The organism is Shewanella intestini (assembly GCF_018221465.1).
Taxonomy (GTDB): domain Bacteria; phylum Pseudomonadota; class Gammaproteobacteria; order Enterobacterales; family Shewanellaceae; genus Shewanella; species Shewanella intestini.
Map to the genome: position 1 here is coordinate 57,272 of NZ_JAAIKR010000004.1, position 210,117 is coordinate 267,388.

Annotated in this window: 193 protein-coding genes, 5 tRNA genes and 1 pseudogene; 115 read left to right on the forward strand and 84 right to left on the reverse strand. The window is 41.5% G+C overall.

What is annotated here, in order from left to right; translation table 11 throughout:
* Positions 1-75 precede the first annotated feature (75 nt).
* Entirely contained in the window at positions 76-1,377 is a 1,302-nt protein-coding gene (gene purD, locus G3R48_RS06085) for a phosphoribosylamine--glycine ligase (RefSeq protein ID WP_153661907.1), read from the reverse strand.
* 186 nt (positions 1,378-1,563) lie between these two features.
* Complete coding sequence (gene purH / locus G3R48_RS06090; protein WP_153661905.1) at positions 1,564-3,153, reverse strand: bifunctional phosphoribosylaminoimidazolecarboxamide formyltransferase/IMP cyclohydrolase; 1,590 nt, start codon at positions 3,151-3,153, stop codon at positions 1,564-1,566.
* Positions 3,154-3,457: 304 nt separating this feature from the next.
* Between purH and zntR the strand changes: the two genes are divergently transcribed.
* The 3 genes from zntR to G3R48_RS06105 all read left to right on the forward strand — a co-directional run bounded on the left by zntR (position 3,458) and on the right by G3R48_RS06105 (position 7,984).
* Complete coding sequence (zntR, locus tag G3R48_RS06095; protein ID WP_153661903.1) at positions 3,458-3,937, forward strand: Zn(2+)-responsive transcriptional regulator; 480 nt, start codon at positions 3,458-3,460, stop codon at positions 3,935-3,937.
* Positions 3,931-5,268, forward strand: coding sequence for an SO_0444 family Cu/Zn efflux transporter (locus G3R48_RS06100; protein WP_153661900.1), 1,338 nt, complete (start codon positions 3,931-3,933; stop codon positions 5,266-5,268). The genes zntR and G3R48_RS06100 overlap by 7 nt, the downstream gene beginning before the upstream one ends.
* 730 nt (positions 5,269-5,998) lie before the next feature.
* Positions 5,999-7,984: a multiheme c-type cytochrome gene (locus G3R48_RS06105; RefSeq protein ID WP_153661898.1), complete on the forward strand. Its 1,986-nt coding sequence runs from the start codon at positions 5,999-6,001 to the stop codon at positions 7,982-7,984.
* A gap of 358 nt (positions 7,985-8,342) precedes the next feature.
* Here the strand turns inward: G3R48_RS06105 and G3R48_RS06110 are convergent, their stop codons facing one another.
* Positions 8,343-9,191: a S1/P1 nuclease gene (locus G3R48_RS06110; protein ID WP_153661896.1), complete on the reverse strand. Its 849-nt coding sequence runs from the start codon at positions 9,189-9,191 to the stop codon at positions 8,343-8,345.
* Positions 9,192-9,377: 186 nt separating this feature from the next.
* On the opposite strand from G3R48_RS06110, the gene G3R48_RS06115 reads away from it, so the two are divergent.
* Positions 9,378-9,851, forward strand: coding sequence for a GNAT family N-acetyltransferase (locus G3R48_RS06115; protein ID WP_153661894.1), 474 nt, complete (start codon positions 9,378-9,380; stop codon positions 9,849-9,851).
* 243 nt (positions 9,852-10,094) lie between these two features.
* On the opposite strand, the gene G3R48_RS06120 is transcribed toward G3R48_RS06115, so the two are convergent.
* Complete coding sequence (locus G3R48_RS06120; protein ID WP_153661892.1) at positions 10,095-10,928, reverse strand: mechanosensitive ion channel family protein; 834 nt, start codon at positions 10,926-10,928, stop codon at positions 10,095-10,097.
* A gap of 394 nt (positions 10,929-11,322) precedes the next feature.
* Here G3R48_RS06120 and G3R48_RS06125 point away from each other — a divergent pair, with 394 nt between their 5' ends.
* Complete coding sequence (locus G3R48_RS06125) at positions 11,323-11,793, forward strand: hypothetical protein (protein ID WP_153661890.1); 471 nt, start codon at positions 11,323-11,325, stop codon at positions 11,791-11,793.
* A gap of 128 nt (positions 11,794-11,921) precedes the next feature.
* Here G3R48_RS06125 and G3R48_RS06130 read toward each other — a convergent pair whose 3' ends face one another.
* On the reverse strand, positions 11,922-12,143 hold the full coding sequence (locus G3R48_RS06130) for an HP1242/YdcH family protein (RefSeq protein WP_153661888.1): 222 nt from the start codon (positions 12,141-12,143) through the stop codon (positions 11,922-11,924).
* Between the two features lie 364 nt (positions 12,144-12,507).
* Here G3R48_RS06130 and udp point away from each other — a divergent pair, with 364 nt between their 5' ends.
* From udp to G3R48_RS06165, 7 genes are all read left to right on the forward strand, one after another.
* The gene (udp, locus tag G3R48_RS06135) at positions 12,508-13,266 is read left to right on the forward strand and encodes a uridine phosphorylase (RefSeq protein WP_153661886.1); all 759 of its coding nucleotides are present in this window, start codon (positions 12,508-12,510) and stop codon (positions 13,264-13,266) included.
* A gap of 293 nt (positions 13,267-13,559) precedes the next feature.
* Positions 13,560-14,027 carry an NfeD family protein gene (locus tag G3R48_RS06140; protein WP_153661884.1) on the forward strand — a complete coding sequence of 156 codons (468 nt, stop codon included), beginning with the start codon at positions 13,560-13,562 and terminating at the stop codon, positions 14,025-14,027.
* Between the two features lie 50 nt (positions 14,028-14,077).
* The gene (locus tag G3R48_RS06145; protein WP_153661882.1) at positions 14,078-15,016 is read left to right on the forward strand and encodes an SPFH domain-containing protein; all 939 of its coding nucleotides are present in this window, start codon (positions 14,078-14,080) and stop codon (positions 15,014-15,016) included.
* Positions 15,016-15,972: an SPFH domain-containing protein gene (locus G3R48_RS06150; RefSeq protein WP_153661880.1), complete on the forward strand. Its 957-nt coding sequence runs from the start codon at positions 15,016-15,018 to the stop codon at positions 15,970-15,972. Before G3R48_RS06145 ends, G3R48_RS06150 begins: the two co-directional genes overlap by 1 nt.
* A gap of 501 nt (positions 15,973-16,473) precedes the next feature.
* Positions 16,474-17,832 carry a glycosyltransferase gene (locus G3R48_RS06155; protein ID WP_153661878.1) on the forward strand — a complete coding sequence of 453 codons (1,359 nt, stop codon included), beginning with the start codon at positions 16,474-16,476 and terminating at the stop codon, positions 17,830-17,832.
* 199 nt (positions 17,833-18,031) lie between these two features.
* Complete coding sequence (locus tag G3R48_RS06160; protein ID WP_153661876.1) at positions 18,032-20,230, forward strand: LruC domain-containing protein; 2,199 nt, start codon at positions 18,032-18,034, stop codon at positions 20,228-20,230.
* 72 nt (positions 20,231-20,302) lie between these two features.
* A complete protein-coding gene (locus tag G3R48_RS06165; RefSeq protein WP_153661874.1) occupies positions 20,303-20,923 on the forward strand; it encodes a hypothetical protein in 621 nt (206 codons plus the stop codon).
* Between the two features lie 142 nt (positions 20,924-21,065).
* On the opposite strand, the gene metJ is transcribed toward G3R48_RS06165, so the two are convergent.
* Positions 21,066-21,380 (reverse strand): met regulon transcriptional regulator MetJ, encoded by a 315-nt coding sequence (gene metJ, locus G3R48_RS06170; protein WP_153661872.1) that lies wholly within the window; start codon positions 21,378-21,380, stop codon positions 21,066-21,068.
* A 205-nt stretch (positions 21,381-21,585) separates the two neighbouring features.
* On the opposite strand from metJ, the gene metB reads away from it, so the two are divergent.
* The 5 genes from metB to G3R48_RS06195 all read left to right on the forward strand — a co-directional run bounded on the left by metB (position 21,586) and on the right by G3R48_RS06195 (position 28,427).
* On the forward strand, positions 21,586-22,746 hold the full coding sequence (metB, locus tag G3R48_RS06175) for a cystathionine gamma-synthase (RefSeq protein ID WP_153661870.1): 1,161 nt from the start codon (positions 21,586-21,588) through the stop codon (positions 22,744-22,746).
* A 66-nt stretch (positions 22,747-22,812) separates the two neighbouring features.
* Positions 22,813-25,206, forward strand: coding sequence for a bifunctional aspartate kinase/homoserine dehydrogenase II (locus tag G3R48_RS06180; protein WP_153661868.1), 2,394 nt, complete (start codon positions 22,813-22,815; stop codon positions 25,204-25,206).
* 283 nt (positions 25,207-25,489) lie between these two features.
* Positions 25,490-26,383, forward strand: a complete 894-nt coding sequence (gene metF / locus G3R48_RS06185) for a methylenetetrahydrofolate reductase (protein ID WP_153661866.1) — start codon at positions 25,490-25,492, stop codon at positions 26,381-26,383.
* A gap of 160 nt (positions 26,384-26,543) precedes the next feature.
* Complete coding sequence (locus G3R48_RS06190) at positions 26,544-26,801, forward strand: cysteine-rich CWC family protein (protein WP_153661864.1); 258 nt, start codon at positions 26,544-26,546, stop codon at positions 26,799-26,801.
* A 267-nt stretch (positions 26,802-27,068) separates the two neighbouring features.
* Positions 27,069-28,427: an alanine/glycine:cation symporter family protein gene (locus tag G3R48_RS06195; RefSeq protein ID WP_153661862.1), complete on the forward strand. Its 1,359-nt coding sequence runs from the start codon at positions 27,069-27,071 to the stop codon at positions 28,425-28,427.
* A 56-nt stretch (positions 28,428-28,483) separates the two neighbouring features.
* Here G3R48_RS06195 and G3R48_RS06200 read toward each other — a convergent pair whose 3' ends face one another.
* The 5 genes from G3R48_RS06200 to G3R48_RS06220 form a co-directional block, all read right to left on the reverse strand.
* Positions 28,484-28,657: a hypothetical protein gene (locus tag G3R48_RS06200; protein WP_194823839.1), complete on the reverse strand. Its 174-nt coding sequence runs from the start codon at positions 28,655-28,657 to the stop codon at positions 28,484-28,486.
* A gap of 474 nt (positions 28,658-29,131) precedes the next feature.
* Positions 29,132-29,821, reverse strand: a complete 690-nt coding sequence (locus G3R48_RS06205) for a TorF family putative porin (protein ID WP_153661860.1) — start codon at positions 29,819-29,821, stop codon at positions 29,132-29,134.
* Positions 29,822-30,110: 289 nt separating this feature from the next.
* Positions 30,111-30,383, reverse strand: a complete 273-nt coding sequence (locus tag G3R48_RS06210; protein ID WP_153661858.1) for an HU family DNA-binding protein — start codon at positions 30,381-30,383, stop codon at positions 30,111-30,113.
* Between the two features lie 146 nt (positions 30,384-30,529).
* Entirely contained in the window at positions 30,530-31,327 is a 798-nt protein-coding gene (locus G3R48_RS06215; RefSeq protein ID WP_153661856.1) for a response regulator, read from the reverse strand.
* Between the two features lie 153 nt (positions 31,328-31,480).
* Positions 31,481-31,852, reverse strand: coding sequence for a hypothetical protein (locus G3R48_RS06220; RefSeq protein WP_153661854.1), 372 nt, complete (start codon positions 31,850-31,852; stop codon positions 31,481-31,483).
* Between the two features lie 73 nt (positions 31,853-31,925).
* Here G3R48_RS06220 and G3R48_RS06225 point away from each other — a divergent pair, with 73 nt between their 5' ends.
* Positions 31,926-32,435: a DUF4240 domain-containing protein gene (locus G3R48_RS06225; RefSeq protein ID WP_153661852.1), complete on the forward strand. Its 510-nt coding sequence runs from the start codon at positions 31,926-31,928 to the stop codon at positions 32,433-32,435.
* A 159-nt stretch (positions 32,436-32,594) separates the two neighbouring features.
* Here the strand turns inward: G3R48_RS06225 and G3R48_RS06230 are convergent, their stop codons facing one another.
* Positions 32,595-32,900 carry a hypothetical protein gene (locus G3R48_RS06230; RefSeq protein ID WP_153661850.1) on the reverse strand — a complete coding sequence of 102 codons (306 nt, stop codon included), beginning with the start codon at positions 32,898-32,900 and terminating at the stop codon, positions 32,595-32,597.
* A 453-nt stretch (positions 32,901-33,353) separates the two neighbouring features.
* Between G3R48_RS06230 and G3R48_RS06235 the strand changes: the two genes are divergently transcribed.
* Positions 33,354-33,878: a DUF3016 domain-containing protein gene (locus G3R48_RS06235; RefSeq protein ID WP_153661848.1), complete on the forward strand. Its 525-nt coding sequence runs from the start codon at positions 33,354-33,356 to the stop codon at positions 33,876-33,878.
* Positions 33,879-34,019: 141 nt separating this feature from the next.
* Here G3R48_RS06235 and G3R48_RS06240 read toward each other — a convergent pair whose 3' ends face one another.
* Entirely contained in the window at positions 34,020-34,331 is a 312-nt protein-coding gene (locus G3R48_RS06240; protein ID WP_153661846.1) for a prephenate dehydrogenase, read from the reverse strand.
* A gap of 157 nt (positions 34,332-34,488) precedes the next feature.
* Between G3R48_RS06240 and G3R48_RS06245 the strand changes: the two genes are divergently transcribed.
* Entirely contained in the window at positions 34,489-35,418 is a 930-nt protein-coding gene (locus G3R48_RS06245; RefSeq protein WP_194823838.1) for a TraB/GumN family protein, read from the forward strand.
* Positions 35,419-35,600: 182 nt separating this feature from the next.
* Here the strand turns inward: G3R48_RS06245 and G3R48_RS06250 are convergent, their stop codons facing one another.
* On the reverse strand, positions 35,601-36,365 hold the full coding sequence (locus G3R48_RS06250; RefSeq protein ID WP_153662146.1) for a methyltransferase domain-containing protein: 765 nt from the start codon (positions 36,363-36,365) through the stop codon (positions 35,601-35,603).
* 303 nt (positions 36,366-36,668) lie between these two features.
* Here G3R48_RS06250 and G3R48_RS06255 point away from each other — a divergent pair, with 303 nt between their 5' ends.
* Together G3R48_RS06255 and G3R48_RS06260 are read left to right on the forward strand one after the other, a co-directional pair.
* Positions 36,669-37,502 carry a MaoC/PaaZ C-terminal domain-containing protein gene (locus G3R48_RS06255; RefSeq protein ID WP_153662144.1) on the forward strand — a complete coding sequence of 278 codons (834 nt, stop codon included), beginning with the start codon at positions 36,669-36,671 and terminating at the stop codon, positions 37,500-37,502.
* Positions 37,503-37,724: 222 nt separating this feature from the next.
* Positions 37,725-39,104, forward strand: coding sequence for a Na+/H+ antiporter NhaC family protein (locus G3R48_RS06260; RefSeq protein ID WP_153661842.1), 1,380 nt, complete (start codon positions 37,725-37,727; stop codon positions 39,102-39,104).
* A 202-nt stretch (positions 39,105-39,306) separates the two neighbouring features.
* On the opposite strand, the gene G3R48_RS06265 is transcribed toward G3R48_RS06260, so the two are convergent.
* Positions 39,307-40,947: a mechanosensitive ion channel family protein gene (locus tag G3R48_RS06265; protein WP_153661839.1), complete on the reverse strand. Its 1,641-nt coding sequence runs from the start codon at positions 40,945-40,947 to the stop codon at positions 39,307-39,309.
* A gap of 417 nt (positions 40,948-41,364) precedes the next feature.
* Positions 41,365-41,490, reverse strand: a complete 126-nt coding sequence (locus tag G3R48_RS17330) for a hypothetical protein (protein WP_267253677.1) — start codon at positions 41,488-41,490, stop codon at positions 41,365-41,367.
* 244 nt (positions 41,491-41,734) lie between these two features.
* Here G3R48_RS17330 and G3R48_RS06270 point away from each other — a divergent pair, with 244 nt between their 5' ends.
* The 6 genes from G3R48_RS06270 (at position 41,735) to rraB (ending at position 46,353) form a co-directional block, all read left to right on the forward strand.
* Positions 41,735-42,031, forward strand: a complete 297-nt coding sequence (locus G3R48_RS06270) for an SNARE domain-containing protein (protein ID WP_153661837.1) — start codon at positions 41,735-41,737, stop codon at positions 42,029-42,031.
* Between the two features lie 76 nt (positions 42,032-42,107).
* Positions 42,108-43,337: a hypothetical protein gene (locus G3R48_RS06275; RefSeq protein WP_153661835.1), complete on the forward strand. Its 1,230-nt coding sequence runs from the start codon at positions 42,108-42,110 to the stop codon at positions 43,335-43,337.
* Positions 43,321-44,226 carry a metal ABC transporter solute-binding protein, Zn/Mn family gene (locus G3R48_RS06280; RefSeq protein WP_212593242.1) on the forward strand — a complete coding sequence of 302 codons (906 nt, stop codon included), beginning with the start codon at positions 43,321-43,323 and terminating at the stop codon, positions 44,224-44,226. Before G3R48_RS06275 ends, G3R48_RS06280 begins: the two co-directional genes overlap by 17 nt.
* A gap of 3 nt (positions 44,227-44,229) precedes the next feature.
* On the forward strand, positions 44,230-44,997 hold the full coding sequence (locus G3R48_RS06285) for a metal ABC transporter permease (protein ID WP_153661833.1): 768 nt from the start codon (positions 44,230-44,232) through the stop codon (positions 44,995-44,997).
* A 122-nt stretch (positions 44,998-45,119) separates the two neighbouring features.
* Positions 45,120-45,872 carry a 1-acylglycerol-3-phosphate O-acyltransferase gene (locus tag G3R48_RS06290; protein ID WP_212593243.1) on the forward strand — a complete coding sequence of 251 codons (753 nt, stop codon included), beginning with the start codon at positions 45,120-45,122 and terminating at the stop codon, positions 45,870-45,872.
* Between the two features lie 97 nt (positions 45,873-45,969).
* Entirely contained in the window at positions 45,970-46,353 is a 384-nt protein-coding gene (gene rraB / locus G3R48_RS06295) for a ribonuclease E inhibitor RraB (protein ID WP_153661829.1), read from the forward strand.
* Positions 46,354-46,488: 135 nt separating this feature from the next.
* On the opposite strand, the gene G3R48_RS06300 is transcribed toward rraB, so the two are convergent.
* Both G3R48_RS06300 and G3R48_RS06305 read right to left on the reverse strand, forming a co-directional pair.
* Positions 46,489-47,466: a sensor domain-containing diguanylate cyclase gene (locus tag G3R48_RS06300; RefSeq protein WP_153661827.1), complete on the reverse strand. Its 978-nt coding sequence runs from the start codon at positions 47,464-47,466 to the stop codon at positions 46,489-46,491.
* A 14-nt stretch (positions 47,467-47,480) separates the two neighbouring features.
* Complete coding sequence (locus G3R48_RS06305; protein WP_153661825.1) at positions 47,481-48,476, reverse strand: response regulator; 996 nt, start codon at positions 48,474-48,476, stop codon at positions 47,481-47,483.
* A gap of 306 nt (positions 48,477-48,782) precedes the next feature.
* Here G3R48_RS06305 and G3R48_RS06310 point away from each other — a divergent pair, with 306 nt between their 5' ends.
* Positions 48,783-49,589: a crotonase/enoyl-CoA hydratase family protein gene (locus G3R48_RS06310; protein WP_153661823.1), complete on the forward strand. Its 807-nt coding sequence runs from the start codon at positions 48,783-48,785 to the stop codon at positions 49,587-49,589.
* 96 nt (positions 49,590-49,685) lie between these two features.
* On the opposite strand, the gene G3R48_RS06315 is transcribed toward G3R48_RS06310, so the two are convergent.
* On the reverse strand, positions 49,686-50,693 hold the full coding sequence (locus tag G3R48_RS06315) for a DUF3530 family protein (protein ID WP_194823837.1): 1,008 nt from the start codon (positions 50,691-50,693) through the stop codon (positions 49,686-49,688).
* A gap of 133 nt (positions 50,694-50,826) precedes the next feature.
* Positions 50,827-53,730, reverse strand: a complete 2,904-nt coding sequence (gene rapA, locus G3R48_RS06320) for an RNA polymerase-associated protein RapA (protein ID WP_153661819.1) — start codon at positions 53,728-53,730, stop codon at positions 50,827-50,829.
* 293 nt (positions 53,731-54,023) lie between these two features.
* On the opposite strand from rapA, the pseudogene G3R48_RS06325 reads away from it, so the two are divergent.
* From G3R48_RS06325 to G3R48_RS06335, 3 genes and pseudogenes are all read left to right on the forward strand, one after another.
* Positions 54,024-54,302 (forward strand): annotated as a pseudogene (locus tag G3R48_RS06325) (PIN domain-containing protein); the annotation flags it as partial.
* 475 nt (positions 54,303-54,777) lie between these two features.
* Positions 54,778-58,482, forward strand: a complete 3,705-nt coding sequence (locus tag G3R48_RS06330; protein ID WP_212593244.1) for a response regulator — start codon at positions 54,778-54,780, stop codon at positions 58,480-58,482.
* 655 nt (positions 58,483-59,137) lie between these two features.
* Positions 59,138-61,531 carry a zinc-dependent metalloprotease gene (locus G3R48_RS06335; protein ID WP_153661815.1) on the forward strand — a complete coding sequence of 798 codons (2,394 nt, stop codon included), beginning with the start codon at positions 59,138-59,140 and terminating at the stop codon, positions 61,529-61,531.
* Positions 61,532-61,589: 58 nt separating this feature from the next.
* On the opposite strand, the gene G3R48_RS06340 is transcribed toward G3R48_RS06335, so the two are convergent.
* Complete coding sequence (locus tag G3R48_RS06340; RefSeq protein WP_212593245.1) at positions 61,590-63,392, reverse strand: protein kinase domain-containing protein; 1,803 nt, start codon at positions 63,390-63,392, stop codon at positions 61,590-61,592.
* Positions 63,393-63,574: 182 nt separating this feature from the next.
* Here G3R48_RS06340 and G3R48_RS06345 point away from each other — a divergent pair, with 182 nt between their 5' ends.
* Positions 63,575-63,916, forward strand: coding sequence for a hypothetical protein (locus tag G3R48_RS06345; RefSeq protein WP_153661813.1), 342 nt, complete (start codon positions 63,575-63,577; stop codon positions 63,914-63,916).
* Positions 63,917-64,003: 87 nt separating this feature from the next.
* The gene (locus G3R48_RS06350) at positions 64,004-64,660 is read left to right on the forward strand and encodes a thiopurine S-methyltransferase (protein ID WP_153661811.1); all 657 of its coding nucleotides are present in this window, start codon (positions 64,004-64,006) and stop codon (positions 64,658-64,660) included.
* 308 nt (positions 64,661-64,968) lie between these two features.
* On the opposite strand, the gene G3R48_RS06355 is transcribed toward G3R48_RS06350, so the two are convergent.
* Positions 64,969-66,015, reverse strand: a complete 1,047-nt coding sequence (locus G3R48_RS06355; protein WP_153661809.1) for a porin — start codon at positions 66,013-66,015, stop codon at positions 64,969-64,971.
* 686 nt (positions 66,016-66,701) lie between these two features.
* Here G3R48_RS06355 and tcdA point away from each other — a divergent pair.
* Entirely contained in the window at positions 66,702-67,514 is an 813-nt protein-coding gene (gene tcdA, locus G3R48_RS06360; protein ID WP_153661807.1) for a tRNA cyclic N6-threonylcarbamoyladenosine(37) synthase TcdA, read from the forward strand.
* 13 nt (positions 67,515-67,527) lie between these two features.
* Here the strand turns inward: tcdA and G3R48_RS06365 are convergent, their stop codons facing one another.
* The gene (locus tag G3R48_RS06365; protein WP_212593252.1) at positions 67,528-67,737 is read right to left on the reverse strand and encodes a hypothetical protein; all 210 of its coding nucleotides are present in this window, start codon (positions 67,735-67,737) and stop codon (positions 67,528-67,530) included.
* 186 nt (positions 67,738-67,923) lie between these two features.
* On the opposite strand from G3R48_RS06365, the gene G3R48_RS06370 reads away from it, so the two are divergent.
* Positions 67,924-68,535, forward strand: coding sequence for a superinfection exclusion B family protein (locus G3R48_RS06370; protein ID WP_153661803.1), 612 nt, complete (start codon positions 67,924-67,926; stop codon positions 68,533-68,535).
* A 111-nt stretch (positions 68,536-68,646) separates the two neighbouring features.
* Here G3R48_RS06370 and G3R48_RS06375 read toward each other — a convergent pair whose 3' ends face one another.
* Positions 68,647-68,778 carry a DUF3149 domain-containing protein gene (locus G3R48_RS06375; protein ID WP_153661801.1) on the reverse strand — a complete coding sequence of 44 codons (132 nt, stop codon included), beginning with the start codon at positions 68,776-68,778 and terminating at the stop codon, positions 68,647-68,649.
* A gap of 339 nt (positions 68,779-69,117) precedes the next feature.
* Here G3R48_RS06375 and G3R48_RS06380 point away from each other — a divergent pair.
* Positions 69,118-69,202: transfer RNA gene (locus tag G3R48_RS06380), tRNA-Leu, on the forward strand.
* A 491-nt stretch (positions 69,203-69,693) separates the two neighbouring features.
* Here the strand turns inward: G3R48_RS06380 and G3R48_RS06385 are convergent.
* From G3R48_RS06385 to ubiD, 3 genes are all read right to left on the reverse strand, one after another.
* Positions 69,694-70,656: an alpha/beta fold hydrolase gene (locus G3R48_RS06385; RefSeq protein WP_153661799.1), complete on the reverse strand. Its 963-nt coding sequence runs from the start codon at positions 70,654-70,656 to the stop codon at positions 69,694-69,696.
* A 475-nt stretch (positions 70,657-71,131) separates the two neighbouring features.
* A complete protein-coding gene (fre, locus tag G3R48_RS06390) occupies positions 71,132-71,830 on the reverse strand; it encodes an NAD(P)H-flavin reductase (RefSeq protein WP_153661797.1) in 699 nt (232 codons plus the stop codon).
* 91 nt (positions 71,831-71,921) lie between these two features.
* Positions 71,922-73,391 carry a 4-hydroxy-3-polyprenylbenzoate decarboxylase gene (gene ubiD, locus G3R48_RS06395; RefSeq protein WP_153661795.1) on the reverse strand — a complete coding sequence of 490 codons (1,470 nt, stop codon included), beginning with the start codon at positions 73,389-73,391 and terminating at the stop codon, positions 71,922-71,924.
* 167 nt (positions 73,392-73,558) lie between these two features.
* On the opposite strand from ubiD, the gene G3R48_RS06400 reads away from it, so the two are divergent.
* Complete coding sequence (locus tag G3R48_RS06400) at positions 73,559-74,197, forward strand: hypothetical protein (RefSeq protein ID WP_153661793.1); 639 nt, start codon at positions 73,559-73,561, stop codon at positions 74,195-74,197.
* On the opposite strand, the gene G3R48_RS06405 is transcribed toward G3R48_RS06400, so the two are convergent.
* From G3R48_RS06405 to G3R48_RS06480, 16 genes are all read right to left on the reverse strand, one after another.
* The gene (locus G3R48_RS06405; RefSeq protein ID WP_153661790.1) at positions 74,139-75,449 is read right to left on the reverse strand and encodes a diguanylate cyclase domain-containing protein; all 1,311 of its coding nucleotides are present in this window, start codon (positions 75,447-75,449) and stop codon (positions 74,139-74,141) included. The genes G3R48_RS06400 and G3R48_RS06405 overlap by 59 nt on opposite strands.
* Position 75,450: 1 nt before the next feature.
* Entirely contained in the window at positions 75,451-75,633 is a 183-nt protein-coding gene (locus tag G3R48_RS06410) for a hypothetical protein (protein WP_153661788.1), read from the reverse strand.
* Positions 75,634-76,174: 541 nt separating this feature from the next.
* Positions 76,175-76,420 carry a transposase gene (locus G3R48_RS06415; protein WP_194823836.1) on the reverse strand — a complete coding sequence of 82 codons (246 nt, stop codon included), beginning with the start codon at positions 76,418-76,420 and terminating at the stop codon, positions 76,175-76,177.
* Between the two features lie 28 nt (positions 76,421-76,448).
* Positions 76,449-76,589 carry a hypothetical protein gene (locus G3R48_RS06420; protein WP_153661784.1) on the reverse strand — a complete coding sequence of 47 codons (141 nt, stop codon included), beginning with the start codon at positions 76,587-76,589 and terminating at the stop codon, positions 76,449-76,451.
* Positions 76,590-76,829: 240 nt separating this feature from the next.
* Complete coding sequence (gene mgtE / locus G3R48_RS06425) at positions 76,830-78,191, reverse strand: magnesium transporter (RefSeq protein WP_153661782.1); 1,362 nt, start codon at positions 78,189-78,191, stop codon at positions 76,830-76,832.
* A gap of 96 nt (positions 78,192-78,287) precedes the next feature.
* Positions 78,288-78,557, reverse strand: a complete 270-nt coding sequence (locus G3R48_RS06430; RefSeq protein WP_153661780.1) for an HPr family phosphocarrier protein — start codon at positions 78,555-78,557, stop codon at positions 78,288-78,290.
* Positions 78,558-78,583: 26 nt separating this feature from the next.
* Complete coding sequence (rapZ, locus tag G3R48_RS06435; protein ID WP_153661778.1) at positions 78,584-79,453, reverse strand: RNase adapter RapZ; 870 nt, start codon at positions 79,451-79,453, stop codon at positions 78,584-78,586.
* The gene (ptsN, locus tag G3R48_RS06440; RefSeq protein WP_153661776.1) at positions 79,450-79,893 is read right to left on the reverse strand and encodes a PTS IIA-like nitrogen regulatory protein PtsN; all 444 of its coding nucleotides are present in this window, start codon (positions 79,891-79,893) and stop codon (positions 79,450-79,452) included. Before ptsN ends, rapZ begins: the two co-directional genes overlap by 4 nt.
* A 2-nt stretch (positions 79,894-79,895) precedes the next feature.
* Positions 79,896-80,183, reverse strand: a complete 288-nt coding sequence (gene hpf, locus G3R48_RS06445; protein ID WP_153661774.1) for a ribosome hibernation promoting factor — start codon at positions 80,181-80,183, stop codon at positions 79,896-79,898.
* A gap of 26 nt (positions 80,184-80,209) precedes the next feature.
* Positions 80,210-81,703, reverse strand: coding sequence for an RNA polymerase factor sigma-54 (locus G3R48_RS06450; RefSeq protein ID WP_153661772.1), 1,494 nt, complete (start codon positions 81,701-81,703; stop codon positions 80,210-80,212).
* Between the two features lie 123 nt (positions 81,704-81,826).
* Positions 81,827-82,561, reverse strand: coding sequence for an LPS export ABC transporter ATP-binding protein (gene lptB, locus G3R48_RS06455; protein ID WP_153661770.1), 735 nt, complete (start codon positions 82,559-82,561; stop codon positions 81,827-81,829).
* The gene (gene lptA / locus G3R48_RS06460; protein WP_153661768.1) at positions 82,558-83,196 is read right to left on the reverse strand and encodes a lipopolysaccharide transport periplasmic protein LptA; all 639 of its coding nucleotides are present in this window, start codon (positions 83,194-83,196) and stop codon (positions 82,558-82,560) included. Before lptA ends, lptB begins: the two co-directional genes overlap by 4 nt.
* On the reverse strand, positions 83,183-83,743 hold the full coding sequence (lptC, locus tag G3R48_RS06465; protein WP_153661766.1) for an LPS export ABC transporter periplasmic protein LptC: 561 nt from the start codon (positions 83,741-83,743) through the stop codon (positions 83,183-83,185). The genes lptA and lptC overlap by 14 nt, the downstream gene beginning before the upstream one ends.
* A complete protein-coding gene (gene kdsC / locus G3R48_RS06470; protein WP_153661764.1) occupies positions 83,740-84,288 on the reverse strand; it encodes a 3-deoxy-manno-octulosonate-8-phosphatase KdsC in 549 nt (182 codons plus the stop codon). The genes lptC and kdsC overlap by 4 nt, the downstream gene beginning before the upstream one ends.
* Positions 84,288-85,265: a KpsF/GutQ family sugar-phosphate isomerase gene (locus G3R48_RS06475; protein WP_153661762.1), complete on the reverse strand. Its 978-nt coding sequence runs from the start codon at positions 85,263-85,265 to the stop codon at positions 84,288-84,290. Before G3R48_RS06475 ends, kdsC begins: the two co-directional genes overlap by 1 nt.
* Positions 85,266-85,300: 35 nt before the next feature.
* Positions 85,301-86,263, reverse strand: a complete 963-nt coding sequence (locus tag G3R48_RS06480) for a calcium/sodium antiporter (RefSeq protein WP_153661760.1) — start codon at positions 86,261-86,263, stop codon at positions 85,301-85,303.
* Positions 86,264-86,448: 185 nt separating this feature from the next.
* Between G3R48_RS06480 and G3R48_RS06485 the strand changes: the two genes are divergently transcribed.
* From G3R48_RS06485 to murA, 7 genes are all read left to right on the forward strand, one after another.
* Complete coding sequence (locus G3R48_RS06485) at positions 86,449-87,273, forward strand: ATP-binding cassette domain-containing protein (RefSeq protein WP_153661758.1); 825 nt, start codon at positions 86,449-86,451, stop codon at positions 87,271-87,273.
* Positions 87,260-88,045 (forward strand): lipid asymmetry maintenance ABC transporter permease subunit MlaE, encoded by a 786-nt coding sequence (mlaE, locus tag G3R48_RS06490; protein WP_212593246.1) that lies wholly within the window; start codon positions 87,260-87,262, stop codon positions 88,043-88,045. The genes G3R48_RS06485 and mlaE overlap by 14 nt, the downstream gene beginning before the upstream one ends.
* A 181-nt stretch (positions 88,046-88,226) precedes the next feature.
* Complete coding sequence (gene mlaD, locus G3R48_RS06495) at positions 88,227-88,700, forward strand: outer membrane lipid asymmetry maintenance protein MlaD (RefSeq protein WP_153661756.1); 474 nt, start codon at positions 88,227-88,229, stop codon at positions 88,698-88,700.
* Between the two features lie 10 nt (positions 88,701-88,710).
* Positions 88,711-89,367 carry an MlaC/ttg2D family ABC transporter substrate-binding protein gene (locus G3R48_RS06500; protein WP_153661754.1) on the forward strand — a complete coding sequence of 219 codons (657 nt, stop codon included), beginning with the start codon at positions 88,711-88,713 and terminating at the stop codon, positions 89,365-89,367.
* Positions 89,368-89,661 carry an STAS domain-containing protein gene (locus G3R48_RS06505; RefSeq protein WP_153661752.1) on the forward strand — a complete coding sequence of 98 codons (294 nt, stop codon included), beginning with the start codon at positions 89,368-89,370 and terminating at the stop codon, positions 89,659-89,661.
* 21 nt (positions 89,662-89,682) lie between these two features.
* Positions 89,683-89,934: a BolA family protein gene (locus tag G3R48_RS06510; protein WP_153661750.1), complete on the forward strand. Its 252-nt coding sequence runs from the start codon at positions 89,683-89,685 to the stop codon at positions 89,932-89,934.
* Between the two features lie 15 nt (positions 89,935-89,949).
* The gene (gene murA / locus G3R48_RS06515; protein WP_153661748.1) at positions 89,950-91,209 is read left to right on the forward strand and encodes a UDP-N-acetylglucosamine 1-carboxyvinyltransferase; all 1,260 of its coding nucleotides are present in this window, start codon (positions 89,950-89,952) and stop codon (positions 91,207-91,209) included.
* Positions 91,210-91,298: 89 nt separating this feature from the next.
* On the opposite strand, the gene degS is transcribed toward murA, so the two are convergent.
* Positions 91,299-92,384: an outer membrane-stress sensor serine endopeptidase DegS gene (degS, locus tag G3R48_RS06520; RefSeq protein ID WP_153662136.1), complete on the reverse strand. Its 1,086-nt coding sequence runs from the start codon at positions 92,382-92,384 to the stop codon at positions 91,299-91,301.
* Positions 92,385-92,529: 145 nt separating this feature from the next.
* Positions 92,530-93,879 (reverse strand): Do family serine endopeptidase, encoded by a 1,350-nt coding sequence (locus G3R48_RS06525; RefSeq protein ID WP_153661746.1) that lies wholly within the window; start codon positions 93,877-93,879, stop codon positions 92,530-92,532.
* 260 nt (positions 93,880-94,139) lie between these two features.
* Here G3R48_RS06525 and zapE point away from each other — a divergent pair, with 260 nt between their 5' ends.
* From zapE to rlmB, 8 genes are all read left to right on the forward strand, one after another.
* The gene (gene zapE, locus G3R48_RS06530) at positions 94,140-95,252 is read left to right on the forward strand and encodes a cell division protein ZapE (RefSeq protein ID WP_153661744.1); all 1,113 of its coding nucleotides are present in this window, start codon (positions 94,140-94,142) and stop codon (positions 95,250-95,252) included.
* Positions 95,253-95,579: 327 nt separating this feature from the next.
* Positions 95,580-96,008, forward strand: coding sequence for a 50S ribosomal protein L13 (rplM, locus tag G3R48_RS06535; protein ID WP_153661742.1), 429 nt, complete (start codon positions 95,580-95,582; stop codon positions 96,006-96,008).
* A 12-nt stretch (positions 96,009-96,020) separates the two neighbouring features.
* Entirely contained in the window at positions 96,021-96,413 is a 393-nt protein-coding gene (gene rpsI / locus G3R48_RS06540) for a 30S ribosomal protein S9 (protein WP_153661738.1), read from the forward strand.
* Positions 96,414-96,502: 89 nt separating this feature from the next.
* Positions 96,503-96,691 carry a DUF2065 domain-containing protein gene (locus G3R48_RS06545; protein ID WP_153661736.1) on the forward strand — a complete coding sequence of 63 codons (189 nt, stop codon included), beginning with the start codon at positions 96,503-96,505 and terminating at the stop codon, positions 96,689-96,691.
* A 67-nt stretch (positions 96,692-96,758) separates the two neighbouring features.
* A complete protein-coding gene (locus G3R48_RS06550; RefSeq protein WP_153661734.1) occupies positions 96,759-98,054 on the forward strand; it encodes an adenylosuccinate synthase in 1,296 nt (431 codons plus the stop codon).
* Positions 98,055-98,199: 145 nt separating this feature from the next.
* Entirely contained in the window at positions 98,200-98,844 is a 645-nt protein-coding gene (locus tag G3R48_RS06555; protein ID WP_153661732.1) for a tetratricopeptide repeat protein, read from the forward strand.
* A 31-nt stretch (positions 98,845-98,875) separates the two neighbouring features.
* Entirely contained in the window at positions 98,876-101,335 is a 2,460-nt protein-coding gene (rnr, locus tag G3R48_RS06560) for a ribonuclease R (RefSeq protein ID WP_153661730.1), read from the forward strand.
* Positions 101,336-101,338: 3 nt separating this feature from the next.
* The gene (gene rlmB / locus G3R48_RS06565) at positions 101,339-102,079 is read left to right on the forward strand and encodes a 23S rRNA (guanosine(2251)-2'-O)-methyltransferase RlmB (RefSeq protein WP_153661727.1); all 741 of its coding nucleotides are present in this window, start codon (positions 101,339-101,341) and stop codon (positions 102,077-102,079) included.
* A 133-nt stretch (positions 102,080-102,212) separates the two neighbouring features.
* Here the strand turns inward: rlmB and G3R48_RS06570 are convergent, their stop codons facing one another.
* Positions 102,213-102,956, reverse strand: coding sequence for a DUF481 domain-containing protein (locus G3R48_RS06570; RefSeq protein WP_153661725.1), 744 nt, complete (start codon positions 102,954-102,956; stop codon positions 102,213-102,215).
* A 227-nt stretch (positions 102,957-103,183) separates the two neighbouring features.
* Between G3R48_RS06570 and rpsF the strand changes: the two genes are divergently transcribed.
* The 4 genes from rpsF to rplI are packed head-to-tail and all read left to right on the forward strand — an operon-like array spanning position 103,184 to position 104,608.
* Positions 103,184-103,576, forward strand: a complete 393-nt coding sequence (rpsF, locus tag G3R48_RS06575; RefSeq protein WP_153661723.1) for a 30S ribosomal protein S6 — start codon at positions 103,184-103,186, stop codon at positions 103,574-103,576.
* An 8-nt stretch (positions 103,577-103,584) separates the two neighbouring features.
* The gene (gene priB / locus G3R48_RS06580; RefSeq protein WP_212593247.1) at positions 103,585-103,887 is read left to right on the forward strand and encodes a primosomal replication protein N; all 303 of its coding nucleotides are present in this window, start codon (positions 103,585-103,587) and stop codon (positions 103,885-103,887) included.
* Between the two features lie 11 nt (positions 103,888-103,898).
* Complete coding sequence (rpsR, locus tag G3R48_RS06585) at positions 103,899-104,126, forward strand: 30S ribosomal protein S18 (protein WP_130598554.1); 228 nt, start codon at positions 103,899-103,901, stop codon at positions 104,124-104,126.
* A gap of 29 nt (positions 104,127-104,155) precedes the next feature.
* Positions 104,156-104,608, forward strand: coding sequence for a 50S ribosomal protein L9 (gene rplI, locus G3R48_RS06590; protein WP_153661721.1), 453 nt, complete (start codon positions 104,156-104,158; stop codon positions 104,606-104,608).
* 417 nt (positions 104,609-105,025) lie between these two features.
* Here rplI and G3R48_RS06595 read toward each other — a convergent pair whose 3' ends face one another.
* On the reverse strand, positions 105,026-107,224 hold the full coding sequence (locus G3R48_RS06595; protein WP_153661719.1) for a S46 family peptidase: 2,199 nt from the start codon (positions 107,222-107,224) through the stop codon (positions 105,026-105,028).
* Between the two features lie 132 nt (positions 107,225-107,356).
* On the opposite strand from G3R48_RS06595, the gene dnaB reads away from it, so the two are divergent.
* From dnaB to G3R48_RS06620, 5 genes are all read left to right on the forward strand, one after another.
* Positions 107,357-108,763 carry a replicative DNA helicase gene (dnaB, locus tag G3R48_RS06600; RefSeq protein ID WP_153661717.1) on the forward strand — a complete coding sequence of 469 codons (1,407 nt, stop codon included), beginning with the start codon at positions 107,357-107,359 and terminating at the stop codon, positions 108,761-108,763.
* Positions 108,764-108,857: 94 nt separating this feature from the next.
* Positions 108,858-109,946 carry an alanine racemase gene (alr, locus tag G3R48_RS06605; protein ID WP_153661715.1) on the forward strand — a complete coding sequence of 363 codons (1,089 nt, stop codon included), beginning with the start codon at positions 108,858-108,860 and terminating at the stop codon, positions 109,944-109,946.
* A gap of 1,121 nt (positions 109,947-111,067) precedes the next feature.
* On the forward strand, positions 111,068-113,644 hold the full coding sequence (locus G3R48_RS06610; RefSeq protein ID WP_153661713.1) for a DMSO/selenate family reductase complex A subunit: 2,577 nt from the start codon (positions 111,068-111,070) through the stop codon (positions 113,642-113,644).
* A gap of 17 nt (positions 113,645-113,661) precedes the next feature.
* On the forward strand, positions 113,662-114,339 hold the full coding sequence (locus tag G3R48_RS06615) for a DMSO/selenate family reductase complex B subunit (RefSeq protein ID WP_153661711.1): 678 nt from the start codon (positions 113,662-113,664) through the stop codon (positions 114,337-114,339).
* 244 nt (positions 114,340-114,583) lie between these two features.
* Positions 114,584-115,201, forward strand: a complete 618-nt coding sequence (locus G3R48_RS06620; protein WP_153661709.1) for a TorD/DmsD family molecular chaperone — start codon at positions 114,584-114,586, stop codon at positions 115,199-115,201.
* A 200-nt stretch (positions 115,202-115,401) separates the two neighbouring features.
* Here the strand turns inward: G3R48_RS06620 and G3R48_RS06625 are convergent, their stop codons facing one another.
* Complete coding sequence (locus G3R48_RS06625) at positions 115,402-115,857, reverse strand: hypothetical protein (protein ID WP_153661707.1); 456 nt, start codon at positions 115,855-115,857, stop codon at positions 115,402-115,404.
* A 320-nt stretch (positions 115,858-116,177) separates the two neighbouring features.
* On the opposite strand from G3R48_RS06625, the gene dusA reads away from it, so the two are divergent.
* The 3 genes from dusA to G3R48_RS06640 all read left to right on the forward strand — a co-directional run bounded on the left by dusA (position 116,178) and on the right by G3R48_RS06640 (position 118,157).
* The gene (dusA, locus tag G3R48_RS06630; protein WP_153661705.1) at positions 116,178-117,152 is read left to right on the forward strand and encodes a tRNA dihydrouridine(20/20a) synthase DusA; all 975 of its coding nucleotides are present in this window, start codon (positions 116,178-116,180) and stop codon (positions 117,150-117,152) included.
* 308 nt (positions 117,153-117,460) lie between these two features.
* The gene (locus tag G3R48_RS06635) at positions 117,461-117,769 is read left to right on the forward strand and encodes a hypothetical protein (protein WP_153661703.1); all 309 of its coding nucleotides are present in this window, start codon (positions 117,461-117,463) and stop codon (positions 117,767-117,769) included.
* Positions 117,770-117,956: 187 nt separating this feature from the next.
* Entirely contained in the window at positions 117,957-118,157 is a 201-nt protein-coding gene (locus tag G3R48_RS06640; RefSeq protein WP_153661701.1) for a PspC domain-containing protein, read from the forward strand.
* A 43-nt stretch (positions 118,158-118,200) separates the two neighbouring features.
* On the opposite strand, the gene G3R48_RS06645 is transcribed toward G3R48_RS06640, so the two are convergent.
* On the reverse strand, positions 118,201-118,938 hold the full coding sequence (locus tag G3R48_RS06645; protein WP_153661699.1) for an enoyl-CoA hydratase-related protein: 738 nt from the start codon (positions 118,936-118,938) through the stop codon (positions 118,201-118,203).
* A 35-nt stretch (positions 118,939-118,973) separates the two neighbouring features.
* On the opposite strand from G3R48_RS06645, the gene G3R48_RS06650 reads away from it, so the two are divergent.
* From G3R48_RS06650 to G3R48_RS06660, 3 genes are read left to right on the forward strand one after another with little or no spacing between them, the layout of a single operon-like run.
* Positions 118,974-119,459, forward strand: a complete 486-nt coding sequence (locus G3R48_RS06650; protein ID WP_153661697.1) for a copper chaperone PCu(A)C — start codon at positions 118,974-118,976, stop codon at positions 119,457-119,459.
* A gap of 31 nt (positions 119,460-119,490) precedes the next feature.
* Entirely contained in the window at positions 119,491-120,462 is a 972-nt protein-coding gene (locus G3R48_RS06655) for a DUF2333 family protein (RefSeq protein WP_153661695.1), read from the forward strand.
* 2 nt (positions 120,463-120,464) lie between these two features.
* Positions 120,465-121,172, forward strand: coding sequence for a TIGR04219 family outer membrane beta-barrel protein (locus G3R48_RS06660; protein WP_153661693.1), 708 nt, complete (start codon positions 120,465-120,467; stop codon positions 121,170-121,172).
* An 86-nt stretch (positions 121,173-121,258) separates the two neighbouring features.
* On the opposite strand, the gene tolC is transcribed toward G3R48_RS06660, so the two are convergent.
* Positions 121,259-122,557 (reverse strand): outer membrane channel protein TolC, encoded by a 1,299-nt coding sequence (gene tolC, locus G3R48_RS06665; RefSeq protein WP_153661692.1) that lies wholly within the window; start codon positions 122,555-122,557, stop codon positions 121,259-121,261.
* Positions 122,558-122,864: 307 nt separating this feature from the next.
* Between tolC and nudF the strand changes: the two genes are divergently transcribed.
* The 7 genes from nudF (at position 122,865) to parC (ending at position 130,915) form a co-directional block, all read left to right on the forward strand.
* A complete protein-coding gene (gene nudF, locus G3R48_RS06670; protein WP_153661690.1) occupies positions 122,865-123,479 on the forward strand; it encodes an ADP-ribose diphosphatase in 615 nt (204 codons plus the stop codon).
* Between the two features lie 69 nt (positions 123,480-123,548).
* Entirely contained in the window at positions 123,549-124,001 is a 453-nt protein-coding gene (locus tag G3R48_RS06675; RefSeq protein ID WP_153661688.1) for a DUF1249 domain-containing protein, read from the forward strand.
* Between the two features lie 30 nt (positions 124,002-124,031).
* Entirely contained in the window at positions 124,032-124,871 is an 840-nt protein-coding gene (cpdA, locus tag G3R48_RS06680; protein WP_212593248.1) for a 3',5'-cyclic-AMP phosphodiesterase, read from the forward strand.
* Between the two features lie 45 nt (positions 124,872-124,916).
* Positions 124,917-125,495, forward strand: coding sequence for a YqiA/YcfP family alpha/beta fold hydrolase (locus G3R48_RS06685; protein ID WP_153661684.1), 579 nt, complete (start codon positions 124,917-124,919; stop codon positions 125,493-125,495).
* A 42-nt stretch (positions 125,496-125,537) separates the two neighbouring features.
* The gene (gene parE / locus G3R48_RS06690) at positions 125,538-127,424 is read left to right on the forward strand and encodes a DNA topoisomerase IV subunit B (protein WP_153661682.1); all 1,887 of its coding nucleotides are present in this window, start codon (positions 125,538-125,540) and stop codon (positions 127,422-127,424) included.
* Positions 127,425-127,523: 99 nt separating this feature from the next.
* Positions 127,524-128,606, forward strand: a complete 1,083-nt coding sequence (locus G3R48_RS06695; RefSeq protein WP_153662132.1) for a PQQ-dependent sugar dehydrogenase — start codon at positions 127,524-127,526, stop codon at positions 128,604-128,606.
* Entirely contained in the window at positions 128,606-130,915 is a 2,310-nt protein-coding gene (parC, locus tag G3R48_RS06700) for a DNA topoisomerase IV subunit A (RefSeq protein WP_153661680.1), read from the forward strand. Before G3R48_RS06695 ends, parC begins: the two co-directional genes overlap by 1 nt.
* Before the next feature lie 594 nt (positions 130,916-131,509).
* Here parC and G3R48_RS06705 read toward each other — a convergent pair.
* From G3R48_RS06705 to rsgA, 7 genes are all read right to left on the reverse strand, one after another.
* Positions 131,510-131,701, reverse strand: coding sequence for a bacterioferritin-associated ferredoxin (locus G3R48_RS06705; RefSeq protein WP_153661678.1), 192 nt, complete (start codon positions 131,699-131,701; stop codon positions 131,510-131,512).
* A 185-nt stretch (positions 131,702-131,886) separates the two neighbouring features.
* Complete coding sequence (locus G3R48_RS06710) at positions 131,887-132,813, reverse strand: D-2-hydroxyacid dehydrogenase (RefSeq protein ID WP_153661676.1); 927 nt, start codon at positions 132,811-132,813, stop codon at positions 131,887-131,889.
* Positions 132,814-132,859: 46 nt separating this feature from the next.
* Positions 132,860-133,606 (reverse strand): glycerophosphodiester phosphodiesterase, encoded by a 747-nt coding sequence (locus tag G3R48_RS06715; protein WP_153661674.1) that lies wholly within the window; start codon positions 133,604-133,606, stop codon positions 132,860-132,862.
* Positions 133,607-133,619: 13 nt separating this feature from the next.
* Entirely contained in the window at positions 133,620-136,829 is a 3,210-nt protein-coding gene (locus G3R48_RS06720; RefSeq protein ID WP_153661672.1) for a mechanosensitive ion channel domain-containing protein, read from the reverse strand.
* A gap of 49 nt (positions 136,830-136,878) precedes the next feature.
* On the reverse strand, positions 136,879-137,751 hold the full coding sequence (locus G3R48_RS06725) for a DMT family transporter (protein WP_153661670.1): 873 nt from the start codon (positions 137,749-137,751) through the stop codon (positions 136,879-136,881).
* A 3-nt stretch (positions 137,752-137,754) separates the two neighbouring features.
* Positions 137,755-138,618, reverse strand: a complete 864-nt coding sequence (asd, locus tag G3R48_RS06730; RefSeq protein WP_153661668.1) for an archaetidylserine decarboxylase — start codon at positions 138,616-138,618, stop codon at positions 137,755-137,757.
* A gap of 132 nt (positions 138,619-138,750) precedes the next feature.
* The gene (gene rsgA / locus G3R48_RS06735) at positions 138,751-139,812 is read right to left on the reverse strand and encodes a small ribosomal subunit biogenesis GTPase RsgA (protein WP_212593253.1); all 1,062 of its coding nucleotides are present in this window, start codon (positions 139,810-139,812) and stop codon (positions 138,751-138,753) included.
* Between the two features lie 115 nt (positions 139,813-139,927).
* Between rsgA and orn the strand changes: the two genes are divergently transcribed.
* The 26 genes from orn (at position 139,928) to G3R48_RS06865 (ending at position 164,367) form a co-directional block, all read left to right on the forward strand.
* The gene (gene orn, locus G3R48_RS06740; RefSeq protein ID WP_153661666.1) at positions 139,928-140,473 is read left to right on the forward strand and encodes an oligoribonuclease; all 546 of its coding nucleotides are present in this window, start codon (positions 139,928-139,930) and stop codon (positions 140,471-140,473) included.
* Between the two features lie 118 nt (positions 140,474-140,591).
* A tRNA-Gly gene (locus tag G3R48_RS06745) sits at positions 140,592-140,667 on the forward strand.
* Between the two features lie 238 nt (positions 140,668-140,905).
* Positions 140,906-140,981: transfer RNA gene (locus G3R48_RS06750), tRNA-Gly, on the forward strand.
* A gap of 24 nt (positions 140,982-141,005) precedes the next feature.
* Positions 141,006-141,081: transfer RNA gene (locus tag G3R48_RS06755), tRNA-Gly, on the forward strand.
* Positions 141,082-141,105: 24 nt separating this feature from the next.
* Positions 141,106-141,181: transfer RNA gene (locus tag G3R48_RS06760), tRNA-Gly, on the forward strand.
* Between the two features lie 435 nt (positions 141,182-141,616).
* The gene (locus G3R48_RS06765) at positions 141,617-142,072 is read left to right on the forward strand and encodes a hypothetical protein (protein ID WP_153661664.1); all 456 of its coding nucleotides are present in this window, start codon (positions 141,617-141,619) and stop codon (positions 142,070-142,072) included.
* A gap of 204 nt (positions 142,073-142,276) precedes the next feature.
* On the forward strand, positions 142,277-142,735 hold the full coding sequence (gene tsaE, locus G3R48_RS06770; protein WP_153661661.1) for a tRNA (adenosine(37)-N6)-threonylcarbamoyltransferase complex ATPase subunit type 1 TsaE: 459 nt from the start codon (positions 142,277-142,279) through the stop codon (positions 142,733-142,735).
* Positions 142,736-142,740: 5 nt separating this feature from the next.
* Positions 142,741-144,066 (forward strand): N-acetylmuramoyl-L-alanine amidase, encoded by a 1,326-nt coding sequence (locus G3R48_RS06775; RefSeq protein WP_153661659.1) that lies wholly within the window; start codon positions 142,741-142,743, stop codon positions 144,064-144,066.
* 3 nt (positions 144,067-144,069) lie between these two features.
* Positions 144,070-146,091, forward strand: coding sequence for a DNA mismatch repair endonuclease MutL (gene mutL / locus G3R48_RS06780; RefSeq protein WP_153661657.1), 2,022 nt, complete (start codon positions 144,070-144,072; stop codon positions 146,089-146,091).
* The gene (gene miaA, locus G3R48_RS06785) at positions 146,087-147,001 is read left to right on the forward strand and encodes a tRNA (adenosine(37)-N6)-dimethylallyltransferase MiaA (RefSeq protein WP_380714122.1); all 915 of its coding nucleotides are present in this window, start codon (positions 146,087-146,089) and stop codon (positions 146,999-147,001) included. The genes mutL and miaA overlap by 5 nt, the downstream gene beginning before the upstream one ends.
* A gap of 78 nt (positions 147,002-147,079) precedes the next feature.
* A complete protein-coding gene (gene hfq, locus G3R48_RS06790) occupies positions 147,080-147,334 on the forward strand; it encodes an RNA chaperone Hfq (protein ID WP_153661656.1) in 255 nt (84 codons plus the stop codon).
* A gap of 20 nt (positions 147,335-147,354) precedes the next feature.
* Positions 147,355-148,662 (forward strand): ribosome rescue GTPase HflX, encoded by a 1,308-nt coding sequence (gene hflX, locus G3R48_RS06795; RefSeq protein WP_153661655.1) that lies wholly within the window; start codon positions 147,355-147,357, stop codon positions 148,660-148,662.
* Between the two features lie 31 nt (positions 148,663-148,693).
* Complete coding sequence (gene hflK / locus G3R48_RS06800; RefSeq protein WP_153661652.1) at positions 148,694-149,854, forward strand: FtsH protease activity modulator HflK; 1,161 nt, start codon at positions 148,694-148,696, stop codon at positions 149,852-149,854.
* A 2-nt stretch (positions 149,855-149,856) separates the two neighbouring features.
* Positions 149,857-150,750, forward strand: coding sequence for a protease modulator HflC (gene hflC, locus G3R48_RS06805; protein WP_153661650.1), 894 nt, complete (start codon positions 149,857-149,859; stop codon positions 150,748-150,750).
* Positions 150,751-151,162: 412 nt separating this feature from the next.
* Positions 151,163-151,753, forward strand: coding sequence for a ubiquinol-cytochrome c reductase iron-sulfur subunit (petA, locus tag G3R48_RS06810; RefSeq protein ID WP_153661649.1), 591 nt, complete (start codon positions 151,163-151,165; stop codon positions 151,751-151,753).
* The gene (locus G3R48_RS06815; protein WP_153661647.1) at positions 151,753-152,967 is read left to right on the forward strand and encodes a cytochrome b; all 1,215 of its coding nucleotides are present in this window, start codon (positions 151,753-151,755) and stop codon (positions 152,965-152,967) included. Before petA ends, G3R48_RS06815 begins: the two co-directional genes overlap by 1 nt.
* Entirely contained in the window at positions 152,967-153,665 is a 699-nt protein-coding gene (locus tag G3R48_RS06820; RefSeq protein WP_153661645.1) for a cytochrome c1, read from the forward strand. Before G3R48_RS06815 ends, G3R48_RS06820 begins: the two co-directional genes overlap by 1 nt.
* Before the next feature lie 97 nt (positions 153,666-153,762).
* On the forward strand, positions 153,763-154,392 hold the full coding sequence (gene sspA, locus G3R48_RS06825) for a stringent starvation protein SspA (protein WP_153661643.1): 630 nt from the start codon (positions 153,763-153,765) through the stop codon (positions 154,390-154,392).
* Complete coding sequence (locus G3R48_RS06830) at positions 154,392-154,874, forward strand: ClpXP protease specificity-enhancing factor (RefSeq protein ID WP_153661641.1); 483 nt, start codon at positions 154,392-154,394, stop codon at positions 154,872-154,874. The genes sspA and G3R48_RS06830 overlap by 1 nt, the downstream gene beginning before the upstream one ends.
* 73 nt (positions 154,875-154,947) lie before the next feature.
* On the forward strand, positions 154,948-155,529 hold the full coding sequence (locus G3R48_RS06835; protein ID WP_153661639.1) for an anthranilate synthase component II: 582 nt from the start codon (positions 154,948-154,950) through the stop codon (positions 155,527-155,529).
* A gap of 125 nt (positions 155,530-155,654) precedes the next feature.
* Positions 155,655-158,141: a S9 family peptidase gene (locus G3R48_RS06840; RefSeq protein WP_153661637.1), complete on the forward strand. Its 2,487-nt coding sequence runs from the start codon at positions 155,655-155,657 to the stop codon at positions 158,139-158,141.
* A 96-nt stretch (positions 158,142-158,237) separates the two neighbouring features.
* Positions 158,238-159,380 (forward strand): HDOD domain-containing protein, encoded by a 1,143-nt coding sequence (locus G3R48_RS06845; protein WP_212593250.1) that lies wholly within the window; start codon positions 158,238-158,240, stop codon positions 159,378-159,380.
* A 335-nt stretch (positions 159,381-159,715) separates the two neighbouring features.
* Positions 159,716-160,933 (forward strand): aspartate aminotransferase family protein, encoded by a 1,218-nt coding sequence (locus G3R48_RS06850; RefSeq protein ID WP_153661635.1) that lies wholly within the window; start codon positions 159,716-159,718, stop codon positions 160,931-160,933.
* Between the two features lie 86 nt (positions 160,934-161,019).
* Positions 161,020-162,039, forward strand: coding sequence for an arginine N-succinyltransferase (gene astA / locus G3R48_RS06855; RefSeq protein WP_153661633.1), 1,020 nt, complete (start codon positions 161,020-161,022; stop codon positions 162,037-162,039).
* Positions 162,040-162,049: 10 nt separating this feature from the next.
* Positions 162,050-163,510, forward strand: coding sequence for a succinylglutamate-semialdehyde dehydrogenase (gene astD / locus G3R48_RS06860; protein WP_153661631.1), 1,461 nt, complete (start codon positions 162,050-162,052; stop codon positions 163,508-163,510).
* A gap of 59 nt (positions 163,511-163,569) precedes the next feature.
* A complete protein-coding gene (locus tag G3R48_RS06865) occupies positions 163,570-164,367 on the forward strand; it encodes a DUF1338 domain-containing protein (protein WP_153661629.1) in 798 nt (265 codons plus the stop codon).
* A 278-nt stretch (positions 164,368-164,645) separates the two neighbouring features.
* Here the strand turns inward: G3R48_RS06865 and G3R48_RS06870 are convergent, their stop codons facing one another.
* The 4 genes from G3R48_RS06870 to crp all read right to left on the reverse strand — a co-directional run bounded on the left by G3R48_RS06870 (position 164,646) and on the right by crp (position 167,724).
* Complete coding sequence (locus G3R48_RS06870) at positions 164,646-165,998, reverse strand: ATP-binding protein (RefSeq protein WP_153661627.1); 1,353 nt, start codon at positions 165,996-165,998, stop codon at positions 164,646-164,648.
* Entirely contained in the window at positions 165,999-166,670 is a 672-nt protein-coding gene (locus G3R48_RS06875; protein WP_153661625.1) for a response regulator, read from the reverse strand. It lies immediately after the preceding gene.
* Positions 166,651-167,001 carry a PepSY domain-containing protein gene (locus G3R48_RS06880; protein WP_153661623.1) on the reverse strand — a complete coding sequence of 117 codons (351 nt, stop codon included), beginning with the start codon at positions 166,999-167,001 and terminating at the stop codon, positions 166,651-166,653. Before G3R48_RS06880 ends, G3R48_RS06875 begins: the two co-directional genes overlap by 20 nt.
* Positions 167,002-167,088: 87 nt before the next feature.
* Positions 167,089-167,724, reverse strand: a complete 636-nt coding sequence (crp, locus tag G3R48_RS06885; RefSeq protein ID WP_153661621.1) for a cAMP-activated global transcriptional regulator CRP — start codon at positions 167,722-167,724, stop codon at positions 167,089-167,091.
* A 299-nt stretch (positions 167,725-168,023) separates the two neighbouring features.
* On the opposite strand from crp, the gene G3R48_RS06890 reads away from it, so the two are divergent.
* Complete coding sequence (locus tag G3R48_RS06890; RefSeq protein ID WP_153661619.1) at positions 168,024-168,812, forward strand: SEL1-like repeat protein; 789 nt, start codon at positions 168,024-168,026, stop codon at positions 168,810-168,812.
* Between the two features lie 604 nt (positions 168,813-169,416).
* On the opposite strand, the gene G3R48_RS06895 is transcribed toward G3R48_RS06890, so the two are convergent.
* The 3 genes from G3R48_RS06895 to G3R48_RS06905 form a co-directional block, all read right to left on the reverse strand.
* A complete protein-coding gene (locus tag G3R48_RS06895; RefSeq protein WP_153661617.1) occupies positions 169,417-170,313 on the reverse strand; it encodes a phosphoribulokinase in 897 nt (298 codons plus the stop codon).
* 95 nt (positions 170,314-170,408) lie between these two features.
* Positions 170,409-170,651: a YheU family protein gene (locus tag G3R48_RS06900; protein ID WP_153661615.1), complete on the reverse strand. Its 243-nt coding sequence runs from the start codon at positions 170,649-170,651 to the stop codon at positions 170,409-170,411.
* Positions 170,648-171,622, reverse strand: coding sequence for a hydrolase (locus G3R48_RS06905; protein WP_153661613.1), 975 nt, complete (start codon positions 171,620-171,622; stop codon positions 170,648-170,650). Before G3R48_RS06905 ends, G3R48_RS06900 begins: the two co-directional genes overlap by 4 nt.
* A 112-nt stretch (positions 171,623-171,734) precedes the next feature.
* Here G3R48_RS06905 and G3R48_RS06910 point away from each other — a divergent pair, with 112 nt between their 5' ends.
* From G3R48_RS06910 to arsJ, 5 genes are all read left to right on the forward strand, one after another.
* Complete coding sequence (locus tag G3R48_RS06910; protein ID WP_153661611.1) at positions 171,735-172,244, forward strand: TAT leader-containing periplasmic protein; 510 nt, start codon at positions 171,735-171,737, stop codon at positions 172,242-172,244.
* 62 nt (positions 172,245-172,306) lie between these two features.
* Entirely contained in the window at positions 172,307-173,890 is a 1,584-nt protein-coding gene (locus tag G3R48_RS06915; RefSeq protein WP_153661609.1) for a GMC family oxidoreductase, read from the forward strand.
* Between the two features lie 369 nt (positions 173,891-174,259).
* On the forward strand, positions 174,260-174,607 hold the full coding sequence (locus G3R48_RS06920; protein ID WP_153661607.1) for a metalloregulator ArsR/SmtB family transcription factor: 348 nt from the start codon (positions 174,260-174,262) through the stop codon (positions 174,605-174,607).
* Positions 174,608-174,674: 67 nt separating this feature from the next.
* On the forward strand, positions 174,675-175,682 hold the full coding sequence (locus tag G3R48_RS06925) for an ArsJ-associated glyceraldehyde-3-phosphate dehydrogenase (RefSeq protein WP_153661604.1): 1,008 nt from the start codon (positions 174,675-174,677) through the stop codon (positions 175,680-175,682).
* 2 nt (positions 175,683-175,684) lie between these two features.
* On the forward strand, positions 175,685-176,905 hold the full coding sequence (arsJ, locus tag G3R48_RS06930) for an organoarsenical effux MFS transporter ArsJ (protein WP_153661603.1): 1,221 nt from the start codon (positions 175,685-175,687) through the stop codon (positions 176,903-176,905).
* A 202-nt stretch (positions 176,906-177,107) separates the two neighbouring features.
* On the opposite strand, the gene G3R48_RS06935 is transcribed toward arsJ, so the two are convergent.
* Together G3R48_RS06935 and G3R48_RS06940 are read right to left on the reverse strand one after the other, a co-directional pair.
* Positions 177,108-177,560: a TIGR02444 family protein gene (locus G3R48_RS06935; RefSeq protein WP_153661601.1), complete on the reverse strand. Its 453-nt coding sequence runs from the start codon at positions 177,558-177,560 to the stop codon at positions 177,108-177,110.
* Positions 177,561-177,868: 308 nt separating this feature from the next.
* A complete protein-coding gene (locus G3R48_RS06940) occupies positions 177,869-179,767 on the reverse strand; it encodes an ABC transporter ATP-binding protein (protein WP_153661599.1) in 1,899 nt (632 codons plus the stop codon).
* A 161-nt stretch (positions 179,768-179,928) separates the two neighbouring features.
* Here G3R48_RS06940 and G3R48_RS06945 point away from each other — a divergent pair, with 161 nt between their 5' ends.
* The gene (locus tag G3R48_RS06945) at positions 179,929-180,126 is read left to right on the forward strand and encodes a YheV family putative zinc ribbon protein (RefSeq protein WP_153661597.1); all 198 of its coding nucleotides are present in this window, start codon (positions 179,929-179,931) and stop codon (positions 180,124-180,126) included.
* A 329-nt stretch (positions 180,127-180,455) separates the two neighbouring features.
* Here the strand turns inward: G3R48_RS06945 and G3R48_RS06950 are convergent, their stop codons facing one another.
* The 10 genes from G3R48_RS06950 to sfsA form a co-directional block, all read right to left on the reverse strand.
* Complete coding sequence (locus G3R48_RS06950; RefSeq protein ID WP_153661594.1) at positions 180,456-181,550, reverse strand: threonine aldolase family protein; 1,095 nt, start codon at positions 181,548-181,550, stop codon at positions 180,456-180,458.
* A gap of 90 nt (positions 181,551-181,640) precedes the next feature.
* Complete coding sequence (locus G3R48_RS06955; protein WP_153661592.1) at positions 181,641-181,841, reverse strand: hypothetical protein; 201 nt, start codon at positions 181,839-181,841, stop codon at positions 181,641-181,643.
* 245 nt (positions 181,842-182,086) lie between these two features.
* Positions 182,087-182,611 (reverse strand): DUF4124 domain-containing protein, encoded by a 525-nt coding sequence (locus G3R48_RS06960; RefSeq protein ID WP_153661590.1) that lies wholly within the window; start codon positions 182,609-182,611, stop codon positions 182,087-182,089.
* Between the two features lie 271 nt (positions 182,612-182,882).
* Positions 182,883-183,731, reverse strand: a complete 849-nt coding sequence (gene panC, locus G3R48_RS06965) for a pantoate--beta-alanine ligase (RefSeq protein WP_153661588.1) — start codon at positions 183,729-183,731, stop codon at positions 182,883-182,885.
* Positions 183,732-183,779: 48 nt separating this feature from the next.
* Positions 183,780-184,574: a 3-methyl-2-oxobutanoate hydroxymethyltransferase gene (panB, locus tag G3R48_RS06970; protein WP_153661586.1), complete on the reverse strand. Its 795-nt coding sequence runs from the start codon at positions 184,572-184,574 to the stop codon at positions 183,780-183,782.
* Between the two features lie 77 nt (positions 184,575-184,651).
* Positions 184,652-185,134 carry a 2-amino-4-hydroxy-6-hydroxymethyldihydropteridine diphosphokinase gene (gene folK / locus G3R48_RS06975; protein WP_153661584.1) on the reverse strand — a complete coding sequence of 161 codons (483 nt, stop codon included), beginning with the start codon at positions 185,132-185,134 and terminating at the stop codon, positions 184,652-184,654.
* Positions 185,135-185,138: 4 nt separating this feature from the next.
* Positions 185,139-186,446: a polynucleotide adenylyltransferase PcnB gene (gene pcnB / locus G3R48_RS06980; protein ID WP_323741217.1), complete on the reverse strand. Its 1,308-nt coding sequence runs from the start codon at positions 186,444-186,446 to the stop codon at positions 185,139-185,141.
* Positions 186,447-186,640: 194 nt separating this feature from the next.
* Positions 186,641-187,501, reverse strand: a complete 861-nt coding sequence (gluQRS, locus tag G3R48_RS06985; protein ID WP_153661580.1) for a tRNA glutamyl-Q(34) synthetase GluQRS — start codon at positions 187,499-187,501, stop codon at positions 186,641-186,643.
* Between the two features lie 84 nt (positions 187,502-187,585).
* Positions 187,586-188,029 (reverse strand): RNA polymerase-binding protein DksA, encoded by a 444-nt coding sequence (dksA, locus tag G3R48_RS06990; RefSeq protein ID WP_153661578.1) that lies wholly within the window; start codon positions 188,027-188,029, stop codon positions 187,586-187,588.
* Between the two features lie 110 nt (positions 188,030-188,139).
* Positions 188,140-188,850 (reverse strand): DNA/RNA nuclease SfsA, encoded by a 711-nt coding sequence (gene sfsA / locus G3R48_RS06995; RefSeq protein ID WP_153661576.1) that lies wholly within the window; start codon positions 188,848-188,850, stop codon positions 188,140-188,142.
* 170 nt (positions 188,851-189,020) lie between these two features.
* Here sfsA and pepB point away from each other — a divergent pair, with 170 nt between their 5' ends.
* The 4 genes from pepB (at position 189,021) to mrcB (ending at position 198,705) form a co-directional block, all read left to right on the forward strand.
* Positions 189,021-190,298, forward strand: coding sequence for an aminopeptidase PepB (gene pepB, locus G3R48_RS07000; protein WP_153661574.1), 1,278 nt, complete (start codon positions 189,021-189,023; stop codon positions 190,296-190,298).
* 1,020 nt (positions 190,299-191,318) lie between these two features.
* Entirely contained in the window at positions 191,319-193,616 is a 2,298-nt protein-coding gene (locus G3R48_RS07005) for a sensor domain-containing protein (RefSeq protein ID WP_153661572.1), read from the forward strand.
* 194 nt (positions 193,617-193,810) lie between these two features.
* Positions 193,811-196,363 carry an ATP-dependent helicase HrpB gene (hrpB, locus tag G3R48_RS07010; RefSeq protein ID WP_212593255.1) on the forward strand — a complete coding sequence of 851 codons (2,553 nt, stop codon included), beginning with the start codon at positions 193,811-193,813 and terminating at the stop codon, positions 196,361-196,363.
* Complete coding sequence (gene mrcB / locus G3R48_RS07015; RefSeq protein WP_228497311.1) at positions 196,363-198,705, forward strand: penicillin-binding protein 1B; 2,343 nt, start codon at positions 196,363-196,365, stop codon at positions 198,703-198,705. Before hrpB ends, mrcB begins: the two co-directional genes overlap by 1 nt.
* A 260-nt stretch (positions 198,706-198,965) precedes the next feature.
* On the opposite strand, the gene G3R48_RS07020 is transcribed toward mrcB, so the two are convergent.
* The 8 genes from G3R48_RS07020 to G3R48_RS07055 form a co-directional block, all read right to left on the reverse strand.
* A complete protein-coding gene (locus G3R48_RS07020) occupies positions 198,966-199,796 on the reverse strand; it encodes an ion transporter (RefSeq protein WP_153661570.1) in 831 nt (276 codons plus the stop codon).
* A 135-nt stretch (positions 199,797-199,931) separates the two neighbouring features.
* A complete protein-coding gene (locus tag G3R48_RS07025) occupies positions 199,932-200,258 on the reverse strand; it encodes a hypothetical protein (RefSeq protein ID WP_153661568.1) in 327 nt (108 codons plus the stop codon).
* Positions 200,259-200,276: 18 nt separating this feature from the next.
* Positions 200,277-200,930 (reverse strand): hypothetical protein, encoded by a 654-nt coding sequence (locus G3R48_RS07030; RefSeq protein WP_153661566.1) that lies wholly within the window; start codon positions 200,928-200,930, stop codon positions 200,277-200,279.
* 6 nt (positions 200,931-200,936) lie between these two features.
* A complete protein-coding gene (locus G3R48_RS07035) occupies positions 200,937-201,626 on the reverse strand; it encodes a PspA/IM30 family protein (RefSeq protein ID WP_153661564.1) in 690 nt (229 codons plus the stop codon).
* Between the two features lie 10 nt (positions 201,627-201,636).
* Positions 201,637-202,050 (reverse strand): YjfI family protein, encoded by a 414-nt coding sequence (locus tag G3R48_RS07040; protein WP_153661562.1) that lies wholly within the window; start codon positions 202,048-202,050, stop codon positions 201,637-201,639.
* 77 nt (positions 202,051-202,127) lie between these two features.
* Positions 202,128-203,885, reverse strand: a complete 1,758-nt coding sequence (locus G3R48_RS07045; RefSeq protein WP_153661560.1) for a polyamine aminopropyltransferase — start codon at positions 203,883-203,885, stop codon at positions 202,128-202,130.
* 2 nt (positions 203,886-203,887) lie between these two features.
* Positions 203,888-204,787, reverse strand: a complete 900-nt coding sequence (locus G3R48_RS07050) for a DUF350 domain-containing protein (protein WP_153661558.1) — start codon at positions 204,785-204,787, stop codon at positions 203,888-203,890.
* A gap of 13 nt (positions 204,788-204,800) precedes the next feature.
* Positions 204,801-205,769: a hypothetical protein gene (locus G3R48_RS07055; protein WP_153661556.1), complete on the reverse strand. Its 969-nt coding sequence runs from the start codon at positions 205,767-205,769 to the stop codon at positions 204,801-204,803.
* Positions 205,770-205,929: 160 nt separating this feature from the next.
* Between G3R48_RS07055 and glnE the strand changes: the two genes are divergently transcribed.
* From glnE to rimI, 3 genes are all read left to right on the forward strand, one after another.
* Positions 205,930-208,788: a bifunctional [glutamate--ammonia ligase]-adenylyl-L-tyrosine phosphorylase/[glutamate--ammonia-ligase] adenylyltransferase gene (gene glnE, locus G3R48_RS07060; RefSeq protein WP_380714125.1), complete on the forward strand. Its 2,859-nt coding sequence runs from the start codon at positions 205,930-205,932 to the stop codon at positions 208,786-208,788.
* Between the two features lie 391 nt (positions 208,789-209,179).
* On the forward strand, positions 209,180-209,542 hold the full coding sequence (locus G3R48_RS07065) for a hypothetical protein (RefSeq protein WP_153661552.1): 363 nt from the start codon (positions 209,180-209,182) through the stop codon (positions 209,540-209,542).
* Complete coding sequence (rimI, locus tag G3R48_RS07070) at positions 209,535-209,987, forward strand: ribosomal protein S18-alanine N-acetyltransferase (RefSeq protein ID WP_153661550.1); 453 nt, start codon at positions 209,535-209,537, stop codon at positions 209,985-209,987. The genes G3R48_RS07065 and rimI overlap by 8 nt, the downstream gene beginning before the upstream one ends.
* Positions 209,988-210,117: the final 130 nt, after the last annotated feature.

A 210,117-nucleotide genomic window follows, 5' to 3' on the forward strand; every position in this document is an offset into this window, starting at 1 on the left:
TCACCTAATAAAAATCCCTGTGATATTGCTATCACAGGGATTTATTATTGCTTCACAACAAGCAAAACTAACGAGTTATGCTTTGCCTTGCTCACGTGCAATCGCACGGTAGGCAATATCGGTGCGGAAGTAGACGTCATCCCAGTGGATTGCATCAACTAATGCGTAAGCCGATTTTTGTGCTTCAGTTACCGTGTTACCCAGTGCTGTGGCACATAATACGCGGCCGCCTGCTGTGACAACGTGACCGTCTTTCATTGCCGTACCTGCGTGGAATACTTTAGCGTTGTTATCACCTAAAGATAACCCATCAATCACGTCTGCTTTGCGATAAGCATCAGGGTATCCGCCTGCTGCAAGTACCACACCGACTGCTGCGCGTGAATCAAATTCAGCGGTCACTTTATCTAACTCACCACGGGTGGCGGCTAAACAAAGTTCAACTAAATCAGATTGTAAACGCATCATAATTGGCTGAGTTTCTGGGTCGCCAAAGCGGCAGTTGTACTCAAGTACCTTCGCGCTGCCATCAGGTGAAATCATCAAGCCTGCGTATAAGAAACCAGTATAAACATTGCCTTCTGCTGCCATGCCATCAACCGTTGGGCGGATAACGTTAGCAATGGTCCAGTCATGAACGGTTTGGGTGACCACTGGTGCTGGTGAGTATGCACCCATGCCGCCAGTGTTCGGGCCGTAATCACCATTATCACGGGCTTTATGGTCTTGGCTGGTGGCCATAGCTAAGATGTTTTTACCATCTACCATGACGATAAAGCTGGCTTCTTCACCTTTTAAGAATTCTTCGATAACTACGCGAGAACCGGCTTCGCCAAACTTGTTACCTGCTAGCATATCTTCAATTGCAGCATCAGCTTCAGCTTGGTCTTGCGCGATTATCACGCCTTTACCTGCTGCTAAACCGTCAGCTTTAATCACAACAGGGAAACCTGTTTTGTTGGTTAACTCAATTGAGTAAGCCTTTGCAGCATCAATTTCGGTGAAGTTAGCGTAATCAGCAGTTGGGATATGATGGCGAGCTAAAAAGTCTTTGGTGAAAGCTTTTGAAGACTCAAGCTGCGCAGCGCCTTGGGTTGGGCCAAAGATGGGTAAACCCGCTTCGTTAAAGGCATCGACTACACCAAGTGCTAATGGGACTTCTGGGCCAACAATAGTGAGTTCAATGTTGTTGTCTTGAGCAAATTTAACTAGCTCTGAAATGGCTTCAACCTTAATGTCGACGTTGGTTAATTTTGGCTCTAAAGATGTGCCCGCATTACCTGGCGCTACAAATACCGTGTCAACTTGGGGTGATTGTGCTGCTTTCCAAGCTAACGCGTGTTCGCGTCCGCCGCCACCAATGACTAATACTTTCATTTTTTAATCCTTTTATCGCTGCGCTATCGTGTTAACTACAATTCCAATGTTTGCTTCAAGTATGCTCACTTATACTGATAAGCTTCGCTTACTTTGATTGAACTTGAAACAATGGCTGGCTCTAATATGAAAAAAACTAAACGATAAAACACCAATGGCTTAGGTTAAGCCATTGGTGTTGACGTTCTAGTGACGGAAGTGGCGCATCCCAGTAAACACCATCGCAATACCGTGCTCGTCTGCTGCGGCGATGATTTCTTCGTCGCGGATTGAACCGCCCGGTTGGATGATACAGCTAATGCCTGCTGCTGCGGCTGCATCAATACCGTCACGGAATGGGAAGAAGGCATCAGATGCCATTACAGACCCTTCAACAACCAAACCTTCATCGGCGGCTTTAATACCTGCCACTTTCGCTGAGTAAACACGGCTCATTTGGCCTGCGCCCACACCGATAGTCATGCCGTCTTTGGCGTAGACAATTGCGTTTGATTTAACAAATTTAGCCACTTTCCAACAGAACATTAAGTCAGTTAATTGCTCAGCTGTAGGTTGGACTTTTGAAACCACTTTAACATCGGCGATATCAACCATACCTTGGTCGCGGTCTTGTACTAATAAACCACCGTTAACACGTTTAAAGTCTTGAGTGGTGGTTTTAGTGTTCCACTGACCACACTCTAATAAACGCACGTTGGCTTTAGCGGCAACGATTTCACGTGCAGCTTGGCTGACTGTTGGCGCAATGATCACTTCAACAAATTGACGGTCAACAATGGCTTTTGCTGTGTCAGCATCTAACTCTTGGTTAAACGCTATGATGCCGCCAAATGCTGATGTAGGGTCAGTTTTGAATGCGCGATCGTAAGCTTCTAATAAGCTATCGCCTAGTGCGACACCACATGGGTTAGCATGCTTAACGATGACACAAGCTGGGCCGTCGAATTCTTTCACACACTCAAGTGCTGCATCGGTATCTGCGATGTTGTTGTACGACAGTGCCTTACCTTGCAATTGAGTTGCGCTGGCCACTGACGCTTCATCAATATTGGCATCAACATAGAATGCGGCTTTTTGATGGCTGTTTTCGCCGTAACGTAAATCTTGTTTTTTCACTAACTGAGTATTGAAAGTGCGTGGGAAGCTTGAATCTTCGTGACACTCATCTTTACTGTGGGCAGGAACCATAGTGCCGAAGTAGTTAGCAATCATGCCGTCATATGCAGCGGTGTGCTCGAAGGCGGCAATGGCTAAGTCAAAGCGTGTTTCAAGTGTTGTGCTGCCGTCGTTGGCTTGCATTTCTGCAATCACGCGATCGTAGTCACTTGCGTTAACAACAATGGTGGTGTCTTTGTGGTTTTTAGCTGTAGAGCGAACCATGGTTGGGCCGCCAATATCGATATTTTCAACCGCATCAGCGAGTGTGCAACCTTCTTTCGCTACAGTTGCCGCAAATGGGTAAAGGTTAACGGCGACAAGGTCGATAGGTTTAATGGCATTTTGCTCCATTACCACTTCATCAATTCCACGACGGCCAAGGATGCCACCGTGAACTTTAGGGTGAAGGGTTTTTACGCGACCGTCCATGATTTCTGGGTGACCGGTATAGTCAGAGACTTCAGTTACAGGGATATTGTTGTCTGCTAACAACTTAGCGGTGCCGCCAGTTGAAAGTAATTCCACACCTTGAGCGTGAAGGGCTTGGGCAAACTCAAGGATTCCAGTCTTATCTGATACGCTCAACAGCGCGCGACGAATTGGTCTGACAGTATTCATGTAGGTTCAGGGTCCACTAGTTGTAGGTTAAAGATCTTTCGAAAAGCACAACATGTCGCACTGTGCTTTTCCAAAGATCCTCGCACACCTTATTTTAAGGTTGTTAGAGGCTATCCTGAGGTCAGGGCGCGTATTTTACCGTAATCCGCTAAGTTACGGGGATTTTATGCGTGATTTCACAATATTGAAATCAGAACAACAAAAAGAGGCCTTGTGATAATACAAACACTTGACCTTAGATTAAACTCTAAGGTTTATACTGTGGCTAATGTTATCGCCTGAGGGCAATAAAATAGGATAAAACATGTATCGAATTGGCGAACTCTCCAACGCTTGTGCAATTAAAGCGGATACGTTGCGATTTTACGAAAAGCACGGTTTATTAACGCCTTCTCACCGTTCTGATTCTGGCTATCGGTTATACACTGAAGACGATGCGGCAAGATTGCGATTTATTCTTAGGGCAAAAGCGGTGGGCTTTACGCTAAATGAAATTGGCGAGTTATTGTCAATTGAGTTAGATAAATCTAACTGGGCCTGTGCTGATGTCAAAAAATTGGTGGATGTAAAGCATGCACAGGTTGAAGCGAAAATTGCTGAGCTGATGCACTTTGCATCATCATTAAAAAGCCTGTCTGATGCATGTTGCGGCGGGCCTGATAGTGCGGAACATTGCTCAATATTAGACGCCTTGGAGTCGTCAGATAAAATGCAGTTATCAGAACAAATACAGGTGACCCCTGAACATCACCATAACGTCAAGGTGGAGAAGTCTGCATGTTAGTGACTAACTTTATACATTTATTTTTGGAATCAGCCCCATGGTTATTGTTGGGGTTGATATTAGCTGGGTTATTAAAAGTGTTTGTGCCGATGGCCTGGATGCAAAAGCAACTCGGTGGACACGGCTTTAAAACCGTCGTCAAAGCGGCAGTATTAGGTGCGCCTTTACCTTTATGTTCATGTGGGGTCATCCCTGCTGCAGTCGGTCTTCGTCGCAGCGGTGCTTCAAAAGCTGCAACGACATCTTTTTTAGTGTCTACGCCTGAAACCGGTGTTGACTCAGTGACTGTGTCGTATGTGTTGCTTGGGCCATTTATGGCAATTGTTAGACCTATTGCTGCCGTTGTGAGTGCAGTTGTAGCAGGTTTATTAGTTGGCCGGGATGACAAAGACATTACGCCAATCAATGAGAGTGTTAATGCGCCAACAGACAATGCAGAGAAAAGCGGTGTAACGAAGAGTTGTTGCAGTAAAAAAAACTCGGAAGTTAAAGCTGAACCAAAACCTGAGCTTAAGTCTTGTTGTAGCAGCAAAGCCGATACGTCAGTTAAGGCTGAATCTGCATCTTGTTGTAGTAGCAAAGTGGATACGCCAGTTAAGGCTGAATCTGCATCTTGTTGTAGTAGCAAAGCGGATACGCCAGTTAAGGCTGAATCTGCATCTTGTTGTAGTAGCAAAGCGGATACGCCAGTTAAGGCCGAATCTGCATCTTGTTGTAGCAGCACCCAAGATATGGCGACGGAACTTAGGCATGAATCGGTATTGAGTCGTATATTCACCGGACTGCACTACGCTGCAACCGACCTCGTTAAAGATACTACTTTATGGTTATTATTAGGATTGTTTTTTGCCGCGTTAGTACAAACGTATGTCCCTGCCGACTTTTTAGCTAAATGGGGCGATGGAATACTGGCGATGTTAGTGATGGTTGTTGTGTCTGTACCTATGTATATTTGCGCAACGGCTTCAACGCCTATCGCAGCTGGACTATTGCTTGCAGGGGTATCTCCTGGGGCGGTATTGGTGTTTATGATGGCAGGCCCTGCAACTAACATTGCCACATTAGGTGTGGTGGCTAATGAACTCGGTAAGCGTGCGTTATTTGGCTATTTAGGCGGCGTGTTAGGGGTAGCATTATTCGCGGGGTTAGTCGTTAATTACTTAGTCGCCACGTTTGGGTTCCAAGTGATGCCGCAAATTGGTGGTGAGCATGAGTTACTTCCTCAAGGTATCGTCATGGTGTCGGGTATTGTACTGGCAGTGTTAATGGTCAAAGTTATTTGGGATAAGCTTCCTCGTAAGCAAAAAAACAGCAGTTGTTGCGCTTCTTAATCATTAACCTTACATAAAGCCACCAATTAGCGTTGGTGGCTTTTTTATTGCTTAAATTTATGTTTTTCTTAAAAAATTAATACACCCTCCGCCTCGAGCATCACTCTCCAATATTGTTTATTTCATATCTACCAATAATGGCTTGCAATCAGATGCGTTAAAGACTGATAACCGAAGTGACTCTTCTATCGGTGTCTCTGAGCCTAGACGCGATGTTATTTTTGGTTGGCGTTATCTGTATAAAACAAGCCCTCATATTGCGGGCTTGTTTTTTATGTACGCAAATAAAATGACACTGAAGATAGTGGTCATTATTCCCATGTAATCGTTGCTGTTGAGGTGTATCAACTAAAAATGATAACCAATTGAAAATAAAAGGTTAAGGCAACCATTATGATAACAATCGTGCTTATTGTTAACGTTTGCCTGTATGGTGTTGAAATAGTGTAAATAAACAGTCTGAAGAAATTATTTTAAGTTTGGTTTAAGATTTGTGTTTCTGGTGTTGGTTAGATTGTTGTTTTTATTGTATTTTCTTCTGCCACTAATGGGGGGTAATTTAATAAAAAATCTTATATTTATGCGTGGCATCATCCTTTTAACATAAAAGTATCATTCGCATGTTGCAAATGCGTTGCAATGTGATGGCTATCTCAATATGTAACATCGGTTAACAATAAAATTACCTATGGGAAATACCTATAAAGTAGTAATAGAGAGGATGATGAGAATGATGGGATTTAATAAATGCAAAATCGCATTTGTTGTTGCTGCTGCAATGGCGATGGGGGGTTGTGCTGAAGATGGTAAAGATGGTGCTCCAGGCCCTGGCCCTTCAGTGAGTGAGTCTGAAGTTACCAATATTCACTTTATCAACCACGTGGTTGAAGAAGGTAAAGTGACATTAGAATTTAATATTACTAATGAAGATGGCATTGAAATTACAGGTTTAGAAGATGCAAGTGTCAATTTAGCCGCTAAAACCGAAAATGGGATTCAACGTAGTCGTGATGGCAGTGTTGGTGGTAGTGCAACTGCTGGCGGTGATAACGCGACAGAAGGCGCAACCTTAACCATGCTTGACAATGGCAACTATGAATTTGTTGCTCCTATGGCTGCCGTTCAAGCCGGTACAGAAGGGATTATTCGTTTACAAGTTGGTGGTGGTGATATTGCTAAGTCACCGTATACGATTGTCAGCAAGCCTGAAATGACCCATACAACAACAACTGAAACATGTTATTCATGCCACGTTGATTACGCAACATCGGACATTCGCCATAGTGGTTACGTTGCCGTAAATGCTGAAGGTGACGTTGACTTTGTTGGCGGCTGTATGGTGTGTCACAACAACGTTGCACGTGATGTTGCTGAAGATGGCAGTTCACTAGACACGGGTGGTTATGCTAAAGCGACCATGCAACAGCTTGGTCATATTAATCACCAGAAGTTTGAAAAAGACTTCACCCCAACCAATTGTTACACCTGTCACGCAGAGCCTGTAATGAATACCAGTATAACTGGCAACGGTTGTACAGACTGTCACGCGCCTGAGTCGACACAACTTAACAACTATTATGCAGACACTGCATCGTTTGATGTTCGTGAATTGCACGCAAACAGTGCTTCATTAACTGAACGTAAGCAAATTCGTGAAACTTACAGTACGCAAACAAGTGCGCCATATTACACTACTGATTACACCTATGGGGATAATAATTCTGAAGTTGGTGGTTACTGTGTTGATTTGAAACTGTTTGACAATTCTGGTGATGTTCCAGTTCAAGTGAACATTGCAGACTTAGAAGCCGCAGACAAAATTGCTTACACAGGTGCTTATATTGATGGTTATGACTTAGAAACTGGCTCTATTTTAGCTCGTTTAAGTGACCGTTATGACTCAAATGCTGGACATTTAGATCGTCCTGACGGTACTCGTTCTTTATGTTATACCTACTTAGCATTTGGCGACCAAACTAACTTTGATCACCTTTCTGGCAGCACTCGCTTGACGATCAAGGACAGTGCTTGGATGGACAGTGATAATGAATATGGTGTGGCATTTACTAGCTTTGCCGACCCAGTAGAAATAACTATTTCATTAGACCCAAGCGTGCCACATACATTAACTGACATTGAAGACTCATTTGCTCGTCGTCATATCATTGATGCTGCGGCATGTACCACTTGTCACAACAATGGCACTAATTACCATAAGAGCGGTTCATATACCGACGGTGGTCGTGACTGTGTCGCTTGTCACAACAATGGTTATGACCGTAATGCTGCAGGTTCAGCTCCTGGCTTTGGTCCGATGATCCACAGCATGCATTGGGGCCTTGGTAATGCCCTTTCAGGTGCTAAGAAAGATGATGACGGTAACAACGTAGCCAATTCAGCTGATAGCTTAAATGCCGATAACTGTGTCTCTTGTCATAGCAACGGTATCGATATGGACCTTATTCCAAATCGTTACATGTTGTCTAAATCATACAACGGCGGAGCAGCTGGTGTAATGACAAGTCCAGTTACTGCTAACTGTATGGCGTGTCACGATTCAGACGCGGCTATCAGCCACATGGAACAAAACGGTGGTGAGCTAAATGTAGTTAAAGGTGATGGTTGGTATAACGTACCTACTGCAGAGTCATGTTCAACATGTCACGCTGAAGGCAAATCATTCGGTATTGATAAGTTCCATAACTTTGAACGCTAAATCGTGATGACTTAGGTTAAGCGGTAAGTGGTTATTGAGCGTCAATAACCACTCACGCTAACACCAATCAATATGTCTGATAAGATTGATTAAAGGGAGCTTATGCTCCCTTTTTGTTGTCTATTGATCGTTAACTGGCTACTGACTACTGACTACTGGCTACTGGCTACTGGCTACTGGCTACTGGCTACTGACTACTGACTACTGACTACTGACTACTGACTACTGACTACTGACTACTGACTACTGGCTACTGGCTACTGGCTACTGACTACTGGCTACTGGCTACTGACTACTGGCTACTGACTACTGGCTACTAACTATTAACTTCTAACTACTGGTTATTGGCTGTTCGTTATTACTTATTAAGTAGTGATTGTTCGTTTCTTTGGCTGTACTTGTTCAATGCTGTGGCAGGAAAAAGTAAATTAAGTTTATGCGCTAAACGAAAGCCCGCTTGCTGCATACGTTGCTCAAGCCGTATTTGGTTGCTTATGCGGTATTGGGAAGAGATGTTAGCTGGTTTATTGTGGTTATTTGCAGGCAGTTTATAAGCAAATTGACGCATGGTTTTAGACTCAGTTGCCCAGCTGAAGTAATTTCCTGTCAACCATTGCTGCTGTTGCTTAGGCGGCACATAACGCAATAATTTGCCATATTGCTGTGCACTGAGCTGGGGGTAATCAATAATTAGTGTGTCCCACACTTTATGTAAGTTAGTCGGTTTATTAAACCATAATACCTTGTACTTATTCCCACCACTATCATGACGATAACCCACGTGCAATGGTTGATGTAAGTCCGCCAATAAATGCACATAAAATGCTAATGCTTCAGCTTTGTTGTGGGTTAAGGCATTCGGGTTTGCGAGCGTGGCTTCTAATTGGGTTAACGCTTGTAAAATGTCCCCTTTTTTATTGCGCTTGCGTGTTTGCCACGTTTGGTCATCGGCAATTGAGACATAATGCCAAGGTGCAGTGCCGCGCCACTTTTTAGTGTTACGCACGCTGTCAGCCCATGTTGATATTTGCGCTAAAGACTGACCTTTTGTTAACGCAAAAACCTGTCTTTGAGCGGCAATTGTAAGATTATCTTGGGCAATCATCGCCACAATTTGATGACCTTTTTTGCCAAATGCTAATGCCAGCTGCGGCGCAAATAACACAATAAAAACAAAATATTTAACGGCTTGGGTAACTGATATCATTGGTGATGACTTTCCTTGTTTATCACCCTAAAAGGTATTGTTTACTGTATAACTGACATATTGGTGCTAACACGCGTTTTGCTTTAAAAGCTTGTTGGAGTGGTTATTAGGTTATTAACCACTTACGTTAAGTGTAGACCAACCCATATTGATACGATAAACGGCCCTTTATTCACTGGAAATAACATGACCTTACAATGGCAACAATATACTTTTTCACAGCTGACAACCGATCAACTTTTTGACATTTTATTGCTGCGAGTCAATGTGTTTGTGGTTGAGCAGCAATGTCCTTACCCAGAGTTAGATGCAAAAGACCGTCACCGCGAAACTGTTCACTTTATTGGGACAACCAACGATGGCCAAATTGCAACATATTGCCGAATTTTAGCACCTGGGCAGAGTTACCCTCAGGCAAGTCTTGGTCGTATCGTTGTCGCTAAACCTTATCGCGGTCAACAATTAGGCCAGCCGTTAGTACAAAAAGCATTGGATATTGCACTAACCACTTGGCCACACTCTGGGGTGCAAATTGGTGCGCAGCATGCGTTAGAAACATTTTATCAAACGCTTGGATTTAAGGCGGCTTCTGCAATGTATTTAGAAGATGATATTCCACATATCGATATGATTTATTGTGACGAAAATATTGAAGTTTAACGCGGCGCAAACTGTTTATAAGCTAGGGTTGTCATATATGTTTATTGGCAGTAAGAGGGATGATTAATCGCAATAGAATGAGTTAGTGGCTGCCAGTGATAAGTAATAAATAACATTTTTCATTTAAATCAATGCGATTCAAATGACAGATGTTTACAGCAACGGTGTCTGCGAAAGCGGCTTTGCCTATTAATGAGCAAAGCCGCTATTTGGTTGATTCAAAAAGGGGAGTTAATGCAACCTTTACTGAGGTAAACCAAGGTTTTTAAGCGGACAAGGAATACTGATATTTGCCTGTTTTAATGCGTTAATGATGGCTAAGTTTGTTTGGTATTTCACTTCAAAATATTGCGGTGTTGGCACCCAATAACGAATGCCAATTTCAATACCAAGATTATTAAAGCCGTTAACACCCACTAATGGTTTTTGTTGCTGGTTAACTAAGGCTGCTGCCTGTAATTGAGCTTCAATAATGCTAATCGCTTGGTTGGTATCGGCTTCGTACTCGACATTTAATTTGGTCTCAACCAATTTGTATTCAAAAGAGTTATGTAATATTTCGCCCACAATATGTTTGTTTGGAATACTAATTTGCTCACCTTCTTCATTAGTTAAGATGGTGAGGCCAAGTTTTATTGTCTCAACAACACCAGACACTCCTTGTATTTCAATGGTGTTACCTACCACAAAAGGGCGGGTGACAATAATGGTTATCCCTGCAGCATAATTAGATAACATGCCTTGCAGTGCTAAACCCGCGCCAAGAGAGGCTGCACCTATTGCAGCGACCATTGGGGTGACGCTTATTCCAAGTTTACCTAAACAGATGATGGCAACCATCACCACAATAATGATACGAATTAAATTAGAGGTGAAGTTAGTTAAGGTGATATCGATATTGTGCTTAGTTAATAATGCCGCCACCATATTTGATACCTTGTTCGCGACCCATAACCCGAGAATAAAAATCACTAAGGCACCAAATAGTTGAAAACTATACTGCACTAGAAATTCCAATATAACGTCATACGCCCCTTGTAGCTGTTGGAATTCTTGCTCTAAATTGGGTTGATTCATTAGGTGTTCCTTTATGCTGATTTGAGGCATCGTTGTTAGATTTTTAAATGATATCAATTAATCCTTTAATGATCTAAATCACTACAATGAGTTAATCCGTATTTGTAGGGTTATTTTCAGTTACTGTTCATGTTGTAATGATAAAACTGATGACGGTAGATTGGTGTACAATACCTGAGTTTACCGACCTAAATGCATTGGCTAATGAGGTGCTGATACCATGTTAGCAATGATTAAAGAACGCCAATAGTCATACTTTATTGTGTCGTTTTTTTCGGTGCTTGTGAGTTGGCTCAAGCTCTGTTACTGAGTGTCTTTTAATGCCAGCTATTTTAGTTATATTGATTGAGACATTAGCGCATTAATGGCTTAAAAATTATCGATAGGGAATAAAATGATTAAACGTATTACGCAAGTATTGTCGAGCCTGTTGATGCTTGTATGTATTTCAGCCCATGCTGAAACGATTGCTGTTGGACAGAAAATTGCCCCGTTGCAACTTAATGATCAACACGATCAAGTGATATCAATTAAGCCACAAACGCAGTATTTATTATTTAGCCGAGACATGAAAGGGGGCGAAGTCATCCAAGATGTTTTAGCAACGTACCCTGACAACGCGGCAGCTAAACTGGTTTACCTAGCAGATATCAGTGGTATGCCATCATTGATTGCCCGATTTGTTGCTATTCCTAAAATGAAAGATTTTACCTTTGCTGTTGGGCTTGACCATGAAGGCAACGTGACTGCTGACTTACCTTCACAAGAAGAGTCGGCGACGGTTGTGACCTTAAATAATAACCTTGTGACCGCAATTGATTTTATTGGTAGCAGTGATGCATTAACCGCTTTACTTGCTAAGTAATTTCGCTGACGGTTTTACACCTAAAAAGGACGCTACGGCGTCCTTTTTGTGTTTATGCTGGGCTAGACCCATTAATGACTTGTTTTTAATGCATGCTAACTGTTCTTTTTAGCCGCCAGCAATGGCTATTATTGGTTAACTTGGTACTTACGCAATATGTGAAAAATTTCTTCTTTTATATGTAATTTTTGTGCTTTGAGCATTTTAACTTCAGGGGTTGTGTCACTGCTGCAGTGAGCCTCTTGCTGTTTTATTTGTTCATCAAGTTGATTGTGCTGGTCGAACTTTTTAAGGAAATGAGCATCAGTGGTTTTGAGCTTAGTGATCAGGTCGCGGTACTCTGGGAACATAAATAGACTCCTATATTTCGTTGAAAAGCATTGATAGTTAACATCTAACGACGATAGTTCTACCCTAATCCTATCTTGCACGCGTTAAATTGATTTACATCAAGTTTACATTTAATTATTTATTAGGTTGTTTTGGGGCGCTCTACGGTGATTATTGTCATTGGTTTTGAATGCAATGACTGATAAATCATCACCTTACATTATGGTTTTTTGTACTGTTAGTTTTTATGGCGCTTATTAACATAAGACACAGTTAACATGAACGGTGTGATGTTCTGTGATCAAGCTCACCTTTTTTAATGAGTGACTAAGTTACAGTTTCTCGAACAAAGCGTTCTATATTAAAGATAATAAGGGGTTATGAATGTCTGACGTATTCCACTTAGGCTTAACGAAAAGCATGTTAAATGGCGCGACATTAGCAATTGTACCGGGTGACCCTGAGCGGGTTAAACGCATTGCTGAGTTAATGGAAAATGCTACCTTTTTAGCTAGCCACCGCGAGTACACTTCTTACCTTGCTTATATCGACTCACAGGCGGTTGTGGTTTGTTCAACCGGGATTGGTGGGCCATCGACTTCGATTGCAGTTGAAGAACTTGCTCAGCTTGGTGTGACGACCTTTTTACGCGTGGGGACAACAGGTGCAATTCAGCCACATGTAAATGTAGGCGATGTGATTGTTACTCAAGCGTCTGTACGCCTTGACGGTGCCAGCTTGCATTTTGCGCCGTTAGAATTTCCTGCAGCGGCGGATTTCAACTGTACCACGGCCATGGTTGCAGCTTGTCGCGATGCCGGCCTTGAGCCTCACGTTGGTATCACGGCATCATCGGACACCTTTTATCCGGGTCAAGAGCGTTATGACACCGTATCAGGACGAGTAACTCAACGTTTTGCTGGTTCAATGAAAGAGTGGCAAGCCATGGGCGTATTAAATTATGAAATGGAGTCGGCAACCTTATTTACCATGTGTGCATCTCAAGGTTGGCGCGCAGCTTGTGTTGCTGGGGTTATCGTTAACCGCACTCAACAGGAAATTCCTGATGAAGCAACCATGAAAAAGACTGAGGTGAGTGCTGTGTCAATTGTGGTTGATGCTGCTAGAAAACTACTTAAATAAATTTATGTAAGTAAATGAATAATTAATAACTATTTCATTAGCTTAAATCTGATAAAAAAGGTGCTTCGGCACCTTTTTTTGTGGGTGAATTTTGAATGATGTTTATCAACAAAACGCGGCTTTTATCTTGCTTTTAAGGCGGCTTGATGTATTGTGACATATTATGTCTAAATAATGTAGACCGTTTTAAATGATGAAACGTAGTTGGTTTTATCAATAAAAGCCGCACTCTTTGTTGGCTTTATTACCAGCATCATGCTGGCTTGTTGGTTGTACAACATAAGGAGGGAAAGATGGAATTTTCAAACCCGATGGTTATTTGGTTCACCATTGGCGCGATCCTGATGATTGCTGAAATTATTGTCCCAGGTGGCATTGTAATATTGCTTGGCGCAGCTTGTATTATTGTTGCGGGCGCATTGGGACTTGGAGTCGTTGAAGGGGTTACCCAAAGTATGACGCTATGGTTTATCAGCTCGATGGTATTGCTGTTAAGTTTTAGGCATGTGACTCAACGACTAATTGGTGGTGATGCCCATGTGGATAATACCGACGAAGAATTAGATTTATATAACCAAGTGGCCACAGTCAATGCCGACATTGGTCCAGGTGATAAAACCGGTCGCATTCGCTGTTTAGGCTCTGATTGGGTTGCCTTAGGTGACGGCTCAATCATAAAAACGGGTACACAAGTGCGGATTATTTGTCGAGAAAATATTGGCTTTGTTGTTGAGCCTTTGCCCACATCTATTGCACAGTAACGCTAAAGTTATCGATGTTATTAGTTGTTTTTACGTTATAAGGAAGTGATATGTTCTTTTTGACCATTGTGTTTCTATTTGTTGTTTTTATTTTGTTTAAATTGATGTTGATTGTCCCTATGCGTGAGGTGCATGTTATTGAGCGTTTGGGTAAATTTAAAAAAGTATTACAACCGGGATTTCATTTTTTAGTGCCATTTGTTGATCGTGTTGCTTATCGTCATGATACCCGTGAAGAAGTATTAGATGTACCACCGCAAAGTTGTATCTCAAAAGATAACACCCAGCTTGAAGTCGACGGCCTTGTTTACCTTAAAGTCATGGACGGAAAGCTTGCCAGTTATGGAATTGAAAACTATCGCCGCGCGGCAGTGAATTTAGCGCAAACGACCATGCGTTCAGAAATCGGTAAATTAACCTTGTCTGAAACCTTTAGTGAACGTGATAGCTTAAATGAATCCATTGTGCGTGAGATTGATAAAGCGTCTGACCCATGGGGCATTAAAGTATTACGTTATGAAATTAAAAACATTACTCCGTCGCGTCATGTTATTCATACCCTTGAAAAACAAATGGAAGCTGAGCGTCAAAAGCGTGCTGAAATTACCTTGGCCAATGCTGAAAAAGCCGCAATGATTAATTTGTCACAAGGTGAGCGTCAAGAAGCGATTAACTTGTCTGAAGGCCAAAAACAAAAGCGGATTAATGAAGCCAAAGGCACCGGTCAAGAAATCTCAATTATTGCTAATGCGAAAGCGCAAGCGATGGAGATGATTTGCCAATCTTTAGCCAATAATGGCGGCAACGATGCGATGAATATGTTGCTTAAAGAACAGTTTATTGAGCAAGTGGGTAAAATTCTTAACGAGGCTCAAGTGTCAGTGGTTCCGGCTGAAATGGCAAAATTAGAAGGCTTCTTTGAAGGCATGGAACAAGTTACCAGCACCGTGTCGGGTCAACCAGGCTCAGCTGCAAAAGGAGCACGCTAATGATTAATTTAAATGGCTTAAATACCGACATGATTGTCATGGTTATTTGGGGAGCGATATTTGCTATTTTCGTGCTTAAATTATTTCAATCAATTCGATTAGTGCCGACCAAGTCAGCTTATATTGTTGAGCGTTTAGGTAAGTACCATTCGACTTTAGATGCGGGTTTCCATGCGTTAATTCCTTTTATTGATAACGTCGCCTATATACACGATTTAAAAGAAGAAACCATTGATGTACCACCACAGGAATGTTTCTCTCGAGATGAAGTGAATGTGGAAGTTGATGGGGTGATTTATATGTCGGTAACTGACCCAGTTAAAGCCAGTTACGGCATTACTGATTACCGTTATGCCGCGATTCAATTGGCGCAAACTACGACGCGTTCGGTTATCGGTACGTTAGATTTAGACCGCACTTTTGAAGAGCGTGATTTAATTTCAGCCAAAGTTGTTGAAGTGTTAGATGACGCCGGCGCAATGTGGGGAATTCGAGTTCATCGTTATGAAATTAAAAATATCACCCCTCCAGAAACCGTAAAAAATGCCATGGAAATGCAGGTCAACGCTGAGCGTGAACGTCGTGCGTTACTGGCTAAAAGCGAAGGTGATAAACAAAGTAAAATTAACCGCTCAGAAGGGGTTATGGCTGAAACCATTAACTTGTCTGAAGGTGAAATGCAGCGCCGTATTAATGAGGCAGAAGGTAAAGCGGAAGAAATTTTAACGCTAGCCAAAGCAACGTCCGAATCGATCACTAAGTTGGCGGTGGTTATCTCAGCTGAAGGCGGTCAAAGTGCATTACGTATGCAGTTAGGGGAACAATACATGAAGCAACTTGATGGGTTAAGTAAAGCCGACAGTCGCATTGTATTGCCGGGTAATATGGTTAACTTTGAATATTGGCTAGACAGCATTGGCTTAAAAGATGACAAGTTAAATAAATTACCAAAATAGCTGATAGAGCGCGTGTGAGCTTATTGACTGATGAGTATGAGTGTAAAAAAATGACCGTTTTTACGGTCATTTTTTTTGCGCGTGTTAAATGCTGATTTTAAGTGGTTGTTAAGGTGGTTTACAATAACGCCATTGTCAACTTTCGTGTTAGCTAAGCGCTATATGGGCATCGTTAGCTGGCGCTGTAGTCTGCATTGCTAAGCCTTAACGGGTGATTTTTACACTATTAACACCTTTAGTAACGGACCTTGTCATTTGGGCGATACATTATTTGTTATGGTTTATTCATTATGGCGTAATTAGTTAATCGTTGGTCATTAAAGGTCATTAAAGGTCATTAAAGGTCATTACTAGCGAGTTTAATGGTACCTGAGAACGGCTTTATTTTCTGACAAAGAGTCGTTTTTAGTTTGCCTAACAAGCGCAATTGAACAACACTTTATTTAACTTGGCTTAAATCGACTTAGGCAGCTAAATGGTGAGTAGAGGGATGACGGATATATGCCAGTGCCACGACTGACTTCTCAAGCTAAATCTACTCAGGCAACACAAGATAACATTCACCGTAAACCGTTGGTGGTGCATTGTGTGCCAGACAATAACATGGGCGGTATAAATGTGGCCCTAACGCATTTGTGCGCTTCAAGCCTTGCTAATGATGTTGATATGCGCATGGTATGTTTACCAATGCAGCTAAACAGTCGTTTAAACCTTAACGCTGACATTATTTGCTTTCATGGTGCGGCTAGTTGGTTAGCATTGTTGGGGATGGCAAAATTAAAACTGGCTCACCCTAATGCTAAATTCATTCTTCAAGAGCACCATTACAGCCCAGCGTTTGTTCGTGAGCAAATTGTTCATCCTTGGCGTTTTCTGACACTGTTAAAATGCACTTATGCCTTAGTTGATAACGTGATAGCGATTTCTGCCTCTCAACAAGCATGGATGTTGTCTAAGCAGCTTTTATCCGTTGAAAAAGTGTTTATGTTAGGCCAAGGGCGTGACCTTAGTCGATTCTTTGAGCGCCCAGTAACGATGGTCAATACCTTTGTTGATGCTGATATTGATGCTGAAATAGATAAAAAATGCGCATCTACGCCATCGTCTGTGGTTGCTCTCCCTTCTGGCTTAGCTGCTGATGTTAAACCTGAGCGTGCTCCCATGTTTGAGTCAGGCACTATTGATTTAACCATAGCGTCTGCGAAGCCCGTCAACGAAACAACGCCACCTTGCGAGACTGCCAATAATGGTCAGCATAGACAGAATACTGCTAATCATCATCGTCCTATTCAGTTATTGGCTTATGGGCGCTTTCATCGCCAAAAAGGGTTTGATGTATTGCTTAAAGCCATGCAATTAGTGCCTGCGTCTTTATGCCAATTAACCTTGGTTGGACAAGGCGAAGAAGCTGCACATTTAGAGCAAATTGCCATAACAATGAAGCATGTGCAGATTTTACCTGCGGTAGCGGATATTAAACCTATGTTGATAACAGCAGATGCGGTAGTCGTGCCATCACGATGGGAACCTTTTGGTTTGATAATGCAAGAAGCATTGGCAATGAATAAACCCGTAATCACATCGGGTGTGGATGGCCTTGGTGATCAGCTTATTAATGCACCGGTTAAATGTCATCAGTTTGCGGTGTTAACGGCACAAGACATTGCCGCGACGATTATTGGGTTTTGCCAGAACGAATTAATTGATAATGTGGATAACATGCCCAATCGCGCAGTAAACAGCAACGAACATCACAATACCAGCCCACGGGTTGATACGACGCAACAACTATGGGCACAGCAACAATGGCAACAAGTTGTACAACAATGGCAGCAGCTGTTAACCACACTCTTGCGTTAAGCCTCACTTAAATACTCCCGATTACGCCTTTTGATCAAATGCAATCCTTGCATATTGGCATTTTTTTCTGCATTGCAGATTGCTAATGGTGGCCTTGAAAAGGTTTAATTCTTATTCATTCCATTGATAAATAAAGCTAAATAATATTGGCCTAGTCTATGCAGTATCTCGATACCTAATCAATAAAGCGAGAGACCTTATGACTTCTTCAATTTATGATCCGACGCTTAATGCGTTACCGACCCCGCAGCCGCAACATCTATTTAAGAAACGGGCTCTTGCGATTGCATTAAGTGCAACAGCGTTACTGTTTTGCCAAACAGCTCAAGCTGCTGAACCGTTTGATGCTTGTCCGACTGAAGCATTTATTGTGCAAACACCTGCAGGCAATCCTATTGCTTATGGGGTGGATTTAAGTACCGGCAGTTATGTGACCTTGTCTGATGAAATGGGCGTGAATTCTGCCATTAATGGGACGGGTTTTAGTTATAACGATAACTATTTATATGGTTGGGATTATGAGAATAAACTGCTGAGTCGTATTGATAATCAGTATCAAGCTACGCCCTTAACGATGACAAAGCATAGCCTTGTTGGAACCACGAATTTTTATGTTGGCGATGTGGCCATTGATGAAAATGTCTGGTTTGGTTACCGTAAAAAGCTCGGTTTGTTTCGCATTAACCTTGATGAAGCCAATCCGCAAATGGAGCTAGTGACCAACCAAAGTAATTTAATTGATTACACGATTACCGATTTTGCATTTCATCCCAGCGATGGCTTTTTATATGCCGTAACCAACGGCACCTCAGGGAAACTAATTAAAATTGATCCGGCAACGGGCGAATATGAAACCATTGGCGAAGTCATTACTGGGACTAAAAGTTTTACCTTTGGTGCGCAATTTTTTGACCCAGACGGCAACTTATATTTAAGTAATAACAATACCGGGAATGTGTATCGATTAAATGTTGAAGATGCCGCTCCAGTAGCAGAATTATTTTCCTATGGTCCGTCATCGACTTCTAATGATGGTGCGCGTTGTGCGTTAGCCCCCGTCCCGGTAGGTAACGCGGTTGATTTTGCTGATGCGCCTGATTCGTATGGCACGTTAATTGATTCAAACGGGGCGCGTCACGGTATTGTTGCGGGGTTAAACCTAGGTCAACTTGTTGATAATGAATCTGACGGCTATCCATCACCATTGTCTGATGATGACAGTGATGGAAATGACGATGATGATGGTATTAGCATGCCTACCGGATTTGAAATTGGGGAATCAGCTATTTTGTTGGTGGATACCACCGGTTCTGATGGCTATTTAAATGCTTGGATTGATTGGGGCCAAGATGGTCAATTTGATGAAGAAGATCGCGTCATTCAATCTCAAAAAATGTCTGATGGCCAAACTACACTGAGTATTGATGTCCCTAATTGGGCAAAAGCTGGCTCAACTTGGTCTCGTTTTCGCTTAAGTAGTACTAAAGATATTCTACCTACAGGTGGCGTGAGTGACGGTGAAGTGGAAGATTACCCATTAACTGTGACCGAAACGGGTGTCACCATGACCTATTACCCCTCATCTTCTACTTACACGACCTTAGCTTATGAAGATTTATTCCCTAACCAGGGGGATTTTGACATGAATGATGTGGTGATGCAGCTGCGCATTGTGCAATTTGTGAAAAATAACCTTGTTCGTCGGGTTGGTTTTGAAGCGCAATTAGTGGCAATGGGAGCGTGGTATCACAATGGATTTGCAATCCAATTACCTGCTATTGCTAGAAGTAATGTTCAAGAGTCCGCTATTGAATGGAGTGCTCAGGGGATAACTCAATCAAGCTCGCCACTGGAAGCGGGTCAAACCAACGCCGTGCTTGTATTTAGTGAAGATCTTTGGGGCCATGTCACTAAAGGCAATAATTGTGAATACTTTAGGACTGAAGATGGTTGTGGGACAAATTATCGAGCAACTTGGCAAATGACGGTTCCGTTTGTTGATGCGGTCGAAGTAGACCAAATGCCAGCTTTCCCATATGACCCATTTATTTTTGCAACCCCTAATACCGACCATGGCTTAACCGCAAAAAATATTACCGATGGTCAAAACCCAGGCCGTAAATTAGAAATCCACCTTAAAAATAAAGCCCCGACTGATTTATTCGATAGCCGCTTCTTAGGTATGCATGACGACAATTCTTCCGCACAAGACGGTCAATACTTCCAAGATGCGAATGGTATGAGCTGGGCAATTGAAGTGCCTGATGGTTGGCAGCACCCAGTAGAAACTGAGCGCCTTGATGATGCTTATGTTGAGTTTATTGATTTTGCCGCCGACCCAACAGGCAACACGAGTCCTGATTGGTATATGACCATCACTGAAGAGCTGGTGTTTTAAAAGGCGCTATTTATCGAAGCGATTAACACACTCATTTATGGCAATAGCCAACTTAGATGAAAGGGATAAATTATGAATCAATTAATGGATAAATCACTGAATGTGATGGCACAAGCACCTAATAACGAAACCGATGAACATAAACAATCATGGTTTGACTATTTACAAAAAAAAGGTGGCCACAAACCCATGGTAAAAAACATATTATTGGCGATGTCAGTAACCTTTATTACCGCTTGTGGTGGCGGTGGTGACTCTTCAGCTCCTACAGAGGTTGCCGTTACACCGACAACCCCTGCTACCGGTACTACGCCACCGGCGACAGAAACTGACCCTGAACCGGAGGAAGAAACCACGCCCAGCCCAACCTCTATTGACGACTTAGTCGTTGCCCCAGAGTTTGAGATGCAGGCGGTGTTCGACTTGGCTGTTAATGTTGAATTGTCGTCTACTGAGCGCGGTTATTTCTCACTTTGTGATGACTTTACTCAAGGCGCGCAAATTGAAGTTAATTATGATTCTTGTTTATTACGTGGGCCGTTAACCGAGGGTAAGCTAGATGAAGTATTAACCGTGGCTAATCATCAGCATAGCTTAATGGCAGTGATTTGGTTTTATGATGGTAGCGCGCCGCAATACACGCAGTGGCAATATGACCCAAGTGCAGATGAGCAGCAGTTAACGCTTAATTGATTCACGTTGTTAAATAGGCATCATCAATACTTAATGAAGCCAATAAAAAAGGGATGTCACTGAGTGATATCCCTTTTGTTTTAGCCAATAAAAAACTTCAACCTCATCGGTGGTAGCTTGTTTATTGCAGCGTTTTGGAAAGCTATTCCATGTCTTCCCATTCAATACCCATTTCATCCATTAGTTTTTTGGCTTCTAACGGAATGCTATCTGGGCGATCTTTTGTAAGGTCGCCATCATTAGGCAAAGGCTGACCAGTATAAGCGTGTAAAAAAGCCTCACACAAAAGTTCACTATTAGTTGCATGTCGTAAGTTGTTCACTTGACGACGAGTGCGTTCATCAGTGAGCACTTTTAACACTTTTAAGGGGATAGACACGGTTATTTTTTTTACTTGTTCGTTCTTTTTACCATGTTCGGCATATGGGCTAATATATTCGCCATTCCACTCAGTCATTAACTCACCTTTCCACTATAAATTCGGAGCAGATTTTAACCCCTATTAAGCTGTAGTCAAATTATTGCAGTGAATTTGTGCTTAATGCAAATAGATTTCTTTATGTTTAGATGTCTAAACGTCTATTTTGGTTGACGCTGTGACCTATATTCGTTATTTTAGCCGTCTAGACATCTCTTGTGTGTTGTTAATTTAGGAGTTCACCATGACCAAACCGCATATTGCGACCTTAGCCGTCCGTCACGGTATCGAAAGTGACACACAATATGGTGCGGTTGTTCCGCCAATATATTTGTCGACTAATTACAGCTTTGATGGCCATAAAACTCCACGTGAATTTGACTATAGCCGCTCAGGTAATCCAACCCGAAATGTATTGGGAGAGGCGCTGGCTAAACTAGAAAATGGCGCAACAGGGGTTGTAACTTGCACGGGTATGGCCGCAATTACTCTCGTCACCAGTTTACTAACGCCTGATGACTTATTAATTGTGCCACATGACTGCTATGGCGGCAGTTACCGGTTATTTACCAACCTGGCCAATAAAGGCGCGTTTAAGTTATTGGTGGTAGATCAAACTGACAACGGCGCATTAGCCAACGCCATGGCTCAAAGCCCCAAAATGGTGTGGCTAGAGACACCATCAAACCCATTGCTTCGAGTGGTTGATATCAATGAAATTGCTCATGCGGCGCATGAGGTTGAAGCATTAGTGGTGGTTGATAACACCTTTTTGTCACCTATTTTACAGCAGCCACTTAACTTAGGTGCAGACATTGTTATTCATTCAACAACTAAATATATTAACGGCCACAGCGACGTAGTAGGCGGCGTTGTTGTTGCTAAAGATGCTGAAATTGGTGAGTCACTTCATTGGTGGTCAAATACTTTAGGGTTAACGGGATCCGCCATGGACAGTTACCTCACATTACGTGGATTACGCACGTTGGCGGTGCGTATTCGTGAACATCAAGCCAATGCACAAAAAATTGTTAGCTTATTAACGCAAAGCGATTGTGTGACTCAAGTATATTATCCGGGTTTAGCCACTCACCCTGGTCACGAAATTGCAGTTAAACAGCAACAAGGCTTTGGCGCTATGTTAAGTTTTGAGCTAGAAGGCGGTGAAGATGCTGTCGTGGCGTTTTTAAGGGCGTTATCGTTATTTAGTGTGGCAGAAAGTTTAGGCGGAGTAGAAAGTTTGGTTGCTGTTCCTGCTACTATGACCCACAGAGCAATAGCACCTGAAGCTCGCCTTGAAGCAGGTGTAAAAGACACATTATTAAGACTATCAGTTGGTATTGAAGACAGTGACGATTTAATTGCTGATATTCAAGCTGGATTAGCTGCTGTTGCAGCGCTGTAACCGCAAAATTAGTTATTAAACATATTGATAAATTTGCATATCAGTAGGTGAGTTGAGGAGTGAAAGATGGCACGAGGTCATTTACATAAGTTTGGCGGTTCAAGTTTGGCAGATGCTGACTGTTATCGCCGTGTGGCCCATATTTTGCTCACCCATGGCAATAGCGATGACTTAGTGGTGGTATCTGCAGCAGGTAAAACCACCAATTTTTTATATAAGCTACTAAAGCTGCGTGAAGAAGGTCAATTGTGGCAAGAAGAGCTACAAGTACTGATTAGTTTTCAGCAAAAGTTAATTGAGCAACTGTTGTCTAATCAACAGGCGCGTGACTTACGCGAGCGCTTATCAACCGATAAAGCTCAGTTGATGTCGTTATTGTCATTGCCTTCTAGAAATAGCTACCAGTTAAATCAAGTAGTTAGCTTTGGTGAGCGTTGGTCTGCCAGATTGATGGCCGCGCTACTTAGAGAGTCGGGCGTGGGGGCATCTAATGTTGATGCTTGTGCTATTTTGCTCGCCGATGAAGGCGGTGTTCCCAATATTCGTTTGGCCGAGTCGCATGACAAAGTGCAGGCGTTATTGGCCAAACACCCCAATGAACGCGTCATTATCACCGGTTTTATTTGCGCAAATGATAAAGGCGATACCCTTTTGCTTGGGCGTAATGGCTCTGACTACAGCGCGACGTTAATTGCCAGCCTAGCTGACATTGGCCGGGTGACGATTTGGACCGACGTTGAAGGGGTATTTAATGCCGACCCTAATAAGATTAATGACGCAAGATTACTGAATAGTTTGTCGTTAGCAGAGGCTGACAAGTTAGCCCATTTAGGTTCGCCAGTGCTGCATTGCCGCACATTGCAGCCATTATTTAATACCAAGGTTAGCTTGGCTGTGCGCTCAAGTTACGCTTCACATACTGACTTCACGTTAATTGCGCCGCAAAGCTCATCAGCCAGTGCACCGGTTGTGACCAGCTTGAATAAAGTGGCGTTATTGTCGTTTAAAATTGGCGGTTCACTTGATGCACTTATTAGCTTACTTAAAGAGCAAACATTAACGCCATTGGCGTCGTGGTCGTATGCACAACAAAAGGTTGAGCTAGCGTTCACGGTTGAAAATAAAGAGTTAGTAGAACAGTTATTGTCGAGCAAGGCACAAGAATTTGAAATTAGTGCTTTAAATAGCCATACCGACATGGGGCTAGTGGCATTAGTGAGCGCAGATGCCAAGCTATTTCATCGCAGCTTTGCCCGTTTACTAAGTCGTGACGCAAAACCTGTGTTTGAAGACGCATTAAGTTTGGTTACGCTGGTGCCTCAAGCTCAAGTTAATCTATTAACCCAAAAAGTTCATCGTCGCTGCGCAGGTCCACGTATGCGTATTGGCGTGCTGCTACTCGGTGTTGGCAATATTGGTGAAGCGTGGATAAATTTATTTAAACGTTCTAGCACCATGCTTAACCGAGAGCTTGAAGCCACGGTTGAGTTAGTTGGTTTGGTTAGCTCCAAAAAAGCGTTAATTATCGAACAAGGGATTGAGTTAGATTGTTGGCAGCAACAATTTGAGCAAGATGCCAACGAATGGAACTATGAGCATTTATTTGAGCAACTTGAAAATGTAAATTGCGACGAGATTGTTGCACTAGACATTAGCGCCAGTGCGCAGTTAACTCAGCAATACCCTGAATTATTTAGTCGCGGCGTGCATGTCGTTAGCGCGAATAAATTGGCAGGTTCCGGCCCATTACCTTTTTATCAAGAGTTAAAACAGCAACTCAGTAATCGCCGTTTATTTTGGCGTTATAACGCCAGTTGTGGAGCAGGTTTACCGATTCAACATGCTTTGAATGATTTGCACAACAGTGGCGATAACATTGAGGCTGTTGGTGGTATTTTCTCTGGTACGTTATGTTGGCTATTTGAACATTACAATGGCCAAAAACCGTTCTCTGAATTGGTGACTCAAGCAAGAGTGCTGGGGATTACAGAACCGGATCCGCGTGACGATTTATCTGGGCGAGATATGCAACGTAAGCTGCTGATTTTAGCCCGTGAAATCGGTTTGTCGATTGAACTTGAAGATATTAAGTTACAGTCGCTAGTGCCGGATGCGTTAGTTGATGTGTCACTGGATGAGTTTTTAGCGCGTATTGATGAGTTAGATGCGGATTTGTTGCAACAATTTAATGCGGCAGCTGAGCAAGATAAAGTGCTGCGTTATGTGGCATCACTTGAAAAAGAAGCCGACAAACTTGTGGCTGAAGTCAGTATGCAATGGGTGGATCAAAATCATCCGTATACCAACTTAACCCCAGGCGATAATGTGTTTGTTATTCGTAGTGCGTTTTATCAAGGTAATCCGCTCATTATTCGTGGACCTGGAGCAGGACGAGAAGTCACCGCTGCGGCTGTGCAATCTGACTTAGTGCATATCTGCAAAGATCTACTGCAAGAATAACGACGAGTTTTGTCGATAAGGTTGCCAATTTAGGTTGCGGCCATCTAATGAAAACCAAAGGCTCTTCGGAGCCTTTTTTTGTGTCTTTGCATTTTGCTCATGATCGCCTTGAGCAGCATTCATTGGCTTTGACACGTAAATCTATGGATTTTGTCTTGACTTCAAACACCAGTGTTCTAGTATGTAGACATATAGACGTCCAAACGGCTAAAAGAGCAAAAGCCAACTGCCTTCTTTAGTTTACTTGGTTTGGCAATATTTTTTGAAGTAGAAGGAATTCATCATGGCTTTTCATCACGCCCAACATACGCAATCGCTGAATCAGAGCTTATCTGAATTGAGCGATATCAATGTGTCTTTTGAATTTTTTCCACCATCAACCCCAGAGATGGAAAAAATCTTGTGGAACTCTATTCGCCGTTTAGCGCCACTAGACCCTAAGTTTGTCTCAGTGACTTATGGAGCAAACTCTGGTGTTCGTGACCGTACTCACGGGGTAATTGAGCGTATTCAGCAAGAAACTAGCTTAGTGGCCGCGCCGCACTTAACGTTAGTTGATGCCAGCGATGAAGAACTCGTTGATTTAGCCAAACAGTATTGGAATAGCGGCATTAAAAATATTGTGGCATTACGCGGTGATTTACCCGATGGCAGCCCAAAACCGACTCGTTTTGCTAATGACTTAGTCCGCTTATTACGATCTGTGGCTGACTTTGATATTTCAGTTGCGGCGTATCCTGAAGTTCATCCTGATGCAAGAAATGCGCAGTCTGATTTGATTAACTTGAAAAAGAAAATTGATGCGGGTGCTAATCGTGCCATTACCCAATTCTTTTTTGATGTGGAATCGTATTTACGCTTTAGAGATCGCTGCGTCGCTGCGGGAATAGATACCGAAATTGTCCCGGGTATCTTGCCTGTGACAAACTTTAAACAAACTAAACGCTTTGCCGATATGACCAATGTGGCTATTCCGGGGTGGTTAAATAAACAGTTTGAAGGGCTAGATGATGATCCTGCTACGCGCCAATTAGTTGGGGCAAATGTGGCCATTGATATGGTGAAAGTATTGGCTCGTGAAGGTGTAAAAGACTTTCATTTCTATACCCTAAACCGTGCAGAATTAACCTATGCAATTTGCCATACATTAGGGGTAAGACCTAACACGAATGGTTAATAGGCCTATTTACCGTATTAATGTTGCCATTGTAATCATAAAACCTCGTTGAACTAACGAGGTTTTTTTATTTGAAAAAGATGCCGTTAAATAGCGAATCGTTAGTGATAAACTTAAGCGAGATGTAGTTAACTGTGTGCTTTATTAAGGATGGTATTTAATGACTATGACGATTGCAGAGACACAAGTTTGTCCTATCTGCCAAGCAAAAAACCAATGTGCAATGGCTGTTGGTAAAAGTATTCACGGTTGTTGGTGCTTAACGCAGCCGCACTCTATTGCTGCTGCGTTAAGCCGTTTTAAATCTGAGAATCCGCAAATTCAATTCAAACATAAACAATGTATATGCCCGCAATGCGCTCAAGCGATGATTGATGCAAGCTGTGAGGTCTCTGACGTTGAAATCTACATACCTTAATCCACCTCTTTTGTGCCTGTTTTTATCATCCTATTGATTAATCTTCTTTATGTTGTTGATGACTGTCTTTTGCTGTGAACAGCGTGACGGTCTTGTTTGGCTTGCTGTATAAGTCAGTGTGTGTTTTTGATGTTAACAGGTGTTTAGATTGTTGCGTATTTTGGTTTAATCAGGGTACTCTAAAATAGGGCGGTAACATAAGCCGTTAAGCAAGCCCAATAATAACAATAATCAATTAAACGCGAACAAGCGTCAAAGAGGATTTGCATGGAAATAGTGACAGAAGTTGTTAACACCATCAATGGCATTGTATGGGGTGTGCCGATGTTGGTGATGATCCTCGGAGTTGGGTTATTTTTATCAATTGGTTTAAAACTGATGCCAATCGTTCGATTAGGGACGGGTTTTAGGTTGTTATGGCAGGGGCGCGAAAGCAATGAAAAGGGTGATGTGAGCCCGTTTAATGCGTTAATGACATCACTGTCAGCCACTATTGGTACCGGTAATATTGCCGGGGTGGCAACGGCCATTGTTTTAGGCGGCCCAGGCGCATTATTTTGGATGTGGTGTACTGCGCTGGTGGGAATGGCGACCAAATTTGCAGAGGCGGTATTGGCGGTTAAGTTTCGAGAAAAAGATGCCAATGGCAATCATGTTGGCGGGCCAATGTATTACATAAAAAATGGCTTAAGCAGTAAGTGGGCATGGTTAGGTACTGCCTTTGCCTTTTTTGGTGCCTTTGCTGGGTTTGGTATTGGTAATACAGTGCAAACAAATTCAGTTGCTGATGCGATGAATAGTACCTTTGGCGTGCCGGTATGGGTAACAGGCGTTGTGTTAATGGTATTAGTTGGTGCGGTGTTAATGGGCGGCATTAAACGTATTGCCGTGGTCGCCGGTAAGCTGGTGCCGTTAATGGCACTATTTTATATTTCGGCTGGGCTATTTGTGTTGGTGGTTTTTGCTGATCAAATTCCAGCGGCATTTGCGCTGATTATTGAATCTGCATTTAACCCGGTTGCTGCTCAAGGCGGGTTTGCTGGTGCAGCCGTTTGGGCCGCGATTCGTTTTGGTGTTGCGCGCGGTATTTTCTCAAATGAAGCTGGGTTAGGTAGTGCGCCGATTGCGCACGCTGCGGCAAAAACAACTGAACCGGTTAAGCAAGGTTTAGTGGCAATGCTTGGTACGTTCATCGACACCATTATTGTGTGTTCAATTACAGGGCTTGCTATTGTGGTCTCTGGTGTGTGGACTTCAGGCGTCAATGGCGCAGCATTAACCTCGATGGCTTTTGCTCAAGCAATGCCTATTGGGCAGTACATTGTAGCAATAGCATTATCTGTATTTGCTTTTACCACGATTTTAGGTTGGAGCTTTTACAGTGAAAAGTGTGTGCAGTATTTGTTCGGCGAAAAAGCCATAAAGCCATTTAGATTACTCTGGACCATCGTCGTGCCTTTAGGTGCGGTGAGTTCATTAGAGTTTATTTGGTTACTTGCCGATACGTTGAATGCCATGATGGCCATTCCTAACTTAATTGCATTGGTGTTATTAAGCCCTGTGGTATTTAAGTTAACCCGAGAGTACTTCGCTAAGCAGTCATTAGCCGCGGTAACAGATAAATAATCGCAGTCTTTTGACATAAAAAAGGCCCTGAATAAGGGCCTTTTTAGTGATTAATGTTACATAAAGTCATCTTCAATATCCTTGCGTAATTGTGCATTATCAAGGAAATCATCCAGTTTTCTTCTGACCTCTCTTTTATGCTCAAGTACTTGTGCTGCTTTAATATTTCTTGGTTTAGACATTTCTTCAAGTTCAATGTCATTTGGGACGTGTTCGGTTAGGTTTGCCATAACGACCTCCTTAATGGGCGTTAGCATGTTATGTGGAAAAGCTTTACACGTTTAGTTTCAGCTTAGCAGTAAATGATGAAGTTGCTATTACATCTTTAACGGTGTTTTTAAGCCGAAATTTAAGTGATTAAAAAGCTGAATAAAACAGTATTAATTAAGTACTACTTTTATGACACCCTGATGACGAAATGACGAAATGACGAAATGACGAAATGACGAAATGACGAAATGACGAAATGACGAAATGACGAAATGACGAAATGACGAAATGACGAAATGACGAAATAGAAAATTTGGCGGGGAAATAACAATGCCACCGATAGGTGGCATTGTTGGGTTAGTGCTTTTGATGCATTGCGCTAACACAGTTGTGATGACTTGCATTTAACAACGTTGAGTTGCTAACCCTATGGTTGAGATTAAACAAACCATCTTTACTGAATATTTTCTATGTCTCCTATGTTAGCGATGAGATTAAAGTTCAAAGCCAAATGAATATCCAATTACTAATTTGGCGTCATCATCGTCAAGGTCGGTTTTCGATACCATAAACGACACATCGCCTAGGTCAGTAGCCGCGCTTAATGACACATTATATTCAGAGTAACTATCGGTATTAAACCAACTGGTGATCACATCACCTTTTGAGTAACCGTAATGCAAACCTAAGGTCAGTTTTTGTGTCAAAGGTTGACTGTAGTTAGCTTGCACATAAATCATGTCTTTTGAATCAAGTGGCGATGAAGCGATGTCATCGCCGCCATTAACAGTATGCGAATAAGAAATATCAAACGCTTTCCATGCAAGACCGACTGTCACTTCTCCAAAATCAATACTACCTGGTGCATCTGGGTAGCCGTAGTAAAGGTAGTTAATGTCGTAAGTTAAGTCTTCAGTTATTTCACCACCAAAGCCTGCATATATATCAAGTTCGTATGAAGTGCCATCACCAAAGTCGACATTTGAACCCCACGTGCCAAGATAAAATCCGGACTCGTGGGCGTAATCGACACCGCCTTGAATTGCCGCGCCAGAAGATTGTGATACACCGCGCCATAAATAATCCGACGTAGCGCCGATATTACCGCTAACTTCTGCAAACACAGTACTACTCATTAATAGGCCGGCAGTTAATGCTACTGCTTTGGTTATCGATTTTTTCATGCTATCCCCTTAAGTTTTATTATTCATCACGCCTTTGGTGCAAACGGTCGACGTGATGCTCGTTAATTGAAATAGAAATAGCGAAACCTATGCCAACTTTAAATGTCATTTAAATACAGTAACTTAATGATTTTAGCTGTTATGAGTTAATGAAGGGATGCAACTTTATGTGGCAGCAACGCACCTAGGTAGTGCAACAAAAAACTAACATTTGGGCGGGAGATAGAGATAAGCATAAAAAAACCTCCACATGGGAGGTTTTAGTATTAACAGTCGTTAGTTGTAAAATTTAGTTAACGCTGTCTTTTAGTGTTTTACCGGCTTTAAACTTAGGTACTGTTGCAGCTGCGATTTGGATTTCTTTACCGGTCTGTGGGTTACGACCTGTACGAGCAGCTCGTTCAGATGTTTCAAAAGAACCAAAGCCTACAATTGAAATTTTATCACCGTTTTTCATTGCTTCAGTTACTGCTTCTTCAAAAGATTTTAGTGCGCGACCTGCTTCAGCCTTGGTTAGCTCAGCACTTTCTGCCATTTTTGCAATTAATTCACTTTTGTTCATTTTAGTAGTCTCTACTTTCCATAGGAGTGTTCCAAACTTGATTAACATGCCATAAGCGAATTGGCTTTGAAAGCCTTTTATATGATAAATCCCGCATCAGTGCGGGATTTTAAAATAAAAATTGGTTCAAGATCACTTTTTTGCAGTTAGTCTTCAAGTAGTTGATATAAAATCTGTTTAACCAGCTGTGGTTCAAATGGTTTATCACATAAAGCATTAACCCCCGCGCTGGAAACATTACTTAAATGGGTATCGTTGGCTTCTGAGGACACCATTAAAATAGGAATGTACGATTGCTGAGATTCATTACGAATAAATTGAGTTAATTCTAAGCCATCAACGCTTGGCATATTGTAATCGGTAATTACCAAATCAAACATTTCTTGTTGCATAATCTGAATAGCTTCTTGACCATCTGCCGCTTCAGTAATGTGCTGAATGCCCAAATTACCAATGGTGCGCTTAATAACATTTCGGGCCATGCGGCTGTCATCAACCACTAATACGCGCAGGTCTTGAACATCAAAATGACTCAGGTCGAGTTCTTCATTGCTAATTAAGTCAATAGTGGAATTGAGTGCAGTGGCTAAATGCTCGGCACTAAAAGGTTTAGGCAAAATAGCGACCACACCTGATTGACGAAAAACCTCTAGCTGCTCTCTACGGCACTCACTCGATACCAACATAAATTGAATTTCTTGGTAGCGCACATCTTGTTTAATAAATTTAAGTAATTCAGTGGCTTCACCGTCACTGAAATGTAATGCGCTGGCAATTAAGTCTGGTTTATATTTGGCAATATTTTGCTTAGCTTCGGCTATTGTTGTGGCTGTTTGGATCTGGTTGACGCCTTCTTTTTGTAAGCGACTAATGATCACTTTCTTTTGCATATCAGAAGGTTCAAGTAACAAAATAGAGAGTTCACTTGGAGATAATTGATGCATATAAGGCTTCTTAAGCTTTGGCGTAAATGGGAGGGCGAAATATTTTAATCGATACAAGGATTATAGTCATCCAAGTCAGATTTGTTGCACTAAATATCGCCTGTTAGCGTATTAGGTTTGTGATGTAGGTATCACTTTGTACTAATACTTGTATCAGTTCGCTAAATATTGCTTGATGGGCTTAGTACAGACCACCCACCATTGAAAAATGATAATACTCAATAAGCTAAGTGCTAATGGCAGAATAGGAATATTAATGTCATTGACGACAATATTCACATCTTCAGGGGTAATTTGATAAGCAATTATCGCCACAACCGACATGGCAATGAAGCCTAGTGATTGCAAAATAATGTAGACAAACAGCACAACTCTTGCCCATCTCGTTTTGTAAACTAACCCGACAATGACCGGAAAAACCCCAATTGTGAGTAAATCAAATGAAGTAAAGCTGATGGCTTTCCATAAACTCACAACGGCCAATAAAATGTAGAGGGTAAAAAGTAAATAAACGCGGATTGGCATGCTCTGTCCATAGGGGATGTCAGTTATTTTGCTGTAGAATAGCGTATTTACGATTATTTGGGGAAGGTTCATTATGACACCATCGCAGTTTTGGGCGTTAGTCACTCGTACTTCGGCTACGCAATCCTCTGATGAATGCGTCGCTGCGTTAAAAATGAAGTTATCAAACTTAGACGATGATGAATTAGCGGCTTTTGATAAGTGGTTTGGGCAGCAATTGCGTAAAAGTTACACTTGGGATGTATGGGGGGCAGCTTATGTGGTGACAGGCTGTGATTCCGAGCATGGTTTTACTGAATTTCAATGTTTTTTATTGTCATTAGGTGAGCAGGTTTACCATGAGGTGATTAACGACCCAGATAGCTTAGCCAAGTTAGATGCTTGGCCGTTAGTAGATAATTATGCATATCCTTTTATTGAAGATTATGATTTGATTGCTGGGCAAATATTTGAAGATAGAAACGGCCATGAATTGCCTTTTGTTCCCGCTGGCACTCATGCTCCTGCGGGTAAAAAGTTTAATCAAAAGCCTAAGTTTTTGCGCAAGTCTTACCCGTTATTAAGCCAAGCATTTCCTTTTTAAAGGCGCTTTTTAAGCTGTGTCATTGACAGGGGTAGGTTATTTTTAGTGTTAGCAATAAAAAACCAAACGGGTAAACGTTTGGTTTTTTTGTTTATCGCGTTCAGTTGTCGCTGTGAGTTCACAATGACTTGTCACGGTGACAACTACCGCTTATCCAGTTTATTTTTTCATGCAGGTTGCGGTCTTATTATCAAACTCTAAATCGTGACTGGCGCATATTTTACGTACAAATTGCTTGTCGGCATGATCCAATTGAATGTCAAATTTTGCCTCTAACTCAACTTCATGTTCAAAATAAATCACTTGTTGCTGCAAAGCGAGACGTGATGCTTGTTCATTGATCTGTTGCTGAGTTTTTGGATTAGATAAGCCGGGCGCTGCCATAATGGGCAACGTGACCATTATGCTAATTAACACGGCACTGCTAGCGGCGATAAAGTGAGCGTTGTGGATTAAGGTTTTCATAAGTCTGACTCCTCAATTTTATGATGAATTGTCGACGTTAGTTCCTTGAACGTGCGCATAAATAACAAATACAGACAACAACGTGTTAGCTGCTGATTTAAGATGAAGCCACTTTAGCATTCGCTTATTGAATGGTTGCTGAATAAGAGTTGTGTTGTGCAATTGCGGCTTCTTGCATGGTTAAGCCAGTAAGCGGTTAAATCAGTAAAAGAAAGCGACATAAGCCGCTTTTACCACAACTTATACGATAGAGGGGCGAGGGATTAATCAGGTTTGCTAACCGCTGGTGCAGATGCTCAGCTCCATTTAAGCATCGGGTGGTTATGATAATGTTTCGCTTAAATACAAACTCATGGCTTATGTTAAGGATATGTACAGGTAAGAACCAATATAATGGTGATGTGAACGTAATTTGAACGTCAATTTTGTTGTAATGCCTTTAAGGAGCGCATGATGAAACTTAAAATATTAATGATCAGTAGTGTACTATTTAGTCATGTTGCTTTTGCTGATGAAGCTGAAAAGCCTAACCCGATAACCGAAGCGGGAGCGGTAAAGATTGAATGGCAACAACCGGATAAATTCAGAGATGTAAAAACATCAAATGAGCGTCAATCGCGTTTTGAGATGCGTTTATTTAACACATTAACAGAGAACTTAAATAAAGAAGTCCAAAAAAGTTTACAGCCTAATCAGCGGTTAACATTGCAAGTCACCAATGTTGATTTAGCGGGGGATATGCGCCCAACATTTGGGGCGACATCGGGTGATTTACGTATTATTAAGGATTTATACCCACCAAAAATAACCTTTAGCTATCAATTGCTTGAAGGTGGAAAAGTGATTATTGCCGGTGATGAAAACCTTCGCGATATGACCTTTTTGACCCAAACACGGGTAAGAACGCATAAGCCGTTTCAATATGAAACGCTGATGCTCAACAAATGGTTTAATGCCACTGTTGCAACCAAACTATAAGCAATATGTGTAAGAGCAAAAAAACAGCCAATAAAAAAACCGCTTAGCATTTAGCTTAGGCGGTTTTTTTATTGTATTAATTGTGCATAGTTAAGGACTAATGCAAAAGGGTATTCAGTTGTCTTACCTGACAATAAGCTGTTATTTAGAGCTTAATTTAAATACTTGCATGGTTTGCAATAGCGTAGCTAACCGTTTCACAAAGCTTTCTAACTCTTCAGGGGCAATATGCTGGTTAGATTGAAAACGATCAAAGTCAGTAGCAAGCTCTTTAACATAAGGTAAGAAGCGATTGCTTTGCTCATTAAAACCTTGTTCTTTATTGAAAATCGATACAAACTTACCGTGCCCCGCTTTATGTAATTCATCTAAACGTGAATCGCAGTCGATAGATTGGCGATAAGCCGTTTGCAGGTTTTCTTTAATTTGCTGAATTATTTTTGTATACGGCATCTCAGCCTCGAAAGTGATGGGCAATAGCTTAATTATACGCAATCAATGCCAATAAGCGAAAGTGATAACCACTGATAACTTAATAAGATCATGAAGATTAAGTTTGTTTATACGAGGATTTATCCTTTAAAGCGTTATTTGCATAATGGGAGAAATGATGTTTCAGTGGACTTGTTGTTTGGCGCAAACTCGCCAACTTAATCATCGGCTAAAAAAAAGCACAGTAGCGTTACTATCATTAGCGACCTCACTATTAATTAGTGTGGGGGGAAGTTTCCCTGCCTTTAGCGCAACAACTGATAACCCGGTTTTTTTTCAAATTAATTACCAAGGCGAGCAAGCCTACTTACTTGGTTCTATCCATGTGGGCAAAGACGATTTTTACCCATTAAATCACACCATAGAGCATGCTTTTAGTGCGTCAGATGCATTGGTGATTGAAGCCGATATGGCAAAAGCTGATGTGCCTGCACTATTGCAAGAGTATGGCAAGGCATCTCCTAAGGTCAGTGAGCAAACTCAGCAGGTATTAAGCGATTTTTGTCCTAAAAATGCGCAATTGTGCACCGCGATTGCCCCGTTTGCTCCTTGGCTACAAGCATCGCAAATTGGCTTAGTTCGGTTTGGGCAATTAGGCCTTCGCGCTGACAAAGGCGTTGATTTAACCTTTGTGGCAAATAAAGGTGATAAGCCATTGTATCAACTGGAGTCAGTGGCATTTCAGTTTAAACTTTTGTCATCATTTTCGACACAAACACAGTTAGATATGGTTAAAGAAGCCATTAAAGTGTCAGACTCCGAGATGAAAGGGCTTATCAATGCATGGCGCAGTGGCGATGAAAAACAGTTATCTATGTTGATGGATGATCCTGAGTCAATGTCAGCAGAGGTGATTGAGAAGTTATTATTGCAACGTAATCATTCCATGGCGGCAGGCATAGAGACGTTAATGATGAAACATAAAGGTGAGCAATTGTTTATTGTTGTCGGGGCTGGGCATTTAGTTGGGCGACAATCAGTGCCTTCATTATTGCAATCGACTGGGATGACAGTAAAAAAATGTCATCAACAGCAATGCGGTGAATAAAGAGTACTTGCAAGAAATGCAAAGCGTTTGCCTGTGGTTGAGTTTAATTCTGCTGAAAACCGAATGATTGTAACCTGGCTAAATGTGTTGCAAACCTATCGTATTACTTGCTTGAGGATTAGACTCAATCAATAGCTATTTTTGATTAAAGTGCTGAATTAAATCGATTAATTCAGCATTTTTTATCGTTGGCCAATAAAGTGGATATAGCGCCCCAATGATAAGTAAGGTTCACGTTGTGAGTATCGCAGCTCCATTTCTATTAACTGCTTGGTGTCAAAGTTTGCGGGTAAGCTTTGTTTTAAATAATCATTAATGACCCGCACACCTGACTGACATAATAATTGTAATTGCCAATCATTAAACCACTGTCTTACTTGTTCTATATATAACGGGTAGTTAGGAGTCAGGCCGATTTTTTTCTTCACTTTTAGGCCTCTTTCTACATAATCTAAATTACCTGAAACAAGGCTATGAAAGCGCAATGCTTCTTTGTTGTAAAACATTAGCGAAAACAAACCATCAGGCTTAATAAAATTAAGCAAATGATTGAGGGTGGTTTCGGCATCGCTTAGCCATTCTGCTACTGCATGGCACATTACTACATCAAATTGGCCTAATTCATCAGCCGATAAGTCTTGAATGGCGCTATGTACTAAGGTGATATTTAACGGCTGCTCGGCTTGGGCTATTTGCTCTTTTGCTTGCTCAAGCATGTTGGCTGAAATATCACACAAGACTATTTGGTGTCCCATAGCAGCCAATTTTTGGCTGATAAACCCAAAGCCACCACCGGCATCTAAAATGCGTAATTTAGTGCGGTTTAACTGAGATATTGCCGGCAATAAGTCGCGCATCAGTACCGCGGCTCTTATCTCACCTTTGGTGGTGCCGTAGATATTTTTAGAGAATTTTTTGGCGAGTTTATCAAAGTTTTTATCTTGCAATTGCAGCCACTCAATCAGTTTTTTTATAGGGAAGATTAAGTTGTTATTGTCGCATTTCATTGCGTAAACCCCAACAATCAATTCAAATCTCTTTACGTGCTGGTAACCACAAAAATGAACGGGTCAAGTTGAGTTTGTGTTGGCGTGTTTAGTTTTTGTTAGGTGATTGCGTGTTTAACACGAGCTAGGTTAGACCGTGTTGATTGTCTCGGGTATAATGCTGCGCTAATTTATTGTTGTAATAATTGTGTTTTTTATAGGTGTAATACATTGAGCCACGACTTCTCTATCGAACTCACTTCGATGCCTTCTTTGCTTACTTTGTATCGAAAAATTTTTTTCGGCCGCAAACCTGGTTGGGATCAGCAACCACTACCTAGCGTGTTTGTTAAAGCGACAAACGTGTCGGTGTCGGCTAAAAAAGTCGCTCAGTATGCTGAGGTTTGTCAGTTTAATTTTGATAAGCACATTTTGCCGCCAACGTATTTATATGTTTTGGCTTTTCGGTTACACGCCACTATTTTCACTCACGAGGCGATGACGTTTCCGTTGCTAGGGATGATTCACCTAAAAAATAGCATTAGTGTTTACCGTCAAGTGAATGTGACTGAGCATGTTGATGTGCAATGTGAGTTATCTGACAGTCGTACCACAGATTCGGGCTTAGAGTTTGACTTAGTGTCGAAAATATATGTTGCAGATGAATTGGTATGGGAAGCATTTTCAACTTACCTGTATCGTATCGAAGGCAAAAAACGCATCCGCCCGCCCCGAGCATCAAAAATGGCATGGGAAAACGTACAACAATGGACTTTACCTGAAGGTTTAGGCCGTCAGTATGCTAACGCGTCAGGTGACTACAATTTAATTCATTTACATCCTATTTTGTCAAAACGCTTTGGTTTTGATCGCGTGCTAGCCCATGGTATGTGGTCTAAAGCAAGGTCGATGGCGTATTTGATGCAGTTTGTTGGTGATAAACCATTTAAGCTAGATGTCGAGTTTAAGTTGCCCGTTTTCATGCCTAGTGAAGTGACTTTTGGTTATGAAAGTATTGAAGGGGGTAAGCAATTTGAAATGCGCGATATTAAAGGGCGTAGACCGCACTTAACCGGTGAATTAACGTATTTAAGTTAACGGTTGTTGCGACAACAACATGCCCGAGCTCATGCTCGGGCTTTTTATTGGCTGAACAACCCTGTTATTGCAATATTATTCAACCAATTTGAATTTTGAGTCTGATCGCAACTACGGTGAAATAGTGCCTTAATGAGTAAAATGTTATTGACTCACTCGGATTTGGACATTAATTTCTCAGCGATCTTTTTAACTCAACTTTAATGATAAGGACAACAAGCAATGGCTGAGCCATCCTCAATTAGCTTGATCCCGCCTGTCGTGGTGTTAGTGCTGGCTGTGACCTTAAGAAGACCGATTTTATCGCTTATTATTGGAGCGTTAGTTGGCCTGTTACTTATTTCACCAACCAAGGTGTTATTTGCATTTTCTGAGATATCTTTGAAAGTGATGGCAGATGAAACCATTGGCTGGCTTATTTTAGTTTGCGGCACGTTTGGCGCCTTGATTGCCCTTTTGGTGCGCACGGGAGGGGCATTTGCGTTTGGGCAGTTAGCTTTAAAAGTAGCTAAAGGACCAAAGTCGTCGTTGCTGATGACTTACCTTCTTGGGGTCGCTATTTTTATTGATGATTACCTTAATGCGCTCACCGTGGGCGAAACCATGAAGCGGGTAACTGACAAATTTAATCTCTCCCGTGAAATGCTTGCTTATGTGGTTGACTCTACTGCAGCACCAATCTGTGTGTTAGTACCGTTATCGACTTGGGCTGTCTTTTTTGGGGGCTTGTTAGTTGATAATGGCATTGCAGATGCTGGTCAAGGCATTGCGGTGTATATGCAAGCTATCCCCTATATGCTGTATGCCTGGGTTGCAGTATTAATGGTGCCATTGGTGATTTTTGGGGTTATTCCGGTGTTTGGGCCGATGAAAAAAGCGCAGCAGTTAGCTCAAGCAGGTAAAAACTTACCGATTGATGAGCAAACAGAGGTCAATACTGCAGATGATTACGCGGTTAAGGCGATGGAAGATGAGTTTGCCAGCGCTGAGCGCCAAGGCAAATTGCATAATTTTTTATTGCCTATGGTCATGTTAATTGGCTTTACGGTCTATTTTGATATTGATGTGTGGCTTGGGTTATTGGCAACCATGGCATTAACAATTCCGTATTATGCGGTGCAAAGATTAATGCCGTTGTCTGAAATGATGGAGCAAATGATTGATGGCTTTAAAAGTATGCTGCCGGCCATTGGTACCGTAGTCGCGGCATTTATATTTAAAGATGTTTGCGACCAGCTATTGCTACCACAATATGTCATCGCTTCATTAAGCCCTTATATGACCGCAAGTCTATTACCTGCGATTGTCTTTTTAGCGATGGCAGTATTGGCGTTTGCCACAGGTTCTAGTTGGGGAATTTTCGCGGTATCGATTCCGATTGTTATGCCGCTGTCACATGCTGTGGGCGCGGATACGCCATTGGTGATTGGTGCGCTGTTATCCGCTTCTTCATTTGGTAGTCAGGCATGTTTTTACAGTGACTCAACCGTATTAGCGGCGCAAGGCGCAGATTGTAACCTTGTGAGCCATGCTGTGACGCAATTGCCATATACGTTGATTGCCGCAGGGGTGACTTTTATTGGCTTCTTATGGTTAGCCTAAGTTAATCTTGTTGCTAGTCGATAGCGTTAATATGCGGTTTATAAGCGTATTTTGGGGGGAAGGCATTGTTAACTGATATGCCCCATGACTATTGATTAGCAAAGCAAATAATTGATAAAGAAAAAGCCAGATTACTGCGGTTATCTGGCTTTTTTATGCTTAAAATTTAATTTTATTAAGCTGTTGAATCAATCCAATCGAATTAGGTATTGGTTTGATAAACATGCACATCGCGTTGAGGGAATGGAATGCTAATACCTTCTTCGTCAAAGCGGATTTTAACCGCACGAGTGATATCCCAATATACGTCCCAATAATGTTCAGGGCGAACCCAAGGGCGAACAATAAAGTCCACTGATGATTCGTTTAAGGTATGCAATTTTATCATTGGTTCTGGTTCTGGACGAATGAGTTCATGCTTTGAAATAATGTCGGCTAATACTTTTTCAGCATGTTCAATGTTATCGCTATAGCTAATACCAAACACCATATCAACACGGCGCAAGTGCTCTGCGGTGATGTTATTAATTGTGTCTCCCCAAATCTTGTTATTGGGGATGATAAGGCGTTGGTTATCTAAGGTTTTGATGGTTGTTGATACCAAGCTCATGTGACTGACTTTACCGGTTACACCTGCAGCGTTTATTAAGTCGCCCACATCATAAGGGCGGTAGATTAAGATCATCATACCTGAAGCAAAGTTAGATAATGTATCTTGCAACGCAAAACCAATGATGACACCGGCAATACCAAAACCGGCTAATAATGGTCCTAATTCAAATCCGAGCTGCGACAGTGCAATCAATAAACCTAAAGCAAAGACTGTTTTACTTGAAAGTGAGATAAAGAAATCTTGCAATAATTTACTGAAATTAAGCTTTGATGCACTGACTGTTTTAGACACCAAGCGGGTAGCTAACTTGGCGACTAAGCTCGTGATAAACAAAATCAGGCAAAAGATAAACAGTTTAAACGCAAAACTTGGGCCGTTTTTAAGTGCATGGTTGGTGATCACCTTGCCCCACTGTTGTAATAAGCCTGTGGCTAAATCAATGTTCAATACATCTTGGGTAATATCGCCAGAAATATTAAACAAGGTTTGACGTAATTTAGTAGTGTCTAATCCCAGTTTTTCCATTAAATCAGCACTGAGCTGTAAGCTTGATGAACTTTGCTCTAAACGTGTATTTAATTGGCTCACTAAGGCTTTTTGTTCGCTAGTGGCATCTGCGCCTGCATCTGCAAGTGCTTGGTTAGCGGCTTTTAATCGAGCATGAGTATAATGAGTTAAGCTTTCAAAACGGTCGGCTCTGGCAATCAGAAACTGCTTCATTTTGCTTTGTTTTTCGCTGACGTCAATTCCCACTTTTTCTGCCCAAGAGTAAGTATTTAACTGTGCTTTTAAAAAGTGATCGCGTAAATATTCGCGGTCGCTTATGGCTAAAAGCGTCGCGTCATCATTGTCTCCACCAAGGGCGTTTTCTAATTCAGCCAGTTTATTTGCTAAGTATTGGTCAGTGGCAGTTAAAAACGTTAATTGATGAGCCACCAACGGTTTTAAGTAAGCAATATCTGGTTGATCAACATTAAGCATTTTGCGAATTTCAGCGCGTAATTGCTTGGTTTTATTTTTAATGCGGTACTCGGTGATGGGGATAAGTTCACCTTTGGCTTTCGTTAAGTTGACAAGATCTACGTCAATTAGGTGCTCTAAATTGGCAACCCGCTGTTTGTCAGTTTGCGTGAACGCTGGGGCAGGGGATGAGTCCGTGGTATTGGCGGCATGTGCGACAACGCTCATGTTCGATAAGATGAGTAAGCAACTCAGTAATATTCTCAGCATGGTGATATCCAAAAGTGTTTAGTTTGCACATCATAGGCTTATCTTTTTTTAACCTCAATGTGACATAGGTATTATTAGGACATTGTGTCATCAGAAAAATAATCACTAATGGCAATATAAGCACACGTTTGAATAAAAATAGTACAAACACGTTGAAACAGTGAGTGCGCTAGAGGACGAGAAAAGATAAAAGGGCACGAGTCACGATGGCTTTTAGAATGAATGGATAAGCCTGTGAGTTAGCTTTATGTTTTCATGGCGGGTTGTTAACACATATCGTCAATACATCGCCTAACTGAGAAGAGCAAAAACACACCAACATGGGGGATAATGTTGGATTAAACTTAGATTAAATCTAAAGCGGTAGTAAGATTTTTATGAAGCAGAAAATACTTCTGCTTCAATGTATTGCATTAATTAATCAAGCACTTGCACTTGGCTTTCTAGTGCTTGCTCTACGTAATAAATGCCACCTAATACAACGGTTCCAAACACGGCAATGACCAAAAGGATCCCAATATTTTCACGAATAAACTTTGACAATGTGTTTTCTCCCATCTGTAGTTCGGCAGGAAACCTGCTGCGATGGTTGAAGTATAAGTTGCTGTGCTTAAAGCTATCTTAAAATAGCATGAGTCAACTTGCTGCAAGTGTTGCTATATCAAGCTGGTGGTAATTTGAGCGATCAATCATCTGCATATAATTTGTCACATAGTTAAGGTTGCAAAATGTCACTTTTCTTTTAAGATATGTGAACTTTTTCACCTTTTAATGTTGTGATCTCTTAATGAATATCACCCTAAAACTTCGACAAGGACTATCGCTTTGGCTTGCTGCCATGCTGATGTGTGTGTCGTTTGGGGTATCTGCTCATTTCGTGGAACATCAGCATGAAGGCGCAAATACCCACTGTACGGTGTGTATTACTCAGCTTCAGTTTAATCAAACTTTACCTTCAACACCGCTAACGCTTAATCGCCAAACCGAACAGCTTGAACGGATTATTGAAGATGTAGTTAAAGTTAAATCATTCCATTATGGCTATTACCATAGCCGTGCACCGCCATTCTCCAGTGCAATTTAATTATAAAAAACCTTAAAAAATAATAATTAAATCACTTTTTACAATAAAAGTGATGCTGTTGTATTTGGAGATACAAATGTCATTATCTACCCGCGTTTCAATCGTGGCACTTGCTTGTGCTTTCGCCTCTACCTCTGCTGCTAATGCCGCTGACTCTAGCTTATCAAACCCAAACATTAGTGCAGTGCTTGATGGTTATTACCAAACAGGCGACCGTCCGATGTCTGTTCGAGAAGAAGGTTTTGGTTTAGGTGAAACTGAACTTGCCATTAGTGCCAATATTGACGATATGTTTTATGGCAAATTCACCGCGATCATTGAAAGCCATGACGGTGAAACTGAATTCGAATTAGAAGAAGCATTTATTCAGACTTTGGCATTACCAGGTGGCTTGTCAGTACGTGCTGGTCGTTTTTTGTCTGATATTGGTTATTTGAATAATCAACATCCACATACGGATGCATTCTCAGACCGTCCTGCGGTATATCGTGCGTTTTTAGGTAACCATTACTTTGATGATGGTATTCGCTTAAGTTATGTTGCTCCAACGGATGTGTATTGGACCATGGGCGCTGAAGCGTTCAGTGGTGACAAAATGCGCGCGGCAGATGAACACGGTGAGCGTGAATTCGACAAAGTGGGAGTTTACAGTGCATTTACTAAAATAGGTGGCGACATTGGTCAGGAAAGTTCTTGGCAAGTCGGCTTAACCTATTTACGTAATGAAAACGGTAAAACTTTAGTTGAAGAACATGACGATCATGATGATCATGTTGATATGTTAGCCGACGATCATGACCATGGTCATAGTCATAACGCCGCATTTACTGGTCAAAATACTTACGTGGCCGATTTTGTATTTAAGTGGGCTCCAAGTGGAAATTATAAATATCAACACCTTACACTTTCTGGCGAGTATTTCCGCGTGACTGATATTTTAGGCGAAGCCCATGATGACCACGAACATGACCACGATGAAGTTGTCGCACATGAGGATCATGGCAATGCGTTTGATGCTTACCATGAAGGTTGGTACTTGAGCACGGCATATCAGTTCTCACCAAGCTGGTCAGCAGGTTTACGTTATGGCCAAGTTGATGTAAATGAAATCCATGGTGACCATGTTCATGGCCAACAGCTCAAAGAAACTGAACTTAGCTTGGCTTGGCATAGCAGTCATTTCTCAACAGTTCGCCTGCAATACACTAATCAGCAAGGTACTAACTTTGATGGTTTTGAAGATGACAACATCATTACATTGCAATATGTCATGACATTGGGAGCTCACGGTGCGCATCAATTCTAAACTTAAAGCCATTGCCACAGTTGCTGTCATGGCTTTTTCTGCCAGTGCCAATGCGCAGTTAAATGTGTTTGCTTGTGAGCCTGAATATGCAGCGTTAACTAAAGAGTTAGCTCCTGATGCAAAAATATATTCAGCGACTACGGCAATGCAAGATCCGCATCAAGTGCAAGCAAGACCTAGCCTGATTGCGAAAATGCGCCAAGCTGATTTAGTTGTGTGTGCGGGCGCTGACCTAGAAATAGGTTGGCTACCAATGTTGCAGATGAAAGCGTCAAATGCCAATGTTCGTTCAACCGACAAAGGCTTGTTTTACGCAGCTGAGCATACCATCACGCTGGATCAGCTAACTCAGGTTGACCGTTCAATGGGAGATGTACATGCCAAAGGTAATCCGCATTTACATTTTGATCCTTATCGAATCATCGACATAGCCAATGGTCTGACGGCTAAACTTAGTCAACTTGATGCTGATAACCGCCTGCAATATGAAGCGGCACTAGCAGACTTTACATCACGTTGGAAAGCGGCTATTCCTAAATGGGAGCAACAAGCACAAGGGTTGGCGGGTAAGAAAGTCATTGCTTACCATTCTAGCTTTCGGTACTTGTTTCACTGGTTAGGGATGGAACAAGTCGCTGACTTAGAGCCTAAACCTGGGTTAGCCCCCACCAGTTCACATTTAGCATCACTGCTTAAACGTGCTGAACAAGGCGATATTATGGCGGTGCTAATCACCTCATATCACAGTGACCGTGGTGCGAAATGGTTAGGCGAGCGCAGTGATTTACCGGTGATGAGGTTACCAATGTCAATTGGTGGCAACGACGCCAGCACTGACTTGTTTAGCCTTTATGACAGTGTGATTTCAATGTTACTTGAGGTGAAATAATCCATGCTTGATACAGAGCTCTGGTCGATTTTGCTGCCTGCATTTGCAGCCGGATTATTAGTGCTCTCTACACATGTGGTTTTAGGTCAGCAAGTGTTGAAACGGGGCATCATCTTTATTGATTTAGCCATCGCTCAAATTGCCGCTCTAGGGGCGATTGTTGCGCATATTCATCACGATATTGAAGCCATTGCTTATTCAAACTTTTGGATGCCGGCCATTTTTGCCCTTGCAGGAGCAGGGGTGATTTCATGGTTGGCAAAACATTTTGAAAGCGAACTAGAAGCCTTTATCGGCTGCTTTTACGTATTAAGTGCAGTGGCGGCAATGCTAATGTTGGCCAATGACCCTCACGGTGGGGAATTGTTAACTCAGTTAATGAGTGGGCAAATACTGTGGGTTAGCTGGTCACAATTGGCTTTTCCAGCATTAATTTACGCGATGTTATTAGCGTTATTGATGTGGCGATCGCATGTGTTAAATGGGTCACTATTTTATTTTGTATTTGCCATTGTGATTACTTTATCGGTTGAGTTAGTCGGGGTGTATTTGGTCTTTAGTACGTTAATATTACCTGCCTTAGCACTAAACCAATATAAAGGACGAGGGCAATTAGCGTGGGCGTATTTGGTCGGTATTATCGGCTACTGTTCGGGCTTAATGTTATCGGCAAGTTTTGATTTACCAAGCGGGGCTGCCATTGTGGCAACCTTGGCAGTAACGGCATTACTTTGTCGGATTATCGTCAGTAAACAAGATAAATCGATATAAAAAATGTAGCTTAATGGATAAGGATCACCATTAGGCTATCTCAGCGTACAGTTGTAAACAAAATATTGAGTCACGCACTGACCATGGTTATACTGTCGCCAATTCTATTGCAGGAGTATGTTGTGCTGCTAATTATACGTTCTATGATCCTTGGGCTTTTACTCGTTCTCGCGTTTGTTTTCTCAATGATCTTATGTCTTATTCGTCCGATGCATCGTGATAACGTTCATGTTATTGCGGGGTTATTTGCCGCAGCAGCACCGGTACTGGGAATAAAAGTCATTAAGCGTCAAGCGCCTCAAGCGCCCCAAGTGAGTGCGCAGTCCGAGCCTAATATCTACTTAGCCAATCATCAAAATAACTTTGACTTGTTTACTCACACTTCAATGGTGCCTGAGTCTACTGTGAGTATGGGTAAGAAAAGTCTCGCTTGGATGCCATTTTTTGGGCAAATATATTGGTTGTCCGGTAATATTTTAATTGACCGAAAAAACCGCCATAGTGCCTTTGAAACCATGGCAAAAACCGTAAAGAAAATGCAAGATAAGCTGTTGTCGGTGTGGATTTTTCCTGAAGGCACACGCTCTCGCGGCCGGGGGTTGTTACCGTTTAAAGTGGGTGCATTTCATACCGCGATTGCCGCGCAAGCGCCAATCATTCCGGTGATTGCGTCTTGTCAAAATCATATCAAAATGAATCGCTGGAATAACGGTGTCGTGATTGTAGAAATGATGCCACCAATTTTAACCCAAGGGTTAGAAAAAACTGACGTAAAAGACTTATGTAAACAAGTACACGACACCATGTCGATACGCTTAACTCAGCTTAATGAAGAAGCACAAGGCATGATGGCCGCAACTAACAAAGCGGCTTAATATTTTTTGTGGCAGAGTTTTAATCTGTGCTCACAAAGGGGTTGAGTTAAGGTATAATCGCCACTCAATTTGCACCACATCATAACGGAGTCTTTTCATGTCCATCGAACGTCAATTACAAGAGCAGCTAGCGGAAAACCGCGATATTGTTGAAGCGCTACTTGATGATGGCTCTGAGCCCGATGCTGAATATACAATTGAACATCACTTTTCTTCAATCAACTTTGACCGTCTTGAAAAAGCTGCGGTTGATGCGTTTAAGTTAGGCTATGAAGTTAATGATGCTGAGGAAATGGAATTAGAAGATGGCTCGACCATTTTCTGTTTCGATGCCATTGCTCAACATCAGTTAACGCTTGAGTTACTTGATAAAGCTGCTGAGCAACTACTGCAACTTGCGGTTAAGCAAAAAGTGGATTATGACGGTTGGGGAACTTACTTTATCGGTGATGAAGAACCTGATACTGAAGAAGCGGTATAGCGGATTGGCTAAGCGCAAGTTAACTCAGCGGTGCTAGCACAATAGGCTATCGGTAAAGCCATTTAGTTGATTTGTCACCGCCCATAAAAAAACGCCTTTTAGGCGTTTTTTTATGGGCGAAATACAATACGATGCTTAGGCTTCTGTGCTGTCTGTTATTTGATAAATCCTGCTACAATTACGCCCGTGTTGCTTGGCGTAATATAAGGCTTTATCTGCGCCAGATAACCATTGTGAACTCGTTTGAGTATCGGCTTTAATGTCGTTAATACCTAAGCTGATAGTGACCGATATTTTGCGGTTATCAAAAATGGTTTCTGTGGCTTCGATTTTTTTTCTGAGTCGCTCGGTAAAAAATAATGCTTCTTCAGCTGTTGTTTTAGCCAACACAATGGCAAATTCTTCCCCACCATAACGTCCCGCACAATCTGTTTCTCTTAATGATTGATTTAAAATATAAGCAATGTTTTGAATGACTTTATCGCCTGCGGGATGACCGTATTTATCATTAATTTTTTTAAAATGGTCGATGTCGAGCATAATAAGCGTTGCTGGGTCTTGATAGCGGATATAACGCTCAAATTCACGTTCCATACAATGCTGCCAATGGCGACGATTATGCAACTGAGTTAAGCAGTCGGTTTGACTTAAAGATTCAAGTTGATCATTGGCTGACTTTAATTGCAGCTTATTGGACGCAACATCGGTCACATCATAAACAATAATACTAATATGGGTGATTTTACCGGTCAGTGAGGCAAGCGGTAATAAGGTAATGTTTTGATACATTACATCCGCGCGGCCAGTGATGGGGCGATAGTTCTTAAATTTGAATACGTAAGGACGTTGTTCCCAGCTAATAAAAGTACGGTTTTTTAATAAGAAAACCGATTCCATTTTTTGCTTGAGCCACTTTTCAGGTAGTTCAGGAAACTTTTCAAATAGATTACTGCCTTTAATGGAATTGGGCGATACGCCGCTGTGGTTTTCCATAAAACCATTCCATAGTTGAATATTGTATTCACTATCTAGCACCACTAAGCCAACTTCGATGGTTTGTACCATATCAATTAGCCAGTGTAGTTCGTTCATCGCACTGCGATCGTTTGACATATATAACCCCAGTGTTAGTCGAGTAAATAGCCCAGCTTGAAATCAAGCGTAGGGATAGAATCTTCAGTGAAAAGCAGTAATAGATCGCACTGGATATTATAATCTTCAATGCGATAGTTTATTTCCATCGCAAGGGTGCGATGCCACTTATCAGAATTGTCATGAATGAGTTCATTCACCGTGCAATGACGACCAAGCACGACTGGGTGAGCTTGGCTAAACTTCATGTCTAGTTGCTCAGAAATGCCATTTAAGAAGGCCCCGATAAGCACATTACCCGTATCAATCATAACTTCAATTTCAGTGTTTTGGCTGTCAGGATTGGTCATCCCCATTAGCTTTGCCATGTCTTCAAAGCTGGAGTCATGAAATAGCAGTAATGCTTCTCCAGCAACACCTGCACCAATAAACCCTTGGCATAGGGCTGACACGGTAGGGCTTTGTTCGGTGGCTTTAAGTGCCATGGTAAGTTCACTCACCTCTAGCACGTTAACATTCGGGATAGGCAATACCACAAACACATCAAGCAACTTAGCTAATAAATCCGCCGCGCGCCCCATAGCGATATTAGCAATTTCTTGACAAGCATCGCGCATATCAACTTTGACCATAGGCTCAGATTCAGTGAGCTGACCTTGGGTGAGGGTTAAGATGCCGTATTCTTGTAAAATATGGCTGATGGCATCTGCACTGACAGGTTTTTGAATAAAGTCTAATGCCCCAAGTGCTTTAACACGCTCATGGGCCTTAATTTGAATGTCGCCTGAGACGACAATGATCAGTGCAGGCAGATCTTCTTGTTGCACGGTTTGTAAGACTTCATATCCGTCCATTATGGGCATATTAAGGTCAAGAAATACAATTTCACCTTTTCCGGAACGAATAACATCTAAACCTTCAGCGCCATTTTTAGCGAAGGTAATTTCTACATCCCATTCCTTGGGTAATGTTCGAGCCATTTGTTTGCGTGCTAATGCTGAATCATCACAAATGAGTACTGGGATTGTCATGTCGACTGAATTTCCTTGTCATCCGCTATCGTTAAGAGATGCTTGCACATCATCAGCACGGATGTATATATAAAAGTAAAACCAACAGTTGCTCTATTATACTGCCCATAATGGAAGCATTTGTTTAGTTTTGGTTTATTTTGAGCATCAGCTCAAAGGAATGGTTGAAAATAAATTGCTTAATGTATCACGTAACATGGCGTTAGTATTTTGACTAATAACAATATTTTGTCATGTTAATACTATTCGCTAGATCTTCCTAATGTGTTAACCTAAAAACTGGACTGACCAGTAAAGGAATATTTCATGGAAAGCGATCTCGTCACCGTTGCAATCGAAAATGGCATTGCATCCGTTAAACTTAATCGGCCAGATAAAATTAATGCGCTTGATTATGCCATGTTTAAAGCCATAGATAATACAATTAAATCCTTGGCAAAACAGCGTGATATTGCCGTGATCATTTTGTCAGGTAGTCACGGTAACTTCAGCTCAGGTTTAGATGTTAAAGGGATTTCAAGCTCGCCTTCTGGCATCATCAAATTACTCTTTAAGTGGCTTCCCGGTAATGCCAATCTTGCACAGCGGGTTTCGTTGGGTTGGCAACGTTTGCCTATCCCTGTGATTGCTGTCATTGAAGGTTGTTGTTATGGCGGTGGCACACAAGTGGCGTTGGGTGCTGATTTTCGAATTGCTGCTCCTGATGCCAAAATGTCAATTATGGAAGCGCGTTGGGGCTTATTACCTGATATGGCTGGACTTGCCGGTTTACGCCAAATTATGCCTAAGGATCAAGCCATGCGTTTGAGTTTGCTCGCCGAGGTCATTGATGCCCCTAAAGCGAAAACGCTAGGTTTGGTTACTGAAGTTGTTGATGACCCACACGCTTACGCGTTAGATTTTGCCCTGCAAATTGCTAATACTTCACCTGATGCAAATGCCGCGATTAAACTCAGTATTAATTACAGTTGGAGTGGCTCTATCAGGCGACTATTAAGTCGTGAGTCATTGAGTCAGGTGAAAATTCTATTGGGTAAAAACTGGAAGATTGCTGCGACAAGACAAACGAAAAATCCGCAAAAACCGTATCAATCTAGACAGTCTGGTTGGTAATAGGGCCACAGATATAATCCCACTAAATAGTGTTTATTATCAATGTTCTGCCTCAAAATGAGTAAGTGATTACAACAGCGATTGAGGCAGTTATTTTTAATATTGAGGTGTTCGTCTTGCAAAACCTTTAATGTACTCTAGCGCTTCTTGCCAACCCGCTTCTGAATTAAGGTTTAGAGTCAGTGGATATTGCACATAATAACGGATGGGTTTGATGTTATTTTTGGCAAATCGGTTAGGCGCTTGAGCAACCGACACTGGGTGTCCATCTGGTGACTGTAAATCTAAAATAGGTATATTGAGTGCTTGCAGTTGGGTGGCAAGAGTTAAAATCTTTTCTCCTTTTGCCATTTCTTGATCAAACTCCCGATACGGATTAATCAAAATTAAGGTATCTGGCTTAGGAATTTTTTCTTCATATAACAATTGGGTAATGATCGCCGCGCTGTCATCAATCGCAATCATAAGACGCTTACCTGGATAGGCTTGGCCAACTTCGGTTAATGCATTAATGGTGTCATTAAGTTGTTTGTGCTGAAAGTTGCGTTGTTGCAATAATTGGTCACTTTGAAACTTAGGTGTTGGCTTTGAGGTATTAAGCGCTAATTGTTTCTCGCCGGCTTTGCTCACCGCTTCTGGTGACGTGGAGTAATTAGGGTAATACAAGCCTACCGTTGGGGTGACACTGATTGTTGCCCAGCCTAATGGGTTTAAATGAGTGCGTAAAAAATGGGTTATGCCAGGAGGGTTTGCATTGGCTTTTTTGCTAGATGGGCCAATGATTATGGCTGCGCCAAAATGCATTTTACCAAGCCAAGGGCGTACTAATACGGTGGACGGTTTACCGTCAATGGTGATGTGCTTGATTTCATTTGCAGGTATTTGGTCATACGCCGAAGAAGCAAAGGTATTGGTAGAAAAAACTAACGCACCGATTAAGGTGATTATTTGCCTAAAGTCTATGTGGTTTGAGCGTATTGGATTAACGCAACATTGAGCCACTTTAAACTGATTATGTTTGAGCGGTTTAACGCGTAATTTAGCCGAGTAGTGTTGGGCCAATGCTAACAGCGTGGTTTTAGCGTGAATCATCATAAAAGTCATATTTAAGCGCAAAAAGAGCCTCGGGCAGATGAATGGCAGTAGCTGTAGTTTAATCTTTTTTTGCTTAAAAGTAATAATGCCCAGCATAAGCTGGGCATTAAATTTACGCATTAACACCAACAGTTAAATAAACTTAGGCGTGGCTGACAAGCACCATTCTAATGGCATCGAGTTGCAATAAGCTTTCGTCCATATAACCGCTTAATTCTTGCATTTGGTTGCGAACATAATCTAATTCTTCTTCACGAATGTTTGGATTAACTGCCTTAAGCGCTTCAAGGCGTTCAAGTTCAGAGGTGAGCTGTTGTGTCATCGCTTGACGCGACTGAGTGACTAGCTTGTCTAATGCTTCTTGCGCGTGTGCTTCACCTTTAGCAAATAATGGGTGCAGTAATGGTTGAGAAGCATTTACTAGTTTACTGCCAATATGGCGGTTAACTGCGCTTAATTGCTTATCAAAGCTGCTGTAATCTACTTTGTCAGCCATGTTGCCGCCGTTTTTATCCAGCAATACCCGTATTGGTGTTGGTGGTAAGTAGCGGTATAACTGGCTTGACTTAGGTGCTGAAGCATCTGCCATGTAAATCAGTTCAAGGAAAATTGTCCCTGCAGGTAGCGCTTTGTTTTTCAAAATGGCAACACTAGTGGTGCCTGTTTCTGAGCCGGTAATTAAATCAAGACCGGTTTGCACCAATGGATGCTCTTGCGAAATAAACGCCATGTCATCACGCGACAGAGCGGTTTCTCTATCAAAAGTGACGGTGACGCCATCTTCTGGCAACCCAGGATATGTCGGGAACATCATGTGCTCAGTTGGGCGCAAGATGATTGAGTTCTCACCGCGATCTTCTTGGTCGACACCTAAAATGTCCCATAAACGAATAACCGAGCCAATTAGGTTAGTGTCGTTATCCTGCTCTACTAAGCGGTAAATTAATGCGTTAGCGCGTTCGCCACCATGAGAGTTTATCTCTAATAGTTTATCGCGGCCTTGTTCCATGGCTTGCTTTAATTCTTTGTACTTGGTTTGCGTCTGATTAAGCAGCACAGTCATGGCTTGCTCGTCATCACTGTGCAGCACTTCGATAAGTGCTGGGGCAAACTCTTGGAATAATACATGACCACTAGGACATGTTAGTTCAAATGAGTTTAACCCTTCATGATACCAACGCATAAGGCGCTCTTGCGCACTGTCTTTAAGGTATGGCAGATGAATTTCAATATCATTTTTCTGGCCGATACGATCAAGACGCCCAATACGCTGCTCAAGCAAGTCAGGGTTTAGCGGTAAATCAAACAAGACTAAATGGCTAGCAAACTGGAAGTTGCGCCCTTCAGAACCAATTTCTGAACAGATAAGCGCTTGCGCGCCGCCTTCTTCTTGTGCAAAGAAGGCTCCTGCTTTATCGCGTTCGATAATCGACATGCCTTCATGGAACACGGTGGCTAAAATCCCTTCGCGGGTACGCAGTGCTTCTTCAAGACTTAACGCCGTTTCAGCTTGGCTGGCAATAATGAGTACTTTCTTGCTTTTATGTTCTTTTAAGAAATCGATTAACCAATCTACCCGTGGATCGAATTTCCACCATTGTGTGCTGGCATCGAATGCTTGGAACATTTTTTCTGGGCTGAGTGCTTGTTGGGCTTTTTGTTGCTCGGTTTGATTGCCACTCATCATGGCGCTAACTCGCGCAGCTGTGAGGTATTGTTCTGGTATTGCTTGAGGGTGGGCACTAAAGCTACGTTTAGGGAAACCTTTAACGGATGCTCGGCTGTTACGATAAAGCACGCGGCCAGTACCGTGACGGTCTAATAATTCTTGCAGTAATTCATTACGCGCAGTGTGTTGTTGTTCTTCATCAACGTCTGCGGCCTGGATCATCTTAATGCTTGGTTGAATGTCTTTTTCTGATAATAACTCGGTTAAGCTGTTAATGACGCTGTCAGGCAATTTATCGCGACCCGTTAGTGCTTCTGCTGCATCGGCGACGTCTTTATAGCTTTCTTCTTCATTCAAGAAAGCTTGATAGTCATAAAAACGGTCTGGGTCTAATAAGCGCAGACGGGCAAAGTGGCTTTGACGACCAAGTTGGTCTGGTGTTGCGGTCAGTAATAACACGCCCGGTACCGCTTGACTAAGACTTTCAACAATTTGATAAGCCCGGCTAGGCTTGTCTTGTGCCCACTCAAGATGATGGGCTTCATCTACCACCATTAAGTCCCAATCGGCATCAATAGCTTGTTCTAAACGGCGCTTTTTACGCAGTAGCTCAAGCGAACAAATAACTAATTGTTCAGTGTAAAATGGATTATCGTTATCAGCATAAGCTTCAACACAGCGGTCTTCATCAAATACTGAAAAACGTAAGTTAAAACGGCGCAGCATTTCAACTAACCATTGGTGGCGCAAGGTATCTGGCACAATGACCAAAATACGTTCAGCGCGACCCGTTAGCAGTTGCTGGTGGATAATTAAGCCTGCTTCAATGGTTTTACCTAAGCCAACTTCATCGGCTAATAATACTCTTGGCGCAAAACGGCGACCGACTTCATTAGCAATCCATTGTTGGTGAGGGATCAGCCCCACGCGTGGACCTTGCTGACCCAGTAAGTCAGAGGTGGCTAATTGATGACGTAATTGCTGGCATTGATAACGGATGCCAAAGCGCTCTAAGCGGTCAATTTGTCCGGCAAATAAGCGATCTTGGGGCTTATTAAAACGAATATTATGGTTGAGTAAGGTTTCCCGTAAACTCACTGGTTCTTGGGTTTCGTTATGGACACCATGGTAAGTGACGAGCTTGTTTTTCTCTTCCACTTCACTGACGGTTAAGCTCCAACCTTCACCACTTTCAATGGCGTCACCTGGATTGAAAATAACGCGAGTTAGTGGGGCTTCTTCACGTGAAAACATACGGTTTTCACCGGTAGCTGGGAACATTAAGGTCACCATACGACCTTCTGTTTGAACAACTGTTCCTAAACCAAGTTCAGACTCGGTGTCACTTATCCAACGTTGACCTAAGGCAAACGGCATCTTTTTACTCTCATATAACAGGCAAATCAAAACGGGGGCGTATGTTAAACCAAAGCCGTGTAGATTGAAATTCTAGCACTGATAATAATTGTGTTTGCTTTTTTTTTAAGCAGCTCGACACATTTCTGTCACAGATAAGCGCTAGCGTGAAATGATTAAAATATGGTAATGACAACATCGCAATATGGCGACGTGTGAGGTTAAATTAAAGAGTGACCAATAGCGTTGCCTCTACTTCAAAAAGTCAACTAAGCGCATTTATTTAGCATTTAGTTAGACACTGTGGAGGCACAATGACGAAAATCGACAAAAAGTTGTTTGTACTGGATACCAATGTGTTACTGCATGAACCGTTAGCTATTTATTCGTTTAAGGAACATGGCGTGGTTGTTCCAATGACGGTATTAGAAGAGCTTGATAATATTAAGGACAGAAAGCGCGATGTTAGCCGTGATGCTCGTGTTGCCATTCGGGCGTTAGAAGATATTCTCGCAGGGCCAACTACCCCGGAACAAATTATTAGCGGCATACCTTTACCAACCCACGCAGAACATCAACAGGTTAGTGGCACATTTTGACTCCACTTATCTACCCCCTGTGACTTCAGGCTTAACCTATATTGTTGAACGCTTTAAAGACTTTGGAGGCAGCGCTAATATTTGTTTAAATGGTGTTGTACGTTCTCGGTTGGCAGAGTTTGCTGAGCAGCATCTATAATATGGCTGCGCAGTTGTAAATATGACGGGTAATAAAATGGCTTTTGTAAATTAAGCAGGCATGAATATGCCATTTATGCCTGCTTGTTATGAAACTTTTTCATTGCTTAGTCTGATATGTAGCCAAAAATTGATTTAACGTGATAAGTTGCATTGTCGCTGTTCTTATCGGACTTATTATCCCATTCATTATCACACTTCATTGAGTTGATTGGATAATTTCCCTATCAATAGGGTGCGTTTATTCGGGTTATCCTGATATGATTCTGTTGATGTTTTTTTTGCGCAATTTTTACTTTTCACTGCTTTAGGCGCAATTCAAGGTAACTAAATGAATTCTAACGAGTCTGATTTACAGTTAAAATCACCAATTCAAAAAAACTACAACCGTGCCGTTTTTTATACGTATTTAGGGGTGATTGTACTGGCGCTGTTAACTGCCGTCGTATTTTTTGAACGCCAAAAGACCCAACAAATTGAATTGCGTGAAGATCAAATCGCACGTCATGTTTTGCAAATTGACTTGTTACTTGAATCCAGTATTCGGGCGTTAAAAAGTTTACGTAATGTGGCGGTAGACCATTTACGTTTAGGTGAATTGGTGCGTAAAGAGCGTTTACCGCAATATGAAAAATTTAATGAAGATGGCCAATTTTTTACACTAGAACCCAGTTACGCAAAATCGGGTAAGCCCTTTACCAATATGGGGCGTATTACCGGTATGGGTTCGCTTGATGGTCGCAGTGAAGAGTTCTATCAAGAACTTGAAATGTTATTTGAGCTATCACTTTCTTTCCCCGTGGCAAAAGAAGCCGCACCTAAAGCCTCATCGATTTACTATATTTCTAACCGCAAAATGATGTCGTTATATCCTTGGGCAACTGAGGAACAGCGTTTTAGAGAAGAATTACTAAATAAACAACAATTTAAATTAACTACGCCTGAGGTCAACCCGCAGCGGACGGTGGCGTGGAGTGGCGCGTATGTGAACGAAGCTGACCAAGGGCTGTTAACTACATTGGGCTTACCCGTGTATTTAGATGACCAATTTATTGGTTCGATTAATTTAGACATGAAGCTGTCATCACTTGCCAAACAAATTCGCACTTACTTTAGAATGCCTGGTACCGTTATTTTACTTGACCAGCGCAATAATATTGTGTCGCACAGTGACTTTGATTCTAGTGAAATGAACCGCGTGTATCACATTAGTCAGCGTATTCCTTCAGAGTTACATTCACTGTCAGAATCTGAATTATTTGAAGCCAATGAAGGTATTATTCGCAACGGTTATTATATTCACTCTATTGCTTTGCATAACGCGCCGTGGCGCTTATTGTATCTGCAAAAAGAAGATGAATTATTCAAGGATTCGTGGGAAAAACTGAAGATGACCTTCTTAATGGTTGTCTTGGCGTTGTCGATGCTGGTGACTATTGTGCATTGGCAAACTCGGCGCGCGTTCGTAAGCCCTGCATCAAAGCTATTGTCTCATTTAGATGCGTGTTCAAATTCGCCAATTAAACCGCCACAAAATATTACACCAGGTTGGGAACCATGGTTTTCTTTAGTCAGCCGTATTTTTGATGAAAACCAACTTTACACCGCTAACCTTGCTGAGCAAAATAAACGCTTGGATAACCTAGTAGCGCGGCGAACTGAGCGTTTACGTGAGTCAACCGAGCGACGTGAGCGTGATTTTGCCTTGTTACGTTCATTAATTGACTCTATTCCTGAGGCCATCATCTTTAAAGATAAAGAAGGTAAATACTTAGGTTGTAACAAGTCTGCCGAACGTATGCTGGGATACAGCGAGTCAGAAATTATCGGTTTAACTTCACTTGAGCTTGATAGCCCTGAGCAAGGTCTGCGCGGCTTAAATGAAGACAAACGGGTATTAAAAGATAAAACACCATTTCGTTATCAAGAAAAAATTGATATCTCCGGTAAACCTATTTTATTCGACACCTTAAAACTGCCATTTTACAATCGTCGAGGTGAATTGCTTGGGTTGATTTCAGTATGGCGTGACATTACCCATGAGTATGAATCAGCAGAGCAATTGCGTTTATCAGAAGAACGTTATCATTTAGCCATGGATGCGGTAGAAGATGGCTTGTGGGATTGGTACTTAGATTCAGAGCAAATTATTTGTAACCCAGCTTATTACTCCATGTTGGGCTACAAGCCAAATGAGTTTCCTGCACTAATGAGCTCCATTGATGCATTAATATCGCCAGACGATTTAGACCGTGTACAACAACATCGTGGCAGGTATCTAAATGATCCCGCAGGCACCTATGAAATTGAATTTAGAATGCGTGCTAAAGACGGCCGTTACTTGTGGTTGCTGTCTCGTGGTCGTGCGGTTGAGTTTTATGATACCGGCGCAGTTAAACGGATGGTGGGAACACATAAAGATATTACCCGCCAAAAGAGTAACGAAGTCGCGCTGCTTGAAGCTAAGCAAGATGCTGAGTCGGCCAATATGTACAAAAGCGAATTCTTGGCTAATATGAGTCATGAAATTCGCACGCCAATGAACGCCATTATTGGTATGTTGCAATTGGCACAGCGCACGCCGCTCACTGCGCAACAGCAAGATTACCTTGAAAAAGCTGGGTTCTCAGCACAATCATTATTGCGCATTATCAATGATATTTTGGATTTCTCTAAAATTGAAGCGGGTAAGTTAGAGTTAGAACGCGTGTCATTCCCGCTCGATAAAGTGCTGGATCATGTGCTTGATATGAATGCCATTAGAGCACAAGAAAAAGGCGTTGAATTATTACTTTATGCCCCTGTCACTGCAGGACTAATTCTTCATGGTGACCCACTGCGTTTAGGGCAAGTGTTAATTAACTTGTTATCTAACGCGGTTAAATTTACGCAAGATGGTGAAGTGGAATTAGGCTGTGAAGATGTCGGTGAGCGAGATGATCGCATCACGATGAAATTCTGGATCCGTGATACAGGTATTGGTATCAGTAAAGCGCAGCAATCGAAGTTATTTGATGCTTTCTCACAAGCTGATGGTTCAACAACACGTAAATATGGTGGCACTGGCTTAGGCTTATCTATCAGTCGCCACTTAGTGGCGTTGATGGGGGGGACGATGCAAGTGGAGTCTGACCTTAATGTGGGCAGTACCTTTAGTTTCTCTATTAGCTTTGAAATAGCCGAAGAACACACTATTCCGCCTTTAATTGTCCCTGAACAATTAAATAACTTAACCACGTTAGTTGTGGACGATAACCCAAGTGCGCTGCACATCTATTCTTCGTTAATGAAAGATTTCAGCTTTGATGTTGAAAGTGTCAGTGGTGGTCAGCAAGCGTTAGAAGTGCTGCAACGTCAACACATCGATTTATTATTGCTTGACTTAATGATGCCTGAAATGTCAGGCAGTGAGGTGATTGACGCGATTGACGAGATGGTGGCAGACGGACGAATTGCCACTCGCCCAGTGATCATATTAATGACCGCTTATAGCTCTGAACCGCTCGATGAAAAGCAGTATAAAGACAGTGTATATGCCGTGCTTCAAAAGCCATTTAAAGCGTCAGCGTTATTTGATGAAATTATTGGTGCGTTTGCCAAAGAACCAAAACTGAACGTGATACCTGTGATTGAAGAGGATGTTGAAGAAAAAGCGTCTGGCTTAGTGTTGTTAGTTGAAGATAACTTCATTAACCAACAGGTGGCATCAGAGCTATTAAAAAGTGCAGGTTATGAAGTGGTGTTGGCTGACAACGGCCAAAAGGCATTAGATATCATTGATAGTCGTGAATTTGATGCGGTATTGATGGACATTCAAATGCCGGTAATGGACGGACTAACTGCAGCCACACAGTTACGTAATCGCTATACAACCAAGCAGTTACCGATTATTGCCATGACGGCGCATGCGATGTCAGGCGATAGAGAGAAAAGCCTTGCTGCGGGAATGAATGCCCATATTACTAAACCCATTGTGTTAACAGAGTTATTTGAAACCTTAACTTATTGGATTGAGTATAAAAATAATGATGAATAACGGCTTTGGTGATTAGTTATCATTAAACCAGACTACGCGTTTTGATAAAAAAAGAGGACAATCGTCCTCTTTTTTATACTTGGTAGTCAAAAGATTCGTTTACAACAGTGAATATCTTCTTGCTTAACTGCTTAACTGCTTAACTGCTTAACTGCTTAACTGCTTAACTGCTTAACTGCTTAACTGCTTAACTGCTTAACTGCTTAACTGCTTAACTGCTTAACTGACTTGTATCGATAAAAAGCTAAGTTGCTGCAAATTTCTGCTCGCTAAACTCGAAAACTTAATACCAATATCAACCGTGTAACGTTGAGATTCAAGCTATTTACACTTGCAAGTTAGCCAATCTTAACGCGAGCCTTGTCAGCATAAAAATGTATTTATCACGGTGGCTTTCAGCAACAGAGTCGTGGGATATTGATTGCAGTGATTTTATACATATTGACAATATCAATGCCAATAAAGCAAGTAATCGGTTTGTTTGTAAATGTCTTGTGTTTGTTAACGTGAGTTGGCTATTGTATTAACTGATGGGTTTGTTACCTTAACGGTAGTTTGACCCAATAACAAAAACAAACAAGACAATTACTCAACAGATTGTGACTTATGGCTGGCGATAGGGATTATTAATAGCGGTAAGTTTTAGGAGAAAATCATGAAGCGTCGCAGTTGGACTCTTGCGTTGGCCATTGCCACTATTCCATTACTGTCATTATCGAGCTCAACCACTTTTGCTGCTACTGAAAGCCAAAAAATCATCAAAAAAAGTGAGCGAGCAACAGGCTTTATTAACTTTTATTATCATCCCTCTGGTACTTTGTATCTAGAAGCTAATCGATTAAACCAACCTTTTTTATTAGTGACCAGTTTGCCACATGGTGTTGGCTCTAACGATATTGGCTTAGATCGCGGCCAATTAGGTCGAACGCGCATGGTGCAATTTGAGCGTCAAGGGCCTTACGTGGTGCTCAAGCAATTAAACACTCGCTACCGCGCATCTTCAGATAATGTGGCAGAACAACAAGCGGTTAAACAAGCTTTTGCTGAGTCTATTTTATGGCGCGGAGAAGTTGTTGAAGGTAAGCAGCCGTTAGTGGCCGTGAATGACCTTGTGATTAACGACTTGCATGGCGTAACTGAGCGTCTTGAAGCACGTAAGCAGGGCAGTTATCGACTTGATGCTAAGCGCTCAGTGATTATGCCTGACAGCGTAAAGTCATTTGAGAATAATGCTGATGTGGACGTGAATGTCACTTTTGCTGGCAATAATCCCGCTAAGCAGATTTCTAGCGTGACCCCTGATGCTAAATTTGTGTCATTAACTATGCGCTATTCGTTTGTGGCATTACCAGAAGCGGGTTATCAAGTGCGGGGTTATCATCCCATGAGCGGCTATCTGTCAAATGCCTACCTTGATTATTCAACGCCTGTTGATAGCGACATTACCCAACGCTTTATTTATCGCCACCGTTTAGAAAAAGTGACCCCAGGCATTGCGCCAAGTCCAGTGGTAAAACCCATTGTATATTATCTTGATGCGGGTGTACCAGAACCCATTAGAGGCGCGTTATTAGAGGGGGCTCGCTGGTGGCAAGATGCGTTTACTGCCGCGGGTTTTATTGATGGTTTTCAAGTGAAAATGCTGCCAGAAGATGCAGACCCACAAGATATACGCTACAACATGATCCAATGGGTGCATCGTGCGACACGAGGTTGGTCATATGGCGCATCTATCACCGACCCACGCACAGGTGAAATCATTAAAGGCCATGTTACTCTTGGCAGTCTACGCGTTAGACAAGACCATCTTATTGCTAGAGGCTTAACTGCTGGTTGGGCAGATCGCAGCGCAGCAAAAGAAGCGGCGATGGAATTATCTTTAGCACGTATTAGGCAGTTATCTGCCCATGAAATTGGCCATACATTAGGGCTTGACCATAACTTTGCCGCATCAGCAAATGATAACGCTTCCGTGATGGATTATCCGCATCCTTATGTCAGTATCATTGACGATAAAATTGATATCTCAAGCCCTTATTCAGAAGGCATTGGCGAGTGGGATAAATACACCATTGCTTATGGTTATGGCGATGAGTCTGAGCAAAAGCAATTAGTAAAACAGGCATTAACACAAGGGTATCGCTATATTGGTGAAGCCGATTCTCGAAGTAAAAGTGCTAGCCATGCTTATGCAAGTTTATGGGATAACGGCAACGATCCTGTTGCAGAGCTTACACGCCTTGAAAGTGTGAGGCGCAAAGCCATAGAGCAGTTTAATGCGGACGCATTATTAGCTGGGCAGCCTCATGGTGAGCTGACCGATACCTTTGTGCCAATATACCTGTTAACCCGCTATCAAATTACAGCAGCAGCCAAGCTGATTGGCGGCACAGAGTATAGTTATCAACAATTAGGTTCAGGGCTGCATTGGAGCTACATTGAGCCAAAATTACAACAACAGGCGTTGAAAGTATTACTGGAAGGCTTGTCATGGCAGAGCTTAAATGTCCCGCCAAAAGTATTAGATGCATTAGTGCCTAAAGCGGGTAATTACCGCCGTAGCCGCGAAAGTTTCGCTTCTAACCTAGGAGTGGTGGCCGACCCCATTGGCATGGCTGAAGTGTTAAGTCGCCATACCGTGCAACAGGTATTAAACCCTATGCGTTTAAATCGAGTTAACCAAGCCTATTTAGCTGACAAAGAACAATTGTCGCTCCCAAAACTGATCGATCGCTTACTTGCCGTGTCCGTGTACTCTGAGCTGACTCGCGGTGCGTCATTAGCGATTAAAATGCGTGTGAATACCGTGGTGATTGATGAGCTATTAACCGCGTATCATCAGCCGCAAACTGTGCCGGCAGTTAAGGCGCAATTATTAGCAAAACTAAAGCAGTTAACCAAGCAGTTAGAGCGCCGTTCTAAACGCTCAAGTGATTATCAGTCAGCGCATTATGATTGGTTACATCAAGGTGTATTACAAGGCCTTAAAAACCCCGAGTTTACGTTAATTATGCAGCCGTTAACCATCCCGCCAGGTTCGCCAATTTAACCTGCATTATGCGCTGTCGGATGAATAGACCCCTAGCTTCGCTTGGGGTCTATTTTACCTAAATGGCCTTAGGATTACGGGGATAAAAGTGATCCGCTTTGCGTTCGAGAGGGGCAAATTTTCGAGTGTTTTTATAAGGCAGTTTCATAAAACCGGAAATACCATGACCTTGTATTTTGCTCGAATGGACAATAATTCTGTCTAGGCTGGCTCTAAAAGCGGCTTGTTTTCGTGGGTCAAGTAAGCGCAAGTAACTGTGGATTTTTAAATGGTTTTCTAATGCTTCAAAAATAATGCAGCCGGTGTGGTGTATATGGTTAATCCGTTTTAGCTCTGCAATAATTTCTGCTGGTAATTCAAGGTTTTCTTCAGGGTCTTTTCCATCTTCAAAGTAAGAATGTAAGCGAGACTTATACTCTAAAATAGGTGCGTCACCGACTTCAAAAGGTAGCTGTGTCTCGCCCATAATTTGATAAGGCTGATTGGGGTGTTCCCGCTCTAAATGCAGAGTGTCTTTGGCGTTAAAAAAGCAGGCTTTAAATACCCCAATGCGTTTAATCCCCCTTGCTAGTGTCACCATGTTGTTGACGGCAATGACTAATGCCAGACGTATTTGTGGATCGTAAATGGTTAGGTTGGAGTCAATAAACACCCCGTTGTGTTGCCAGTTAATCACTAACCCACCGACAAGTGGAAAGTGGGCGAGGCGACTTACGGCAGCAATAAAGCCTTTTTCTGTGTCGCCCATTCCCACCATAAAGTTGCGATAATATTTATCGAACTGAATATCATCCATTTTAAACACAGGCTCATCGTCATTGTGTTCTTTTAAAAATGCTTTGCGGGAACTATAAGTGACGGTTTCAATTAAGCGAGTGCGCGGCTGCTCCCAGACAGGAATATCAACTGTCGGTTCTAATTTCGGTAGCTCAGGCAAGTGTATTTGATGATTACGGCGCAAACTTTTTAAGAAGTAATCGCCTGCTTTATTACGTATGGCTTGGTCATCCGATAACATGGCGGTGAGCGTTTTGGCTAACTCAACAGGTAAGCCTATGCTGGTGGGAGGGATCACCTTACTACCAAAGCGGCTAATTTGTCCTGACGCGAGTGCATATAAGGTTGCCGCTACGCCTTGTTCGTCAAACCTTGGGCTAGAAAGTGCGCCGTTAAGCTGCTCTTGGCCAATAAAGTACACATCGCCCATTCGCGCATTCGTTTGGTGTTGGTCATGTGACATCAACGCCATTACGTCATCTTCTACTGCGCGGCCATGTTCGTCGCGCTGGGCAAATACAGCTGTGCCCCAATCAATCAGTGATAATTGGTCTGTGGCAATGTCATAAACAAGGTTTGACGGTTTAATATCGCCATGGACCAACGGTTTACCTGTACGCAGATAAAATAAAATATTTGCTAACTGGCGCGCAATGCTCATTATCATGGCCACGGGTAACCTTCCTAAGCGTAAGGCCAATTTTTCTAGGTCTTCCCCTTTTGCTCGTTCCATCACCATAATCCCTTGTTTGCCAACCCGGTCAAATTTAATGGCCGCTGGCACATAGGGATTATCGAGCAAACTTAGCATGTAAGCTTCTTCTTCTAGGCGGTCTTGAATATGTTGTGGCAGGTTGACTCTGGAAAATTTAAATACGTGTGATTGGCCAATATTATTGATGCCGGCAAACACAAACCCATAAGCTCCTTTACCAATGTACTCAATATGTTGATAGCCCAATTTATTTAATTGCTGTTTACACAAACGAATCCATGCTTTGTGTTTGCGAGCATCATTGGCTCGCAGCAAGTAAATTGACTGTTCTTCATTAATATAAAAGTGTTTCAGTTCAGGTGTTTGCACGGGTGTATTTTTTCCTTACAAGGGCGAGTGACGCTTTACTCATTAAAACCTTGTTTGGCACTGACTCGCAAGGAAAAATATTGAAAAAACTGATAGGTAAACCTTGACCTAAATCAAGTATTTTTACTGAGGGAGTCAGTAATATGGCCTAAAGTAAACAACTCGTTACAAGGAATGCAACCATGATAAGTGTCGATAAATCTGAACTCATTCAATTGTTTGATTTTCCTAGAAAACGTATCTTACAATCTATGGAAGTGACGCATTGTCCCCATGCTGTTTTTTTTAATGCTGCTGACGAAGAATGCATTTGTTGTCATCAAGGCGAAGAGTGTATTTGGATTAACCAAAATGATGAAATGGTGGCGCTAGAGAAAAAGTCGATTGAAGAACTTAAGCAGCAATTATTAATTGCCGTCGACTTTGTAGATTCAAACTTAAGCCCGCATCATTTATCACGTCGCCAATGTGAATGTGATAACTGTTCTTGGCTAAAAAAAGTACAAGCTATGTTAAAAGAATAACCCAACAAACATGCCGAACGGCATTGTTGCATCGCGTGATCAGAGCGATTAAAGTAGCCCATCAACAGCAAGATGATGGACGGCAACATGGAACCGAGTTTTTGGCATAATAAGTGGGATCAACAACAAATAGGATTCCACCAACCTCAAGTTAATCCTTATTTAATAGAATATTGGCCTCAGCTCAATATTCCCTCTTCCTCAACAGTCTTTGTGCCATTGTGTGGCAAAACATTAGACATGTGTTTTCTTGCTGAGCAGGGCCACCAGGTGCTGGGTTGTGAACTAAGCGCGGCTGCCGTTGAGCAGTTTTTTAGTGATAATCAATTAACGGTTACCAAACAAAGCATGGGTGAACATCACGCTTATCAAAGTGAACAGGTACAATTAATTCAAGGCGATATTTTTACCCTTGATGCTTCATTAACTGCAGATATCGGGGCCTTTTATGACCGCGCAGCGTTGATTGCTTGGCCTGAATCAATGCGTGCACAATATGCTGAGAAATTAGCTCAGTTAATTCCAGCTGGCATTAGCGGTTTATTAGTGGCATTAGATTATCCCCAAGGCGCGCTTCAAGGCCCACCTTTTGCTGTGAGTACGCAGTGGATGACGAGCTATTTAGCGCCATTATTTGAAATAGAACTGCTTAAATGTGATGACGTTTTAGCTGATAATCCAAGATTTCTAAATAAAAATGTACCGTGGTTGAATGAAGCAACGTATAAATTAACCCGTAAATAGTCGTGCTTGTTTACACCTTGGTGGCGATGACATCAATCATATTGTTTGCGGTGGCCAATAGTTGCTCGTTAATGCGGTAATAGGGCACTTATATCAAGTTATTGAAATATATATTATTGATGTAAGTAAGGCTTGTTCAATGAGGCATTAGCGGTGATTTTGTTGAGATTAGCTGTGCTTGTTGCTGATGGGATTTTGAAGATTGAAAATTGAAGCGACTTAAGCCTGATTACATTGGGTTTCGGACATTAAAAAGCGACCGTAAAGGCCGCTTTTTTTTATTCACATTTCAACATAGAAACCGTGAATTAGAAGTCGTAACGTACACCAACAGTGAATATGTTGTCGTCTTTAAGATCAACTTTAGTATTAGCTATAGTGTAGTCACCTTGGTACATAGCGTAGTGGCCATATACGAGTGTTGATTTCGCAATGCGGTAATCAGCACCAACAGTGAAGTCAGTTACATTTACATCGCTTAAGCCTTGAGTTGCACTTGTTGGTTTAACATCACCAGAAACGTTAGCGAAATATTTGCCAAGGCCAGCTTCGTCTTTACCAAATTGTGCTTTTAAGTTAACGCCATTTAGGTTGTAAATAACGTTGACGAAGTAAGTGTTACCTTCAAATTCGTCATTAACTGTGCTTTCAGTGTTTTGGAATAAACCACCGACTTTGAAATCGCCAAATTTAGCTTGTGCAACTGCGCGATATGCATCAACGTTAGCAATACCTTTGTTGTATGCTGCTGCGGCATAAAAGTTTTGCGCCTTTAGTTTTTTGTCACCAACCGTGGCACTCAATGCATACTGAGCGTCTGCATCGTCAACACCTTCTTGATTGTTATCCGTCATTAGGTAATTTGCGTTTAACGTGACTAAGTCAGCGATTTTTGGTGAGTAGTACCAAACACCGTCAGCTACACGTCCTTGACCGGTAAGTAAACGGTCGATATCAGCATTGGTGTTACCGAATGCGTCAACTGCGCCTTCAGCTTGTTTGAATACAGGGTCGTTACGGCCAACAAGGACAGTACCTGCTTGCGTTTTCAAACCTAAGAATGTGTTACGTGCTTTGAAAACGTTGCCTTCAGAAGAGGTGCTTTCAACTTGGAATTCCATTTGGTAAACAACGTCAAAACCATCAGCAAGTGTTTCGCTACCTTTAAGGCCGATGTTTGAAAAGTTATTTTCAAGAACGGTACCAGATTTTTTTTCTTGTGTCGTTGCGCCAGTATCTGAGTTAGTTACAGAAAGATCTAAACGGCCGTAAAAACTTGGGCTATCAGCTAAAGCACCGAAAGAAACGAGTGTTAAGACTGATGCTACTGATGCTGAAATTAACGATTTTTTCATCTTTTTTGCTCCCATGAACGTCATGTTCGAAATTCCACTATAGATGCGGATTTTTAATGAAATGCTGCTGCAAAATGGTCTGCAACAATCTGGCGATGATTCTCACAGGTTTAAGTTAGTGATAGTGTGGGCTAGATCATGTTTCACAGGCTAAGTTCGCGATAGATACCGCAAAGTGTGAACTGTTCGATGTTTTGCTAAGTCGAATAGGTAACAGATGATAAATTGGGACGTAAGTTATATTAGCTTATGCTTTTTTAAATTTAAAATTCTTTTAAATCATCACGTTAATTGTATCACAAAAGGGGTAGATTATGATTGTTAACATGTTTCAAACAATTAATGGCGTAATTTATAACTAATTACTGATTGGATTTACGTTTTTATGAAAATGTAATTCGCTAAAACCCATAAAAATGAGAGCTGAAAACGTTACAGAGTGTATCCTAGTGTGATCTAGATCGGATTTGTTTGTGATCGCAGCGTATTTAGGCCATTAACTCAATCATATACGTGGCCAGCAAATAAACTTAGCGAGACTGAGTGATGTTTTACAGGATGAAAAAAAGCATCCAGCGTACACCGTGAAAAACAAATGGCGTATGGGGTAATGCTGTAGAATAATTTTCGCTTTTAGGCGTAATTGATATAAAATCCGCCGTTCATTTTTTAGGTTAGGTGACACCATGCTTTCAGCAGCTTATTTAAATCGATTTGGCGGCATTGCGCGTTTATATGGGCAAGCGGCACTGCAGCAATTTCATGACTCACATGTGTGTGTTGTGGGCATTGGTGGTGTGGGTACTTGGGTTGCGGAATCTTTAGCCCGAAGTGGTATTGGTCAAATTACCTTAATCGATTTAGATGATATTTGTGTGACCAATACTAATCGCCAATCTCATGCAACGGCATTGACCATAGGCCAGTCTAAAGTTGAGGTGATGGCCAAGCGTATTAATGATATCAACCCACAATGCCAAGTGAATCAAATTGAAGATTTTGTCACCCTGGATAATATCGAGACATTATTCCCCGCTAAAGCCAATGGCGGCAGTATTGATTACGTTATTGACTGTATTGATGCGGTAAAGCAAAAAGCCGCGCTGATTGCTTGGTGTAAACGCAATAAGGTAAACATAGTCACGATTGGTGGCGCTGGTGGGAAAACCGACCCGACTCGCATTCAATTAACGGACTTATCAAAAACCATTCAAGATCCGCTGCTGGCAAAAGTAAGGCAGATATTACGTAAAGAATATAACTTTAGTAAGAACTTGCAGCGCCGCTTTGCTATTGATGCTGTTTATTCAACACAACATTTAGTCTACCCACAGACAGACGGTAGCGTCTGTGCCAGCAAAGCGGATATGAATGGCAGTGCACGAATGGATTGTGCATCTGGTTTTGGCTCTGTCACTATGGTAACGGGGACATTTGGCTTTGTTGCTGTAAGCCGTGTATTAGACAAGCTAACTGCAAAAGCCAATAAAACAACGTAATAGAGTTTAGTCATCAGTTGTTAACCGCATTTGCTAATAAAATGACCACAGCTTTGTCATATAAACGCAGATAAATATTGTTTAAATCTACTTGGGCTAACAAACTGCCCACTTGGGTTGCACCATTATTGTTATATATAAGTGGAAAGTGCTTCTCCATCATGTCTTGATGTTTAATTTGTTCTGATTGCCATCGCTGTGCACTGTCATCTTTTATTGAAATATGTAGCTTTTTTTACGCACTTTAGCGGCTTTTTATACACGCAAGTTTTTCATGTGTAATGATATAAATAAGGCTTTTTAGAGTGTGGTTTATTAGCTGTTTTTTTATTTAGTTAAATATATTGTTATTGGCACTATTATTGCTTTTTCGTGTGTAGGAACAATTTTCTGACACAGTGAGCACAGCATGAAAAAAGTCGATTTATCTAACATCTCCGTTTCAACAGGAAAGCGTTTTTTTGCAAGTGCCATGCTGTGGTGGGTGATAGCGTGTGCAAGTATGCTATTTGTCCCAACGCATGTGCTGGCGAACTTAGCCATTGATCAATTTGTGGCGCAGCATTCACACTTTATTGGTTTAGGATTATTAATTGGCGTGGCTTTCTTTTTAAGTCAGTTGTTTTCATTTTTTGCTGATGAATCTATTCAGTATTTAAAAGCAAAAAAAATGAAAGAAGTGATTGAGTCGAAAGTTAAGCTGCTAGATCCCTCTGAACGCGCGCTGTTAAGAGAGTTTTTCTTACAAAGCTCAACCATTCTTACGTTGCCACAAAATGAATTAGCGGTAAAAACCTTAGTTGAAACCAATATTATCGAAAAATTAGGAAATGACCGTCATTACGCTATTCAAGGGCCTACTGCTGATTATAAAATTTCTATGCAAGCGCGGGTGTTTTTAAATCGTGAGGTATTGCGTTTACCATCGGGCACACCAAGTGAAGATGAACTTAATCATTTAATGAAAGCCAGACCAACCTTTGTCAATGGTATAGTGCAGACGCGTAAACAACCGGTATAAATGATAGATAATAAAAAACCGCCTGATTGGCGGTTTTTTTATGCGCCATGAGGCGGCATGTCAAATATACGACGCCAAGCTATAAGTGCTTATATCACCGTGTGTCTAGGGTTATTCTTTGGGCGCTGATTTGACAATAAACATCCACATTAGATAAGTCATAATGCCAAAGGTGCTGAATATGACAATCATTGAAAGTAACCCAACAGGGTTGCCAAACATTAAATCTAACCAAAATGCCATGAGATCCTCCTTGATGTAAATGAATAGTTATTTTAATGCTGTTAATTAATTGCGGTCATGATCTTAATCAAGCTTTGTTTGTAATAGTGATGATGTTGAGGTTGATTAGAAGCAGAGTATCCTTGATTAGATTTTCGTCTGTTTGTGTGAGAATTGAGCGTTCGTAGGGGTTTTAAAAAAAAGAGCAGTTAAAGCACTTGCCATTCAAGTTGGTCACGGTATAATTCTCGCCACTTAATTAAGCTTAGCTTAGTTAAGCACTGTATTTAAAGCATTAGGTTTTAAATGATGTATTACAGAATTTAATGCTTTGCATACTAAAAATTTGCTTCGCTATTTGCCTGAGTGGTGGAATTGGTAGACACGTCGGATTCAAAATCCGATTTCTTCGGAAGTGACGGTTCAAGTCCGTCCTCAGGTACCATACTTTTAAACCTTGTTTTTACAAGGTTTTTTTGTATCTATCATATAGTAAATAATCTAATAGCCACATCATCAGGCTACTTTTTCCACATTCTTTGCATGAACCTATTTTAGGTTTCCTTTCCTAATTATACCGCCCAGCATCAATTACCTAAGACATCCTTAAACATTTTTCTATATTGAACATTTTAATGGGGTGGTAATCCCCGCGAAAAATAATCGCTGCTAAAAGTAGAATTTCTCGTAAATTAAGCAAAGCGAGTGCTCGTCCTTTGTTTTCCTTTGTTTTCTATCCGTTTTGTATCACGCCGCTGACCTAATATGTTTATTGAATCGTCGTCAGTTAAAATGCCAGTGCCATTGTGATGAGAACGAGTTGCTTAATTAACGGCACATGTAAGCAACGTGATTAACGCTAATGCTGCTGAGCTTATTTATGCAGCCGTTGCAAATTGTTTGATAATTAACAACGGCTTTGGCAAATAACGGTGATCAGTTAAGTAATGCTTGAGACGCTGTCATTGGCTGCTCAGAGGCATGCTTTTCTTTATTTAACCACTGACTTAATTGTTGGTTCACATCATCTGCAGAGGATTGCATAAACCAATGGCCGCCTTTTATTGCAATCACTTCGGCTTTATTTTTCTCAATAATTTGGTTTTTCCAACTGTCAGCATGAAACCACACTTTCTTGTCGTTGCCATACATAAATAAAAATGGGGTTTGATAGTCGTCAATACTTAATGAGGGGTTTAAATTCTTAGTCAATACACTGTGCCAGAGGTGGTAGTAAGGGTAGGTTAGGCGTGGCTCTGAACGTAAGTCATTAATGGTTTTGCTGGCATCGACATCAGCTAAGTTTAAGATGTTCTCAGCGGTATATAGTGTTAACTTTTCACCCAAAAATTCAGGTAGTGTCCAAGCAATGGCTAAGGCTAAAGTGTATTGCATATTCACTTTTGGTCGTGGTTCATCACCAAAGCTACCTACATCAAACAGTACTAGTTTGTCGACTAAGCTGTTTTTTTCTAGGTAATGGAACGCATAAATTGCCCCCCAGTCGTGTGCAAATACGGTTACTTTATCTTTATGTAAACTTTTAATGAACGCGTCGGTGATCATTCTAATTTGCTTGATATTATAGTGAGGCCGTTTGCCATTATCATTTTGTCCATAGCCGGGCAAGGTAAAGCGAGCAACGGTGTAGTGCTGTTTTAAGTAATCGGCTTGGGCATCCCACATAGCTAATGTGTCAGGATACCCGTGGATCATAACGATTGTTTCATCACCATTACCTTCTATCTTACTTTCAAGTTGTTGAACAATAGCGGGTAATTGCTGTTTAAACTTAGCATCTGACATGGGTGCTAATATAACAAAAAAGTAGATAAGGTATAGAATTGGCAGTAATACGATGGTGGCGATAACCATAAGTAAAGTGCGCTTTATGTTCATTTAAAACCTCTTATAATCAATCATATATGCGGAAAATATGGCAATGACTCATATTGCTTATTTAACCGAATCATTAATGGCTGATAGTTTGTGATCCTCTCCGTTGTAGGTTACGGTAATATTGATTTTATAACCACAAGATGTTGCCTTTCGGTAGGGTAATTGTTGGATTTATGATGTTGATCATATTGACTAAAATTGACTTGTTATTAAAACGGACTCGCCATTAATGACAGTATTTTTAGGGATGCTTGACGTGTATTTTTGAGGTTTCTAGGTGTAGTTATACGTTGAAGGTATTACCTATTGATTGTCGCATGTTTGCTGTGACTGACTTCGTGGCTTTTGTACGTGTTCGCTATTTTAATCTCAAACTTGCTTGCTAAGCAGGTGCTTATTCTCCTGAATTGGTGAGTAAGCACTTACAAGTTAGGCAGGCCTGTTATTGGCCGATTGATGATTGGGGGCGCGCAGGTTATTTTATATAGGCAAAAGCGTCACCAAAAAGGTGGTCTTCGTTCACGGCCATTTCTCTAAACACTTCTCGCGCTGCGCCAACCATATCAAAGCGACCGGCAATATAGATATCATAGTCGCTTAAGTCCTGGTAATCGGTTTGGATTTGTTCCAGTAAATTGGCTGTTTTGCCGTTCCAGTTTTCATCTGCAAACTCAATAACAGGCACAAATGTTAACCATGAATGCCGTTGCTGCCATTGGCGTGCTATTTGTTGATAGTACATGGCTTGTTCAGTGCGGCAACCCCAGTAAAAAGTCGTGGGGATATCTTGGCCACGTTGAATTTGGTCTTCAATGATACTTTTTATATACGAAAACCCAGTACCGCCAGCAATTAATAGGCGTGGACGGTTATGTTGAGGCCGTAAAAAGGCTTCACCGGCAGGGGCGATAATATCAATGTGTTCGGCAGTTTTTAAACGCTCAACCACTTGCATTGGATAGCTTTCTGAAACCGCAGCACCGATGTGTAATTCAATGGTTTGACTGTTAGGGGCCGATGCTATTGAGAAAGGGCGCTTGTCTTCATCGCTCATGACCACAGATAAGTATTGACCTGCTTTGAAGTCAATGGACTCATCTGGCGTGAGGCTGACTTGGTAGACGGCTTCATTAAATGGCGTCACCTGGTTAATTTTACAACGAATGTTTTTCATCTAATATCCTTTAGACCCTTTCTTTGAAGGTTTATCGATTGAGCTCATTTTTTTGAGTAACGTACGCACTAATTTGGTGGTTAGGCGTTAATTAATCATCTATGCCTAAGTCTGCCCAAATGGCGTCCACTTTTTGTTTTACTTCGGGTGCCATTTCAATTGGCGTTCCCCACTCTCTGTCGGTTTCTCCCGGCCATTTGTTGGTTGCATCTAAGCCCATTTTTGAGCCTAAACCTGCCACCGGGGAGGCAAAATCTAGGTAATCAATAGGTGTGTTATCAACCATCACCGTGTCTCGTGTTGGATCCATACGAGTGGTGATCGCCCAAATGACATCATTCCAGTCGCGGCAATTCACATCTTCGTCGACCACAACAATAAATTTGGTGTACATAAATTGGCGTAAGAATGACCAAGCCCCCATCATGACGCGCTTGGCGTGACCTGGGTATTGTTTACGGATTGAAATAACAGCCATGCGGTAAGAGCAACCTTCTGGCGGAAGATAAAAATCAATTATTTCAGGATATTGCTTACGTAAAATCGGTACGAATACTTCATTTAATGCCACACCTAGCATGGCCGGTTCATCAGGTGGTCTGCCGGTATAGGTGCTGTGGTAAATCGCATTTTCACGTTTAGTTATGTGGGTAACAGTAAATACAGGGAACGAGTCGGTTTCATTATAATAACCGGTATGATCTCCATATGGGCCTTCTTCAGCCATTTCATCAGGTTCAATATAACCTTCTAAAATAATTTCACTGGTGGCAGGCACTTCTAAATCGCAGCTAATGGCTTTGCAGACTTCGGTTCTTTCGCCGCGCAATAAGCCTGCAAACGCGTATTCACTCATTGAGTCCGGCACGGGGGTGACCGCGCCTAAAATAGTGACCGGATCACTGCCTAGAGCGACAACGACAGGGTAGCGTTCGCCGGGGTGTTTCTCTTTAAAATCTTTAAAATCCAGTGCGCCGCCACGGTGATCAAGCCAGCGCATAATGAGTTTGTTTTTACCCAATAATTGTTGGCGATATATGCCTAAGTTTTGACGGCTTTGTCTTGGGCCTTTGGTGATGGTTAATCCCCAAGTAACTAATGGCGCGGCATCACCAGGCCAGCAGTGCTGAATTGGCAGTTGGGTTAAATCAACTTTATCGCCTGTGATAATGACTTGTTGGCAAGGCGGTTTTTTTACCGTTTTAGGGGGCATGTTTAAAGCTTGTTTAAACATTGGAATCTTGGCAATGGCGTCTTTAAAGCCTCTTGGCGGCTCTGGTTCTTTCAAAAAAGCTAACAATTCACCAACATCTCGCAATGCTAGAGGGTCTTCTTTACCTAATGCCATTGCAACACGCTTAGGGGTGCCAAATAAATTGGCTAAAACAGGCGTGTCGTTATTGGTCGGATTTTCAAATAAAATGGCTGGGCCGCCAGCACGCAATACGCGATCGCATATTTCGGTCATTTCTAAATTAGGATCAACAGGGTGACTTATGCGCTTTAACTCACCGTTGTCCTCTAGGTGTTTGATAAAGCTGCGTAAATCTTTAAAGCTCATTATTCAATTTCCTAATAATTGTCCCCGATGGCGGCACTATAGCATTTTTATAAAAGTGGGTTAAGGAATTTGCGTCATGTGTGGTTTTATCGGTGTCAATTGACGATTAGACATATACCGTTATAGGAGTAGTATTAACTCATGCTAATGTAGAACGAGGTAACACCATGAATATGAGTTTTGTTCGCCCTCGAAAAGTGGCCGTCATGTTACTTTTTTGTAGTGTGTTTCGGGGGGTAAGCATGACGCCGGCAATGGCGACATCTTCTGGGGCTGTGTTAGCTTCATCGCAAGTAGTTATGAGCCAATTTGCGATCCTTAATCACGCGGCTTTGTATCCCCATAAGCGTTTACATCATGAGCGTCACCATCATGATCATTCTAAGCATCATAAAAAGCATTATTCCCATGCACGCGATCCTTGGCATTGGGGCGCGAGTTGGGATAGTCGATGGAGAAAAAGTGTCGGCATTGGTTGGATCAGTGGTTTTTATGATCCGTGGCGTTGGAATTCATGGGATAAACGCCATTGGAATGGACGCTATATTCATGCTCAAAGATATGTGCGACCCACGCCAGTTGTGACCCCGATAAAAATTATCCCTAAAGCTGCACCATTATCAAAACGTACCACTCATATGGCTTATGACAGCGGCTTGCATAGTTTACCTGCCAACGCCAAAGTCGTTATACGTAATAATAAACCTTACTATGTTTGGCAAGGCGTGACTTATCAATATGATTGGTCTAAAGAGCGTTACATGGTGGTTGAAGATAACGCTGTCGAAAGTGTAAAAACTCAATAGTGGGGTCTTCTTTTACGAGGTACATGGCGGTATCTGCTGCCATGATTAAATTGGCACTGTCATTTCCGTCAGTAGGAAATTGACTGATGCCAATACTTGCCCCAACTTGGAAGTGATAGCCATTGATCAATATGGGTTGTTTGATGGCGTGTAAAATGTCGCTAACTTTGGCCTCAATATCAACTCGGTCTTTAATGATATCAAGCCATATAACAAATTCATCGCCACCTAAACGGCCGACAATATCAGTATTTCTAACTGCTAAATTTAACCTGTTAGCAATGGTTCTTATAACACAGTCTCCCATTTTATGACCGTGGTTGTCGTTAATGGCTTTAAATTTATCTAGGTCAATAAAAAGTAGGGCGGCGCAGTCTTGTGTGCGTAGGTTGCGTGATATAGCTCGGTCTATTTGTTTGATGAAGGCACGGCGGTTAAGGCTGCCGGTTAATTCGTCGTGCTCGGCTAAAAAAGTCAGCTTGTGTTGCTGGTTAATGAGCTCTTGTGTCTGGCGTTTTACTTCGCGCTTTAATTCTTGCTTTTTGATAGTGATGTTATTTAAAGACTGCTTCATGTGGTTGAAACGTTGGATGAGAATGGCAAATTCATCATCAACATGATGTGCTGTTTTCCTTGATAAATTTCCTTCTGCCACTTCTTCCATTTCACGGGAAAAAATTAAAAAGCCGCGTTTAAACCTTTTTAAAGAGATAAATGACCAAACCGTGACTAAAACAGCTAAAACACATAAGACCATCCCATTGAAAATTAATAACATTTGCTGCATGTTGCGGGCTTGTTTGATGGTGGTGTTGTGAAGTCTAGACATCTCTTGGGTCATTGATTCAATTAACTGACTAAATTGTGACTTTAATAACCGTGCATCATCATTTAAACGAGAATGTGGTTGAGATTGATCGTTAATCAGTACGCTAATATCAGCATTTAGGTGGCTAATATTTTGTAATATGCTGCGTTGTTGGAGGCTCCAATCTATGTTGTTCGATAACGTTGTAGCTAAACGGTTTTGGTGCTTTTGTAAGGCGGTTAGGGCGTTTTGGTCCATCGATTCGTGATACATCCATAACTGTGAACGTAAGCTGTCTATATTGAGTTGGATTGTCATTGAATGTTCAAGTTGATGATAAATTTTTTGCTGGTATTTATGCGCTTCAGTTAGCGTAAGCCCGATGACTAATGTCAATAAAAAACAAAAAAACACGGTGAGTTTTAATCTGCGAGAAAGGGTCATATTAATACTCACCGTATCGTTGAGTATGCTTATTCAAACGCGGATAAACGGTTGGTGAATGGATACTTGTTGGCTGTGTTTTCGTTGCGATATATGTTGTAGTTGCATGAATGATGGTGAAAGTCATAACGTCATTGTCGGCAGGGATAAGTAAGGTGTAAACCCAATCATCAACGTGTTTCATTTGATATCCAATTATAGTAAAGAAGGTTGGATTTTGAGTGCAATCATTGATGCGTTTGTGCTATTGGTTGCCATATCTGTATATGGTCTTTAATTGCTTCAATATCACTTTGGTTCATTACCTAACTACCACCTAAAAACACGCTAGGTAGCAATGCGTCATTGTATGAATAAGTCGAGCTGTTAAAGGTCCATCTACTTTCGTTATGGGTTTATAACGTATTGCGCTATGCAGCTAGAGTTCACAAAATCCTTTTGTTTTGAAAATTATAGTTGTTATTTTTTTAACTGCTTGATTTGTTTAATTGAATGGTGTGACTTTTAGCATCAATAACCATACCAAGCCGAGATAGCGAGGCGTGGAGAAGACATTCATAAATCAAAGAGGGGCAAGAGTGCAACATTCGGGTTTAAGCAGACCTGTTTATGTTGATACCAACGCTGGGGGTCGTTGATAGCTGCATTTGCACTCTTGCCAAAAGCTTTTGTTTGACGCAACTGTATTCGGGTGAAACTTATTTATCGTTAGCGATATAGCCGATTTATTGTTGTAAGTGGCTAAGCTGTTTGTTCAAGTGAGCTAACTTTTGTTGTAACAGCGCTATTTCACCGATGATGTCATCTTGCTGTTTACATTTTGAGCTTTGTGATGCTTTAATCCATTGGTAGATCTTTTTAGCAGAAATACCATGTTCTTTAGCAACTTGAGACAATAATTTATTGTGCTCAGTCACTTCTAAAATTATCCATTGTTTAAATGAGCTTGGTTTATTATTAAGGTCATTCATCGCGTGCTCCTTCAATTTGCTCAATACCCTATGATTCGACATCCCAGATACTTAAACCAAGATGACGATAGAACTGTTGTTGCTGACACCAATAATTTTTGGTTTGCGAGCTCAGTTTGCTAAGCATTAAGGAAAGTGGGGTTCGTTGAGTTAATTTAGTGGCTTTCATCAAACATTCCTTCTTGTTCATTAATGATAAACGTACATACCTCTTTATGGGTATGTTATTGCTATGGAATTTTTGTGCCAAACTAAATATATTATTTTATTGTTTTTTATCAGAGGGTTAATTTGCTCAATTAAAATGAGCATGATGACTAAGGCCCCAAAATAGTGCGGGTGCACTATTTTTGGTGCTTAGTATTTGGCGGATGTGATTGAACAGATGTGATGAGACTTGGTTAAACCGTTACATTAAAAAGGCTGTTGCCAAGCCTAAGAATGCAAATAAACCGATAACGTCAGTGACGGTGGTTAATACCATGCCGCCAGCAAGTGCAGGGTCAATATTGAGGCGTTTTAAGATGAGCGGAATTGCCGCTCCGGCTAAGCCCGCAACCGTCATATTAATTAGCATTGCACCGCCAATAAGGCCTGCTAAGGCAATATCACTTTTCCATAACCATACCGCGAAAAATACCAGTATGGCCCACATAATGCCATTTAAGCAGCCGATAGCAAGCTCTTTACCGATAAGCCAACGAGAGTTACTTTGACCAATATGACCAAGGGCAATACCGCGGATCACTAAGGCCAAGGTTTGGTTGCCTGCAACGCCCCCCATACTGGGCACAATGGTCATTAAAATTGCGATAGTGGCAAATTGTTCAAGGGTGTGTTCAAACATATTACTGACGGAGGCGGCCAGTAATGCAGCAAATAAATTGATCGTTAACCATACTGAGCGGCGAAAAGTGCTTTTAACTACAGGGCCAAAAGTGTCTTCATCATCATCCATACCTGCCATTCCCATCATGGAATGTTCAGCATTTTCGCGGATCACATCGACTACATCATCAATGGTAATTCGCCCGAGTAATTTGGCGTCGTCATCAACAATAGGAGCCGAAACCCAGTCGTGGCGTTCAAATAGTTGGGCAACCTCATTTGCTGGCATGTTGGCAGGAATGCTCTCTAATTCGACATCCATAACCGCGCGAACGGTTTCACTGGGGTTACAGGTGAGTAGATCTGCTAACCTGACTCCACCTAATACTCGGTCTTGACGGTCAACAACATACAGCATGTCGGTAGTTTCAGGTAGGTGACCGCGTTGACGTAAATAGCGCAAAATGACATCGATATTGACATCAGGTCGTAAGGTTACTGTATCAGTATTCATAATACTGCCAGCGGTGTCGTCAGGGTAACTTAGTGCTTGTTCAACACGATGACGATCTTGACTGGTCATTGACTGCAACACTTGTAAATAAACCGTATCAGGCAAGGAACGAAGAATATAGGCAAGGTCGTCGGTATCCATTCCGGCCGTGGCTTGGGCAAGGCGTTCTGGTGTCATGCTGCTAATTAATGAGTCTTTTAGCTCTTCACCGAGTTCTTCTAATACTTCACCGGCTTGTTCTTGATCGATAAGTTGCCACAATACTTGTCGGCTACGAGGGGGGGAGGATTCTAAGATTAATGCAACATCAGAAGGCGCCATGTCATGCAGCATATTTCTGACATGAACAAACATGCCACTACTGAGCGCTTGGGTGAGTTTTGTGAGTCTTTGTTCTGTTAACTCAGCATCTAATACTTCGATACCCATTGATAGACCCTTGCAAGAATATTATGTGCTAATGGTAGCTTAACAAATACGGCATCACTAAAAGTTTTTAAGATTCGGGTGTTTATCGGTATTTACTTAACAACTTTCTTCAAATTTTGCATCAATTAAGGCACTTATTGCATCAAGCGCGGTTTGGGCATCTTGCCCTTGAGCATTGAGGGTGATGGTTTTGCCAAAACTGCTTTCTAACATCAGAATGCCAAGTACGCTGGCGGCACTGGCTTGTTTGTTGCCTTGATGCAAGGTGACTTGAGCATCAAAAGTGGCGGCGAGAGTAGCCAGTTTCGTTGCCGCTCGAGCATGCAAACCGAGTTTGTTAGAAATCGTGACCTGGCGTTGCAACATAAAGCGGTTCTCGCGATAACGTGGATTTATTTGTGGCTGTGACTGCCATTTTTATTTAGTTCTCTATGCTGGGCATTAATGCGGTGCTTTAGATGGGTCTTTAAGCGTTTGGCAATTTGCTCTGCGATATAAACCGAGCGATGTTGGCCACCGGTGCAGCCAATGGCAATGGTCACATAACTGCGATTATTGCGCTCTAAATGTGGCATCCAAGTGTCAAAAAAGTTTTCAATTTGCCAAATGAATTTGTTTACTTGCGCCTGGCGGCCTAAAAACTCTTGTACTGGCATATCGAGTCCGGTTAGCGGACGTAGTGCCGGTTCCCAATGTGGGTTTGGTAAAAAACGGACATCAAACATAAAATCAGCTTCTTTAGGCATACCGTGTTTAAAGCCAAAAGATTCGATATTAATCACGAGCTCTTTATCTACGCTGCCCAGTAATATTTCACGTACTTTGTCGCTCAGTTGGTAAATATTTAATTCTGAGGTATCGATGTAATGATCAACAATTTTAGATACGGGCTCTAGCAGTTTTCCTTCTTCGATAATGGCTTCTTGCAGTGATAGTTGGTTTTTAGAAAGCGGATGTAAACGCCGGGTTTCGCTATAACGTTTAAGGATGACTTGGTCATCGGCGTTGAGATAAAAACTAACGATTTCAATGACACTAGCCGCTTGCTCAAGTTGTGCTTTAAGCTCTTTGCTTTGCTCTTCAATGTTACGGACATCAACACTGATAGCAATAAACTCATGTGTCCCTTTTAGTTGCTCTAATAAGGTATTAATTAGTGGAATAGGAAGGTTGTCGACACAATAATAACCAAGGTCTTCAAGTACCCTAAGTGCGACTGACTTTCCTGAACCTGAACGACCTGAGACGATGACAAGTTTCATTGTGTAATGACCTGATAGAGTTCGCTATCATCTTGTGATTTACGAAGCTGCTTGAGTATAAGTTTATCACTTAGCTTTTCTGCCATTGCTGCCAAGGTTGCTAAATGTTGCTGACATTGATCTTTGGGTACCAGTAGGGCGAAGAGTAAATCGACCGGTTTGTCATCAATGGCGTCAAATGTGATAGGTTCATCACATTTGATAAATACGGCAATGGGTTGCTCAATTTGGTCTAAACGACCATGTGGAATTGCAATGCCATTGCCGATACCTGTACTGCCCTTTTTTTCTCTCGCAACAAGGCTTTCAAAAATTGCTTGCGAAGATAGGGTTGGGTGATGGAAAGCGACCATGTCACTGATGAGTTCCAATACCTTTTTTTTACTGCCCGGAGTGGCACAGGTGGTGCATTCCGGCTGCAGGATGGTGCTTATTTCCATCGTTAATGTTTTGTCAGTTTCTCTTTATGTTTAATTACCTGACGATCGAGTTTATTCATCAGAGAGTCAATGGCGGTGTACATATCATTGTTTTGTGAGGTCGCAAAAACCTCACTACCGTTTAAGCTAATTTTGGCTTCGGCGATGTGCTGTTGCTTGTCAACATTTAGTATGACCTGCACATTATTGATCTGATCGAAATGTCGTTCAAGCTTTGAGAATTTGCTGTTAACAAAATCTCGCAATGAATCGGTGATATCAATATGGTGCCCTGTTAGGTTAATTTGCATATGTCGTCCTCCAGTGTTGAGTATGTTTATAAACTCTTACGTTGATTTGAGGGTGGAATAAGCATTGCTTCTCGATATTTTGCAATCGTACGGCGGGCAACATTAATCCCTTGTTCCGCTAAAAGTTGTGCTATTTTGCTGTCGCTTAATGGTTTTTTCTGATTTTCTGCCGCGACCAGTTTTTTAATAAATGCGCGAATGGCGGTTGATGAACATTCTCCGCCGTCATCGGTGCTGACATGGCTAGAAAAGAAGTATTTTAATTCAAATAATCCACGTGGGGTATGCATGTATTTTTGCGTGGTGACGCGTGAAATGGTCGATTCGTGCATTTCTACGGCTTCAGCAATGTCGTTGAGTACCATTGGTTTCATGGCTTCTTCGCCATATTCAAAGAAGCCTTGTTGAAACTGAACAATGCAGGTAGCGACTTTTAATAACGTGTCATTACGGCTTTCTAAGCTTTTGATAAACCATTTTGCTTCTTGCAAATGCCCGCGAATAAACTGGCTGTCAGCTTGGCTTTTAGTGCTGCGCGCCATTGATGCATAATGTTGATTAACCCCAACTTTCGGCATGTTGTCAGGGTTAAGCTCGACAACCCAGCGGCCGCTTTTCTTAAACACGGATACATCAGGTATGACGTATTCATCTTCTGCAGGGGTTATCGCAGCGCCCGGGCGTGGATTAAGCGATTGAATTAAGTAAATTGCATCTCTTAATTCGTCCTCTTTTAGCTTAGTTTTACGCATTAATAGTCTAAAGTCACGACCAGCAATAAGGTCTAAATAGTCCTTAATCAGCATTTTTGCGTTATCAATGTGCGGTGTGTCTTTTGAAAATTGTGCCAGTTGAATAAGTAAGCATTCACTGAGGTCGCGCGCTGCAACGCCAATGGGGTCAAAATGTTGAATGCGCTTTAGTACCGCTTCAACTTCATCAAGTTCAACGTCTTCATCACCCATTGCATGTAAAATATCGTCAGCAGTTTGGGTGAGATAACCGGTGTCATCAATCGCATCAATAATGGCCGTTGCAATGGCGAGGTCGGTGTCAGAGAAAGGCGTAAGATTTTTTTGCCACTCTAAATGCTCGTATAAACCAACCGTGGTTTCACCTTGAAATGGCATGTCGTCTTCACGCATGCCAGCACTGCTTGCTCCTGAGCTTGGTGCTGACGAGGCGGTGTACATTTCATCCCATGTGGTGTCCATTGGAAGATCTTCTGGCATGGCATCTTTTGACAGTGATTCGCCAATATCGATATCTGAGGTGTCTTTTTCTTTTACGGCTTGGTTCGCTTCACTGAAGTCGGTGTCTGATTGGTTTTTATTTTCTTTAGCTGCTTCAGTAGCATCGTAAAAATCTTCTTCTAACTCGAGTAATGGATTGGAATCCAATGCTTGTTGAATTTCTTGTTGAAGCTCTAATGAAGACAGCTGCAATAAGCGAATGGCTTGTTGCAGTTGTGGGGTCATTGTCAGGTGTTGACCCATTTTGAGCTGGAGTGACGCTTTCATTTACCACTTATCCCTAGGTATCGTTAAGAGACACACTTTTCGATGCCGACGACTGATAATTAGATTCTTTTACATGCGTTTATCTAATTTCAGCGTCGTGATTAAATCATTAAACGCCAATAACTATAGCTTGAATTGTTCACCTAAGTATACCGCTCGAACCTGTTGATCACTTAAGATCTCATCTGGGGTTCCTTCAGCAATCAAATTACCTTGGCTTACGATATAAGCGCGTTCGCATACATCAAGTGTCTCGCGTACATTGTGGTCAGTAATGAGGACGCCTAAACCACGGGTTTTTAATTGTTGAATAATCTTTTTAATGTCGATGACGGAAATGGGGTCGACACCGGCAAAAGGTTCATCTAATAAAATAAATTTTGGATTGGCAGCCAGTGCTCGTGCAATTTCAACGCGGCGACGTTCACCACCTGATAATGCCATACCTTGACTGTCACGTATGTGAGTAATATGGAATTCTTCTAGTAAATGTTCCAGCTCTTCAACGCGTTGATCTTTTGACAATTCTGAACGTGTTTGTAGCACGGCCATAATGTTGTCATGTACGGTAAGCTTACGGAAAATACTGGCTTCTTGCGGCAAGTATCCAATACCTTTGCGCGCGCGTAAATGCATTGGATCTGAGGTTAAATCGTCGCGGTTGATTAAAATGCGGCCATGATCGCTTTTGACTAAGCCAACAACCATATAAAACGTGGTGGTTTTACCAGCGCCATTAGGGCCAAGTAACCCTACGATTTGCCCTGTAGTGACCGATAAGCTGACATCTTTAACAACTTGGCGATTTTTATAACTCTTAGCCAGGTTTTCAGCCGTTAAAGTGATTTGCTCTGTCATTGATTTCCCTGCTCATTATTCTGGTTTGAAACGTCAGCGGTAACGGGTTTTGCTGGCTGTTCAGTCGGTTGTTGCTGTGGTTTATTTTGTTGATTTTCAGTTGTATCGTCAGGCTGCTCTTGGAAGTTTTCAGGCTGAATAATGGTAATCACTCGTCCATCGCCTTTACTTTGAGCAATCAATTCTTGCTTGTTAATGTTGTACTGAATCAAATTACCGGTGACTTGGCTGCCCGCCTGGTCTAATTTAGCATTGCCTGTGAGGGTCAGCGTTGTGGTAGCAAGGTCATAACGCACTTCAGAAGCACTCGCTGTTCCCACTTGGCCGTCATCGAGTTCTTGTGAAAAAGTGGCTGGTGTTCCTGTTGCTACTAATGTTTTAGTCACTGAGTTTTCAGAGGTGAATGCGCGCAGTTCGTCGGCATTGATATTAATGCTGCCTTGCGAGACATTAACTGGGCCAAAGAAAATAATTTGGTTATTTTTTATGTCGGCTTTTTGGCTCACTGCGCTAATTTTGACTTGTTGTTGTAAGTCACCTTGTTTGGCTTGAGCGGGCAAGGTGGCTAGTCCAGTTAGTGCGATGGACAACAATACTGTAGTCAATGACAGTTTGTTAGATTTAACGTGGCTCATAAATTCCTTGTACCTGTTCAAGTAGTGTAAGTTCTCGGGTGTTTAAGTCAGCATGAAGACCAATACCCTTAATTGAAAATCCATTACCATTAATAATGACCTGTTTAGATGAGGTACCTATTAAGGTGTTTAAGTCGAGCTGAATATATTGGGTTTTTAATGATTGCAATGGTTCGTTTACGTCGATTGCATCAATCAATACGTCATCAGATAAGGTGACTAACCCTGAGTCTTTATCTAGTTTGCCTTTGTTGGCACTGAGTCGCCATTGAGCTTGACCATCTTGTGGATAAACTAAATAGACCGGTTGGGTAAAATGAGTCATGTTAGTCGACTCAAAATGTTCCATGTGTTTTGCTGTAACTTTACTGTCAACGATACCTTGTTCATTAAAGGTAATGGTTTTTAAGTTGTTAGCAATAAAGTCGGGGCGCTCTATAGATGTTCCTATTTGAGCTTGCTGGGCGTTGCGTTTAACTTGTACTTGCCAGTACAAGATGATCGCCGCACCAAAAAAAGCAATAATAGCCCATGTTACTCGATTCATATGCTCATTCCATGGGCATCGGCAAGTTTGTTTTGGCTTAATAAGATTAAGTCAGTGAGTTCACGCAGAGCGCCATGGCCGCCATTAATGCTGGTTGTCATGTCACAATGTGTCATAACAAATGGGTGACCGTCAGCAACGCAAACGGATAAACCGACGGCTTTCATGACCGGTAAATCCACCATATCATCGCCAATATAGGCCACTTCATCAGGCGTGACGTTATATAGGTTAAGCAATTGCTCATAAGGGACAAATTTATTATCAACACCTTGGTAAATATGTGTCACTCCCAGGGCGGTCATACGTTGTTCAACGACGTTAGATTTACGCCCAGTGATCACCGCGACTTTAATACCACTCGTTAATAGCGAGCGAACGCCGTAGCCGTCGCGAGTATGGAAGGCTTTTAGTTCTTCGCCAGTATTACTTAAATAGATACGCCCGTCTGAAAATACACCGTCAACATCGCATATTAACAGCTTTATTTTTTGTGCTTTTTGCCAGATAAGGTCTGAAACTGGGCCATATAATCCTTGTTGCATTAAATTACTCCTGCTTTAACCATATCGAGCATGTTTAACGCGCCAACAGGGCGGTGTTGTGTATCGACCACCATTAAACCGTTAATATTTTTATCGTCCATAACTTGCAAGGCTTGTGCGGCTAAAATACCCGCTTGAACAGTGACGCAGTTTGGGGTCATCACTTGTGCAATGGAGGTATTTCGTAAATTAATTTGCGCATCGATCACTCGGCGTAAATCGCCGTCAGTAAAGATACCAACTAAATTATTTTTATCGTCGACAACCCCTGTCATGCCAAGGCCTTTTTTGGTGATTTCATAAAGTGCATCGGTGATGGAGATGCTTTGCTTCACTATTGGAAGGTCGGCATCTTTGTGCATGACATCGTCAACTTTTAATAGTAAACGACGCCCTAATGACCCGCCAGGATGCGACAGTGCGAAATCGTCACGCGTAAACCCGCGTGCTTGCAGTAATGCTACCGCTAATGCATCACCCATTGCTAATGTCGCTGTGGTACTTGATGTCGGCGCAAGCCCAAGTGGGCAAGCTTCTTCTGGCACTTCTATGCAAAGGTGCAGTTTCGCTAACTTGGCCATATTAGATTGCGGTTTACCAGTGACAGCGATAACCGGCACGCCCATACGTTGTATAACAGGCATTAAGGTTAAAATTTCGCTAGACTCACCTGAGTTTGAAATGGCTAATACAATGTCATTTTTAGCCAATGCGCCTAAGTCGCCATGACTGGCTTCACCGGGGTGAACGAAAAATGCCGGTGTTCCGGTACTGGCAAATGTGGCCGATATTTTATTGCCGATATGGCCTGATTTCCCCATCCCCATGACAATGACTTTACCTTTGCACTGTAAGATGAGTTCACAAGCACTGCCAAAAGCATCGGAGTCTACATATTGATATAAATTATCTAATGCTTGTTTTTCAATATCGATTACTTTGCTGCCCCATTGGCGCAATTGCATTTGATCTACCATGTGTTCTCTCTTTTAAATCGTTTGTTACTTGTCACTTATTGAGATTGAAAAATGACGAATTGATAAGCAATAAAAGTAATGAGTAATAGTACGCCATGCCAAGGCGTGAGCTGTTTTTTCACGCCAGTTGATAATACTAATATGGCGAGTGCTGCACTGGTTCCCAGCACCATATAAAAATCCCGTCCGCTTGCTGATGCATCTATTTCACCAGGGGCGATGATTCCTGGTAGTGCTAAAACGGCAAGGATATTAAATAAGTTTGAGCCGACAATATTACCGATGGCTAAATCATCTTCTTTTTTTAGTACGCCTGAGATACAAGCGGCTAATTCAGGCAAACTAGTGCCTACAGCGATAATCGTTAATCCAATCACAAGATCAGATAACCCAAAGTATTTTGCAATGCCGACCGCACCATCTACCATCCAATCAGCCGACAGCGGCAGTAAAATCATGCCTACAATTAACCATATAGTAGCATGAAGCATTGGGACATTTTGGGGGATATCCGCTTCTAATTCTTTATTTTGTGGGTCTGGAGTCTCTTTATATATAGCTTGCCAGATAAAAAATCCCATTAAGGCGAAAAAAGCCACTAATAAAATAATCCCGTCAACTCGGCTTAGTACACCATCGTGAAGCAAATAACCAGCAAGTAAGGTTGCTAAAAGCATTAAGGGAATTTCGCGTTTAAGCGTTTTAACGCTAACGGCAATCGCACCTAAAAGTGCGGTGAGCCCCAAAATAAGGGTAATATTGGCGATATTTGAACCTAATACATTACCAATAGCGGTGTCAGTCATACCATTCACCGCGGCGGTACTGGCGACAAACATTTCAGGTGCAGAACTGCCCATCGCAACGATGGTTAAGCCAATTAACATAGGAGGTAATCCTAAGTTTCTAGCAAAGGCCGCGGCGCCATAAACAAAACGGTCTGCACTCCAGACTAAAATAAGTAAGCCAACGATTAATAAACCGATATTTAGAAGCATGATGGGTTAACAGTAAATAGAAAGTTATGCGCATTTTCGCTGGATTTAAACAAAAATGAAAGCTCTGAAGTATAAATGAATACCAGTAGCATAAGATATGCACGGATAATGTTGTAGCAATCAAATAAATTGCGTACAATTTTATCTCGTATTTATTACCAGGTAGGCTTGCACCTGTGCAAATCATGTCTCAACAGTCTGATATAAATCAATCCCCACTCGTAGAAATTAATCACCTTGGATTCAATCGTGGTTCGCGTGTTATCTATGAAGATATTTCGTTGACTATCCCGCGAGGTAAAATTACGGCGATCATGGGGCCAAGTGGTATCGGCAAAACCACCCTGTTAAAGCTAATTGGTGGTCAGTTAACGCCTGAACATGGTCACGTATTATTTGATGGCGAAGATATCCATCAATTGTCGCGTAATGCCTTGTTTGAAACTCGAAAACGAATGAGCATGTTGTTTCAAAGTGGCGCTTTATTTACTGATATGAATGTGTTCGATAATGTGGCTTTTGCTTTACGTGAACATAGTGGCTTATCTGAATCGATTATTCGCAAAGTGGTACTGATGAAGCTACAAGCGGTTGGGCTTCGTGGTGCAGCGTCTTTAATGCCTAATGAATTATCAGGTGGAATGCAACGTCGAGCGGCGCTTGCTCGCGCGATTGCATTAGAGCCTGAACTTATCATGTATGATGAGCCTTTTGCTGGCCAAGACCCTATTTCAATGGGCATGCTAGTGAAACTTATCCGAGATTTGTCATCATCGTTGTCATTGACGTCGTTGGTTGTGTCTCACGATGTGGATGAAGTCTTAGAAATTGCCGATTATGTTTATGTTATTGCAGATAAAAAAATTATTGCTCGCGGCACACCTACAGAGCTTAAACAGTCAAATAATTTGCAATTACAGCAGTTTTTAGAAGGTCGTCCTGACGGTTCGGTACCTTTTCATTTCCCCGCAGAAGATTATCAACAGGAGCTGCTTCGTGAACTTGATTGATTCCATTGCCAATATAGGCCGCAGTGCTATTCATTTAGTCATGGGATTAGGGCGTGCAGGTTTAATGCTATGGGGTGCGATTGTTCATGTACCTAATTTGCGCAAAGGTGGCCCATTGCTCATTAAGCAACTTTATGTCCTTGGTGTGCGCTCTGTGGTTATTGTTGTAGTGTCGGGGCTTTTTATTGGCATGGTATTGGCGCTACAAGGGTATATCATTTTAGTCGATTTTGGCACGGAAGAAAGCTTAGGCCCTATGGTCGCATTAAGTCTTCTACGTGAACTTGGACCGGTTGTTACTGCGTTATTGTTTGCTGGAAGGGCGGGCTCAGCGTTAACGGCAGAAATCGGTTTGATGAAATCAACCGAGCAGTTATCAAGCTTGGAAATGATGGCGGTAGATCCATTAAGGCAAGTTATTGCACCGCGATTTTGGGCTGGAGTGATTAGTTTACCTTTGCTGTCATTAATGTTTTCAGTGGTGGGCATTTTAGGTGGTCACCTTGTTGGTGTTGAATGGAAAGGAATTGATAGTGGTGCTTTTTGGTCTATCTTGCAGGCATCAGTTGAGTGGGACAAAGACATTCTTAATACTATCATTAAGAGTATGTTGTTTGGCATTGTGGTGACTTGGGTTGCCCTTTATCGTGGTTATGAAGTTGAACCAAACCCAGAGGGAATTAGCCGCGCAACGACCTCGACGGTTGTGCAAGCGAGTTTAGCCGTGCTTGCGCTTGATTTTCTGCTAACGGCATTAATGTTCGGTAGTTAATTAAGTTGCTGATTTGATGAGTCTAAGTGATTAAAATAATCAGAATAATGTTTAATCCCGTAGTGATTATCAAGGCTCGTCACTGTTTAGTGATTACATAGCATTCATTAGAAATGTGTTATCTCATAATAGTCATTAAGTTATAGTTATTTGTTCGTCTAAAAATAAGTGGTTGTATTATATGGTTTCAAGGAAGTTAGAGATATCAGTTGGGTTATTTATCCTTTCAGGACTTATCGCATTTTGCGTGTTGGTATTTAATGTCGCGAATGTCAAAGTACAATCGGGTAATAGTACATACCAACTCAAAGCCGAGTTTAATAATATTGGCGGTTTGAAAGTACGTTCTCCGGTGAAAGTTGGCGGTGTTGTGGTTGGTCGTGTCAGCAATATTGCACTTGATGATCGTAAGTTAGTGCCAATTGTTACTTTGACGATGGATAAACGCTATGACCACTTTGCGGAAACCAGTAGTTTATCTATTTTGACGTCAGGTCTTTTGGGGGAACAGTTTATCGGCTTAACGCCTGGTTTTATGGACGATGATATTGAGATTTTACAAGACGGCGACAAAGTTGATGACACTCGCGGGGCGTTAATTTTAGAAGATCTAATCGGTCAATTACTTTACAGCATGTCATCTAAAGATAAATAGGAGCGTTTGCATGAAATCTACTTTTACTCAGCTTTTGCGTGTCACTTTATTAGCTTGCCTTAGTGTGGTTTCTTCGCTGTCCTTTGCTCAAGAAATTAACCTTAAAAATCCTTATACCATGGTGGAACAAGTCTCTAAGCAAACGTTTTCACGTTTTGCTGATGACCAAGCGCTTATTGAAAAAGATTTAAACCATCTAAAGGTGATTGTGGCTGAAGAGTTGATGCCATATGTCGATTATAAATATGCAGCGTACAAAGTCATGGGGCTTTATTTACGCGAATCCACACCTGAGCAGCGCAAAGCATTTGTGACGGCCTTTAAAGGTTATCTCATTTCAACTTATGCCCAAGCATTTACCGAATATACTGATCAAACCGTGAAGTTCTCACCCGCGTTAGACTTTGCTGGTGAAAAAATAGTTGAAGTGAACGTACAGATTGTTGAAGCAGGACGCCCACCAATTAAAATTAAATTTAAAGCTAGACGACTAAAAGATGACACTTGGAAAGCATTTGACTTGGTCGCTGAAGGTATTAGTTTATTGGCGTCTAAGCAGTCTGAAATTTCGAATTTGATCCGTCAAAAAGGCATTGAAAGCGTGATAACCATGCTTGAAGATAAGTCGAAACAAAGTATTCACCCTGACGATAAAGCAGAGTCATAAATGGCACAGTTCAATCAACAAGGACATATTGTCTATGTTACAGGGTGTTTAACGCAGTCTGATGTCGCACAAATTTGGTCAAAGCGACATCAACTGTTTACTAGGCAAACTCAAGTGTTAGACTTGTCAGCTTTAGCGTATACCGATAGCGCAGGGATAGCCTTGTTGTTAAGTTTTATCACCTTGACTGATAACAAAGAACAACACGGTAATGTCAAACTGATACATCCGAGCCCGCAATTATTGAAAATGATTGAGTTATACGACTTAAGCGAATTTTTCCAACCGCAATAGAATTTTAAAGGTAAATTATCCATGGATTGCAAAGAAATCGAGCAATTAATTTTAGCAGCAATTGCTGTTGATGAAGTACATGTCACTTCAGACGGAAGCCACTATAAAGTAATTGCAGTTGGTGACATGTTTGATGGTATGAGCCGCGTTAAACAACAACAAACAATTTATGCGCAGTTATCAGAACAAATTGCTAGTGGTGCTTTGCACGCTCTGACGATTAAGACATTTACGCCGACACAGTGGAAGCGTGAAAAAATGTTTAACATGTAATACCTGAGAAATATTTTGGATAAACTAACTATAAAAGCAAGTCCAGCATTAGCTGGTAACGTTACCATTTCAGGTGCCAAGAATGCCGCTTTGCCCATCTTAATGGCAGGGGTATTAGCGGAAACTGATTTTGTAGTTTCAAACGTGCCAAACCTGAGAGATGTGAACACCAGCTGTGAATTACTGCGTTGTTTAGGCGCGGATGTTGAACAATTAGCTGGTGCGAAAGTCCGAATTTCAACAACTAACCTAAATGAGTGTTGTGCGCCTTATGATTTAGTCAAAACTATGCGTGCATCTATTCTTATTTTAGGACCATTACTTGCCCGTTTTGGGACTGCCGATGTATCACTTCCTGGCGGTTGTGCCATTGGTGCAAGACCGGTAAATTTGCACCTTCATGGCCTTGAACAAATGGGCGCTAAAATTGATGTTGAAGAAGGTTATATTAAAGCGCGTGTTGATGGTCGTCTAAAAGGCGCACATATCTTTATGGATATGGTCAGTGTAGGAGCAACTGAAAACTTATTGATGGCCGCAGCATTAGCTGATGGAACAACCGTTATTGAAAATGCAGCTCGTGAACCTGAAGTGTCTGATTTAGCAAATTGTTTAGTTGCAATGGGCGCAAAAATTTCTGGGATTGGCTCAGCGACACTCACCATTGAAGGCGTAGCGCATTTATCAGGCTGTGAATACCGCGTGATGCCAGACAGAATAGAAACCGGTTCATTTTTAATTGCCGCCGCAGTGACTCGTGGCAGTATTCGTTGTGAATCAGCTGATCCAAAAGCGTTAGAAGCGGTACTGGCTAAACTTGAAGATGCGGGTGCGCAAATTACTAGCGGTGATGATTGGATAGCGCTAGATATGAAAGGGAAAAGACCCAAAGCGGTAAATATAAAAACAGCACCTTACCCAGCTTTTCCAACTGATATGCAAGCTCAGTTTTGTGTATTGAATGCATTAGCTGAAGGTACAGGTAGAGTGACTGAAACTATTTTTGAAAATCGCTTTATGCACGTGCCTGAGCTTAGTCGTATGGGCGCTAAGATGGAGCTAGAAGGTAATACTTGTATTATTGAAGGCATTGAAAAGCTTAATGGTGCTCAAGTGATGGCAACAGACCTTAGAGCTTCAGCAAGTTTAGTGATAGCGGGTTTAATGGCTGATGGGTTAACGACCGTAGACCGTATTTATCACTTAGACCGTGGTTATGAGCATATTGAAGATAAATTCAAAGGCTTAGGCGGCGAAGTTATTCGAGTTAAATAATAATGTAATATCACTATTATTTTTCGATATTAAACAAAAAACCACCATGAACGCATGGTGGTTTTTTATTGCTTAATTATTGGCTAACGCTATTTAGCGGCTTTTTTCTCACCGACGATAACGTGTAATTGCTGTTGTTTGCCGTTGCGTAAAATAGTCAGTGTTGCTTGTTTCCCCGGTTTTGTTTCTGCCACTCTATCCATTAATAAATTGGTGCCAGGAATAATTTCATTATTATATTTAATAATCACGTCACGAGGTTTTAGCTGCGCTTTTGCTGCAGGACCATTTGGCTCAATTGCCGTAACGGCAACCCCTTTTAAGTCGGGTAGATTCAATATTTGTGCAATCACTGGAGTGATTGCTTCTCCTGTGAAGCCGATTGCACCGCGGATCACCCGGCCATTTTTGATTAATTTACCCATAATGCTGTGTGCTAACTTAATCGGAATGGCAAAACTTATTCCGCTGATACCATTATTACCGTCTTGTTTATTAACCGTAAATGCAGCGGTATTGATACCGATAAGATCGCCATTGGTATCAACCAATGCTCCACCGGAGTTACCTGCGTTAATGGCGGCATCCGTTTGGAGGAAATCAAGGTAGCCTGAACTTAAACCACTGCGACCGGTTGCGCTGATTATACCTTGAGTAATTGTTTGGCCGATGTTGTATGGGTTACCAATGGCGAGCACGACGTCACCAACTAACGCTGGGTGATTTAAGTTAATCGGTATTAATGGCAGATTATCACCCTCGATTTTTAATACCGCTAAATCGGTTTCAGAATCTGAACCCACCACTTCAGAGGTAAATCGGCGGCCATCTTGTAACGCAACAATGATTTCGTCAGCTTGCTGTACAACATGGTAGTTGGTAATGATGTAACCATCTTTACTCATGATTACCCCAGAGCCTAATTCTTGTAAAGAACCAGAGTTAATTGGCCGGGATTTATCAATGCTAATGCTGTAAATATTTACTACAGCCGGCGCTGCGCGCCTTACTGCAGTTGAAAATGATAAGCCATCATTTCTGTGAGTTGAGTTATTAAACCCAGAAGAGAAATTACCACCGTTCAAATAAGCTGTAACGGTTAGAAATATTGCTGCCATAACTAGGCCAAATACAACCGCTTTAGCAATATATAAGAAGGAGCTTTTGAAGTTCATTGTGTGGAATAAATCTGAATGTGAAACGCAGATATTAGCATCTTTATAAAAATTAAGCACCGAAAGACCGACTTACGGTGCTTAATTTACTCAGTAAAATATTTACTTATTAAAGTTTAAATACTGCTTGCTAACAGGTGACTGATTATCTTAAAACAAGATATAACGCCGTTTTACCGCGTTTAATTTTAAGTGCAACTGCACCCTCACTGCCTTTTAAAACAGATTTAAGCGTTTTTAAATCTTTTATGTTTTTGCGGTTAATCCCAGTGATAATATCGCCTTTTGCTAAGCCGCTACGCGCAGCTGGCGAGCCACTGGTTACTTCAATAATCTTAATTCCGTCATCAGTGTCTTGTAGCGTTGCACCTTCAAGCATTGGATGTACTTCGCCGCTGGCTTTTTCAACATGGTCAGATTCGCCTAAGGTCGCTTTTACCGTTTCTTTGTCGCCATCACGGATTAGCTGAAAGCTCACTTTAGCACCTGCGCCCATGGTGCCAACTTTTGCACGTAGCTCTTGGAACGATTTAATACTTTTACCATTGACTGCAACAATAACATCACCCGCTTTAATGCCAGCAGCATCTGCGGCGCTGTCTGCAACAACTTCATTTACAAATGCACCATGTTGGGAGTCTAAACCAAAGGCTTTGGCTAGTTCGTTGTCTAAATCACGACCGGAAACCCCTAAAACACCACGGCGGACTTCACCATGTTCTATTATTTGTTGGACAAGGTTATTCACCATGTTGGCAGGAATAGCAAAACCAATACCGACATTACCACCGGTAGGTGCAACAATGGCTGTGTTTATGCCAATGAGCTCACCATTAAGATTCACCAACGCACCACCAGAGTTACCGCTGTTGATCGCTGCATCGGTTTGAATAAAGTTTTCAAGCATTTCAATACCTAAACCACTTCGGCCTAATGCACTAACAATACCTGAGGTAACGGTTTGGCCAAGACCAAATGGATTTCCAATTGCGACGGCGAAATCACCAACACGAATGGCATCAGTGTCAGTTTGTTTAATGGCGGTAAGGTTTTTGGCATCAATTTTTAATAATGCAATATCAGACTCAGCGTCCGCACCAATGAGCTTAGCTTTGACTTCTCGGCCGTCGGATAAGCCAACTTCAATATCATCTGCACCGTTAATGACATGATTATTGGTAACAATGTAGCCTTTTTTAGCATCAATGATTACCCCAGACCCCAGACCTCTGAACGGGCGTTCTTGAACTTGCTCTTGCGGTGCATTAGGGCCAAAAAAGTAGCGAAACATTTCAGGTACTTGCTGCTTTGATACTTGGGTGCCTGAAACGGCAACAGATACAACTGCAGGGGTGGTTTTTTCGAGCATCGGCGCAAGGCTTGGAACGGATTGACCATTAACTGAGTGAGGAAGTGCTGCTTGGGATACAACAGGAGTTAATGCTAGTGAGGCGGTTAAGATAGCTGCAGAAAGTAAGCTGATTTTGGTTTTCATAATGTCAATAGCTCCTTAGGTACATTTATGCTAGCGCATAAATGTCATTGTCGAGAATGTTGCTGGTTAATGGCATCCTTTATATGATGGTGTCATTAAGCCACATTGGAAAATGAATATACATTATACAGTCAGAGTGTTGATCGGCAATTAAGTTCCTAAACGATTAATAATGGTTCATTTTTTCAATGCTTAGGTTATTTATATGATGCGTTAATGTTATTATTCGCTGCACTATTAGCTTGTTAAGAGACATTACGTTGTTGCAATTAAGCCCTTGGGAACACTACCAACAAGATTTACTAAGAGCAGACTTCTTTGGCGATGACGCTCAGGCTCAAGCGGTAAAATCTTTGCAGCGCGTTTATGAACAATTGATCACCGCAGATCAGACTCCTGTATCAAACTTTACTCAATTATGGCGTAAGATGTCTGGTTATCAAATCAAGCGGATTCAAGGTTTATACTTATGGGGTGGGGTTGGGCGTGGTAAAACCTATCTCATGGACACCTTTTTTGATGCGCTTCCAGGTAATAATAAGCTGCGTGCTCATTTTCATCGTTTTATGCATCAACTGCATGCTGAGTTAGATCAATTAAAAGGCACCCAAGATCCTCTTATTGTTATTGCAAAAAAAATGGCCAAGCAGTATCAAGTTATCTGCTTTGATGAATTTTTTGTTTCTGACATTACAGACGCCATGCTCCTTGGGACTTTATTTCAACAACTTTTTAAAGAAGGGGTCGTGTTAGTCGCAACCTCAAATATTATTCCTGACGAACTCTATAAAAATGGCTTACAACGGGCGCGATTCTTACCCGCAATTGCGTTAATTAATTATCACTGTGAAATACTAAATGTTGATTCCGGCGTTGATTATCGCTTAAGAACGCTTGAACAAGCTGAAATTTATCATTATCCACTTGATGAACAAGCTGAGCTAAATTTACGCCAATACTTTACTCAATTAGCTCCAGATTCTGCCACGTTAGCAAACAATATTCAGATTGATGGTAGAGATATTACTATTCGTCAACAAGCTCAAGGGGTGCTCTTAGCCAGTTTTAGAGGCCTATGTGACGGTCCACGTTCGCAACGCGATTATATGGAAATTGCTCGAATCTACCATACTGTTTTAATCAGTGGGGTTGAACAAATGGGCGCACAACAAACAGGTGATGACATTGCTCGTCGTTTTCTTGCCTTGGTTGATGAGTTTTACGAGCGTAACGTTAAATTGATTATTTCTGCAGAAGTCGATTTAGCTTCTATTTATACCAACGGACAATTAAATTTTGAATTTAACCGTTGTCGTTCACGGTTAATTGAAATGCAGTCGCATGATTATTTAATGTTAGCGCATCTACCTTAATTTTTAATACCCGCTATCTAGTTAGAAATTGACCATTGCTTACTAATACAATTTTACTATGTCAGCCTTGATTAACAAATGGTCGAAAAACCATCAAATAACCTCAATGCTGTTTGCCGGACAATGCCTATATTTTTATTAAAAAACTAGGTGATTTTTAAGGCTCAATTGCGTATAATCCGCCACCTGCCCACGTTAATCCGCCTGTGAGGCGGAAGTTGTAAGCCAATATTCTTGCTCGAAGGGGCATTGGATCGGCATCTTTGTGTTGTATGCATGTGCATTCAACATGTGTGACAGAATATTAAATTTGGGTTTTTTGCAATAATGAAAACTTTTACTGCTACACCAGAAACCGTAACACGTGACTGGTATGTCGTTGACGCAGACGGCAAAACACTAGGTCGTATCGCTACTGAAATTGCTGCCCGCTTACGCGGAAAGCATAAACCAGAATACACTCCTCACGTTGATACTGGTGATTACATCATCGTTATCAATGCTGAAAAAGTCACTGTAACTGGTAACAAAGCAGCGGGTAAGATCTATTACTCTCATACAGGTTTCATCGGTGGCATCAAGCAAATCAGCTTCGAAAAGCTACAAGATCACAAACCTGAAATGATCATCGAGAAAGCGGTTAAGGGTATGTTACCTAAAGGTCCTTTAGGACGCGCTATGTTCCGTAAACTTAAAGTTTACTCAGGCGCTGAACATAACCACGCTGCACAACAACCACAAGTTCTTGATATCTAAGGGGAGTAAGAAATGTCTGCATCTCAGTACTACGGCACTGGCCGTCGCAAAACTTCTACTGCTCGCGTATTCGCAAAAGCTGGTAGTGGCAACATCGTTGTAAACCAACGTCCTTTGGATGTTTATTTTGGTCGTGAAACTGCTCGTATGGTTGTTCGTCAACCACTTGAACTAGTTGAAATGACAGAAAAATTAGACATCTATGTAACTGTTAAGGGCGGTGGAACCACTGGCCAAGCTGGTGCAATCCGTCACGGTATCACTCGTGCACTGATGCAACTAGATGAGTCTTTACGCCCTGCTCTACGTAGCGCTGGTTTTGTTACCCGTGATGCGCGTAAAGTTGAGCGTAAGAAAGTTGGTCTACGTAAAGCACGTCGTAAACCACAATTCTCAAAACGTTAATTCGTTTTTGGAATACGAAAACCCAGCTTTGGCTGGGTTTTTTTTTAGCTGTTTACCAACAACGCTGAGAAAATAATGAAGAGGTTTACATGACATTACAGACAATCATGCTTGCATTAGGGCTACTTTTGATCGTTGAAGGGCTTGGGCCTTTATTTTTTCCTGAAAAATGGAAAATGTATTTATCGGAGCTATCTAAGCAAAATCAAAATGGACTCAGACGCTTAGGTGGGTCTTTATTTACCGCTGGTGTCGTTTTAATGATTATTTTTTCATAAAATACTTGCCTTTAACCCCCTAAAACCTGTTAAAATTCCACTTTATACCACAACCTTGCAGCAAATAATGGGCAAAAATGTAGTCGTACTCGGCACTCAATGGGGTGACGAAGGCAAAGGTAAGATTGTCGACCTTTTAACAGAACAGGCAAAATACGTAGTTCGTTACCAAGGCGGCCATAACGCTGGTCATACTTTGGTAATTGATGGTGATAAAACCGTTCTTCATCTTATTCCGTCAGGGATCTTACGTGATAATGTAAAATGCATTATCGCTAATGGTGTTGTATTAGCACCAGATGCATTAATTAAAGAGATCAACATGCTCAAAGAGCGTGGTGTTCCTGTTGAAGAACGTTTACTTATTTCTGAAGCATGTCCGCTAATTCTTCCATTCCATTGTGCCCTTGATATTGCTCGCGAAAAAGCGCGTGGTAATAACGCAATTGGTACAACTGGTCGAGGTATTGGTCCAGCTTATGAAGATAAAATCTCTCGTCGCGGTCTTCGCGTTGGTGATTTATTCAACTCAGAGCTTTTCGCGACTAAACTTCAAGAAGTGATGAAATACCACAACTTCATGCTAACCGAATATTACGGTTGTGAAGCAGTGGATTACCAAAAAACACTTGATGATGCATTAGCCATTGCAGATTACTTAAAAAGTATGTGTGCTGATGTCAGTGAATTGCTTGATACTGCGCGTAAAGCCGGTGAGCCAATTCTATTTGAAGGTGCACAAGGTACATTACTTGACATCGACCATGGTACATATCCATTTGTAACATCATCTAATACTACTGCTGGTGGTGTTGCGACAGGTTCAGGTTTTGGTCCTCGTCACTTAGATTATGTTCTTGGTATCATGAAAGCTTACACTACACGTGTAGGAGCGGGTCCTTTCCCAACTGAACTTGCTAATGAACTTGGCGATTATATTGGCGAAAAAGGTCAAGAATTTGGTGCAACTACAGGTCGTAAACGTCGTCCAGGTTGGTTAGATGCAGTGGCAATGCGCCGTGCAGTTCAAATCAACAGCATCAGTGGTTTCTGCTTGACTAAACTTGACGTGCTTGATGGTCTTGAAGAAGTTAAAATCTGTGTGGGTTACCAGTATCCAGATGGAACCGTTGCTAAGGTGACACCGCTAGCGGCAGAAGGTTATGAAGAGGTTACTCCTGTTTATGAAACGATGCCTGGCTGGAGTGAAAATACTTTCGGCGCAACATCAGTAGAGCAACTACCACAAGCTGCAATGAACTATATCAAGCGTCTTGAAGAGTTACTTGAAACGCCAATTGATATTATTTCTACAGGCCCAGATCGTAACGAAACAATGACTTTAGTTAATCCGTTTAACTAATTTATTGATTTGTTTCAAAGGCCGCATTTGCGGCCTTTTTTATGCGACAAATAAAGTTAATTATCATCTGATGGCAAAGATTGCGTTCAAGAAATACGCTATACTGCCGATGCAAAGAGTAGTTGAATCATCATAGAGAACAAATATGCTACGCATACTAATACTGCTAATATTATTACTACCTCACTATGCCTTTTGTGAAGACACGGGCGGAGAAGGTGAGGATGCGGTTGAGGCATATGATATTTATGGTGATGAAGTACTTACTCAGTTAATTCGCAACAATCAATATCTACAGAGAGTAAAGGCTGATGAATGTCAGCTAGTGCAAGATATTGAGGCAAGAGCCGAAGTGTTAAAGCAGCCTTTATATCAGTTTTTATGGGGTGAAATGCTAAATACTGGAACATGTGTTGATAAGCATGTTTCAAGAGGCATGGGTTTACTGCAAACAGCTGCAGAGCAAGGTAGCTCAGAGGCCATGGTCAAGTTAGCTGAATATTACAACGCGGGTAAACTAGTTATCGGCGATAAAAATCGTGCTGTTCAGTATGTTTTACCTGCTGCAGCCAATGGCAACCTAACCGCCAGATTAATGTTGGTGCGTTTATTTAATGAAGGTTATGGCAGCCCAAGAGACTATGAACTGGTGTACCATTGGTTGTATCACAGTTACTTTAATGACAGCAAACAACATAAAGAAGCAATATCGTTGCTTCGAATATTAGCGACTAAAATGCCTGCAAGTATTGTGAACCGGGCACAAAAGAAACTAATACATACACAATAAAGGTGCTGCGCACCTAATAGATGGAAATTGAATGATCAACGATCCTCATTTTGAGAGAGAGCAAGACAAGTACGAAAACCCAATCCCAAGTAGAGAATTTATTTTAAGCTACTTACGCGATCAAAAGTCCCCTGTCACCCGCGAAAACATTGCCAAAGCGCTAAAAATGACTGATGAAGAGCATTTAGAAGCCTTGCGTCGTCGTTTAAGAGCGATGGAGCGTGACGGTCAGTTAGTCTTTACGCGTGGGCAAAGTTACGGTTTACCGGAGCGAATGGACTTATTGTCAGGGTCGATTATCGGGCACCGAGATGGGTTTGGCTTTTTTAAGCCTGATGAAGGCGGCGATGACCTCTTTATTAACAATCGCGATATGCTCAAATACTTTCACGGCGATAAAGTACTTGCACAAAAAGCGGGCACAGATCGACGTGGACGACGAGAAGCTAGAATTGTTCGGTTAGTACAAGAACGAACTGCGGCACTCGTTGGACGTTACCATGTTGATGGTGGTATGGGGTTTGTCATTGCAGACGATCGCCGTATTACCCAAGAAATTTTAATTGCTAGTGAAGATAAAAAAGGTGCTAGAGCGGGGGATGTGGTTGTTATAGAACTGACTCGCCGCCCTGGTCGTTTTATTAAGGCTGCCGGTAAAGTTACGGAAGTGCTAGGTAAAACGATGGCACCAGGTATGGAAATTGAAATTGCACTGCGTAATTATGATTTGCCTCATACTTGGTCACACGTGATTGAGAAAAAACTTAAGCGCATACCAGATGAAGTGCCTGAAGCGGATAAACAAGGCCGTGTAGACTTACGTCACTTACCTTTGGTTACCATTGACGGTGAAGATGCTCGCGATTTTGACGATGCCGTTTATGCTGAAACTAAACCCAGCGGTGGCTGGCGTTTATGGGTTGCCATTGCCGATGTTAGTCATTATGTAAGAACAGAGTCAGCGCTTGATAAAGAAGCCCGATCACGCGGTAATTCAGTATATTTTCCTTCGCAAGTCATCCCAATGCTGCCAGAGAAAATATCTAATGGATTATGTTCGCTTAACCCGCATGTAGACAGACTTTGTATGGTGGCTGAAATGACTATTTCAGCCAAGGGTAAGTTATCGGGTTACAAATTCTATCCTGCAGTGATGCACTCTCATGCAAGGCTGACTTATACCCAAGTAGCAGACATGCTTGAAGGTGGCCATATTGCTGAGCAACATCAAGTGATATTCCCGCACTTACAATGTCTACAGTCGTTATATCTCACACTAGATGAAGTGAGAGCGCAGCGCGGTGCCATTGCATTTGAAACGCTTGAAACGCAGTTTGTTTTCAATGAACAGCGTAAGATAGAAAAAATTGTCCCAAGAGGGCGTAACCAAGCACATAAAATCATTGAAGAATGTATGATTTTAGCCAATGTAGCCTCTGCAAAGTTTGTTCAAAAGCATAAAGGTGAAGTGTTATATCGTGTGCATGAAGCACCGTCTGAGCAAAAGCTGACTCAGTTTAAAGAAAATTTATCTGAGCGCGGTTTAACTCTTGAAGGTGGCTTAGAGCCAACCCCAAGCGATTATCAAAACCTCATGCTCAGTATTGCAGAGCGACCTGATTTCGAACTAATTCAAATTATGTTGCTTCGCTCAATGAGACAAGCCACGTACACGCCTGACAACGAAGGTCACTTTGGATTAGCGCTTGAAGCGTACTCTCACTTTACTTCGCCGATTCGTCGCTATCCAGACTTGATTTTACATCGAGTGATTAAGTTTTTACTTGAAAAAGAACAAGGCAACGTAACAGATAAATGGACCGCTAACGGTGGTTTCCATTATGACCTTGAAGAGTTAGATAAACTTGGCGAAGAGTGTTCGACAACTGAGCGCCGCGCTGATGAAGCCACTCGTGATGTGAGTGACTGGTTGAAATGTGAATATATGCAAGACCATGTAGGAGACACCTTTGATGCTGTTGTGGCCTCGGTGACTAACTTTGGTTTGTTTGTACGATTAAATAAACTGTTTATTGATGGTTTAGTGCATATTTCCAGTCTAGCTAGTGACTATTACCAGTTTGACCCTACACGGCAGCGACTCATTGGTGAGCATTCCCGTAAGGTTTATCAAATTGGCGATGAAGTGACGGTGAAAGTTGCTGCCGTTAATCTAGACGATCGTCAAATCGATTTGATAATGGAAGGTGATAACCTTAATGGTAAAGGGCGTAAGCGTAATACGAAAAAGCCTTTAACAGCACGCGAACGCGCTAACCTCGAAGGAGCCAAACAAGGGCGTGACGGCCAACGAAGTGATGCAGGAAAAGGCAAAAATACTGCTTTGAAACGTGGTGACAGCGCAAAGTCTGATAATAAAAAATCAGCTAGCAAGGCCAAATCTAGCACCAAAAGTAAATCAAAAAAGCCGTCGAGTGCTAAAAAGAGCTCGGTGAAGAAGTCCACTGCCAAACGCAGTAAGAGAAAGTAACTGATGAAAAAACAAGATATGATTTTTGGCATTCATGCCACTCAAGCTTTATTAAATAATAGCCCTGAACGTGTTATTGAACTGTGGGTGTTACAAGGTCGTGATGATGAGCGTTTACTGCCATTGATAAAAACAGCTTCTAGCATGGGCATTAGTGTACAAAAAAGCTCACGTAAAGTGCTTGATGAGAAAGCATCAAGCACCCAACATCAAGGTGTTATTGCTCGCGTTAAAGCCGCAAAAATTTTGGGTGAAAATGACTTAGATGTGTTACTTGAGAAAACAGCGACGCCTTTTTTACTTATTCTTGACGGTGTGACCGACCCGCACAACTTAGGTGCGTGTTTGCGTAATGCTGATGCAGCAGGTGTACAAGGTATTATCGTGCCTAAAGATAACTCTGTTGGGTTAACCGCTGTGGTCAGTAAAGTCGCTTGCGGCGCAGCGGAAGCAGTGCCTTTATTTCAAGTCACTAACCTTGCGCGTACTATGCGTCATATTCAAGACAAAGGCGTGTGGGTGGTCGGTACCGCTGGTGAAGCTGACGGCAATGTTTACCAAGCTGATTTAAAAGGAGCGTTAGCGATTGCGATGGGCTCTGAAGATAAAGGTTTACGTCGCTTAACACGTGAAAGCTGTGATTCATTGGTTTCTATTCCAATGTCCGGTTCAGTGTCTAGTTTAAACGTGTCAGTTGCGACAGGTATTTGTTTATTTGAAGCGGTGCGACAACGCTTAGGTTAATATTTAGCCGCATTAAGCTGTGTTGCGCCTCAAGCCAACAATAAGCTCGTAACGATTATAAAAATGGCGTCCTTCGGGACGCCATTTTTATTGTTTATAACCCATTAAATTGTAATTACTGCAATTACTGCAATTACTGGAAGGTATACAACAAATTAAAGGTGGTAATCGTATCGAGTTGTTTAGTGTCCTCAGGTACGACTTCGGTGTATTTCATGTTCATACCGATTTTAAATGCCCAGTCTTGAATAAAAGTATTCTTATAACTTAAATCGACAGCGATTGTGCGGTTATCTTGACCGACTTCAGTGGTGAGATCTGCTGTAAAGCTCGTGTATTCCTGCAACTTGACGGAATACTTGGCAGCAGAACGTAAAATGACATCGCTGTTTGCTGTTGGGTTAGGAATAGAGTCACTTGATTGAGCTAAGTCATAACGATAACCGGGACCGACCTCTAGACTTAAATTAGTGACATTATTTTTAATAATATCAAAACCATAACCGGTAGATATGGTGGTAATTTGTGTATATGAACCAAACTTATCCCAGGTTACCTCGGCGCGGCCATACAAGTAGCTTTCATTAATCTTATAGTTCGACTGGTAATACACGTCGAATTTCTCAGAAGTTGAAGCATTGCCTTCTGCCGCATAATAAGCTTTAAAAGTAAATTCTTGTTTGGCTTTAGTGGTGTCATAGGTAACAAATGTTCTACCGTTAAAGTTTTTCGTAGAGGTATTGCCACTATTTAACTGTAACCCAGCTTCGACTTCAGCATAAATATCGTTTGGGGGTTCTTTGTAGTCAGGTGGAACTAATGCCCATGCCGTCGATGGGAGAAAAAATAAACCGCTTAAGTAACACAGTGTCTTCATGAATTATTATCTTTATTTATCACATATTGAGAGCGCTGATTGCGGCTATATCATAACGCCTATCGAATTGACTGCAAAGAGAATCAATTAATCTGCATTACTTACTTGAGTTTTTAAGGTTAAATCTGTATTATCGCGCGCTTAAATCAGTCACTTTATTTCGTTCCTTGCCTCAAACTTGGTGTGACTGAGCCAAAACGAGGCTAACTAACCGTAAGGAGCAATAAATGCGTCATTATGAAATCGTATTTATGGTTCACCCAGATCAAAGTGAACAAGTCCCAGGTATGATTGAGCGTTACACCGGTGTTATCACCGCTGCTAACGGTACAGTTCATCGCTTAGAAGATTGGGGCCGTCGTCAATTGGCTTACCCAATCCAAGACCTACATAAAGCTCACTATGTTCTTTTGAACGTAGAAGCAACTGCAGAGTCTGTAGAAGAGTTAGAAACAGCTTTCCGTTTCAACGACGCTGTTCTGCGTAACATGGTAATGCGCACTAAAACTGCTGTTACTGAAGCTTCTCCAATGGCTAAAGCAAAAGATGAGCGTGATTCACGTCGTGCTCCTGCTGCTGAAACCCGTGTTGAAGAAAGCGCTGAAGAAAAAGCTGAATAATTCTATCTGTGAATAACCACTTAGTGTTGTCGGGCGAAATTAAACGTTCTCGACAATTTGAAAGCCCAAGCGGCATAGCGCACACCGTGTTAACCCTTGAGCATCGATCGCAACGTTTTGAAGCAGATTTACCACGTAATGTGTACTGCTTAATCCAAGTGATATTAAGTGGCGGACGTGTTAACCACGCTGCAGATAAATTAAAAGCTGGTGTGCAGGTTGAAGTGGAAGGATATCTTTCATTACAACAAGGGCGAAATGGGCAAAACCGTTTAGTCTTGCATGCTGAAAATGTCGAATTGAAAACTTAGGAGACTGTCAAATGGCACGTTATTTCCGTCGTCGCAAGTTCTGTCGCTTCACATCTGAAGGCGTTACAGAAATTGATTATAAAGATATCGTAACTTTAAAGAACTACATCACTGAAAGCGGCAAGATTGTTCCTAGCCGTATCACTGGTACTAGTGCTAAATACCAACGCCAACTAGCTCGTGCAATCAAACGTGCTCGTTATCTTTCTCTTCTGCCATACACTGATTTACATCAGTAATCGCAGACTTTAGACAAGAGGATTAGATAATGAACGTTATTCTACTTGATAAGATTGCTAACTTAGGTAGCTTAGGCGACCAAGTTTCAGTTAAAGCGGGTTATGCTCGTAACTTCCTTTTACCACAAGGTAAAGCGGTTGTTGCTAACCCTGCAAATGTTGAAGTATTTGAAGCTCGTCGCGCTGAATTAGAAGCTAAATTAGCTGCTGAATTAGCAACTGCTACTGAGCGTGCTGAAAAACTTGCTGCACTAGAAGCTGTGGTTATTGCTTCTAAAGCAGGCGAAGAAGGCAAACTATTCGGTTCTATTGGCACACGTGACATCGCTGATGCAGTTTCTGCAGCTGGCGTTGAACTTGCTAAAGCTGAAGTTCGTCTACCACTAGGTGCTTTACGCACAACTGGTGAGTTCGAAGTTGAAGTACAAGTACACACTGAAGTTAAAGCTGTTGTTAAAGTTTCTGTTGTTGCAGAAGACTAATCAATACTTTGCTTGAGTAAAAGCACCGCCTCAGGGCGGTGTTTTTTTATGGCTGCTATGTAACTATAAGCTTTGATCGTAGGCTTGGTTAGTTGTTGTTTATTGTAATTATTTCCTGCTTCCTTTGCTCCGCTCTGGCCACTGTTGCCTTGATTGAATCAAACCTTAACAATCTATTTTGATTCTTATCTCTAAATCATATCTGTTGCTTGAATCTTAACAAATACCTATTGGGTAATCTTATATGCGCTAAATTTATGTGGCCAACTAAAACAACTAAAACAACTAAAACAACTAAAACAACTAAAGCATTATAATTGTTAGCGGTGGTGTTTGTTAAAACCTGATATTTCATTATTTTTGAATAAAAAAATGGCACTCGTATGAGTGCCATTATTGGGTAAAACGTGGTGACGATTAATCATTCACTAAATCAAGTTCTTTAATTAAATTATCAGCATGATCGACTTTATCCATCATCCATAACACATAACGAATATCGACGTGAATTGCGCGAGTAATCGTAGGGTTAAAGAACCAGTCTTTGGTAATCGCTTCGTAAGTTGAGTCGAAATTTAAACCAACTAATTCCCCTTGACCATTTAATACTGGTGAACCTGAATTACCACCAGTGGTGTCCACGCTGGATAAAAAGTTAACCGGAACTGAGTTAAATTCGTTTGGCTTGGCAGCACAAGAGATAAGCTTACACATCCACGAACGTGGGTCATGGTATACCGACTGAATTCGGTGTTTGCCATAATCGCCAGCAGCAATTGCATTTAATACTTTTTGTGGTGCATCAAATGGCGCGATACCAGTATGTTTAGCAGTAATACCTTCTAAACGAGTGAAGGGTTGCTTATACAGCGCATCTTTAGATTGATAACCATCAACCATGCCGTAAGTGATGCGTAAGGTGCCGTTAGCGTCAGGATAAACAGGCCAATTTTTTGATTTATAGTAGCTGATAACCGCGTTCATATAAGCTGGACGCGCTTGAGATAATTGCCCTTGTAAGGTTTTCTCTTGCTTTTCAATTGCCATATTGCTGTCATATAAGGCAACGGCTAAACGAATAAAGGGATCTTGACTGTTTTCAAACTCCTCTGCGGTTTTGTCCATCCAAGCTAAGCGGGTCGCTTGATCGGATAACTGGGTCAATGCATAAAAACCGGCGACTTTCTCGCGTAAGTCTTGTTGACCTTCGGTGTGATTCAATTGGTTATCGAGTGCCGCCACCTTTAATGGTTGTGCTTGATAAGCATTTAAGTCTTGTAACCATAAAACTTTGTCGACAGAGGCATCAAATGTCGAATCAATACGCTTTAAGCGAGCACTAAACATTTTCATGTCACGTAGTTGATAACCTGACTCTCTTTCGGCATCCGGGCGCTGCTTTTCTTTGGCTAAACGGTATAAACGTTTAGCGGCAGAAAGTAGGGTGCTTGATTGTGCATTTTCAAAGTAATAGTTGGTTTGGGTTAATTGATGTTGCTGTGCTAATAACGTTTCAAGTTGGGTTATAACCTGTTGGTTTGCTTGCTTGTCTTGTTGCAACCAAGCTAAAAAGTCATTCTCACGCCCTTGTTTAATACCGACGATATCGGTTGCGTTAAAGCCATCTAACAAACCGTTAAGTTTTTTCATTCGGTTTGCCATAGAAGCAATAGTGCCGGCATATTTGATCGCAATTGATTTATCTGCTGCGCTCATTTGCTCAATGGTATCAATTTTTTGTTGATAGTATTGCGCCGAAACAGGGTATAGCCATTGGCTGGCAAATTTAAGTTCACTGGTTAAGCGGTAACGGCTTGTTGAACCTGGGTATCCGGCAACAAAGACACCGTCACCCGCTTTTACGCCATTGGCATTAATTTTTAAATGACTTTTAGGTTGGTAAGGTACGTTGTCTTCTGCATAGGTTGCAGGCTTTCCATCTTTTCCTACATATGCTCGTAAAAAGGTGAAGTCACCTGCGTGACGAGGGTACTCATAGTTATCAACATCGCCACCAAATGAGCCAACACTTGCAGGTGGAGCATACACGAGGCGCACATCACGAATAATCAGCTGTTTGCTTAAGTAAAACTCTAAACCATTATGAAAGCTGCTGACCGAACAACGATAATTATCATCTGACTCACATTGCTTAATTAATGCTTTACGGTTGCGTTCAATATCTTGGTAACGTGCAAGTGGCTCATCACGTAAGTTGGCATTGACCTGCTTAGTCACATCCGTCACGGACTCAGTAATATATAAGCGTTCATTTGGACCTGCCGATGGTTCAGCGTCTTTGGTTTTCGCAAGGAAGCCATCTGCGAGGTAATTATGTTCTGTTTTGCTGTTATATTGGATGGCTCGGTAGGCACAATGGTGGTTTGTGACAACAAGTCCTTGGGGGGATACAAAACTGGCGGTACAATACCCTAGCCCAACAATAGCATTCATTGGATATTGACCTAAGTCAGCCAGTTGTTTCGCGGGGATGTCTATTCCACGTTGCTGTAATTTATCAGCAATAGAAGGCATTTGATAAGGTTGCCACTGTCCTTCATCTGCATAAGCAGAGCCAGAAGTAAGTACCAGGGCTGCAATCAATGCAATACGCATGTTTATTCCTTAGTTTTATTGTCGTTATCGTCGTATTGTCTTGGTTACTAATGCGTTAAATTGGCGCCTTAGTATGACTAAAGTGTTATATCATATTTTAAAAAGAAAAAACGTTGTAAATTGGGAGTTTTAATGTCGCAAAAAGGCCCTTTTAAGCCAAAGAAAAAAACCATTGATGCTGAAGTAAATGCATTAAAGCTGCCGCCACATTCAATTGAAGCCGAGCAATCTGTTTTAGGCGGGCTGATGCTTGATGCTGAAGCGTGGGACCGTGTGTCTGAAGCCGTTGTTCCTGAGGATTTTTATTCTCGCTCCCATAAAATGATTTTTAAAGCCATGCAGCGGTTAATGGAGCTAGGACAACCTATCGACTTAATTACTGTCTCTGAACAACTTGAGATAGAAGACCAATTAGAAGACGCCGGTGGTTTTGCTTATTTGGGGGAAATTGCCAAAAACACCCCTAGTGCAGGCAATATTTTGTCTTATGCCGATATTGTGCGTGAGCGGGCTGTCGTGCGGGACATGATTGGCGTTGCACATGAAATTGCCGATGCCGGTTACAATCCTGAAGGGCGTGATTCAAGTTCATTATTAGACTTAGCCGAAACCAAAGTCTTTAAAATTGCTGAAATGCGCGCTAATTCAAATGAAGGCCCTGAAGGCATTAAGTCAATTCTTGAAAAAACCGTCGATAAAATTGAACAGCTTTATAATAATCCTCATAACGGGGTGACGGGTGTGTCGAGTGGGTTTCGTGATCTTGATGGCATGACCGCCGGTTTTCAATCGGGTGATTTAATTATTGTGGCAGCTCGTCCGTCGATGGGAAAAACCACCTTTGCGATGAACTTGTGTGAACAAGCTGCGATGAATGAAGAACATCCGGTGCTTATTTTCAGCCTTGAGATGCCTTCAGAACAAATTATGATGCGGATGTTGGCCTCATTGGGCCGCGTTGATCAAACCAAAATTCGTACTGGTCAGTTAGATGATGAAGATTGGGCACGAGTATCATCAACGATGGGCATTATGCTTGAACAAGGCAAAATGTATATTGATGATGGTTCGGGGTTAACACCGACAGAAGTTCGAAGCCGGGCAAGGCGTATTGCCCGTGAGTATGGTGGATTATCAATGATCATGGTCGATTACTTGCAGCTAATGCAGGTGCCGTCATTAAAAGATAACCGTACCTTAGAAATTGCTGAAATCTCACGGTCATTAAAAGCATTGGCTAAAGAGTTAGAAATCCCAGTTATTGCATTATCTCAGCTAAACCGTTCTTTGGAGCAACGCGCGGACAAACGCCCGGTTAACTCAGACTTACGTGAATCTGGTTCTATTGAGCAAGATGCCGATTTAATTATGTTTATTTATCGTGATGAAGTTTATAACGATGACTCTGAAGATAAAGGTACGGCTGAAATTATCATTGGTAAACAACGTAACGGCCCGATTGGACGGGTTCGTTTAGTGTTCCAAGGGCATTTCTCACGCTTTGATAATTATGAAGGCCCGCAAATTGGCGAAGATTAAACATCTTGCTGAAACAACAAAACGTTACCCGTAAAAATATCAATTCAATTATCGATAAACAGCTAATCAGTGCATTAGTTTAAGGCAGTACTATTTGAAACCGTTTCCACGTGCAGAAGTCAGCCGTCAGGCGCTGCAACATAATCTCGCTCGCTTAAAGCAAATCGCGCCTAACAGCAAAGTGATGGCGGTAGTAAAAGCCAATGGATATGGACATGGATTGTTAAACGTTGCCAACAGTGTGACTCAAGGTCAACATCAAGCTGATGGCTTTGGTCTAGCCCGTTTAGAAGAAGCCTTAGCGATGCGTCAAGGTGGAGTGACGGCAAGGTTGTTACTATTAGAAGGTTTTTTTAGACAATCTGACTTACCCCTGTTAAATCAACATGACATTGAAACGGTTGTTCATCACGAGTCGCAGCTAACTATGTTAGAGTCGGCAACTGTTGAGCAACCTATTTCTGTGTGGCTTAAAATTGACTCTGGCATGCATCGTTTAGGCTTTGGTGTTGATGATTTTAATGATGTGTATCAACGCTTAATACAATGCGACAATGTCAAAAAGCCGGTGAATCTCATGACACATTTTTCATGTGCTGATGAGCCAGAAAACCCAATAACCACTGAACAAATAAATTGCTTTAATGCCATCGCAAAAGACTTAGGCGGTGACCGAACTCTAGCCAATTCAGCTGGCACATTGTTTTGGCCAACTAGCCAAGCCGATTGGATCCGCCCCGGGATAGCACTCTATGGTGTGTCGCCGGTAATGGGAGATAGAGGTTATGCGCACCAACTCGTGCCAGCAATGGAGTTAATGTCGCGTTTAATTGCGGTTCGAGAACATAAAAAAGGCGCAAGTGTCGGTTATGGTGCTTATTGGCAAGCAAAACGTGATACCCGCCTAGGCGTTGTTGCCATCGGTTATGGTGACGGCTATCCGCGTAATGCACCAGAAGGCACACCGGTATGGGTTAATGGCCGTTTAGTGCCTATTGTCGGGCGTGTTTCAATGGATATGTTGACGGTTGATTTAGGGCCTGATGCAACCGAGCAAGTGGGTGATGATGTGCAACTGTGGGGCAAAAACCTCGCGGTTGAAGATGTGGCAGAACATATTGGCACCATTGCATATGAGCTTGTTACTAAGCTAACTCCTCGAGTCACAGTGTGTCTTGATTAAACTTTATTGATATGAATGTTAATATGCGAGTGAATGACAGAAATTACATTCACTCGCTGTCAGTGAATAGATAACTAAAATGTTGTTATCACTAATGTATTATATTGAATTAATTCGTATCGACGGTCTGTTTATGCAAAGCGTTGAATGCTTAGTTACTTCCTGCTTCCTGCTACCTCTTACCCGCTACCAGCTTCCTGTTACCTTCATATAGCAACGACGTAACCCAGTTAATTATTCCACCAACTTACTTACCCATTTTTTATTAGATTTAATAGCAAGTTTGAGTTAAAAATTTTTTATTAATTGTCATTGTTACTGTTGGATTATTGTGACAAATCGATGCGTATGTATTGTAAAACCAAAAAAATTAAATATTAATTGTTGTATTTCAGTGTTAATTAGATTGTAGGTTTTAAAAATGTACCATTGAGATTAATAGTGGCGAATTAAACCGTGCTCAAGATAATTAGCTGCTAAATTAATTTAGCATTTTACTCGTTATCTTGTTTTATTTAACCCTGTAAATAAAGTATTCCTAATTTATAATAACTTGAAGTTATAAATTAGGGTTATATTTTTAAGTCGTTGCTTGTTAACTTTTAGTGGGTTATACAATATCTGTAAATTAAAAAGATTATTAAAATGAATTTAAAATTAGATCTAGATCTTATGTGTATTAAAAATGCACCTTTAAAATTAATACAATTGCTTTGTTTTAATTTAACATTGAATTTGTTATTCCTTTAAAATATATGTTATGCAGCACCTTGTGGTTAATTAAATCTTCATATAAATCAACATGTTTTAAGTTGACTGTTGTTTTTGATGATATTAACAAACGATAACATTTAAAATGGTTACTCAATCACATTAATTGCTATATATGTAATTTAACTCACAAATGTAATTTGAGGTGTTTAACATCCATTAAATATCAAACTAAAAGAGTATGATATTTTTATTGAGTTAAAACATAGTTTTGACTCGTGGTCAGCAAATACATTTAATTAAACCTGTATTCAATAATAATTAATGGTGTATGTCAGTCTGGTTTTTACATTAATAAGTCTAAATACTATTAAAAGTGAGCTTAAAATTTATTTATAGAGGATAATAATATGGAGCGTAGACGATTTTTAAAGGTGAGTGCAGCAATGGGGTGTGCAGCCTCAGTTGTAGGTTGTAATTCAAATTCCAAATCTAAAACAACTGGCGAACCTTGGGCAAAAATAGGGGAATCTACAGAAATAAAAAACGTAGGTGAACCATTGACCGATCTTGGCCCATCAACTGAAGTTGCTGAAGAAGGATCTTGGACTGCTTGTTTGGTGAACTGTGGTTCAAACTGCCCAGTCAAAGTTATCACCCAAAATGGCAAAATTACCCGTATTGATGCTCATACGAATGATGGTAAAGACGATTATGATACAGGTGATGTGCCAATTCGCGCCTGTTTACGTGGCCGTTCATTACGTCAGCGTACATACGCTGCAGACCGTTTAAAAAAACCGCTTAAACGTGTAGGTGACCGTGGACATGGACAGTGGGAAGAAATCAGTTGGGATCAAGCGTTTAATGAAATCGCAACCAAAGCCAAAACACTTTCAGATAAGTACGGTTGTCGTTCAATATATAATAACTACGGCTCCGGCGCATATTATGGCTTCCACAGTAAATCATGCATCACACTAGCAATGAAAATGGGGCTAGGTGGTTATCTAGGCTCATACGGTAGCTATTCTTGGGCTCAATATGGTGCCGCAGCACCAGCAACTTTTCCTCGTAATGGTTCAACATCGGGTACGCCACTGTCTCAACTTAAACATTCTGACTTTTTTATGGGTTTTGGTTTTAATCCATTTGAAATGCGTATGTCAGGTTCTGGCCAGCAGTACGATATGCTTAAAGCAATTGAAAAAGCGGGTAAGAACTTAAAACACATTATCAATGTTGATCCTCGCTACACTGAAACTGGATTAGGCAAAGAAACTCAATGGGTTGCAGTTAAGCCAGGTAGTGATGCTGCGCTTGCTGAAGCCATGGCCTATGAGATGATTAATTCAGGCTGGGTTGATCGTAATTCTAAGGCTTGGATTGACGCAAACTGTCTTGGTTATGATAAAACGTCCCTTGAAAACAAAAAAGCAGCATTAATTGCAGCTAAAAAACAAGATGAAGCTGATCTGATTGATGTTGGAGAAAACTACCATGACTATGTTATGGGAGTTGGTAAGTTTACAGAGAAACACGATGCAGCATGGGCAGCCCCTATCTGTGGTGTTTCAGTTAGTGAAATCAAACAGTTAGCCCAAGACTTAATGGATGCGCAGGCTCCGTATATTGTTGTTGGTGGAGGCATTAACCGTCACTCTTGTGGTGAGCAGCAATGTCGTGCTTTATTTATGCTACCGATTTTAACGGGTAAAATTGGTAACCCTGGCGTGAGCAATGGGTTAATGCCTGCAAACAGCGGTCTCGGCGGCGGTGGATTTGCTAATAGCGCATCAAATAATGCACATGCCTCAATTTCTTGTTTCCAATGGCCGGAAGCGATTGAGCGTGGTAAAGATTTTACCCCTGAAACTGATGGTCTTCGTTCTGTAAAACCAGGTGAAAAACTTGGCACGAATATTAAAGCCATCTTTAATATGAACGGTAATACACTGCTTAACCAACACGCAGATGTAAACGGCACCCGTAAAATTCTTGAAGATACGACGAAATGTGAATTAATCGTAGTGGTAGATTGTTGGATGACAGCTTCTGCTAAAATGGCTGATTATATTCTTCCTGATACATCTTGGTTAGAAACGGATGATATCGCGGGTGATTCTTATGCATCTGGTGAGCTCGGTTATATGACCTTCATGAAAGCTGCAATTGAGCCAATGTACGATTGTAGAAATATGTGGGATATTGGTCTGGGTCTTGCCAAAGCTTGGGGTAAAGAACAAGATTATACTAAAGGCAAAACGCGCCAAGAATGGTTAGAACAAGCTTATCAAGGTGTCCATGACCGGTATAATGGTAAAGGATTAACATTACCGGCAACCTATGCTGAAGCACAAAAAGTAGGTGTAGTTAAAAAAATAGCTGTCACTTCTGCTCCTAAAATGGCTGAGCTTGCAAATAATACAACGCCGAAGGCTGACGGTACTTTCCCAATTTATATTTATTCAATGGATTATGCTAACAAAGCCAAAACATGGACTCCATGGAAGAATTCAACTGCAGCTTGCGATCAAATAACCGCTATTCCTAAATACACGCCTGCGTATACAGAAACAAAAACTGAAATAAATGAGTATCCATTTCAAGTTGTTGAATATCATACAAAAGGCCGTACTCACTCAAGCTATCACAATGTTGCTTGGTTACGTGAAGTGGTGCAAGACGCGGCATGGGTTAACCCTGTTGACGCACAAGCGCTTGGATTTAACGATACTCAAATGATTACGATGACAAGTCCACAAGGGGCTATCGAAGTCATGATTAAGATCACTGACCGTGTTATGCCTGGTGTTGTTGGTATTGCACAAGGTGCTTGGTATTTAGGTACAGGGGCAACAGATAATGGTTTAGGCCCAATTGGTAGTGTAGATAAAGGTGGTTGTTCTAACACGTTAACTAAGTACCATCCTACGCCGGTTGCTAAAGGTAACCCACAACACACTATTCGCGTTAAGTTAAGCTAAATTAGGAGTATCAAATTATGACTGCAAAAACTGCAACAATCCCAACTAAGCAGTATGGGTTTTACATTGATACTACTGTTTGTAGCGGCTGTAAAACTTGTATGGTGTCTTGTAAAGACCGTAGTAATGTCAATGCGGGGCTAAAATGGCGCCGTGTTTATGAAATGGTTGGTGGTAGCTGGAATAAACAAGCCGATGGCTCTTTTCAACAAGATGTGTTTAGTTACTACACTTCTATTGGTTGTAACCATTGTAGCGATCCTGCTTGTGTAAAAGTTTGTCCTGTAGGAGCACATACTAAGCGTGAGAGCGATGGTTTTGTGTTAATTGATGCTGATAAATGTATTGGTTGTCAGGCTTGTGCTAGTCAATGCCCTTATGATGCGCCTCAGTTTGATGCTAATACACATAAGATGACTAAATGTGACGGTTGTAATGATCGTGTCGCTAAAGGACTTATGCCGCAATGTGTTGAGTCTTGTCCATCACGAGCATTGGATTTTGGTGAAATTGGTGAGCTGCGCAAAAAATACGGTAAAAATGCTGATATTCAGTCTTTACCTGATTCAAGCCAGACCAAACCTAATATCATTGTAAAAGTTAATAAGCATGGTACTAAATCTGGCCATATTAACAACGCATTTGAAGTGACTAACCCTGCGTTAAATTCTTCACCTAGGCATGTTGTTAAGTAAGTAAGTAAAGCACGTTAAATTGCTGAGTATAAGCCGAGACGACTGTCTCGGCTTTTTTACTTAAAAGAGAAAACCACTGACTTAACCTCGTTGAATATCAAGCTAAATCTTATTGAAATATTCGATAATATAAAAACGTGAACCAGTAAAAAAAAAGGTTTTGCGTTGTAGCATATAATCAATTTAAGCAAGCTAATCAAACATCTTTGCATGCATAATTTACTAGAAGTAAAAGGTATCACCAATGAAAAATGAAACAATGATATACACCGCTGCAGCCTGCCGAATTTTACATAACCTCTATTATAATAAGCCTAACGATGAGTTTATGGCGCAGTTTAGAGAAGAAAAATTACACCAAGATTGGCCAATTTTAGGTGATAGTAAGATTGTTGAACAAGCCGTTAAACAAATAGATTCATCATTATCTGTTGAAACAAATGAAACCATTTTACGTGACTATTATCGTTTGATCATTGGACCCGGCAAAGCGCTTGCTTTCCCTTGGGGGTCAGTTTATACCGATCGTGAGAATATTGTTTGTGGTGAAACAAACATTGCGTTTGAAAATTTTTGTCATCGTTTAGAAATGAAAATGGAGCTTGAATTTAATGAACCTTGGGATCATATTGGTTTGATCTTAGGTGCATTAGCACAGATTATAGAAGCGGAAGATGAAGCTGCGCTTAAAGAGTTAATGGAAGTTCATTTAATGCCTTGGGCTCCGCGCTTTTTAGAATTATTTTTAAAACATGCTCAAACTAATTTTTATAAAGCTTTTGCAATCCTTACAGGCCAAGTTTTGAGTAATTTAATGATTGAGAAAGGTTATATTTCCGAAATAAAAACATTATACCTTTAATGTTCAAATTTGTTTAAGTTTGTTTAAGTTTTGCTATTTCTTTGTCATAATTTCAATGGTGTTATTTGTTGAATGATATATTTTGTATCTATTGTGATGAAGGAATAGTTAATTTGTTAACTTAAAACTCGGCACATATAAAAACAGCAGTAAATGTTATTACGCTAAAAAATCTTCAAGTTATTTCAAGGTGGCACGAATTACACTTTAGGTTTGAGCATATTACTGCGACTTGCCCGTTGACGGCGCATTTCATTGTCCCATTGTTCATATAAAGATAGCATGTTGGCCGCAACGATTTTTTGCTCTTTTGTTAGTTCAGGTTCATAGCCACGAGTTGCAAAATGCTTAGCGATAATACAGATTAAATGTTCAGGTTGCGTTAATACCCGACTTTCTAGACTTAAAATAACCATTCGGCGCAAGCCAACACTTAATATTGCAAATAAGCTATCAACATTGTGCTCAGAACGTGCCAATAATTCTGGTGATTCTTGTTGAACCTCCAAACAAAGTCCATTCACAACTTGCGATAAAGTTGTTGGACCATGAAAAAATTGATGTACTAAAGGGTCACTGGCAATAAATACTTCAAGTGATTCATTGCTTTTCCCAACATCCCAATGCTGCTTACTAAACTCTCTAATCGATACCATAGTAAAACCGTTCGATGTAAATATTTTATAAATAGTAATTTATACACATATAAATAAACGTGATCGGACGATAATTATCAAGTCTTAGATTTAGTTCCAATTCACTATGTTACTACATACGCTTATATTTGTGTTTTGCGCATAGCGATATCGTTGTGTAAAAATCGCTTATAAATAGTACCTACTATTATAAATTTTGCCGAAGTGAACAGCGAGGTGCGAAAAGTGTTAAAAGTCATTCAAAATAAATTACAATAGACACTAACGAGGTTTTTTAAACAAAAAACTGCCATTTAAAATTTGTAAGAATTGAAAAATTAATGAAATCAATAAATCGCACGTTTTCCATTGCTCCCATGCTTGATTGGACAGATCGCCATTATCGATATTTTGCCCGCATTATGTCTAAGCAAACGTTGCTATATACCGAAATGGTCACCACTGGCGCTATTATTTTTGGTAAGGGCGATTATCTTGGCTTTAACGAGCAAGAGCATCCTGTTGCTTTGCAGTTAGGTGGTTCAAACCCGCAAGATCTTGCTCGTTGTGCAAAATTAGCGGCGCAGCGTGGTTATGATGAAGTGAACTTAAATGTGGGTTGTCCATCTGATCGGGTGCAAAATGGTCGCTTTGGTGCATGTTTAATGGCTGAACCTGCTTTGGTTGCCGAGTGTGTTGATGCAATGAAGCAAGTGGTAGATATCCCTATTACGGTTAAGTCTCGTATTGGGATTGATGAGCAAGATAGCTATGAATTTTTAACTGACTTTATTGATGTCGTATCTGCAAGTGGTTGCCAAGAATTTACTATCCATGCTCGTAAAGCGTGGTTACAAGGTTTAAGCCCAAAACAAAATCGTGAAATTCCCGAGTTAAATTACGCACGGGTTTATCAGCTTAAACAAGATTATAGTCACTTAAATATTGGCATCAATGGCGGTATCACTACGCTTGAGCAAGCTAAAGAACACCTTAAGCATGTTGATGGCGTTATGGTAGGGCGCGAGGCCTACCATAACCCTTATATTTTAGCTGAGGTAGATCAGCAGCTACATGGTATTGATCGTGAGGTCATTACCCGAGAACAAGTGATTGAGCAAATGCTACCTTATATTGAGCGTCATATTGCTGATGGTGGCCGCCTGAATCATATTACTCGTCATATGATTGGTTTATTCCAAGGTTTGCCGGGTTCAAGAAGTTGGCGGCGCTATTTAAGTGAAAATGCCCATAAAACAGGAGCCGGTGTTGAAGTTGTACATGATGCCGTGAGTGCAATGTTGGAAAACCAATAAGTTAACCATTGTTTATATTGAAAAAAAGCGCCGAAAGGCGCTTTTTTTTCATCAATTAATTACATTCTTTGTTAAATAACAGCAGAACAAGACACTAATGAGTATTTTGACCAACTAGGTAGTCAAATTCACTATTGATTAGCTTTTGATGTGTTGTTTATATTGTTAGCTGAAATTATAATTTGATTGTTTTTATTTACGATGTTGTTTTAAAAGGATTTTTAAAAGTTGGCACGTAGGTTGTAATAGTATCTATGTCAGCAGTTGAACATGGGTTTAACTGAATCAACATACTAAAGGATTGCATCATGTTTACTTTAAATTCAACCAAAATCATTGCGCGTTCAATTAAATCATCTATTGCCGTTGTTGTGCTCGCAACAGCTAGTTTATCTGCTCAAGCAAATGAAATATTAATGAATGATACCTTATCTTCAATTGAGAAAAACATCAGCCATGCCAGTAGCGAAATGTTTACTAATGCCCAACAAGACATTGTATTGTCGCTAAAAATGCAAATCGCCGAACAAGTTTTTGCTTTATCTTCTGCATTAGAAAATATTGACACCGCTGAAGTGACTGAAGCTGAAACGCAAATTGCGACCGCTAAGGAGTAAGGATGGTGTTTAGTGTCGGAGTGATTGTCCCTTTAGCCGGGTTACTGTTGCTACCCGTATTATGTTTTATTGGCTTAGCAACCATGGCTAGCTGGGTTGAAGGGAAAACGCGGTAAACCATAACGTCAAATTGGTAAATATTTTGGTCAGGTTAATTAATATCAAATGAGTATAGGAGTGAGGAGTTATGAACCACTTTTTGGAAAAATTAAGCGTTCATTCACGGGTTGTATGTGGTGTTTGTAGTCAAATAAGCCGAAAGCTGGGTTGTGATGTGTTAGTGAGCCGTTTGGCAGCGATTATTTTATTGATTATTAGCCCTGTTATGGCATGTATTGCTTATGCTGTTATTGCAATTATTATCAGCCAAAGTACGTCACGCTACTAAAAACTATTATATTTTAATAACGTAACGCCATATTTTATTCTGGTTATTTTTTCAAAAAAGCATTAAAACGTACTTTGGCCTCATTACTTTGTAAACGCACATCAAACTCAATAAGTTCTTTTTCCATCTGCTCTTTTACTGCTTGTTGATTGTGTCGCAATAATTTACGTGACGCTTGCATTGACTGAGGTGGTAACGCAGCTAATTTCTTTGCTTGTTGTAAAGCGAAATCGCCTACTGAAACTGTGTCGATAATAGCGTTGATAATATTTAATTCATTGGCTGTTTTAGCTGAGAAAGGCTCCCCCAATAACAACAATTCTGCCGCTTTCTGATGACCCACCAACTGGGGCAATAAATAGCTAGAAGCTGCTTCTGGTACTAAAGCCAATTGCACAAATGGCATTTGAAACTTGGCCGTGCTATCTGCGTACACTAAATCACAATGCAACAATAAAGTCGTGCCTATACCAACGGCAGCACCAGAGACTGCAGCGACCATGGGTTTAGATATCGATAATACGGTAAGTAAAAATTTTACTGTTGGATGATGGTTATCAAGTGTGCCTGACTGTAAAAAATCAGCAATATCATTGCCGGCTGTAAAGCAGGTTTCGCTGCCTTTAAACATAAACGCTCGAATATTATTGTCCGCTTCACCTTGGATCAGGTATTCTGTTAGTTGTTGATACATTTCCAGATTAAAGGCGTTGCGCTTCTCTGGACGATTAAAACTGATGACACGGACACCTTGTGCATCGCATACCTGGATAAGACTCATTCGTTATTTTCCTTAATGAAAACGAGTAGGTTTAAATGGAGTTTAAGACATTGAAAGTTATATTCAAACACTTGTTTAATTTTTTTGCATTAATGAGTTTTTGCTCTTCGAGCTTTGCCAGTATTGTTATGACTGACGGTTATGTGCGTGCAATGCCTGCAAGCGTACCCAATACTGCTGCTTATCTCACATTAGAAAATCATTACCCCGTGCCAGTTAAATTAATGGCGGTTAAAACAGAAGTAGCAAAAGAAGCACAATTACACACCATTATTGAAGAAAATGGCTTGGTGAAAATGCGTCAAGTCAGTCATTTTGATATTGCATCTCATCAACAGTTGCGCTTACAACCCTCTGGTGACCATATTATGTTACTGGGTTTAAAACAGCCTTTAAATGCAGGTGATAAAGTAAAAATGACCCTAGTTTTCAGTACTGATGACACCTTAGATATTGAATTACCGGTAAAGAAAAAAATGGCGAGTAATGATGAACATGCTCATCACCATCATCAACATTAATACAAATCAGCGATCTTATAGGAGAGCATAAATGCAGATAACCCGAAATCGGATTTTAAGCCTAGTAGGGCTGTTAGTTATTATCGGCTATGGCATTACGGTATGGTGGAGCATTGAACCTGAGCCATTAGAGCCTGAAATATATGGGGCTAATGCGTCTGAGCATGTTGTCGGTTATGCCACTACCAGTGCATTAATTAATACTATTGAGGCTTTATTGGATAAGCCTGGAGGTTGGTTATCAAATGATGTCATGCTGCCTTCTGTGTTGATGGATAATATGCCTGCGTTTGAATATGGTGCATTAGAGCAAACACGTGACTTAGCCTTAATCATGCGTAATGAATTTAGCCGCTCTCAATCACAATCCACCGCGGATCAAGACTTGTTAGCCGCCCATTCAAAACTGAATATTTCACATACTAGCTGGCTTGTACCAAGTTCAGAGAGTGAGTATTTGGAAGCAATTAAGTTGTTGAAGTTGTATCGTGCTAAAATCAGCGACACTCAAAATAACCAAGCGCAATTTTATGCGCGGGCTGACAACCTTAATGAATGGTTAAAAGAGGTACAAAAGCGTTTAGGCAGTATGTCTCAGCGTTTGTCAGCAAGCGTTGGGCAAGAGCGATTAAATACAGATCTTGCCGGTGATACATCTGCTCGACAGTCAACGCCAGGGTTAGCCAGCAGCGAAATTAAAACCAATTGGTGGAATGTTGACGACGTGTTTTACGAAAGTCGTGGTTCTGCATGGGCATTGCTTAATTTTATGAAAGCGGTTGAAGTTGATTTCGCGGACGTATTAGAAAAGAAAAATGCTCAAGTGAGTCTGCGACAAATTGTTCGTGAACTTGAGGCGACACAAGCAACAGTGTGGAGTCCAATGATATTAAACGGAAGTGGTTTTGGCTTAGTCGCAAACCATTCGCTAGTGATGGCAAATTACATATCCCGTGCCAATGCCGCGGTGATTGATTTAACAAACTTACTTTCTCAAGGATAACAATGAAGAAGTCTCTTATTGCAACAGCCCTTGTTGGCTTATTTACTTTGTCTTCAGCTCAAGCAGCAACGATTGTTGGATTTAAAGTCGGTGGTGATATTTGGAAAACAGATACCAGTGGTACTCTTATCGATGGTAATGTAAACCAAAGCTTTGATTACAGCTCAGAAACATCAGGCAGTGTTTGGGTTTCTTTTGAGCACCCTGTTCCCTTGTTACCAAACATTAAAATTCGTGAAAACCGCTTAGACAGTCAAGCAAGTGTCAATTTTACTGGCGCTGACAAAGTCTACAATAACTTAAACAATACAGATTTTGTGCTGTATTACGAGTTACTTGATAACGATCTTGTTGAATTAGATATCGGCGCCGCCTATAAAAAAATGAATGGCTCAACCCGAGTTGATTATAAAGGTAGTTTAGTTGCTAACACTGATATAGATAGCGGCGTAGTGATGGGATATGTTAGTGGTTATGCAAGCTTACCATTTTTTGGCCTTTACGGATTTGCTGACTTAATGCAAGGTATTGATGAGTCAGGTGTTTATGATTATTCAGCCGGCTTGGGTTGGAACTTTGAAAACACGATTGTCGATACCCGTTTCCGGTTAGGTTATCGTGAGTTTAACTTTGATGTGAATAACTTCTCTGGTACAACCCAAGATACTAAATTTAGCGGTGCATTTGCCGGTGTTGAATTAAGCTTCTAATCATTGTTTTAGCGGTTATTTAACCGCTTACAATAAATATAAAAAAACCGCCAATTGGCGGTTTTTTATGTTTGAAATATGGACGCTTATTTCGCAGCAATCAAACCATTGTTAATGGCAATAACATCATCTTCACTCAATGTACCTGCCGCTTGTTTAAGGGCGATAATTGAGTTGATGTAGCCATAACGCGCTTCTGAAAGCTGACGTTTTGAGTCGTATAAGTCACGAGTACGGTTCAGTACGTCGACAATGGTACGAGTACCAACTTCAAAACCTGCTTGAGTGGCTTTTAATGCCGACTCTGAAGAAACCACAGATTGCTCATAAGCTTTAATTGAACTAATTGAAGCTGAAACATTATTAAAGTTATTGCGGATGTTCTTCACTACGCTGCGATGAGTCTGCTCAAGTTTTTCACTTGCTTCAACGTATTGGAACTGCGCTTGTTTTACTTTAGAGGTAACTTTAAAGCCTTCGAAAATTGGAATGCTTAATGTTAATCCAGCATTGACGTTGTCATAATCTTCACCAGGGTTACGATCAAGCCCTTTAGAATATCCCGCGTCTAATTTTAACGATGGCATATGACCCGCTTTATAAAGCGTAATGGTTTCATTGGCGATATCTTTGGCAATGCGCTGAGTCATTAAATCAATACTGTTATTTTCAGCCATTGTTAGCCACTGCTTAGAAGATGCCGGGCTTGGCGATGAAGCGTCAAAGCGAGTGGTATCAAGGACGTTAATTGACTTATGGTCTATACCAGTAATTTCGCGCAGCGCTTCATAACTATTAGACAGTGTATTTTCTGCAAGAATTTCTTGAGCTGAGGCAAGGTCAAATTGAGCCTGTGCTTCGTGAACGTCTGTAATGGCCGTTAAACCGACCGCAAAACGTTGCTTAGTTTGTTCAAGTTGACGTTCAATTGCTGCTTTTTCAGCACCTTGGAATTCAAAGTTATCTCTGGCAGTTAATACGTCAAAGTAGGCTTTAGTGACACGGATAATCAGAGATTGTAGTTGTGAGGCATAAGCAGAATCAGCTTGTGATGCAGCCATTTCCGCTAACGTTAATCCTACCCACGCACTGTGATCATAAATAACCTGACTTAAATTAACATTGCCTGTAAAGCCGTCGCTATCTTGGCTTGGGTCATTCCATGCTTTGTCATAACCTACTTTAGCGCTGATAGTTGGTAATAAAGGCGCGCGATTTTCTTCAATCGTTTCGTACAAGGCATCACGTTGTGCTTTTGCTTGTAACACGATCGGATCGCTAGTCAGCGCTTGTTGATAGATTTGAAGTAAATCATCAGCTTGTGTAGTAGGCGCAGCAAAGGTAAACGCTAATGCTGCATATATAGAACCCATTTTGAATTTCATGTGCTGCCCTTTTAGACATGCCTAATTAAGGAGGCTAAGTTAACTAATTTATATAACGTAGAAATTACGTTTCTTTTTATTCCATTGGTTCAACTGACAGCAGGGTCGCGGTGAACTAAGTTGGATTTTTTACTATAAAACAGTACGGTAATTACTATAAAATAGTAAGAAGAGTTGTGATTTCAAGTCAACTTGGAAGTGTAACAGATTTTTTTGAATGTGGATGTTTCTCAAAACAAATATTCGTCAATGCGGCATTTTTAATACGAATTGTTTTTAAATAAAATGGATCATTTTAAGGATACTCATGCCAAAGCCCCCGCTACTGAAGACTTTCAATGCTAATGATGATGTTGACATGCTATCTATCAAACCTTTGTATCAAGGTTTTTTTACTTTAGCGCAATACACATTTAGACATAAACTTTTTGCCGGAGGTTGGAGTCAGCCAGTTACCAGAGAAGTATTTGAACGCGGTCATGCTGTGGTAGTACTTCCATACGATCCTAAAACTGATTCTATCGTGTTAATCGAGCAGATACGTATTCCATCAATTACGACAACAAAACAGGTATGGTTACTGGAGCTCGTTGCAGGGATGATTGAAGAGAATGAATCCCACTTAGAGGTTGCTAAAAGAGAGCTTGCAGAAGAAACAGGCTTAGTCGGAGAGTCTTGGCAATATATTAATAGTTTTTTGGCCAGCCCAGGTGGCACAACTGAGCGCTTTTACTTATACCTTGCTCATGTTGATTCGTCTAAGGCGCAAGGTATTCACGGTTTAGTTTCTGAGTCAGAAGACATTAAAGTGCATGTTGTTAGCCGTGCGCGGGCATATGAAATGACCCAAACAGGGGAAATTGATAATGTGTCGACAGTGTTGGGGATACAGTGGTTAATGCTTAACTTGCAACGGATGTAGTATCATCAACTTGGGGTATTTATTTTTAAATTGTGTGATTAATTATCCTCTATATCGCGTAAAATAGCGATGGATTATCGAACTGAGGTGCTTGTGAAAGCCAATGCTAAACGAAAATATAACCCGAATGTGAGTGGTTTTTTAGCCTTGTGTGCACGTAATTATTGTTACATTTTGAAGTGGTTGCCTGATGAGGCAGTCGTTAATGATAATTGGACAGTTAAAGGCGAGTTTGGTTGTTTAAACGTTAAACTTATCGAGAATACTAAGTACACTCAGCTTATTGACATATCTCGTGAGTTACCAACAAGTTATTTTTTTAAACCGCCCTCTGCGCAGGTGAGGATTTATCACGATGCGCAATTAGCAGAAGTGTTAACTAGTCAGCAGATTTTTAGGTTAAAACCTGTGTATGATTATCCAAATTTTTATATGCACCAATCGGATGAAAAGTATCAAGTGAACGCGTTCCTTGAAGATTTACTGAAAATTGGCCGCTTACAAATAATTAATCCTATATGATCGTAGAGTTAAACAACTTAGGGAACCCTAGTGCAAAGAGAGCCAAAGAATTATTCAACCATGAAGAATGATTCCGTGCGTCTAGTCCAAATGACTGACCCGCATCTTTTTGCCGATCCTGACTCGCAATTACTTGGCGTCAATACGGCTAATAGTTTTAATGCGGTTATGGATACCTTTCTGGCGAATGGGCATCATGCTGATTTACTACTTGCCACTGGTGATATCAGTCAAGATTATTCACCGGAGTCCTACCACGACTTTACAGAATATGTCACCAAATTAGATTTACCTTGCCACTACCTTCCCGGTAATCATGATGATCCACGATTAATGAGCCTGCATATGCAAGGCGCGCATATGTTTGGACAGCAACTTATCACGATTGGTGATTGGCAGATTATCATGCTGGATTCAACATTACGTGGCAAACCAAGTGGTTACTTGAATGATTCTCAAATTGAGCTCATTGATTTTGCAATTAAAAAATCACCACATTTAAATGTGTTGTTATGTATGCATCATAATCCAGTGTTGGTGGGGTGTAAGTGGCTTGATCAGCACTGTATGGCAAATGGCAGCGAGTTTCTAGAAACAGTGAGCCAATACCCGCAAGTTAAGGGCATATTATGGGGCCATGTTCATCAAACATATGAACAACAATATCAGGGCCAACATGGTAAGATTGCGCTAATGGCGACACCATCAACCTGTATTCAATTCAAACCAAAATCATCTTACTTTGCATTAGATGGTGTACAACCTGGTTATCGTTTGCTGGACTTGCACAGCGATGGTAGCATTCACAGTCAAGTTTATCGTGTTCCTGGTGATCACTTTACGCCTGATAATGAGGCAAGTGGATATTAACTACTGTATGTTAAGGAATGACATTTAACCGTAGCGTGAGGATATATGCTGCTTTATATACATGGATTTAATAGCTCACCTTTATCAAATAAAGCTGTCTTAACTGCTGAATATATACGTCAACAATTTCCACAACTTGAATTTTATCAACCTCAATTACCGTCTTCGCCTCAACAAGCTATGTCAATGTTAATTGATATAACCGAGCAAGCTAAAGCGGTGGGTAAACCTTTACGTTTTATTGGTTCATCTTTAGGCGGTTATTTTGCGAGCTATCTTGCCGAAAAATACTCAGGAAAAGCGGTTTTAGTCAATCCTGCGGTAAAACCATTTGATTTATTTGAAGAGTTTATCGGACCGCAATACAATCCTTATACGGATGAACATTATCAAGTATTACCAGCGCATCGGGATGATGTCGCGCAATACAACACTGAAGTCATTTGTCATCCAGATCGCTTTTTTGTGATGTTGCAAACTGGTGACGAAGTGTTAGATTATCGTCAAGCACTGCATAAATATCACTGTTGTGAAATGTTACTTGAGCCTCAAGGCGATCATAGTTTTGTGGGTTATGAGTTACATTTGGCACGAATAAGCCAGTTTTTAAAGCTCGGTGAATAATAACGACTAAAAGCGTAACGCTTCTAAATAAATGTGTGGAATATGAGTAACCAATATACTTCTGATGCAATTGAAGTCCTTAACGGACTTGACCCTGTTAAACGCCGTCCTGGCATGTATACCGATACCATAAGACCTAACCACCTTGGGCAAGAGGTCATAGATAACAGTGTTGATGAAGCACTGGCAGGTCACGCATCAAAAATTGAAGTAGTACTGCATAAAGATAACTCCCTTGAAGTGACCGACGATGGTCGTGGTATGCCTATTGATATTCACCCCGAAGAAGGTATTCCTGGGGTTGAGCTTATTCTGACTAAACTTCATGCTGGTGGTAAATTTTCTAATGATAACTATCAGTTTTCAGGCGGTTTGCACGGGGTAGGTATTTCAGTTGTTAACGCACTTTCTACTCGCGTTGAAATTTCAGTTCGCCGTGATGCTCAAGTTTATCAAATGGCATTTGAAGATGGCTTTAAAGTAGAAGACCTTGAAGTTGTTGGGACATGTGGTCGTCGTAATACCGGTACTCGAGTGCACTTTTGGCCTGATCCCAGCTACTTTGATTCTGCTAACTTCTCTGTTTCTAAACTGGTATATTTATTACGTGCAAAAGCCGTATTATGCCCTGGGTTAAAAATCAAATTCGTTAATAAACAGAGTAATGAAACGCAAGAATGGTTTTATGAAAGTGGCTTAACTGATTATTTAAAAGAAGCGGTTAAAGGAGCAGAGTTATTACCACAAGACCCTTTTATTGGCAGTTTTAAAAGTGAATTAGAAGCGGCTGACTGGGCGATTACTTGGTTGCCTGAAGGCGGCGAAAGCCTTAATGAAAGTTACGTTAACTTAATTCCTACACCGTTAGGTGGTACTCACGTCAATGGCTTTAGACAAGGCTTGTTAGAGTCGATGCGTGAATTTTGTGAATTTAGAAATTTAATGCCTCGTGGTATTAAGTTATCACCAGAAGATATCTGGGATCGGGCTGCATTTATTTTATCGATAAAAATGCAAGATCCCCAATTTGCCGGACAAACCAAAGAAAAACTTTCAAGTCGTCAAAGTTCAGCATTTGTGTCTGGCATTGTTCGTGATGCATTTTCATTATGGCTGAACTCTAATACTGAATTGGCTCAACTGCTTGCCGATTTATGTATCAATAATGCCCAACGACGATTAAAAGCCGCTAAAAAAGTGGCGCGTAAAAAAGTGACATCAGGCCCAGCATTACCAGGAAAACTCACCGATTGTAGTGGCCAAGACCCGATGCGCGGCGAATTATTTTTAGTCGAAGGAGACTCGGCGGGCGGCAGTGCTAAACAGGCTCGAGACCGTGAATTTCAGGCGATTATGCCTCTTAGAGGTAAAATTTTAAATACTTGGGAAGTCGATGCTTCACAAGTGCTAGCCTCACAAGAGGTGCATGATATTTCCGTTGCCATTGGCTGTGATCCAGATAGCGATAAAATTGATGAATTACGATACGGTAAGATTTGTATTCTTGCTGATGCGGATTCTGACGGACTGCACATTGCGACGCTGCTGTGCGCCTTATTTTTAAAGCATTACCGAATTTTGGTTGAAAAAGGTCATGTGTATATTGCTATGCCGCCACTGTTTCGGATCGATATAGGTAAAGAAGTCTTTTATGCACTTGATGAAGAAGAGAAAACCACCATTTTAGACCGGATTGCACTGGATAAGAAAAAAGGAAAAATTCAAGTCACACGATTTAAAGGTCTAGGTGAAATGAATCCTCTGCAATTACGTGAAACCACGATGGATCCCAATACTCGTCGATTGGTGCAATTAACCATTGATGATGCACAAGAAACAGTGGCAATGATGGATATGTTGTTAGCCAAGAAACGATCTTCAGATCGTAAGTCTTGGTTAGAAAGCAAAGGAGATTTAGCCCAGATATAACAGGCTATGGCAAACATAATGACAAAACACACACAACAACATTGTTCAACGCGCTTGTTTAATACCCTGTGGGTAAAGCCCTGTTTGGGGTTAACAGTGATGTTAATGACCGGTTTAGTGAATACCAATGTATTTGCAGCCGATAGTGTCACCATTACGGTGACCAAAGGGTTTGGTATTTCGCTTTATGCAGCAGACCTTGGTGATATAAAGCAAATGGCGTTGGGTGACAAAGGTACATTGTTTGTTGGTTCTAAGAAAAAAGGCGTGGTTTACGCTCTTGAAGATACAGACAAAGACGGCAAGGTAGACAAGCGTTATGTTATTGCCAAAGGATTAGAATATCCTGAGGCTGTTGCATTTAATAATGGCAATCTTTATGTCACAGAAGAAGACCGTATTATTCGTTTTTCTGATATAGAGAGCCGTTTACGACGTCCCGGCCGAGCGACAGAAATATTTTCTGGGTTACCTGAGCTAGATAAAAAGTATACTCGTGCAATGCATTTTGGCCCCGATGGACGCTTATATGTGGCGATTGGTAGCCCGTGTAATGTATGTGAAGCACCAGCGCCATTTAGTAGTATTTTGGCCATCGATTTGGTCACGGGGAACAGTGAACAAGTCGCGGTGGGTGTACGGAAGGCGACAGGCTTTGATTGGTCACCGAACACTGGCAAGTTATGGTTTGCCGATTCAGGGCGCAATTGGATGGGCGATAATCTACCACCTGATGAAATAAACCGTGTTGATACTAAGGGGAGTCATTATGGTTTTCCGTATATTCATGCTACATCGGTTGAAGAGCCCGCTTATTTTAAACCTAAAAATTTAAAAGTTATTCCTCCTCAACTTGAATTGCCGGCACATGTTGGCCCCACCGGACTGCATTTTTATCGCGGCAAACAATTTCCTAAGCGTTATCAACAGCAGATGTTTGTTGCTGAAAATGGTTCTTGGAATCGCTCGAGTAAAGTGGGTTACCAAATCGTCATGTTGTCTGATCTGCCAACCAAAAAACGTGAAACTGTGGTGAGCTTTCTTGATGGCGAATTCCCTGTTGCACGGCCATTTGATTTAATTACTGCCTTAGATGGCTCGATGTATATTTCAGATGATCTTAAAGGCAATATTTACCGTTTATATTATAAAAACGCAGAACAATCACAGGAAATAAAATAATGAGTGATGCGATCGAGTTAAGCCTTGATGGTGTAGAGCAAATGCCCCTGCGGCGCTTTACCGAAGAGGCTTATCTTAATTATTCAATGTACGTGATCATGGACCGGGCATTGCCACATATTGGTGATGGGTTAAAACCGGTGCAGCGACGCATCATTTATGCCATGAGCGAGTTAGGTTTATCAGCACAATCAAAGCATAAAAAATCGGCACGTACAGTCGGTGACGTATTAGGTAAATATCACCCACATGGTGACAGCGCCTGTTATGAAGCTATGGTGTTAATGGCACAGCCATTTTCATACCGTTACCCGCTAGTTGATGGCCAAGGAAACTGGGGAGCACCCGATGACCCTAAATCTTTTGCTGCAATGCGTTATACCGAAGCCCGACTGTCAAAATTTTCAGAAGTTCTGCTTTCTGAATTAGGCCAAGGTACGGTTGAGTGGGGCGTAAACTTTGACGGTACAATGAAAGAGCCGACAACATTACCCGCACGATTACCGCACATTTTACTTAACGGTATTACAGGCATTGCGGTGGGCATGGCGACAGATATTCCACCACATAACGCCAAAGAACTGGTTTGTGCGTGTGTTGAGTTAATCGACAACCCGAAAGCGGATCTTGAACGTTTAATGGAAATAGTTCCAGGGCCTGATTATCCAACCGCAGCAGAAATCATTACCCCGAAAAAAGATCTCGAAAAAATTTACTCATCGGGGCGTGGCTCATTAAAAATGCGGGCAGTTTATACCATTGAAAATGGTGAAATTGTCATTAGCGCCTTACCGCATCAAGTGGGTAGTGGCAAAGTGTTAGAGCAAATGGCTGCACAAATGCAAGCCAAAAAATTGCCGATGGTGTCTGATTTACGTGATGAGTCTGATCATGAAAACCCTGTACGCCTAGTGATTGTGCCGCGTTCAAACCGTATTGATTGCGAACAAGTCATGACTCATCTGTTTGCAACAACAGATTTAGAAAAAAGTTTTCGCGTCAATTTAAACGTACTTGGATTAGATGGTCGTCCACAAGTAAAAGGGTTAAAGACCTTATTAACCGAGTGGCTTACATATCGGATAAGCACGGTGACTCGTCGATTACAGTTCCGGTTAGACAAAGTGCTGGCAAGGTTGCATATTCTTGATGCCTTAATGATTGCGTTTTTAAACATTGATGAAGTCATTGAAATCATCCGCTATAAAGAAGAGCCTAAAGCCGAATTGATGTCTCGTTTTAACTTGTCAGAAAAACAAGCTGAAGCGATTTTAGAATTAAAATTACGCCAATTAGGTAAGCTTGAAGAGTTTAAAATCCGTGCTGAACAAAATGAACTTGCAGAAGAACGTGACAAACTGCAATTGATTTTAGGCTCTGAACGTCGCTTACGTACCTTAGTGAAAAAAGAGCTGATTAAAGATGGTGAGACCTACGGTGATGAACGTCGTACTCCAATCATTGAACGTAGCGAAGCCAAAGCTTTAACTGAGCAAGAGTTAACACCTGCAGAAGCCGTTACTGTTGTATTATCTGAAAAAGGCTGGGTACGCTGCGCTAAAGGTCATGACGTTGATGCACAAGGTTTAAATTATAAAGCCGGGGACAACTTCCTTTGCAGTGCGATGGGGCGCAGTAATCAACCATCGGTGTTTATTGACACATCTGGACGCGCTTTTGCTACTGATACTCATACTTTACCGTCAGCCAGAAGCCAAGGTGAACCCATTACGACTCGGTTTAATATTGCTTCGGGTGAAACCGTGCGTCATGTGTTATTAGGCTCAGATACGCAGCGTTATCTTGTGGCTTCGGATGCAGGTTACGGCTTTATTTGTTCGTATTCAGATATGATCAGTCGTAATAAAGCCGGTAAAGCCTTGTTGTCACTGCCTGCTAATGCGCAAACTATGCCACCGCAGTTAATTGGTAATGTGCAAGAGCAATCGTTATTAGCTGTAACCACCGAAGGCCGGATGTTAATGTTTGCTCTAGAGGCTTTACCGCAATTATCTAAAGGTAAAGGCAACAAGATCATTGGTATTCCAACTGAGCGGTCTAAAAATCGTGAAGAAATGCTATTGCATGTGGTTATTGTACCGCCAAATGCCGCGGTGACTTTATGGGCAGGTAAGCGCAAACTAACTCTTAAAGCCAGCGATTTAGAGCATTATCGTGGTGAACGTGGTCGCCGTGGTGCTAAGTTACCACGCGGTTTACAGCGTGTAGATTCTATCGATGTTGAGGCTAACGCCGTGTTAGATACTGCCATTGAATCTAATCATCCTGATGACAGCTTGAAAAAATAGTAACGCAGTTATGCGCGTACTCATTTTAAATGCCACCTTATTTTAGGTGGCATTTTTTTAGCCCTAAAATTGACCACGGTAAGTAGTGATAATTAATTTGAATAAATCAATTAAAACAAAATACTGCTGATGCCTTGATGCCTTGATGCCTTGATGCCTTGATGCCTTGATGCCTTGATGCCTTGATGCCTTGATGCCTTGATGCCTTGATGCCTTGATGCCTTGATGCCTTGATGCTTTGATGCTTTGATGCTTTGATGCTTTGATGCTTTGATGCTTTGATGCTTTGGTGCTTTGGTGCTTTGGTGCTTTGGTGCTTTGGTGCTTTGGTGCTTTGTGTTTTGCCGAGATCAGGTTTTGATGGTGCTATCGAGTGGATATCTTGGGGCGTAACCTTGGGCGTTATATTATGCAGGAGAAGTGGTTGGTGATTTTCAGCAGAAGTAAAAATGCCACCGAAATATTCGGTGGCATTTATTTTTGGTATCTATGCGTTTAGTCAATCAATAAATTTGCAGCAATAAAATGATTTACATAAACAGCAAAATAACATCAATGAAGCGGCGTTAATTGTTGCTTTAGGGGTTAGCTAAATTATGCCACTTCATAGAAATTAGGTTCAAACGCTAATTGGGTTTGAATAATGTTATTCGCCATCTTTGCGCATTTACCGCACTGGTTAGCAACACCAAGACGCTTTTTAACATCAGCTAAAGTGTAATCACCTTGGCTAACCGCCTCTTTAATTTGTTGGTCGGTAATTGCATTGCAAAGACACACGTACATAACAGCCTCATTAATTAGTTAGATCAGAGAACAACTCTCTACCCTAAAGAATAATGCAATTGTAAATGAAAAGGATTCTCATTACTAATAACTTTTTGGAACGATAAGTATCGGTGATATTTATTGTTGTTATAGCAAATTGTGATGGACTGCTGATTTTGCCGTAAAAGTGAACACAGGTAGAGTTAATAACCGCGTTCAAAGTTGACTGTAAATTCAAGCGGCTTTGCTGCTAACCAATGTTGGTAGTTACGGCAGAAAATGTCGATAATTTGTTCTGGAAAGCTCGGCGCTGCGATATGTGGGGTAATAATGGCATTATCGCACTGCCAAATTGGATGCTGAGTTGGCAGTGGCTCTTGGCTAAATACATCAAGTATGGCCAATTGATGTGGTTTGCTATGCAATTGCAAGCTAAGTGCATCAAGATCTAATACATCACCGCGGCCAATATTGCATAATACCGCCGTTTCTTTAAACAATTTAAGTACTGGTGCCGTTAATATTTGTTGGGTATGTGGAGTGCTTGGAAGCACACTGACAATGGCATCCGCTGTTGGTAAATGTAAGGTAAGTGTATTAAGCGCTGCGGTGACATCAAAGCCGTTGACCGAGTTTCCATGGCGGTTAATGCCAGTAACATGCATACCAAAGTGTTTGGCTGTAGAGGCAATGTGTTGTGCGATTGACCCCGTACCAAGTATTAAAAGCCGCTGTCCCTGTAGTGTTTTAAAACGTTGTGCACGCCATGTAGCTTGGGATTGTAATTGTCTATAATGGGCGTGATGTCGTTGGTGGGCAAGTAAATAGCCAAACACATATTCACTCATTAGCGAGCCAAATATGCCTTTAATGTTGGTAAGTAAATAATCTTGACGTTGATTTTTCCCTATTAATTTATCAACTCCGGCAAAGGTTGATTGTAGCCACTGTAAATGGCTTGCATGGACAATGAGAGGGGCGGCTAATGCAGGCTCTGCAAACCAAATGTTTGCTGTACGAATATTCGCAGGATCATCATCAAGTATGGTGAGCTGCGGCAATGTTGCTTGTTCAAGTAGGTGACGATAATGGTCATTATCTTTAGTTAATAGCAGCAGCTTGTTAGTCATAATTAGAACTCAGTTTTTCTAAGTGGTTTAATTAGGCGTAAAACAGTTATTCGAACCAGTTTTCAAATGGCGAATCCATAGTTGTATCTTGAGTTATTTGTGCTGTGGCTTCAATGATGGCTTGTGCTTTGTCGGGGTAATTACTGAAAATTCCATCGACATTAATATGTTGCAACGCTTTAATATCATCAGCTTCATCAACAGTATAAACAAACACTTTAACACCGCGCTGGTGAGCATCTTTAATGATGGCTTGGTTAACAAAGTTAATCGATAGGTTAATTGAGTATGCTTGCAGCTGTGTGGCAACCTGCGCCAAAGTAATTGGAACACCATCGACTAAAGGGGCGACATAAGCTTGAGGAAATTGCTGACGGACACTCATTAAATAATGGTGATTAAAGGATGAGATTAACAGCTGCTCTGCACTAAAGTTGAGCTTTGACAATATTTTCGGGTACATGGTTAAAAAGGGAGTTAAACAGAAACAACCTTTAAGCTCTATGTTGACCATGCAGCGACCATCAATAACAGTGAGTACCTCCCATAACGTGGGGATCGGTTCACCCAAAACACGCAATTGAGTCATGTGTTGTTTAGTGGTTAAGTGAACCGGCCCAAAACCATCTGACTTTTTTTCTAAACGGCGATCATGATACACATACAACTCACCCTCAACATTATGAATATCAAGCTCAATTGCTTGAACGCCAAGTTCAATGGCCATCTTCATCGCCGCTAGGGTATTTTCTGGTTGGTAACCACTTGCCCCTCTATGAGCAAAAACTAACATGCAGTATTCCTCTTTAAACCTTTAATAAGCTAGATTGATCTCGCGAATTACCATTATTGAGATGGATTTCCATTTGTGGGTAAGCTAATTCAACCTGATTTTGTCGCAGCTTTTTGCTTATCTGTTTATGCAGCATATGCCTTAATGGCATGCGATCATCCATTTCTTTGGCGTAAGAGCGTACTTCATAATCTTGAGTATGTTGACCAAAGCCGACGAACCATACGTCCGGTTCAGGCGTTGACAATGACATTTCACATTCACGTACCGCTTGGTGTAGTAGCATTTCAACTTTGGTGGGATCGGCGTCACGGGCGACAGACACTTTTACAATAACTCGAGTGATAGGATCAGAAAGTGACCAGTTAACTAATTGTTCGGTAATAAAGGCTTTATTGGGGACGATAATCTCTTTTCTGTCCCAATCTGAAATTGTTGTTGCACGGATTTCAATTCTTGTAACTGTGCCAGTTAAATTACGAATGGTGACGGTATCGCCAATACGTATTGGTTTTTCAAATAAAATGATTAAACCGGAAATAAAATTGGCAAAGATTTCTTGTAAACCAAAACCTAAACCGACTGACAAGGCGGCGACTAACCATTGTAATTTAGACCACTCGAGTCCTAGACTTGAGAAGCCAATAATCATGCCTAACAGTACGATTAAATAACTACTTACCGTAGTAATAGCAAACCCAGTGCCGGGCGATAAATCTAAGCGTTGTAAAATGGTCAGTTCTAACATACCCGGAAGATTTTTAGCGATAATAATCGAGAACCAAGTGAGTACCACACCAACAACTAAGGATTTCAACGTAATCGGAACTTGCTGCTCAAGGCCATTAATGGTCGAATTTGTTGTCCATAAGGTAATGCCATCTAAAAATGATAATACTGCAGTATGTGTGTGCGATAACAGAGCAATTAGACTGGCAATAAAAGCGAGCATTAACAGGGTGCGTACTAATCCTATTGATTGGCTTGCAATGGTATCAAGGTCGATGACTGGCTCTTCATAGCTCTCTAAAGGTTCAGATGAATTAAGCTCGCCACGCTCGCGTTGTGAGAGTTGCTCAGCACGTTTAGCTTTAGCGCGATCAAACGCAATTAGACGTTGTTCGATAAGCATCCAACGCTTAATTAATTGATAAAGCAATAAGAAACACAGGCCAACAATTATTGAGATTTGCAGTTGCATTAATAGCTGCACCGCAGTGAAGTAATACCCAATGGCGGCAGCAATAAGACTGATAACAGGCACGGCAATAATAAATAGCCAAAGCAGCTTTTGTAGTAAGCGCATGTTTTGTTTGTTAGGGTGATTTTCTAACGTTGACTCGGCAAATAAAAATACCCCGCGATAGAAATCAAATAAAACGATACACAAGATGATAAATGCGCCACGGCCTAAACTGTTGCGCACAAAAGAAGTGTCGAGCATCTCGGTGAATCCCATTATGGTCATCAACGGTGTTGTCATCAGCGCGAAGATGAAAACCTTACCTTGCAAGGTGGCAATTTTAGGTGCAGGACGCCTGAAGTGTTTGGTTAATACGCCATTTTCAGCATAGAGCAAATAGATAAAACGAAAGATAAAGAAGTTAGCGCCAAGCGCCAATAAACCACAGCCCAAAGCGAAAACAAAATTGTGTTTCGACATAAACAATATCGCTCCGCCAATTATCACCGGCAGCGGCTTGATGGCAGCATAAGCAAATGTTGCGGCCAACGTTTTTATGGTGTAGATAAATTTATCTTGGGTAACGTTACCGACATAAGTAGCGTACCTTGCATTCATGCGGGTAAATTTAGGAGATAACATGTCCTGAGCCATTAAGCACAAGATGAGTAATATTACCCACCAAGCCCACAAATAATTCTGTACTTTCCACTCTTGCTTGAGTTGGTGCCATTGCTCTGGATGAGCTAACCAAGCAATACTTTTAAATAGATTGGCAGCCCAAATAGTGCCAATACTTTGGGCATTAGGCACCCAAAACAAATGTTCATTGAGGGTGTTTTTTAGCAAATTATGTAACTGAGTCAGTTGCTCATAGGCTAAGCGTAATTTAGCCAGTTCATTTAAGTATTGATCATTACTATGAGTAAGTTGTGACAATAAATTCTGTTGAGATTGTAATAATTGCAATTGTTGCTTAGGTAAGTTTGTGTGATTTTGCAGTTTGTTTTCTAACTCAATAGTAGTTTGTTCAAACTGATAACGTGCAAGCCTTGCGTCAGCCATATCATTTTGAATTTGAGCGAGATTTGGTGGCTTAGGCAGCGACTGTAAAATATCTAAAAATCGTTCACCAAACGCAGCATTGGTTTTTACCCAAGTAATTTGCTCTTTTACATTATTAAGTTGAATTGATTGTGACTGATAACGTTTTTCGACGCTCTCTTGCTTTGAAATCGTGTCATCAATTTTGCCGTTTAGTAATTTCAATTGCTGGGTAAAATTGATGTTGGTTTTATTAAGTTGCTGAGAAATGGGGTCTTGTTGTAAAGGCTGCGATAAATAGCTAGCAATCGTGTTGTCGGTTTGGGTTTGTCTTTTGACGCCAATTTTTAAATTAAGCTGCTCTATAAAGTTTTCTTGTTGTTTTAAAGAATAACGCAAAACCTGTTGATTTAACTGGTTAATTTTAATTTGAATTGGGTTAGCTTTGAGTTGAGTTTGTAAACTATCAATATGCTGGTTTAGCAGTTCAACTTGTAATTGATATTTCAATCCTAAAGGGGTATCAACTGGGGCTTGTGGTGTACGTAAATGTTGTGACAATGCAGTACGTGCCGTTGCAATGAGTTCTGGCAGCTGCTCACGAGAACGCACCAATTGGCTATATAATTGGCTGGATTGCTTTTCGCTTTCTTTTAGCTCAGTGAGCAAGGAATATGACATTGATGCCTGCTGAGCAATATCGATATTAGGTGAAATAGATAGCGGTTGTTTACTTTGCTCTAACTGTTCATATAAGCGCTGTTGAGTGGCTTCGTTGGAGTCATAAATGGCCTGATATGCCTGCTGCTCTTTCTTTAAACGAGCAATATCTTGTTGGAGTTCTTCGATTTGAACATGGATATCTATCGAGTGTGATTTTGTCTCAGAGGGGATCCCTAAGCGCTTGTTAATTGATAGTGGGGAATTTGCATTTGCCTGACACGCAAATACACAGAAAAGTAAAATAGCAGCAAGTAAGCGGGGGAAAAATAGCATAAGAAGTTACCCTGTAGTTCATGGGCTTATGGTAGCCAAAAATTGCTGATTATGCTTTCTTTTTTTGTTGGTGTTGCATGGTTTCGAACATGGCTGTTGCAACAATAATCAACCCACCAATCATGGTGCTGCTAGAAAGGCCTTCATTGAGTAGAAGTAGCGCTAAAATTGCGCCATAACAAGGTTGAAGGCAAGACACTAAACTGACGGTTTTAGCGCTAAGCTTTCTAAGTGCTGAAGCAAATAAGGCATGGGGCGCAGCAGTAAAAAATACTCCTAAAATAACCAACATTAACCAGGTATTTTGAGAAAGGGCGCTTAAGTCAGTTTGTTGCCAAGGTAGTAAGATAAATACTGCCACCACAGTTTGGTAAAACATGGCTTTTGCGCCGCCATACTGCGAAAAATGTTTTTTATGAATAAGATTTCGGGCTGTAAATAACGCTGCAGAGCATATTCCAACAATGATCCCTAAGGTAATGTCATTATTCAAATTAGCTTCAGGAATTAATAATATCACCCCAATTAACACGGCAATTGCTGACATTACGTCAATAGCTTGAATGCGTTGCTTGTTCAATAGTGGTTCAATTAAGACAGTCATCACGGGGTAAGTATAAAAAGCAATCATGCCAATCGCGACCGTTGATAATTGCATTGCAGCAAAATATGTTACCCAATGCGCGCACACCAAAGTACCGAGCACAAGGGCGACTTTATAATCTTTGGGCTTAGTGAGGGACAGCGTTTGTGTTGATACTTTGACGAGAATCGCTAAAGCCATCGCTGCCACCACACACCTAAAAAGGGTGATGTCGGCTGCATTAAGTGGAATTAGCTTTGAGAATAGCGCCGTACCACCAAAAAGCAGTACGGCTAAATGTAGCTCTAATAAACCGTTTTGATGGCCACGTTCTGGCATCAATTAAGCTTTGATATTAGCAAAAGGTTGTCCCATGCGGGTAGTTTCGCCTGGAGTTGCATCGTCAACAAATGAGGAAATAGCATCTTTGCCCCATAACATGACGACTGTGCTGCCGAGTTTAAAGCGACCCATTTCTGCGCCTTTTTCTAAGGTGAGTGCTTGAGGGCCTGTGGTTGGGTAGTCCCAACTAAATACTTGTTTGCCACCAGGCGGGGTAACGGTGCCCGCCCAAACGGTTTCAATACTTGCCACAATGGTCGCTCCCACAAGCACCATCGCCATTGGGCCGAGCTTCGTTTCAAAAATTGCTACTACGCGTTCATTTCTAGCAAACAATCCAGGTACATTTTGTGCGGTTAATGGATTGACCGAAAATAAATCACCTGGAACATAGGTCATCTTTGATAATGTGCCGCTAATCGGCATATGGATACGGTGGTAATCTTTGGGGGCTAAATAAATCGTTGCAAAATCGCCTTCATCAAAACGGGCAGCGTCATCAGCATTGCCACCTAACAATGCTAACGAGGTATATGTATGACCTTTCGCTTGGAAAATATTGCCCGCTTCAATAGGGCCTAATTGACTCACTGCACCATCAACTGGGTGCGCCATGATGTTGTCTGAGTCGCATATTGGACGAATGCCCGCTTTAAGCTCACGGGTAAAGAAATCATTAAAGGTTTTATAAGCTTCAGGTTCAGGCTTTGCGGCTTCTGACATATCAATTTTATATTGTTTAATAAACCATTTAATTCCTGCAGTGGTAATTGAACCTAGTTCTGCAGCGGCAAATTTGCCGACCAAACGAGATAAAAAGTGTTTAGGTAATATGTACTGCAAGGCAATTTTTAGTGAGTCCAAAACGTAATCCTATTGAGTTCTGTCATATGAAAACGAAAGTTATTATATTGAAGTGATGATAGTCATCTACAACGTTATAATGCGTCAAGTGATTGTTGTATTGACGCTTATTGGCTGTCGTTTTGTTTATTGTTAATCTTCTAAGCTGCGAAAATGTCTGGCATGGCGCTGTTCACCGAGACTGGTGATGATTTTTTGGTAATTATAAAACCTATCTTGAGTAATATGGCCGGACTTTAGTGCTGCTTGTAGTGCACAGCCTGGGTCATCTCCGTGTTTACAATCACGAAATTTACACGTGCCAAGAAACTCTCTAAATTCAATAAAGCACCAACCCACGCGTTCAGCAGGCAGGTGCCATAAAGCAAATTCCCTAACGCCGGGGGAGTCAATTAAATCCCCACCACTTTTAAAGTGCAGTAGTCTGGCTGTCGTTGTTGTGTGCTGCCCAAGACCTGAGTTATCAGAAACATCACCGACCAATAAGTCTGCATCAGGCATTAAAGCGTTAATTAATGAAGATTTTCCAACCCCAGATTGACCGGCAAAAATACTGACTTTGTCATCAAGCAAGGCTTTAATTTTTTCAACACCTTCACCTGTGTGGCTGCTGACGCGATAAACGGGATAGCCAATGGCTTGATAGCGTGCAAGTGCTTGGTCTATTTCAGCTTGATTATCATCATCAATTAAATCAACTTTATTGAGCACAATAATTGGCGAGATATCAGTGTCTTCACAAGCAACAAGGTAACGATCAATTATTTGAGTGGTAAAGCTGGGCAAGACAGACGAGACAATCAAAATTTGGTCGATATTAGCCGCGATGATTTTGACGCCGTCATATAAATCAGGGCGGGTAAGTGAAGATGTTCGCGGATGTACCGCCTCAACAATACCGCCAATGCCTGTACCTGGTTGGGTTTCTGTCGCAAGACGGACAATGACTTTGTCGCCAGTCACTAAACTAGAAATATTGCGGCGAATATTACAACGAGTCGTGACGCCATCAATGGTTTCAATATCGGCATGTTGACCAAATCGAGATATTACCGTGCCGGCTTGTTCTGCGCCGAGGAGGTTGTCTTGTAGTTCGGGGGTGTCGGCTGCTGAAGCTTTTCGTGATAATCGTTTGCTTTGATTATCGCGCATGCGTCGTAATTGGCCTTTACTTAATGGTTTCTTTTTACTCACAGACTCATCTTCATTAATATAAGGTGTTTTTTTGTGTTTCCAAAACACAGTATGATACACACTCTTTAATAAAAAAGCCTGAATTTAGGGCGATAGACATAGATAAGGCAAATTAATGACTGCGAATGCGAATAACTTGATTTGGGTTGATTTAGAAATGACAGGTTTAGAGCCTGCTGTTGACCGTGTCATTGAAATTGCAACCATCGTTACCGACCAAGAGCTCAACATTCTTGCCCAAGGCCCCGTTTTGGCCATTCATCAGTCGGATGAGCTGTTAGCGGGTATGGATGATTGGAACCAAAAACATCATGGTCAATCTGGATTAATTGAACGTGTTAAAGCCAGTGATGTCGATGAGCAAGAAGCCATTAGACAAACGATTGCCTTTTTAGAGCAATATGTTCCTAAAGGTAAATCACCAATGTGTGGCAATAGTATTGGCCAAGATCGTCGCTTTTTAAATAAGTATATGCCGGAGTTAGAAGATTATTTTCATTATCGAAATGTTGATGTCAGTACAATTAAAGAGCTGGTTAATCGTTGGCAACCACAAGTAATGAGTGAGTTTAGTAAGAAGAATACTCATCAAGCATTAGACGATATTCAAGAATCTATCGCTGAATTGCAGTTTTATCGCGCGAAAGTATTTAAAATTTAACCAATCAAACCATTTTTTGAAAAAAGAGGTTGCAGTGGGCTGAATATTACATATAATTCGGCCTCAACTTTCAGCGATGCGCCAAACATTGCAAACGAAAGTGAGAGAATTTTTAAAGGCGACATTAGCTCAGTTGGTAGAGCGATACCTTGCCAAGGTATAGGTCATCGGTTCGAACCCGATATGTCGCTCCAAATTCTCAAAGTTAAAATTGAAAAAGCGACATTAGCTCAGTTGGAAAAGGTTGATAATCGATACCTTGCCTAATTGTTATTTATGACGCAAATGAGGCGACATTAGCTCAGTTGGAAAAGGTTGATAATCGATACCTTGCCTAATTGTTGTTTATGACGCAAATGAGGCGACATTAGCTCAGTTGGAAAAGGTTGATAATCGATACCTTGCCTAATTGTTGTTTATGACGCAAATGAGGCGACATTAGCTCAGTTGGTAGAGCGATACCTTGCCAAGGTATAGGTCATCGGTTCGAACCCGATATGTCGCTCCAAATTTTAACTTAACATGTTGTAAGGCGACATTAGCTCAGTTGGTAGAGCGATACCTTGCCAAGGTATAGGTCATCGGTTCGAACCCGATATGTCGCTCCAAATTTTAACTTAACATGTTGTAAGGCGACATTAGCTCAGTTGGTAGAGCGATACCTTGCCAAGGTATAGGTCATCGGTTCGAACCCGATATGTCGCTCCAATTTCTTGTTTTCTTCACCATCTCCCTGTTTTAGTTCATATTCAATCCAGTCATCATTATAATTTTCTGTATTTCTGTATTTCTGTATTTCTGTATTTCTGTATTTCAATTTTCTACTGTTTTAATGTTAAATGGTATCTAGTTTGTTCTGGGTGTCCTTTACTCTTTATGATATTTGTCTTTTTTAGCCTACTTGCCGTTTAAATTTGTTCTGCTATTTATTTGTGAGGGGGTTACACGGTTCGTTTTGTCATATTTGCATTAGGGATAATGAAACCAATCTTCGTTGTTGAATCGGCAACGTAATTAAAGTTAATTTTTATCGTTAATTTAGTGATTGTTAATGTGAAAGTTTGAAGGTGCTCAAATAAACACCGACTGATATGGTTGATAATTACATCAATGTTTCCTCATTTTACCGTTCAGGAGTGGAATATGCGTATTCAACAGCTTAGTGAGTTACTCGAATATATTGCCGATTGTCGTTTAAGTATGGGGAAACTATACGGGCGTTTACATCGAAACGCTGACTCTGCAAGGGTTAAATTGATGCTAGAATATTTCCAGCAGCATGAAAAGCATGTCCACGATACCTTGATTGATTATATTGATGGGGCACCAAAGCGAATGCTCGATACATGGTTTAAACACGTAGTATTTGAAGACTTTTTGAAACGATGTGAGCAAACAATCTTGCCAGCTAGCATGACTGAAGACCAAGTGTTGGAGTTACACCTTAGCTTAGAGCATCGCTTACTTACCTTGCTAGAAAAAACAGCTAACTCTTGCGCCACTAATGAAATAAAAAGTGCATTACAAGATCTTGTTAGAGTTGCTAAAACTCAGCAACAAAGGTTGGTCCATAGCAGTTTACGTATGGATGATATTTAACTTCCCACTGTTTTATGGTGCTACCGTCACTTTCTCACAGTATTTGAATAACATGTAATAGTATGAACCGATCACTTTTATTATGAAGCCAGCATGAAAATGCTGGCTTTTTTGTTAAAAATTTACCTTATTTCAGTGGGTGTCAGTTAGGGATTTCTGGTATATTCATCGGTTTAATGTAACTTATGTTTTTTGGTAGTACTTATGACAGCATTTAACGCCACACTAAAAGATGAAAATGCGACAGTTGCTTTAGGTCAACAATTTGCTCAAGCAATAAAACCGCCTTTAGTTGTGTATTTAAATGGTGATTTAGGTGCAGGTAAAACCACGCTTAGTCGTGGAATTATTCAACATTTAGGCCATATAGGCGCGGTAAAAAGTCCAACTTATGCATTAGTTGAACCTTACGAAATAAATAATGTAGATATTTTTCATTTTGATTTATATCGGGTTGCAGATCCTGAAGAACTTGAATATATGGGGATCCGTGATTATTTTACCGATAACAGCATTTGTTTGGTTGAATGGCCTGAAAATGGTAATGGATTAATTCCAGCAGCAGATGTACAAATTAATATTCGTTATCAGGATGAGCAAAGACAGATAACGATTGAAGCACACTCTGATATTGGGCAAACTTTAGTCAATAAATTAAAATAATAATAATGATAATGAATCGAAGATTTTTTCTACTGGCCTCTTTATATGCGCTACTTAATCCTAAGCAGGCATTTGCTGCAAATAAATTAGATAGTGTTCGCATTTGGGCTGCGCCAGAGTCAACCCGAGTTGTTTTTGATTTATCTAATTCACCTGACTACAGCTATTTTACCCTAACCGGCCCTCAACGTTTGGTTGTGGACATTAAAGGGGCTGGGTCAAAAGTTGACTTAGGTAATATCACTAATAATAGTAAGCTAATCAAAAAGGTCAGATTCAGTAAACCTCCCCAAAAAGGAACTTTACGTGTCGTACTTGACCTGGTAAAACCGGTGAAAGCTAACTTATTTACCTTAGCCCCTACCGCACCTTACGGTAATCGCTTAGTGGTTGATTTAAATGATTCAGCTACAGCGTTACCTAAAGCCAAAACAGTGCGAAAATCTGCTAATCATGCTGAACGTGATATCGTTATTGCCATTGATGCTGGTCACGGTGGTGAAGATCCTGGTTCCATTGGCCCATCAGGTATTTATGAGAAAAAAATTACTCTGGCGATAGCAAAACGCCTTGAGCGATTAATTAATCAGACTAATGGCATGCAAGCCGTTATGACGAGAACGGGTGATTATTTCGTTAATTTGAATAAACGCTCAGAATTAGCGCGGGTTAACAAAGCTGATTTACTCATATCAATCCACGCCGATGCTTTTACATCTCCGCAGCCTCGCGGCGCATCGGTTTGGGTGTTGTCCATGCGACGAGCCAATACTGAGATTGGTCGCTGGTTAGAGAAGCGTGAAAAACACTCTGAGTTATTGGGCGGCGCGGGTGAGATTATTCAAAATACCAATAGTGAACAATATTTAGCTATGACATTGCTTGATATGTCGATGAACAGTTCAATGGCTATTAGCCACTCAATTGCTGATGATATTTTAAAAGACTTAGATCAAATTACCCATTTACATAAAAAGAAACCTGAGTCGGCTTCTTTTGCGGTATTAAAATCTCCCGATATCCCTTCCTTGTTGGTTGAAACTGGCTTTATTTCTAACCCAAGAGAAGAACGAGAATTGTCAAATGGCAATCACCAAGAAAAAGTGGCTAAAGCAATACATCATGGCGTTTTACGGTATTTTGAGTCGAACCCACCTTCAGGCACTCTGCTGGCTAAAAACAGTAATATAAAGCATACCGTTAAACGAGGTGAGTCATTGTCGGTGATAGCCAAACGATATCAAGTCAGTGTCAGTAGCATTAAAAATGCCAACAACCTTAAGTCTAATATGCTTAAAATTAACCAAAAACTGGTTATTCCTAGGACATAATTCATGGCAATTGAACAACTACCTCCACAACTTGCTAATCAGATCGCCGCTGGTGAGGTTGTTGAGCGCCCAGCATCTGTGGTGAAAGAGTTAGTTGAGAACAGTCTTGATGCTGGTGCCACCAAAATTGAAATCGATATTGAAAAAGGTGGCAGTAAACTCATTCGTATTAGAGATAACGGCTCAGGTATTGCCAAAGAAGAACTGACGTTAGCGCTTTCACGCCATGCAACCTCTAAAGTTCATTCTCTAGATGATCTTGAAGCCATTTTAAGTTTTGGATTTAGAGGTGAGGCTTTAGCCAGCGTAAGTTCGGTTTCCCGTTTAACATTAACTTCGCGCACCGAGAAACAATCAGAAGCATGGCAAGCTTTTGCTGAAGGTTCGCAAATGGCGGTAAAAATTGTACCAGCAGCGCACCCTCAAGGTTCAACGATTGAAGTGGCTGATATCTTTTTTAATACCCCAGCTAGAAGACGTTTTCTTAAAAGTGATAAAACTGAGTTTACACACATTGATGAGTGGTTAAAACGCATTGCGCTTGCACGTACTGAAATTCAATTTGTTCTCAGTCATAACGGTAAGGTGGTTAGAAAATATCGTGCAGCAAACACGGAAATACAGCTACAACAACGTATCGCGCAAGTTTGTGGAAAAAGCTTTGCTGAGCAGGCGTTAACAGTTGCTTGTGAACATGACGGGTTAAGCTTAAGTGGTTATATTCAATCACCGAATGACCCTGTTCAAACTGACACACACTATTTTTATGTTAATGGTCGTTTAGTTCGAGATAGGTTAGTTAACCATGCGGTTAAACAAGCATTTAATGAATTTGGTTATCAGTTAACACCTAATTTTGTGCTCAAATTGGATTTAGACCCACACCAAGTTGATGTCAATGTTCATCCTGCAAAGCATGAGGTGAGATTTCATCAAGCACGTTACATACATGACTATATATTACAGGCATTGCAATCGGTATTGGCGCAAATAACGCAACCTAGCGTATTAGCCGTTGATGACGGTATCGATGTCAGTGCAGAGCAATACCAGGTCAATGCGTCTTCATATTCAGATCAAGTTAACGATGATAAATTGGGTTTATCATCTCATCAAGCTCTTTTAGAACAGGGAAATTCTGAAACGGTAAGTAAAGCCAACTCAGACGAAATTAAACCAATCGATCGCGCTACTTTAGGGCCATTTAACAGCCATAGTCCGTTCGGTCGTATGCATATCCCAAGTAAGCAAGGTGGAATACAGACGAGCCATTTTGTAACAGGACAAACGTGTATCCCCCAATCTGGTTTCAGTGACTCTGCAGGTAAGAACACGACGAATTTAGCTGAGGTTAATAACACAAATGGTGCACATAATAACCGTCAACCTGGTCAAACTATTGCTAATGTGACTCCACAAGCGGTGCAAAGCTATGCCAACTTACTGTCGACACCTGATTATGTCGCCGAGTCAGATGGACAAGGTGATATACCTACCAAACCGCCATTGTTAGATGGGCAGTACTGGGTTATTACTTTTCAAGCACAATTGCTGTTGTTAGATATAAAATCAGTAAACCAGTTTATCGTGAAACAACAAATTTTGGCCAAATTGCCTACCGGACTTGTTAGCCAGCCTTTATTAATGCCTACATCGGTCGCTGCTGATCCAGATTGGGCTGCTATTATCAGTCAAAGGGATAATTTACTGCGTAAACTTGGAATTGAAGTGACTATTCGCTATCAACAGTTGATAATTAAAAAAGTGCCCCCATATCTTCGTAATGCGCAGTTAGCTTCTGTTATTCCTGATTTTATTCAATGGATCACGATAGAAGAGCCCACTGATAGTGCATTAGCGCAATGGTTGGTTGAACACAACTGCCAATCATTGACTGATGAGGAAATAATGTGGCAGCAATATTGTTTACTTGATGCTGCTTCACAAGCGTTTATTTTGCAACAAGCTAACTCACTACCTTGGCAACAATGGATAAAAGAGCAAAATTGTGACGACCAACATTAAACCTAAAGTGATTTTCTTAATGGGTCCCACCGCGTCGGGTAAAACAGCGTTGGCCATTGAGATGGCCACCAAGCATAACTGTGAAATTATTTCTGTTGATTCAGCATTAATATATAAAGGCATGGATATAGGCTCTGCCAAACCTTCTAAACAAGAGCTTGCGCTTGCACCGCATGCTCTAATTAATATCCTAGACCCAAGCGAAAGTTATTCTGCCGCTGACTTCAGAGCTGATGCGTTAAAAGAAATTGAGCGCATTGTCGCTAAAGGGAAAACCCCATTGTTGGTGGGAGGGACTATGATGTATTTCAAGGCGTTACTTGAAGGTCTTTCACCACTACCCAGTGCCGATGAAACAATTAGAAATAACATACTCTCGCAAGCTGAAGAGTTAGGGTGGGACGTTTTACACCAACAGCTATGTGAGATAGATCCTGTTGCGGGTGAAAGAATTCATCCAAATGATCCACAAAGGCTTTCAAGAGCGCTGGAAGTCTATAGAATTACAGGTAAAACACTGACCGAGCTGTCTAAAACCAAATCGCCAGCGTTACCGTATGATGTCGTGCAGTTTGCAATTGCACCTACAGACCGAAAAGTATTACATGAGTTAATCGCAAAACGATTTGACATCATGCTAGAGCAGGGCTTTGTGGCCGAGGTTGAGCAATTAAAAGCCCGCGGCGACTTACATATTGATATGCCCTCTATCAGATGTGTAGGGTATAGACAATGTTGGCAGTACCTAGACGGAGACTTCGACTATAAGACTATGGTCGATAAAGGCACTGCTGCTACTAGGCAATTGGCTAAACGTCAATTAACATGGTTAAGAAGCTGGCCAGAATTGCACTGGTTAGAAAGTGGCGCTAAAAGCAATTTAATTACACTTATGCAACAAACGCACTAGCATATTAGTGTGCGCTGTATAATACTAAAACTAAACAATAAAACATAAATTGATAATTTTATAAGAAGGATATTACAAATGGCTAAGGGGCAATCTTTACAAGACCCATTTTTGAACGCTTTGCGTCGTGAACGAGTACCGGTTTCAATCTATTTAGTGAACGGTATTAAGTTACAAGGGCAAGTTGAGTCATTTGACCAGTTTGTCATTTTGTTGAAAAACACCGTAAGCCAAATGGTTTACAAACATGCTATTTCAACCGTTGTTCCCGCTCGTCCATTCAATGTATCTAGCCACCAATCAACTGGTGAAGATGCAGGTAGTGCAGAATAATATTAAAAGGATAATGCTTTTTGTTTGATCGTTATGAAGCGGGTGAGACAGCCGTTCTTGTTCATATCGACTTCTCAGACGAAGAACGTCGTGAAGACTTAATTGAATTACAGTTGTTAGTTGAATCTGCTGGTGCGCGCTCAGTGGGTGTTGTTACTGGTAGTCGACGTTCTCCTGACCGAAAGTTTTTTATTGGTTCAGGTAAAACTGAAGAGTTGGCGGCAATGGTCGCTGCAACAGAAGCAAATGTGGTGATTTTTAATCATGCATTGAGCCCTGCTCAAGAGCGTAATCTTGAAGCGGTTTGCCAGTGTAGGGTGTTAGATAGAACCACACTCATCCTCGATATTTTTGCTCAACGAGCTCGGACACATGAAGGTAAGTTACAAGTGGAGCTAGCGCAATTGCGCCACATGTCAACACGCCTAATTCGTGGCTGGACTCACCTTGAGCGCCAAAAAGGTGGTATCGGAATGCGTGGCCCTGGGGAAACCCAGCTTGAAACAGATAGACGATTATTGCGTGGCCGCATTAAAAACATTAACCGACGCCTTGAAAAAGTTGATAAACAGCGTGAACAAAGTCGCCGTTCTCGCAAACGCAGTGAATTAGCAACGGTTTCACTCGTTGGGTATACCAACGCAGGGAAATCGACTTTGTTTAATGCACTGACCACGTCTGAAGTTTATGCTGCTGATCAGCTTTTTGCGACGCTAGATCCAACACTACGTAAGTTATCATTGCCAGATGGCGAGGTCATTCTTGCTGATACCGTTGGGTTTATCCGTCATTTACCTCATGATTTAGTTGCTGCGTTTAAAGCAACCTTGCAAGAAACTCAACAAGCTGAAATCCTGTTGCACATTGTTGACTGTGCTGATGACAATATGGCGGATAATTTTGATCAAGTGCAAGCTGTACTCGATGAAATTGGCGCTGGGGAGATAACCCAACTTGTTGTATGTAACAAAATTGATTTGTTAGAGGATTTTTCTCCTAGAGTCGATTATAACGAACAAGGCCAACCTGAACGAGTTTGGGTATCTGCTCATCAACGTTCTGGCTTTGAACTGTTATTGCAAGCTATTACCGATTTAATTGGTAAAGAGATCCATGAGTTAAGTTTGAAAATCCCTGCAACTGCGGGGCATTATCTTGGCCTGTTTTACCGTCTAGATGCAATACAGCAGAAAGAGTACGACGATCTGGGGAACTGTATAATAACTGTGAGAGTAGAGGATGGCGATTGGCGTCGTCTAATCAAGCAGAGCGAAGGCGAATTAGAGACTTTTGTCATTGAGTCAGTCAATACAGAAGTCACCTGTTAAACTCATTTTTTCATCCGATTTGGAGTGCTAGATGGCTTGGAATGAGCCCGGTAACAAGGGAGATAAAGACCCTTGGGGAAATAAAAGTGGTAACGATAAGGGACCACCGGATCTTGACGAAGTATTTCGTAATTTTTCAAAACGCTTTGGTGGTAAAGGAGGCAAATCGTCTTCTGGTCAACCATTTAACATGATGACCCTTGGTGTCATTGCAGTCATTGCAATTGTCGTATGGGCGTTGTCTGGTTTATATACCATTAAAGAAGCAGAAAAAGGTGTTCACCTTCGTTTTGGTCAATATATTGATCAAGTCGGCCCTGGTCTGCATTGGAAAGCAACATTCATTGATGAAGTATACCCCGTCGATGTTGAAACGTATCGTTCGCTCCCAGCATCAGGCAGCATGCTGACTTCTGATGAGAACGTCGTTAAAGTTGAACTAGTTGTGCAATATAGTGTTGCTGACGCTTACGAATACCTGTTCAGTGCCGTTGATGCTAATGCCAGTTTGCGTGAAGCAACAGACAGTGCGCTGCGTTATGTTATTGGCCATAACAACATGGACGATATCTTAACAACAGGTCGTGACGGTATTCGCCGCGACACATGGAGTGAACTAGAACGTATTCTTGCCCCTTATAAATTAGGTCTTGAAATCCGTGATGTTAACTTCTTGCCAGCTCGTCCGCCTGAAGAAGTTAAGGATGCATTTGATGATGCTATCTCTGCTCAAGAAGATGAGCAAAGATTTATTCGTGAAGCTGAAGCATATGCGCGTGAGATTGCACCTAAAGCACGTGGTGAAGTAGAGCGTATGTCGCAACAAGCAGCAGCATACGAACAACGCGTGATTTTAGAAGCGCAAGGTAAAGTGGCTCGTTTTGAGAAATTGCTACCAGAATACACAGCGGCGCCTGAAGTTACACGTAAGCGTTTGTATCTTGAGTCTATGCAAGGTGTGATGGCTGATACCAACAAAGTCCTTATTGATACTAAGAACAACGGTAATTTGATGTATTTGCCACTTGATAAATTAATGGATAAATCTAAAGGTGGTGAAGTTAAGCAACCATCTGAAGTACAACACATTAATTCAAGTTCAAACTCTAACAGCACTACGCAATCGTATCCAACACAACCACAAAGTGGTCGTGTGTCGCGTGAAGAACGTGCTCGTCAAGGGAGAGGATAATCATGGGTAGAATTGGATTAATTGTTTTAGTTGTTATCTTAGGCGTTGGTTATTCATCGTTGATGGTTGTACATGAAGGTGAACGTGCCATTGTTTCACGCTTTGGTAAAGTTGCTAAAGATGTGGTTGATGGTCAAGAAATTACGCGTGTTTTCGCGCCAGGTTTACACTTTAAGTTGCCTGTCATTGATAAACCTCGTTACCTTGATGCACGTATTCAAACCCTTGATGGTGCAGCTGACCGCTTTGTTACCTCAGAGAAGAAAGATTTGATGGTCGATTCATACGTTAAATGGCGTATTAAAGACTTTGAGAAATATTATTTATCTACAAATGGTGGTGTTAAGGCTAATGCTGAAATGCTATTACAAGCGAAAATCAATAACGACCTTCGAACTGAATTTGGACGCAGAACAATTAAAGAAATTGTTTCTGGTAAACGTGATGAATTACAGATAGATGCACTCTCTAATGCCTCTGAAAGTGCTGAAAACTTAGGTATTGAAGTTGTTGATGTGCGAGTAAAGCAAATTAACTTACCGGCAAACGTGAGTACTAGTATTTATCAACGTATGCGTGCAGAACGTCAAGCTGTTGCTCGTGAACATCGTGCTCAAGGTAAAGAGCAGGCCGAGATTATTCGTGCAAAAATTGATGCAAACGTAACGGTTCAAATTGCTGAAGCTAAACGCAAAGCGCTGACGGTTCGTGGTGAAGGTGATGCAAAATCAGCTAAGATTTATGCAGATGCATTTTCTAAAGATGCTGAGTTTTATGGTTTTCTTCGTAGTCTAGAAGCGTACAAAGAAAGCTTTAAAGGCAGCGGTGACATCATGGTACTTGAGCCAGACAGTGACTTCTTTAAGTATATGAAGTCAATGGATGGAACCAAATAAGGTTATCGACATAAAAAGCCCGGTTGTTACCGGGCTTTTTTTTGGATTTTTTTTGCCGTATTTAGCCGTTTACCAAAAGAGATTGTTTGAAATAAATTCAGTTTTACTTATAAATACACCTCAATCTACATTAGAGATGAGTGTATTAGTATAAAAGCCATATATATCTACTATTTATGTTAATCGTTTTGTTGTGTTTATTGCTTGTGCGTCCATGGTTGTGGTTGAATTGTAAGCTAAATGATAAAAAACAGGCGATATCCGTAACTTAGTTGTGTGTTTTTACTATGATCTGCTTCTAATTTTTCGTTATAATGAGCCCCGCCTCAAACTATGATTTTAACAAGTAGAGGTTCTAATTGTTAAAAACATCGAAATATAAAAATTCCAACACTCTTTGGGAGATAAGTGGATGAGCAATGCGCCAGTCGATACCGGACGTCGCAGATTCTTGACAGCCGCTACCGCCGTTGTAGGTGGAGCAGGTGCTGCAGCAGTTGCAGTACCTTTTATTAAGTCATGGAATCCGAGCGCCAAAGCAAAAGCTGCAGGAGCACCGGTAGAAGTAAATATTAATAAAGTGGAACCCGGTCAATTAATTCGCGTTGAATGGCGCGGAAAACCGGTTTGGGTTGTACGTCGTACTGAAACCGTTCTTAACGAACTAGAAAAATTAGACGGTCAATTACGCGACCCCGCGTCACAAGAAGAACAACAGCCTGATTATGCTAAAAATCCAGCTCGTTCAATTAAACCTGAGTTCTTTATTGCCGTTGGCATTTGTACTCATTTAGGTTGCTCTCCAACTTATTTACCTGATTCATTTGGTGAGCAGGTTGAAGGGGTTACTGCTGGTTTCTTTTGTCCATGTCATGGCTCTAAGTTTGATATGGCAGGAAGAGTATTCCAAGGTGTACCTGCACCACTAAATTTAGTCATCCCACCGCATCAATACCTTGATGATAATACCGTGCTTATCGGTGTCGATAAGGGAGAAGCGTAATGGTTAAGAATATTGTCGATTGGATTGATGCTCGTATCCCAATGACGGCGACTTATAATCGTCATGTTGGTCAGTATGCGACGCCTAAAAACTTTAACTTTTGGTACTTTTTCGGTTCACTTGCACTACTTGTTTTAGTGAATCAACTGTTAACCGGTATTTGGTTAACGATGAACTATGTACCAACAGCAGAGGGCGCGTTTGCATCTGTTGAATATATAATGCGTGATGTTGAATATGGCTGGTTGCTGCGTTACATGCACTCGACCGGAGCCTCGGCATTTTTCGTGGTGATATACCTGCATATGTTTCGTGGGCTTATTTACGGTTCGTATCAAAAACCAAGAGAGTTGCTTTGGTTATTCGGGATGCTTATCTTCCTAGTCTTAATGGCTGAAGCTTTCATGGGGTATTTATTACCATGGGGCCAAATGTCGTATTGGGGCGCGCAAGTTATTATCTCACTGTTTGGTGCAATTCCGATTATTGGGGATGATTTAACACTGTGGATCCGTGGTGATTATGTTGTATCAGGCGCGACCTTAAACCGCTTCTTTGCTTTGCATGTTATTGCTTTACCTTTAGTGCTAGTCGTGTTGGTTTTCCTTCACTTAATTGCATTACATGAAGTGGGGTCTAACAACCCAGACGGTGTTGAAATTAAACAAAATAAAGATGAAAACGGTTGGCCTGTTGATGGTATTCCATTCCATCCTTATTACACCGTTAAAGATATTATGGGCGTAGCCGGTTTCTTGATTGTCTTCTGTTATGTATTGTTCTTTATGCCAGAAGGTGGTGGTTACTTCTTAGAAAAACCAAACTTTGAAGCTGCTAACCCAATGAAAACACCAGAACATATTGCGCCTGTTTGGTATTTCACACCGTTCTATGCAATTTTACGTGCGATTCCTGACAAGCTCTTAGGCGTTGTCGGAATGGGCTTAGCTATTGGTGTATTGTTTGTATTGCCTTGGTTAGACCGTTGTCGCGTTAAGTCAATCAGATATCGTGGTTTAATCCATAAGATTAACATTGCGCAGTTTACTGTTTCATTCCTTGTATTAGGTTATTTAGGTGCGGTTCCTGCAACACCTGAATTAACAGTTGCTGCACGTATTTTCACTTTCACTTATTTTGCTTTCTTCGTTGCGCTGTGGGTTTACAGTAAAAATGAGAAAACCAAACCAGTGCCAACAAGGGTGACTCACTAATGAAAAAGTTATTAATTGCATTAGTTACATTGTTACCGTCCCTTGCTATTGCAGCAGGTGGAGGCAATGTAAATTTAGAAAGTGCCAATATCGATTTAAAAGATAATGCTTCTTTAGAGCGTGGATTAGGTCTATTTCAACAATATTGTGCAGGTTGTCATAGCACGCAGTATCAACGCTATGGTCGTGTGGCTGAAGACCTTGGTATTTCGGTTGAAGACATGCGCAGCAAGTACATGCCTGCTGATACCAAAATTGGTGCGTTAATGGAAAGTGCAATACCTGATGCTAATGCGGCTAAATGGTTCGGTGCGATGCCACCTGACTTAACATTAGTGGCTCGTGTGCGCGGTGAAGACTGGGTCTATTCATACCTTAAAGGCTTTTATGCTGATTCTTCGCGTCCATTTGGCGTCAATAATACTGTATTTCCGCTAGTCGGTATGCCTCATGTACTGCAAGATTTACAAGGACTTGCAGTGCAACAAGACGATGGTTCATTAGTCGCAACCGGTGGACTGATGAATGAACAAGAGTATGACCAAGCAGTAAGAGATATTACGGGGTTCCTCGTCTACTCAGCTGATCCTGTGAAGCTTGAGCGTGAAGCCTTAGGTTTTTGGGTGCTTGGATTCTTGTTTATTTTCTTCGTAATTGCATATTTCTTGAAGAAAGAATACTGGAAAGATGTACACTAGCCTTACTTAACAGGTAGAATACACTATCCGCATACTATAAACGGGGGGCTTTGCCCCTCGTTTGTTTTGTTTTTTACTTAGATTCTGGAGGGTATCAATGGCTGTTGCTGCCAACAAACGCTCTATCATGACACTTTTTTCTGGTGCCGATGATTTATATAGCCACCAAGTACGTATCGTCTTGGCTGAAAAGGGGGTAACTGTTGATGTTTTACAAGTTGACCCAAGTGAGATGCCTGAAGATTTACTAGAAGTAAATCCATACAACTCAGTACCAACTTTAGTTGATCGTGAGTTAGTACTTTATGAGTCTCGTATCATTATGGAATATTTGGATGAGCGTTTCCCGCATCCTCCATTAATGCCAGTATATCCAGTTTCTCGTGGTCAAAGCCGCTTGATGATGCATCGCATTGATACCGATTGGTATGTACTTGTTGATCGTATTCGTAGTGGTGATCGTGTTGAAGAAGCGCGTAAAGAGTTAACAGAAAGCTTAGTTGCTTTAGCGCCTGTTTTTGCTGAAATGCCTTACTTTATGAGTGAAGAATTTGGCCTAGCAGACTGTTATTTAGGCCCGCTATTATGGCGTTTGCCTGAGCTTGGTATCAATTTAGATATTCGTACTTCTAAAGATATCAATGCATATATGACCCGTATTTTCGAACGTGAGTCATTTAAAGCATCATTAACAGAGGTTGAGCGCGAAATGCGCATGGGCATGTAATGAAGCCAATAACACCCAATCGTCCATATTTGTTGCGTGCGTATTATGAGTGGTTGATGGATAACCACTTGACGCCACATGTTGTCGTGGATGCATTTGTGCCAGGAACTGAAGTGCCTCAGCAGTTTGTTAAAGACGGACAAATTGTATTGAATATCGCTTCAGGTGCTGTCGGCAATTTGCAAATGACCAACGACGCGGTTGAATTCAACGCGCGTTTTGGTGGTGTGCCTCAACAAGTTTATTTGCCGTTGGCGTCTATTGTGGCAATTTATGCTCGTGAAAACGGTGCTGGTACAGTATTTGATGCCGACGATGCTTATGATGTTGAAGCAGAAGGTGAGCATCTTTCTTCTGTATCAACTGCGCCGATTAAGTCACCGATGAAAGACGTGTCTAAATCAGAGTTATCTGAAACTGCAGGCACACAATCAACGGATGAAAAACCAAAGCGCAAAAGTCATTTAACGCTCGTTAAATAAATGCTTAAGCAATTTTGAAAACCAGTCTTTTGGCTGGTTTTTTTATGACTAAAATTAATATTTTGGAAAGAACATGTTGCTGGTGATTGATAATTATGACTCGTTTACCTTTAATTTAGTGCAGTATTTTCAAACATTAAATCAACACGTATTGGTTAAGCGTAATGACGAAATTTCAATTGCTGAAATTGAAGCGCTTGCGCCTAGTCATATCGTGATTTCCCCAGGGCCATGTACACCTAATGAGGCAGGTATCTCTCTTACCGTGATTAACCATTTTGCTGGAAAGCTGCCAATCTTAGGTGTGTGTTTAGGTCACCAAGCTATTGGACAAGTGTTCGGAGCGAATGTGGTACGAGCAAAGCGAGTCATGCACGGTAAAACCAGCTTAATTAACCATACGGGTAAAGGCTTATTTAGCGAATTGAATAACCCTTTAAGAGTGACAAGATACCACTCGTTATTGTTAGAATCGTTGCCTACTGACTTTGTATTAGATGCATGGTTTGATGACGAAACACATGGCCAAGAAATCATGGCGATGCATCATAAAACATTACCTATTTTCAGCGTTCAATTTCATCCTGAATCTATTTTAACCGAGCAAGGTCATGAGTTACTTAAACACTTCATACAAATGACACCTGCCATTTAAGTACGACTTATCAATAACAGTGTTTACTCTGTTACAACTTAGACTCGATTTGGGACAGAAACCTAAACAAACTTATGCTATAAAGTTGGTTTAAAATAATAATAGGCTTACTAAAGGGACATTTCATGAAAAGACTTGTGCGTAATTTTGCGATAAGCGCATTATCACTAGCCGTAGTGACTGGCTGCGCTGCAACAAATAACACATCTTCAACTACAGCTAAAATTACCGCACCGTCGATTCAAGTGCCATTAGCTCAACCACCTAAAGCACAGCAAAAGCTTACCTTAAATCAAATAATGGCGAATCCTGATTGGATGGGGGTGTTAGCTAAAGGTGCTTATTGGGCTGATGATAATCAGTCTATTTATTTTGCCCGTCAAGCACATCAAGCTCCGGTCACTGATTTTTATAATTTATCTATTTCAGGTGACGATGAAGCAAAAAAAATTGCCTTAAACCAACTGCATTTAGCGGATCAAAAGCAAGGTCAACTGAGTACGGACGGTACTAAAAAAGCGTATTTATATCAGGGTAACGTGTTTGTAAAAACTTTAGCCAGCGGTGATATCAAGCAGATAACCAAATTGAATACACCAATCAATGAGATTAAATATTTATCGAATGGTGATATCGCTTATTGGATGAAAAATAGTATTTTTCGTATCCATCAAGACAGTGGCCTTGTAGAGCAAATTGCGGATATCAAAATGGCAAATGCACCAAAAGGTGTGGTTGAGCCGTCTGGCTATATTGCTAAGCAACAACACCGCTTAATCAATTTCGTGTCAATGCAGCACGATAACGCAAAAGCCAAGCAAGATTATAAGAAATCTGTTGCAGAACAAGATCCAAGCTTCGCTTCTAAAACGTGGTACTTAGGCGACAATGAAGCGGTTGCTGACATGAGCTTGTCTGCTGATGGTCGCTATGTATTTGTTGCGTTAGTTGATAAAAATTATAGCTGGCGTAGTGATAAAGATATTATGCCTAACTATTTGGCTCAAGATGGATATATTGATGCTGTTCCTGCACGGGCACGTGTCGCTGAGGATAACTATCCGGGCCAACGCTTTGTCTTACTTGATTTAGTTAACCATGATAAAAAAGAGATAACGATTGAAGGACTTGATGGTTACGACGAAGATGTTTTTGCGCAAGTAAAAGCTGAAAATGCAGCGGCCAAAGGTGAAACCTACAACAGTAAAAAGCAGCCACGTAAACTGCGCTTGTTGCAAGATTGGACTTGGAGTCAAAGTGCGATGCAATGGCATGGCGCTGACGACAGTTTATTAGTGATGGTTGAAGGTGTTGATAATAAAGATCGCTGGATTGCTCAAGTTAATTTAGATAAAGGCACGCTAACGACTAAGCACCGTTTGCACGATACGGCATGGGTTAACTATACCTTCAACCAATTTGGTTGGTTAGGACAGTCAAAAGACTTCTATTACCTTTCTGAAGAATCTGGTTATTCACAACTTTACCTGCAACAAGAAGGTGGCAAAGTAACCCAACTAACTCAAGGTAAATATGTTGTCGATGATGTCACGCCAACAAAAGATGGTAAATACATCTATTACCGCGCTAACGTTGACCACCCAGGTAGTTACAACGTATACCGAGTAAATACTCAAACGGGTAAAAATGAAAAGCTGACCGATTGGTTGGGGACGTTAGATTACCAATTGAGCCCTGATGAAACTAAATTGCTATTATCAGCTTCTTCATTGCTTAAGCCTGCTGAGTTATTCGTTCAGCCTATTGGTGGCTCAATGAAACAATTAACTCATTACACTAGCAAAGCATTTTCATCTTACCCTTGGCAAGCCCCGCAAGTGGTTGCAGTTCCATCAACTCATGGCGCTGAGGCTATCCATGCACGCGTATATCTGCCACAAGGTTACGATCCAAAATCAGCGGAAAAATACCCCGCGGTTGTGTTTAATCATGGTGCAGGCTACTTACAAAATGCGCATTATGGTTTCTCAGTGTATTTCCGTGAGTTTATGTTCCACAACCTGTTAACCCAGCAAGGTTATGTTGTTCTGGACATGGATTATCGTGGCTCTAAAGGGTATGGGCGTGATTGGCGCACCGCTATCTATCGTAATATGGGGCACCCAGAAGTTGAAGACTTAAAAGATGGCGTTGCGTGGATGGCTAAAAACGCACATGTTGATGCCAAACGCGTGGGTACTTATGGTGGTTCATATGGGGGATTTTTAACCTTTATGGCACTGTTTACTGAACCAGAGTTATTCCAAGCTGGCGCCGCATTAAGGCCTGTTACTGATTGGGCTCATTACAATGCACCTTATACGGCCAATATTCTTAATACTCCAGATATTGACCCAATTGCTTATGAACGTAGTTCGCCAATTGAACATGCTCAAGGTCTTGAAAAACCATTATTGATTATGAGCGGTGTATTGGACGATAATGTGTTTTTCCAAGACAGTGTGCGTATGGTTCAGCGTCTTATTGAGCTTGAAAAACCGATGTTTGAAACTGCAATTTACCCTGTTGAACCCCATGGTTTCAAACAACCTTCCAGTTGGTTAGATGAATACCGCAGAATTTATAACTTATTCGAACAAGAACTGAAATAACTTTTCAGTCCATGATCACTAAGGCTTCTTTTGGGAAGCCTTAGTGCTATATTGTGTTAAGAAAGAAGTTTTTAAACGATATTTAGGAACAAGTGAGTGGCAATTTCGTTAGCAGGTGGCGTCAGGCCTGAAAAAATAATTGAGGTAGAGCGTCGGCTTTATCATCAAATCATTGTCGGAAAAAAGAAACTCAATGCTGTTGCAAATGAACTTCATGCTGAAGTTGATAACGATGCGAATAAGTTAGAAATAGAACGTGAGGCAATCCGTTTACGCATAGAGCAACAAGCTTTATCTCAGGTGACCTTTAAAGCAGTGTCAAATCAATTGACTTGGACTGTCAATAATGCGATTGAACTTGACCTTGCATCACCTAAATTGATGTTAGAACAAAGTGGTATTGATCAAAAACAAATACTACTGATTGAACAGTTGGTTAAAAAAGAGCCTAGTTTTAAGCAAATGCAACCGCTGATTGAGAATATCAGCTGGTTATCTCGTGACTTAGTGACGTTAATGAACAGTCCCTCGTCAAAGCATCGTCGCCCGCAGTCAACCGATGTTAAATTGAAAGACTTAAAATTAGCTCTCAATTACATTGGCATAGAAAATCTACAAATATTTATTCCGTCCAACTGCTTTAAACAATGGTTGCCCTCTGGGAATGCCAATGTGTTATGGACAACACGTAAATTATGGCGTTATAGCATGGTGACGGCGATTGCTGCCAAAGCCTTATCTCAATTACATGGTTTAAATAGCAGCCTTATATACAGTTCAGCTCTCATGTACCAAATGGGTACCGCTGTTATTTTAAATACCAGTATGATGCAATATGACAAGACCTGGGGTGATTGGCTCAGAGAAGCATCTAAAGCCCGTGAGAAAGAAGTGTATGATGCAGTGATGGCAACAGAATTTCCTGCATCTAATGTATTAAAACTGATTCTTGAGTATGGGCACCAATTAAATTGGCAATTAATGACGCTTATGGACTTTGAAAATAGTCAGTTAACTCATGTTTTAAAAGAGCTTGATCAAGATTACCATTTTAATGAGTTATCAGTGAGTGCGGCAACCGTAGCCAAAGCCAGTTGTTATGCCAAAGTCTATTTGCTTTCTGAGTTGAATTTAATCGAACCTAATGAGATGAAAGTGATGTTTGATTATTACCAATTCACTGAAGAAGAACTTGCTCACTTAAAGCTGCAAAACTACCGTAATCTCGATTTAATATAACTACCGTAAACCCAGCATCTCACGGTACCGGTATATTGTGTAATTATGCATTTTTGATGAATAGCTACACAATATATTCTGAAATAACTTTTTTTGTGACTATTTATGCTCTAAATCCCTTCAATAAGCACTTTCTATTCGATTTTTTTATAATCTTTATGCAATTTAATTAACGATTTTTTAAAGTTAACTGTCCGTTACTGGTATTTTGATCACGTTTTCGCTAATAATGTTCTGATAAATAAATAAGCTCAGGCTATTTCACCAATATAAAATAAAGAAAATAGCGTAATTAGTGGCCTACAAGCTGCGATTAATAATAAGGATTATAAGCAATGAGTGTTGAAATGAACTTAGACCGTGCCCAATTTGACCAAGTGATGGTGCCTAACTATGCACCTGCCGCCGTCATTCCGGTTAGAGGAGAAGGTAGCCGAGTTTGGGATCAACAAGGTAATGAGTTTATCGATTTCGCAGGTGGTATTGCGGTTAATTGCTTAGGTCATTGTCATCCAGCTTTAGTCTCGGCTCTTAAAGAGCAAGGTGAAAAACTGTGGCATTTATCGAATGTAATGACTAACGAACCGGCGTTAGCGCTAGCGACGAAATTGGTTAATGCAACGTTTGCAGAGCGCATTTATTTTGCCAACTCAGGTGCTGAAGCCAATGAAGCGGCATTAAAACTTGCTAGACGTTATGCGCTTGAAAACCATGGCGCGCAAAAAGATCAAATTATCGCTTTTGACAAAGCATTCCATGGTCGTACCTTCTTTACTGTTACTGTTGGCGGCCAAGCGGCTTACTCTGATGGTTTTGGCCCTAAACCACAAAGCATTACGCATATTCCGTTTAATGATATTGCGGCACTTGAAGCCGTTATTTCAGATAACACTTGTGCCATTATGCTTGAACCACTTCAAGGTGAAGGTGGGATTATCAATGGTGATCCTGAATTTTTAAAAGCGGTACGTGCATTAGCAGACAAGCATGACGCGTTAGTTATTTTTGATGAAGTGCAAACCGGCGTGGGTCGTACCGGTGAGCTTTATGCTTACATGAGCACCGATATCGTGCCAGATATTCTAACCAGTGCTAAAGCATTGGGCGGTGGTTTCCCTATCGCGGCAATGCTAACCACAGAAAAAGTGGCTAAACATCTTAAAATTGGTACTCATGGTTCAACTTATGGTGGTAATCCACTAGCGTGTGCTATTGGTAACGCAGTGATGGATGTCGTTAATACTCAAGACGTGTTAGACGGCGTTAAATATCGTGAACAACTTATTCGTGATGGATTAGTTGCTATTAATGCAAAATATGATGTCTTTAGTGAAGTTCGCGGTAAAGGCTTGTTACTTGGCGCAGTATTGAATGAAAAATACAACGGCCGTAGCCGTGACTTCTTAGTCGCCTCTGTTGCTGAGGGACTGATGAGCCTGATTGCAGGTGCAAATGTGATTAGATTTACCCCTTCTTTAGTTATCCCAGAAGCTGACATTGCTGAAGGCTTAGCACGTTTTGAGCGTGCTGTAGCCAAGGTTGTGGCTGGTTAATACCAATAACTGCACATGTTTGTGCAGTTATGTTATTGGGACAGTGCTGACCTCTTTATAGAGGCCAGCACCTTTAGGAGATTCTCATGTTAATCATTCGACCTATTCGCTGCAGTGATTACGATGCGCTGCATAATATTGCCATTGAATCAGGGCACGGGTTTACCTCACTTCCAGTAAACGAAGAATTACTTCGCTCTAAAATTACTCGCGCAGAAAATTCATTCTCAAAAGATGTGTCAACGCCATTAGATGAAGGCTATCTGATGGTGATGGAAGACACTAAAACCAATGAAGTTGTTGGAACTTGCGCAATTGAAGCAGCTGTCGGCATGGAAGATGCCTTTTACCATTACCGATTAGGCACAGAAGTTTACTATTCTGAACAGATTTCAGTGCGTAATGAAGTTGAAACACTGACGTTATGTCACGACTACACCGGCGCTGCAGAGCTGTGTACTTTATTTTTAAAAGACAATTATCGTAAAGGCCGTAATGGTCGAGTTTTATCACGTTCGCGGTTCTTATTTTTAGCTCAACATAAGGCACGCTTTGGTCATACCGTGATCGCTGAAATGCGAGGTGTGAGCGATGATAAAGGCGAATCACCATTTTATGAGTGGTTACAAAAGCATTTTTTAGGGATTGATTTTGTTGAAGCCGATTATTTATCTGGACTAGGTAAAAAATCGTTTATGGCGGAGATGATGCCTCGCAGTCCCGTGTATGTGTGTATGTTGCCCTCAAAAGCTCGCAAGGTCATTGGTGAGGTGCATAAAAATACCAAACCAGCACTGCGTTTACTTGAAGCTGAAGGCTTTAAGTTCCGTAATTATGTCGATATTTTTGATGGCGGTCCCACGGTTGAATGTGCTTTAACTGACATCCGTGCAGTGCAGAATAGTCGTCTGTTAACCGTCAAAATTGGCAGAATGCCACACGCCGACGAACACTTTATTTTTTCCAATACTTTATTGGCTGAATACCGAGCAACTTCAGCGAAATTATTGGTGTCTCATGAACATGACGAAGTGGTATTAAGCCCTGAAATTGCTAATGGATTATTAGTCAATGACGGTGACCAAATTCGTGTGTTAGCAATGTAGGGAAATCATCATGACACAATTTATTCAAGGACAATGGCTTGCAGGTTTAGGCCATGACATTACTTCTACAAACCCTGCTAACCAAGCGGTGGTTTGGCAAGGTAAAACGGCTACCGTACAACAAGTGGATAGCGCTATTAGTGCAGCACGTAAAGCTCAATTTGACTGGTATATGCTTGGTTATGAAGGCCGAGTTGCCATTATTGAAGCTTACCGTGATCAACTTGAAGCACATAAAGCTGAAATAGCGGAAACCATTGCACAAGAAACCGGTAAACCACAATGGGAAACCGCCACAGAAGCTGGTGCGATGATTGGTAAAATCGGTTTATCGATAAAATCACACGACAAACGCACGGGTACTGAAACGAATGAGTTACCTGCAGGGCGAGCTGTTTTGCGTCATAAACCCCATGGCGTGGTTGCAGTATTTGGGCCGTATAATTTCCCTGGGCATTTGCCCAATGGTCATATTGTACCTGCGTTACTTGCAGGTAATACCGTCGTGTTTAAGCCATCAGAATTGACCCCGAAAGTGGCTGAGTTAATGCTGCAATGTTGGCAAAAGGCGGGTTTACCCGCTGGCGTTGTTAATATGGTGCAAGGGGAAGTTGAAACGGGCAAAGCGCTAGCATCTCACCCACAAATTGATGGTTTATTTTTTACAGGTAGCTCACGTACAGGTCATCTTTTGCATGAACAGTTTGCCGGGCATCCAGGAAAAATTTTAGCGTTAGAAATGGGGGGCAATAACCCTCTTATTATTAAAGATGTCGCCGACACGAAAGCGGCGGTGCATGATATTATCCAGTCTGCGTATATTTCAGCGGGTCAACGCTGTACTTGTGCGCGTCGTCTTTACATTGAACAAGGTGAGCAAGGTGATGCGTTGATTGCTCAACTTGTGACAGCCATTAAACAAATTAAAGTGTCGCCGTGGAATGCCCAGCCGCAACCGTTTATGGGGTCGATGATCTCTGAGCAAGCAGCAAAAGGTATGGTCGCGGCGCAAGCTAATTTATTAAGTCTTGGTGCAAAACCATTAGTTGAGCTGACACATATTGAAGCTGGCACAGGTTTAGTTAGTCCAGGGCTTCTTGATGTTACCTCAGTGACACAATTACCAGATGAAGAATACTTTGGTCCATTATTGCAATTAGTGCGTTATAGCAGCTTTGATGAAGCCATTGAGCTGGCCAATAATACCCGCTATGGCTTGTCTGCCGGTTTATTGGCTGACAGTAAAGCCGATTACGATTACTTTTTGGCCCGTATTCGCGCGGGAATTGTGAATTGGAATAAGCAAATTACTGGCGCGTCAGGTGCTGCACCATTTGGCGGTGTTGGCGCATCAGGTAATCACCGCGCCAGTGCATTTTATGCTGCTGATTATTGTGCCTACCCTGTAGCGTCGATGGAAGCTGATAGCGTGAGCTTACCGGCAACATTAAGCCCTGGTTTATCGCTGTAATTAATTGACATCAATATAGGAGCGAATGCGCTCCTATTTGCTTTTACAAGGATTGAAATATGCATTGTGATGTAAACGTATTATTTGCCGAGCTTTGGCAAGATTACATAAAAATGACTCCCTCTGCGGCCAATATTCATCAATTACTCGGTGATGGTGCTGATATTATTAATGACCATATTGCACTACGCACGTTTAATATCGCTAGTGTAAATTTAGCCGTCCTGGCCAAGCATTTTATTGCTATTGGTTATGTGGATTGTGGTGACTATCACTTCGAGAAAAAGAAGTTAGTTGCTAAACACTTCGAACATCCAGATCCTAGTCAACCAAAAGTGTTTATTTCTGAACTAATGGTTGAAGAGTTTAGCCCACAGCTACAAGCAACTGTAAAAGGGCTTGTTGCACAAATGGATGTGAGTGCCGTTACCGCTGATAACTTCCTCTATTCTGGGCGTCACTGGGACTTAGATCTTGCAACTTACCAAGCGTTATTGGCTGAAAGTGAATACGCTGCTTGGGTTGCAGCGTTAGGTTATCGTGCCAATCACTTTACGGTGTCAATAAATGACTTACCTGATTTTGATGACATTGAATCAGTTAACCTTAAGTTAAAAGAGGCTGGCTTTATTTTAAATAGTGCGGGTGGTGAAGTGAAAGGCTCTAAAGCCGTATTACTCGAGCAATCGTCAACAATGGCCGACAGGATGGTGGTGAAATTTAGCGATGCTGAATTAGAGATCCCGAGTTGTTTTTATGAGTTTGCTAAGCGCTACCCGCTTGAAAACGGCAAGCTGTACACCGGTTTTGTTGCTGCATCTGCGGATAAGATATTCGAATCAACCAACGCTATGTAAGCAAAACTACCACGTTTAATGGCGTATCAATATCGCTGTTGAGAAGGGCTTTAAAAGTTAAGCGGTGGTGTTTGATTGTTAAGTCGGAACAGTTGCGAATCAAATGATGGCTTGTGGTTGGTTGCTACTATATTGTCAGTGAACAACTAAGACACTTTACTTTACAGCGTTGCTCAAACAAAAAATGCGACTGTAATGCAGTCGCATTTTTTATGGCGTGTACCATGCGTTTGGTGTGTAAAGCCTCCACGCACAGCGCCTAAAAGTAAAAATGTGGGTTAATTTATCCCATTAGCATGAGCAAGAGGTAATTGAATTTTTACCGTTAACCCTGATAATGATTGGCCTGATAAAAAGGTTAATGTAAACCCGTATTGCTCACAAATTTCTTTGACAATGGATAAGCCTAAACCGTGTCCCATTACCCCTTCATCTAGGCGTTTACCACGTTCGGTCAAGTGTTTTAAGGCTTGCTCTTCCACACCGGCACCGTCATCTTCAATCACTAACATAATATGTTGCTCTGTGGTAAAAATAGTGACATTAACGGTGCTTTGGGCCCATTTAAAGGCGTTGTCTAGTAAGTTACCAAATAACTCCATGCCATCTTCACGATGAATAGGGACACGCGATACTTCATTGATATTGCTTATCTGACATTGAATCGATTTATTATGATGCACTTTATGTAAGGTGTTGAGCAGGCTTTCAAAGTCTTTCGGAACACTCATTTGCGCAGCAGGCAACATATCGCCAGTGACCCGAGCAGCGGCTAGCTTGCGTTCAATAAGCATTCTTATATCATCAAGCTGTTGCTGCATTGCCATTGCAAGGTCTGGGTCGGTTAAGCCTAATGCTTCAACTTGTTGCTGCATGACCGCTAAGGGCGTTTTTAAGCCGTGGCTTAAGTTACCTAAGTTATTGCGGCTGCGTTCAACCTGTTTTGACGTGTAATCTAATAGTTCGTTAAAGGTTTCTGCTAATGGGCGAATCTCTTGTGGAATGGGAGATAAATCCAGTTGTGATATTTCACCATCACGTAGCTTCGCAATAGAGGTTTGCACCTGATTGACTGGCTTAAATGACTGGCGCAAAATAATAAAAATACCTAATAACATCGACAATAACATGCCGATATTAATCGCCAGCTTTACCCCAAAGACTTCATTAAACACCCGTCGCCCAATACTGAGATCTTGTGCCACCGTTAATGTTGCAACGAGTGTTGAATTAGGCGCACCAACTCCAATTGATAATAATTGAATGTCGTTATTTTGTGGGCCTTTAGCCTGCCAAGAGCGCATTTCTTTTGCTTGAAGCATTTCAGTGTGCAGTTGAACGTCCCACAACGAGCGAGAACGAATGACTTGATTAGGTAAGTTTAATTGGTAGTAACGGCCTGAGTAGGCTGGTTTGTAGAAACTAGAGAGTTGGCTTTGGTCGATAATCAGTTTACCGTCATCAAGACGGGTCGCTAAAATGACTCGCTCTAAATCTTCTTCTAAACGGTTAATGATCGAATCGTGAAAAGCTTCTCGCAGCATAGATTCAAAAAGCATGAGCGCGAGCAATGTTGCTAAGACAATGAGTGCACTTAGCCACAAGCTCAGCCTAGACCGAATTGAGATCATTTAGTTTAAACCGTGGAAAATATAGCCTTGGCCGCGACGGGTTTCAATGGCTGTTTTACCCAGTTTTTTGCGTAAATGTGTGACGTAAACTTCAACAACGTTACTTTCTTTTTCATCGTCAAATTGATATAACTTTTCAGTTAGCGACGCTTTAGAAAGTAGCTTTTTAGGCGACATTAAAAAGATTTTTAGCAGTCTAAATTCCATGGCGGTTAAGTCATAAACATTGCCTTCTACCGTCACTTTTTGTTCATTTTCATCTAATGTGACACCTGCAACGCTAATTTCATTGCTGGATGAATTAATCCGTCCGTGAGCTCGGTGAATTAATGCTTGAATACGGGCTAATAGTTCTTGTGCATGGAATGGTTTGCCAAGGTAGTCATCTGCACCGGCATTAAAGCCTTCGACTTTTTCATGCCACTGGCTACGTGCTGTCAGCATAATGACCGGGGTTGAAAAGCCTTTTTTACGCCACGACTCTAATAGCGTTAAGCCATTGCCGTCCGGCAAGCCAATATCTAAAATGACACAGTCGTACTTGGTTTCACTAATTAGGTAATCGGCTTCTACTGCTTTGTCAGTTACGTCAGTAACGTAACCTGCATTTTTTAATTGTTTTTCTAACTCGGTAACGAGTAGCGGGTTATCTTCAACGAGTAACAGTTTCATTTTGAATACACTCACTTGGCAGTTGCGATATTGAATTATTCATATCATTAGTGGCATTGAGTCTTACATCAATCTCTTTACCATTGACTAGTTGCATTTCTACAGCATAAAGCCATGTACCTTCGGTTTTTATGAGGCGCACGTCAATGAGCTGTCCATAACAAAATTGGCCTAACCATTGTAAAGACTTATCTAACGAAATAATGGTGCCTGATGCAACAAGTTGTTGGGCTTTATCATGTTCGTAATCATATTCAATACTTTCTGGTAGATGATTAGTGCTTGCAACCAGTATACTAAAACTAATGATGGAGCTTGAGAACCAGCTCATGTTATCGCCCCTCAATAAAAAAGTGGTGACCCGAAATGACCGGACACCACTTTAATTATGAAGCCTTAAACTGAGCTGAATCAGTACTTAACGGGTGCCATATACCACGATGGTTTTACCGTGAGCTTGAATAAGACTTTGTTCTTCAAGCATTTTTAAAATGCGGCCTACCGTTTCACGAGAACAACCTACAATTTGGCCGATCTCTTGACGAGTAATTTTGATCTGCATGCCATCTGGGTGAGTCATCGCATCTGGTTGTTTGGCTAAGTGTAAAAGCGTTTGTGCGATACGACCAGCGACATCTAAGAAAGCTAAGTCGCCGACTTTTTGGCTAGTGCTTTGCAGGCGATAAGCCATTTGAGCTGAAAGTTTCATTAAAATTTCAGGATTAACCTGAATTAATTGTTTAAATTTTTTGTAAGAAATTTCTGCAATTTCACAAGCTTGTTTAGCTCGAACCCAAGCTGTACGTTCTGCTTGCTCTTCAAATAAACCGAGCTCACCGATAAAGTCTCCTTGATTGAGATATGACAAAATCATCTCTTTACCTTCTTCATCTTTAATCAGAACGGCAACGGAACCCTTAACAATGTAGTATAAGGTATCGGAGTCTTCGCCAGCGTGAATTAATGTACTCTTTGCTGGGTATTTATGAATGTGACAATGTGAAAGAAACCATTCCAAAGTTGGGTCAGGTTTAGGCTTACCAATCAGAGCCATAGTTTATTTCCTCAATTGAATAAAATTAATGTAAGTATTAACTAATTAAGCATTATACGGGACAGTTTAACGCAAAACTTTGATGAAGATCGAATTTAAAACTGGCGTAGTTTATATTAACTTTGTAAGCATTTGAGTTATTTTGTCTTATTTGAGATGCAGGTCAATAAATGGCTGTTTTATTTTAAGGAAGGCAACTTTGTCAAGCGAGTGAAGTTGTTTTTTTATTGTGCAGGGCACATTACTTACGTTAATGTTGACACATATTAAGTCGGTCTTTTTGTTTATTGAGGTAGTCCTTGAAGTTAGTTTCTGTTATTCGTGTTTGTTTAACCTTAGGTTTATATGGTGCTAGTTTGACTTGTTTGCCTAGTGCAGCGTTTTCAATACCAGAAACGCTGGCGACTCAACAAGCCAATAAATTAGTGCGTATTCAATATAAAGCGCAGCAGGGCGATGCTAATGCACAGTATTTATTGGGCTTAATGAACATTACTGGTCGCTTTGTGGCTAAAGATCTTGCTCAAGGTCAGCATTGGTTAGAAACTGCCGCGTCACAACAACATCTAAAAGCGATGCAAACCTTGGCTGATTTAAGTTACGAGGGCAAACTGTACCCGCGTAATTTAGCTCAAGCTCAGAAATGGTACCAACAACTTAGTGAGCAAGGCAGTAAATGGGCGCATTTTCGCTTAGGGTTTATTTATTCTGCTGGTGGTGACGGTATTGAGCGTCATTGTGGTAAAGCGATGGCTGAGTTTTCAGCGGTGGGTGATGATGTCTCTCTCGGTAATGTCGCTTGGATATTAGCAACTTGCCCAGAAGCGAAGTTTCGAGATGGCGATCGAGCCGTTGATATGTCCCTTAAATTACTTAAAAGCAATCAAGATGACCCAACGATACTTGATAACCTTGCCGCAGGTTATGCAGAACAAGGACATTTTGAGCAAGCGGTAGATACGCAAAAAAAGGCCATTAATGCGTTAAAACTCGCCCCGAATTTAGCCAACATTGATGAGTTTCAATCACGTCTTGAGCAGTATTTAAATCAACAAGCTTATCGGGAAGTGATACCGATATTAGAGTAAGCGTAAAATAATATAGGCAGGTTATAGAAGGTCATTGAGTCATGCTTGGTGGCTTTTTTTATTTACATTACAGTAGGTTTCATTGCATGACCTCAATACGGTTTCATCACCAACGCATACATTGTTGTTGACTGCGCGCTAAAGACTTGTTGAATGTAAGAAGGTTGCTGTATTTGAGTGGTCGATATTGTTGATTCGGTTTCAGAATGCCTGACGTGAGGATATAAGCTTTTTGAGATTTTGAGATTTTGAGATTTTGAGATTTTGAGATTTTGAGATTTTGAGATTTTGAGATTTTGAGATTTTGAGATTTTGAGATTTTGAGATTTTGAGATTTTAAGATTTTAAGATTTTAAGATTTTTATAAGGTTACGCAAAAGACGTTAAGTATTGATGTGCTTATCTTAACGGCAAAAATGGGGGAACCGGAAAGATAAGTACATCAATTATCATTTATTAGCGAATCACTGTGACTTAGTCGTCATAGATTGTCTGCAGCAAATACGATGAAACCTTGAACAGTGTGTTGACATCGCCGATATCTGATAATGCGGATGTTATCGGTGAAAACTGAATTGTGGCTTAACGATGACGTAATTTATTTTTATTGTTGATCAAGCTCATCAATTTTTTGAAGTTCGAGGCGTTTTTCTTTTAAGGCTTTAATTAACGGGGTTAAAATTAACTCCATTGCTAACGACATTTTGCCACCCGGGACCACAAGAGTATTCATTCGTGACATAAATGAGCCTTCGATCATATTCAAATAATATTGAAAATCGACGTCTTTTATTCCACGAAAACGGATCACGACAAAACTTTCGTCGAGGCTAGGAATATCTTTGGCGCTAAATGGATTAGAGGTATCTACCGTTGGTACACGTTGGAAATTAATATGGGTACGTGAAAATTGTGGCGTCATATGCTGAATATAATCATCCATACTACGAACAATTGAACCCATCACTTTCTCTCGGCTGTGACCACGCTCATTGGTGTCTCGGATAATCTTTTGAATCCACTCTAAATTAACAATCGGCACCATGCCAATTAGTAAATCAACATGCTTAGCTACATCAATTTCATCAGTGACTACACCGCCATGTAAGCCTTCGTAATACAACATATCAGTGTCTGCTGGTAGGTCATGCCAGTTGGTAAACGTCCCTGGCATTTGGTTAAATGGCACGGCTTCATCAAAGGTGTGAAGGTAACTACGGGTTTGCCCGGTACCAGTATCAGCGTAACTGTCGAAGCATTCTTCTAGCTTGGCAAAATTATTAGCTTCAGGGCCAAAGTAGCTAATGTTGTGGTTTTCAGCTTGAGATTTACGAATTAACACTTCCATTTCTGCGCGGGTGAAATGATGAAAACTATCACCTTCGACAAAAGCCGCATTAATACCCAATTGTCTAAAAATATGGGTAAATGCCGTTGTCGTGGTGGTGGTTCCCGCCCCTGATGAACCTGTCACTGCAATAATTGGATGTTTTGCTGACATATTTCCCGCCTAAAGTGAAGGTAAGTCTTAAATATAGAGTAAACAGTTATACGGTAATCGCAGCTATGGCGTCAAACAACGTCTGTAAGCTGATATTAACGAACGGCGATGATGTGTTCTTTATGACGAATAGCAATAGATTCGTCATCTTCACTGTATTCTACGACTAATTCCCCCTGTTTTAACTTGTATTTACAGCTTGCTATTGCTTGTTCAAATTGTTGCTGGTCGATATCGGCAAAGCTGCCGTCTTCTAGTTGCGACAACAAGTGCTCTTTGATCAGCTGCGCTAACGTTGATGCCGGTAAAGACATTAATGCGTCATAGGGAATGATCATTGTGGATCCTTGGTCAGTAAAAAGCTGAGTGCTCGTTGCTCAATATAAAATTTAGGACGCCAAGGGCTGCCGCCACAAATAAAGCCCACATGTCCACCACGTTGATGCAATTCATATTCAACAGCACTTGACAGTTGGTGTGGTTGTGGGATGACCTCATCGGTCATAAATGGGTCATCTTGGGCATGGATAATTAATGTAGGTACGCTAATTTGTTGTAAATATTGCAAACCACTGGCGCGTTGGTAGTAGTCCTGTACGTCAGCAAAACCATGCAAAGGCGCGGTGATTTGGTCGTCGAATAAATAAAATGTCGATAACGAATTAAGTTGTTGATGAGTAATTGGCATTTGACTTGCCAACTCAGGTGTATTGAGCTTAGTGCGCATTTTTTGCTGCAACTGTTTGATTAAGTAATGTTGGTAAATCGTTGAAAATCCACCTTCCAAACGTTTTGCACATGCCCCTAACGCCAACGGTGCAGAAATAACCACAGCAGCGGCCAACAAGCTATCTTGTTGGTATGTCCCTTGGTATTTAGCTAATACGTTACCGCCTAAGCTATAACCGACCGCGTATAACGGCGATTGTGGATAGGCTTGTGCTAATTGCTTAAGGGTAAACGCGATATCTTCAGTGTCACCACTATGATAGCTGCGTAGTAAACGATTAGGTTCACCTGAGCAGCTGCGATGATGATGAACGACCGCGGTGAGCCCAAGTTGTTGCGCATGAGTTAACATTCGCCGTGCGTAATGGGAGGCTACACTGCCCTCTAACCCATGTACTAATACCAAAATAGGCTGGCCATTAATGGGTTCTCCTAGCCAATCAAGGTCAATAAAATCACCATCCTCGAGCTCTTGACGCCTGCGAACCGTTTGCGGTTGAGGGACTTTTCTCAATACCGGTAAGATGGTTTGTATATGCGGGTTTTTAGCCCACCAAGGGGGTGAAAATCGTTTTTTCATTCAGGCCAGATTCTATTTGAGTTGGTGAAACTTTAGACGTATGGTTAACTATCAGTGGCATGCACTCTAGCATATAAGAAAAAATAACAACAAATCTTCGTAAGAGGCAAGGATGAATAGACGAACCTTTATCACTGGTGCCTTTGTCAGCACAGCAGCGCTTGCGGTTGGGGTGAATTTATCGACCTCTTTTACCCGCCAAGAGCATGTACAAAGTTCGCATCGCATGTTATTTGCCACGTTAATTCCCATTTTTCTTGATGGCGCATTACCCGATGTCGCTACTCATAAAGAGCAAGCGATTAATCGCACGCTAAATACCATTGAGGCCACTATTAATGTGTTGCCACAAGAGCAACGTGAAGAAATCACTTTGTTACTTAATATGCTGGAATCACGGTTTAGTTTGTTGCTGATCACTGGCAGTTTAACACCGTTAATTTTGCGCCAACCGTTTGAGCTAATCGATATGCTCGAGTCCTGGAGGCAGCATTTTATCACTTTACTCAATACCGCATATCTTGGGCTGCGTGAGGTGATCATGGCTAGCTATTACGCCAGCCCAGAACATTGGGGCCGTTTGCAATACGTTAAACCCACTTTTGTTGTCGGTGACAATTAATCTTTGTCTAAATACGCCAGCGTAAGCTGGCATTAAATGTTTTTGCATAAAAGGAAAATATCTTGGCCATTATCGACCCTATTGAAGTTGGTTTAGCTGCAGGTTGGCAACATGTCGATGCCGGTTTTTTAGATAAAGATAAACACTTTGACGCTGATGTCGTGATTGTCGGTACCGGTGCGGGCGGCGGGACAGCGGCAGAAATACTGTCACAAGCTGGGCTTAAGGTATTAATGATTGAAGCGGGTGGATTAAAGTCATCACGTCATTTTGATATGGAAGAGCGCACCGCATACCCAAACTTGTACCAACAAGCTGCGGCGATGAAAACCGCTGATAAAGGAATTGGTATTTTCCAAGGCCGCACGGTAGGGGGGTCAACTACCATTAACTGGACAACGTCGATAAGAACGCCAGCACCCACCTTGGACTTTTGGCAGCAACAACGTAGCGTCAGTGGCTTAACCACTTCATCATTACAACCTTGGTTTGAAATGATGGAGCAGCGACTGAATATCCACCAATGGGATTACCAACCTAATAAAAACAATGCCGTGCTGCGCGATGGCTGTAAAAAATTAGGTTGGCAACATACGGTAATTAAGCGCAATGTTAAAGGTTGCTGGAATACGGGGTATTGCGGGATGGGCTGCCCAGTAAATGCGAAACAATCGATGTTAGTGACGACCATCCCTAGTGCGCTTAATGCCGGCGCAGTCCTTGTGTCACGGGCGAAAGTAACTGATATTGCTCATCGACAAGACAACGTGACAAGCCTTAGTGCAATTGCACAAAATGAGTTTGGCCAGCCAACAGGCGTAAAACTCACCTTTAGCGCCAGACATTATGTATTAAGTGCTGGGGCCATTCATACACCAACGTTATTAATGCGGGCTAAAACGCCAGATCCCCATTTATTATTGGGGCAAACATTTTTGCATCCCACGTTATTGTCAGGTGCCATTTTTGATGAGCAAGTTAATGGTCACAGTGGCGCGCCGCAATCAATATACTCTGATGAATTTGTTTGGTCTGATGGCGCAGCCGGAGCACTTGGCTATAAATTAGAGTCAGCGCCAGTGCATCCTATTTTAATCGCATCTAAAACCATCGGTTTCGGTGAAAGCCATGCACAGTTGATGGCGCAGTTTAATCATTTGCAGGTCATCATCGCACTGGTTCGTGACGGTTTTAATCAAGATAGCCCTGGGGGGCGCATTCGTTTAACCGATAATAGCTTTGCACTTGATTACCCGTTAAATGATGCATTTTGGCAAGTGGCTAAACGGGCTTTTAAGTCTATGGCGCAATTGCAATTTGCAGCAGGTGCTAAGCAAGTATTATCGATGAGTGACGGCCAATCTATGGTGTCATCGTTAACGCAAGCTGAGCATGCAATCGATAATATGGAAATTGGATTATTAAAAACGATTGTGGCGTCTGCTCATGTGATGGGCGGCTGCCCAATGGGTGAAGATAAAACACAGGCGATGATTGGTAGTAATGGGCAATCACATTATTTAGAAAACTTGTCCGTATTTGATGGTTCGATGTTTCCAACCAGTTTAGGCGCTAATCCGCAGCTGTCTATTTATGCCATCGTTGCCAAAAATGCCACTGCATTAGCAAAAAAATTAATCCGTTAATGTGTACAAGTTTGTCGCTAAGGCATAAGTCACTGGCGATATATTGACAGAGTGTGGCTTTGGCTTGGTAAAGGGAATATTTTTACATTAAGAGATTAATATGGTTAAACTTTTTAACGCAAGCCACCTTATTTAAACTTGCTTACTGTTTACCTTGGGCGTTGCAAAGATGCGTTATGTTGTTTAGGTCTGCAATATTTATCCGAACAATCAGATTGATATCTGCTTCGCAATTTCAAAATTAATCACCAACATATGACGCTGAAAGGCAAAAGAATAAATATTACGCATTGACATATTCGAAAAAACATATATATAATTTTCCATATGTTAAATGTGTAAGTTTTGTTTTCAAGGTGACAACAATTTATGAATTCTCCTCTCGCATTCTATAAATCTCTAGCTGATGAAACCCGGCTATTGAGTATTTTACTGATTGTTAAAGAAAATGAACTGTGTGTATGTGAACTCATGCAGGCATTGCAAGAAAGCCAACCCAAAATATCACGTCATTTAGCTCAGTTAAGAAAAGTAGGTTTACTGCAAGACCGTCGACAAGGGCAATGGGTCTTTTATCAAATTAATGCCACCTTGCCGCAGTGGATGAAGCAAGTGTTACAAGACTCATATGATAATAATCATGCCTATATGGCTATCTGTGAAAGTCGTTTAGCTCAGATGGGAGATCGCCCAGCCCGCGCAAATAAATGCTGTTAGGAAAGCGAAAAACAGTGACCAAATCATAAATCACTACTGTTAATAATTAAATTTTAAGGAAAAAATGATGGCTATAAAAGTTGGTATTAATGGTTTTGGACGAATGGGACGCTTATCAATGCGTGCCGCTTTTGATTGGCAAGATATTGAGATAGTTAAAATTAATGATCCTCAAGCCAATGCAGAAACATTAGCTCATTTAATTAACTTCGATTCGGTTCATGGTCAATGGCACCATGAAGCACGCGCTGAAGCAAACTCGATGTGTATTGGCGATAAAGTGATTAGCTGTACCGCAAATACCCATATTTCCGATACAGATTGGTCAAATTGTGACATCGTGATTGAAGCATCTGGCAAGATGAAAACCAAAGCATTATTACAGGCTTATATAGACCAAGGGGTTAAGCGGGTTGTTGTCACCGCACCGGTGAAAGAAGAGGGGGTGCTAAACATCGTGATGGGTGTAAATGATCACCTATATGACCCACAGCAACACACAATAATTACCGCAGCATCTTGTACGACCAACTGCTTAGCGCCAGTGGTTAAGGTGTTGCATGAAAAACTGGGCATTAAGCATGGCTCAATGACCACCATTCATGACATTACTAATACACAAACTATTATTGATGCGCCGCATAAAGACTTACGTCGAGCCCGCGCTTGTGGCATGAGCTTGATCCCAACAACTACAGGCTCAGCAACTGCGATTACTCATATTTTTCCAGAGCTTAAAGGTCGCCTTAATGGTCACGCCATTCGAGTGCCGTTAACCAATGCGTCTATTACCGATTGCGTGTTTGAAATGGAGCAATCGACAACCGTAGAAGAAGTGAATGCATTATTGCAACATGCCGCAGCTAATGAATTGAATGGCATTTTAGGCTTTGAAACTCGGCCGTTAGTGTCTATTGATTATCGCACCGACCCGCGCTCAGCCATTATTGATGCGTTATCAACCATGGTGGTTAATGGCACGCAGCTTAAACTGTATGTGTGGTATGACAATGAATGGGGATATGCAAACCGGACTGCTGAACTGGTGCGTAAGGTTGCCTTATTGGATAAATAGTCATGTCTGTATATCGCCAAGTCATGGCATTACCCGATGCCATTAAACAATACCTTATCGTAACAGCCAATTATTGGACATTTACTTTAACCGATGGCGCATTGCGCATGCTGGTGGTGTTGTATTTTTATCAGTTAGGTTATGAGCCCATTGCCATTGCAATGTTGTTTTTGTTTTATGAGTTTTTTGGTGTTGTCACCAACTTAGTCGGCGGGTGGCTCGGGGCGCGTTTAGGGCTTAATCGCACCATGAATATTGGTTTAGGCTTACAAGTATTTGCTTTACTGATGCTAGTCGTACCTGAACAATATTTAACGATTATGTGGGTGATGATTGCCCAAGCGTTTTCGGGAATCGCCAAAGATCTCAATAAAATGAGCGCCAAAAGCACGATTAAACTGTTAGTACCTAACGATGCTCAAGGCAAACTTTATCAATGGGTTGCCATACTCACAGGCTCTAAAAACACCTTAAAAGGCGTGGGCTTTTTCTTAGGAGGAGGCTTGTTAAGTGCGTTTGGTTTTCAGCATGCATTGTTAATCATGGCCGCGATGTTAGCGGTTGTGTGGGGACTTAGCTTGATTTTTCTTAACGCTGACATGGGTAAAGCCAAAGACAAACCTAAGTTTTCTCAGATGTTTTCAAAAAGCCGTGCAATTAATTATTTGTCTGCTGCCAGAATGTGTTTATTTGGTGCTCGCGATGTGTGGTTTGTGGTGGCTTTACCGGTATTTTTAGCTAGCCACTTTCAATGGGACCATTGGTACGTAGGCGGATTTTTAGCATTGTGGGTGATAGGTTATGGCATTGTCCAAGCCTTTGCGCCTTACTTTACCGGCAAAAGACAAGGCAGAGTACCTAATGGCCAAGCGGCATTTGCTTGGGCACTGGGGTTAATGTTTGTCCCTTTAGCGATTGGTCTGTCATTGCACTTTAATTGGTTAGCTGACGGTGTTTTACTGGTCGGTTTGCTGGTGTTTGCGGTGATGTTTGCCATTAACTCATCATTACATAGTTACCTTATTGTGAGTTACGCCAAAGAAGACGGTGTGTCACTTGATGTTGGCTTTTACTATATGGCAAATGCAATGGGACGTTTAATCGGTACGGTATTATCTGGCTGGGTTTACGGTGTGTATGGTATTGCTGCGTGCTTGATGATATCAACTGTGTTTATTGCTTTAGCGGCGCTGTTGTCGCGTAAACTGCCTGCTATGCATTAATTGATTAATTTCGATAATGATAAACCCCAAGCTAGCTACAGTTTGGGGTTCTTTTTTAGGGCAGAGTTAATCTAATCTATCGGGCTTTGCTTCTCAAAGGTTTTCTTCTACACAACCTCACATTAGCGTAATCGCACTTAACACTAACGTAATACTGCACCACTGTCGGCTGTATCACCTCACATTCGTTGCCGTTATGGGGTTAACTTCTTGTCAAGATTGTTTCACTTAACCCTAATTGCGATAGATAGCAACGGACATTGGTTTGGTTCGATTGTTGGCTTAACGTAATGCAAGTTAAATGAGCGCTTAGCATTTGCTGTGATTGACGCTCCATGGATAATTCGATAGCCAACACTGCTTGATATTGTTCATCACTATTATGGTGTTTGCTGTTGCGTCTCAGTGCTCTAAATGGGGTTAAAACATGCATTTCCCAGTTATGAATGACCTGTTGTAATTGCTGCCAATGTTCGGGGGATAAATAACAGCGCTGTTGGTCTAAATGTTCGGCTAATAGCAGTAGATTGACATTGATATGATGGTCATCTTGTAAGGCGATATATCGTTTGGGCGCTAACAGGTAGTGTTGCTCGCAGTATTGCCATAATTGCGGATCGATTAACGCATTGTTTGAGGTTGTTGATGGCGCCATGATCTCGTTCCCTGTGTATGTAAGCCTTGCATATTAGCGATTTAGGTCAACACTTAGTGGTTGATTAACTGGAATAAATAGTCTTTATTATCTGCCTATCTGCCTATCTGCCTATCTGCCTATCTGCCTATCTGCCTATCTGCCTATCTGCCTATCTGCCTATCTGCCTATCTGCCTATCTGCCTATCTGCCTGCTTATCAGTTAAACAAGCTTGCGCAAAATAAGTAAGCAAAATAAAGGCTGAGGGTTGTTAGTACGCCTCAGCCTATTGTTATATTACCTTAACTCTGTGTTTGTTTAAGGCCTATCATTGTTGCTCAATGGCTTCTATTTCTTCTTGAACCATTAACCAGTCCATTTCACTGGTTTCCATTGCTTGAGTTAACTGCGTTCGCTCAGCCAAAATGGCGGTTAATTTGGCTTTATTATCGGCATCATACAAGTCACCATCGGCCAGTTGGGTTTCTAGTTCGGCCAAACGTTCAGACCATTTTTGCTGTTCTTTTTCTAATTTTGCTTGCTGCTTTTTAAACGGCGAAAGCTTTTTCCGCATTTCTGCTTCAAGGCGCTTTTGCTGTTTTTTATCGACTTGAGGAGCATCATTAGTGGTATTGTCATTGCTATTGGTCTGCTTTTTGGCCGCGTCGAGTAACCATTGATGGTAATCGTCTAAGTCACCATTAAATGGCGTGACTTCACCTGAGTCGACAAGATAATAGTCACTACAGCTTAAGCGTAATAAATGACGGTCATGCGACACAATTACCATAGCCCCTTCAAACGATTGCAGTGCGACGGTAAGTGCATGGCGCATTTCTAAGTCTAAGTGGTTAGTCGGTTCATCTAGTAAGAGTAAGTTAGGACGTTGCCAAACAATCAGTGCCAGTACCAAACGGGCTTTTTCACCACCAGAAAAGGGTTTAACGATCGATAGCGCCATGTCACCGTCAAAGCCAAATCCACCTAAATAATTACGCAGTTCTTGCTCTCGTGCATTTGGGGCTAAGCGCGATAAATGTTGCATTGGCGTTTCATCAAGGTGTAAAAATTCAACTTGGTGCTGTGCAAAGTAACCGATATTTAAACCAGGGTTAGGTTGGTATATACCCGATTTAGGCTGTAATTCGCCTGAAAGCAATTTAATTAATGTTGATTTACCCGCACCGTTACGTCCCAATAAACCAATGCGCGCACCGGGTACTAAGTTCAATTGCACTTTATTTAGAATGGTTATGTCGTCATAACCTATTGCGACCTTTTCCATGGTAATCAACGGATTGGGTAGCGCTTCAGGAGCTTTAAAGGCCATTTGAAACGGGCTTTGTGCATGAGATGGCATAAGCTCTGCCATTTTCTCAAGGGCTTTTAAGCGGCTTTGAGCCTGTTTCGCTTTACTGGCTTTGTAACGAAAACGGTCAACAAATGATTGCATATGAGCACGTTCTTTTTGTTGGCGTTCATAAGCGACTTGTTGCTGCGCCATGCGTTCGGCGCGAATGCGTTCAAACGAGGTGTAGTTACCTTTGTAGTAATTGAGCAATTGGTTTTCAACATGGACGATTTCATCGACTATCCCGTCGATAAAGTCACGGTCATGGCTGATGAGTATTAATGTACCTGGATAACTTTTTATCCAGCCTTCAAGCCAATAAGTGGTATCTAAATCAAGGTGGTTGGTGGGCTCATCGAGGAGCAGTAAGTCTGAGCGACACAATAGTGCTTGGGCAAGGTTTAACCGCATACGCCAACCACCCGAAAAGCTTTTTACTGAATTGTGCTGTTCTTTTTCACCAAACCCAAGCCCAGCAAGCAGTGCACCAGCACGCGAATTAATCGCATAACCGCCTATAGCATCAATTTTGCCATGAATTAAGGCAATGGCATTTCCGTCATCATTTTCTTGTGCTTGATGCAGTTGGGTTTCAAGCTCGCGGTATTCTTGGTCACCGTCAATGACATAATCAATTGCGGTGGTTTCAAGTGCTGGGGTTTCCTGGGCTACAGAGGCAAGTTGCCAGCCAGAGGGAATACTAAACTCGCCTTTATCAAGTTGTAACTGGCCTTTAATCAACCCAAGTAGAGAGGATTTTCCGGTACCATTGGCACCGACTAAGCCGACTTTATGGCCGGGATAAACCGTGATAGAAGCTTCGTCGAGTAATGTTTTACTGCCACGGATAAGCTGGGCTTGGCTAATGTTGATCATGAATTACAACTTGAAGTGAGCAAAAAAATAAGTGGCCGAATGATACCTGAATTCTGGCTTTTTTCCCACAATAGTGGGATGAGAGTCAGAACCATGGCAAAATGCGTTTATTAAGTTTTCTAATGACTGCATTTAATAATTACAATAATAACGAGTTGTCGATGTCTAAAATTAAAAAACGCTTTGTAGCTGGCGCTAAGTGCCCTAAATGTGGGGCTCAAGATAGTATCTTATTATTCAAACTCAATGGTATAGAAACAGTGGAATGCACCGATTGTGACTATACGGCGCAACAAGTTGATGAGCAGGCGAAGCAACAATCAAGTGGTAGCTTAATTGGGGTGTTTAAACCGGAATGAGTAGGTCGTTTTTAGGTCATAAATCTGCTTTAACTGAGCAATGACAATTGATGTTATTGACTCATGCTGAATTGACCTGCGCCGAGTCACACGTTTTTCATAACGAGCGATTACTGCACATTGGTATTTTACTGGCGAGCAATTAAGGGCATTAACTGATATGCCCTTGTACCTTTTTAAAGAGATAAACTTGATTGACAGTCGGGTCTAATCAGCCTGCTGGTGCTAAAAACAATGACGCCTTTATATTTAAGGGACGTTTAAGCGTCTCGTCTATATAACGGCTTTTTTGTCTGACTGTCAACGACGCCCTAAAGAGATTGTTTATTTTATCTCGATGCGATAATTGCTGCTATTTCATTGTCAATATGCGCTAAAATTTGCTGTAATTGCTTTTCATTAATTTTTAATAAATTATCCCCAATATACCATTCAATGAAACACTGGTTTGGCAACATGCCAGCTTGTGGGCAACCTATCCAGATTTGATCGCTTTCAGCTAATTTGTCACGTAACTGAGTCATTTCTTCTATTGATAACGGAAAGTGAACGTGGCACATGCTCGCTTGTGGCTTACTTGGATTTAGGGCCATATTTGAGCAATGGCTGACTTGCTGGTATAGCTGCTTTGTCCGCGCAAACAGTTGCGGCATTTGCGCGATACGTTGATCAAACTGCATTGCAGCAGCAATAATATAAGGTGAACGCCTAAACACGTTACCACCTTGTCGTTTCATCCATACTTGAGCACGGCGAATAAATGCAGCATCGCCTAGTAGCATCGCACCACCAAAACCATTAATGCCTTTATAAAGTGACACGTAAGTACTATCAAAGCCTTGAGTGATATCGGCATATGTTAATTCGCCGTCTTGTTGCTGATAGTAGCTTAAGGTTTCCCATAAACGTGCGCCATCTAGGTGAGTATGAATATGTTGCTGGTGGCAATAATCAGTAATTTGTTTAAGTTGTGCTAATGACGGTGCTTGTCCACCAATTTCACGCATGGGCAGTTCATATAACATAGCCCCGAGTGGATCTTGAACTTGCTCTAAATCGGCAAGTTGCCAAGGGCGGTAAGGTTGACCAACAGGAAAAATATTGAAGCGGTTTTGAGCTTGAAAGCCTTGCGCTTCACGTAAATAAACATGGCTAGATTGATGCATTGCGACATTAAACTTACCGCGGCTTTCACAAGCCAATTGTAAGGCGGTGCATTGTGCTAAGGTGCCAGTTATTACAAATAACCCTGCTTCATAACCTAATAGTGAAGCAATTTTATTTTCAAAAGACTGTATCAATTCGCCTTCACCGTAAACGTCATGCTCTACGTTATTATCGCGACACCATTCACTCATGGCAGCAAACATATCGGCAGGGGAAAGGTGGGCATTGCCCGGTAACCTGAATTTATAATCGGCCATATTTTTTCCTGGAATTAAGTGGAACTATCTTATTAGATTAGCTTACTTAAATATGCCGATTCAAAGGGGATAAGTTTGATTAATTAAAATTTATTCTTTTATGTCTGAAACCACTTCTTTGGTTTTGTGGCTAACTGCCTTTGCTGCATCTCTACTTGCGTGGCCAATTTCTTTAGTTGCATCCCTTGTTGCATGGCCTATTTTTGTTCCAGCATCTTTAATTTGTGCGCAAGAAGATAAACAAGCAACCATAAATAAGGTTGATAACAAAGTGAAGCTAGCTGATTTCATAGTATTCCCTGTACAACAATTAAAAGTAACAACCAAATAGAAAAATAGTGACGGTTTTAGACGCCTTAAGTTGTGATCATATAATTGACGATGAAATTGAGCAAGTAGGATAAATTTGCAACGCGTGATGATGGAAAAAAGGAGGGGTGTTTTTAGTGATTGATATTCTGTGCTTAGATGAAGGTGCTGGTAAAGAATGAGCTTGTTAAAATACATGCAGGGTTTATTTATTGATAAAAATCAAGCTATTGACTCATGAAATGATCGGGTGAGACTTCTGCGGTTATTTTCATTTTGTGTTGATTCAGCATTTGTATTACGTTGAGGTTATTGGTGGTTAAATCATCAAAGCGTTGATGGATAGCTTGCAGTTCTAGGCCATAACTTGGGTCGTCTTTGGGCTTCGTTTGCCAATAATGTTTCCGGTCGAGTTTTTGGATTTCACTGGCACGTAAAATTTCAAAGTAACTGTTTTCTTGTTTTAATCGATATACTTCACTGGCTAGCAATTGCAGTAACTTGTCTTTAGAGATGGTTTGTTTTTTTAATAAGGCTTTGAGTGGGTCGTTGCTAACTTTTTTCTTATCAGAGTCGGTTTCGGTGGTGATGCCGAGTTGATATTCAATTTTGTGTTGACGAAACTCTTCAGGGCAAATGGTGTGACTAAATACGACTTTATTGTTTTTCATACATTTATAAATAGTACTGTTCTCTGCCTGTGCAAATACAGGCAGAGACAGTAATACGATAAAAAACAAATTTCTTGCCATTTAGCAACACGTCCTTTTGTTCATTACGACTTTTTCAATACCAATAATTGTAGCGCATAGACACTATAATTGTATTGGCGGCATTCCATTAGCCTTTGATAAGGCAGTGATACAACGGTGTGTAAGGTTGCGCGATTCACTATGGTGTGATTTTACCGATAAAACCCATTTTTAAACAAGACGTATTTTGTATGAAATTATTATTTTTTTACTAAATTTAAATACTTACACGTTGCCTAATGATGCAACTGGTTACATGTTTATCACTACGTTATTTTATTAAAAAATGCAGATTATCAATCAAGCGTGCTTTACCAATATATGCGGCAGCTAAGATGACTAAGTCTTTGTCGTCGGCAGTGGCGACTTTTAGGGTGTTAGCGTTGCGCACATCGAGGTAATCTAAGTTGAAGCCAACTGCCTCGAGCATGGTAATAGCATTGTCGATGAGTGATTGTATTTCGCCTTGCTGTTGTATACCTTGAGCAATGCTATCAATCGCTTGTTTTAATGTTGCTGCACGCTGTTTCTCATCAGCGCTGAGATAGCCATTACGAGAACTCATGGCTAATCCTGATGTTTCACGAATGGTTTCAACCCCTATGATCTCTATCGGCATCGACAAGTCATCAACCATGGTTTTAATTATCAATAGTTGTTGGAAGTCTTTGCAGCCAAATAGGGCGACATCGGGTTGCACGATATTAAATAGTTTATTGACGATAGTGGCTACGCCTCTAAAGTGCCCTGGACGTGTCGCGCCGCAAAACTCATCACCAATTTCAGGTACTTCAACAAATGTTTGTTTATCTAAGCCTTTTGGATAAATGACTTCTGGAGTCGGCATAAACAATAAGTCGGCACCAACTTCAATGAGTTGTTGGCTGTCTTGTTCATGCGTGCGTGGGTAGCCGTCAAAGTCTTCGTTGGCACCAAATTGCAATGGATTAACAAAAATTGATACCACCACCACATCTGCTTTTTTCTTCGCTTCTTTAACTAAGGTTAAATGCCCTTGATGCAAGTTACCCATTGTGGGAACAAAAGCAACACGTTTGCCGGCTAATTTCCATGCGGTGACTTGCTGGCGAATTTGACTGATGTTGGCGGTGGTTTTCATGCTGTTAACTCTTATGATTTATTAAACACGACGGTGGCTTGGCTAATACTAATTAAATGTGTGTTCGTCGCTTGGGAACAAACCTTGTTGTACTTCTTCAATATAGGCTTTAATTGCTGAGCGAATGTCACCAGTTTGAGATAAATAATTTTTAGAAAAACGGGGAATATAACCGCTTGAGATACCAAGAACATCATGCATAACAAGGATTTGACCGTCAGTGCCGTTACCTGCACCGATACCGATAACTGGAATGGTTAATTCTTGTGAAATGCTGGTTGCTAGTGCGGCAGGAATACATTCAAGCACTAATAACTGTGCGCCAGCTTGTTGCATTGCTTTGGCTTCATTCATTATGCGTTGGGCATTTTCGCTGTCACGGCCTTGGATTTTAAAGCCGCCAAAAACATGCACCGATTGTGGGGTTAAACCAAGGTGTGCACATACGGGAATACCGCGTTGAGTGAGCATTTCAACACTTTCAAGCAGCCATTCTCCGCCTTCTACTTTCACCATGTTGGCACCCGCTTGCATCAGGGTTGTGGCATTGGTGAGCGTTTGTTCTGCAGTTGCGTAGCTCATAAATGGCATATCAGCAATCAGCAGGCTGCGGGCAATACCACGGCGCACGCAGGCAGTGTGATAAGCAATGTCGTCTACGGTGACAGGTAAGGTATCGCTATGACCTTGCAATACCATTCCCATTGAGTCTCCGACTAATAATACGTCGATACCTTCGTTGTCAAATGCGCCAGCAAAGCTCGCGTCATAGGCGGTTAGCGCGGTAATTTTTTTACCTTCTTGTTTGAATTTTATTAAGGTTGAGCTAGATACTTTGGACATAATAGACTCTTAAACGAATTAAATATTGCGAAGTGGAAATTATCTTGAGCTTAACCCTATGTTGGTTGGGGTTAAACTTATTTGGCAAGTTTTTCCAACTCATCTCGCATTGTTTGGCTAATTAGCTTATTTATTGGCGTTGCGCATGGCAAGACCAATGATGGTGATATTTCTTCAAGCGGAATAAGAACAAAACTGCGTTGTTTCATTCCATAATGTGGCACTGTTAAGCGTGGCTCATTGATGCAGTGTTGACCGTAAAGTAGGATGTCTAAATCGAGAGTGCGAGGGCCCCATCTGACTAAACGTTCACGCCCTTGATTTAATTCGATAGCTTGTAAAGCATCAAGTAACGCAATGGGGGCTAATGGGGTGTTAAAGCTGGCAACGGCATTGACGTAGTCAGGTTGTTCAACATCGCCCATGGGCACTGAGCGATAGTAAGACGATACGTTTACCTGACCATCAAGCGATAAAGCCGCTAGTGCATTTACCGCTTGGTTTAATTGTACTACGGGTTGAGCTAAATTCGCCCCTAACGCGACAAAAACAACCGTCATGATATTACTCGTCGTTACTTGGCTTTTTAGGGGCAGGTTTTCTATTGCGTTTACGTTGCGCTGCACCGCGATTACGTGGGTTACCTGTACGGCTTTTTTTAGCTATTTCAGTGCGCTGCTCGTCGTTGGACTCAATAAAGTTTGTCCACCATGTTGCAACTTTAGCTGCTGAGCCACCTTCAGCTTCTGCGCGCAGTAACAATAAGTCATAAGCGGCACGGAATTTAGGATGTTCAAGCAATTTGAATGCGCGGGTGCTTTGGCTACGTTCAAGACGCAATTGTAACTGCCAGATGTCTTTTGCTGGTGTACTGAAGCGACGTGGAATACTAATTGTACGGCACTGTTGCTCCATCACATCGCCCATGGCGGCAACGTTAGCATCATAGTGGCTTAGGCCACTTTCAATCGAAATATCGTCAGCTCGTTGTTTAACGGGATACCACAATAACGCAGCATAGAAAAACGCCGGCGTAATGGTTTTATCTTGCTGTACACGAGTGTCAGTATTGCGCATCACGGCATTAAGCAGCTTGGCCATGTTGCCTTTAGGTTCGTCTTGCAACAAGGCATCAATTTGTGGAAACAATGGGGCAAATAAATTGTATGCTTGCATCATTTCAAGGTTGGCTTGTGCTTTGCCAGCAAAGAACAGTTTAAGTACTTCTTCGTACATGCGCGCAGCCGGAATACCTGCCAATAACGGCGCAAGTTCTTTAATAGGTTGTGCTGTGCGAGGTTCAATTTCCATGTCGAGCTTAGTTGCAAAACGCACTGCGCGTAACATGCGAACAGGGTCTTCACGATACCGCGTTTCAGGGTCGCCAATTAAGCGAATGATACGGCTATTTAGATCGTGAATACCACCTGAATAACTGTGAATTGAATAATCGCTAATGTCGTAATATAAGGCATTGATCGAAAAGTCACGCCGTTCGGCATCTTCATCAATGGTGCCATAGACGTTATCTCTGAGTAGACGTCCTTGTGCATTTGATTTAGAGATGGTTTCGTTTTTATTGTCATGGTGACCACGCAGTGTCGCGACTTCAATGACGTCGCGCCCAAATACGATGTGAGCTAAACGAAAACGACGTCCAACTAAGCGACTGTTTCTAAATAAACGTTTAATTTCTTCAGGTGTGGCATTGGTCACCACATCAAAATCTTTTGGCTGTTGGCCTAATAATATGTCACGCACACCACCACCGACGAGGTAGGCTTTGTAGCCTGACTTACTCAAGCGATACAATACCTTTAGGGCGTTTTCACTTATTTGGCGGCGAGAAATATCGTGATCATTCCTAGGCACTATGTTTAGGCCCATATCATTGGTTTGAGTGGCTGTCTCTACTGCTGGGGCTTCTGCTTTGTTGTCAAATAGCTGCTTGCAGAACTGGCTAATTCGGCGAAAAATAACACACCTCGTCTTACATCAATCGTTTGATTAAAAATCTGGCGGCTATGATATACCCAACGCCGTCAATATGCGAGTTTCGTGCCTTGTTAAATCAATATTTCAGTTTGCTTAGGTATCTTATTGATATCAAATTGAGCAATGGCTTGAGTTAACATTACTTGAATGTGATCTATATCAACTTCAGGTTGGCCTAAAAAAGCCAATGCAGCTTGAATACTTGCTTGTGGCCGATTGATATCGATGGCGGGGGCATGGTTTTGTTTAGACAGTTTAAAGCCGCTCTCAATGCTTGCTACTGGTATATGACCCCATTGCGGCGTGGGCAGTTTCAGTATGTTGTATAAGCTTAATTGCCGACAAGTTGAAGTTAATAAATCACTGCCTCTTATGACTTCCGTGACACCTTGAGTGGCATCGTCTAATACCACTGCAAGTTGATAGGCAAATAAGTTATCGCGTCGTTTTATAATAAAATCTTCGCTGGCAAAGTCTTTTTCGGTGGTGACGTGCCCCATAATGACATCATTATATTGGTCAATTGCACTGAGGTTATTTAGCCGAATAGCACCTTGTGATAACGGCGGGGTAAGTTGCTTGCAATGACCGTTATAAGTGCCACCGCAAGCGTGTATTTGTTTACGAGTGCATTGACAAAAATAGCCCTTATTTTGCGCCAATAATTGTTCGATGCAATCTTGATAGGCTTGATGACGTTGGCTTTGATACATGACAGAGCCATGCCAATGCAGGCCGTAGGCATCAAGGGTGGTTAAAATGTCATCACTGGCTCCCGCCACTTCTCTTGGTGGGTCAAGATCTTCCATGCGAACAATCCATTGCCCTTGTTGGGAATGAGCACGAAGGTAACTTGCAAGCGCGGCGATAAGCGATCCAAAGTGTAATGGACCTGAAGGAGATGGAGCAAAACGACCAATATAGCTAGTCATAGTGTTTGGGGTATTAAAATAGCGAAAAATATTTAAAGCAGATAAAAAAACGGGGCAAGTAAACTCGCCCCCTTAACAACAAGATTAACCTGCCATTTGTTTTTCTTTAATTTCTGCCAAGGTCTTACAATCAATACATTGGTCTGCTGTCGGGCGAGCTTCAAGACGGCGAATTCCAATTTCAATCCCGCAAGAATCACAAAAACCGAAGTCGTCTTCTTCAATTTTTTGTAATGTTTTCTCAATTTTCTTAATGAGCTTACGTTCTCTATCACGAGCACGTAGTTCTAGACTGAACTCTTCTTCTTGAGCTGCACGGTCTACAGGATCAGGAAAATTAGCTGCTTCGTCTTGCATGTGGTTTAAGGTGCGATCCACTTCTTCACGTAACTGGTTGCGCCAAGCGTCTAAGATCAGTTTAAAGTGATCTCGTTGGTCCGCATTCATATACTCTTCACCAGGCTTTTCCTGGTAAGGTTCCACACCTGCGATAGCGAGTACGCCAAGTTTTTTATTGCCTTGAGGCATAACGCATCTCCTGTAATTGTAGCGTTTAAGGGCGTCTTAAAAATTTAAGGCCGCTATCTATATCAGAATCTAAATAGGGAGGCAAATTTTTTGAATGCTAATTTTTTGTTTTATGACATAGAAATAAATTTACAACTCGTTTCAATGTTCACACCTTTTGTTGACATGGCCACTTTGTAAGCTAACACTTCAACGCCCATATTTATCGCTTCATGTAATAAGTCAGCGTATTGTTGATCAATGTGGCTTGCGGCTTTTACGGTAGAAATGCCACTGTGCTGCACAACAAACAATAATACTGCTCTATGTCCTTGTTGTACCATTGCCATTAGCTCGCGTAAATGCTTTTGGCCTCGAGTTGTCACAGCATCTGGGAAATAACCACCTGTTTGCTCTAATAATGTGCAACTCTTGACTTCAATATAACACTTTGCCCCTGATTGGCTAGATAACAAGATGTCTATTCGGCTATTTTCATCGCCATATTTAACTTCTCGTTTAAGGGTGTCGTAGCCTTGCAACTCTTTAATGATATTATTGTTAATGGCTTCTTCAGCAAGCGCATTGGCATTACCGGTATTGATTCCAATTAACTGGCCTTGATCATTTTCCATTAACTCGAAGGTATTGGGATACTTTCTTTTGGGGTTGTCAGATGTTGAAAACCACACTCGGTTACCTTCAAATAAACAGTTTTTCATTGAACCTGTATTGGGGCAATGAATGGTAATAATTGAATCATCAGCAAGGCGTACATCCGTTAAAAAACGTTTGTAACGTTTTATCAGTATCCCTTGTTGCAGTGGTGGTGAATATTCCATCAAATTCTTACCTGTTATGGTTAATTTAAAGAATGTTATCAAAGTTTTCTGTTGGAATATCGATAATCTTCTGTCTACACTAATCGCCAGAAAAATAGGGGCGTTCTTTTAATATCAAGTACAAACTTGTGATTGCCCGTTTGAGCCAAAATAACGAAGGAAACCTTACCATGTCATTTATGCATGTGAAATTAACTCACCAAGCACCGGTTGCTCCTTGGGGCAATGCCAAGGTCACGTTCGAAAATCAACAAGCGTTAATTCATTTAAGCGCGCAAGAGCCGACCAGACAGGCCCAAGCTGCTGCACGTAAATTACGTAGCCAAGGCATCAATCAAGTGCAATTAGAAGGTAAGTCGTGGGATGTACATACTCAATGGGCATTTGCGCAAGGCTTTGCAACGGCAAAGGGAGATTTTGATATTCATTGGTGCGGCACTGACGCAGAGAAAACTTTATTAGCCAATCAATTTGAAGCGGCAAATTTTGCAAAGAAGTTGACCAATGCAACGCCTGAAGATTTATCGCCAGTGACGTTAGCGACAAAAGCTGCCCAGTGGTTGCAAACGATTGGTGGCTCAAACGTCACAAGTCGAATTATCAAAGGACAAGAGTTGCTCGATGAACAATGGGTGGGTATCCATGCAGTGGGTCGTGGTAGTGAGCGTCCACCAGCCATGCTAGAGCTTGACTTTAACCCGACTGGTGATGACGATGCACCGGTTGCGGTGGCGCTTGTTGGTAAAGGTATTACATTTGACTCAGGTGGTTATAGCATTAAACCGTCAGTTGGGATGTTAACCATGAAATGTGACATGGGCGGCGCTGCGACCGTAACAGCCGCGCTAGGGCTAGCAATGCGTAATGGGCTAAATAAACGAGTGAAATTGTTTTTATGCTGCGCTGAAAACCTTATTAGTGGCCGTGCATTTAAGCTAGGTGATATTTTAACTTATAAAAATGGCGTCACAGTTGAAGTTGTCAATACTGACGCCGAGGGGCGCTTAGTACTTGCTGATGGCTTGCAAGCCGCCAGTGAAACTAAGCCTGAATTGATCATCGACGCTGCTACTTTAACCGGAGCGGCGTATATGGCGGTTGGTAGTAGTTATAATGCTATATTCTCACCACAAGCAAACACCATCACTCAAGCCCAACGCTGCGCGGCTAGTGTCGTTGAAAATGTGTGGCCATTGCCATTAGACCCTTGGCATAAAGATATGTGTCCGTCGCCTTATGCTGACACTGCCAATAGCCGCCCAACAAAAGGCGGCGGGGCCGGTGGCGCATCTAATGCCGCGGGATTCTTATGGCGCTTTGTCGATGAACAGACGCGTTGGTTACATATCGATTTAGCCGCTGCTTTTGAAGATAACGACTCAGGTTTGTGGTCAGCTGGTGCTACGGCGCATGGTGTCTTAACCATTGCCGAGATGTTAAATGATTAATCGTTAATTCAATTTACCTGCCGCTGATTAATCTTGTTTTACAAAGCCGCATTTGCGGCTTTTTTGTTTATTTACGTTATGATTTTCTAGCATATTAGGCTTAACTCAATAGAACGGATTTTGTGGTTATGATGCTGCGATAACATTTAGACTCGGTTTACGTTTTAATGTTTTTATTAACTGCATTTTCACTGCCAATGAGCAATGACTTGAACGGTATGTTATGAGCCTAGGTTGTCGTTATTTATTTAAAGGGGATTGATGGGTGGAATTATCGTTTATTGAGGCTATTTACTGTTCTTCTTCATAGGAACAGATAAATGACCCATGCAATGTTTTTGTAACATTTTGGCAAAAATAAAAGGGAGGTGCACGGTTAATTTTATCGTTTTTTAAGTATAAAAAAACTTGAAAGATACTTTTTTTATACTTGTTAAAAGCTTCTAAGTCCTTTACCACTGTGGTGTTAAGTCAGACTGTGTGAGTGAAGTACGTGAAAAAACAGATGAAACGAGCAAGAGAATGCTTTATCCGTCATATTTTGTAGCGAATTGTAAAGAAATGTCAGTTTTTCTTGATTCCGAGCCCCTAAAAAACCTAAAGTAAGCAGCGTATTTTCTGATTTCATTCGTGCTTTATATTTGTCCTTATCAAGTGGCTGAAATTTGAGCTCATTTAAATATTATCAATCTTAGTTTTAGTTAGTGTATTGCTAAGCATAAGCAAATGATTCAGCAACAAGAATGGCTAAATTAATGTGAGTATATTGCCCATTTATTAAGGTGTATTTAATTAGGCTGATACTGCGGTGCGTTTTATTTGGATATTTTACAAATACGATGTGAAATTAAACTAACTTAATTCCCTTAATTTGATGTAAATCTTGATATAATGCAAATAAGTTAAGTTGCTTATTTAGCTGTAAACGATTTACTGCGATGATATAAACAACAACGCTTCGTTTAACAATGATTTTCCTAATTGAAAGCAGATTGAATTGCTAAAAAATAGAGTGAATAAATGGTAAATAGTACACCACAGCTACTAAAAAATGTGTTGTCTGATGGTATCTTAAAAGACGATGACACTTCTACTGCAACCTTCATTGATGATGCGCTAGCGCAAGTTTGTCAGCAGGTGAAATGTGATGCTGTATTTATCATTACAAGTCAACAAGATAACCTGTTTGCCCCCAGTTTAGCCGTTGTCGATACTGCTGTACGACAAGTCGCGAGCTTTTTTAGCAATGAGCAACAATGTCAAAGTCTATTTACCCAAGGTTTACAGTCAAACCAACCGCTTGTCGATGCCCTGTCTGATAATGAACATAATCTTGAATTTATTGCCGCTCAATTAGACTCTTTTTATGCTGCAACACCAACCGCCAAAGACATTTTATCACTATTACCTCAATTAATGACCCCGTTTTTAAAATGGAATAATGTCAATATTGTTGCAACTATTACCGTCGGTAATGTCAAAGTGATGCTTGGGTGCTTGTACATTCACAGCCACCCTTTGGCGAGCGAACAACAAGAAGAGCTTGATGGTAGACGTTATTACTTAGAAGATGTTTCATTTCAAATTGCCTCCGCCATTGAGCTTAAGCGGGTGTCTAAATTACTTGATAATAAAGAAAAGCAGTATCAAGAGTTATTCCAACAATTACCTATGGCTTGTGGTTTGCTTGATAACAACGATTGCATTGTGATGCAAAATCAAGTGGCGAACCAAAGTTTACCCATTGTGGTAGGGCAAAGCTTGTTTAGCATCATCCCTGTTGATGACCACGCGCTACTGTCTGACACATTGCATATTGTACGCGTGGGATTATTGCGCCAAGCATTTTGTGAAGTGCCATTGCAATTGGGACTAAACAAGCATTGGTATAAATTTAGTTTTTGTCATGCGTTAAATGCCCAAAATCAATTATTGTTGATGATTGAAGATGTGACCGAGCGTTATCAACTGGCTGACGAGTTATCATTTCACTCAAATCATGATGCGTTAACGGGCCTGCCCAATCGTTTACAGTTTGAAGCTTTACTTGAAGAAGTCTTGTCTGATGATGAAAGTATTCAAGCTTGTGTGGCATTTTTAGATTTAGATCAGTTTCAAGTGATTAATGACTTAAGTGGTCATCAAGCTGGTGATCAATTATTACAGCAAGTGGCTAAACGTCTAAAACAGTTACTGCGTAAAGGCGATGTTGTGGCCCGATTAGGGGGGGATGAATTTGGCTTGTTGATGTATTACTCTGATGAAGAGTCTGCTAAACAAGTAGCAAAACGTATTTGCCATCAGTTATTTGAGCATGAATTTATCTGGAATAAAGTGAAGCACAATGTCAGTGCGAGTATTGGGCTGGCTAAAATAGAAGCTGATGCTACTGATATCTATCAAGTGATGAGTCAGGCTGATGCTGCATGTCGTTTAGCAAAAGAAGAAGGCAGAAACCGCTGGCATTACTTTTGTTCGCAAGATCCTCAAATGCACACCTTGTATAACCAAATGGTGGCCTCGGTTGATATTACCGGTGCGCTAGCTTTAAATCAGTTTGAGCTTTTTTATCAGTTAATTGAACCCTTGGAAAAACCAGAAACTGGGGTGCATTTAGAAATTTTATTACGCATGGTGCAAGAAGATGGCACGTTTGTCTCTCCAGGGGTATTTTTACCTGCAGCAGAGCGATATAACTTAGCCTCTCGGGTCGATCGATGGGTGATTGATAATTTACTTAAGTGGGGCGCTGAGAACTTAAAAACATGGTCTGAACTCTCCATGGTATCGGTTAACTTGTCTGCCACCTCATTGGCTGACCAAAAGTTTATGAGCTGGCTAGAAATGCGTTTAATGGTAGAGCCTGAGCTGGTTGATAAACTGTGCTTTGAAATCACCGAAACCGCGGCAGTTAGTCAACTGCAACAAGCCACAGCACTGATTGATTTATTAAAACCACTGGGCTGTAAATTAGCTTTAGATGACTTTGGCTCAGGCTTTTCAAGCTTTGCATATTTGAAATGCCTAGATGTTGATTTTGTAAAAATTGATGGTCAATTTGTGGTTAATCTATGTAGTGATAAAAGTGATGAAGCGATTATTAATGCCATTTGCCAACTGGGTAAAGACATGAACTTTGAGGTTATTGCTGAATTTGTTGAAAGCATCGAAATTGGCCATAAATTACGCCATTTAGGTGTGCATTATGGTCAAGGTTATGCCATTAACAAGCCGTCACCCTTAACAGGGTTAATTTCTGGGTGTCGTCAACCTTGGCTTGTACGCAAAGAAAATAATTATCTAGGCGGTGACATTTAACCTGTAACGGTTGATATTCACCTTGTTTCGCTGGCGTTTTATGCGGCGAATTCAACGTGAAAGTACGGTGTATATAACGCTAAAACGTTATCAAAGATAGAAGCTCGGTGTGGTTTTTAGTACACTGAGCCCATTGCTGCATCTACTTGTTATAGGCACTTAATATCAGTCTCGCCAACTCAAACACTCCGCAAATTAATTATTCTATCAATGACGCTCAGCGCTTACCTGTCGCGTCCATTTTTGCACCATTAAGGCAAGCACTACAATCGCATCAACAAGTCATTATTGAAGCGCCGACAGGGGCGGGCAAGTCCACAGCATTACCGCTTGAAATGTTAAGCTGGCCAGAACTGAGTGGTAAAATATTGATGCTTGAGCCTCGGCGCGTTGCCACTCGAAATGTTGCTGCATTTATCGCTAAATGTTTGGCTGAGCCATTGGGGAAGCAAGTTGGGTATCGAGTTCGAGGTGAAGCTCAGGTTTCGAAAGAAACGCGTTTAGAAGTTGTTACCGAAGGTATTTTAACCTCAATGATCCAACAAGATCCGGAGTTAACCGGTATCGATACGATTATTTTTGATGAAATCCATGAGCGTCACCTGACAACTGACATTGGCTTAGCGTTAGCGCTTGAGGTACAACAAAGTTGGCGTGAAGATCTCAAGATTGTTGCGATGTCTGCGACTTTATCTGGCTTGCCGCTGCAATCATTAATGCCAAAGGCAATCCATCTTTGTAGTGAAGGGCGCAGTTTTCCTATTGAAGTGGATTATCGCCCAGCGCTTTCACAGCAGCCTTGGCTTAATCATTTAGCGAAAGTGATTCTAGAGTTAGTAAGCGGAGCTTCATCATATCAGCGTGAATATAGCCAAGGTTCAATCTTGATCTTTCTTCCCGGCAAGGGAGAAATTCAACGCTTAGCTCACTTACTTAGTGCCATTCCTCGTCATTATATTATTTGCCCTTTATATGGCGATCTTTCACCTAGTGCACAACAACAAGCTGTTGCTGCTGCGCCTACTGGTATGCAAAAAATTGTATTAGCAACTAATGTCGCAGAATCGAGCTTAACTATCGATGGTGTGTCTGTTGTCATCGATAGTGGTTATCAGCGAGAGGCCAGTTTTAATCCTAAAAACGGGGTGACGCGCTTAGCGCTCAAGCGTATCAGTCAGGCATCGGCAGCGCAGCGAAGTGGTCGTGCAGGACGATTAAGTAACGGTTTATCTATTCGCTTGTGGAGTCATGAGGAACAAGGCCGGTTACCAGTGACTCAAGTACCTGAAATAAGCCAGTCGGAATTAACACAAGTGGTATTTGAATGTGCTCAGTGGGGGGAACGGCAGCTTAATAACTTACCCTTGCTTACCCCGGCTCCGCGCATTAATGAGCAATTAGCTTGGGGGTTATTACAACAACTGCAATTGGTCGATAACAATAATAAACTGACCCCGTTGGGAAATAAAGCCTATGCACTTGGGGTACATCCAAGGTTGGCTTTTATGTTATTACAAGCGCAAACTATTGCGGCAAACCGCCAACAACCAACGTTAGTGGTGTTAGCTTGTTGCATTGCGGCGATTATTGACGCGCGAGCCTTACCTCGTAAAGGGATTGATATTCACGCTTATTTGCCGCTTGCATTACAAGGAAGTATGAAACAGCAGGTGCATCGTTGGTTGACGAAATTGCAGCAACCTTGTGAACTTGACGGACTATTGCAATGGGCAACCGATAGCGATATTAGCTTGTTAGTTGCATTGGCATTCCCCGATAGAATTGCTCGAGCAAGAGGTCAATCGGGTTTTTTATTAAGCCATGGTTGCGGGGTTACTGTCGCACCTGAAGAAGCCTTAGCTAATGAACCATGGATAGTGGTTGCCGATTTTCAAGAGCATGATAATCATCGAAGCGGCCGAGTTTATTTAGCATGTAAATTAACCCCCGCCTTATTTGAGCATGAATTAGCGCATTTAGTGACTCAATCACAAACAAGCCATTGGGATGAAGCAAAGGGGCGCTTTGTGGCGCAGCGGATGACGCAAATAGGCCATTTAGTGTTAAATACCCAAGCCATTAGCGCAATTAATCAGGAGTTAATTGTTGCAGCACTACTTGAGCAAGTACGGCAAAAAGGGTTAATACTTCTTCATCGTTATGATGAGTTAATTCAATTACAATGCCGAGTGGCACTTGCTCAACAATATGATCAAATCCAAACATGGCCAGACATTAGCGAGCAACAGCTTATATCGTCGTTAGATCATTGGTTAGCGCCGTATTTATCTGATATTAAATCCATGGCAAGGTTGGCAAAATTGGATGTTTGTCAATTAGTGCTCAATCAATTGCCTTGGTCTTTACAACAAACGTTAAATGAACGCGTTCCAACTCATTGGCCAATGCTAACCGGTACAAATGCGCCTATTCATTACCAAATTGATCCATCCACCCAAAAGCAGGCATCGAGCATCAAGGGTTTAATCAGGGTGCGATTACAAGAAGCCTTAGGCATGACTCAAAGCCCAATGTTGTTTAATGGTAAGGTGGCATTAACCATGGAGTTGTTGTCACCCGCACAACGCCAAATTGCCCTAACAGCCGATTTGGCTAGTTTTTGGCAAGGGCCTTATGAGCACTTAAAAAAAGAGATGAAAGGGCGTTATCCAAAACATCTTTGGCCTGATGACCCTGCCAATACGCCACCAACTAAAATGACGAAAAAGAAAACCCTTGGCCTTTAATGGCAAATAAAGAAGACACCGAACCGATTATGGCAAAAGCAAAACCGCGCAAGAAAAAGCAATCGACTAATAAGCAACCCACGCGCTTGCGTCGATTTAGACAATTTATTTGGTCTTTAACATGGAAGATCTCGCTGATAGTGTTGGCGGCTTTAACCTTATATGCCATTTATTTAGACCAAATTATTGCCAGTAAGTTTGAAGGTCAGAAATGGCATCTCCCCGCACAAATCTTTAGTCGCTCAATGGCATTATATCCAGGGGCTGCGGTGAACCATCCACAATTGATGGCTGAGCTGAAATTACTTGGCTATCGAAAAGTGGCTAACCCACGTCATATTGGTGAATTCTCAGCATCTACAACCCGCATTGAACTGATGCGCCGTGCATTTTTACATCCACAAGGTAATCAACCGCAACAGCGAGTAATGATAACCTTTGATGATTTAGGGGTGAGCTCAGTTAAACGAATGTCCGATAAACGCGAATTAGCGGTATTTCACTTAGAGCCAGTGTTGCTAGATAGAATGGTTACCACTGGGGATGAAGACCGGTTATTTGTCGCCCAAAAGAACATCCCTTCGACCATTATTGATGCGCTTATTTTAGTGGAAGATCGCAGTTTTTATGAACACCATGGGATTAACTTCCTCGCCATTGCACGTGCTGCTATTGTGAATTTAAAAGCAGGTCGAACAGTACAAGGTGGCTCAACATTAACCCAGCAACTCGCAAAAAACTTTTTCTTAAGCAGTCAGCGTAGTTTCGTGCGTAAAGCTCGTGAAGCTTTAATGGCAGTGATTATTGACTTTAGATACAGCAAAAATGACATCCTTGAAGCCTATTTAAATGAAGTTTATATGGGCCAGGATAAAGCTCGAGCAGTGCATGGGGTTGGGTTAGCGTCACAGTTTTATTTTGGTCGACCCGTAACCGAACTTAAAGTGGAACAACAAGCATTGCTTATTGCCGAAATTAAAGGTCCGTCATATTACAATCCGTGGCGTTACCCTAAGCGTGCGCGTGAACGTCGTGACTTAGTGTTGCGTATTTTAATGGAGAATAACAAGTTAACGGTGGCGCAATACAAAGCCGCTGCCAGTGCACCTTTAGGGTTAAGAAATACCAACATATCGGTGCATAAAACCTTACCCGCTTTTTTTGCCATGGTGAAACAAGAGCTTCGTGAACGTTATGGAGATTCATTACTGCAACAATCAGGGATTAAGGTTTACACCACCTTAGATCCGATGGCGCAAGATGCCGCTGAAAAAGCCGTGGTTTCAACGCTCGCTAAGTTAGATAAGCGCAGTAAAAATGTCCAAGTGGGTATGGTGGTGACTGACAAATATACCGGCGGTGTTGCCGCGGTTGTAGGTGATAAACGGCCAAGTTTTGATGGCTTTAATCGTGCAGTGAATATTCGCCGGCCGATAGGTTCTTTGGTTAAGCCTTTCGTTTACGCCACCGCGCTTGCTGATCCAAAAAACTATAGCCTTGCCAGTTTAATTAAAGACCAGCCGATTACCTTGCAAAATGGTGATGGCCAAACGTGGTCACCTAAAAATGTCACTAATAAATTTAGCGGCCAAGTGCCACTGTTAACGGCATTTAAAAACTCAATGAACGTTCCAACGGTGAATGTCGGTATTGGGGTTGGGGTGAATCATGTGGCTAAAACATTAACCAAGGCTGGTTGGTCTGAGTCAGTTTCAACTTATCCTTCTATGTTACTTGGGGCAATTAATGGGTCGCCATTAATGGTCGCTCAGGCCTATCAAACCATTGCTGATGGTGGACGTTATCGCAAATTAACCGCTGTCACTGCGGTGTTAGATGAGCAAAATCAGCAACTAACCGTTAAACAACCTAAAGCAACGCTGGCAATTGAGCCTGCCACCGATCATTTAGTGCAATATGCAATGACGCAAGTGGTGAAAAATGGCACCGCTAAACGTTTAGGTGCCGCGTTTCCTCACACTCGTTTAGCAGGAAAAACAGGCACCAGTAACGATAGCCGTGATTCATGGTTTGCAGGGTTTGATGAGCGAAATGTTGCCGCTATTTGGGTAGGGCAAGACGATAACAGTAAAACAGGGCTTTATGGTAGCAGTGGTGCCATGGCGGTATATCAGGCCTTTTTGAAAAACAGACCGCCGCTAAGTTTACGGATGATCCCTGTTAACGGCATTGTCAATGGCTACTTTGATGTTGCAACTGGGCAAGCTAAACAGAGCAACTGCGGTAATGTAGTGATGCTGCCAGCATTAGAAGCAAGCTATGCGCCAGCAGCCAATTGCGGTGAACCATTGTCATGGTGGCAAAAGCTAGTGGGTGAATAAGTCCATTTATTAACTAAAGACCAAAACTCGGTGTTATCGGCAGTTAGCTTTGGTTTGTTAGTATGCTTTGCTAAGACAGCTAAGACAGCTAAGACAGCTAAGACAGCTAAGACAGCTAAGACAGCTAAGACAGCTAAGACAGCTAAGACAGCTAAGACAGCTAAGACAGCTAAGACAGCTAGATAGGCTGGATCGGTGTCTTATCTGCTTAGGCTGTCATTGAGTTGCATGTCAATTGCGCACTCGAGTTGTCATGCTCATTATGATTTAGCCTTGCTTTGTGTTTGGTTGAGTTGGTTTTTTAATGAAGCGATTTCAGTTAGCATTATTTGTTGATTTTGCTCCATTTGTAGCTGGTTTTTTTCCATTCTTTCTAGTGCTTTGTCTAGTTCACTTTTAATCTCTGCTTGATGTGATTCTTGTCTTTGTGACTCATCTGGGGCAACAAATACTGATGCCATATAACCTGAAATCACTCCAAAAAAACTGACGCCGCTAAGAATAACCAAGCCGCCAATGACATGGCCTGCGGTGGTCACGGGATAGTAATCGCCATACCCAACGGTTGATATGGTCACTAACGCCCACCAAATAGCTTGCTCTGCGGTAGTGATGTTCGCGCCTTCTACATTCGATTCGACCAGCAAAATCAAAATGGATGAAAATGCCAAAATCAGCACCATGGCAAGTAATAAGCTGGCTAGGGTCGTTTGACGACGTTGGGATAATAACGGGAAAATCAATGAGCGACTTGAGCGAATTAACCTTATGACTCGGAGAATTTGGAAAATCCGTGCAAAACGCAGGGGTTCTATGGCAGGAATACTGGCGACAAGATCAATCCATTGATGCTTAAAGTAATGACGGCGATTAGATGACTTATATAAGCCAACAAAAAAACGCACCAAAAAGATAAGGCAAATAAAGGTGTCTATCACCAATAGCAAACGGTAGGTTTCTGATTCGATGGTGACGAAGGTCATGGTTAACACTAAAATAACTGACACTAATGACAATACCATCATGGCCAATTCGATGGGGCTTGGACCTATTACGCGGATGCGAGAAGACCATTTTGGGGTATCAATCATAAATATCCATTTCGTTAAATTAGGCGGTGTCAGTTTGGCAAGCTTGTTGTAAATAACAACAATGTTGCTAAGGTAGCATAAAAAAAAACGCGCATGGCAACAAGCCAGCGCGTTAATTAACCTTTGCGGTCGAAATCACGGTTGTTCTACAAAGTGGACTAAATCGTCCAGTACCCGTTTTTTTATTTCAAGTTGATCATCAGGTGATAAGCCGTACTTATCAGCTAGCAATACATAGTCTTCAGCGCTTAGTGACACGGTCAAGCGCGGTCGTTTAGGTCGCTTAGATACCACAAGGCCAAGAATCGTTCGGATTTGATCAGAAGGACTTAACCCTTCATCAAGTGCTGCTTTACGGATGGTGTATTGAAATTTTTCATCCAAATCAAAAGCCACTTGGGTGGCTTTGGCAGCTTTTTGGTTTTTCAACCAAGCTTCGGGTAAATGTTTACCTTTACTCATTGGGGTATATTTCTCTGATTAACTACCTGGCCAATATTCACGAATATCGCTTAATGGACGATATAAGGTCAACATCACTTCCGTTTCCCCACCTTCGTAGACTTCAACATCAATGGCATGGGTCTCATCGCTGTTGATTAGCGAGTAGCTTTCAAACTGGTCACCATGTTGTGCGTTTTCAGCTTGAGGCGGGGTGGTTGTACGGTAATCTTGTCGATGAAAATAGCCAAACTTTGCAAATTCAACCTGATGATATTGCTCACTTAACCAAGGTCCAAGCTCGTTTTCTAGCTCAGCTGGCAACCCTTTGGTATTAAGGATTGCATGACCTGGTTCTTCAAAAAGAAGGGCAAACTCGTCCATTTCAAACATATCTTCCACATCGGCGCGGGTGATTTTGATTGAAATGCTTAAGTAAGGATCATCTTCTTCAATATAAGACATGAAAATAGCACGGTCGCTATTACCACGAAGTAGCAATTCAGCTTGTTTGTTACGTTCATATTCGTAAGTATGAATGCCTTCTACTCTAAGCTGTTGCTTGCGTAGCTGTGACGGCAACGCAAAGCTATCATCAAGGGTGAGCATGTCACCCTTGAGCAGGTCGTTGGGATGACTGAGCTTGCGAGCTGGCGCTGCTTTTTTACCAAATAGGCCGCTGAGAAATCCCATAATAAATTACCCTTTTTTCGCTTTTAGGCGATCAAGAACGGCATTCGCACTGGATTTTTGCTCGCCAATACCCGCTTCTGCCAATTTCGCGTGAAGTGACTTGTCACTGTCTTCTTCAGCTAAGGCTTCAGACGCTTGTAGACGGTCATCAAACTGCTGTTGGCGCGCTTTGATACGCTCTAAAGAATCTTTAGCGTTTAGCAGCTTTGAGTTGCTTGATGCAAAAGAGTCAGTGATGGTCGCCGTAGCTTTTTGTACGCTTTCTGTGGTTTTCACCATGCTTAACTGACGTTGGTAATCAGACAGTTGACGCTCGGTCTTTTTCACTAATGTTTTTAAGCGTTCAGCGTGCGCCGAGTAACTTTGGTTTGCCGCTTGTTGTTCAGCAAGCTCTTGATCAAGTTGAGCAATTTTTTCAGCTACTTCAATAGCTAATGCTTCGTTGTCTTTTTCAAGTGCTTGAGTCGCATAGCCTTCATGTTCAGCTACGCTGCGCTTTAGGCGGTCAACTTCACGATTGGCTTGCATTTCTTTAGCCATAACGTCAGTCAGTTCACGCTTGGCTTTAGTTAGATGCTTCTCTGCATCACGAATTTCTTGTTCGAAAATACGGGTTGAGTTTGCATCAACAATTCCTTGGCCAACTTCAGTTGCACCACCACGGAAAGCGGTTAATATCTTATTTAAAATGCCCATTGTTGGCTCCTTATTTCAAATAATCGACAAGTTCGTCGATGACTTCAAGACAGTTGTCTGAAAGCACTGCTAATTCTTGTTCAACTTCTTCCATGCTTGATTGCACAGAAAGCGCACCATAAACCACGTATTTATTGTCTATTTTTGCAAATGATGACAATGGCATTGGGATGTTTAATTCCAACATGGTTTCAAACATTTCTGCACGACGCTCTGGGTTAACTTCGTCTTCACCCCAAAGGTAGCTGATGCATAAAATTTGGTTATCGGTTACTGACACAAATACCGGAATTTCTTCACGGCCAATAATATTAACTTGTAATACTTCAACGTCACCATCGATAGGGTAACAGTCAAATTGAAAGCCTGTTTGGCTTTGGTCGCAAAGGCCATTTAAGTGGTTTGCAATGGTATGGATATTCATAGTCGTCCTTAATGACATATTATGTCTGTGATTAAAGATAACACTAAGACATAATATGTCAAGTGCATTTTTGTCGATTAAAAAAGATTACTCACTTCATTATCTGACCACTCATGCAAGTGGTAACGATATAGCTGTAATGAGCCGATGTTATTGGGCTTCACTTGGTCTAAATCATCATAAAAATGCAGTGGAAATTCAAATGCACCTTTCATCATCCCAAGTGATAACCAATCCATTTCAATTGGAAATTGCGATAAATGATCAATGCGTGTTTTGACATTCGCACCCGACAAGGTACCAGAGGTCCAGCCCCATTCACCAAAACTGGGCACATTATGATGATACTGGCTGATGTTAAAGCCGCTACTGCTTAATGTTTTACCAATAGATTTAAACGCTAAAGGCGCATGATACGGTGAGGTAGACTGAATGGTCACGACGCCATCTGCGCTTAGTAACTCACTAACTTTGCGATAAAATAAATCAGAATACAATTTATTCAAATCGGGATGGCTTGGGTCAGGTAAGTCGATAATAATCGCGTCAAATTTTTTATTTTGGCCAATTAATTGGTCAACGCCATTAAAAGCGTCGTTATAGATAATATTTACCCGTGGATCGTTTAATGCATTGTGGTTTAACGACATTAAAGTGCGGCTTAAGCGCTCTGGCATATCTGCTGGTGGTTGTTTAAATAACGACACTAACCCTTGGTCTAAATCCATTAAGGTAACCGATTTAGGGGCCCACTTTAGTACTTGCTTTAACCCTAAACCATCGCCACCACCAATAATCAAAATATTGTCATGACGCGCACTGGCAGCCAACGTTGGGTGGACTAAAAAGTCATGGTAGATGTGTTCGTCGCTGCTTGAAAACTGTAGCCTGCCGTTGATATATAAGTTGTAAACAGGGGCTTTACCGCTACCGCGAAAACGTTCGGTAAAGGTAAGCTGTTGAAAGCGGGTAGACTTTGTATAAACGACATGATCTTTATAGAGCAAGTTATTAAACATTTGCTCCCAATGCGGGCCTTTAAACGCTAATACACCTAATATGGCGCAAGCGATGATATGACCAATTAATAATAACCGTGCAAAGCGAATGTGGTGCCAAAAGCGCCAAATAAACGCAAGGCCTGCCAATAGGTTCACACTGGCGGTCATTGCTGCAGCAAGCTGAATATCAATGGCTAACATAAAGCCGACCCAAATCGCCGCGCCAATACCTGCACCAATATAATCAGCACCATAAATAGTGCCTGCATTATGCAATAAATGCTCTTCACTTAACGATTGGCGAACTCTGGCAATTAATGGGATTTCCATCCCTATCATCAACCCTAAGATGATCCCCCATAAGTACGGGATATATTGACTGAGCACCTGAAATGCATGAATAAAACCGCCATCAGGGACTTGGTCTGGTGCAAGATTGAACTCATTGGCAATGGCAACGGGTAACACATGACCAAAGCCAATAATGCCGGCGGTGATAATAATGGCAAGTGCGCCGCATAAGGCAATAGCTAACTCTAAAACGGCAAAACCGGTAAAGGCGCAACGTATTTTTCGTGCAGCAAAAGCACCAATCCCCATTGACACGATCATTAGACCAATCATGGTGTAAATGGCGGCTTCTAATGCCCCTAAGATACGACCTGCATAGTGAGATAGAAGGTATTCGTAGATAAGGCCACAGCCAGCAAGGGCTGCCATGATGCCAAGTAATAAGAAATCGTCAAACCAAGTGACACGTTTTTGGGAAGGTTGGTTGACTAAAGAACCCTCCCCAGTGAATTCATTTTTTGGAGAGGGTGTAGCTTGGGACATAATTACGCCATTAATGCAGTGAGAATAAGTGCAACAGCGATACTAATCGCCATTTCAACCGCGGCAATGCCGATGTTGTGTTGTTTTTCAACTTCGGTTGCTAAGTCAATTTTCATTAAGACCATTTTCTTAACGATAGTGATAATGACTGACAGTAGTACCAACATAATTAATGAGAACGATAACCAACCAAAAATGTTGTACAGGTGAGTATTCGGGTTGTATTCCATAAAGTGACTGGCAGCATTGAAACTCAACGCCATGGCAATCATATAGCCACTATGGCGAAGCGCTAAAGCGGTTTGACCTTGTGCTAATGCTTGTTGCATTGATGCGCCTTGATTACGCGATGCATAACGGTTTTCACGAAGACGAGTCAGCAATACCATCATCAATTGTGAAATGATAAATGCGGTAAAAATAGCAATAAAGGTGTCAAATGTTAGGTCTTCTGCCCATAACAGTACTGAGCGGATAATAATGGCAGTTGCGATTGCAGCGGCGGCATCAACGATGGCGACTGATACATTGCCTTTTAAGATTTGCTCATTTTTTGCAAATTCATTAAGGGCGATTTTGTCATGCAGATAGCGGCCAAATTTAATTAATATTAAACCAAATAAGCCATAAGCGGTCATGCCAATGGCTTCAACCGTGTAAGAGGTTGCGGCTTCGCCAGTAATTGCACCCGTGAGCACAATACCCAGTGCGGCAATAGCACCAGCAGTGCTGATACCAAACGCAAAATTGTCGCGCTCAGCTAATTCTTCACGGCTATTAACTTTGACACTCCATCCCTGTAAAAAGCGCATTAGTGTCAGCAGGACAATGGCAATGGCTAAATCAATACCCAGTATGATGATGAGTTCTGTTGTGATCCCATATTGTTGAAAAAATTCCATGACGTTTCCTTACCTACTTACCTGAGCGAATACCGCGAGAGGTGCGGTTAGATGAATTTCGAAAGCTACTGGTACTGCTTTTAGCGTAGCTGGAACGGAACTTACTGCTGCTTGCTCCGGTTGTTTTAGCGCTTGGCGTGCTCACCGATTGACGCGACAAGCTTGATGACCCAGTACGGTTTTTCGCATATGGGCTAGAGAAGTTTTTACCTTGGCGACTAAACTTTTTCTTTGATTGTTCAAATACCCGCTCTTGCGAACGAGCTTGTTTAGGTGAGGTATAGCGATAGCGACCAACATCGTTGTAGTAACTGTAACCACGACGGCTTGACCAGTTATCATAATATACTGGGCGATTAAATATGTTGGAGAACATGGAATACATACCATACCAAGCCCAAAATGATGTGCCGCTTGAGTTGGTTTGCCAACTACCGTAACCCGGATTACCGACTAACTGGCTACCGGGACCAAAGTCGCCACTGCCATTTGCCATCACTTCTGCTTCTCGGCTCATGGCATTAACGCGCGATAACATGCCGTGGGACATATCGGCAATGACATTAACCGGATCCGATAACATGTCGTTGTACAATGCGGGTTCAACGGCTTGATAGAGGTTTTCAGCTTCTTCAAGCTGTTGGTTTAAATCAATGAAGTTAGCACTGTTACTTAACTCGCTAACACGTTGGCTTAATGAGGTGAACATTGGGCCGGTTTGGTTACTGTCTTTGGCGAGCTCAGTTAATAGCGGCGAAAGCTCCGGCTGTTTTTGTGCCAAAAGGTCAGCATATTGGCGTAATAAATTGGCATTACGTAATTGACCGTCGGCGAGCGCTTGGTTGAGTTGCGTTAGGCGTTGCTGTGTTAATTGTTGATATTTGGCGATTTGTTCAGGTCGATCATCACCACAACCAGACAGTAACAAGGCAACGACAAGCGCCATCATCCATTTATGGATATGAGGGAGTTTGCCAAACATGATTTCTCCATTTTGTATATATTTCATGTGCTAATTCAATCTAACAAAGAGTATAGTAACCCGTTTATATGCGAGTATATTGACTGATTTACCTTGGGTTTAAAGGTAGATATAGCACTCGTGACATAATATGTCTAATTTCATTTCCTAAGGGGACATTATCGCTATGGTGAATCAAAGTAACAAGGTCTTATCTGCACAATTATGTGTTGTAGCAGAACGTTACTGGATACGACTCTGCGAGGTTTGGCCACAAGCGCAACAACAGCTTACTCAAAACCAACAACAACAATTACAACAGGTTTTTGGACTAAGTGATTATATCGGCGAACAACTTTGTCGCCACCCCGAATGGATTGGCCCCTTATTTGATGGATTACTCACAACCGTCAATCGCAACGACTTTGATAACCAATTACAGCAGTTATTATCACCGGTTACCCATGAAGATAATGTTAAAACAGTATTAAGGCTATATAGAAATCAGCAAATGGTGCGCTTAGCTTGGCGTGATTTTATGGGGTACTCCTCAGTTGAGGATGCGTTGCTGGACTTATCTGCCTTAGCTGAGGCATTGGTTATAGCGGCAAGAGACTGGGTTTATCAAGACATGTGCCGTCAACTTGGTACGCCAATGGATAGTGAAGGTAACCCGCAACCTTTATTGATTTTAGGTATGGGGAAGTTAGGTGGCCGCGAATTAAATTTTTCATCTGATATTGATCTTATTTTTACTTTTCCTGAGCATGGCGAAACCCAAGGTGGTCGCAGAGCACTGGCCAATCAGCAGTTTTTTATTCGTATGGGGCAACGCTTAGTTAATGTGTTAGATCAAATTACCCTTGATGGCTTTGTGTTTCGTGTCGATATGCGGCTGCGCCCATATGGTGAGTCTGGGCCGTTAGTGGTCAGTTTTAGCGGGTTAGAAGACTATTACCAAGAACAAGGGCGAGACTGGGAACGTTATGCCATGGTCAAAGCGCGTGTCTTGGGACCATGGACGCATTATAGTGATGAGCTGCAACAATTATTAAGGCCGTTTGTTTATCGTCGTTATATCGACTTCTCTGCTATTGAGTCACTGCGAAAAATGAAACGCTTAATTGCTCAAGAGGTTAGACGTAGGCAGTTAAGTGACAACATTAAACTGGGCGCAGGTGGCATCCGTGAAGTGGAGTTTGTGGTACAAAGCTTTCAGTTAATTCGTGGTGGCCGAGAACCTGACTTACGCCAACAAAGCATTTTTGGCGCGGTTGATACCTTGTACAACTTGGGGCAACTAGAGTATTTGGCCGTTGATGAGTTAAAACACAGCTATGTATTTTTACGCCGTGTTGAGAATTTACTGCAAGCGATAAATGATCAACAAACACAGACCTTGCCGAATAACCCGCTAGACTGGCAGCGCTTATGTTATGTGTTAGATGCCGATGATGAGGCGCAGCTGCGCCAAAAAGTGGCTGCAGCCATGGCCATTATTCATCGCCATTTTAATGCCACAGTTGGTGGGGACGAGCATCATGATCAGCAAGAACCATGGACACATGTCATTTGGGATGTGTGCGACGATGACGATGCTTTATCGCTATTGGCTGAACATCAAGTTGAAGACGAGCGTATCTGGTTGTTATTGAAAACATGGCGGGCAACGGTGCTTAAACGCGCTATTGGCCCGCGTGGACGTGAAACGCTTGATAAATTAATGCCTAAATTACTTGAAGAAATACTGCAACTTACGCAACCTAGCAGTGCTTTTGAACCCGTGTCGATGGTGCTCGATAAAATCCTGACTCGAACCACGTATTTAGAGTTATTGTGTGAAAATCCCGGCGCGCGTCAGCAATTGGTGCGTTTATGTAGCGCGAGTCCATGGATTGCTAAAGAACTGGCTAATTTCCCGATGCTGCTCGATGAATTAATCGACCCTGCGCAGCTTTACGACACCACTTCTATTGATGATTACCCAAGCGAGCTGCGCCAATACCTGTTACGTGTGCCAGAAGATGACATGGAACAACAAATGGAAGCATTGCGGCAGTTTAAGTTGTCGCAACAGCTTAAAATCGCTGCGGCAGATGTCACTGGGGTGCTGCCGGTGATGGAAGTAAGCGATCATTTAACATTTTTAGCTGAAGCTATTATCGAGCAAGTGGTCTTGCAAGCATGGCATCAAGTAGCTGAACGTCATGGTGTACCCGCGCAAATGAATGTGTCAAATATGGGCTTTGCGATTGTCGGTTACGGCAAACTTGGCGGTATTGAGCTGGGTTATGGCTCGGACTTAGATTTAGTGTTTTTGCATGATAAATTACCCGCGGGTTGTACTGACGGTAAGAAACCGATTGATAGCCATCATTTTTATTTAAAGTTAGCTCAGCGGATTATTCATTTATTTGCTACCCGTACTAACTCGGGAGAATTGTACGAAGTTGACATGCGTTTGCGACCATCAGGCTCGTCAGGGTTGCTCGTCAGTGAAATCGCTCGCTTTGGTGAATACCAAGCAACAGAAGCGTGGACATGGGAACACCAAGCGTTAGTGCGCTCAAGGTTTGTGTTTGGTAGCGATGCACTGGCTGGGCAGTTTAGTCAGCTACGAGCCAAGGTATTACAAGAACCAAGAGCAACCGATGAACTGGCAAAAAATGTTCGTGAGATGCGTTTAAAAATGCGAGAACACTTGTTAAAAGTGGATAAAAACAGTTTTGATTTAAAACAAAGTCCTGGCGGAATCGCTGATATTGAGTTTATTGCTCAATTTATGGTGTTGGCACATTCCAATCAACAGCGCGATTTAACCATGTGGTCTGATAACGTGCGGATATTTGAGGCGTTAGCTGAGTTTGAACTGATGGAGTTTGCTGAAGTACAACTGCTGACACAAACCTATTGTCAGCTGCGAGATGCTAACCATGAACTTACGTTACAACAGAAAAAAGGTGTGGTTAATATTGAAAGGTTTGCTGAACAAACTGAACAAATAAAGCGGATATATCAACACTATTTAGCGAGTGAATAACGCACTGATTTTACATGTTCAAGCTACATAAGTTGAGCTTTGCCAAGGCTGGGATTGCATCTGTTACTGGCTTTAAGTTTAAGCCGCTTTTTATCGTTTTTTGATGTGACAGATAGCAGTCACATTAAGACATCATCACGAAGAATATGTCAGTCTAATGTCGCTTAAAAAGCATTTAACCTCACAACCTTAAATGCATTTTTAATGCGCAGATGTCGACAACCACTGCAAAGACAAAGGCTTATTGTTGCAAGTGCCAGCTAAATAAACATGCCATTAGTGAATTACAGTTAAATCCCTTAGAATATGCCACATTAGCAATACACTTGTTGTGGTTGTCGATTAATCATTATCATCACAATTGCTCTGATCTTTTAAATAGGTTCTTCCAATGGATAAAAACGCATTTTTAGATGCTATGAATGTCTCTAGATGGCGCAGTGCTGACACGCCAGGTAAACCTTATTTAGTGCTGCATGATTTAGATGCTGATATGAGCAATAATCAGCTATTAACCCAAGTGCTTAAACTACTTAATGTTGACTTAGAACAGTGTGAGTTTGACTGTAAGCCCATCTCTGGGATGCAAGTTGTGTGGGATATGCGCAAAGTAAAAATGCGCCCTCGTGTCGCTTGGGTGGTGACATCCCCCTTAGCAGATATTTTGCCAAATGCTGATGAAAAACAACAATTATGGCAGCAAGTGGTCACTCACCTTAATCAACAAACCAGCGAGAGTGCAGCACATGCTTAATATCACCATTGACACATTAACCCAGGCTGATGTTGCTCAAATGGCTAGGGTTGAATCAGCGGCACATTTACACCCTTGGAGCCAAGCCAGTTTGGCTGATTGTTTTGGGCGCTTATATCGCGTCATTGGTGCTTGGGATCAACAAGGTTCAGCTTTACTCGGTTTTGCAATCGTGCAACAAATACTCGATGAAGTGACACTCATGGATATTTGTGTGCAGCCGCAATCTCAAGGCTTAGGCATTGGTAAGTTGTTGTTAACAAATGTGATTGAACAAGCCAAAGCGCACAATGGCGCGCTGATTATGCTGGAAGTTCGTGAGTCTAACCTCGGTGCGATTGGTTTGTATACCGCCCAAGGCTTTAAACAAACTGGGCTGAGAAAGGATTATTACCCAACAGCAGATGGTCACGAGCCTGCTTTGTTGATGGATTATATGCTGTAAATTCGCCTTGATAAAATGAAATGAGCTATTTGAGAAATTATCAGCCAAGTTAGCATCATGATAAGCAGATAAGCAGATAAGCAGATAAGCAGATAAGCAGATAAGCAGATAAGCAGATAAGCAGATAAGC

Coding starts and splice junctions, on each gene's coding strand:
- purD (WP_153661907.1), bottom strand. CDS start 1,377: ATGAAAGTATTAGTCATTGGTGGCGGCGGACGCGAACACGCGTTAGCT.
- purH (WP_153661905.1), bottom strand. CDS start 3,153: ATGAATACTGTCAGACCAATTCGTCGCGCGCTGTTGAGCGTATCAGAT.
- zntR (WP_153661903.1), top strand. CDS start 3,458: ATGTATCGAATTGGCGAACTCTCCAACGCTTGTGCAATTAAAGCGGAT.
- G3R48_RS06100 (WP_153661900.1), top strand. CDS start 3,931: ATGTTAGTGACTAACTTTATACATTTATTTTTGGAATCAGCCCCATGG.
- G3R48_RS06105 (WP_153661898.1), top strand. CDS start 5,999: ATGATGGGATTTAATAAATGCAAAATCGCATTTGTTGTTGCTGCTGCA.
- G3R48_RS06110 (WP_153661896.1), bottom strand. CDS start 9,191: ATGATATCAGTTACCCAAGCCGTTAAATATTTTGTTTTTATTGTGTTA.
- G3R48_RS06115 (WP_153661894.1), top strand. CDS start 9,378: ATGACCTTACAATGGCAACAATATACTTTTTCACAGCTGACAACCGAT.
- G3R48_RS06120 (WP_153661892.1), bottom strand. CDS start 10,928: ATGAATCAACCCAATTTAGAGCAAGAATTCCAACAGCTACAAGGGGCG.
- G3R48_RS06125 (WP_153661890.1), top strand. CDS start 11,323: ATGATTAAACGTATTACGCAAGTATTGTCGAGCCTGTTGATGCTTGTA.
- G3R48_RS06130 (WP_153661888.1), bottom strand. CDS start 12,143: ATGTTCCCAGAGTACCGCGACCTGATCACTAAGCTCAAAACCACTGAT.
- udp (WP_153661886.1), top strand. CDS start 12,508: ATGTCTGACGTATTCCACTTAGGCTTAACGAAAAGCATGTTAAATGGC.
- G3R48_RS06140 (WP_153661884.1), top strand. CDS start 13,560: ATGGAATTTTCAAACCCGATGGTTATTTGGTTCACCATTGGCGCGATC.
- G3R48_RS06145 (WP_153661882.1), top strand. CDS start 14,078: ATGTTCTTTTTGACCATTGTGTTTCTATTTGTTGTTTTTATTTTGTTT.
- G3R48_RS06150 (WP_153661880.1), top strand. CDS start 15,016: ATGATTAATTTAAATGGCTTAAATACCGACATGATTGTCATGGTTATT.
- G3R48_RS06155 (WP_153661878.1), top strand. CDS start 16,474: ATGCCAGTGCCACGACTGACTTCTCAAGCTAAATCTACTCAGGCAACA.
- G3R48_RS06160 (WP_153661876.1), top strand. CDS start 18,032: ATGACTTCTTCAATTTATGATCCGACGCTTAATGCGTTACCGACCCCG.
- G3R48_RS06165 (WP_153661874.1), top strand. CDS start 20,303: ATGAATCAATTAATGGATAAATCACTGAATGTGATGGCACAAGCACCT.
- metJ (WP_153661872.1), bottom strand. CDS start 21,380: ATGACTGAGTGGAATGGCGAATATATTAGCCCATATGCCGAACATGGT.
- metB (WP_153661870.1), top strand. CDS start 21,586: ATGACCAAACCGCATATTGCGACCTTAGCCGTCCGTCACGGTATCGAA.
- G3R48_RS06180 (WP_153661868.1), top strand. CDS start 22,813: ATGGCACGAGGTCATTTACATAAGTTTGGCGGTTCAAGTTTGGCAGAT.
- metF (WP_153661866.1), top strand. CDS start 25,490: ATGGCTTTTCATCACGCCCAACATACGCAATCGCTGAATCAGAGCTTA.
- G3R48_RS06190 (WP_153661864.1), top strand. CDS start 26,544: ATGACTATGACGATTGCAGAGACACAAGTTTGTCCTATCTGCCAAGCA.
- G3R48_RS06195 (WP_153661862.1), top strand. CDS start 27,069: ATGGAAATAGTGACAGAAGTTGTTAACACCATCAATGGCATTGTATGG.
- G3R48_RS06200 (WP_194823839.1), bottom strand. CDS start 28,657: ATGGCAAACCTAACCGAACACGTCCCAAATGACATTGAACTTGAAGAA.
- G3R48_RS06205 (WP_153661860.1), bottom strand. CDS start 29,821: ATGAAAAAATCGATAACCAAAGCAGTAGCATTAACTGCCGGCCTATTA.
- G3R48_RS06210 (WP_153661858.1), bottom strand. CDS start 30,383: ATGAACAAAAGTGAATTAATTGCAAAAATGGCAGAAAGTGCTGAGCTA.
- G3R48_RS06215 (WP_153661856.1), bottom strand. CDS start 31,327: ATGCATCAATTATCTCCAAGTGAACTCTCTATTTTGTTACTTGAACCT.
- G3R48_RS06220 (WP_153661854.1), bottom strand. CDS start 31,852: ATGCCAATCCGCGTTTATTTACTTTTTACCCTCTACATTTTATTGGCC.
- G3R48_RS06225 (WP_153661852.1), top strand. CDS start 31,926: ATGACACCATCGCAGTTTTGGGCGTTAGTCACTCGTACTTCGGCTACG.
- G3R48_RS06230 (WP_153661850.1), bottom strand. CDS start 32,900: ATGAAAACCTTAATCCACAACGCTCACTTTATCGCCGCTAGCAGTGCC.
- G3R48_RS06235 (WP_153661848.1), top strand. CDS start 33,354: ATGAAACTTAAAATATTAATGATCAGTAGTGTACTATTTAGTCATGTT.
- G3R48_RS06240 (WP_153661846.1), bottom strand. CDS start 34,331: ATGCCGTATACAAAAATAATTCAGCAAATTAAAGAAAACCTGCAAACG.
- G3R48_RS06245 (WP_194823838.1), top strand. CDS start 34,489: ATGTTTCAGTGGACTTGTTGTTTGGCGCAAACTCGCCAACTTAATCAT.
- G3R48_RS06255 (WP_153662144.1), top strand. CDS start 36,669: ATGCCTTCTTTGCTTACTTTGTATCGAAAAATTTTTTTCGGCCGCAAA.
- G3R48_RS06260 (WP_153661842.1), top strand. CDS start 37,725: ATGGCTGAGCCATCCTCAATTAGCTTGATCCCGCCTGTCGTGGTGTTA.
- G3R48_RS06265 (WP_153661839.1), bottom strand. CDS start 40,947: ATGCTGAGAATATTACTGAGTTGCTTACTCATCTTATCGAACATGAGC.
- G3R48_RS06270 (WP_153661837.1), top strand. CDS start 41,735: ATGAATATCACCCTAAAACTTCGACAAGGACTATCGCTTTGGCTTGCT.
- G3R48_RS06275 (WP_153661835.1), top strand. CDS start 42,108: ATGTCATTATCTACCCGCGTTTCAATCGTGGCACTTGCTTGTGCTTTC.
- G3R48_RS06285 (WP_153661833.1), top strand. CDS start 44,230: ATGCTTGATACAGAGCTCTGGTCGATTTTGCTGCCTGCATTTGCAGCC.
- rraB (WP_153661829.1), top strand. CDS start 45,970: ATGTCCATCGAACGTCAATTACAAGAGCAGCTAGCGGAAAACCGCGAT.
- G3R48_RS06300 (WP_153661827.1), bottom strand. CDS start 47,466: ATGTCAAACGATCGCAGTGCGATGAACGAACTACACTGGCTAATTGAT.
- G3R48_RS06305 (WP_153661825.1), bottom strand. CDS start 48,476: ATGACAATCCCAGTACTCATTTGTGATGATTCAGCATTAGCACGCAAA.
- G3R48_RS06310 (WP_153661823.1), top strand. CDS start 48,783: ATGGAAAGCGATCTCGTCACCGTTGCAATCGAAAATGGCATTGCATCC.
- G3R48_RS06315 (WP_194823837.1), bottom strand. CDS start 50,693: ATGACTTTTATGATGATTCACGCTAAAACCACGCTGTTAGCATTGGCC.
- rapA (WP_153661819.1), bottom strand. CDS start 53,730: ATGCCGTTTGCCTTAGGTCAACGTTGGATAAGTGACACCGAGTCTGAA.
- G3R48_RS06330 (WP_212593244.1), top strand. CDS start 54,778: ATGAATTCTAACGAGTCTGATTTACAGTTAAAATCACCAATTCAAAAA.
- G3R48_RS06335 (WP_153661815.1), top strand. CDS start 59,138: ATGAAGCGTCGCAGTTGGACTCTTGCGTTGGCCATTGCCACTATTCCA.
- G3R48_RS06345 (WP_153661813.1), top strand. CDS start 63,575: ATGATAAGTGTCGATAAATCTGAACTCATTCAATTGTTTGATTTTCCT.
- G3R48_RS06350 (WP_153661811.1), top strand. CDS start 64,004: ATGGAACCGAGTTTTTGGCATAATAAGTGGGATCAACAACAAATAGGA.
- G3R48_RS06355 (WP_153661809.1), bottom strand. CDS start 66,015: ATGAAAAAATCGTTAATTTCAGCATCAGTAGCATCAGTCTTAACACTC.
- tcdA (WP_153661807.1), top strand. CDS start 66,702: ATGCTTTCAGCAGCTTATTTAAATCGATTTGGCGGCATTGCGCGTTTA.
- G3R48_RS06370 (WP_153661803.1), top strand. CDS start 67,924: ATGAAAAAAGTCGATTTATCTAACATCTCCGTTTCAACAGGAAAGCGT.
- G3R48_RS06375 (WP_153661801.1), bottom strand. CDS start 68,778: ATGGCATTTTGGTTAGATTTAATGTTTGGCAACCCTGTTGGGTTACTT.
- G3R48_RS06385 (WP_153661799.1), bottom strand. CDS start 70,656: ATGAACATAAAGCGCACTTTACTTATGGTTATCGCCACCATCGTATTA.
- fre (WP_153661797.1), bottom strand. CDS start 71,830: ATGAAAAACATTCGTTGTAAAATTAACCAGGTGACGCCATTTAATGAA.
- ubiD (WP_153661795.1), bottom strand. CDS start 73,391: ATGAGCTTTAAAGATTTACGCAGCTTTATCAAACACCTAGAGGACAAC.
- G3R48_RS06400 (WP_153661793.1), top strand. CDS start 73,559: ATGAATATGAGTTTTGTTCGCCCTCGAAAAGTGGCCGTCATGTTACTT.
- G3R48_RS06405 (WP_153661790.1), bottom strand. CDS start 75,449: ATGACCCTTTCTCGCAGATTAAAACTCACCGTGTTTTTTTGTTTTTTA.
- G3R48_RS06410 (WP_153661788.1), bottom strand. CDS start 75,633: ATGAAACACGTTGATGATTGGGTTTACACCTTACTTATCCCTGCCGAC.
- G3R48_RS06415 (WP_194823836.1), bottom strand. CDS start 76,420: ATGAATGACCTTAATAATAAACCAAGCTCATTTAAACAATGGATAATT.
- G3R48_RS06420 (WP_153661784.1), bottom strand. CDS start 76,589: ATGAAAGCCACTAAATTAACTCAACGAACCCCACTTTCCTTAATGCTT.
- mgtE (WP_153661782.1), bottom strand. CDS start 78,191: ATGGGTATCGAAGTATTAGATGCTGAGTTAACAGAACAAAGACTCACA.
- G3R48_RS06430 (WP_153661780.1), bottom strand. CDS start 78,557: ATGTTGCAACGCCAGGTCACGATTTCTAACAAACTCGGTTTGCATGCT.
- rapZ (WP_153661778.1), bottom strand. CDS start 79,453: ATGAAACTTGTCATCGTCTCAGGTCGTTCAGGTTCAGGAAAGTCAGTC.
- ptsN (WP_153661776.1), bottom strand. CDS start 79,893: ATGGAAATAAGCACCATCCTGCAGCCGGAATGCACCACCTGTGCCACT.
- hpf (WP_153661774.1), bottom strand. CDS start 80,183: ATGCAAATTAACCTAACAGGGCACCATATTGATATCACCGATTCATTG.
- G3R48_RS06450 (WP_153661772.1), bottom strand. CDS start 81,703: ATGAAAGCGTCACTCCAGCTCAAAATGGGTCAACACCTGACAATGACC.
- lptB (WP_153661770.1), bottom strand. CDS start 82,561: ATGACAGAGCAAATCACTTTAACGGCTGAAAACCTGGCTAAGAGTTAT.
- lptA (WP_153661768.1), bottom strand. CDS start 83,196: ATGAGCCACGTTAAATCTAACAAACTGTCATTGACTACAGTATTGTTG.
- lptC (WP_153661766.1), bottom strand. CDS start 83,743: ATGAATCGAGTAACATGGGCTATTATTGCTTTTTTTGGTGCGGCGATC.
- kdsC (WP_153661764.1), bottom strand. CDS start 84,288: ATGCAACAAGGATTATATGGCCCAGTTTCAGACCTTATCTGGCAAAAA.
- G3R48_RS06475 (WP_153661762.1), bottom strand. CDS start 85,265: ATGGTAGATCAAATGCAATTGCGCCAATGGGGCAGCAAAGTAATCGAT.
- G3R48_RS06480 (WP_153661760.1), bottom strand. CDS start 86,263: ATGCTTCTAAATATCGGTTTATTAATCGTTGGCTTACTTATTTTAGTC.
- G3R48_RS06485 (WP_153661758.1), top strand. CDS start 86,449: ATGTCTCAACAGTCTGATATAAATCAATCCCCACTCGTAGAAATTAAT.
- mlaD (WP_153661756.1), top strand. CDS start 88,227: ATGGTTTCAAGGAAGTTAGAGATATCAGTTGGGTTATTTATCCTTTCA.
- G3R48_RS06500 (WP_153661754.1), top strand. CDS start 88,711: ATGAAATCTACTTTTACTCAGCTTTTGCGTGTCACTTTATTAGCTTGC.
- G3R48_RS06505 (WP_153661752.1), top strand. CDS start 89,368: ATGGCACAGTTCAATCAACAAGGACATATTGTCTATGTTACAGGGTGT.
- G3R48_RS06510 (WP_153661750.1), top strand. CDS start 89,683: ATGGATTGCAAAGAAATCGAGCAATTAATTTTAGCAGCAATTGCTGTT.
- degS (WP_153662136.1), bottom strand. CDS start 92,384: ATGAACTTCAAAAGCTCCTTCTTATATATTGCTAAAGCGGTTGTATTT.
- G3R48_RS06525 (WP_153661746.1), bottom strand. CDS start 93,879: ATGAAAACCAAAATCAGCTTACTTTCTGCAGCTATCTTAACCGCCTCA.
- rplM (WP_153661742.1), top strand. CDS start 95,580: ATGAAAACTTTTACTGCTACACCAGAAACCGTAACACGTGACTGGTAT.
- rpsI (WP_153661738.1), top strand. CDS start 96,021: ATGTCTGCATCTCAGTACTACGGCACTGGCCGTCGCAAAACTTCTACT.
- G3R48_RS06545 (WP_153661736.1), top strand. CDS start 96,503: ATGACATTACAGACAATCATGCTTGCATTAGGGCTACTTTTGATCGTT.
- G3R48_RS06550 (WP_153661734.1), top strand. CDS start 96,759: ATGGGCAAAAATGTAGTCGTACTCGGCACTCAATGGGGTGACGAAGGC.
- G3R48_RS06555 (WP_153661732.1), top strand. CDS start 98,200: ATGCTACGCATACTAATACTGCTAATATTATTACTACCTCACTATGCC.
- rnr (WP_153661730.1), top strand. CDS start 98,876: ATGATCAACGATCCTCATTTTGAGAGAGAGCAAGACAAGTACGAAAAC.
- rlmB (WP_153661727.1), top strand. CDS start 101,339: ATGAAAAAACAAGATATGATTTTTGGCATTCATGCCACTCAAGCTTTA.
- G3R48_RS06570 (WP_153661725.1), bottom strand. CDS start 102,956: ATGAAGACACTGTGTTACTTAAGCGGTTTATTTTTTCTCCCATCGACG.
- rpsF (WP_153661723.1), top strand. CDS start 103,184: ATGCGTCATTATGAAATCGTATTTATGGTTCACCCAGATCAAAGTGAA.
- rpsR (WP_130598554.1), top strand. CDS start 103,899: ATGGCACGTTATTTCCGTCGTCGCAAGTTCTGTCGCTTCACATCTGAA.
- rplI (WP_153661721.1), top strand. CDS start 104,156: ATGAACGTTATTCTACTTGATAAGATTGCTAACTTAGGTAGCTTAGGC.
- G3R48_RS06595 (WP_153661719.1), bottom strand. CDS start 107,224: ATGCGTATTGCATTGATTGCAGCCCTGGTACTTACTTCTGGCTCTGCT.
- dnaB (WP_153661717.1), top strand. CDS start 107,357: ATGTCGCAAAAAGGCCCTTTTAAGCCAAAGAAAAAAACCATTGATGCT.
- G3R48_RS06610 (WP_153661713.1), top strand. CDS start 111,068: ATGGAGCGTAGACGATTTTTAAAGGTGAGTGCAGCAATGGGGTGTGCA.
- G3R48_RS06615 (WP_153661711.1), top strand. CDS start 113,662: ATGACTGCAAAAACTGCAACAATCCCAACTAAGCAGTATGGGTTTTAC.
- G3R48_RS06620 (WP_153661709.1), top strand. CDS start 114,584: ATGAAAAATGAAACAATGATATACACCGCTGCAGCCTGCCGAATTTTA.
- G3R48_RS06625 (WP_153661707.1), bottom strand. CDS start 115,857: ATGGTATCGATTAGAGAGTTTAGTAAGCAGCATTGGGATGTTGGGAAA.
- dusA (WP_153661705.1), top strand. CDS start 116,178: ATGAAATCAATAAATCGCACGTTTTCCATTGCTCCCATGCTTGATTGG.
- G3R48_RS06635 (WP_153661703.1), top strand. CDS start 117,461: ATGTTTACTTTAAATTCAACCAAAATCATTGCGCGTTCAATTAAATCA.
- G3R48_RS06640 (WP_153661701.1), top strand. CDS start 117,957: ATGAACCACTTTTTGGAAAAATTAAGCGTTCATTCACGGGTTGTATGT.
- G3R48_RS06645 (WP_153661699.1), bottom strand. CDS start 118,938: ATGAGTCTTATCCAGGTATGCGATGCACAAGGTGTCCGTGTCATCAGT.
- G3R48_RS06650 (WP_153661697.1), top strand. CDS start 118,974: ATGGAGTTTAAGACATTGAAAGTTATATTCAAACACTTGTTTAATTTT.
- G3R48_RS06655 (WP_153661695.1), top strand. CDS start 119,491: ATGCAGATAACCCGAAATCGGATTTTAAGCCTAGTAGGGCTGTTAGTT.
- G3R48_RS06660 (WP_153661693.1), top strand. CDS start 120,465: ATGAAGAAGTCTCTTATTGCAACAGCCCTTGTTGGCTTATTTACTTTG.
- tolC (WP_153661692.1), bottom strand. CDS start 122,557: ATGAAATTCAAAATGGGTTCTATATATGCAGCATTAGCGTTTACCTTT.
- nudF (WP_153661690.1), top strand. CDS start 122,865: ATGCCAAAGCCCCCGCTACTGAAGACTTTCAATGCTAATGATGATGTT.
- G3R48_RS06675 (WP_153661688.1), top strand. CDS start 123,549: ATGGATTATCGAACTGAGGTGCTTGTGAAAGCCAATGCTAAACGAAAA.
- G3R48_RS06685 (WP_153661684.1), top strand. CDS start 124,917: ATGCTGCTTTATATACATGGATTTAATAGCTCACCTTTATCAAATAAA.
- parE (WP_153661682.1), top strand. CDS start 125,538: ATGAGTAACCAATATACTTCTGATGCAATTGAAGTCCTTAACGGACTT.
- G3R48_RS06695 (WP_153662132.1), top strand. CDS start 127,524: ATGTTAATGACCGGTTTAGTGAATACCAATGTATTTGCAGCCGATAGT.
- parC (WP_153661680.1), top strand. CDS start 128,606: ATGAGTGATGCGATCGAGTTAAGCCTTGATGGTGTAGAGCAAATGCCC.
- G3R48_RS06705 (WP_153661678.1), bottom strand. CDS start 131,701: ATGTACGTGTGTCTTTGCAATGCAATTACCGACCAACAAATTAAAGAG.
- G3R48_RS06710 (WP_153661676.1), bottom strand. CDS start 132,813: ATGACTAACAAGCTGCTGCTATTAACTAAAGATAATGACCATTATCGT.
- G3R48_RS06715 (WP_153661674.1), bottom strand. CDS start 133,606: ATGTTAGTTTTTGCTCATAGAGGGGCAAGTGGTTACCAACCAGAAAAT.
- G3R48_RS06720 (WP_153661672.1), bottom strand. CDS start 136,829: ATGCTATTTTTCCCCCGCTTACTTGCTGCTATTTTACTTTTCTGTGTA.
- G3R48_RS06725 (WP_153661670.1), bottom strand. CDS start 137,751: ATGCCAGAACGTGGCCATCAAAACGGTTTATTAGAGCTACATTTAGCC.
- orn (WP_153661666.1), top strand. CDS start 139,928: ATGACTGCGAATGCGAATAACTTGATTTGGGTTGATTTAGAAATGACA.
- G3R48_RS06765 (WP_153661664.1), top strand. CDS start 141,617: ATGCGTATTCAACAGCTTAGTGAGTTACTCGAATATATTGCCGATTGT.
- tsaE (WP_153661661.1), top strand. CDS start 142,277: ATGACAGCATTTAACGCCACACTAAAAGATGAAAATGCGACAGTTGCT.
- G3R48_RS06775 (WP_153661659.1), top strand. CDS start 142,741: ATGATAATGAATCGAAGATTTTTTCTACTGGCCTCTTTATATGCGCTA.
- mutL (WP_153661657.1), top strand. CDS start 144,070: ATGGCAATTGAACAACTACCTCCACAACTTGCTAATCAGATCGCCGCT.
- hfq (WP_153661656.1), top strand. CDS start 147,080: ATGGCTAAGGGGCAATCTTTACAAGACCCATTTTTGAACGCTTTGCGT.
- hflK (WP_153661652.1), top strand. CDS start 148,694: ATGGCTTGGAATGAGCCCGGTAACAAGGGAGATAAAGACCCTTGGGGA.
- hflC (WP_153661650.1), top strand. CDS start 149,857: ATGGGTAGAATTGGATTAATTGTTTTAGTTGTTATCTTAGGCGTTGGT.
- petA (WP_153661649.1), top strand. CDS start 151,163: ATGAGCAATGCGCCAGTCGATACCGGACGTCGCAGATTCTTGACAGCC.
- G3R48_RS06815 (WP_153661647.1), top strand. CDS start 151,753: ATGGTTAAGAATATTGTCGATTGGATTGATGCTCGTATCCCAATGACG.
- G3R48_RS06820 (WP_153661645.1), top strand. CDS start 152,967: ATGAAAAAGTTATTAATTGCATTAGTTACATTGTTACCGTCCCTTGCT.
- sspA (WP_153661643.1), top strand. CDS start 153,763: ATGGCTGTTGCTGCCAACAAACGCTCTATCATGACACTTTTTTCTGGT.
- G3R48_RS06830 (WP_153661641.1), top strand. CDS start 154,392: ATGAAGCCAATAACACCCAATCGTCCATATTTGTTGCGTGCGTATTAT.
- G3R48_RS06835 (WP_153661639.1), top strand. CDS start 154,948: ATGTTGCTGGTGATTGATAATTATGACTCGTTTACCTTTAATTTAGTG.
- G3R48_RS06840 (WP_153661637.1), top strand. CDS start 155,655: ATGAAAAGACTTGTGCGTAATTTTGCGATAAGCGCATTATCACTAGCC.
- G3R48_RS06850 (WP_153661635.1), top strand. CDS start 159,716: ATGAGTGTTGAAATGAACTTAGACCGTGCCCAATTTGACCAAGTGATG.
- astA (WP_153661633.1), top strand. CDS start 161,020: ATGTTAATCATTCGACCTATTCGCTGCAGTGATTACGATGCGCTGCAT.
- astD (WP_153661631.1), top strand. CDS start 162,050: ATGACACAATTTATTCAAGGACAATGGCTTGCAGGTTTAGGCCATGAC.
- G3R48_RS06865 (WP_153661629.1), top strand. CDS start 163,570: ATGCATTGTGATGTAAACGTATTATTTGCCGAGCTTTGGCAAGATTAC.
- G3R48_RS06870 (WP_153661627.1), bottom strand. CDS start 165,998: ATGATCTCAATTCGGTCTAGGCTGAGCTTGTGGCTAAGTGCACTCATT.
- G3R48_RS06875 (WP_153661625.1), bottom strand. CDS start 166,670: ATGAAACTGTTACTCGTTGAAGATAACCCGCTACTCGTTACCGAGTTA.
- G3R48_RS06880 (WP_153661623.1), bottom strand. CDS start 167,001: ATGAGCTGGTTCTCAAGCTCCATCATTAGTTTTAGTATACTGGTTGCA.
- crp (WP_153661621.1), bottom strand. CDS start 167,724: ATGGCTCTGATTGGTAAGCCTAAACCTGACCCAACTTTGGAATGGTTT.
- G3R48_RS06895 (WP_153661617.1), bottom strand. CDS start 170,313: ATGTCAGCAAAACATCCAATTATTGCAGTGACAGGTTCATCAGGGGCG.
- G3R48_RS06900 (WP_153661615.1), bottom strand. CDS start 170,651: ATGATCATTCCCTATGACGCATTAATGTCTTTACCGGCATCAACGTTA.
- G3R48_RS06905 (WP_153661613.1), bottom strand. CDS start 171,622: ATGAAAAAACGATTTTCACCCCCTTGGTGGGCTAAAAACCCGCATATA.
- G3R48_RS06910 (WP_153661611.1), top strand. CDS start 171,735: ATGAATAGACGAACCTTTATCACTGGTGCCTTTGTCAGCACAGCAGCG.
- G3R48_RS06920 (WP_153661607.1), top strand. CDS start 174,260: ATGAATTCTCCTCTCGCATTCTATAAATCTCTAGCTGATGAAACCCGG.
- G3R48_RS06925 (WP_153661604.1), top strand. CDS start 174,675: ATGGCTATAAAAGTTGGTATTAATGGTTTTGGACGAATGGGACGCTTA.
- arsJ (WP_153661603.1), top strand. CDS start 175,685: ATGTCTGTATATCGCCAAGTCATGGCATTACCCGATGCCATTAAACAA.
- G3R48_RS06935 (WP_153661601.1), bottom strand. CDS start 177,560: ATGGCGCCATCAACAACCTCAAACAATGCGTTAATCGATCCGCAATTA.
- G3R48_RS06940 (WP_153661599.1), bottom strand. CDS start 179,767: ATGATCAACATTAGCCAAGCCCAGCTTATCCGTGGCAGTAAAACATTA.
- G3R48_RS06945 (WP_153661597.1), top strand. CDS start 179,929: ATGTCTAAAATTAAAAAACGCTTTGTAGCTGGCGCTAAGTGCCCTAAA.
- G3R48_RS06950 (WP_153661594.1), bottom strand. CDS start 181,550: ATGGCCGATTATAAATTCAGGTTACCGGGCAATGCCCACCTTTCCCCT.
- G3R48_RS06955 (WP_153661592.1), bottom strand. CDS start 181,841: ATGAAATCAGCTAGCTTCACTTTGTTATCAACCTTATTTATGGTTGCT.
- G3R48_RS06960 (WP_153661590.1), bottom strand. CDS start 182,611: ATGGCAAGAAATTTGTTTTTTATCGTATTACTGTCTCTGCCTGTATTT.
- panC (WP_153661588.1), bottom strand. CDS start 183,731: ATGAAAACCACCGCCAACATCAGTCAAATTCGCCAGCAAGTCACCGCA.
- panB (WP_153661586.1), bottom strand. CDS start 184,574: ATGTCCAAAGTATCTAGCTCAACCTTAATAAAATTCAAACAAGAAGGT.
- folK (WP_153661584.1), bottom strand. CDS start 185,134: ATGACGGTTGTTTTTGTCGCGTTAGGGGCGAATTTAGCTCAACCCGTA.
- gluQRS (WP_153661580.1), bottom strand. CDS start 187,501: ATGACTAGCTATATTGGTCGTTTTGCTCCATCTCCTTCAGGTCCATTA.
- dksA (WP_153661578.1), bottom strand. CDS start 188,029: ATGCCTCAAGGCAATAAAAAACTTGGCGTACTCGCTATCGCAGGTGTG.
- sfsA (WP_153661576.1), bottom strand. CDS start 188,850: ATGGAATATTCACCACCACTGCAACAAGGGATACTGATAAAACGTTAC.
- pepB (WP_153661574.1), top strand. CDS start 189,021: ATGTCATTTATGCATGTGAAATTAACTCACCAAGCACCGGTTGCTCCT.
- G3R48_RS07005 (WP_153661572.1), top strand. CDS start 191,319: ATGGTAAATAGTACACCACAGCTACTAAAAAATGTGTTGTCTGATGGT.
- mrcB (WP_228497311.1), top strand. CDS start 196,363: ATGGCAAATAAAGAAGACACCGAACCGATTATGGCAAAAGCAAAACCG.
- G3R48_RS07020 (WP_153661570.1), bottom strand. CDS start 199,796: ATGATTGATACCCCAAAATGGTCTTCTCGCATCCGCGTAATAGGTCCA.
- G3R48_RS07025 (WP_153661568.1), bottom strand. CDS start 200,258: ATGAGTAAAGGTAAACATTTACCCGAAGCTTGGTTGAAAAACCAAAAA.
- G3R48_RS07030 (WP_153661566.1), bottom strand. CDS start 200,930: ATGGGATTTCTCAGCGGCCTATTTGGTAAAAAAGCAGCGCCAGCTCGC.
- G3R48_RS07035 (WP_153661564.1), bottom strand. CDS start 201,626: ATGGGCATTTTAAATAAGATATTAACCGCTTTCCGTGGTGGTGCAACT.
- G3R48_RS07040 (WP_153661562.1), bottom strand. CDS start 202,050: ATGAATATCCATACCATTGCAAACCACTTAAATGGCCTTTGCGACCAA.
- G3R48_RS07045 (WP_153661560.1), bottom strand. CDS start 203,885: ATGTCCCAAGCTACACCCTCTCCAAAAAATGAATTCACTGGGGAGGGT.
- G3R48_RS07050 (WP_153661558.1), bottom strand. CDS start 204,787: ATGGAATTTTTTCAACAATATGGGATCACAACAGAACTCATCATCATA.
- G3R48_RS07055 (WP_153661556.1), bottom strand. CDS start 205,769: ATGTTTGGCAAACTCCCTCATATCCATAAATGGATGATGGCGCTTGTC.
- G3R48_RS07065 (WP_153661552.1), top strand. CDS start 209,180: ATGGATAAAAACGCATTTTTAGATGCTATGAATGTCTCTAGATGGCGC.
- rimI (WP_153661550.1), top strand. CDS start 209,535: ATGCTTAATATCACCATTGACACATTAACCCAGGCTGATGTTGCTCAA.